Origin of the sequence: Rhizobium sp. BK591, assembly GCF_014195045.1 — a bacterium.
GTDB classification, from domain to species: domain Bacteria; phylum Pseudomonadota; class Alphaproteobacteria; order Rhizobiales; family Rhizobiaceae; genus Rhizobium; species Rhizobium anhuiense.
In genome coordinates this window covers 55,488-277,731 of record NZ_JACIAZ010000006.1, presented here as the reverse complement: position 1 = coordinate 277,731, position 222,244 = coordinate 55,488, and the positions used below count along the sequence as shown (strand labels likewise).

Here is a 222,244-nt window from a genome sequence, read left to right as displayed (position 1 = left end):
GGGAGCGGTTCTAGCCGCTCATCCCCGGGGGAGCGGTTCTAGTCGCTCATCCCCGGGGGAGCGGTTCTAACCGCTCACCCTCCAAGCCGCGAGACGGCGCAAGCGGCGCGCAAACCGGCGCATTTCAGCGGCCGTGCGATAGGGCAGGACGCTCCATGGCCGGCGGCGGCCAAGCCGGTAGGTCGACAGCCCTGCCTGTATCTGGGAACAGGGATCCGCCCTTTGGCTCACCGGCGCCGGGTCGACGAAGCAGGCGCTCAGCCCTTCATCGAACTCCAGATCGAAGGCGAGATCATAGGGCAGGCACATGGGCAGAAGCGCACCGGCAATCCACCCGGCCGCCTTGCGATTGATCAGATAGGCGCCGGACCCCTTCTCGCGGGTGAGCGCGATGGCAAGCGAGCGCGACGCGGTCAGCGGCTCCACCTTGTGCTTTTTCCCGGAACTGACGGTGGACAGACGCAGGATGTCCCAGCGCGCCTGATGCTCGAGGGCGGCGTCGATCAGCTCGGCCAGATCGTCATCGAAATCGAGATCGTCTTCCAGAATGAGCGCGAACTCGGCATCGTCGGCAAGGAAGCGCCTGGCGCATTCGACATGGCTGAGATAGCAGCCGATCTCGAAAGGGTTCGGCCGGCGGCCGTGCCGGCTGAGATAGGCCGCTTCGTCGAAGCCCGGATGCGGCAGGCTTAGGCCCGCGCCATCGACCGCCGCCACACGCTCGAAGGCAAGGCCGACGCTTGCCAGCAGGCGCTCCATTCGAAACCTGCGCAATGGCGCACGGTCGAGATTGATCAGGTAGGTGTTGACCCGCAGGCTGACCGGATGAATGGCCGGCATAAGGGTGGCAGGCGCGGCGCGCATATTCATGAGAGAGCTACCTCGACTTGGCAATGACGGCGCCAAGCCTGCGCTCCAAACCTCACGGGGACCTCGCCCCAGCTATACATTTTCGTAAAGTGGCCGGCAGAGTGCCCAGGCCTGCATTCTTACGGATTGGTATAGTCCCGGCAAAGGACGCGTAAGAATGCCGCGCTACCAGCTCTCTTGCGACACGCAGCGGGCACTTCCCTTCCCCCGATCAGAATGCAACCAACGCGCCTTCGATGACGATAGCGACCCACTGCGTGCCGCACCGGATGATCCTTGGCTTGAGCACGCCGCTCAGCGCCCTCACCCACCACAGACGGAGACCAACGATGAAACCACGTGCCAGATTGCTGCCCCTGCTTGCCGGAGCTGCCATTCTCGCCTGCTCGGCCGGAACAAGCTTTGCCGCCACGGTGATCAATGTCACGGAAGATGGAGAGGGCGGCGGGGCGATGTCGCTGAAGCTCGACCCGCCAACGGTGAAAGCCGGCCCCGCGACCTTCGCAGTCCACAACGATGCGATGACCGAGCAGCATGAAATGGTCGTCGTTCGCCTGAAATCCCCGGACCTGCCCATCCCGGTCAACGCCACAAAGAATCGCATCGATGAATCGAAGCTGAAAAGCCTGGGCGAGGTTTCCGATCTGAAACCAGGCGCCAGCGGCAAGCTGAACGCCAGGCTGACGCCGGGGACCTACCTGCTCTTCTGCAACATGAAGGGCCACTACGAAGCCGGGATGCAAGCCAGGCTGACGGTTACGCCGTAGGGCGTGCGACTGCCCGCTCGGCGGCGAACAGCTCTCGCCGCCGAGCAGCGAACCGCAGGAAAGGCCAGCGCCAGACGATGAAGGAACCGCTCCCGCCTCATTCGCCGGCATAGATTCCCTCTTGGCGCGGCCCGTCCGATTTGCAGGCCTCTGATGGCGGGCGGCCTGCCGCAGACATGACAAAACGCGCTTTTTGCGCTACTACTTGACGCCGAAAATGATTGTCAGCCAGGGGGAGCGCCATGACCTCGTATGACTCTGACAAGGCCGCCAAACTTCATCGCGAATTGCATAGCCACCTTCCGCCGGCACCGGCGTTGCGTCTGAAGGCCCTGGAAACGGTTCTGACCGAAAAGGGCTTTCTCGGTGCCGATGCTGTCGACATGTGGCTCGACAACTATTCAGAGAATGTCGGGCCGATGAACGGCGCCAAGGTGATTGCACATGCCTGGACGGATCAAGCCTTCGCCGATCGGCTGGCGGGGAATGCGATCTCTGCTTTTGCAGAGGTGGTGCCAAGCGTCGAGCCGGATTACAATCTGCGCGCAGTCTTCAACACGCCGGATGTTCACAACCTGATCGTCTGCACCCTGTGCTCCTGCTATCCGCTCGGCATCCTCGGCATGTCGCCTTCCTGGTATAAATCGACCGAGTACAGGGCGCGTGCCGTCCGCAATCCTCGTGGCGTCCTGCAGGAGTTCGGCATCGTGTTGCCGGAATCCGTAGAGATCAGGGTATGGGATTCAACATCCGATCGTCGTTACATGGTCATTCCGCAGCGGCCCGACGGGACCGAAGGCTGGTCGGAAGAGCAGCTTGCCACGCTCGTCACCCGCAACTCGATGATCGGCACGGCCAGGGATCTCGCGCCGAGGGCCAGTTGATGGATACTATCCACGATCTCGGCGGCAGACAGGGATTTGGGCCGGTTTTACACCAGTTCGATGATGACCAGCGCATGTTTCCTGAAGAATGGAAAGCACGTGTCTGGGCGATTGCGATGATGTCGATGTCGAAACTCAGCCAGCAAGAAACCGGATGGACGCTCGACTGGTATCGCCACGTTCTGGAACGGTTGCCGCCCGACCTCTATCTCCGCTTCGACTATTTCGAAAAGTGGATGCTGGCAATGATGGTCACGGCGATCGATGAAGGCATTGCAGATGTCCAGGAATTCGTGGACGGGCATGCAAGGTCTGCGACGATGCAGTTGCGCCATATGCCGCCGCAGGCAGAGAGCGCGAAAACCATTGATTCCTTCAAACCCGGCGACAAGGTCCTCGCCAAGCGAGACAGCGGTTCGATGCACACCCGTTTGCCATCCTACGTGCGAGGGCGCCGCGGTATCGTCGAAAGCGTGACAGGGCCGCAGCCTCTGCCGGATCTTTCCGCGACCGGCAGAATTTCCATCGAGCAGACCTACGCGGTTCGCTTCGATATGAAGGAGCTTTGGCCCGAAGCGGCTGACAGCCGCGACGTGCTGCTGATCGACATGTGGGAGAGCTACCTTGACCCGGCCTGAGATTTCCCGTGCTTGTCTTCGATCTCGCGACCGAAATCCTGCCTTCCAGGAGCAATGGCATGCGCAAGTCGTCGCGATTGTCGAACTGCTGCTCGCTTCGGGAAAACTGGACCCGGAGGACTGGTCGCAAACCCTGGGCGCGGAGCTCGAAAAGCGCGCACGCGCTGGTGAGACCGACGACGATGCGACCTATTACGGGGCGTTCAAGGCGGCCCTCGAACTTGTTCTCGATCGTACCGGAATAGCGTCTTATTCGGAAGTGGATCGGCGCGAGAGCGCATGGCGTCAAGCCTATCTCAGCACGCCTCATGGCAGGCCGGTGACGCTCCCAGGCTAATGCACCGAGGCCGAGACCTGAGTTCAAACTTTGCCGACGCAGCCAACTCTGACTATACAGCTCGATCGGGCAAACTCCTGCCCCTCAGGCATCCTCGAACAGTCTCTGAAAAGGGGAAAATCTTGGCCGAGAATGATTATGATGCGTTCGCGGCGGCTTATGATGCCGATAACGAGGTCAATGCCTGGAATGCCTATTACGAGCGGCCGGCTATTCTTGCCCTGGTTGGCGACGCCGCCGGGCTTTCCGTGCTCGATGCCGGATGCGGCGGCGGGGCGCATGCGGCAGCGCTGATCGAGCGCGGGGCTGTCGTGACCGGGATCGACGCAAGTGCCGGCATGCTTGATATCGCGCAGCGTCGCCTGGAAGGGCGCGCGCGCCTGCTGACCGCTGATCTCAACGAGCCCTTGCCATTCGAGGACAAGGCTTTCGACCTGATCCTTGCCTCGCTCGTCATGCATTATCTGCCCGACTGGTCGAGGCCGCTTTCGGAATTCAACCGGCTGCTCGCGGCAGGCGGTCGCCTGGTTTTTTCCACGCACCATCCCTTCATGGATCACGCCTCGACCGGCCGCGACAATTATTTCGAGACCTACAGCTTCGATGAGACCTGGCAGCGCGGCGGAAGGGAGATCGCCATGCGCTTCTGGCATCGGCCGCTGCACGCCATGTTCGAGGCGCTGAAGTCGGCCCGCTTTCAGATCGACACCGTCAGCGAGCCCCAGCCCGACCCGCAAGCCCGCGCACTTTTTCCGCAGGCCTATCAGAGCCTGACGACCAAGCCGCGGTTCCTGTTCTTCTCGGTGGTGAAAGCGTGACGACGGGCGCTGGTACCGGGGTCTGTTGACTCTCTCGGGCGTGGTGTTCCGAGGTCGCGGAGCTGTTCCTGCCTTTGAAATAGCACCGCCGGACGGAGGCTTGCTTATCGAAGGATAAGGCTGCTTTACCGCCCTTTGCTGCCGTTCGAGGTCGATCCAAGGAACGTGCTATGTGTTAGGATGCGGCCCGAAGGCGGAATGCGACAGACGCACTGCGAGGGGCGGTGTGATCGCACCCGAATTTGCGCGACCGAGAGCCGACGTTCAAAGGGGAGACGAGGACGATGCCGACACCACAGCAACCCAGTCTGATAGTTCGACAGAAATCCCCACCGAATATCGAGTTTCCGTTTGCGTCGCTCTCCGATTGGCTGATCCCGACCGAGCAGTTCTTCGTGCGAAACCATTTTGCGTCGCCGGACATCGATGCGCGAGACTGGAGATTGCGCGTCGGCGGGGCGGTGGAGCGGCCGATCGAACTTGACCTCGACAGCATCAAGGCGATGCGGAGCACGACTTTATCAGCCGTCGTCGAGTGTGCAGGGAACGGGCGCGTCTACTATGAGCCGCCGAAGGAGGGGTTGCAGTGGCAGAACGGAGCCGTCGGCAATGCCGCGTGGACAGGTGTTCTTCTGCGCGAGATTTTGGAAATGGCAGGCGTTAAGCCAACCGCATGTGAGGTTCTGCTCGCAGGCGCCGACAGCGGCGTCGTCGACACGAACAAGAAAACGGCTTCTCCCGGTCCCATCGCTTTTGCGCGCAGTTTACCGCTTGAGAAGGCCATCGCTGACAGCACGATCCTTGCCTATTCGATGAACGAGGCGCCGTTGACGCGCGATCACGGCTACCCGCTGCGCGCGGTCGTGGGTGGCTGGTTCGGCATGGCTTGGGTCAAGTGGATCACGGATATCACGGTTGTGGAGCAACCGTTCCTTGGCTACTGGCAGGCGCGCGACTATTTCCGTTGGGAGCGCAACCTCGGGGAACCCAGGCTGGTCCCCCTTGCGGAGATGGAGGTCAAAGCGCAGATCGCGCGTCCCGTCCAGGGGGCGCAGCTCATCGCCGGCCAACCGTACCGGATTTTTGGAGCCGCCTGGAGCGGAGAGGCTCCTATCCGGCAGGTGCAGGTCTGCACCGGAGATGGCAGGGGCTGGCGCGAGGGAAGGCTCCTCGAAACAGAACGTCCCTTTGCATGGCGCTTGTGGGAGTACATGTGGACCCCTGAAGAAGTGGGGCGATATACACTGCGATGTCGCGCTGTCGATGGGGCGGGGAGCGCGCAGCCCGACCTCCAGCGTTCCGACTGCGAGAGCTACGCGGCCAATTGGATCATTCCGGTGGAGGTTACGGTCGTTCCCGAGCCACAGACGTACCAGGAGGAATTCGTGATCTGATCACCCGCTGGGGCGGAATGGCGGCTTTTGGCGCTTTGTTGCCGTGAGGTTTCGACGGCAAACCCCGATGGCAGGGCTGCTTCTGTGCTTCATCTTCGAAAGCGGACGAGATCTTCCAATTCACTGTCACCCATTGACGTGAACCGGTTTCACCCCAATACGGTCAGGCCAGCCAGACGACAACAGGAGTGTAATAGTGAGCGAACCGACCGTAGCCGATGCAACAAACCGCATTTATGAGTCGCTCCAGGCTGATAACGCCGACATCGACGCGCATATCGCCGCTCTCAAGGCGGCGTTGACGCGGGCGGGTTTAAAAGAGGCCGTATTCGACCCGGCCAGGCTCGTGCAGAATAACCGGTCCGGCAGGAAGCGAATGCAGGCCTACTTTCGCCAGCGCGGTGTCATGGTGACATTCTCAGCCTCGTGAAGCCTTCCCATCAAGGCAGACGGCTGTAATCACCTCAGCGGGCCGAGCAGCGTGACGTCGGGGCATTTGCGACACTGCGGGGCGTGTTCACCCCGTTTGATATTGCTGTGGGGAGTCCTCGATCTCTGTCATTTACAGGCCAGCCCGGGCGCAGGATTTGGCAGCCACCGACGTGCTGGGCAGCACCCGGCTTCGGTGAGTGGGTCAAATACCTACCCCGGAATCCAGGATTTATGTGAGCAACAATCGGTTCCTGCCACAAGCCGCATGCAGGACAGCACGGACGGAGGATCGCTGCGTGACGCAGCGCTGGGGCTCGGGGACTTTGTCGACACCTTCGTCATCGATGGTGCGAAGCAGGAGGACGGCTTCATGCGATCATCGCCGAAATCGGCAGTCTACGGGCTGCCGACGTCAGAGGGGCCGAATCCCTTCTGCCCATGACATGCCGAACCACACCGCCGAAGCTGGCGCCCTGCTCCACTCGATCAAGGTGTCGAGACCTGCCGTGACCGCGTCTCGTGAAAGCCCGGTCGCCACGATGTCGTCGATCGCTTCGTCGACGATGCTCGCAATGTTGCGAACCACATCCTCGAAATCGGCATCACCCGCGCAACCGCCGAAAAAGACAAGCGTGTTACGGCGTGGACGTAGGTCCGCCTGGTGAAGCAACTGCACGAGGCGGCGCCCGACGATAGGGTCGTTGCAATGCCTGTCATAGGTGCGCTGATAGGCGTTTCAGACCGGCGAGAACCCCGGGGGTTCCCGCCATAGCCGCAGACCGTCGTAGTCGTCATCGGACAGGATCACACGGCCACCCGGCCGCACCGCGCGCGCCATGTTGCGAACCACCTGCAGCGGGTCGGGTATGTGCTCAAGGACGAAGCGAGCGTGAGCGACGTCGAACCGACCTAGCTCGTCGTCACGAAGGGGCGGATCGAGGACGTCGCCCTGCCTCATCTCGATCATTGCGGTATCGTCGTCGGCCGCCGCTTGGCGCAACGCCTCGGCGATCTGTTCGGGACTTCGCTCCAGCCCGAGCACTGGGACGCCCGTGACCCGTGCCATCATCCGCGAATACTGACCAAGGCCGGCTCCAAAGTCGACGACGCGTTCACCGGCGGCGAGCTGCGCGGCATCGATACACCGCTCGTTGAGCCGCCTGTTCAGTGTGGTCAACCGCGGCTGTGTTCCGGTATTTCGAGTTCATCGACCCGACCGTGGCGCAGATGTTATTTCAGGTCTCCCGCGCATAACACAATGGCCCGAGGCTTTGGCTCCACGAGAGAGCGTCGTCGCGGCCGTGGTTCGGGAATACGGCCAACTGTTCAGGCACCATCTGGCCGAGCACCAAGCACTCTTGGCGGAGTAGTGCCTCCCAATAATCCCGCCTTCGCTCTTTTAGTGTCTTGGCCCGGAGGCGCTCCAAAGAGACGTCTGTACTCACGGCTGAACTGCGAGGCGCTCTCGTAACCAACCGCGAACCCCACCTCGGCCGCACCTGCCTGATTTGCGATCATGCGTCGGCGCGCCTCATGGAGCCGAATGTATTTCTGATACTGAAGCGGACTGACGGCGGCGACGGCTTTAAAGCGGTCGTAAAAAACGGATACGCTCATGCCTGCAAGAGCCGCGACCGCCTTGAAATCGAGACGTTCGGTGTAATGGTCGCGTATCCAGGTCATGGCCTTTCGAATGTGCATCAGTCGAGAATCTGACCCGGCAATCTGGCGCAAGAGGCCTCCGTGCGGGCCCATCAGCAGCCGAAACATGAGTTCATGCTCCAGAAGCTTAGCCATGACCGGGATTTCGGTCGGGCGATCGAGCAGTTCCAGCAGTCTGCCCCAAGCGCCGAGAAGCGACGCACTCGCAGTGCTGACACCGTATCCCGATTCAATCGGCAACTCGGGCATCGCTGCCATCTCAAGGACGAGGTCGGACAAAAGAGCCGGGTCCAAAAAAAGACCGACTGCGACAAACGGTCTATCTTGTGAAGCCTCGCATACCTGTCCCAACGCGGCGATCTCGGCCGCGACGATCATGCTTTGACCAGGTCCGTACTCGAACTTCTTGTCGCCGATAAACATGCGCTGAGTGCCCTGTATCACCAAGGATGCCGCCGGATCATAGATCAGCGGGTCGATCTCGGTCGTATGGTCGAGAGTGTAAGCGAACAGCCTCGGCAATTTAAGACTCGGACTGCCTGCGTGGCGCATTGCTATGTCGCGTATTTTGTCAAGTTCTGTCATTGAGCGACACTAAGCCGATTGCCCAGTCCTATCAAGCGCTCCGGAAGAACGGGCAAGAATGACGGAAGTTCCGGCATCGTAGCATCGCGGTTCAAATCCTATTGTCGCTTTAAAGACGGAGGCCATTGGGGCTTCTGATGATCCAGGAGAAACTGTCATGCCCACCCCAATCGAAACTGTTTCGGCCTTTTGCGCGGCGTTCGTTGAAGACGGCGGAAGACCAGCGGTCCGTCGTTGGCTCACGCCCAACACGCGCTGGGTCAACGAAGGTGTATCAGTTACGACGGGCGTCGACGAGGCCATCGCCATGATCGACGAACTGGAGAAATCGATGGGCATCTCGACCGTCCATATCGACATGCTCGCAATAGCCGCAGACGGCCCCCGCGTTCTCACCGAAAGGCTCGACCGGTTCGAGCGTGCCGACGGCAGTGAAATCGGGCGCGTGATGATTATGGGAATCTTCGAGGTCGAAGGCGACAAGATTGTCGAGTGGCGGGACTATTTCGACGTGCTCGCTGTCCAGAAGTTCGCTAAGGGCTAAGACAGCGACTTGCGAACGATTGGGCTGAACGCGAAGTTTATTGACTTTGCGGTCAGCCCAACGCGCCTGATGAAGCTCTCGACGACAGGCCATGATCCTGCCAGTGGAGCCTTATGTCATCGGGATCATTGGAAAATTTTTATGACTACATAAGCACCGGTTTGGCCTGACAGCAAAATCGCTCCGAGACCGCGCAGCTCGCCTTCGACGCGATAGAGTTCGCCGATCCGCTTCACGCCTTCCTCGGCAATCGGTGCCGAGCCGTTGCGGGCGATCTCAACCAGCTTGCGCCGGGCATGCGCCCAACAAAAGGCTAGCCAGATGTTGGGACCGGCACGATCCGGTGCGATCAGCCGATTATATCCGGCGTAGGCGTCAACCTGAAGGATACCCGTAAACCCCTGCAATATCCGCTCGGCATCTTGCCCGCCGCGGCCGGGCGCGTAGGTGAAGGCAACACCCGGAGGTGCGCCGCCGTTTACCTTTGATTGTCCACGAATAGCCGATCAGAGCTTGGCCGACGACACAACGTGGTAGCGGAACGCATGTGAAGGGACTTTGAAGGCTACTGGACCCGTCTAGCCGCAAATCTGACTGAGAGACATGAGGCTTCTGCCCCATTATCACCCACCCCTCGCCCCGCGCAACGCCGTCAACCCCCGCCGCAGCCACAACAATTGCTGCGGCGGCATCTGGCGCAAATGGTCGTAGTCCATCACCGTCACATTATAGACCGTGCTCCTGACCTGCGGTCCATCAGGGCAGCGCAGCAGGATGCCCTGCAGGGCCATCATGCGGTTGCTGGCCTTGCGGGCGCGGTCGGCGTGGGTGTCGGTCACCTCGCCTTCGTGGCCCTTGACGGCAAAGAGCGATTGCGCCCGCGGGCTCGGGGCCGGAATGCCTGTGGTCTTGTGGTAGCGGGCGATCGCCTCGGCATAGTCGTCGCCGGCCTGGCGCTGTTCGGCGGTGATCAGGCCGGCGAGGAAGATGCGGCCGAGGGTATAGCCGGCAAAGGGGCTCTTGACCGTCTCGTCGGCCACCGTCCTGTCAAAGCCGTGGATGCGGCGGCGGGCTGATATCGCCACGCTGATATTCTCCTTCTCGGTTTCGAAGGGCTTGATCTTGCCGCAGGGAAAGCGCTCGACATTCTCCTTGCGCGGCCGGCCGGCGCCCTTGTTGACCCGTCCTGTCTTCACCTTGGTGGCTTTGCCGCCCATGCTGATCGTCCTTCTATCGAATGATGCCGTTTCTGAGTGCCGCGGCGACCAGCGCCGTATCCTTGAAGACGCCGAGCCGCGCCTTGGCGTTTGATATGTGCGTATTCACCGTGATGTGGGAGATGCCGAGAATGGTGCCGATCTCGGCGGCCGTCTTGCCCGCCGCCATCCAGCGGATGATTTCGGTTTCGCGGGGGGTGACGTTGCTCATGGCTCTGCATATCCATCGATGCACGGCACGCGCGGCATCGTCACATGCGCGCCCGACATGGTCACCCGCGTCACGCGGTCGGGGTGGCGGATCGGCTGGACGGGCGGGCCCGCCTTCGGCTGCGGATGCCAGGCGTCCTGCCTCGAGGGAAACCTGTCGCGGTTGCGGGATGCCATGTTGATGACGGTGTTCTTCTTCGATCCGAACATGACGGCGATCTCTCTTGCCGACAGCCCTTCCTTCCAGAGCTTTTCCGCCTTGACGATCTTGTCTTCCGTCCAGAATGTGATGGTCATCTCAATGCCTCCTCAGGTCGTGCGGCCCTTGCAATGATCGGGTTGTCGGGGAACATCCTGGCGAGCTCCCGCTTGGCGTTGCGGCTGCCATTGGCGGCGTCGCGCAGCAGCTGCATCTTGTAGGCGGCGACCTTCGGCTGCGGCCTCTCCGGCTCGGCCTCCATGCGCGGGCGGCTCTCCGCCTCGATCGCCGCCTGCTGATGGCGGCATTGCTCGGCGAAACTGGCGCAGCTCGGAGCGAAGGCGCGGTTATGATCCCGGACCTTTCCGCAGATGAAGAGTTTGGCCGCCTGCCAGACCGCCTCCAGCGGAATGCCCTCGATCGCGACGAGATAGGCGCGGATCTGCATGTCGGGATCAGTGCCTGCGGATGCCGGGAAACCCGAAAGCATCCCAGCTATGATCTTCACCGGAGAGGAAATCTCTTGCGGCATCCACTGTCGTCCTTCTCGTACTGCTGTTGATCGACCCGGCCTCCCTCGCCTTCTCCTTGAGGTACCAGTCGCATTTGATCGCCTGCCAGCCGCGGAAGATCTGCATCTCGGCGGCGCCGACCGGGTCGCCGGTCGCCAGATATTCCCGCGCCTGCATCCTCGCCGCATAAACCGTCAGCGGCTTCTTCAGCGTGCGTTTGCGATGCTCGATGATCGCCGCTGCCAGCTCCTCCCCCAGCACCGGGCTGAGGATGTCCATGATCTCCTGGTTCATTGTTTCCTTCGCCATGCGATGTTCCTTTCCCGATTGAGATGGCCGGCCTCAAACCCGCAGCCGCCGTCGGCCGCCGGCGAAATTGACCGGCGTGCCCGGCTTGAGGGGGCGGCGGGGAAAGCGGCGAATCTCCGCGCCGGCATGGTCCTGCTGGGCGGTGTCGCCCTTCTCGGCGCTTCGAAGCGTGTGGATCTCGGTTTCGACGGACGGCACCGACACGCCGAGGATGGCAGCGATTTCGATATAGTCCCGGCCGGAGCGGAAGAGCTCGAGCGCGTTCATGTGGGTGCCTTGCTGCGCCGGGGCGGCCTTGAGCTGGAAGCTCATCGCTTGATCCTTCTTTCGAACGCGGTTCGCCGTTCCCGCCGAAGCGGGTGCTGCCAACGTCTTTGATTTTTCACGGATGACGACCGGAGCCCGGCTCTGTTGCGGAGCAAAAGCTCCGGTCGTCTGCCAGGCCGCCGCCTGGGTCGGGCACGAGCGCGCCCGGCGGGCACGACATCGTCGCGCCCGGGATGCCGGCGTCGCCGAGGGAGGGCAACGACGCCAGCCACCGATAGCCGTCAGGGAGGAGTGAGGCTGTCGGGATCGGGGATCGGAAGAGCGCCGGGGGCGATCTCCCGCAGCTCTTTCGGGCTGGTCGGCCGGCTGCAAGTCTCGCAGTGGCGCTCGATCACCTCGGCGATCGACAGCGCTTTGCCGCAATTCGGGCAGCCGGTGTAGCGGGCGGGCGGGGTGGAGATGGTCACAGCGACTCCACCTCCCGGTTGGCGTTCAGCACCTGCTGCAGGGCCTTGGCGAGGAAGGGGATATCCTCGTTGCGAACTGGTATCGCGGACATCCGCCCTCCCCTTGGGCCTTGCGGCCGGTGAATGACGACGCCGGTCGGCACGACGTCCATGGCGAGCCTATCCTCCGAGGAAATGGTGAACCTCATGGCGTCTCCTCCAGTCCGAAAGGCTGGCCCGTTGTTGATGATGTCGGTGTTTGTCATGGCGATTAGGGTACAATTAATACCCGATATGTCAAGCACATTAGGGCATGACATGTACCTTAATTTAGGGTATTTTTTATATCATGTTGAAAGATCAGGAACAATTTGAACGCGAAGAACGCGCAAAGCGCCTCGTCATGGCCAGGAAGAATGCTGGCTTTGCCGGGCCGAAGGCGATCGTCGATCGGTTCGGCTGGAATGCGAATGTCTACAAGGCGCATGAATCCGGCCGTAACGGCTTCGGCATCGCCGATGCGAAGAAGTATGCCCGCGCTTTCAAGGTCAATCTCAACTGGCTGCAGTTCGGCACCGGCAACGCGCTCGATCCCGATGAGCTGCCGGTCTCCGTCGCCGATGTGCCGAAGATCTCCTGGGTCAGCGCCGGCCAGCTCAGCGAGCAGGCGCCGATCACCGACTTCTCGGAATTCCCGACGGTCGCCGCCCTCGATCTGCCCGATGGCGAATGGATCGCGCTCGAGGTCGAGGGCAATTCGATGAACAAGATCTCGCCGCCGGGCTCGATCATCTTCGTCAATCTGCGCGACAAGCGCCTGGCGCCGAACGCGCTCTATGTCGTCGCCGACGAAACGGGCGCCGCGACCTACAAGCGCTATCGCCCGAACGACAACCCGCCCTTCCAGCCCGCCTCCTACGAGGACGTGCCGCCGCCGGAATTCCAGGGCGCCGTCACCATCGTCGGTCGCGTCCGCCGATCGATCATCGAGATGTAGGGATGAGAGCGCAAGGCGCGGAAACGATGCCGCGAATCAATCAAATTCAATAGAAAAAACAGGATGATCCGCCCTTCATCGCGCGCCGGCAGAATCTGATTCTACATCGTCACGGCGGCGGTGCTTCTCCTGGCATACAGCGCGGCGCGGGAGATGTACGGCCTGTAGGATTTCGCTCCGAAGCTCGCCGATCCCCAGCCGGGATCACGAGGGATATCGGGACGACGCATCCTCTGAAGCCACAAATTGCGGAAGCTCCGGATGCCGTTCGCGCACCACTCGCGACACCGCCACCAGGATGGACCGGATGGCGGCGGGAAACATATCCTTCGGCAGCTTCTCCTCCCACGGATCGTAGAACTCGGTGATGCCAGGCCCGCCTCGATCACCTCGTCGGTGATTTCGATGTCGCTGCGCATGGCCGGCCTCTTTTTTTCTCGTAGCTTCATACTCCAACTTCAGTTCTCATTCCTCTCTCTTCAGCTTAGGAGGAGAAGGTTCCTGAAGGCTGGTGAGGGAGGGTTCCGGCCAAAGCTTCCCCCTACCCCATGAGCAAAGCCCATGAAGCCGGGAGAGCATTGGCCAAGTCCTGAAGGCCGGAGCCGGGATGGGACACGTGCCAGAGGGGCCATTCGCTTCGCCCTCGTCCTGATTTTCTGACAGCGCACTTAAGGACTTTCGCTTCCCGCGCCGCTGGGCTTCGTCAGCTCGGGAGTTGCACCCGGTCGCCCAATCACTTGATCAAGACATACGCCTACGATTCGTACCTCGTCAATCCAAGAGGTATTTTTTATACCTTTTTCCGTTGACGGGATCGGGTATAATAAATACCTTAACCTCACAAGCCGACCAGAGGCGCGAGAGGACAGGCGATGCAGCACATTCGCAAGATCGAGACAGAGGAGAGCAAGCGGGACGCCCGCTGGAATGCGGCGCGCACGATGGGCGACTGCCGCGCCTATATGGCCAACGAGGCCCAGCGCATGGGCGCCCTCGGCTTTGCCTTCCTGCGCCGTCCCGAACATTCGATCCGCGGCCCGTCCTGGCTGCGGGGCGCTGCGGCAAGCGTCGAGGAGCACTACCGCTATGCCCGCGAGATCATGGGCATCACCGACAATGATCAGCTTTACGCCTGAGGGGAACGGAGATGTCTGCCGCCAATCCCACATCCGAACCATCGACCGAGCGCCCTTCCCGTCCCGCCGCCCGGTGGGCCGGAGCAAGCGAAAAGACCCGTGCCACGGCCCGCTTCACCGCAGGGGCACCCGATCTCCTGGAGGCGCTGGTGGAGGCCGAACGCTTTTTCCACGGCAGCGACGATCACGGCTGCCCGCTTCACCAGAAAATCCTCGCCGCCATCGATACGGTGAAAGGCGGCGCATCATGAGCGATTGCCTGATCAAGGCCTTTTCCGGCTGCGCCTGCCCACCCGGTGACTGCGCGCAAAAGCCCGTCACCCCGGCGCCGGTCACCTTCGTCTCGTGGCGGACCCAGGCGATCGCCTGTCTCGCCTTCGGTTTCCTCGCGGCGATCATCTCGGCCGCCTGGATGGAGACACAGTTCAAAACCCGGGATCTGCGAAACCAGGAGCATGTGTCATGGAAGTGAGCCAGGGCTTTTGCCGACACCGCCGGTCAGGAACTGAACTTGATGTCGCTCGCCTTCGCCGCGGTAATGAACGCCCGCCGCACCTGCTCGGGCCCGGCGACATCATTGAACACGTCGAGCACAAGCCGTTCGGCCGCCTTCGCCGCCGGCGTCTGCTCGGGCCAATCATTCAGCAAGGTGTTGCCGGCCTGAACAACATTATAGACCGTCCTCACCTTGCCATTGATGGTGATCTTCACCGGCTTGAACCTTCGTCGTTTGCTCATGATGCATCCCCTCACGCTGGAAATACGCGACTCAACGAATCACCGCGGGACTCGTTCCGGTTGAGATGATTCTTCGTTCGCCAGCCGGGCGCCGAGCGCGATGTCCTCCGTCTGCATGACAGGGCCCGGCTCGGATGCGTGCGAGAATGCGGCAGATGAAGCCCGAACCGGGAGGCAACACAATGGACCTTCAGAGTCTCGTCGCCGCGCACATGCCAAACCGCCGCCGCCCCACGCCGATGGGCGCCGCGGCCGAGTACCGATACTACCGAAATCAGATCACCCTGCCGCGCCTGAGGCTTCGGCTACTCGGGCTGACTGCCGCGACCGCCGGCCTGACGCTGCTGCTGGCCGGCGTCATCCACACATGAGGTGCCGTCATGCTCCGACAGACCGATCATGCTATGCTGCGATCCGTTGTGGGGGACCGCGCGATGGACGACAGCGAGGCTGACCGGGCGGCGATCATGGCCGTGATCCGCGCCGAAACCGAGGCCTGGCTGCAGCGGGACTTCGAGGCGCTGGCGAGCCACTGGGTGCAGTCGCCGCAGACCCGGCGGATGGAATATTTCGCTTCGCTCGGCGTCCGGGTGGACGAAGGCTGGGACCCGATCGCCGCGCGGATCAGGAAGATCGTCGAGCGATTCCCGGAGAAATATGCCTTTTCGGAGCGCGTCCGCTGGGAAAAGGTCAACATCGTCGTCGACGGCAACATGGCCTGGATGACCTTCGATCAGATCGGCAGCGACACCGGCGAAGATCGCAAGCGCCAGCTGCGGATCCTCCAGCGGATCGACGGCGCCTGGAAGATCGGCTGCATGGTGATGATGGAGAGCAGCGTCGAGGAGGCGAACTGCCCGCTGATCGAGGTCGACACGGATGCCAGGATCCTCTGGACGAACCGGCTGGCGCGGGAGCGGATGCACGGCCATCCCGGGCTCGTCGCCGCCGCCGGCCGCCTGCGTGCCCGGCAGCGCGAACACGACGCAGCACTGCGGGAGGCGGTGCGCCTGGCGTTCCGCGAGCTGCAGAGCCAGAGGCCGCTGAACATCGCGCCGAAGCAGGCCTGGGCGGTGGCGCTTGGCGAAGACGCGGCCGGGATTCCGCTCCACTGCTGGGTTCTGCTCGAGGACGGCAAGGCGCTGGTCTCCTTCGACGACGCCGAGACTGTGGTGCGCCGGATCGCGAGCGCGCGGGAGGTCTTCGGCCTCTCGCCGGCGCAGACCCGGCTTGCCCGCCTGATCGTCGATGGCCACGATCTCGCAGCCGCCGCCGATCTGCTCGGGGTCAGTGTCAACACGTTGCGCACCCAGCTACAGCGCATCTTCGACAAAACCGGCGTACGCAACCAGGCGGCATTGGTACGGGCGCTGCTGAGCGCTGGGGCTCCGAGCACATAGCCTCGACCGCCGGCCCTGTGTGGCATCCCCACCAACCCAACCTTTCGATCTCGGCCATGATGCGCCGATCAGGCGATACGGTCTTCTCGAACTTGTTCGTCCAGAATTCCGTGTTGGACTTGGGTGTCGTCGCTAATTGCATCCGCACCGATCTGAACCTGATCTAAACCCGACCCTCCAAAAGAGATCGTGATATGGTTGGAGTCCAATTTGGAGAGGGGGCTATGCTGAAAAATCCTATCGTTGGACTGGCGGTTGGCGCGCTTATGGTTTTTGCGACCCACGCAGCAGCGACTGCCGATCCGCTCCCCAAAGGTTTTGAGCGCCACAAGTTCAACGGATCGGTCAGACCTGAGGTCAAGGGCGGCGTGACCCGGTTTGAAATATTCGACCGTCAGTGTTCCAACGTCGACTATGGAGATGGACGGGGCGAAAATGATTGTCGCAATGGCAACGTCCGCTCCACGATTCGCTATACGCGAGACATGAGGGTTGGCGAAAGCGTCGAATACAAGTTTGATTTCCGGCTCGATCCGACTTTTGCCTACAAAGGCTGGCACAACAACTCCGCAAATGGCTTTTATCCCGACGGCTGGGACAGCCATTTGCGTTTCGCGTCCTGGGAAGGACCGGCAATCCACAATTTCATCTACATGCTGAAGGCCGACACGCGCAACGGCGTCAACTTTCTCGCCCGTCAGTGCCAAAAACCGGAAGATTTCGGCAAATGGGCGACATTCTCGCTGAAAATCCGATGGGCAAACGATGACAGCGGATGGGTTACGGCAAGCTGCGACAACAAGGTGATCTACGCCGCCGAAGGCGAAGCAACCAACCAGGCTCCGCATTGCTGGGAATCGAACGAGTGCGAGCCGCAATCAAACCGCGACCCAAAATCATTCAACTTCATTCTCGGCCCGGTGATGATGGGTTGGGGCAATGAATGGAAGAACTATGACCATCATACGTCCCAGTTTGACGTGGTGCAGCCGGATGGTATCGGCATCGATGTCCGCAATGTCAGTGTAACCCGCGGCGTCAGCGTCTATTCCGCCGAACAAGCAGTTTTGCTCAAGACGTTGCAGCAGCAACTGGCTCATTTGGGCTGCAAGCCAGGGAATGTTGAGGGCAAGCCTGACAAGGCAACACGGCAAGCCGCTCTCTCTTGCCGCAAGTTCGAGAGCGGTTCGCTTCCCCAAGCGCTCAATCTCACGACACTGCGAGCCTTCGCTGACGCCTATGCCAAGCCGGAGACCGCCAGTCTGCCTTCAGGCAACGCCGCGGCTGGTACCGAAAACGTTTCGTCAAAACCGAGGACCTATATCAAGCTGGGCGAAATGCTTGCCATGAAGACAGGCAAGGACACCAAGGTGAATTCCAACTTCTATGGCAAGATCAAAGGCGCCAAGAAGGGGCAGAACGAGCTGGACTTCATCGTACTGGGTCAGTTCGACTACACCGACAACACTTTCAGCCAGCTGTCATTTCTTCTGCAAGACAATCTCTCCAAGGCCGAAGTGAATGCCGCGGCCAAGTGCGGCTATGGGACGATCAGATTTCCAGATGGCACAGATCATTTGGAGATCGGCATGAAACGTTCAGGAAACTCATTCTCGTCCCCACCAAGAACTGACTGCTTGATTCAAGCGCTCGGCAAACGACCGGCATCGCAGGTTCCCTACCTCACGACCGGGTTTGCCGATCTGGCTAAATCAATGGTTTCCGACGGCGGTTGGAAGAAACTGAGGCATGAAGGTCTGAAGATATTTGTCAAACGTGTTGCGGATGGTGAAATCACAGTCGGCGGCTGAGATCGCAGCACAGCGTCGCACGTTCCATCGGCGGCGGCTTCTTCTCCACCGCGTTCCGGTCGGAGTCATTCACACCCGCTCGGGCTCACGCCGCACGGATAATGCCGACGAGATAAAGCGATCCCGTCACGAGAACCCATGCGCCCGATTCCGCGGCGCCGGCCAGTGCTTCCTGATAGGCCTCGAGCGGGTCCGGCACGACGATGCTCAGCAGCCCGAGGCTGTCTGCAATCGTCTTCAGCTGTTCCGGCGAACGCGATCTGGCGCCGACGGTGGTGAAGATGATCGATATATCGTGGCGCGTCATCGTCGACAGCAAGCCTGCCGCGTCCTTGTCTTCCGCGATTGACACGACGGCAATGCAGGGAGCGCGGTACTTTTCTTCCTGCGAGAGGTCGCTCAGAACCGCAGCAAGGTTGAAGGGAACATGCGCGCCGTCCAGCACCACGTTGACCTTATCGCCGTGGCTGGTGACGACGGCGATTTTTTCGAGCCGTCCCGGCAGGCGGGCAGCTTCGATCGTCGAGGGATCGAGGAGCTGTGCTCCAAGAGGCTCCGACACCGCGCCTGCGCCCTTTGTCATGACGCCCATTTTTCCGAGGACATCCAGAACCGCTGCCGCCACGGCAACATTCCGCTGCTCAATCGTTGCGTCGGCCGGCACCATGGGGCGTCGCACGGCAGAGCCGAGTTCTGCTGCCCGGGCGGATATGACGGCGCCTGCCTCGTCCGCCTCCGGCAGGAGGGTGACGACCGTTGTGCCGGGCTTTATGATTCCCGCCTTCTCGAAAGCAATGGCGGCGCGGGTTTTGCCGAGGATTTCGGTGTGCTCGAGATCGATATTGGTGATAACGGCGACATCGCTTTGAACGATATTGGTCGAGTCCCACCGCCCTCCAAGTCCGGTTTCGAGAACGGCCCACTCCACGCCTTCCATGCTGAAGATCAGCAAGGCCGAAACCGTCAGGATATCGAACCAGGTTGCTCCCTGCGCGGCTGTCGCCTCTCGCCTTGCGTCTTTGAATGCCGCCAGCGCTGCCCCAAGCGCGTCCGCCAGGCGCTCCTCGCCGACCGGACGGCCATCAATGCTGACCCGCTCGGTGATGTGCATGACATGCGGCGAGGCATATCGCCCGACGGCGAAGCCCGCCTGCGCAAGACCCGCCTCGATCAGGGCGCAAGTCGAGCCTTTGCCCTTGGTGCCGGCCACATGGACGATACGAAAGCTGTTCTGGGGATCGCCAAGCCGACGGGCGAGATCGCGCATCGGCTCCAGATCGACCCGCATATCGCCGCGCGGGCGGCGTTCCCAATTCGTGAGTTGATCAAGTTCGGCTAGACAATTCGCAAGCCGTTCACTTTCGATGCGGGACGACATGGGACACCTTCGCAAAAATGATCCAGATGCCCAGGCGAGCGGCCAAATTCCCACGCTCCCCGGTGGTATCCACCTTCATCGCCAGTCACGCAGGCCTCGATGCTAGCATAGATGAGTCCGAAATCCAGAGCGGCGCTCGTGCGGTCCGCAAATTGCGCTTGGGGCACCTGGATGGAGACGCAGCTCAAAACCTGGGATCGGCTCGAACTTCGATTCTTGCGTTGCCGATGCACCGAGCTTCCGCCAGCCGCGCTTCGGTTATACCTTCCTGCAGAAAAATTATAACCGGAGAAGGACGGGTTTTCGGGCGGTTGACCTCGCTCCGGTGAATCCGGGGGACTTTGGGCTGAGATCAGCAGAAACGAAAAACCCCGCCGGAGCGGGGTTTCTAGCTGGTCGGAGTGGAGTGATTCGAACACTCGACCCCCACGTCCCGAACGTGGTGCGCTACCAGACTGCGCTACACTCCGTGACCAGCGGCGCTTCTATAGAACAGCCTATCTGGTTGCACAAGCACCAAATTCCAAAAAACCGGCGGAATTTTTGACGGTGACGTGACAGGCTCGAGATCACGCGACTGCAGCAAAAAGCCACACTTCCCGCAAATCGAACGGAAGTCTCAAACGGGCAATTTTCTTTTGCCGGGTTCCGCGCTAAAGGGCAGACGGGACAGGCGAAACCGCTCACGAGGGCGGGCTTCGCAGCCAATGCGCTAGAGATCAGGACGACACGATGAATTTCCGCACCATGACCGCGGCCGGGCTTGCAATTGCGCTTGCCGGATGCACGACCATTCCTTCCGCCGGCAATCCGATCGAGGCCCGCTGGGTCGGCAAATCGGCCGGCATCTTCTTTGCCGCCTACGGGCCGCCGATCAGCGACAGCGAGCAAGGCTCGACCACCGTCTATACCTGGCGCGGCGGCTACAAGACCGTGCGCATTCCGGCGAAATACGCCGAAGGCGCCGACGGTAAGCGCGGCAAGCAGATCGCGTCCGCCCGCACCGCCTATCTGCGCTGCCAGGCGGAAATCACCACCAGCTCCGATTACACGATCCGCGACATCCGCACCGTCGCCGATATCCCTGGCGTCAACGGCCCGTCCTATTGCGCCGAGTTCCTGGCGCCGGAACAGAAGTAACGGACGCTTCGTCCGAAGCAGCTCACAGGCGGCCCCAGGTGCCGCCTGTTTTCGTTCGCGGCTGCTGCTTCTGCCGCAAGCCGGCTTCTGCACGAAGAGCAGATTCCGCCAGGTCCGCCGTTGCAGCGGATGGCCCATCGACCCCGCTCTCAATATCCCGACAGCCCGCAACCAAATCCGGCGCAAAAAGGGGCTTGTCGCATTCAGCCCTCCGGCGTATCTATTGCCCGTCGCGAAAAGCGGCTGCCTCCCTTGATCCGCTCAGTGGCGGAGTAAACAGGTGGACGAATGGTCGTCCAGGTGGTCGAGCACACGCCATTCATGCCTTTGCAGCATGGATCGGCCAGCACCTCCCAGAAACCAAACGCCTGATCAGCTCAGGCCTCATCGTGAGTCCATTGGCGCTCGAACGGCGCTCGTGCGCTTGCGTCGACCCGGAACGCGCCATGACCAGATCCCTTATCGTCATTTTCACCGCCATTGTCCTCGATGCCGTCGGCATCGGCCTGATCTTCCCCATCCTGCCCGCGCTGCTGCGCGATATCACCCATGCCGAAAACGTCGCGGCCTATATCGGCACGCTGACCGCGCTCTATGCGGTCATGCAGTTCATTTTCGCGCCGGTGCTCGGGGCCCTCAGCGACCGGATCGGCCGCCGGCCGGTGCTGTTGATTTCGCTCGCCGGCGCTGCCGTCAACTATCTGTTCCTCGCCTTTGCGGCCAATCTGCCGATGCTGTTTCTCGGCCGCGCCATCGCCGGCCTGACGAGCGCCAACGTGTCGGTGGCGACCGCCTATATCACCGACATCTCGCCCGAGGCGAAGCGCGCCCGCCGCTTCGGGCTTTTCAACGCCATGTTCGGCCTCGGCTTCATCATCGGCCCGGTCGCCGGCGGCGTCCTCGGTGATCACTGGCTGCGGCTGCCCTTCATGGCGGCGGCCGCGCTCAATGGCTTGAACCTGCTGCTCGCCTTCTTCGTCCTGCCGGAATCGCGCCCCGGCAGCCGGGAGAAGATCGCGCTTTCGGCGCTCAATCCGCTGAAGCCGCTGCACGCGGTGCTGGAGGTCAAAAGCCTGCTGCCTGTCGTCACCCTCTTCTTCATCTTCAGCGCCACCGGCGAGGCCTACGGCACCTGCTGGGCGCTCTGGGGCAGCGACGCCTTCCATTGGAGCGGGCTTTCGATCGGCCTTTCCCTCGGCGCCTTCGGCATCTGCCAGACGCTGACCCAGGCCCTCCTTCCGGGACCGGCGGTCAAATTGCTCGGCGAACGCGGGGCAATCCTGACCGGCATCGCCGGCGCCGCGATGGCGCTGACCGTCATGGCCTTTGCCGGCCAGGGCTGGATGATCTTTTCGATCATGCCGGTCTTCACGCTCGGCGGCATCGGCGTGCCGGCGCTGCAGTCGCTCGCCAGCCGGCAGGTGGATGAGAGCAGGCAAGGCCAGTTCCAGGGCGTGCTCGCCTCGGTCGTCAGCCTCGCCTCGATCGTCGCGCCGCTTGGCTTCTCCAGCGTCTATTTCCTCGTCCGCCAGGCATGGCCGGGCGCAATCTGGCTCTCGGTCGTCGCCGTCTATGCGCTGGCCGTGCCGCTCATTCTTGCTCTCAGGCTGAAGAATCCGACGCCGACCGCGGCAAGCGGGCCGACGCCATAGGCCACCGCCCTCGGCGCGTGCCGCATGGATCCCAGGGTCAAGCCCTGGGATGACGGAGGTGGTGGAAACGTGTGCGACAAATAGCGAGGTGTGCAGCGTTTATCGAATTGCCGATTTACGCCATGCCAATGCAAAACTGCTCGTGCACCTTGCTGAAATTCATCCAGACGTCCCGCCTCTTGCCAATTGCCCTCCCCAAACTCCGGCATCCCAGGGCTTGACCCTGGGATCCACAGCCACGCACTCTGCCGGAATGGCGGGATATGTTTACATCGTCACCAATCAGAAAAATGGCACGCTCTATATCGGCGTGACATCCGATCTGGAGCGCCGCATCTATGAGCATCGCGAGGGGCTGACGCCGGGCTTTGCCTGGAAATACGGATGCACCCGTCTCGTCTGGTATGAGGAGCACTGGGACATCGGCAGTGCGATCCAGCGCGAGAAGTCGTTGAAGCGATGGTACCGGCAATGGAAGATCGACCTGGTCGAAACCATGAATCCCGAGTGGGACGATCTTTATCTTACGTTGTGGTGATGCCGGCTGCGTCTTCTGGGGTGCTCTGCGCATGGATCCCAGGGTCAAGCCCTGGGATGACGGAGGGTGGGGGAAACGTGTGCGACAAATAGCGAAGTGTGCAGCATTTATCGGATTGCCGATTTAAGCCATGCAAATGCAAAACGGCTCGTGCATCTCCCTGAAATTCCTCCAGACGTTCCGCCTCTTGCCAATTGCCCTCCCCAAACTCCGTCATCCCAGGGCTTGACCCTGGGATCCACAACCCGGCACGAGGCTTCAAAATTTACCCCAGTTGGATGCCATCCCAGTCCACCAGTGCCAGCCGCATGGATCCCAGGTCAAGCCCTGGGATGACGGAGGGAGGCGGTGCTTGAATACCCCTCTGCCCTACCAGGCCCAGGGTCGAGCCACGGGGCCGGCAGGCCAGCGGGGGCCACGCGAGACCCCCGAACCCTACGCCCTCACGCCGCCTCCCCCGCCTGCACCGCAGCTTCCGCCAGCTTCCGCGCCGCGACGAAATCTACCTTGCCGGAGCCGAGCACCGGCACCTTGCCGATATTGACCTCGGCCGGGACCATCATGTCCATGGCGCCCCTGGATTTGGCGAAGGCGAGGAATTCGGCGCGGGTGGCGGTGGGGGCGTCGGTCAGGAGCACCAGGCGCTCGCCCTTCTTGGCGTCGGGCAGCGAGGAGACGACCGACAGCGCGCCCGGCCAGAGCTCGGCGGCCAGCGTCTCGACGGCGGCGAGCGAGATCATTTCGCCGCCGATCTTGGCGAAGCGTTTGGCGCGGCCGCGGATCTTGACGAAACCGTCCTCGTCGATGGTGACGATGTCGCCGGTGTCGTGCCAGCCGTCGGCGAGCGGCTCGAGCACGCCGGGCTTTTCGGCACGGAGGTAGCCGGCCATGACATTGGCGCCGCGCACATGCAGCCGGCCGCCCTCATCGATGCCGGGCACCGGTTCGAGCTTCCATTCCATGCCCGGCAGGATTTTGCCGACCGTGCCTGACTTGTTGTACATCGGTGTGTTGATCGAAATCACAGGCGCGGTCTCGGTGACGCCGTAACCTTCCAGGATGCGCAGGCCGAATTTTTCCATATAGGTCTGGCGGGTGGCGGCCTTCACCGGCTCGGCGCCCGAGAAGATGTAGCGGATCGAGCGGAAGTCGTAAGGATGCGCCGTCCTGGAATAACCGTTGAGGAAGGTATCGGTGCCGAAGATGATCGTGGCGTTGGAGACATAGATCAGCTCCGGCACGATGCGGTAATGCAGCGGCGACGGATAGAAATAGACCGGCACGCCCGAGATCAGCGGCAGCACAGTGCCCGCCGTCAGCCCGAAAGAATGGAAGACCGGCAGGATGTTGAACACCTTGTCGCCGCTGTGGAAATCGATGCGGGCGGCGGCCTGGGCGGCGTTCGACAGGATGTTGCGGTGGGTCAGCACCACGCCCTTCGGCGTGCCCTCGGAGCCCGAGGTGAAGAGGATGACGGCCGGATCATCCGGCTTACGCTTCACCAGCGGCCGCGCCTTCCTGAGATAACCCAGGATCTTGTCCTTGAGGCCGATTTCGGCCCGGAGATCATCGAGCCAGACGATCGTCACCTGCTTTTCCATCTCCTCGATGACAGGTCCGAGCTTGGCCTGGGTGACGAAGGCGCGCGAGGTCAGCACATGCCTGACTTCGGCGGCCTTGCAGGCGGAGAGGATATTGGCGGCGCCGGCAGTGAAGTTCAGCATCGCCGGCACCTTGCCCGCCGTCATGACGCCGAGCAGCGTGGCGGCCGCACCATTGGCATTCGGCAGCATGACGCCGAGGTTGGTTTCCGGGAAGCGGGCGCGGAATTTGGCGCCGAGCACGGCCGCCCCTGTGAGCAGCTTGCCATAGGTCAGCCGGCCGGTGACCGGATCTTCGACGGCGAGCTTGCCCATGCCGAATTCATGGCCGGCCTGAATGACGCGGTCGAGCACGGTCGACGAGGTATCGGCGGTCTGGAACAGCAGGTTCGACATCACCTGATAGAGGGCGGCACCCGCCGCCGTGCGGCGCTTGCGGCCTTTCAGCTCCGGCGGCACTTCCAGCTTCACCGGTTCGAGAATGGTGACCTTGACCTTGGGGAACAGCCGGCGGCGGATCTTGCCGTTGTCGAGATAGGAGAGATAGCTCTTCTCCAGCCCGTCGATCTTCACCGGCACGACCATCGAGCCTGTTTTGTCGGCGACCATGGCGGCGCCATCATAGACCTTCATCAGCGTGCCGGTCACCGTCAGGCGGCCTTCGGGGAAGATGCCGATCGGGCTGCCATCCTGCACCACCTTGATCAGCGAGCGCGTCGCCATCGGCTTGGTCGGGTCGAGCGGCAGGAATTTGCACATCTTCAGGAAGGGCCGCACCCACCAGGCCTGGGCGATCTTGTAGTCGACGGCAAAGGTGGGCTCTTCCTCGGTGATGGCAAGCGCCAGGGCGCCATCGAGCAGGCTGACATGGTTGAGGGCAATGATCGGCGCGCGGCCGGCCTTCTTGATATTCTCCAGCCCTTCGACCTCAAGCCGCATGAAGGCGCGGAACAGGATCGAGATGAAATCGCGGAAGGGATTGGTCGGCAGCGTCTTCAGCATCAGCCAGGCGACGGCGAAATTGATGATGCCGAGGCCGATCAGGATCTGCGGAATGGAGGCGCCGAGCGCCTGGATGGCGGCGACCAGGCCGAGGCCGACGGTGATGAACAGCGCCGACAGCACATTGGCGGCGCCGATGACGCGGGCGCGGCGGTCCTCATGCGCCCAGGTCTGCAGGGCGGCGAAGGTGGGCACGGCGATGAAGGCGCCTGATATGGCCATGCCGGCGAGATCGATGGCGACGCGGATGGTATTCTGGCCGGCAAAGAAACCAGCGATCGTCGTCGCGTGGCTTGTGGAAACCAGGCCCCAGAGGTTCCAGGCGAGATCGAGGCTGAAGAGGCCAAGCAGCGCCGTGCCGACCGGGGCCGGCAGCAGCACGATGCGGCCCGACGACATCCAGGCGGCAATGGCCGAACCGACGGCAACGGCGATGGCAAAGACGGTGAGATAGGCCGGCACGACGAGCTCGGAGCCGCCGAGCAGCTCGGTCACCATGGTCGGCAGGATGGAGAGAACGAAGGCGCCGACCAGCCAGAACCAGCAGTTCATCAGCGCCGAACGCCACAGCCGTTTATCCTCGCGGATTTCCTTGACGAGGGTGTAGCTGGAGCGGATGACATTGCGGTCGATCTCCAGATCCGGCGCCTTGGAGCCGGTCGGCGGGATCATCCGGCTGGCAAGCCAGCAGAGCACCGAAAGCCCCATCATCATCGTGCCGAAGATCAGCACGTTTTCACCGCCGGAGAAGGCGAGCGCGGCGATGATCGTGCCGGCGAGGATGGCGATGAAGGTGCCGCCTTCGATCCAGGCATTGGCCTTCGGCAGGTCGCGGCGTTCGAGGTGATCAGGCAGGATGCCGTATTTGATCGGCCCGAACAGCGCCGAAACGATGCCGAAGCCGAACAGCGCCGCCATCAGCACGAAGATCGACGAGAAGGCGAGGCCAACGACGGCCAGGGCGGCGACCGCGATCTCGCAGCGTTTCAGCAGCTCGGCGATTTTGGCCTTGTCGTGCTTGTCGGCGAGTTCGCCGCCGAGTGCGGAGAGCAGCAGGAAGGGCACGATGAGGATGACGCCGGCGAGCGTCACCAGGGCGGCGCCCTCACTGGCCGACATCTTGAAGAGAATGAGGAACACCAGGGTGTTCTTGAGGAAATTGTCGTTGAAAGCCGTCAGGAACTGGGTCCAGAACAGCGGCGCGAATTTCCTGGAGGTCATCAGATTGTTTTGCACGGCGGGTCCCTCTTTCGACTGGCAGAGAAGGCCACAGAGTTGTTACGCAAAAGTTGAATGCGATAACAACTCTGCGCTGTGGTTAACCAAGATCAATCTTCATCGTTACGATTGAACTTGACCAGGAGTTTCTCGGTGCGGGCATCCTCGACCTTGCGGATCAGCTTCTCGGATTCGGCGTTGTCGCGCAGCGTCTTGGTGATGTTCACCGTGGTCTGCACCAGCATCAGAATGCCCATGGCGAGATAGCCTTTGCCCCAGAGATCGAGCGGCATCATGTAAAGGCCAAGCGCCAGCATGAAGGCGGCCGAGCCGAAGGAGATGTAGGAGAAGCTGACCCAGCTGGCGGAATGTTTCTGGAAACTGTCGTTCATATCAGTGGTCCCTATGGTTCGATGGATGAATGGTTGGATGGATACAATTTCAGGCAGCAGGCGTGATGCGGCTCTTCAGCCGCGCCAGCACATCATCGGCGGATGAGCGCAGCGGCGCGCCGAAGCCGGCATTGGCAAGCTTTTCGATGATGGCGGCCGGGCGGATGGCGCCTTCCATGTCCTTGAGCGCGGCGGCCGTCAGTTCATTCTGGCTCTGGCGCAGGCGAAGGCGGGCCAGCGTCTCCTCGGCATCGTCGAGCGTGGCAAAGCCCGGGCCGGCGACTGACACATCGAGCTTCTGCGCCTCCTGTGTCGCCCGCGCCAACCGCTCGCCGCGCTGCAACTCCTGCAGCCGCGCCTCGGAGGCCCGCACGATCCCTTTCAGCTTGTCGATCGCTTGGGTGAACTGGGCTTGCGCCTTCTCAGATGCATCGCGCTCGGCCTCGAGAAAAGCGATCGCCTCGGCCGCCTCGCGGGCCAGGCCCTCATTGCCCTTGGCAAGGGCCGCGGTGGCGCGGGTCTCGAGATCGGCGATGCGGGCAACGATCGTGCCGTGCTGCGCCCTCTCCTGTTCGTTCTGGGCGATGGTGACGGCGACGCTGCGGCGGGCCGACTGGATCGATTGGGCGGCATCGCGGATCTGCTGGGAAAGCAGCGGCACGGCGTGGCAGTCGGCGAAAGCCTGTTCGGCATCATGCGCCCTGCCCCGCAACAAAATGGAAATCAGTTTGAACATTTGCTTCCTCCGGTTTATGAACGTTGTTCACAAGAGGTGTTATGCCAGAATCATGAACGTCGTTCAAGATAAATTTTGAACGTCGTTCAAAAAATCGAAGTGGAATGGTTAATGGCCGGCAGACGAGAAGAAAAACGCGAAGACCTGAAGGCCCGGCTGATCGAGGCGGCGCGCGAGCGGATCGCCAGGGACGGGCTCACCAATCTCCGGGCCCGCGACATCACCCAGGATGCCGGCTGCGCGCTCGGCGGCCTCTACACGGTCTTTTCAGATCTCGCCGAGCTCGTCATTCACGTCAATTCGGGAACGCTGAAGGCGCTGGAGGCAAGGCTCACCCTTGATGAAACCAAGGACCGGCCGCCAACCGACCGGCTGCGCAACCTAGCCCAGGGTTACTTGAGCTTCGCCGTCGAGCACCGGAACCTCTGGAAGGCGTTGTTCGAGCACTTCCCGCCGGAAACCAGCCCGACGCCGCAATGGCATCTCGACGAACACCTCTTCCTGATGGATGTGATCGCCGAACCGCTGGCCGAACTGCAGCCCGACATGCCCCCCGAAGACCGCGCCATTCGCGCCCGCACCCTCTTCGGCGCCGTCCACGGCGTCGTCAGCATCAGCCTGGAAGGCCGCTTCGTCGGCTTGCCGCTGGAGCGGCTGGCGCGGGAAGTGGATGAGCTGGTGCAGACGATTGCGGCGGGGGCGGAGCGGCGGCGGGAGAGTATGTGAGGTGGCGCTGGGTGGAGTGAGGGGCGGAGGCAACAAACCGTGGCTTGGCCGCCGCATCACCACACACTCCGTCATCCCAGGCCTTGAGCCTGGGATCCATGGCGCCGCCGTTTTTCGCCGAGCCCCACCACCTCCTCCGTCATCCTCGGGCTTGACCCGAGGACCCATGCCCCGAGCATTGCGCTCGCCGTCGACAGACGGAGCGGCAGGGGGCTCCTATGCGTGAACTCACGTACGTCGAGTGCTGCGTATGGATCCTCGGGTCAAGCCCGAGGATGACGGAATAGGTGGGAACCAATCTGCAAAACCGCACCCACTCGCTGGCGGACTTGTCCACCATCCCACCTTGACCCAGGCACCCCTACCCAAGCACTCTGCGCCCTCCACGCCACCGCGAAGGGAAACCCCATGAGCCGCATCTTCATCACCGGTTCCACCGATGGCCTCGGCCTTGCCGCCGCCCGCACCCTGATGAAGGAGGGCCATGACGTCGTGCTGCACGCCCGCTCCCGCGAGCGCGCCTCCGCCCTCGCCGAGATTTCGGCTGCGGCACTTGGGCTTGTCATCGGCGATCTCGCCAGCGCCACCGAAACGCGCTCGATTGCCGAGCAGGTCAACGCCATCGGCCGCATGGATGCCGTCATCCACAATGCCGGCATCTACCTCGAGCGGAGCCGCGGCGAAACGCCGGATGGTCACGCCAAGACGCTGGCGGTGAATGTGCTTGCCCCCTATCTGCTCACCGCCTGGATCACCCGCCCCGATCGCCTGGTCTATCTCAGCAGCGGCATGCACCGCAGCGGCAGCAGCGCCCTTGACGATATCGACTGGAAGAAGCGGCCGTGGAACGCCAGCCAGGCCTATTCGGAAAGCAAGCTCTACATCGCCACCCTCGCCGCCGCCCTCGCCCGCCATTGGCCGGATGTTCTCAGCAACGCGGTGGACCCCGGCTGGGTGCCGACCAAGATGGGCGGCGCCGGCGCGCCCGATGACCTGGAGATGGGGCATCTTACGCAGACGTGGCTCGCGATGAGCGATGATGGCGCGGCGAAGGTGAGTGGCGGGTATTGGTATCATCGGCAGCGGCGGGAGGCGGCGGCGGAAGTTGCTGATGCTGGATTTCAGGATGCGCTGGTGGCGAAGCTTGCGGAAGTGACGGGTGTCCGTCTGTTCGCAGAGCGTGGGTGAGGCGCAAGACCGGCGGGCTATCGGGAGTTGCCGCACTCGAACCTGCGAAAGGCGCTGTGCGACTTCCCCCGCCGGCTGCTCGGACGAATAGACCCCGGTCATCTATATGCGCCGGCGCCACATGCGGCCCCTTTGACCGACGGAATGTTTCCGCCCGCGACCCTTGCCGCCCAGCATCCACGATGAATACAATCGCGCCGGATCTGGGGGAGCCAATGCGATGAATTTCATGGACAAGTGGGCCGCTCCTATCGCCGGGGCGATTATGATCATCGTAGTCATGGTTGTGATTTCCGGCTTTACTCCAACACGGTCGCTGTTCTGTAGGGAAGATGAGATTTGCTTGCGCGAATGGTTGACCGCAACCAGTGGCTGGGCGGCGGCGCTCGCTGCGTTTGTGACACTCTTCGCGCTTAGAAGGCAGGTCGCGGCCCAGGAGAAGCAAATTGATCATCAGTTGGGGAACGTCGAGCCCGATATGATGGTACGGTGCACTGTCGGAGAGGATTTTTCGCCTGTCGCTCAGATCACTGTTACGAACCGCAACCGGCGTCCGCTGAGTGTCAATTACCTCGAAGCGGTGCCGATTAACCGTGTCAAACTCTTTCCACATAACGTTAAGATTGGTGAGAGTGATCGGCCGCAAGAAGCGTTTGGGCTACCCGGCACAATTGTGAACTGTTTAATGCCAGGAAAGGAGGATGGACGGTTGCCATCTACGGCGGTGATAACTTGTTTCTTCGAGCCGGAAGGAGAGCCGGATTCGGACGACGCAGACGGTTTCGCACGGTATCATGTTAAGATCGTATGCCACGGCCGCCTGCATGGTGATACCACAACCCCATGCGTAATCACGGCTGAGGCCGAGCTCGTTATGATGTCTTGAACGTCTCGTCAGGCTCCAATGTTTCGCGGCCGCAGGCTGGACACAAACTCATGCGCCCGCCGCCGATCGACGCGACATGGTCGGCCGGGCTATCGGAAAACACGCGTTGACAAGGACCACCTTCCAAACAATGGATCTGAAAGCATCAATTGAGCGGCGCTATCCTTGGACCAGCGCCAAAGGATCGGAAATTCGGGAAGCCGTTTGCGAGCTGTGCATGCGCATCCTTGGTTCGAACCTCGTTGACGGAGATGCAGAAAAAAAGCTTTGCTCGGAAAATCCCAATGCTTTCTGGCAGCAATTATCGGAAATCCTTCTCGCCGACCAACTTATCACCGCTGGCCTCAAGCCGCTGCACCAAGAGCCAGGGCCAGACTTTCTTATCGATCTAGGAAAAGGCCGTCTATGGATAGAGGTGGTCACGCCAGAACCCAGGGGGCTTCCTGACGAATGGATCAATCACGTTAGCGGAAATGTTGTCTCGCTTCCTCATGAAGAAATTCTCTTGCGCTGGACGTCTGCCATTAAAGAGAAAGCGGAGAAGCTGCTTGGGAGAGCGGATCGTAAAACGGGAGAGCGGATTCCTGGCTACATTGAGAAGGGGATCGTAACACCCAGCGACGCCTACGTTATCGCCATCAACGGGCGACTATTGCGCGGCTTCGGCGGTGCAATTCCGGAACTTCACGGGATAAGCCAATTGCCTTACGCCGTCGAGGCTACTTTTGCCGCCCGCTACAGGTGACTATCGATCGTCAAACTCTTCAGCAAGCCGGTTCGGGTCTTCAACATCGTACATATATCGCTAAGCCTAAGGGCGCAGCGGTACCGGCGGACACATTTTTTGATCCTGAATTCTCGCCAGTCAGTGCAATTTGGGCTGTGGATGTTGATGAGCTTCTGGCGATCGGAGAAACCCGACCAATGGCGGTCGTTCACAATCCGCTTGCGGCAGTGAAACTGGATCGGAAAATACTCCCTGCTCAATCAGAATACTTCCTGAGCGAGGGCGATGGCTACTACGAGGTGCAGCGCGTCGATGGCTCACAGTAGATCAGCCGTGGCGAGGCCCGACCAGGTATGCAACCTTACAATCAACACCAGGATATCAGCGGAGAAGACGCGACTGACCTGAACAAGAAAGCCTGCCGATCTACACCGGCGGGCTCCTTGTTTGTGGTTGAAGACAGAGCCACTATTAGACTTTGACGGGTGGAGATTCGCGTATGGGGAATGAAGTTCAGAAAGCGCCTCAATCGGTGAACATGTCACGTCATCCTCGATCAGCAATCTGATTCGCTTAGGGCTGCTCTTTGTAGAGACGAGCTTGGATAACGGTAGCGTCCTCGTTAGCGTGGAGATTGCTGGCGAGCGTCGAGCAAGGGTCGATCTGTCAGGTTTAAAGGACGAACTCTCGAATATTTACTATCAGTTGTCATTAGCAGCTGACAACGTAGAATATCATAAATTGAATCATTACTCTATCCAAGGTGACAAGCGCTTTTACTTCTTGCTATATGACACGACGCGACGGGCGAAAAAACTTGTCGAAATTTTCTCCCCTTCGAAGAAATAATGGCAAAGAAAAAGAAGGTTGTGAGGCTATCCAAAGCGGACGCTATTGCCCGCCTCGATAAAATGATGCCGATCCTCTATCGGAACGTAGTCAACGCGATCCGCATCGAAGCCACGATGGAAGCCGGCAACGCTATCGTTCAGGCGATGCCGAACACTCCCCGGAGCGGACGCCTTCAATACGATCATGCAGAGCTTAGCATTCGATCTCGCTATGCATCTAGCTCGACTCTATGATGTAGGGAACCGCAACCGCCCGTGAATTCGCGGGACGTTGCCTCCATTCCACTCGCCGTTCGCCTTTTACGTCAGAAGCGATGCCAGAAAGAGCTCAATGCCCGCGCGCGGAACTGGCTTCCTCACGACAGGACATTCGCGAACGTCTTTGAAGAAGATTGTGCGTCGGCTCTGGGTCGGGCGTCGGCTGGATACTCGAACACCTTTAGAGGCAAGTTCGGGCGTGGCGGATTGAGGACCTTGAAAGCGTTCCGCGACACGTTCATGGCACACTCACTCATGAAGGAAGTGGACACGAGGCCGATCTACAATCATCTGTTCCGCCTGACCGATTGCAGCTGCGACTTTGTGGAAGATGCACGCCTAGCAGTGAGCGGTGAAGCGTCAAGCCTAAAGGAACGGGAGCGGATTTTAGCCAAGCAGGCAGAACAATTTTGGCGCATGGCGTTGCTTGGCGAGCGAGACGAAGACGACGCGTTGCCAGATTGAACTGTCGAAAGCTAAGCTGCTACGCTGAATTGTTACGGTGAGCACTTTGTAATGTCATCTAAATGGCTGTTTTATCCCGAAAAACACGAGAGCTGGCTGGGGCGCCTGGATTCGAACCAGGGATGACGGTACCAAAAACCGTTGCCTTACCGCTTGGCGACGCCCCACCAGAGCTTGAGCGGAAACCGCTTGCTCAAATCGACGCCTGATTAGCAAAGCTCTTCGACTGTCACAATGACTAAGTTTAGCCCGACGCAGATTTATGCGCTGCGCAGCACCCGCCGTCGTGCTAGGAAGTGGCGACGTCATCGGCCCGAGATCATTCCTTCATGGACAGTCCCGCATTCGACCTCGCTTTCGAGCCGGCCTATGGGCAAGCCGTGCCGGTTGTTGCAGGGGTCGAGCGGATCACCGCGAACAATCCCGGGCCTTTCACCTTTTTCGGCACCAACAGCTATATCGTCGGCGCTTCCTCCGTCGCGGTCATCGATCCCGGTCCGGAGGACGAGGCGCATTTTCAGGTGCTGATGGCAGCGCTCGCCGGCCGCGCGGTGACGCATATCTTCGTCAGCCACACACATCGCGACCACTCGCCGCTGGCCAAGCGCCTGCAGACGGCGACGGGGGCGGTAACGGTGGGGCAAGGGCCGCACCGGCCGGCGCGGCCGCTGCGCGAGGGTGAGACCAATCCCTTTTCCGAAAGCTCGGATCTATCTTTCGTGCCCGATATAGTGCTCGGTGACGATCAGACCGTATCGGGCGATGGCTGGGCGCTGAGCGCGGTGCTGACGCCGGGGCACACGGCCAATCATGCCGCCTTCGCGCTCGCGGGGCGAGACATCCTCTTCTCCGGCGATCACGTCATGGCCTGGTCGACCTCGATCGTGGCACCCCCGGATGGTTCGATGGCGGATTACATGGCCTCGCTCGAGCGGCTGATTGAACGCGAGGACCGGCTGTTGCTGCCCGGCCATGGCGGGCCGGTGACGCAGCCGGCCAGTTTCCTCCGGGCGCTGAAGGCGCATCGCCTCAGGCGCGAGCAGGCGGTGCTGGCGCGCGTCCAGGCCGGCGACGGGCGGATCGCCGAGATGGTGAAGGTGATCTATCGCGATACCGATCCGAAGCTGCATGGGGCGGCGGCCCTTTCCGTGCTCGCCCATATCGAGGACCTTTTGCAGCGCGGCGAGATTGCGGCGGATGGGCCGCCTTCGCTTGCCGCCCTCTACCGGCCGGCAACAGGGAGATAGGGATGACGCCCCGAGCCGATTACAGCTATCGCGACGATGCCGATGTGCCCGGTTTTGCCGATGACCGGCCGTTGATCGTTTTCGATGGCCAATGCGTATTCTGCTCCGGCTGGGTGAAATTCGCGCTGAAACATGACAAGCGGCAGCGATACCGCTTCCTCGCGGCGCAGACACCGCTCGGCGAAGCGCTCTACCGGCATTACGGGCTGCACGCGCGCGACTACGAGACCAATATCCTGATCGAAAACGGCCGCGCCTTCTTCAAATCCGACGGCTCGATCCGCATGGTGGCGGGCCTCGGCTTTCCCTATTCGCTGGTCAAGCTCTTCCGGCTGCTGCCGCGGCGGGCGGCCGATGCGCTCTATGAATTCATCGCCCGCAACCGGCTGAAGATTGCCGGGCGGCAAAGCTGCATGGTGCCGACGCCGGAGCAGCGAAGCCGCTTCATCACATGAGCGACGACCGGTTCTCGCTGCTCATCATCGGCGGATACGGCACGTTCGGCGGGCGGCTTGCCCGGCTGCTTGGCGATCAACCCAGGCTGAGGCTCTTGGTTGCCGGGCGCTCGCTTGAAAAGGCCGACGATTTCGTTGCAGATCTGCGGACGCCGAAGGATGGAGCCGAGGGCCTGGGCAGCAACAATCTCGGCGCGATGGTGCAGGCCGTCAGCTTCGACCGAGACGGCGATCTCACCGAACAGCTGACGCGGCTGCGGCCGCATCTCGTCGTCGATGCCTCGGGGCCGTTCCAGACCTTCGGGGAGGATGCCTATAAGGTGGTCGAGGCCTGCATCGATCTGAGTATCGATTATGCCGATATCGCCGACAGCACCGGTTTCGTCGCCGGCATCGATGGGCTCGATGCGGCGGCCAAGGCCAAGGGCACCTTCGCGCTCTCGGGGCTGAGCAGCCTGCCCGCTCTCTCCTTCGCGGCACTCGATGCGATGGCGCCGCATTTCTCGCGGATCGACAGTGTCGCGGCCGGCATTGCCCCCTCGCCGCATGTGCGGATCGGGCTCAATGTCGTGAGAGCAATCGCCACCTATGCCGGCAGGAAGGTCACGGTGCTGCGCAATGGGCAGCCGGCCGCCGGGCGCGGGCTGATCGATGCGATGCGGGTGACGGTGGCGCCGCCGGGGGTTCCGCCGCTGCGCAGCCGGAAATTCCTGCTGGTCGATGCGCCTGACCTGGCGCTGCTGCCGGGGCGCTTTGCTGATCTTAAATCCAGCTTCACCGGGGTCGGCACGCAGCCGCAGCCGCTGCAGCACTTGCTCAGCCTTGCGGCACGGCTCGTCCACCTCCGGCTATTGCCGTCGCTGCTGCCGTTTTCTCGACTGCTGCAGCGCGCCAGCCATGCTTTCGCGATCGGCGAACATCGCGGCGGCATGTTCGTCCGCGCCGGCGGCGTCGATCACGCGGGGAGCAAGCTGACAGCTGGCTGGCATCTGATTGCCGAAGGTGATGACGGGCCGTTCATTCCCATCATCGGCGTCGACGCGCTGGTGCGCCGGCTGCTCAGCGGCGTGCGGCCGGAGAATGGCGCCCGGCCGGCGGCGGGGGAATTGCGGCTTGCGGATTTCGAAGCGGCGTTCCGACGTTTTCAGATCACATCCGGCATCCGGATGGAAAACGAGGAGGCGCCCCTGCCTCTCTACCACAGGATTCTCGGCAGCGCCTGGGAGCGGCTGCCGCCCGCCCTATCAGCCCTGCATGCCGGCGGCGCCCGCGTTGCCTCCGGCCGGGCGCGGATCGAGCGCGGCGGCGGGCTGCTGGCGCGGATCGTCGCCGGGGTCATCGGCTTTCCCAAGGCGGGTGAGGATGTGCCGGTCACGGTGCGTTTTGTGAGTGATGGCGACAGGGAGATCTGGACCCGCGATTTCGGCGGCAAGGTGTTCCGCAGCTGGCAGGCCGAAGGCAAGGGCCGCGACCGGCACCTGCTCGCCGAGGTGTTCGGGCCGTTCCGGGTGCTGATGGCGCCGGTGCCGGATGGGGACAGGCTGCGGCTCGTGGTGCGCGGCTGGCGGTTTTGCGGGATTCCGCTGCCGCTGTTTCTGGCGCCGGGTGGCGATACCTATGAGGAGGAGCAGGATGGGCGGTTCCACTTTCATGTGGAAATCGGTGGGCGGCTGACGGGGTTGGTGGTGCGGTATACCGGGTGGTTGGTGGTGGAGGGGTGACGGTGATGTGCCTGTCGGTTTGCGCGGATAGGTGCCCCTCACCCTAACCTTAGTGAGGTCGAACCCTGCGAGAGCGAGCGAGGAACGGAGAGATTGCCGCAAATCTCTTCTCCTCTCGGGGAGAAGAGGGAATCGAGAGGCTGCGGCTCGCAGGGCGTCGAGTCCGCCGCACCCTATCCCGGCCCTTCGCTTGGGCTCAGGGCGTTCGCAACTGCAATCGATTCACTGGATCGATTGCTGGCGCTTTGCGCCACCGCGGCTCACCCACCCGCAATCCCCAAGAGCTCGGCATCCAGCGCCTTCAGATAATCGCCGGCGATTTCGGCGCTGAAGCCGAGGTCGTGCTGGCCGTAGCGGGAGGCGACGCGGATGTCGACGAAGGTGGTTTCGGCTTCTTCGCGCAGCCGGATGAGGATATCGAAGCGCAGGCCGAGGATCAGCGTGCGGGTGGTGCCCTGCAGCGTCACGCCGTTGGCGCCGCGGATCAGCTTGGCGACGTCGTCGTCATAGGGGCGCGGCGTCGGCACGGGGATGATATCGGGCGCATCGGCCACGGCATCGTCGTTCGGCTGCGGCGGCTTGACCGGCATGTCCTCGGGATCGCGGCCGGGCTCGGTGTCGCCGTTGCTGTGGGTAATCGTGATGCCGCTCATCTTGGCGACCTTGCGCACTGCTTCCAGCACGCGGTCGAGTGCGCCTTCATAACGCCGGCCGGTCAGTTCGGGATAGGCGGTGAGCTGCTTTTCGCGATCCTCCGGTGTCACCTCCGGATTGCGCTTCAGCCAGATCTGGTCGGAGTGCGGCGGCGACAGCCAGTCGGGTGCGGAGACCGGATCGGTGGAGACGTCGTAAATATCAGGCAGCGTCAGATAGTTCTCGGTAGCAAAGGCGCCGATAGCAAGCGGAAAGGCGGCATAGATCAGTGCTGCCAGCGCCGCCAGCCCGCCTTCGGCCCCCGTCATCCAGAGGCTGCGCAGCCCGAGGGCTGCGAGCATGGCGGCGAGCAGCGCGCCGCCGGCGGCGGCAATCAACAGCAGCACCAGATAGGGTGTGGCCAGACCGCCGAAGCGGTGGGCGATGATCACCGCCAGCGCCAGCACCAGGGAAAACGCCCCGAGCAGCCGCGAAAAGCGGGCGGCGCTGGAAACGGGACGGTCGAAGCGGATGGCCATCAAACTTACCGGTTGCTCGTCAGCGCCCGCGGGTTCGACCACGCAAATCGCCTCACCCCTGTTTAGAGCAAGATGCCGAAAAGTGTGAAGCGGTTTTCGGACGACATCATGCTCTATTCTTTGATTTAGATCCGGATTCAGATTTTTGGCCGGCCCGGCCTAAAATCATCCGGATCTGGGGCAAGATTCGGCTAAATTGAAACCATTGTCTGAAGCATTGCGTTTGAATCCACGGCGAAGGCCATGACGAGACGGGGGCTGCTTCATAAGCCCTTGCTGATATGCCAAAAAAAGGCCATTCTGCCGCGGTTTCATCTCCGATAGAGAGACAGGAGAGACGGGATGATTTCACCCGAGATAGCAGCAAGGCCGCAGGCGTCTGCGCTTGGCGGGATCGACCACCAGTCCGAGCCGACGCTGCCGATGGAGCTGCTCGAGCTCGAACTTTCGCTCGAAGGTTATACCGGCGGCGAGGCTGGCTTCTGCGAGGCGGTGCGCCGGGCAGCCGAACGCTCCGGCGGCGAACTGCTGTTCGACCTGCCGGCCGCAGGCCTCGTGCAGGATTGCCGCCGCATCGCCGTGCTGCGCATTCCAGGCGACGGCCAGGCGATGCGCGTCGTGCTGGCGCTACTCGATGATCACGGCACGGAGATCCGCATGCAGGCGCCGGATGAAGACACCGCGCCGCTGGTGCGTTTTGCCGATGCCTTCGTCGAATTGCTGGAGCGGATCTAGGTTCTAGATCAACATTTTAGCGACGCTCGGCCGCGGCTTCCGCAACGCTGCGGAAGGGAAACTTGCGCCCGCATTCGCACTTGATCACGAAATTTTCCTGCTGATTGGCAGGCCGTTGCACGCCAAAACCGCGCGGCAGCTGATCGACCTTGAAATCCGGGTGCTTGCGCTTGGGATCATCAACTTCCGAGGCCTCGGCAAAGCCCTCATTGCCGCATTGCGGGCAGCTCAGTTTTTTCGAAAATCGATCGCGAATGGCCATGCTCGTTCCAGTGTTTTCCAGTCCCCTCATACAGAGGAATGTCCGGTGGCGAAAGTGGAACCATATGCGGACGATGCCGTTCCTTTTTCGAAAAGGAGGCACTCATGCCCAACAAAGACCCGATCCCGACACCCAATGCCGATACGCCGCGCGGCCCGACGCCGACCCCCGGCATTCCCGACCCCATCCAGCAAAAACCGCCGCTGACGCCGGCGCAGGACCCGGCCGATACGAAGAACCCGCAGGATCCGCCGCTCAATCCGGCGCTGCTGCCGATCGGGGATCCGGCCGGGGCGGCGTAGACATAGCCGAGCCACTCGTCTCGACCCCGGTCGGTGCCGGCAGGCGGATGAAGGGCGGCTTGACGGCATCGGCTGAAAGGACTTTCCTCTGGGAAATGCATTCCAAGGAATAAACCCATGCGCTATCCCCTTCTCGTCACCGCCCTAGCCACCATCATCGCCGGGCTCTCCGCCTGCCAGACGATGACGCCGGAGGAGCGGCGGGCGGCGGATGAGCAGCGGTGCCTCGGCTACGGCTTCCGGCGCGGCACGGATGGTTTTGCCACCTGCCTGCAGCGCATCGAACTCGACCGGCGGGCCGAATCACGGGCGCAGAGCGCCGAGCTGATGCAGAGCATGGCCTGGGATCTGAACGGGCCGTATATCTACCGCGATCACTGGCGGCATCATCACTGAGTGCCATGGACGCCCCTGCCCCGCGGTTCCGCTTTTAACGGAAGCGCAGAACCGCACTATCTTTTTTTACGCTCCACCGACTGTCTTACAAGCTTCCCCGCAGGTCTTTCGGACCCCGCCGGATCTCTTCCAGACCGCCTGAGATCACCGCCTGCGCCGCCGCCAGTCTGGCGATCGGCACGCGGAAGGGCGAGCAGGAGACATAATCGAGGCCGATCGTTTCGCAGAAGCGGATCGAGGCCGGGTCGCCGCCATGTTCGCCGCAGATGCCGAGCTTCATGTCGTTGCGGGTGCGCCGACCGCGTTCGGCGGCGATGCTGATTAATTCGCCGACACCGTCGAAATCGAGCGAGATGAAGGGATCGTGCTCGATGATGCCCTTGCGCTGATAGGTGGGGATGAAGGCCGAGGCGTCGTCGCGCGAGATGCCGAAGGTGGTCTGCGTCAGGTCGTTGGTGCCGAAGGAGAAGAATTCGGCGGCTTCGGCAATCACATGGGCGCGAAGGGCCGCGCGCGGCAGCTCGATCATCGTGCCGACGAGATAATCGATCTTCATGCCGGCCTCGCTCATCACATTGCCGGCCACCGCGTCGATACACGCCTTGACGTAATCGAGTTCGGAGCGCAGGCCGACCAGCGGCACCATGATCTCCGGCACGACGGCGGCCCCCGTCTCCTGGGCCGCGGCAATCGCCGCCTCGAAGATGGCGCGGGCCTGCATCTCGACGATTTCGGGATAGGAGATCGCCAGCCGGCAGCCGCGATGGCCGAGCATCGGGTTGAACTCGTGCAGCGCATCGACGCGCTGGCGCAGCACGGTCGCCTCCATGCCCATGGCGAAGGCGACTTCGGCGACCTCGTCATCGGTCTTCGGCAGGAATTCGTGCAGCGGCGGATCGAGCAGGCGGATCGTCACCGGCAGGCCGTGCATGACGGTGAAGAGGCCGGTGAAATCCAGCCGCTGCATCGGCAAGAGCTTGTCGAGCGCCACCCGCCTGCCCTTCTCATCGACGGCCAGGATCATCTCGCGCATCACATGGATGCGCTCGCCCTCGAAGAACATGTGCTCGGTGCGGCAAAGGCCGATGCCCTCGGCGCCGAAAGAGCGGGCGGCGCGCGCATCGGCCGGCGTGTCGGCATTGGTGCGCACCGTCATGCGCCGGGCGCGGTCGGCCCAGCCCATGATGCGGCCGAAATCGCCCGACAGCTCCGGCTGGGTCATCGGCACCTCACCCTTCAGCACCTGGCCGGCCGAGCCGTCGATGGTGATGATATCGCCCTTCTTCAGCGTCACGCCGACGCCGAGCAGCCGCTCGTTGCGTTGATCGATGCGCATGGTGCCGGCGCCGACGACGCAGGGGATGCCCATGCCGCGGGCAACCACCGCCGCATGGCTGGTCATGCCGCCGCGCGTCGTCAGGATGCCTTCGGCGGCATGCATGCCGTGAATATCCTCGGGGCTGGTTTCGACTCGGAGCAGGATGACCTTGCGGCCTTCGGATTCCGCCTCGACGGCCTCTTCCGCGGTGAAGACGATGGCGCCGGTGGCAGCGCCGGGCGAGGCCGGCAGCCCGGTGCCGATCACCTGGCGGGTGACGCGCGGATCGATCGTTGGATGCAGCAGCTGGTCGAGGCTGGAAGGCTCGATGCGCAGCACCGCCTCGTCCTCGGTGATCACGCCCTCATCGACCATGTCGACGGCGATCTTCATCGCCGCCCGGGTCGAGCGCTTGCCTGAACGGGTCTGCAGCATCCACAGCCTGCCGCGCTCGATGGTGAATTCGATATCCTGCATGTCGCGGTAATGGATCTCGAGCTCGGTGCAGATGCGGCAGAGCTCGCGAAAAGCCTCCGGCATCAGCTTTTCCATCGAGGGCTTTTCGGAGCCGGAGGAAATCCGCCCCTCCTCGGTGATGCTTTGCGGCGTGCGGATGCCGGCCACGACATCCTCGCCCTGGGCATTGACCAGGAATTCGCCGTAAAGCGCCTTCTCGCCGGTCGAGGGGTTGCGGGTGAAGGCGACGCCGGTGGCGGAAGAATTGCCGAGATTGCCGAAGACCATCGCCTGGATGTTGATCGCCGTGCCCCATCCTTCCGGAATATTGTGGAGCTGGCGGTAGGTGACGGCGCGCGCACTCATCCAGCTGGAAAAGACCGCGCCGACCGCACCCCAGAGCTGGACTTCGGGATCCTGCGGGAATTCCTGCTCCAGCTCCTCCTCGATCAGCTTCTTGTAGAGCGAGACGATATGCTGCCATTCCGAGGCGCTGAGCTCGGTATCGAATTCATGGCCGAGCTTGGCCTTCTCGTCTTCCAGGATCTCCTCGAAGGCGTCGTTGCCGAGACCCATGACGACATCGGCATACATCTGGATGAAGCGGCGGTAGCTGTCCCAGGCAAAACGCGCATCGCCGGCATCGTGGCCGAGCGCCTGCACGGTCTCGTCGTTGAGGCCGAGATTGAGCACCGTGTCCATCATGCCCGGCATGGAAACGCGGGCGCCGGAGCGCACCGACAAGAGCAGCGGCTGGCTGACGGAACCGAAATGGCGGCCGGTGATCGCCTCTATCTCGGCAATGCCGGCGCGGACTTCAGCCTTCACGGCCTCCTCGATGCGGCGGCCGTTCTTGTAATAGGTGGTGCAGGCGTCGCTGACGATCGTCAGCCCCGGCGGCACCGGCAGCCCGAGGCTGCACATCTCCGCGAGATTGGCGCCCTTGCCGCCCAGAATCTCGTGATCGCGCGCCCGGCCCTCAGCCTGCCCGTCGCCGAACCTATAGACCCACTTGGTCATCTTCCCCCCAACACCAAACCGGGATCAGCTCAATCCCTCAGTTTGTTGACAAAGCTCGCTCTTTTCTCGGCGTCATCCCAGGCCTTGTGCCGAGGATCTGCTGCGTAGATCGGTTGCAGATGCCGGGGCACGAGCCCGAAGCGTGACGAAAGAGAAGCAGGCAGGCAGTGTCATCAGTCTGAGTTATCAGCTTAATGCCTTGGAGTTGAAATGAAAATCGACAAATGCGGCAAAATGTTGCGTTGCACAATAAATCTTGGCTGCGGCCAGAGGCGAAACGATTGAAACATCGCCCGGACATAAGAGAAGGCATAAAAAAAGCTTTGCGGGACTGCAACAAAGTCCCGCAAAGCCTTGTTTCCGTCCGGCCAGGAAAACCGGACGGGGGGTCCCTCAACCCAGGAACGGTTCAGCTCTTTATAAAGAGAACCGCTCTGACCTTCGTTTTACGCAATTCCGGGGAAAACAGATCGCTGCTTCTCCTGGAATTGCTCCAACGGTTTCCGATTCTTGCCCTCGCCCGGAAAACCGCACGTAAATTCGACAACTCACAACCTTTGATCGCTCGCTTTGCAGCAAAGTAATTAGGTTGCGTTGAAACAACTTCTAATGCAAGTCAGCGAAAAGAGCATCACCCAAATGGGGTACGGGAGGCTGGGAAGCCGACCTTTTTTGGTGTTTATTTCCTGCCATTTGATTTTACGCAATTTCTGGGCGCAAAACCGCACCAGAGCTTTGCTGAAATTGCGTCAGAGCCGGTGCCGATGTGGATGCGGAGACGGAGGGCGCGACGGCAAGAGAGGAGACGCCCGGAGCATTGTCTTGTCAGCCCCACACTCCGTCATCCCAGGGCTTGACCCGAGGATCCACCCCGCAAGCACTGCCGGCCTGTGCAAATAAGAAATGTCACTCTTCCCCAAGGCAGAGAGACACCGCAAGGCTCTCCCCTACAAAACTTCAGGCAATCTCGCGCAGGCGCTCGGCCGTCTGCAGGTCGACGGAGACGAGCTGGGAGACGCCCTGCTCAGCCATGGTGACGCCGAAGAGGCGGTTCATGCGGGCCATGGTGATCGGATTGTGGGTGATGATGACGAAGCGGGTCTCGGTGGAGGCCGCCATTTCGTCCATCAGATTGCAGTAGCGCTCGACATTGTGGTCGTCGAGCGGCGCATCCACTTCGTCGAGCACGCAGATCGGCGCCGGATTGGTGAGGAAGACGGCGAAGATCAGCGCCATCGCCGTCAGCGCCTGTTCGCCGCCCGATAGCAGCGTCATGGTCTGCGGCTTCTTGCCAGGCGGACGGGCGAGGATTTCCAGGCCGGCTTCGAGCGGATCGTCGGATTCGATCAGTTGCAGCTCGGCGGTGCCGCCGCCGAACAGATGGGTGAACAGCCGCTGGAACTGGGCGTTGACGATGTCGAAGGCGGCGATCAGCCGCTCGCGGCCCTCTCGGTTGAGGCTCTGGATGGCGCCGCGCAGCTTGCGGATCGCATCGATGACGTCGTCGCGCTCCTTGATCAGCGCTTCGAGCTTCTCGCTCAGTTCCTTCTGCTCCTCATCGGCGCGCAGGTTGACGGCGCCGAGCCGCTCGCGCTCGATCCTCAGACGCTCCAGCTCGCGCTCGACCTCGCGCGGATCGGGAAGCGCCTGCATGGCCGGGCGGCCGGTCAGTTGCAGCGCCTCGTGGGGGGCGACGTTCAGGACCTCGCGGATGCGGCCTTCGCTTTCCTGCCGCTTCTCGCGGGCAGAGACCAGGCGCTCCTCGGCGCGGCCGCGGCGTTCGCGGCATTCGGCAAGTTCCGACAATGCCGTCGTCGCCTTTTGGTCGGCCTCGCGCTGGATGCGTTCTGCCTCAGCCAGCAGATCGCTGGCCTGGCGGCGCGCCTCCTCGGCCTTTTGCAATTCGCTGAGCAGGGCACGGCGCTTGTCGTCGAATTCATCAGGCGCCAATTCCAGCTCGGCTGCCTCTTCGCGCGCCTCTTCCTCGCGCTCGCGCAGCGTGGCGACATGATCTTCGCCGCTTGCCGCCCGCTGGCGCCAGGTCTCGCGCTCCTGGCCGATCGCCATGATGCGGCGCTGGCGGGCGTCGTTTTCCCTGGCCAGGCTTTCATGGCGGGCTCGGCTTTCGGCGAGCGCGCCGCGATCGGTCGCAACTTCGGCCTGCTGGAAGCGCAGCCGCTCGTCGATCGCGGTGAGATCGGGCGCGTCCTCCAGTTCGATGCGGGCATTTTCCTCCTGGACGGCGATCTCCTCCAGCTGCGCGCGCAGCTGGCTGGCGGCCTCGCTGACGACGTCGCGGCGGCGGATGAGATCGCCGGAGGCACGCTCGGCGGCGGCAAGCGCATCGCGGGCTTCGGCGAGATGGCGCGCCGACAGGCGGCTCATGTCGCGCGCCTCGGCAAGCCGGCGCTCCTCGGCGCGGATCGCCTCAGCTGCCGCCGCCTGCCGCTCCTCGGCTTCGGCAAGCACGTCGCGGGCAAGAGCGGCCTCGCCTTCGAGTTCGGCCAGGCGGTTCTTCTGGGCAAGGCGTAGGGCCGCGGCACTCGGGGCATCGGCACCGGTGACATGGCCATCCCAACGATAGACGGCGCCCTCTTTCGTCACCAGCCGCTGGCCTGTTTTCAGCGCCGCCATCAGCAACTGCGCTTCCGCTCCCGCGACCAGGCCGATCTGGCGCAGGCGGCGGGTCAGCGCGGCGGGCGCGCGGACATGGTCGAGCAGCGGTGTTACGCCGGTGGGAAGCGCGGGATCGGCGGCGCCGTCGCCATTGACCGACCAATGGGCCGGGGCCTCGGCATCAAGCGGCGATTCCAGATCGTCGCCAAGCGCAGCGCCGAGCGCGGTTTCGAAGCCGCGATCGACCTTCAGCTCGTCGGCAACCGGCGGAAATTTACCGGCGGCGGCACCGGCAGCGAGCATGCGGGAAATGGTTCGCGCCTCGGTCTCCAGCGCATTCAGCGCCGAGCGGGCCTGCTCGACCGGGGCGCGCGACAGCGCCTCGGTCTGGCGGGCTGATGTCAGCGCCTGTTCGACCACCTGGACGGCGGCTTCGGCGTCGGCAACGGCCATTTCGCCGGCCTCGACGATGGCGCGTTTTTCGTCCGGATCGGGCAGGCCTGATATCTTCTCGCCGACGGCGGAGAGTTCTTGGTTTGCCTCATCCATCTGCCGTTCGAGGCGCATCCGCCGGTCGGTGAGATCGCGGATGGCGCGTTCCAGCTGGTTGCGGCCGGCAGCGGCTTCCGCGCGCTCGGCCGTCAGCTGGGTGAAGATGCGCTCGCTATCGGCCAGTTTGGCCGCCGCGCCCTCGAATGCCTCGCGGGTCTCCTCGGCATAACGGCCGGAATCGGCGAGGATTTCTGCAATCTCCGCCTCTTCGGCATCGAGCTTGGCCAGGATGACGGCATTGTCGGCCACCAGCCGCTCCTCGCGGCGAATATCCTCGGCAAGCTGGGCAAGACGGCGGGTCAGCTCATCGCGGCGGCGCAGGATGCGGCCGGCATCTTCCTCGAGCTGGCTTCTGGCAATCTGCAGGCGCTGCAGCGCGGCGGCCCCGCGGGCCTCGCCCTCGCGCAGTTCCGGCAGCTTCAGGCTGGCGATGCCCTGGTTCTTCGCCGCCTCCATCTGCAGCTGCGCCTTTTCGGCGACGACTGATGTCGCCTGGTTCAGCGCGCTGTCGGCCTCGGCTTCGGCTTCCTTGGCCTGCACCCAGCGGATATGCAAGAGCATCGCCTCGCGGGCGCGGATGTCGGCAGACAGCGTCTTGAAGCGGTTGGCCTGGCGGGCCTGGCGCTTCAGGCTCTCTATCTGGCTTTCGAGCTGCGAGGTGACGTCGTCGAGACGCTCGAGATTGCCTTCGGCGGCGCGCAGCCGCAGTTCGGCCTCGTGGCGGCGGGAATGCAGGCCCGATATGCCGGCCGCCTCTTCCAGCAGCTGGCGGCGGGCCTGCGGCTTGGCCTGGATCAGCTCGCCGATGCGCCCCTGCCCGACCATCGAGGGCGAACGCGCGCCGGTGGAGGCGTCGGCAAACAGCAGCTGCACGTCCTTGGCGCGGCTTTCCTTGCCGTTGATGCGATAGAGCGAGCCCTGCTCACGCTCGATGCGGCGGGTGACCTGGATCTCGTCGCTGTCGTTGAAGGCGGCCGGTGCGGTGCGCTCGCCATTGTCGAGATAGAGCGCCACTTCGGCGGTGTTGCGCGCCGGGCGGTTGCCGGAACCCGAAAAGATCACGTCGTCCATGCCGGATGCGCGCATGTTCTTGTAGGAATTCTCGCCCATCACCCAGCGCAGCGCTTCGACGAGGTTCGACTTGCCGCAGCCATTCGGCCCGACGACGCCGGTCAGCCCCCTTTCGATGATGAATTCCGTCGGCTCGACGAAGGATTTGAAGCCGACCAGGCGCAGCTTGTTGAACTTCATGCAGAAGCTCCGGCGTGCCGGGCGGGCTTGTCACGCAGCCACAAAAAAACGGGCGCACGGCTTTCGCCGTCGCCCGTTCTATCGAAACGATCCGGTTCAGAGCAGGCTGTCGATGAGCTTCGACATGGTGTCAACCGGCATGTCTCCAGAGTAGCGCTTGCCATTGATGAGGAAAGTCGGGGTGGCGTTGACGCCGAAATCCTTGGAACCTCTTTCCCGCGTGGCGTTCACTTCATCCAGAAGCTTCTGGTTCGTCAAGCATTTCGTGAAGCTATCCTCAGTAAATCCGGCAAGCTTCGACATCTGCAGCAGTGCGGCGCGGCCGTCATCGGCGGCGGCCCAGATCTGCTGCTGCTTGAACAGCATCGAAACCATCGGGAAATACTGTTCCGGCGTGCTCAACTGTTCGGGATTGGAAGAGCTGCAGCGGGCGAGCATGAAGGCTGCGGCGGCGCGCGGGTCGAAGGGGAATTCGCGGATGATGAACTGCACCTTGCCGCTGTCGACGTACTTCTGCTTGATCGTGTCGAAGGTGGTGTTGTGGAAGTGGGCGCAATGCGGGCAGGTCATCGACATATATTCGACGATCTTGACCGGGGCGTCGGCCTTGCCCAGCGCCATCTCCGGCAGCGCGCCGGGCTTCAGCACCTCGGCCATATCGACATCGCCGTCAGACTCCGGCATGTCGGTCGCCGCTGTGGCCGCCGTCTGCATGGTGTCGACATTGGTGCCGTCGGCCATGGTCTTGCCGGAGGACGAAGCATCGGCAGCGTCCTTGCTGTCGTTGCAGGCGACAAGCGCGACGGCAGCTGCGGCGATGGCGATACCGCTGAGCAGGCGGCGTTTCGTCAGTTGCATTTCGGACATCTGCATGGATTCCCCATAACTAATGAGATTGACGGCGTGATTGTGCGATATAACGGCTTGCGGCCGCTCACAAGCCACGGATCACCAACTTCCTTCAAAGAATTGTGACCGTGATGGGACCAAAAGCGCACGTTGCGTCCGAAATCGGCGGTTCTCAGTTTTCACGGAAGGCCGAAGGCGTATTTCGGCCGGCATAAAACAGTCTCAACACCTGCACCCGATCCTTCACGATCCGGTAAGCGATCGCCAGACGCCGCTCGAAAACCAGAATTCGCACGCCCGGGGCAAAATCCTCGCGCGGCTCTCCCCCTTCCGGCATGTCCTCGAGACCATGACAAACCTGCTTGTCGACAAGAATTTCTCGGCGTGCCGCGTGTCGAAAAAGACCGTCAGCGGCAGGCTCATATCGATGAACGCGGCCAGCGCGCCAGACGCCATAGCGGCGATCCTGGCGGTCATGCCGCTCGATCATTTCGTCGAACAGCCGCTCATGCATATGGAGGATCCGGATCAAACTGGCATCATGCTACCCGTTCATGCGGATGTGGAATTGCTCTGCTCGAAGGCGGAAAAGCGCAGCATCACGAGCAGGCCCATCGAGCGCTTCGCCTACTATCCACTGGCTGAATCTTGCTTTGCCGTGGTTCAGACAGGGGAGATACGGCCCTATGGCAACTTCATCTTGAAGAAGGGTGTCGTTTAGCGGCGGTCCTGGACGTCAGCGCTGATTCCCCCGCTTCCCCATCACCGCGGTCCCTAAGCGCTGGATCGCCTGGCGCAGCTTGTCGTTCTCGATCCCCTCCATCATGCCTTCGAGCTTGCGGGCGGCTTCGCCTTTCAGCGGCGCCGGGGTGCGGGAGCGGCGGATGGGTTGTGAGACGGGCTTCTGGACGATGCGGATCTGGTGGACGGCGGCGAAGCCGAAGAAGCTGTTGATGCGCTGGATGAGTTCGCCCTGGGCATGGGTGAGGAACAGCGCGCGCGCGCCTTCGCAGGCGATGGTGAGCACACCGGGGCGGAAGCCGCCGGCCTCATTGCCGCCGCGGGCCCAGGCGATTTTTTCCGGCCGGGTGCAATCGGCGAAATCCTCGCCGGCGATTTCGCTCCACGAGCCGAGCAGCGCCGTGTTGATGCCGGCGCGCCGCGCCAGGACGGGATCGATCAACCCGTTCGCCAGCTCGGAAATCTGCTTTACATCTTTGCGTGGATAACTCATCGAAACCCTTGGGCGCCGCCGCCAATCGCACAGGCAATCGGCGCGGCCGACTTGATCGCGCGGCATTGCTTCGCCAAGTATAGGCACTTCCCCCCATCGCGGCAAATCATGACGATCACCACACTCGACACGCCCTCGGCAAAGCCCCTCCTCGACTGGTACGATCGCCACCACCGCGACCTGCCCTGGCGTGTCTCGCCCGGCATGGCGGCCCGCGGCGTCAAGGCCGATCCCTATCACGTCTGGCTTTCCGAGGTGATGCTGCAGCAGACGACGGTGCAGGCGGTCAAACCCTATTTCGAGCGGTTTCTCAAGCGCTGGCCCGAGGTGACCGATCTTGCCGCTGCGGAGAATGACGCTGTCATGGCCGCCTGGGCGGGGCTCGGCTATTACGCCCGGGCTCGCAACCTGAAGAAATGCGCCGAGGCGGTGGCGACAGAGCATGGCGGCGTCTTTCCCGACACCGAGGAGGGCCTGAAGTCGCTCCCCGGCATCGGCGACTATACGGCCGCAGCCGTCGCGGCCATCGCCTTCAACCGGCAGGCGGCCGTCATGGACGGCAATGTCGAGCGGGTGATCTCCAGGCTCTATGCCATCGAAACACCGCTGCCGGCCGCCAAGCCCCCGATGAAGGAAAAGGTGGCGCTGCTGACGCCGGCAGAACGCCCCGGCGATTTCGCCCAGGCGATGATGGATCTCGGTGCGACGATCTGCACGCCGAAGCGGCCGGCCTGTTCGCTCTGTCCGTTCCGGGGTGCCTGCGAGGCGCTCAAACTTTCCGATCCCGAGCTGTTTCCGGTCAAGGCGGGGAAGAAAGAGAAACCGGTGCGCTACGGCGCAGCCTTCATCGCGGTGACTGGCGATGGCGAAATCCTGCTGCGGCGGCGCATCGACAGCGGCCTGCTTGGCGGCATGACCGAGGTGCCGACGACAGCCTGGACGGCGCGCATCGACGGCGAGACCTCGGCTGCGGCCGCGCCCTTCGAGGCGGCATGGCAGTCCTGTGGCACCGTCATCCACGTCTTCACCCATTTCGAGCTCAGGCTGTCGATCTGGCGTGCGGTGATCGCCGGCAAGGTCGGCACGAATGACGGATGGTGGGAGCCGGTTACAAATCTTGAAGCGCAGGCGCTGCCGACCGTCATGAAAAAGGCGATCGCAGCGGCTATTCCTCTCGCGTTTAAAACATCCAAGGGATGACCATGACCACCGGCATAAAGCATATTGTTTTCGATATCGGCAAAGTCCTCATTCATTACGATCCGCATCTTCCCTTCAGCCGCCTGATCCCGGATGAGGCCGAGCGCAACTGGTTCTTCGCCAATATCTGCACCCATGACTGGAACATCGAGCAGGACCGCGGCCGCAGCTGGGCGGAGGCCGAAGCGCTGCTGATCGAACAGCACCCGGCACGTGAGGAACAGATCCGCGCCTTCCGCAAATATTGGCACGAGATGGTGCCGCACGCCTATGAGGACAGCGTCGCGATCATGGAGGGGCTGATCGCCGAAGGGCGCGACGTGACGATGCTGACCAACTTCGCCTCCGACACTTTCCGCGAGGCGCAGCAACGCTTCCCCTTCCTCAACCGACCGCGCGGCGTCACCGTTTCCGGCGATGTCGGCCTGATCAAGCCGGATATCGCCATCTACGAGACGCATACGAAAAGCTTCGGCCTCGATCCCGCGGCCACGATCTTCATCGACGACGCGCCGGTCAATGTCGAAGGCGCCAAGGCCTATGGCTGGAATGCGGTGCTGTTTTCGGGTGCGGAGAAGCTGCGCAGCGATCTCGCCGCTTACGGATTGAAGGTCTGAGATCCATGGCTTTCGACCCCGCAGAAGAAATCGAGCGCTTTCACGCCGCCATCAACGCCCTCGATTTTCCCGCCATCGAGGCCTATTTCGCCGAGGATGCGACCTATGTCTCGAACGGTGTCGGCAGTCTTGCCGGCCGGCCTGAGATCATGGCTGCCTTCCGGCGCTATTTCGACGACTATCCCGATCAGACGGCGGAAAATTCGCTGGTGGAAACGTTGACGCCGCTCTCCGGCCGATCGGTCTGGTCGGTGCGCGCCACCCACAGCAAGACGGGCAAGCCGCTGATCCGCGAGGGCGAGGAGACAATCACCTTCAATGCGGAAGGGCGCGTCACGCGGGTCGAGGTCACCGATTATCAAGAGTTCTGATGACCGCGTTCCAGCAAAACCGCTGCGCAGTTTTGCTGGTACAGCGCAAATAGAAGACGCCCGGAGCTTGAACTCCGGGCGCCTTGGCCTTCCCCCGCAACTGGAGGGAAATCGGAAGAAGGTATCTCGATCTTGCGAAGGTGGTGCTCACTCCACCTTTGCCAGATCACTGCGGATGACGGACCTGAGATCGTCGATCGGGCGCAGGGACTGCCCGTCTTCGAAATGCCAGAAGGTCCATCCGTTGCATGCATCGAGACCCTGCACCTTGGCGCCGAGACGATGAATGGAGCCGGCCTCGCCGCCTGAGGCCACGGTGCCGTCGGCGCGCACGATGGCGCTGTAGCGGCGCTTGGCGTCGGTCAGCACCTGGCCGGGCTTGATCAGGCCGCTTTCGACCAGCACGTTGAAGGCAACGCGGACTTCGGCCTTCTTGCCGGTCATGACGGTCAGTTCCGCCTTGCCGAGCGGCTCGACGGCGGCGATGCGGGCCGAGGCCGCATCGATATAATCCTGCTCGCGCTCGATGCCGACGAAGTGGCGGCCAAGACGCTTGGCGACCGCACCCGTCGTTCCCGAGCCGAAGAAAGGATCGAGCACGATATCGCCGGGCTTGGTCGAGGCCATGATGACGCGGGCAAGCAACGCTTCCGGCTTCTGCGTCGGATGCACCTTCTTGCCGTCCTCGCCCTTCAGCCGCTCGCCGCCATTGCAGATCGGGAACAGCCAGTCGGAGCGCATCTGCACGTCGTCATTGGCCGCCTTCATCGCATCGTAATTGAAGGTATAGCCCTTGGCCTTGGCGTTGGGGCTCGCCCAGATCATCGTCTCATGGGCGTTCTGGAAACGGCGGCCCTTGAAATTCGGCATCGGGTTGGTCTTGCGCCAGATGATGTCGTTGAGGATCCAGAAGTTCAGATCCTGCAGCGTGGCGCCGACGCGGAAGATATTGTGGTAGGAGCCGATCACCCAGATCGAGCCTGTCGGCTTCAGCACCCGCCGGCAGGCCAGCAGCCAGGCACGGGTGAAGGCGTCATAGGCCTCGAAGGAGGCGAACTGATCCCATTCGTCGTCGACCGCATCGACCAGCGACTGATCGGGACGATGCAGCGTTCCGCCGAGCTGGAGATTATACGGCGGGTCGGCAAAGATGATATCGACGGAGTGGCTGGGCAAAGCTTCGAGGGCGCTGACGCAATCGCCCTTGATGATCGTGTCAACCCAGGAATCCGACCGGGATCCCGGCCGGGAATCCGACTTGACGGAAGCCTTGAGGTCGGCAAGCGGAAAAACTGATGCCATTCTGATACTCACTCATACGCTCTACGCTTAACTGTCCGTTATGGTTACGCAACTTAGTTACCAAAGCCTGAAGCGGTGGCCGATTTCGGGAATTTATTCGGCCGGCCGATGAGTGAGCGGCAGACTTTGCCGATGCCGGCGATCAGGCGGCATTGTGAATCCTGCGGCTGTCGGCCGGCGCCTCGTCGCGTTCGAACATGCCGTAATCACGGACGACGCTGGCGATCCGCAGGCGGTAATCGGCGAAGATGCCGCCGCGGCCGGCCTGCTGCGCGGCCCGGTGCGCCTCGAGATTGCGCCACTCCTTGACGGCCGCCTCGTCGCGGAAGAAGGAGAGCGACAGCAGCTTGCCGCGGTTCGTCAGGTTCTCGAAACGCTCGATCGATATGAAGCCGTCGATCTTTTCGAGCTCGCTGCGCAACTCGCCGGCAAGATCCAGATATTTGTGGCGTTCGCCCATATAGGGCACGACTTCGAAGATGACGGCGATCATGGCAGCACCAGCTTGGCGTGAGGGGCGGAGACATTTTTGAGGAAGATGCGATCTTCCTTCAGGATGAAGCGCTCGCGTCGGGCAAATTCGTAATTCTCGCGGCCGAGCGGGTCGGACGCCAGCCGGGCGCGATAGGCTTCATAGGCGGCGAGGCTCTCGATATTATAGACGCCGTAAGCCGTCGTCGCCGATCCCTCGTGCGGGCCGTAATAGCCGATCAGGTCGGCACCGTTCTTCGGAATCGCCTGGCCCCAGTTGCGGGCATATTCGGCAAACGCTTCCTTCTTGAAGGGGTCGATCTGATAGCGGATGAAGCAGGTGATCATATCGTTTCTCCTTTGCTGTCTCAGTGCTCTCCTGGGCCGTTTTCGCACATTGCCCGACGGCGATGCTTCGGTTACGATCGAACTATGAAGGAAGGCCCAGACATTGCGCAGATCGGCGCGCTGATCGGCGATCCCGCCCGCGCCAACATGCTGGCGGCACTCACCGGCGGCCGGGCGCTCACGGCGACCGAGCTTGCCGGCGTCGGCGGCATCACCGTACAGACGGCGAGCACCCATCTCGCCAAGCTCGAAGCCGGCGGGCTGCTTGCCCAGCGCAAGCAGGGACGCCACCGATATTTCACGCTCGCCGACGAGGCCGTTGCCCGGCTGATCGAAAGCATGATGGGTTTTGCCGCCGGACGCGGGCACCTGCGCCACCAGCCGGGACCGAAGGAGCCGGCGCTGCGCAAGGCGCGCATCTGCTACGATCATCTTGCCGGCGATTACGGCGTGCGCATGCTCGACAGCCTGATTGCCTCCGGCTCGATCGAGGCGGTCGGCGAAGGCCTGGTGCTGACGGAAAAGGGCGAAGGCGACCTCAAATGCATCGGCATCGATGTCGGCGACCTCAGATCCTCGCGCCGGCCGCTCTGCCGCTCCTGCCTCGACTGGAGCGAAAGACGCACCCACCTCGCCGGCAGCCTCGGCAAGGCGCTGCTGTCAAGCTTCCTCGACAAGGGCTGGGCGCGGCGCACGGCCGAGAGCCGCTCGATCCTGTTTTCGCCGGAAGGCGACCGGCAGTTTCTGAGGCTGTTTCCGGTCGATCCGTAGCTTATTGCCGGTCTGCAGGAGGTGCTAAGGCCGTTTCCGGCGGCCTCATGCCCCTGCCCTCTTTTCATCTTCCTGCCGCACATGCGCCCGCAGCGCCGCGAGAGTGAGCGCCAGCGCCGCGTGGTTGCTCTCGGCTTCACCGAGCACGCTTTCGCCCTCATCGATCTCGCGCAGCTGCGCACCGTAAAGCGACTCGTCCGATGTCTGGCGGCCGCAGGCGAGGTGCCAAACCGCATCCGGCTGCACCTCCCGGCACAGATCGATGGCGTGATTGACATCATGCGTGAACGAACGCGCCATCAGGAAACCATGCGGCGACTTGATACTGCTCGGCATGTAGTCGTGGGGACCGTCGAAATCGTCCGGTTCGGCCGGCCGGAATTGCTTCAGCAGGAAAGCACAGGTGATGAAGGCGTCGATCCGGCTGTCGGGCATATCAGTCTTTTCCAGGGTCTCGATGATGTCCTCGATCGTCATGCGGTCTTCCTCTTCGTCCGTTCCTTGGCATGCCGCTTGTTCTCCTCCCCATAGCGGCGGTGACGTCCTCCTCGATCGCCATCTAGTGCATGAGAATGCCAAAGGTAGTCCTGGGGCCGCGGTTAGAACTGCATGACGCGGATTTGATGGATGTCGCGCCGTTCTCAAAGAAGGCGCAGTCTGCCGTTTCGGTAACAGGCTCGCCTGCTGCCGGTCCATGTTCTCTCGGTACTCGCACGCTATCGGCGGCTTAGCTCTGGCAGCCCTTCTTCCTCATCTTCCTTTCGACCTTGGCTCTCTTGTCGGTGCCATCCCCGGCATGCTTTCCGCCGGTCAGGGCATTATCCTTCATCGCCTGCAGCTGCGCACAGCTTCGGTGCTTTCCCCTGGCGTTGACGTCGGTGGATGTGAAGGCAAACAGCAGCACTACGGCTGCCGCCGGTCGGACGAAAGCTGAAAGCCTCATGGTCCCTCTCCTTGTGCGGCTGCATGCTACGCCCAAGACCGTGAAGCAGCAATGAGCGGCCACAATGCACAGATCAACCTTTCATCGAAAATGAAATATCGAATGCAACCTATTGTTTTCACGCCACTAAGGATCGGTGCTGAGAAATCATTAAGCATATTCCCGTACTCTCACGTTCTAAATTAACGAGAGAGCCCTGTCATGGCGTCGATCCAGCATAAGATCATCATTGCGAGCATCGCGATTTTCGCCTTGGCGGGTGGCGCCACGGGGGTCGGTATCTGGTCGGCCTCGACCCTGTCGGAAAACAACGCCGACGTTGCCCGGTCGGCGCAAATTCTGCGCAACCACATGCAGGCCGACATGATGCATGACGCGATGCGCGCGGACGTGCTGGCATCGATGCTGGCGTCCAATCCGGCAGCGGGCATAGAAGCGGCCGCGGTGAAGGCGGACCTGGTGGAACACGACGCGTCGTTTCGCGAGATGATTGCCGCCAACAAGGCGCTTGCCGCCGACGACAAGACCAAAGCGCTGCTTGCCAGCATCGAACCTCCGCTTCTGAGCTATATCGAAAGCGCCACGAAAATCGTGGATCTGGCAAACCAGGATCCTTCGGCGGCCTTGAAGGCCCTGCCCGCATTCATGCAGCAATTCTCGACGTTGGAAACGGCCATGGAACAGGCCGGCGACGAGATCACCGCCGCGTCGGACGAAATCTCCAAGCGTAGCGCCGACGTCAAGGCTTCGGTCGATATCGCTCTGAAAGCACTTCTGGCCGCAGCCGCATTGTTCGCCATTGGTCTCTATTTCCTGACGCGCAAGACCGTAACCAAGCCGATCCTGGCGCTTTCCAACGATATGCAAAGGCTTGCCGGCGGTGACACGGCCATTGCCTGCACGGGGATCGGCCGCTCGGACGAAATCGGAACGATGGCATCGGCCGTCGAAATCTTCCGCCAGGCGGCAATTGCCAACAGGCAGCTCGAGCAAGACGCCGAGGCAGCCCGGTTGCAGGGCGAAACCGAACGGCTGACGGCCCGCAAACAGGCCGACGAAGATGCAGCCGTTCGGCTGCGGGCGGCGACATCCGGCCTTGCCGCCGGCCTGAAGCGGCTCGCATCCGGCGATCTCGCCTTCCAGATCGACGAGCCGTTCGCACCTGATTTCGAGGGCCTCCGGCATGATTTCAACATGTCGATCCGCCAGCTCGACCAAACGCTCGGCGCCATTGCGGCCGCCATTGCCGCGATCGACGAAGGCACCCGGGAAATCGCATCCGGGGCCGGCGATCTGTCCAAACGCACCGAACAGCAGGCAGCCTCGCTCGAAGAAACCGCCGCAGCGCTCGATCAGATCACCGCCAATGTCTCGAACTCGAGCAAGCGCACCGACGAGGCGCGCAGTGAAGCGACCGATGCGAACCGCAATGCCGCCAAGTCTTCGGAGGTCGTGTCGCATGCCGAAGAGGCCATGCGCCGCATCGAGGCTTCGTCGCAGCAGATCTCCAGCATTATCGGCGTGATCGACGAGATCGCCTTCCAGACCAATCTGCTGGCGCTGAACGCCGGTGTCGAAGCGGCGCGCGCCGGAGAGGCGGGCAAGGGCTTTGCGGTGGTGGCCCAGGAAGTGCGCGAACTCGCCCAGAGATCGGCCCAGGCGGCAAAGGAAATCAAAGGCCACATCCAGAAATCGTCGGTGGAAGTGGAAAGCGGCGTCAAGCTGGTTCTCGACACCAGCCAGGTTCTGAAGGCGATCAGCGAACAGATCGCCCGCATCAATCAGCACATGGATGCCATCGCCGTCTCGGCAAGAGAACAGTCGACCGGCCTTGCCGAAGTCAACACCGCCGTCAATTCCATGGATCAGGTGACCCAACAGAACGCGGCAATGGTGGAGCAATCAACCGCGGCATCCGGTCATCTTGCCGAGGAAGCCGCCAAGCTGCGTGAACTCGTTTCCCGGTTCAAGCTGCGCGCGACGGCTTCGACGCCATCTGCCGCTGGACGCCGGAGCGGGCAGCTGGCGGCCTGACGGCTTCTGTCTGCTCGCCATTTCCATTCCCGCGACGTCGAGGACCTCAGATCATCGCGGCTGCCGCTCCTGCCTCGACTGAAACGAAAGGCGGGCTGATCTTGCCGGCCGTCTCGGCGAGGCCCTGCTGTCAGGTTTCTTCGACAAAGGCTGGGCGCGCCGGACGGCGGAGAGTCGCCCGATCATCTTCTCAGCGGAAGGCGACCGGCAGCGACTGCACTCTCCGGCAGTGGCAGCAGAGCCTATCCCAGAGGGCGGGCGATAAATCAGATCAAAGTCCACTACCGCCTCACCCGCAGCATCGAGGACATCTAGCGCACCCTGATGCCAATAGGTTCGTTTGCAGATCAAAAATGGCAAAAGATTCAACACGCCATTGGAAATACAAATCAAACAATAAATGGTTGCGTTGACTCTAATATGCTACCTGTTGTTTAATGACGATGTCATTAACGGGGGAACGCAAGATGTCCGTCACGTTAAATTCTCCAATCTCATGGAAAAATCCATCTGCCGACGACAGCATTATGCTTGTCAACCTTCAACCTAACATCATCAAGGCGCATGTTCGTGAGTTTTTGACTCTGTTTTTTCTGCGGTTTGACGATAAGGAAGCTGCGAAAAACTTCCTTCGGGCTATTTCCACGACGCTGATGAAATCGGCAAAGCAGCATTTAATGGAAATTGAAGCATTCAAAGCCAAACCTTCGACGCCGGGAACGCCGTACATTGGGCTTGGCCTTACAGACGAGGGCTATCAAGCCCTCCAAATCGCCCAAAGGCCGAGCGATCCGATATTTCGCGCGGGCATGCAAAAATCCGACTTGAATGACCCTGATGTCAGCAGGTGGGATGCTTATTTTCGCAATCCCATCCATGCGGTCGTTCTGGTGGGAGATATGCTCAATGACACCAAGGTCACCGCTCACGATCAGGTGGTAAACTTGATCCAGGCCTCGCATGGGGTAACAATCGTGGGGACGCAAGATGGCCTGGGCCTTCACAATGACAATAGAGAAGGTATCGAACACTTCGGCTATGTCGATGGGCGCAGCCAGCCGCTGTTTCTGCTGGAAGACATCGACGCGGAAGAAAACGCGACAGATGGAATTGCGAACTGGGATCCGGCTTTCCCATTAGAACAGGTTATTGTTCCAGATCCAGCAGCGCCCGATCCGGCCGTTCATTTCGGAAGTTACTTCGTATACCGGAAGCTGGAACAAAACGTCCGCCGGTTCAAAAGGCAAGAGCAGAAACTTGCAGATCGCTTGTTCGGAGCTGATGACGAAAGGGCCGGCGCCATGGTCGTCGGGCGCTTTGAGGACGGAACGCCGGTCACGATGCAGTCAGAAGACGGCGTTGAGTCACCCGTCCCGAACAACTTCAACTACTTCAGCGACAAGAGCGGCGCGAAGTGTCCCTTTTCAGGGCATATCCGAAAAACCAATCCGCGCGGGTCGGGCGGGTTCGAAAACAGTGCTGGCGAACGAAAGCACCTGATGGCCCGACGCGGCCAAACCTATGGCGTGCGAACAGATAATCCGAACGATGGCAAGATCGAGAACAAACCGAGTAAATACGTCGGCCTGTTATTCATGGCGTTCAACAGTGATATAGCCAATCAGTTCGAATTCACGCAGAAAAATTGGGCAAACAATCCCGGTTTCCCAGCTGTGCCGACCGGCTTTCCAGCGCCTGGGGTCGATCCGGTCATCGGTCAAACAAAACAAGATGCTGCGCGACCAGATATGGAAGGAGCGGCCATCTGGGGTGATCCCGGCTCCCTCAAGACCGTTGCGACCGTTCCTCAAGCGGTGAAGATGAAGGGAGGCGAATATTTCTTTATGCCGTCCCTCGCGTTTCTGAGCTCGCTTTAAGCTTGCCATGACGTTGGCGGGCAATCCTGCCGACGTCATTCCACGGTCATCTCCAGGGACTCTCACCTGATAGCGCCGCGCACGATGCTAGGCGAGCATTCGGCTGATGCGGCGTGCGATTGTGCCTTCCGGCTCCCTCCGATGCGCCTTCGGTGGCAAGCGAGTTCCTGCTTGTCGAGGGCTGGATGACGGTGGCTTACGCCGCCGATCCGGCAGCAACGCCGGAGCCGGTCGCTTGCCGCATCGCAGCCATGCTTGAGATCCGGTTGAGCTTTGGGCGGGCATCGTGTAAAGCCGCAGCATCCCCGGACAAGACCCAGGCTTTCGGCCCAGATTTCAGCAAGGCGTGAACATATGGACGGCTTCGACCTCATCATCTTCGACTGCGACGGCGTTCTCGTCGATTCCGAAATCATCGCGGCGGAAGTCGAATCCGCGCTGCTGACGGAGGCCGGCTACCCGATCGGCGTCGAGGAAATGGGCGAGCGTTTCGCCGGCATGACATGGCGCAACATCCTGCTGCAGATCGAGCGCGAGGCGAGCATCCCGCTTTCGGCCTCGCTGCTCGACAAGTCGGAAAAGATGCTCGACCTCCGGCTGGCGCAGGACGTCAAGGCCATTACGGGCGTCGAATTCGCCGTCTCCCGGCTGCCGATGAAGCGCTGCATCTGCTCGAATTCCAGCACCAAGCGGCTCGACATGATGCTGACCAAGGTGGGGCTGAAGCCGCTTTTTGCACCCAACATCTTTTCCGCCAAGGATCTCGGCCCCGACCGCGCCAAGCCGAAGCCCGATATCTTCCTGCACGGCGCAAGCCAGATGGGTGTTTCGCCCGACAAGGTCGTCGTGGTCGAAGATTCCGTGCACGGCGTGCATGCGGCGCGCGCCGCCGGCATGCGCGTCATCGGCTTTACCGGCGCCTCGCACAGCTATCCCGCCCATGCCGATAAATTGACCGATGCCGGCGCCGAAACGGCGATCTCGCGCATGAACGACCTGCCGGGCGTCGTCGCCGCCTTGGCCGCCTGGGACAACGTTCTCTGAGGCGCCCGAAGCCCGCTAGCCCGCTCTGGTTTGAGCGTACGGCTGCCCTCATCCTAGCCTGACCGGGTGGCGGCAGCCGGATGAGGGGCCGCTATCGATGAGCTCCCAGGCCGGTGCAGGCCGAAGGCCGAATTGCTTAGCTGCTCTTCTTGGTCTTCGCCGGCTGGGTGTCGAAGCCGACATTGACGCGCACCAGGGCGCCTGCGCCGACCGGCATCTTGATGCCTTCCTTGCGGAAGATCACCTGCGTGCCAGGCGCACCTGCCGGGATCTCGGTCGCGAACTTGGTGACCTCGGAATAGAGCACGTTCTCGCCGTCGAGGATTGTGACGCGGATCGGCAGCGTCAGCGGGCCCGGCGCACCGGCCGGGCCGGTGATCAGGCGCAGCTGGGCGACGACCGTCATCGTCAGGTTGGTGTCGTTCAGCGTGCACTGGCGGGTGTAATCGCCGAAGGAGGCCTGGTAGACGATCTGCTGCGGATCGTCCTTCTTGCCCTTGGCATAGGTGCGGAAGATCGCATCCTGGTCACGCATGAAGATCTGCGGGCAGGCGCCCTGGACGACCGGGGCAACGGTGCCCTGCGCGGTCGTGGCCGTGCCGATCGACGGATTGTTCGACGAGGGATTGGCGGGTGCCAGCGGCATGATCTGGGCGGTGCCGTTCGGCTGGGTCGGCGGTGCAGACGACTTGCTGTCTCCGCCTATGCCGAGCGAGTTGCAGCCGGCGAGCAGGGCAAGAAAAGATGCGGAGACGATGAGACGCGAGACCTTGCCGAGCACCATATTCCATCCCTTGTACAAGCGTTTCTTGGAGGCCCCATGTCTTTTCCGCGAGGCCTTTCATGACGGTTTGCGATGGTCTATATCAGCGGCGCAAACAAAAATCGATTGGGTAAGCGCCGTTTTGATGCACTTTTCGCCGCCGGATGCGGGCAACTTCAACAGGATACCCGCGATGGCGTGCCGACGGGGCAGCCCCTCTCCAATTTTCGGCAGAGCAAGCCACGGCTGCGCCCGGCCGGATTTCTTCCAGCGATAGATCAAGGATGACGAACGTGGACTATATCTCGACCCGCGGCGAGGCCCCTTCCCTCGGCTTTTGCGACGCCCTGCTGACCGGGCTGGCACGCGACGGCGGGCTCTACGTTCCCCGTAAATGGCCGAGCTTCTCGAAGAAGGAGATCCGGGCACTGCGCGGCAAGACCTATCAGGAAGTGGCCTTCACCATCCTGTCGCCCTTCACCAACGGCGAGATCCCCGACGACACGTTCCGGGCGATGATCGACGAGGCCTACGGCACCTTCCGCCACCCGGCGATCGCGCCGCTCGTCCAGACCGGGCCGAACAGCTTCGTCATGGAGCTCTTCCACGGCACGACGCTCGCCTTCAAGGACGTGGCGATGCAGCTGCTCGCCCGGCTGATGGACTATGCGCTGGAAAAGCGCGGCGAGCGGGCGACGATCGTCGGCGCCACTTCGGGCGATACCGGCGGGGCGGCGATCGACGCCTTTGCGGGCCGCGAGCGCACCGATATCTTCATTCTCTTCCCGCACGGCAAGGTCTCGCCGGTGCAGCAGCGGCAGATGACGACTTCGTCTTCGCCAAACGTGCATGCGCTTGCCGTCGAGGGCAATTTCGACGATTGCCAGAACCTGGTGAAGGCGATGTTCAACGACGTGGCCTTCCGCGACAAGGTTCGTCTATCCGGCGTCAATTCGATCAACTGGGCCCGCATCATGGCCCAGATCGTCTATTATTTCACGGCGGCCGTCGCCCTCGGCGGACCCGACCGGAAGATCTCGTTCACGGTGCCCACCGGCAATTTCGGCGACATCTTCGCCGGCTATTGCGCCAAGCGCATGGGCCTGCCGATCGACCGGCTGGTGATCGCCACCAACGAGAACGACATTCTGGCGCGGACGCTGAAGACCGGCCGCTACGACATGAAGGCGGTCAAGGCGACGAGCTCGCCGTCGATGGACATCCAGATCTCCTCGAACTTCGAACGGCTGCTGTTCGAAGCCTATGGGCGCGACGCCTCGAAGGTGCGCGCGGCGATGGAGAGTCTCAAACAATCCAATGGCTTCGAGATTGCTCCTGAAGCGCTGAAGGCGATCCGCCGCGACTTCCGCGCCGGCCGCACCAGCGAGAAACAGGTGGCCGAGACGATCCGCAAGACCCATGCCGAGACCGGTTATCTGCTGGATCCGCATTCGGCGATCGGCGTCTTCGTTGCGGCGAAGAAAGAGAAGCCGAATACGCCGATGGTGACGCTTTCGACCGCGCATCCGGCGAAATTCCCCGTCGCCGTAAAATCCGCTTGCGGTATTGACCCGGCGCTTCCGACGTGGCTTGCTGATGTGATGCACAGGGAGGAGCGTTTCCAGATCATCAAGCCGGAGCTGAAAGCCGTTGAGACTTTTATCGGCAAACATGCCCGTGGCGAGACGACAGCAGGCGCAGAAAGATAGCCAATGACAGTTGAGTGCACCCGGCTCAAATCCGGGCTGACAGTAGTCACAGAAACCATGCCGCACCTTGAAAGCGTTGCGCTCGGAGTCTGGATCAAATCAGGATCGCGTAACGAGACGGGAGACGAGCACGGCATCGCCCACCTGCTCGAACACATGGCTTTCAAGGGCACGGCGCGCCGCTCGGCCCGCCAGATTGCCGAGGAGATCGAGGATGTCGGCGGCGAAGTCAACGCCGCGACCTCGACCGAGACGACCTCCTATTATGCCCGCGTGCTCAAGGATCATGTGCCGCTCGCCGTCGATATCCTCGCCGACATCCTGACGGAATCGGCTTTCGAGGAGGAGGAGCTGGAGCGTGAGAAGCAGGTGATCCTGCAGGAGATCAACGCCGCCAACGATACGCCCGACGACGTGGTGTTCGACCGGTTCTCCGAAGCCGCCTATCGCGACCAGACGCTCGGCCGGGCGATCCTCGGCACGCCGGAGACCGTCGTCTCCTTCACGCCGCAGCAGATCCGCGGCTATCTCGGCCGCAACTACACGACCGACCGCATGTTCGTGGTGGCGACCGGCGCCGTCGAGCATGATGAATTCGTCCGCATGGTCGAGGATCGTTTTGCGAGCCTGCCGACTTCGCCTTCTGCCCCGCCCGTCATGGAAGCGGCGCGTTATATCGGCGGCAGCGTGCGCGAACCGCGCGACCTGATGGACGCCCAGATCCTGCTCGGCTTCGAGGGCAAGCCCTATCATGCCCGCGATTTCTACTGCTCGCAGATCCTCGCCAATATTCTTGGCGGCGGCATGTCCTCCAGGCTCTTCCAGGAAGTGCGCGAGTTCCGCGGCCTCTGTTATTCCGTCTATGCCTTCCACTGGGGCTTTTCCGACACCGGCATCTTCGGCATTCATGCCGCGACCGGCGGTGAAAACCTGCCGGAGCTGTTGCCGGTCATCATCGACGAGCTGCACAAGTCCACCGATGCCATTCACCAGAAGGAAATCGAACGCGCCCGCGCCCAGATCCGCGCCCAGCTGCTGATGGGCCAGGAGAGCCCGGCAGCCCGCGCCGGCCAGATCGCCAGGCAGATGATGCTCTACGGCCGGCCGATTTCCAATCCGGAGATGATGGAGCGGCTGGAAGGCATCACCATCGAGCGGCTGACCGACCTTGCCGGCCGGCTGTTCTACGACACGGTGCCGACGCTTTCGGCGATCGGGCCGTTGGAGCAGCTCGCGCCGATGGAAGATATCACCGCCTCGCTTTCGGTCCCGGCGTCGAAGACGCTGCAGGCAAGCTGATCCGACGTCCGTCTGCCGGGAGTAATCGATGGCAAAATCCGTTTTTCGGTTTCTGTCGCGGCAGCCGGAAGCGGTGGAGCTGGAGAACGACAGATATCTCCTGCGCCTGCCGCGCTACCAGGATTTCAACCAGTGGCACCGGCTGCGCGCCGAAAGCCGCAAATTCCTCGAACCCTGGGAGCCGACCTGGCGGCGCGACGAGTTGACCGAGGGCGCCTATCGCGCCCGCGTCATCCGCGGCAAGCAGGAATATGCCTCGGGCCAGGCGGTCCCGCTGTTCATTTTCCTCAAAGGCGACATGACGCTCGTCGGCGGCATCACCATCGGCTACATCAGGAGGGGTGCGGCACAAAGCTGCATGATCGGCTACTGGATGGGCGAGCGCCATGCCGGCCAGGGGCACATGTTCGCCGCCTTGCAAATGGTTATTCCTTACATCTTCACCGGGCTTGAGTTGCACCGTATCGAAGCAGCCTGTATTCCAGATAACGCGCGCAGCATCCGTCTGCTTGAAAAGGCCGGGTTTCAGCGAGAAGGCTATCTGCGCGGATATTTGAAGATCAACGGTCAGTGGCATGATCATGTGATGTTTTCACGTCTCGCCACCGATACGGATAAAGGCAGGAAAACCGACAGCCGATGACCAGAGACCGCATGCTGCCCAAGTCACCGTCCGGACGAGTGATCGCGGTGATCGCAGCCCTTTTCCTGGCGGCCTTCGCCTTCGTGGCGGGTACGGCCCAGGCGGCCGAACCGGTGAAGATTTCCCGCGACGATACCGCGCTCGACCTGACCGCGACGACCGAGATCTATGTGAACCAGGGCGAGGCCTTCCAGGTTTCGACGGCCGCGGGTGCGGACGGTATCCGCCGCCGCATCGAGGTCAGGGCGAGCTCGGAGAACCATCAGGGCGACTGGGCGGTGTTTGCGCTCGCCAATGTCTCGGAGGAACAGCTCGAGCGCGTCATCGTCGCGCCGCATTTCCGCCTGGTCAATTCCAAGCTGTTCTGGCCGGATCTCGGCTCGCAGCGCATCAGCGCCATCACCCCGAGCGAAGGCTTCGCGCTCGACCGGCAGCCGAGCGACGAGGCCGACGTCTTCCGCATCACGCTGAACCCCGGCGCCGTCATCACCTTCGTCGCCGAACTGTCGACGCCGGAGCTGCCGCAGATCTATCTCTGGGAACCGAACGCCTACAAGGATACGATCAACGCCTTCACGCTCTATCGCGGCATCGTGCTCGGCATTGCCGGCCTGCTCGCCGTGTTCCTGACCATTCTCTTCGTCGTCAAGGGCACCTCGATGCTGCCGGCGACGGCGGCCCTCGCCTGGGCGGTGCTCGGCTATATCTGCGTCGACTTCGGCTTCCTCGGCAAGCTCATCAGCGTCGCATCGGCGGACCAGCGAATATGGCGCGCCTGCGCGGAGGTGGCGCTGGCGTCGAGTTTCGTCATCTTCCTGTTCACCTATCTGAACCTCAACCGCTGGCATGCGCATCTCGGCTACGCCACGCTTGCCTGGGTGCTCGGCCTTGCCCTGCTCTTCGGCGTGGCGATCTACGATCCGTCGATCGCCGCCGGTATCGCCAGGCTTTCCTTCGCGCTGACGGCGACGATGGGGCTCTTGCTCATCATCTATCTCGGCTTCAACCGCTACGACCGCGCTATCCTGCTGGTGCCGGCCTGGGCGCTGATCCTCGTCTGGCTGTTCGGGGCGTGGCTGACGGTCACCGGGCGGCTCGACAACGACATCATCCAGCCCGCCCTCGGCGGCGGCCTGGTGCTCATCGTGCTTCTGATCGGCTTCACCGTGATGCAGCATGCCTTTGCCGGCGGCGCGTTCCAGCAGGGGCTGTTTTCCGATCTTGAGCGGCAATCGCTGGCGCTCACCGGCTCCGGCGACATGGTCTGGGATTGGGATGTGGCGCGCGACCGCGTCGTTACCATTCCCGATGTCTCGACCAAGCTCGGCCTATCGCCGGGGACCATGCATGGCGCGGCGCGCAACTGGCTGCCGCGGCTGCATCCCGACGACCGCGACCGCTTCCGCGCGACACTCGACGTGCTGCTCGAACATCGCCGCGGGCGGCTGAACCACGAGTTCCGCATCCGCGCCGAGGACGGGCATTTCCACTGGCTGCTGATCCGCGCCCGGCCGGTGCTCGGCTCGAACGGCGAGATCATCCGCTGCGTCGGCACGATCGTCGACGTGACCGAGCAGAAGAATTCCGTCGAGCGGCTGCTGCACGATGCGCTGCACGACAATCTGACCGGCCTGCCGAACCGCCAGGTCTTCCTCGACCGGCTGCAATCGGTGCTGGCGCTGGCGCCGGGCGGCGACACGCTGCGGCCGACGGTGATGGTGATCGACATCGACCGCTACAAGCTGGTCAATGATTCGCTCGGGGTGGCTGCCGGCGACAACATCCTGATCGCCCTGACGCGGCGCCTGCGCCGGCTGTTGAAGCCGCAGGACACGCTGGCCCGGCTTGCCGGCGACCAGTTCGGCCTGATCCTGGTGTCCGAGCACAATCCGGCCAAGGTCGCCGATTTCGCCGATGCGATCAGCAAGGCGATCATGGTGCCGATCAACTTCGCCAATCGCGAGATCATCCTGACGGCCTCGGTGGGGCTCGCCTCCTGGGTCGACCGGCAGGAAAGCGCCACCGGCCTGCTCAGCGATGCCGAGCTTGCGATGTACCGGGCAAAACGGGCGGGCGGCAACCGCGTCGAACCGTTCCAGCCGGCCTTCCGCGATTTCGGCACCGACCGGCTGCAGCTGGAAACGGATCTGCGCCGCGCCATCGAGCGCAAGGAATTGTCGATGGTCTATCAGCCGATCGCCAGGCTTGAGGATGTCGAGATTGCCGGTTTCGAGGCGCTGATGCGGTGGGAACATCCCAAACGCGGCAATATCCCGCCATCCGAATTCATTCCGATCGCCGAGTCCTCCGATCTCATCGGCCCGCTCGGCATGTTCGCGCTGGAACAGGCGACCAACGATCTGATGAGCTGGCAGCACCAGACCGGCGAATTGCCGATCTTCGTCTCGATCAATCTGTCGAGCGTGCAGCTGCTCAACAACGAGCTCTATGACGACGTGCGCTCGGTTCTCGCCAAGACGCATTGCCATCCCTCGCGCCTCAAGCTCGAACTGACGGAATCCATGGTGATGGAAAATCCGGAACAGGCCCGCCTTGTGCTGCAGAAGCTGAAGGAGGCCGGCATCGGGCTGGCGCTCGACGATTTCGGCACCGGCTATTCGTCGCTCGCCTATCTCACCCGCTTCCCCTTCGACACGATCAAGCTCGACAAGGCGCTGGTGCGCGACGGCAGCGACAAGAAGGCGACCGTGCTCCGGTCGGTGATATCGATGGCGCGCGAGCTTGAGATGAAGGTGGTGGCGGAGGGGATCGAATCCAACGAGGACGCGATCGAACTCGCCAAGATGGGCTGCAGCTACGGCCAGAGCTACCTGTTCGGGCCGCCGATCCCTTCGGAATCGGTACTGCGGCTGCTGCGCGACCGCTTTCCGCTGACGAAACGGGCCTGAGCGGAACGGCCATTCCCGCAAGTTCCATGTGCGTCACGCCCGACTCGCCCGAACGCTGAGCCACCGATCATGGGGCTTTCCGACGCACAGACGTATCTCGCTGACGATCCAGCCGGCGTCCGTGAGTGCGGACCGCAGGGCAGACTCGCGCCAGTACGTCTCGACGTAGCGCCGGGGCGCTGCAGCATTGCCATGTGTGGACACATCCTCGCCGTCGCCCTCTCTTACCGAGGCGTGCAATCGGCCACCGGTCCGGGTCGCCTCGGCAAGCCGTCCGAGCACCGTGCCGAAATCCTCGCGCGCGACATGAATCAGGCAGGCACAGGCCCAGATCCCGTCGTACGGCGTGCCGGGACGCTGCGGGTCGGCCAAGTCTTCGGTCAGCGGGTCCAACAGGTCGGACTCGAAGCCATTTTCGCGAAGCAGTTCGACGAAACCCTTTGCAATGTCGGTGCGCCGGACGCTCATTCCCCGCTTCTCAAGCGCAAGTGCATCTCGCCCGCCACCGCTTCCGATCTCCAGCACCCTGCCCGAGCCGCCCAGCCCGGTCACGAACGCATCGATCTCTGTCGCGACCCATTCGGGCATCGCCGCGGCCTCCGCAGCGTACTCCGCCGCGACCGTATTATAGGACCGCACGGTATCCAGGTCGGTGCTCATCCTGGCGTTCCTCCTTCAAGACAAGAGGCCTGATAAGCGAGAGGCCCGTCAGTCCGTTGCGCCCTTCACACTTCGGCAGTTGGTGACATCGCGGGCGATTTGCTTCCGAACTTTAGCAGAAATGCGGCCAGAGATCACCGACCGAGCCCATGCTGCCGGGCGGTAATGCGCCTCCATTTCTGTCGTTCCGATAGGCTTGCATCGCCCGAAAGCGGACATCAGATCAAAGGCGTCTTGGCAGAAAATTTTGGCGTGGAGAGCGGATGACCTGCCTCTTCTTGGCCAAGACCTCAAAGCTTCCGGTCCGCAGCCGGCCCCGTGGCGGTCGTCTGAGGTCTAGAAATCAGCTATCTCAAGCCGGAAAACATCTGGAACGTTGAGGAGCAGGCATGACGAAGCATCGTATCTATTCAGTCAGCGTCGCGAGCGTCTACCCTCACTATGTCGCCAAGGCAGAGAAGAAGGGGCGCACGAAGACAGAGGTCGATGACATCATCTGTTGGCTGACGGGGCATAGCCAGCAGAGCCTGGACGATCAGTTGGCTGAGAAGACCAACTTCGAGGATTTCTTTGCGCAAGCGCCTCAGATGAATTCCTCCCGATCGTTGATTACAGGCGTGATCTGCGGCGTTCGCGTGGAAGACATCCAAGAAACGACGATGCGGGAAATCCGCTATCTGGACAAATTGATCGACGAACTCGCGAAGGGGAAAGCGATGGAGAAAATCCTGCGGAAATAGCCAGGAATCCATGTCGCGGAAGGATCCGCGATCACCCATGGCACGCGCTCGGAATCCGGCACTGTCTCGTCCGGAAATGACGAATGTTCATTGTCTCCCAGCAAGGCGATAGAGCAGCAAGCCGAGGCCTTTCCGGAAAGCGCCGTCCCAATCATCGTCCAGCAGCAGACGAGAGCGTTCGATTACAGGATGGTGTTGGCTAAAAGCTGTCAGTCGCGCCCCTTCCCTCCCATAAACGGCCATTGACCAACGGCCTGCGATGTGCGCCTCTCATTGCTTGCACAAGGAAAATCCCATGCTCAAGTTTCTGCTCGCCCTCTCGATGGGTGTTTTTTGCGTATCGCCGCTTCAGGCCGGCGACATCACTCCCGTCACCAAGAGCTGCGAGCCGGGGGCAAAACAGGCGCAATGCCAGCGATGGGTCGCGGATATCAAGAAAGCCGTCGAGCTGGCCTATAAAGGCGACCACGGGGCGCAGGTCACCGTTGCCTTCTGCCTGTCCACCGGTTGCCATGGTGCCGTCGCCATCGACAGGGTCGCCTCCTGCAGCTGGCATCTGGTCATCGCCAATTCCGGTTCCACGACCGTGCTCGACAGTTCAAATACCAGGAACACCTGCCGGCCGATGACGGCGGCCCAGAAGGACGAAGCCCGGACGCTGGCGAGCGATCTCGTCCAGAAGATCTACAAGCGGCCCCTGGTCAAGACCGACCAGATGTAATCTGCGTGGGGGCCCGGCCCGCAGCGCAACGCCTGCGTGAAAATAAATCTCATTGCTCTCCCGGTTTTCGCCGCTATTCTCCAGCCAAAGAAAATCGGGAGGACCATGATGATCCTGCACTGCGTATTCCTGCGGCTGAAGACGGCGATGACGGCCGACGACAAACAATCGCTGTTCGACGCGATCGTCGCCCTGAAACAGGTCATTCCCGGCATATTGGATATCAAATACGGGCCGAACGTTTCGCCCGAGGGGCTGCATGGCGGTTTCGTCGACGGTTTTGCGGTGACCTTCGAAAGTGCCGAAGCCCGCGACGCTTATCTCATTCATCCCGAACATGTGGCTGTGGGCGAGCGCATCGTCTCCTCGACGGATGGAGGCCTTGCTGGCATTCTGGTCTTCGACCTCAATCAGTGAAGACTGCGGGGGCAAACCCCGCAGTGCCTCAATTGATCAGCTCGATTTCGCCATGGCGGCGGCGAGCTGGTCGACATTGTATTTGAACATCTTTTCATAGGTCGGCGCCGGTCCCTTGGCGTCGGAGAGCGATTCGACATAGAGCTCGCCGCCGGGCTCGGCGCCGGTTGCCTTGGCGACCTGCTTGACCAGGCGCGGATCGTTGGAATTCTCGAAGAAATAGGCCTTCACCCGCTCGCTCTTGATCTGCTCGATCAGCTTGGCGACGTCGGCGGCAGAGGCCTCGCTCTCCGTGGACAGACCGAGCGGGGCGAGGAAGCTGATATTATATTCGCGGCCGAAATAGCCGAAGGCATCATGGCTGGTCAGCACCTTGCGGCGATCGTCGGCGACCTTGTCGAATTTCGCATGGGCATAGGCGTTCAGCGCGTCAAGCTTCTTGGTGTAGTTCTCGGCATTGGCCTTGAAGGCGCTCGCATCGGCCGGATCGGCCGCCGACAGCGCCCTTTCGATATTGGCGACCCAGATCTTGACGTTGACGGGGCTGTTCCAGACATGCGGATCGGTGATCTTCTCGCCGTCCTCTTCCATAGTACGGGTGTCGATGCCTTCGGAGACGGTGACCGGCTTGCCCTTGTAGCCCGAGGCGGTGATCAGCCGGTCCATCCAGCCTTCCAGCCCCTCGCCGCTGACGAAGGTCACCTGAGCCGCGTTCAAATTCTTCGCATCTGCCGGCGACGGCTCGAATTCATGGGGATCGCCGTTCGGCCCGACGAGGCTCGTCACCTTCACATGCTCGCCGCCGACCTGTTTGACGACGTCGGCAAGCACCGTGAAGGACGCCACAACCTTCAGTGTTTCGGCGGAGGCTGGTATGGCCGACAGCGCCATCAAAACGGGGATTGCTGCGGAGAGAAGCAGTCTTTTCGGGTTCATCGAAGTCTCCTTGGGATCAGCCCTTCAAATGCGGGCGGGGAAAGAAGCGCCGGGCCAGGCCGGAGGGCGCGAAAAAAATCGAAAAGCCGTAGAGGATCGCCGCCGTCATGATGATCGTCGGGCCGGAGGCGAGTTCGAGATGGTAGGAGGCGATCAGGCCGAGATAGCCGGATGCGGCGGCACTTCCGGCCGCAATCGCCATCATCACGGCCAGGCTGCGCGACCAGAGCTGGGCGATCGCTGCCGGCAGCATCATCAGGCCGACCGCCATCAGCGTGCCGAGCGCCTGGAAGCTGGCGACCAGGTTCAGCACGACGAGCAGCAGGAAGAGCACATGATAGACCGGCCCGCGCCCGCCGACGGCGCGCAGGAATCCCGGATCGAAGCACTCGGCCACCAGCGGCCGGTAGATGAAGGCGAGGATGACGAGGGTCAGCGAGGTGATCGCGCCGATCAGATAAAGGGCCGACGCATCGATCGCCAGGATGGTGCCGAAGAGCACATGCAGGAGATCGATATTCGAGCCGCGCAGCGAGACGATCAGCACGCCGAGCGCCAGCGACGCGAGATAGAAGCTGGCAAAGCTCGCATCCTCCTGCAGCACGGTCATCCGGCTGACGGCGCCGGATAGCAGCGCCACCGACAGGCCGGCGATCAGGCCGCCGAGGCCCATCGCCGTCAGCGACAGCGAGCCGGCGACGAGGTAACCGATCGCCGCTCCCGGCAGCACGGCATGGCTCATCGCGTCGCCCATCAGGCTCATGCGCCTGAGCATCAGGAAGACGCCGATCGGGCCGGAGCCGAGCCCGAGGCAGAGGCAGGCGACGAGGGCGCGGCGCATGAAGCCGAAATCGGCGAAGGGTGCGAGGAAGAGATCGTAAGCCGTCATGCCGCCGGCGCCTGTTCGGGATCGCAGGCAGCGGCATCCTCATCCCAGCGCTCGGCCATGGCGCGCGCCTTCAACAGATTGGCGGATGACATGACCTCAGTGGTCGGACCCCAGCCGACCAGCTCGCGGGCGAGCAGCAGGGTTTGCGGGAAATGCGTGCGGACGAGTTCGAAATCGTGCAGCACGGCGATCACCGTGCGGCCCTCGCCATGCCAGCGGGTGACGATATCGACGAGGTCCCTGGTCGTGCGGGCATCGATTGCGGTAAACGGCTCGTCGAGCAGGATGATGCCCGCATCCTGCAGCAGCAGGCGGGCAAAGAGCAAGCGCTGGAACTGGCCGGCCGAGAGCGACCCGACATGGCGCCGGCCGAAACCTTCGAGGCCAACGGCGGCGAGCGCCTCGCCTGCCCTTTTCATCTCGCCGGGCGCGATGCGGCCAAAGGCTCCCACCTTCTTCCAGGCGCCGAGCATGACGGTGTCGATCACCGAGATCGGAAAGTGCCGGTCGATCTCGGCCGCCTGCGGGAGGTAACCGAATTCCGCCCGCCCCAGCCGATGCTCGACCCTGCCCTCGGCCGGGCGAAGCTCACCCATGATCGCCTTCAGCAGCGTCGACTTGCCCGCCCCATTCGGCCCGGCGATCGCCGTCAGGCTGCCGGAGGCGAAGGCGCCGGAGACGTGGTGCACGGCGGGGTGCCTGTTGTAGGCGACGGTCAGATTCTCCAGACGGATCAGCGGCGTCATGGCAGCAGAACCGCCCAGTGGATCGCCAGCCAGAGCACGGCAAGGACCAGCGTGATGCCGATGACCCTAGAAAATGCCGACTGTCCCAGCAGGCTGACGGAGGGGCGGTCGGGGCTCGGGGGCATGGCGCATCCTACAATGTAATAACATTACCGTTATGTTATAACGATTGCGGCGAGATTGAGGCGGGGAGCGCGCAGTTGCTCACACAATTGACAAGCTCGACAAACGGCCGCCGACCCATTCCAGGACGCGCCCTCTCCCCAGCCTCATCCTGAGGTGCCCCCGCGGGACCTCGAAGGACGGGGCTGATATGGCGGCACCCCTCCACCCAAAATTTCTGTCGCTGGACGACAAATGGCATGATGTGTCAAAAGAAGCCCGCCGCATGTCAGCGTGGAGACAATTTTGGGACTTCGGGAAGATAAGAAGGATCGCACGCGCGCGCAGCTGCTCGAGGCCGGGTTGGAGCTGATCCACAAGCGAGGGTTCGAGGAAACGACCATTGCCGATATCGCTGCCGCCGTCAGCGTGTCGCCCCGCACCCTGCTTCGCTACTTCCCGACAAAGGAGGATGTGATCGTCAGCTGGGTGCAGGATGGCATGACGATCATCCGTGCGGAACTGACGGAGCGGCTCGCCTCGGAGCCGCCGGTTGTCGCACTGCTTGCTGCCGCGCGGGCGATGCTTACGGCGTTCGATGAAAAGTCGCGTTTCTTTCTCGCCATCGAGACGGCAATCCGCTCCAACAGGAGCATTTCTGCGCGAAAGGAGCAGATGATCGCCGAACTGATCGACGAAATCGCCCATATTCTTGCCTCGCCGGACAGACGGTCTCCGCTCCCGGATGTTGTCGCCTATACGATCGCGGGAACGGTTTTCGCGCTCATTCGGGCATCGATAAACAGTTGGGTGGATGGCGGAGCGGCCATGTCTCTTACCGATCTCTTCGATCGCGCCGCCGGTGTCGTTCACTTCGAATAAAATGTCACTTAGTGACATTTGTCGTTGACAGACATAATTTCCCATGCAAATTCACGATGCGTTGCTGAGCAACGTCATTGCAAACAGCCTCGCCTTGCGAGCGCGCCTGCTTGGGAGATAAAATGTCCACAGATCAAAAGATTGCGCTCGTCACCGGCGCGACCCGCGGCCTTGGTTTTGAAACGGTTCGCCAGCTCGGCCGGGAAGGCGTGTTCGTCCTTCTCGGCGCACGCGATCTTGCCGCCGGGCGGGCAAAGGCCGAAACATTGCGGAGGGCTTGGCGGTCGAGGCGATCGAGATCGATCTCCATCGCCCTGATACGATCGACGCCGCCGCCTCTTCGATCGGCGAGCGCTTCGGCAGGCTCGACACCCTGATCAACAATGCGGGCATCCTGCTGCTCGACACCGACGATTTCCCCAGCGTCGCCTCCGTCGAAACCCTGCGTGAATCCTATGAGGTCAATTTCATCGGAATGGTGATCGTGACCCAGAAACTGTTGCCGCTGATCCGCAAGGCGGCCAGTGGCCGCATCGTCAACCTTTCCAGCAGCGTGGGTTCGCTCTGGTGGACGGGCGATGCAAACAATCCGTCCCCCGATGTCAAATGGCTTGGTTATGCCGCCTCCAAGGCGGCGGTCAACATGCTGACCGTGCAGCTTGCCCTTGAGCTGAAAGATACGCCGATCAAGGTGAATGCCGTCTGCCCCGGTTATGTCATGACCGAATTGAACAGAGGCGGCGGCTACATCACGATCGAAGACGGCGTTCGGGCCCCGGTCAAATATGCCTTGCTGGATGACGCCGGACCCACCGGCCAGTTTTTCAACACCAATGGCCCGATCAACTGGTAACGGCCCGCGGCCGGGCGCTTGACGGCCCGGCATGCGCACCACCGTTGAGCCGACACGGCGGATGTGGCGTCCCGAGGACGGGGCATCCGCCTTTTCGCCCGCGACAGCGAATTCGCTCCCATCCCCTTTCAAGGACCATGAGACATGAAACCAACGACGGATGACATCGTCGAGATCAACCAAATCCTCTCGCTCTGGGCCCACCTCGTCGACAACCATGCATGGGACAGGTTCGGTGAAGTCTTTACCGAGGATGCATATTTCGACTCGAGCGTTTTCGGCTTTACTCCGGTCACGGGCATTGCAGCGATCTGCCATATGGCCAGCCGGGACGGTCATGCGAAAGCCCATCACACGACGAATGTGTATGTTCAGGAAGGCGCGGGCGACGAGATCACCACCGTCTCGAAGGGGCTTGGCCTGTTGTCGAACGGGGCAGTGGCGAGCGTGACCTATACCGACCGGCTGCGGCGGACGCCGGAAGGCTGGCGTCTGGCGAGCCGCATTCTCACTCTGCAAGCACCGCGTTGAGATCGCGCCGATGTCTCTCGTCAACCTATCCCTGGCAAACGTCATTGCCTGGCTGCTTGCAGCCTTCTTCTTCATCGGCGCCTATGGCAACACCTTCGTCAGCCCCGAAATTGCCGCGGACTACGCCCGGTGGGGTTATCCGGAAAGCTTCCATTATCTGACCGCCGTCTGCGAATTCACCGCAGCAGTCATGCTCATCGTCAAACCATTGCGCCTTTACGGTTCCCTGCTCGGGAGTGCCGTGATGCTGGCGGCTGTGGCGACGGTTCTCTTCCATGGCGAATATGCGCATGCAGTTCCGCCCTTGGTGGTGCTGGGTTTTTGCGGGCTCGTCGCTCGTTTGACGGCTCGGCGGAAGCCGGTGACGCTCGCATAGTCGAAAAGGGCGACCGAACGGCCGCCTTCATCTGTCATGATGCTTAAGGATGCGACGCTCCGGGAGGCGCGTTTCTCCAAACCTGCCATCGGCGCGTGCCCGTCATCCGGCTGCCGCCACCTCTCCCCGCAGGCGGGGCGAAGGGGGATAGCCGCAACCTCTCGGTTCCCACCTCGCTGTTGCAGAGCACGTCCCCTCGCCCCGTTTTTACGGGGAGAGGGTGAGGGGCAGATCTTGTTCAAACGCTTACAGCTGTTCCAGCATCGCGGCAGCGCCCGAGACGGTTGCCTGGCCGGGGCTTTCCTCGACGTTGAGGGCTTTCACCACGCCGTCCTCGACCAGCATCGAATAACGCTTGGAGCGGAGGCCGAGGCCGCCGGCGGAGAGGTCGGCGTCGAGGCCGACGGCCTTGGTGAAGCCGGCATCCCAATCGGCGAGGAAATGGATCTTGCCCATACCGCCTGATGATTGCGCCCAGGCGCCCATCACGTGCCAGTCATTGACGGCAACGACGGCGATATCGTCGACGCCCTTGCCAAGGATGGTGTCGCGGTTTTCGAGATAACCCGGCAGGTGGTTCAGCGAGCAGGTGGGCGTGAAGGCGCCCGGCACGGCAAAGAGCACGACGCGCTTGCCGGCGAAGAGCTGATCGGTGGTGATTTCGACCGGACCGTCGGCCGTCTTTTCCTTGAAGGTGGCGGCAGGAAGCTTGTCGCCGATCGCGATGGTCATGGTCTTCTCCTTGAGTTGTGGCTTTGGGGTTCTGCCTTGGCGGCGGCGGGCGCCGCGGGGGTTCTGCGGCGACTATAAGACCCGGTCATTCAAAGGCAAGACCAGTCATTCAAAGGCAAGAGTCGTCTCCATCGCCCTTGCGCCATCGATCACCAGCACGCCCCAGCGCTTGCCCGATATGTCGTAATCCTTCGGCAGCTTGACGATGGATACATCGACCTTGAAAGTGGCGCCGTCGCGCTTGCCGCCGATCTGTTTGGTGAAGGCATAGCCGCTCGGGCCGGTGACGATGATATCGGGGGCGGCTTTCCCTTCGTCCGGCCCCTCACTCGGCAAAACCAGCGTCAGCGACAGCGTCTTCCTGTCCGGCGACATCGCATGCGCGGTCACGTCGAAATCCGCCGATGGCGGCTTCGGCAGGCTCGCATCGGCGGCCTGGAGGATCGCCTCCTCCTGCGGACGCGACTGCATGGCCGGGCCGAGCTTCAGCTGAAAATTCGCCTGGAAGGGAATGCAGATATCCTTGCAGATGCCGATGAAGGCACTGGCATCGATCTCGACCGGGCCTTTACCGGCCGCACTCAGCGAAAGCGGCAGCGTCACCGGCGCATCATAGGCAATATCCTCGATCGCGCCGTTGAAAAAATGTTTCGGAACGGGATAGGCGATGGCATCGAGCGTGACGCCGCTTTCCGCCGCGATGGTGAGCTGGGGCGGAATGCCATTGCCGCCGGGCTCTTTCCAATAGGTGATCCAGCCGGGTTTCGGCTCGATCTGAAGCGCTGCGCGGATTTTGCCGCCGGCATCGGGCGCAAGCGCCACCAGGCGCATGCGGCCGCCTTCGTTCTCCGCCCAGCCGCTCATTTCCGCATGAACCGAAGAAAACGGCACAAGTGCTGCGACCGCCGAAACGACCGCAATCAAAAAACCGCGCGGGACTGAGGAAATAATCATCATGGAACAAAGGTTTACCGAAAGCGGTGTTTGACCGCCAGAAGTCGCGGCGATTTAAATCTTCATTTTCAGTTGATTGATGTGTGACATTGGCCCATGTTTCTCTTGTCGAGGCCTTGGTGCGGTCTGGCAGCAGGAGGAACGATGTCCTTATCGACGCTGAAGAACAGACGGGAACGTGGCTTCTTCGATGGCCAGTTCCTCATCGCCATGCCCGGCATGGAAGACCGCAATTTTGCGCGCACCGTGATTTACATCTGCGCGCATTCGGATGCCGGCGCCATGGGCTTCGTCATCAACCGTCCTCAGAGCCTCACCTTCACCGATGTGCTGCAGCATCTCGACATGATCAAGCAGGAAGATTCGATCTTGCTGCCGAAGCGCGCCCGCGACTTCCCGATCCAGACCGGCGGCCCGGTGGAGAGCGGCCGCGGCTTTGTGCTGCATTCGGACGATTATGCCAGCGACTCCTCGATCCCGGTCAGCGACGATATCTGCCTGACGGCGACGCTCGACATCGTGCGCGCCATCTCCAAGGGCAACGGGCCGACGCGGGCGACGATGCTGCTCGGCTATTCCTCCTGGGCAGCCGGCCAGCTGGAGAGCGAAGTCGTCAACAATGGCTGGCTCACCTGCCCGGCCAATGAGGAACTGATCTTCGACCGCAGTCTCGACGACAAATACGAGCGGGCGCTCGCCGGCATGGGCGTGACCGCCGCCATGCTTTCGGCCGAAGCCGGGCATGCCTGAAAAGCACTTGGCCTGAGAAGCAGTTGGCCTGAGAAGCAGCAGGCTCGAGAAACAGCCCGCCTGAGAAAATAGCTGGTTCGCGCCAGTGGGAACGAATAGCCGCAAGTGACGTTTCATTTCGGCAAGCATGGGCAAGAGGCCCATGCCGACCAAGGAGACATCACATATGGGTAGCACCAGCGACAAGATTTCCGGTAAGGCAAACGAAATTGCCGGCAAGACCAAGCAGGCGGTCGGCAAGGCCACGGACGATCGCGAAATGCAGGCCAAGGGCGCCGTCCAGGAAGCCAAGGGCAAGGGCCAGGTCGCAACCGGCAAGGTCAAGGACAAGCTCAAGGGCGCCGTCGACCGGCTCTGAGCCAGACGCTCATCCTTTATCACCATGCCTGCTGCGCCCTCGCGCGGCAGGCATTTTTAATCCCCCACGCCAATGCTTTGCAGAGATAGACACGATGAAGCTTTTTGCCTGCGACAATTGCGATCAGGTCGTCCACTTCGACAATCGCCACTGCGTGCGCTGCAATCATCGCCTCGGCTTCCTGCCCGGCGATCTCGCCATGCATGCGCTGGAGCCGCGCGACGAGATCCTCTGGCAGCTGGTTTCCGATCCCGAGCGTGAGGTCCGCTTCTGCGCCAATGCCGGCCTCGACATCTGCAACTGGCTGGTGGACGGCGATGGGAACAGCGAATTCTGCGTGGCCTGCCGCCATAACCGGCTGGTGCCGAACACCGACACCCAGGACGGCATCGACCGCTGGCGGCGCATCAGCCAGGCGCAGCGCCATCTGTTTTATTCGCTCTTGCGCTGGAGGCTGCCGCATCCCGATCGGGCGCAAGACCCCCAGGGCGGCCTGGTCTTCGATTTCCTCGAGGATTCGATCGAGAGCAACGGCTATGTCGTGCCTGCCATGACCGGCCACGAGGAAGGCCTGATCACCATCCGTGCCGCCGAGGCCGACGATGCGACGCGCGAACAGGCGCGCAGCTCGATGAACGAACCCTATCGCACCCTGCTCGGCCATTTCCGCCATGAGGCCGGCCATTTCATCTGGAACAAGCTGGTGCGCGATCGCGGCGGCCTTGCCGATTTCCGCGCCGTCTTCGGCGACGAGCGGCAGGATTATGCCGCAGCCCTGCAGAGCCATTATGCCGGCGGCGCCCCCCTGGGATGGCAGGACAATTTCATCAGCGCCTATGCGGCGTCGCACCCTTGGGAAGATTTCGCCGAATGCTTCGCCCATTACCTCCATATCGTCGATACGCTGGAAACGGCCCGCGCCTTCGGCATCGCGATCGATCCGCGCGGCCATGAGGAAATATCAGGCGAGGTGGATTTCATCCCCTATAGGGCCAGAAGCGCCGAACAGCTGGTCAGCGCCTGGGTGCCGCTCAGCCTCGCGATCAACGCCATCCAGCGCAGCATGGGCCAGCCGGACTCCTACCCCTTCGTGCTGTCTTCACCTGTAGTGGCCAAGCTTGAATATCTGCACCGGCTGATCCAGGGCGCGGGGACGGCGCAGTAGCAACAGGCGGGGTGAATTGGTGGAAGTGTGCATCAGCGAACTTCGCTGATGCAGCGCGAGAAATGCCAACCGGCGGCCCTGCTGCCGTCAGGCGCCACCCTATCCCCACCCTCATTCCTGTGCTCGTCACAGGAATCCAGCCACCGCGCGTCGGCGCGGTGAATGACTCCCTATGACCTTGAAAAGAGTCTCCCGCGCCCAAGGACTTGGGCGCACTGGATCCCTGTGACAAGCACAGGGATGAGGGAGCGAGAGGAGATGCGACCCGGCCCATTGTCGGCCTTCCAAACCCGAGCTAAGCCTTTGTCGCATAACCCTGGAGGACGCAAAAACCATGGACGATGCCGAACGAACCATGATCGTGCTGAATGCCAGCAATTCCCGCTTCCAATTTCGAGCCGGTGCATTGATCCGCTCGCATGGGCACATCCTCATCCATCGCGCCGTCGGCGACATTTTCTGGGTGCTGCCCGGCGGCCGCGTGGAGTTTCATGAGGCGGGCGCCGAAACGCTCGCACGTGAAATAGAAGAAGAGATCGGCTGCAAGGCCACGGTCGGACCGCTGTGCTTCGTCATCGAGAATTTTTTCGAATTGCCGGGACAAAGGGTCCATGAAATCGGCTTCTATTATGAGGCGGAGCTTCTCAGGCCCCTGCCCTTCCATGAGAGCGATATCGTCCACCGTATCCGCGACGGCGCCGCCGATCTGGAATTTCGTTGGGCTTTGCCAAGCCGGGCCGCCCTCGACCAATTCGATCTGCAGCCGATGCCGCTGCGTGACCTCATCGAGACGATGCCCGACGGCGTCCAGCATCTGGTGCGGCGCGATATGAACCAGGGATAGGCTCGGCACCATCCTCCTTCAATCGCGCTAGGGACCTGCATGGAAACATTGTCACCGCGGTTGAAGGAAGGATCGGCTAGCGTCAACGGCATGACAGCGATCCATGAGCCAGCACGCAATCGCGTTTTCAGCGAACTAATCGATAAGCCGTTTGTCCGGCACGATTGGCAGGTGAAGATAGGCGCTTAGGACGGAAGACAAGGTCCACAGAACGCCCGCTGCGGTGGAGAAAAATGCAAGGTCATGAACGCCGGACGCAAAGTTCGGATTTGAGTCGACAAGCGCGACGAGCCGTGGACAAAGCGCGCCCACGAAGGGCATGGCGATCCAGGCAAGCCAACGGACGCCCAACCTTGCTGAAAGATATTCCAGAGGCGCAAAGATCAGAAGCGACAGGCCGATCGCCGGTATCGTGAAAAAGATGGCGATTATCCAGTACAGGCCTCCCCCGGCGAAAAGAACAAACAGGACGCCAAAGAACATCTGAAAGGCAACGCGCCCGAAAAGGCCACCAAGCGTCATGGGCAAATCCTCGTATCGGACCCGCAACATATCCAATGGAAATTTCGGTAGGCTTTCGAACTCGGATAAAATGCGAGCTGATTAAAACGAAACCGCCTTGCCCTTCTTGAACGGCTCCATGCCGCGGCGGGCGAGTTCGTCGGCGCGTTCGTTTTCGGGGTGGCCGGCGTGGCCCTTGACCCAGTGCAGCGTCACCTTGTGGCGGCTGCGGGCTTCCTCAAGCGCCTGCCAGAGCTCGGCATTCTTCACCGGCTTCTTGTCTGCGGTCTTCCAGCCGTTTTTCTTCCAGCCGAAAATCCACTTGGAGATGCCGTCCTTGACATAGGCGCTGTCGGTATAGAGATCGACCTCGCAAGGCGTCTTCAAGGCCGATAGCGCCGAAATTGCCGCCAGCAGCTCCATGCGGTTGTTGGTCGTATCCGCCTCGCCGCCGCAAAGCTCCTTTTCGACATCGCCATAACGCAGCACGGCGCCCCAGCCGCCGGGGCCGGGATTGCCGGAGCATGCGCCGTCGGTGAAGATATCGACGTGTTTCATAGGCTCAATCCGTATTCGGCCGGCGATTTGATTTGGCGGTGGAAGCGCAGCTTGCGGAGATATTCGAGCGGGTCCTTCTTGGTGACCATGGCGCCTTCGGGCGTCGTCAGCCAGTCATAGAGCCTGGTCAGGAAGAAGCGCAGCGCCGAGCCGCGCGACAGCACCGGCAAGGCAGCTGTCTCGGCCTCGCTCAGCGGCCGGACGCTCTGGTAGCCCGCAAGCATCGCCGTGCCCTTGGTGATGTTATACGCGCCATCCTTCTCGAAGCACCAGGCATTCAGGCAGATCGAGACGTCATAGGCGAGCAGGTCGTTGCAGGCGAAATAGAAATCGATCAGGCCGGAGAGCTCATCGCCGAGGAAGAAGACGTTATCGGGAAAGAGGTCGGCATGGATGACGCCGGCAGGCAGGCTCTGCGGCCAGTGTGCGGAGAGAAAGTCGAGTTCGCTGCGGATCTCGGTCTGCAGGCCGGGCTCGACCTCGTCGGCGCGCGCCTTGGATTTCTCCCAGAGCCCCCGCCAGCCGTCGATCGACAGCGCATTCGCCCGCTTCAGCTCGAAACCATCGCCCGCCACATGCATTGCGGCCAGCGCCCGGCCGACCTCGCGGCAGTGCTTGGCCTCCGGTTTTCTCAGCCACATGCCTTCGAGGAAGGAGATCAGTGCCGCCGGACGGCCGGACAGCGAGCCGAGCAGCGCGCCGTCGCGGCGCGGCAGCGGCAGCGGGCAGGACAGACCGCGGGCGGAGAGATGCTGCATCAGGCCGAGGAAGAAAGGCAGGTCGGTCTTTTCCACGCGCTTTTCATAGAGCGTCAGGATCAGCGGGTCCTTGGAAGTGTGAAGCAGGAAGTTGGAGTTTTCGACGCCTTCGGCGATGCCCTTGTAGGACAGCAGCGTGCCTGCGTCATATTCCGTCAGGAACCATTTCAGATCGTCTTCGGCGATATCGGTATAGACTGCCAAGTGAGGTCTCGTCTTTGCATTGTTGATATTGGATTGCCCGACCGACTGGCCGGGCTGCGATAAGGCTCGATCTAGCCGTTGACGAAGGCCATGTCGGCCGTCGTCAGCTCGATGTTGCGCAGTTCGCGGTTGACGAGGAAATGTTCGTTTTCCTGTACCGTCTCGGCAAGTTCGACACGGGCGTCGAAGCGGGCGCGGAAGGCCTCGATGATCTCGTTGACGATGACCTCCGGGGCGGAGGCGCCGGCGGAAAGGCCGAGCGTCGAGATCGCGCCGATCTCATCCCAGTCGAGCTCGGCGGCGCGCTGCACGAGGATGGATTTCTTCGCCCCTGCCCTCAGCGCCACTTCGACGAGGCGTTTGGAATTGGACGAATTCGGGGCGCCGACGATGATGAAGAGATCGCAGCCGGGGGCCGCCTGCTTCACCACTTCCTGGCGGTTGGTCGTCGCATAACAGATCGAGTCGGCTGCCGGCGCCGTCAGGTTCGGGAAGCGCTCATGCAGGCGGGTGATGACGCCGGCCGTATCGTCGACCGACAGCGTCGTCTGGGTGACATAGCCGAGATTGTGGGGATCGGCAGGCGTATAGGCGTCGGCATCCTCGATCGTCTCGATCAGCGACACCGAGCCCTCCGGCAGTTGCCCCATCGTGCCGATCACCTCGGGATGGCCGGCATGGCCGATCAGGACGACATGGCGGCCGAGGCGATTGTGGCGCATCGCCTGCTTGTGGACCTTGGAGACCAGCGGGCAGGTGGCGTCGAGATAGAAGAGGTTGCGGCTTGTCGCATCCTCGGGCACGGATTTCGGCACGCCATGGGCGGAGAAGACCACCGGCTGGGCGCGATGTTCGGCCGGGATTTCGTCCAGTTCCTCGACGAAGACGGCGCCCTTGGCCTCCAGCCCTTCGACCACATAACGATTGTGGACGATCTCGTGACGCACATAGACCGGCGCGCCATAGGATTTCAGCGCCAGCACGACGATCTGGATGGCGCGGTCGACGCCGGCGCAGAAGCCGCGCGGGCCGCAGAGCCTGATCGTCAAAGGAGGTTTCGCCGCAATATTCATGTCTGTTCCGTCAAGAATTCCGTCCCGCATGGGAATAAGGGACCTCTAGCCCAATATGGCCAGGAATTGAAGCAATACTATTGCGGGGGTGCCTTGCTCCCCCTGCGGAACCAGGAAATCGCCACCACGACGACGAGCACGGCGGCGAGCCCGTACCAGGTGAAGGCATATTGCAGGTGGTCGTTCGGCAGGTCGACCTGGGTGACGCCGCCGATCGGCAGGCCGGCCGGATTGGGGGTGGAATCGGCATCGACGAAAAAGGGAATGACACGGGCCTTGTCCAGCCCGACGCTCTCCGCCATGACGTCGAGATCCTTCCAGTAGAAGATGTTCTTGGCGACGTCGTTGTCGGGCACCACCCAGGACGGTTTGCCGGGAAGCTTTTGGCGCGCCAGGCCGGTGACGGTCTGCTGGTCCGTCAGCTGGCCCTGCATGCGCATCTCCGGCTCCTTGTTCTCGAAGGGAACGAAGCCGCGATTGACGAAGAGCGCGCGCCCATCGGCAAGCTCCAGCGGGGTATAGATGTAGTAGCCGGTCTGGCCGCGCCAGGTGGCGAAGAAGTGCCGCTCCTTGTTGTTGATATAGCGGCCGGTGGCGGTGACCTTGCGGTATTCGATATCGCCACTTGCAGCCGCCATCGCCTCGATATCGGCCAGCGGCACGGGTGCTGCGACCTGCCGTTCGGCGATATCGGCCAGCAGGCCCTCCTTCCAATGGAGGCGTTCCACCTGCCAGGTGCCGAGCGAAATCAGGATGGCAAGCGCGATCAACACCAGGATGCCGGTTGCCACAGGCAGCCGGCGGCGCGGGGCGGCACGGTCGATATCAGTCACTCAGGCGTCCTTCGCGGGCATTGTGACGGTATTGCATGGCGATCAGGATGCCTTTGAACCAGCGCAGCGTCATGAGCGACAGGATGATCGTCAGCGGGCCGAAGAGCATGATATGCACCCAGATCGGCGGCCCGTAGTTCACTTGCAGCCACAGCACCATGCCGATGATGATGAAGCCGACGATGAGGATGACGAAGACGGCCGGGCCGTCACCGGAATCGGCGAAGGAATAATCGAGGCCGCAGGCGGCGCAGCGCGGCTTCAGACCCAACAGGCCATCGAACAGCTTGCCCTCGCCGCAGCGCGGGCAACAGCCCTTGATGCCGGTTTTTACCGGATCGACAGGGGGAAAATGGGCGCTGTCCTCGTTCATGCCATTCCTTTGCATAGCCTTGCGGCCGCGGCTTTTTCGACGCTGCCTTAACTCTCCCATAAATTATTCGCAGGACGAAGGGAAATGCCTGCGCTTTTTCGCCTCAGCGATTCGCGCCAAACAGAAGAAGACTGATGACTAACGATAGCCACTCCGCACAGATCATCATCCTGAACGGCGCGCCGCGAAGCGGAAAATCCAGCATTGCGCGCGCAGTCCAGGAACATTTCGACGGGCCGTGGATCAACCTCGGCGTCGACAGCTACAATGCCATGACACCGAAGCGCTACCTCCCGGGCATCGGCCTCAGGCCGGGCGGCGAACGGCCGGACCTCGAAGAGCTGGTGCCGTTCCTCTATGCCGCCCTTTATGAGTCGATCGCCATCCATGCCGGGTTCGGCCTCAATGTCATCGCCGATCTCGGCCACCATGACAGCTATACCAAGCCGCTCGGCATTCTTGCCGATTGCGCCCGGCGACTGGAGGATTTTCCCGTGCTGTTCGTCGGCGTGCGCTGTCCGATCGAGACAATCATGCAGCGGCGCGAAACTGCCCAGGAAGGGCGCGAGACGCTTTATCTCAGGGCCACGGAGGAAGTGCCCATTCCAGAACCAGTGCAACGCTGGCAGGACGAGGTGCATCGGCCCGGCATCTACGATATGGAGGTCGATACGTCAGTGCTGACACCGCTCGAATGCGCCGAGGCGATCCGCCATCAGCTGGATCTCGGCATTCCCGAACCTTCGGCCTTCGAACGGATCGCCGGGGCGCGCTGAGGCGATGGAGAGCGGGCACGGAGCCCTTACCTCGGTCGCAGAGATTGCCGGCGGCGGCCCCTCATCCGGCTGCCGCCACCTTCTCCCCGCTCGCGGGGCGAAGGGGATACGCCGCACCCCTCCGTTCCCCACAGGCCCTCTCGCGGGGGCACGTCCCCTCTCCCCGTCAGAACGGGGAGAGGGTTAGGGTGAGGGGCCGCCATTGGCGCGAACAGTCGTGACCGAGGTCGAGTAAACCGACACCCACCAACAAAAAAGGCGGGCACCGGGCCCGCCTTTTCTCAAATATCGTTCCGATCAGCCGGCGACCGGAGCGCCCCAGCCGCCCCAGACGTAGATGCAGAAGAACAGGAACAGCCAGACGACGTCGACGAAGTGCCAGTACCAGGCGGCTGCCTCGAAACCGAAATGCTGCTTCGGGGTGAAGTCGCCGCGCAACGCGCGGATCAGGCAGACAGCCAAGAAGATCGTGCCGACCAGAACGTGGAAACCGTGGAAGCCGGTCGCCATGAAGAAGGTCGCGCCGTAGATCGAATTCTTGAAGTCGAAAGGCGCGTGGGCATATTCGTAAGCCTGGACGCTGGAGAAGAAGATACCAAGCAGCACCGTCAGCGTCAGGCCCTGGACCAGGCCCTTGCGGTCGTTGTGCAGCAGCGCATGGTGCGCCCAGGTGACCGTCGTGCCCGAGAGCAGCAGAATGACCGTGTTGTAGATCGGCAGGTGCCAGGGATCGAGGACCTCGATGCCCTTCGGCGGCCAGACGCCACCGGTGTAAAGCAGGCGCGAGGCCTGGATCGCTTCGTTCGGATAGAGGCTGGCGTCGAAATAGGCCCAGAACCAGGCAACGAAGAACATCACTTCCGAAGCGATGAACATGATCATGCCGTAGCGCAGGTGCAGCGAGACGACGCGGGTGTGGGCGCCCTCATGGGCTTCCTTCACCGTATCGGCCCACCAGCCGTACATGACATAGATGACCAGAGCGAAGCCGATATAGAAAAGCCAGGGATTGGCAAGCTCCGCACCGGCGACCTTGAACGAACCGCCGTTCAGGTAGCGCATGTAGCAGACGCCGCCGATCGCCATGATGAAGGCGCCGAGCGAGGCGAGAATCGGCCACGGGCTCGGATCGATGATGTGATAGTCGTGATTCTTCTGATGAGCATCGGCCATGTAGCTATCCCCGGATGTCTTCCTTCACTCCGCTCCCGGCATAGCCGGAAACGAGCCTTGATCAAAGTTTCTTTTCAATCTTCTCCGCTCCACCCTCATTCGAAGCCACCGGCTTCGGACCCTCTTTCGGGTAGAACGTATATGACAGCGTCACCGTATGGATGTTCTTGGATTCCACCGCCTTGACGATGTCAGGATCGATGTAGAACACCACCGGCATGTCGAGCTTCTCGCCCGGCTTCAGGTCCGTTTCCGTAAAGCAGAAACATTGCACCTTGTTGAAATAGACGCCTGCCTCGCCCGGGGTGACGTTGAACACCGCCTGGCCGCGCTGGGTTTCGTTCGAGCGATTCTCGGCGGTGAAATTCACCTGAATGGTCTCGCCGATCTTCGGATTGACCTCACGCTCGACCGGTTTGAAGTCCCACTGCAGACCGGGCGCGACATTGGCGTCGAAGGTAACGCGCATGGTGCGGTCGAGCACGACACTCGACACCTGGTCGACGCGCTGGGTCGTGCCGTTATAACCGGTCACCTGGCAGAAGATGCGGTAGAGCGGTACGGCGGCATAGCTCATCGCCCCCATGCCGAAGACGAAGCTCAGGCACATCATCACGACGGCGCCGTTGTTGCGGCCCTGCTTCTTCGGTGTACCGGCGTTTTCGCTCATCCCGCCATTCCCCCGCCGATCTTCACGATGGTGATCGCGTAGAAGAGAATGACGAGGCCGGCAAGCACCAGCCCGAGGGCGACGTTGCGGTTGCGGCGCGACTTGCGCTGCGCTTCCGTCAGCTTGACCATTTCCATCAGAACCAACCTCCCGCATGCGAGACCAGCACCGAAGCCAGCCGGTCGATCATCAAGGCGGAGAACACGGCGAAGAGATAGAAGATCGAGAAGCCGAAGAGCTTCTTCGCCGGGATCATCTTCAGATCGCCGTCGGGCATGCGCCAGACGGCGATGGAACAGTATATGAAGATCGCGCCGAGCGCCGCAGCGACGAAGCCGTAGCCGAGGCTCGCGAAACCGAGGACGGTCGGCAAGACTGCGCAGATGGCGGTCAGCACAGCATAGGCGACGATCTGATGCTTGGTCACCCGCTCGCCGGCGACATTCGGCAGCATCGGCACGCCGACGGCTTCGTAATCGCGCATCTTGAAGAGGGCAAGCGCCCAGAAATGCGCCGGCGTCCACAGGAAGATGATCATGAACAGCACGGTGCTCTCGATCGTCACGCTGTTGGTCACGCAGGCCCAGCCGATCATCGGCGGGAAGGCGCCGGCGGCGCCGCCGATGACGATGTTCTGCGGCGTCGAGCGCTTCAGCCACATGGTGTAGATGACGGCGTAGAAGAAGATGGTGAAGGCGAGGATGCCGGCCGAGAGCCAGTTGACGGCCAGGCCGAGGATCACCACCGAAAAGCCCGAGAGCACCAGGCCGAAGGCGAGCGCTTCCGACGGCGCGATGCGGCCGGCCGGGATCGGACGGTTGGCGGTGCGGCTCATGACGGCGTCGATATCGGCGTCATACCACATGTTCAGCGCCCCGGAGGCGCCGGCGCCGACGGCGATACAGAGAATGGCGATCAGGCCGAGGACGGGATGGATGTGGCCCGGCGCCAGCACGAGACCGGCAAAGGCAGTGAAGACCACGAGCGACATCACCCGTGGCTTCAACAATTCGAAATAATCGCGCGCACTCGCTTCCGACAATTCGCCGTCCTTTGCAAGCGCCCCGTGATTGTCGATGACCGTCATCATTCCGTCCTGCATGTCTCAAGATCAGGACGCCGTATCGAATGCGGCGTCCTGATGCCCGCGCAAATTACTTGATGCGCGGAAGCTGTTCCCACTGGTGATAGGGCGGCGGCGAAGGCAGCTGCCATTCGAGCGTCGTCGCACCCTCACCCCACGGATTGTCGCCGGCGACGCGCTTCTTGGCGAAGGCTTCGAAGACGCCGTAGAGGAAGATCAGCACACCGAAGGCCGAGATGTAGGAGCCGACGGAGGACACATAGTTCCAGCCGGCAAAGGCATCCGGATAGTCGATGTAGCGGCGCGGCATGCCGGCGAGGCCGAGGAAGTGCTGCGGGAAGAACACCAGGTTGACGCCGATGAACATGATCCAGAAATGCAGCTTGCCGACGAACTCGTTGTACATGTAGCCGGTCATCTTCGGGAACCAGTAGTACCAGCCGGCGAAGATCGCGAAGACGGCGCCGAGCGACAGAACGTAGTGGAAGTGGGCCACGACGTAATAGGTGTCATGCAGCGAGCGGTCGAGACCGGCATTGGCAAGCTGGACGCCGGTGACGCCGCCGACCGTGAACAGGAAGATGAAGCCGATCGCCCAGAGCATCGGCGTGCGGAACGAGATCGAGCCGCCCCACATCGTCGCGATCCAGGAGAAGATCTTCACGCCCGTCGGAACGGCGATGACCATCGTGGCGAAGACGAAATAGCGCTGCGCGTCGAGCGACAGGCCGACCGTGTACATGTGGTGGGCCCAGACGACGAAGCCGACAGCGCCGATCGCGACCATGGCGTAGGCCATGCCGAGATAGCCGAAGATCGGCTTCTTCGAGAAGGTCGAGATGATGTGGCTGATCATGCCGAAGCCCGGCAGGATGAGGATGTAGACCTCGGGGTGACCGAAGAACCAGAACAGGTGCTGGTACAGGATCGGGTCGCCGCCGCCTTCCGGAGAGAAGAAGGAGGTGCCGAAGTTGCGGTCGGTGAGCAGCATGGTGATGCCGCCGGCCAGAACCGGCAGCGACAGCAAGAGCAGGAAGGCGGTGATCAGCACGGACCAGGCAAACAGCGGCATCTTGTGCAGCGTCATGCCCGGAGCGCGCATGTTGAGGATCGTGGTGATGAAGTTGATCGCACCGAGGATCGACGAGGCGCCGGCAATGTGGAGCGCAAAGATCGCAAGGTCGACCGCCGGTCCCGGCGTGCCGCTTGTCGCCAGCGGCGGATACATCGTCCAGCCGCCGCCCGTGCCATAGGCGCCTGCCGGGCCTTCGACGAACATCGACAGCAGCAGCAGCGCGAAGGCGGGAACGATCAGCCAGAAGGAGATGTTGTTCAGGCGCGGGAAGGCCATGTCGGGCGCGCCGATCATGATCGGCACCATCCAGTTGGCGAAGCCGCCGATCATCGCCGGCATGACCATGAAGAAGATCATGATCAGCGCGTGCGCTGTGGTGAACATGTTGAACATCTGCTTGGCACCGTCGATCGCGGCATCGCCTTCATAGCCGTAGACCATCGAGGCCAGGCCGTGGAAGATCTGGATGCCCGGCTCCTGCAGCTCCATGCGCATGGCAACCGACAGCGCGCCGCCGATGATGCCGGCAATGATCGCGAAGATCAGGTAGAGCGTGCCGATGTCCTTGTGGTTGGTCGAGAACAGCCAGCGATTGGCAAAGCTCGGCTTGTGCCCGTGATCATGGTGATCGTCATGAGCGTGGTCGTGGTGGGCGTGATCATGAGAATGATCGTCGTGAGCGGAAGGTCCAGCCATTGTCCCGATCCCCTTTAATTACTGTGCTTCGGCAACGTCGAGGGTCTTTGCGGGACCATCGGTTGCGGCCATGAGTGTCTTGTAGGCGCCGGGCAGGTCACTGGCGGCCGTGGTCAGCCACTGCTTGTACTTGTCCTCGGAGACGACGCGGATGGCGATCGGCATGAACGCATGGTCCTTGCCGCAGAGCTCGGAACACTGGCCATAGAACAGGCCTTCGCGCTCGGCCCTGAACCAGGTCTCGTTCAGACGGCCCGGCACGGCATCGATCTTGACGCCGAAGGACGGCATGGCGAAAGCGTGGATGACGTCGGTCGGCGCCGAGGTCACGAGAACGCGGACCGTCTTGTTGACCGGCAGGACCAGCTCGTTATCGACGGCGAGAAGCCTGGGATAGATCGACTTGTCTTCCTTGCCGGCGCTCGCGCGGTCCTGATCCTTCAGGAGGTAGGAATCGAAAGCGAGCGGGCTTTCGCCCGAGCCTTCATATTCATAGTTCCACTGCCACTGGGTGGCGGTCGCCTTGATGGTGACGTCGGGATTTTCAGGCAGCGTCAGCTGCGCCGTCAGCAGGTTGAACGAAGGAATGGCGAGAAGAAGAAGCACCAGGACCGGCCCCACGGTCCAGGCAACCTCGATCAGCGTATTGTGGCTCGTCTTCGAGGGAACCGGGTTCGCGCTGGCGCGGAACTTGACGCAGACGACGATGAGCAGGACCAGAACGAAAAGCGTGATCGGAACGATAAACCACAGAGTATATTGTTCGAACCAGTGGATTTCCCGCATGATCGGCGTTGCCGCCGGCTGCAGCGTTGCCTGCCACGGCGTTGGCTGGTCGGCATATGTGCCGGAAGCAAAAAGCAGACAGACCAGCGTGGTCAGGGCTGCATAAGCCTTCTTCATCACCTTATTATCTCCCTCGAGCGCTTGACCTGCAAAATAGAACGCAGAATCCTTGCCATCTTCAGCGCTTCAAACCACAGTTTGGCATTTGCCGCAACAGGTCAGAGCAATTGTCTATGCGGCATTTTTGCTCAAAGCGTAGGCAGCCCTGAACGGCAAAACATCCCAAGTTTTTCATCAGCATATGAAAAATCGGCTTTCCGGCCAATCCGCGCGCCGCACATTATTTCGGAAAGGTCCAATTTCCGCCGCAGTCCCCCGGTTTTCACGGGGTGGGGCTTTTCATTTTTGGTGGGCAGCTTCAACAATAGCCGCAATGATTCGATATCCAGAGGTTTCCATGGGTTTCCGTTCCCTCGCGCAGTCGCTTCTCGTGACTGCCAGCATCGCGGCCGCAGCGACGACGCCCGTTTTCGCACAGCAACCCACGCCGTCGCAGGCCAAGCCGCCCGCTGCCGCGCCGGCCCCTGCCCCCGCGCCGCAACAGCCGAATGCCGCCAAGCCGAATATCGAACAGGTGACGCCCGGCCAGACGCAGCCACAGGCGCCGGGAACGGTGAAGTCCAATCACGGCGCATGGTCTGTCGTCTGCGACAAGCCGGCCGGGGCTGCGACCGAACAATGCGCGCTGATGCAGAACGTCATCGCCGAGGATCGTCCGGAAGTCGGGCTTTCCGTCGTCGTCTTGAAGACGGCCGACCGCAAGTCGAAGATTCTCCGCGTGCTCGCGCCGCTCGGCGTGCTGCTGCCGAACGGCCTCGGGCTCAATGTCGACGGCAAGGATATCGGCCGCGCCTATTTCGTCCGCTGCTTCGCCGATGGCTGTTACGCCGAGGTCGTGCTCGAGGACGAACTGCTCAAGACCTTCCGCAGCGGCGCCCAGGCAACCTTCATCGTCTTCCAGACCCCGGAAGAAGGCATCGGCATCCCCGTCGACCTCAAGGGCTTTGCCGAAGGCTTCGACGCCCTGCCTTGAGGCCGGGGCTTGCTCGGACTATCCAACAGACCTACATCGGCTATGAGCACTCCTGCTCTTCAGCGGAGCACAAGACATGACCACCGATCTCCTGACGCTTTTCGATGCCGATGAAGCGACGATGCGCAAGCATGTGGCCGAGGCGCTGTCCGGCGCCGATGACGGCGAACTGTTCATTGAGCATGCGCAGGCGGAAGCGCTGACCTTCGACAATGGCCGGCTGAAGGGCGGCAGCTTCAACACCGAACAGGGTTTCGGCCTGCGCGCCGTTGCCGGCGAAGCTGTGGGTTACGCGCATGCCGGCGATCTGTCGGTGGCGGCGCTGAAGCGGGCGGCCGATGCGGTCGGCGCGGTGACGCGCGGCTATTCCGGCTCCTATGCCGCCGCACCCCAGGGCACCAACAAGAAATTCTACAGCGACGAGAACCCGATCGGCCAGCCGAGCTTCGAGGAAAAGGTCAAGGTCCTGCAGGAGATCGACGCCTATCTCAGGGGCAAGGACGATAAGGTGCGGCAAGTGACGGCCTCGGTCGCCGCCAGCTGGCAGGTCGTCGATATCCTGCGCGCTGACGGGCACCGCGTGCGCGACATCAGGCCGATGACGCGCATCAACATTTCGGTGATGGTCGGCGAAGGCGAGCGGCAGGAGAGCGGCTCCTACGGCCATGGCGGGCGCATCGGCTTCGGTGACTTCATCGCCGAGGGCAGCTGGCAATATGGCGCCGACGAGGCGCTGCGCCAGGCGCTCGTCAATCTCGAGGCGATCGATGCGCCGGCGGGCACGATGGACGTCGTGCTCGGCTCCGGCTGGCCGGGCGTCATGCTGCACGAGGCGGTCGGTCACGGGCTGGAAGGCGATTTCAACCGCAAGAAGACGTCGGCCTTTTCAGGCCTTCTCGGCCAGATGGTCGCCGCGCCCGGCGTCACCGTCGTCGACGACGGCACGATCGACAACCGCCGCGGCTCGATCACCATCGACGACGAGGGCACGCCGTCGGCCTACAACGTGCTGATCGAAAACGGCAAGCTCGTCGGCTATATGCAGGATCGGCAGAATGCCCGGCTGATGGGCATGGCGCCCACCGGCAACGGCCGCCGCCAGGGCTATGCGCATGTGCCGATGCCGCGCATGACCAACACCTATATGCTCGGCGGCGACAAGACGCCCGAGGAGATCATCGCCTCGGTGAAGAAGGGCATCTATGCCGTCTCCTTCGGCGGCGGCCAGGTGGACATCACCTCCGGCAAGTTCGTCTTCGGCTGCACCGAGGCCTATCTGATCGAGAACGGCAAGGTCGGCGCGCCGATCAAGGGCGCCATGCTGATCGGCAACGGACCGGATGCAATGAAACGGGTGTCGATGATCGGCAACGACATGAAGCTCGATACCGGCATCGGCAATTGCGGCAAAGCCGGCCAATGGGTTCCCGTCGGCGTCGGCCAGCCGCATCTGCGCATGGATCAGGTGACGGTCGGCGGCACGCAGACCTGAGGCGAAAGGATTCTCTGATGGCGGACATTGAAATCAGAACCTTCGCATCAGATGACGCCGATGCCGTGCTTTCGGTGATCCTGCCGATCCAGCGCGAGGAATTCGGCATCGACATCACCGCGGATGCGCAGCCGGATCTCAGGGTCATCCCGGATTTCTACCAGTCCGGCAAAGGGCAGTTCTGGGTCGCCGTCAAGGACGGCGCCATCGTCGGCACGGTCGGGCTGAAGGATATCGGCAACAACCAGGCGGCGCTGCGCAAGATGTTCGTCTCAGCCGAGGTTCGCGGCCGCGAACACGGCGTGGCGGCGCTGCTCCTCGATCGCCTGATCGCTCACGCCAGGGATGCCGGCATCACCGATATCTTCCTCGGCACGACGGACAAGTTCGTCGCCGCGCATCGTTTTTACGAGAAGAACGGCTTTAGCGAGATTGCCAAGAGCGCCCTGCCCCGCTCCTTTCCGCTGATGGCGGTGGACAGCAAATTCTACCGCTATAAGGTCGGCTGACTCGATTTCTGGAAGATGAGGCGCCCCGCCTCATCTTGACGCCAGCGCCGGCTGAAACCGCCACTTCCTTTCGATCGCCGCGGCAAGGTCGATATCGTTGCGGCGGGCAAAGAGCAGGATGTGGCCGAGCAGGTCGGCGGTTTCGTCGGCGAGATCGCGGTCGAGTTCTTCCGGCGTCCGGTCCCTGCGGCGACCGCGGCCGGTGACGCGGTTCCAGGCCTGGGTGAGTTCGCCCACCTCCTCCTGCAGCTTCAGCAAAAACCAGTCGGGGTCACGCTCGATGCCGTTGGCTGCGGCATAGGCCGCGGATGAGGTTTCGAACTGATCGGCGAGACGGCGCAGCATGGGCGTTCTCCTTTTGTTTATGGAGGAGACGCTGATTCCCGCCGATTGTCCAGACTGGGATGGTCCAGGCCGGGATTGCCTAAAGTGCTGGGCAGCGATCAGCTGTGGTCCGGCAGCAGCATGCAGTCATAGGAGCGCTGTCTCAGTGCATCGCAGGCCGAGACGGCGGCATCCTTGCTGGCGAAGCCGACGAAGCGGGCGCGATAAATCCTGTTCGCCCCCTGCCCGACAGCCTCGGTATAGGGCGAGGCGGAAACGAGCGGCGCGCCGCCTTCCGACTGCGCCTGGGCGAGAAGCGCACGCGCCGCATCGGCGCTGGGAGCAGCCGAGATCTGGATCTGCCAGTCGCCATCGGCCCTCTCTGCCGATGTCTTCGGCGTCTTGCCGGCGTTCAGGATCTCCTCCATCGCGACCGGACGCTCCAGCGGCACGACGGCGTCATCGGCATAAGCCAGGCTCTTGGCCCCGAGATCATCGGCCGGCCGCGGTGCGTTGAGCGGCACCGGAACATCGGAATCGTCGGCGGCGGACGCGACTTCGACAGCCTCCTTGGCGCCGACGCTCGCCACCAGCTTGGCGCCGCCGGAAGAGGAGGCACGGCCGAGGTAACGGTCGAGCAAACCAGCCATCTTGGCGTCGCGGCTGCGGGCGGTGCGGCCGCCGAGGACGACGCCGACCACGCGGCGGTTGCCGTCCTTGACGGCGCTGACGAGGTTGAAGCCGGAAGCGTTGGTGTAGCCCGTCTTGATGCCGTCCATGCCCTGGTAGCGGTACATCAGATTGTTGTGGCCGCGCACGGTCCGGCCGCGGAAATTGAAGCTTGCCGCCGAAAACAGGCGGTATTCGTTCGGATAGTTCTTCATCAGCGCGACGGCGAGCGTCGACATGTCGCGCGCCGTGGTGACCTGACGGCCGTCCGGCAGGCCGGAGGCGTTGACGAAGACGGTGCGGCTCATGCCGAGCTGGCGGGCCTTGGCCGTCATCATCCGGGCAAAAGCGCTTTCAGAGCCGGCGAGCTTCTCGCCCATGGCGGAGGCGGCATCATTGGCGGATTTGACGATCATGCCATAGACCGCCTCGCGCACGGTGATCGTGCCGCCGGCCTTGACGCCAAGCTTGGTCGGCGGCCGGGCGGCGGCGTATTTCGACATTGTGATCGGAGTATCCCAGGCGATCTTGCCGCGTTTCAGCGCCTCGAAGGTGAGATAGAGCGTCATCATCTTCGTCAGCGAGGCCGGATGGTTCAGCGTATCGGCGTTTTCAGCGGCGAGAACCTTGCCTGTACGGGCATCGAGGATCAGCGAAGCGTTGCCGGCAAGGGCTGCAAGCGGCGCCGAAACGGCAAGCGTTACGGTCAAAACAGCCGCCAAAAGCTTTCTCATACACTTCCCCTCATCTGCTTGCCCCTGACGCTGGCCCCTGATGCGCTGGCCCTTCAAACGTTGATCCGCGACAGGACCGGCATTTGTGCCGTAATGTGACAGAAGCCGTAAGTTTGGCGCGACTTTGAGGCAACGCCTATCATTTTTCTAGTCTTTTCATCGCCTTGGTTAACAAGAAATCAAAGACCCGTGCCGAATCGGGATTCAGCAAGGCTTAAGTCGCCGCTGCTAGGTTCCCGCAAAGGCAAGGGACGGACGGCGCATGACGGGACAATTCAAGCGGTTGGCAAAACGCGCGGCGATCGGCGCCGGGCTCGAGCTTTCCTGGCTGCTCGCCGCTGCCGGACTGATGCGCGAAGCGCGCGGGCGTGGCGTCGTCTTCACGCTGCACCATGTCCGCCCGCATGTACCGCAAGCCTTCGCGCCGAATGCGCATCTCGAAATCACTCCGCGTTTTCTCGACGCGGCGCTCAACCGGTTGCGGCGGAAGGGCTATCGCTTCGTGCCGCTCGATCAGGTGCCGGTGCTCTTGGCGGAACCCGAGGGCGGGCCGCCGTTCGCAGCCTTCACGCTCGACGACGGATACCGCAACAATGTGGAACATGCGCTGCCGGTGTTCGCGCGGCATCAGGCGCCGTTTACGGTATTCGTCGCCAAGGGTTTTGCCGAGGGCTCGCATAGTATCTGGTGGGAGACGCTCGCCATCCTCCTGCGCCGGGCACCGGAAATCCGCTTCGATTTCGGCCGCGGCAGCGAGCGGCTGGGGCTCGACAGCCCGCAGCAGCAATGGACTGCCTTCGATCGCTTCGCCGCCTACATCCACGGCTCCAACGAGGCGCACGCCGTCGCCGCCATCGATATGCTGGCACGGGAAAACGGCATCGAGCCGACGGATATCGTCCGCGATCTGGTGATGGGTCCCGGCGAATTGCAATGGCTGGCGACACATCCGCTCGCATCCCTCGGCGCCCATACGATCAGCCATCGCGCGCTCGCCCGCCTGCCGGAAGCCGAAGCGCGAATCGAAATGCAGGTTTCGGCGGATTATGTCGAGGCGGTGGCCGGCATCCGTCCCGATACGATCGCCTATCCCTACGGCACGCCGGCGGCTGCGACCGCCCGCGAGGCGCGCATTGCGCGCAATCTCGGCTTTACCCTCGCGGTCACCACGCAACCCGGGCTGCCGGCAGCACAGCTGACCGGCTATCTCCCGCGCCTTTCGCTCAACGGCTTCTACCAGAAGCGGCGCTACGTCTCGGCGCTCGCCTCAGGGATCCCGCTGAAGCTGATGGGCAGGTAAGCCTGTCAGGGATACATCCGCACCTTGTCCCATTCGCCTTCCGGTGAAGGCCGGCGGAATTCGACACGGTCATGCAGGCGGAATTTCTGGTCCTTCCAGAATTCGATCGAGGTCGGGCGGATGCGAAAGCCCGACCAGTGGGCCGGGCGCGGAATCTCGCCGATGGCATAACGGGCGGTATATTCGGCCACGGCTTTCTCCAGCGCGAATCGGCTCTCGAGCGGGCGGGACTGCTTGGACGCCCAGGCGCCGATGCGGCTGCCGCGCGCACGCGTCTTGAAATAGGCGTCGGCTTCGGCATCGGTGACGATCTCGACGGGGCCGCGCAGCCTCACCTGGCGGCGCAGGCTTTTCCAGTGAAAGCACATGGCGGCCTTTTTCTGGCCCAGAATTTCACGGCCTTTCTGACTCTCGAAATTGGTGTAGAAGACGAAACCGTCTTCATCGAATCCCTTCAGGAGAACCATGCGGACATTGGGAAGACCATCCTCATCGACCGTTGCCAGCGCCACCGCGTTCGGGTCACTGGGTTCGGAAGCCTCCGCTTCTTTCAGCCATTCGGCAAAGAGCTTGAAGGGTTCGCCACTTTCGGTAAAGTCACCGCTTGTTAACTCGTTTGCCGACATATTGGTTCAAATGCCCCGGATTATTCAAAACTCGCCCAGCTTTTGGTAACTGGACAGGACGCAGGGTGGAAGTCATAGCAAAGTCATATCGCCATACAAAGAGCCTGCGGCGACGCAGCAGCGCGTTCTTAGTCATCGGCGTCGCCATGCTTTCGCTTTCCGGCTGCGTTGGCAGCGGCATGGATTTCTTGAGCGAGGCCAAGGTCGACCGCTCGGTTGCCACCGGCACCGTGCCGCAGACGCCGCCGAGCACCGACACGCTTTCCGACGAGATGACCGTGCGCAACGCCGTGACCTCGGCCGACGTGCAGCGGCTCGAGGGCCAGCCGCTTCCCTGGGCGAATGCATCGACGGGCAGCGCCGGCGTCATCGAAACCATCGTCGAGAACAACGAGCAAGGCCAGGTCTGCCGCCAGTTCCGCACGACCCGGCATTCCTATGTCGGCATCGCCAAATTCTACGGCAAGACCTGCCTCGTCGGCGGCGGCAACTGGCAGCTTTTGAGCTTTCAGCCGGAAAGTTAATTCCGCGGGAAAGCTGATCCGGCTCGCCGACAGGTTAACGCCCGACGCCTTTCCGCCGAATGCTTAGCAAAGAGCTAACCATTCGGGGCGAAACACCCCACATCTCTCCATAGAAATAAGAAGTGATTAGCAACTCCAACGCACGATCGGCGTTGAGAGTGGCTCTCCCTGCCTTTGCGGCGGGTGGCGCCGCGCACTTGATATTGGAGTTTCGGGGTGCCGGGCAAGGACGTGGCTTCCCGCATCGCAACACCGGCGGTTTTGACATGCGCGATCCTTACAAAATTCTGGGCGTCAAGCGCGACGCGGCAGCAGACGAGATCAAGGCGGCTTGGCGCAACATGGCCAAATCAGCCCATCCCGACCACAATCAGGGCGACCCGACGGCGACGGCCCGGTTCGCCGAGATCGGCCGCGCCTATGAAACGCTGAAGGACCCGCGTAAACGCAGCCTGTTCGACAATGCCGTGCGGATGGCGGAAGCCAAGAAACAAGAACAGACGATCATGCAGCAGCGCCAGGCCGCGCGCGAGGCTGCGATCCGCGCCAAGGCGGCGCAGGCCAATGCCGAGCGGGTGATGGAAGAGCTTGCACGCGCCGCCCAGAAGTCGGCCGCCGAAGGCGCCAGGCAACAGGCGGGAGCGGCTGAGCCTGCCGACGAGATGGTGGAGCGCATTTTCGGCGCACAGGCGCGCGCTGCGGCAGGCGGCCAGGCGCAGGGCCGCGCCCAGCAGGCACAATACCAGCAGACACAGAATCAGCAGACGGGCGAGACCGGCAGGCGCGCAGACGGCGACGCCGCCGAGGCCGAGCCCAAGGGCGACGAGGAGATCGGCGAGGCTGCGGCCAATGCCGGCGCCAACCTGCCGCTGCCGCTCAGCATCCTGACAAACCTGGTGCGCCGTTTCACCGGCGCCAAGGATACCGGCCTGGAAAAGGCACCGGATGAGGTGACGACGGCGACGGTGACGATCGACGACGTCTTGAAGAGCGGCTGGATCACCGCGTCGCTACCGGAGGGCCGCGAAATCGGCTTCGCATTGCCGGCAGGCACGACGGACGGTCATGAGATCAGGCTCAAAGGTCAGGGCTTCAAGCTGCCGGGCATGCAGCGGGGCGACGCCGTCATCAACATCCGCATCGCACCCGATCCGCGCTTCACCGTCGACGGTTTCGATCTGCACGCGGTGCTGCCGCTCAGCATCGAAAATGCCGTGCTCGGCACCGAGGCGCGCATCGAGGGGCCGAGCGGGCCGCTCAGCATTACCATTCCCGCTTGGTCGGGCTCGGACAAGACGATCAGAATCCCCGACCAGGGATTGCCCCGCGAAGAGGGTGGGAGAGGCGATCTCGTCGTCGAATTGCGCATTATCCTGTGGGAAAAGCCCGACGACAAAGTCACCGATCTCATGCGGAGCATGCGCGAAGGCCTGTTCCTGTGAAATTTTTATGACAATCGCACCCTTTGTTACGATACCTAACAGTTGATGATCCAGGCCAAGCTTGAACCGATTAACGGCCTATGCCATAGGCAGGATCGATCAGAATTCCTAGGGAGCGAAATATGGCTCAAGCATCCGGCCTCATGGCAGGCAAACGCGGCGTCATCATGGGTGTCGCCAACAATCGTTCGATTGCGTGGGGTATTGCCAAGGCCATTCATGCGCAGGGCGGAGAAGTCGCGCTCACCTATCAGGGCGATGCGCTGAAGAAGCGCGTCGAGCCGCTCGCCGCCGAAATCGGCGCGACGCTCGTCGGCCACTGCGACGTCGCCGACGAAGCCACCATCGATGAGGTTTTCGGCAACGTCGAAAAGCTCTGGGGCAAGATCGATTTCCTCGTGCATGCGATCGGCTTTTCCGACAAGGACGAGCTGACCGGCCGCTACGTCGACACCTCGGCCGACAATTTCGCCAAGACGATGCAGATCTCCGTCTATTCCTTCACCTCGGTCGCACGCCGCGCCGAGAAGCTGATGACGGATGGCGGCGCCATGCTGACGCTGACCTATTACGGCGCCGAAAAGGTGATGCCGAACTATAACGTCATGGGCGTCGCCAAGGCTGCGCTCGAAGCGAGCGTCAAGTACCTCGCTGTCGACCTCGGACCGCAGAACATCCGCGTCAACGCCGTCTCGGCCGGACCGATCAAGACACTTGCCGCCTCGGGCATCGGCGATTTCCGCTACATTCTGAAGTGGAACGAATATAACGCGCCGCTGCGCCGCACCGTCACCATCGAGGAAGTTGGCGATGTCGGCCTCTATCTCCTGTCGGATCTGTCGCGCTCCGTCACCGGCGAAGTGCACCATGCCGATAGCGGTTATCATGTCATCGGCATGAAGGCGGTCGACGCGCCCGACATTTCCGTCGTCAAGGACTAGAGCATTTCGAGTGGGGCTGAGACCGTGCTTATCTACGTGATCAGACACGGCCAGACCGCCTGGAATGCCGAGCGCCGCCTGCAAGGTCAAAAAGATATCCCGATGAATGCCACGGGCCTGGAACAGGCCCGGCAGAACGGCGTGGCACTTGCCGAGATTCTCGGCAACAGAACCGACGAATTCGATTTTGTCGCAAGCCCGCTCGGACGCACGCGCGCGACGATGGAAATCATGCGCGCCGCCATGGGCCTGCCGCCGCTCGCCTATCGCACCGATCCGCGGCTGGTGGAGATTTCCTTCGGCGACTGGGAGGGCTCGACGCTCAAGGAGCTGAAGGCGACGCAGCGCGAGCGGGTGGCGGAACGCAACGCTTCCAAATGGGATTTCATCCCGCCCGGCGATGACGCGGAAAGCTATGAAATCCTCTCCTGGCGCACCGGCTCATGGTTGCAATCCGTCGATCGCCCGACGGTCTGCGTGACGCATGGCGGCGTCATCCGCACGCTTTTCCAGACGATTTCAGACCTGCCGAAGAGCAGTGCTGCGGAAGGCGCAATCCCGCAGGACCGGATCGCCAGGATCGACACCGCCGAGCGGACGATCGTCTGGCTGTAAGCATCACCAATCGGGTCAGTTAGGTCGGATGGGGGATACGAACGAGCTGTTTGGCGATGATGTGAATCAGGATTTGCGGCAGACTTGAAGTGAAGCCATTCAGCTCGAAAAGATCGGTTACAACAGCGACAACTTTGGGCTTGAGGGCTTCGAAAGTGTCGGCCTCGATGGCCAGCCCTTCGATATCCGTGCTGCTGGCAACCCATACGCCAGCCTCTTCATCCCAATCCGCGCGCACTACGATCGAGGCGTGCTTCCTACAACTATTCTCCAGAAGCCGCCTATTTGACGATATCGAGATCGTTGATGACGCGCTTGCCGTCGACCTCGGTATAGAAGACGATCACCTTCACGCCGGCTTCGAGGCCGTCGAAATTGAATTCCTCGGGCGCCTGATAGGTCTTGCCGTCATCGAGCGTCAGCACGAGGTTTGTTGTGTCGACCTTCTTGATCGTCGCCTCGACATCGGCGCTCTCGGCAAAACCGCTCATCGGCGACAGGAAACTTGCTGTTGCCAAAAGCGTGGCGACGACGAAACGCATGGCGACAATCCTTTTGAAACGCTGCACGAGAGGCTGCACGAAAAAATGACTGGCCACAGATAAGCTCCTGAATATGGCGAAAATTGCCCGTAAGAATGGCTTTTCCCGCCCAATTGATGAATAGGATTTTAAATATAATCAAGATGCCGCATTTACTGCGGTTTTTCCCTTCCCAGGATTTTTCGGCACTGCCTGCGGGCAATCGTAAATTAACCCGCGCGTCCTACAGTTGCTCGCCAACAGGGGAGTTTCATTTTGTTATCCAGGCTGAGCGACAGCAAGCAGTTGCGGCGCGTGTTGAAGAATACCCGCGTCTCGTTTCTGGTTTCGTCGCTCGTCGCCCTTGTCGTCATCATGGTCGGCTTCGGCCTCGACCGGGCCAATACTGCAGCTTATGAACGCGAACTTCATATCCGCACCGAAAGCGAGGCGAATCTCATCCGCGCCCGGGTCATGGCTGAGATCAGCATGGACCTCAGCATCGTCCGCGACCTTGCGAACCTGATCTCCGTCAGCGCGGCGAACCGGGACGAGATGGAGCGCCAGATCAACTGGCTGCTGATCCAGAATCCGCCTTTCATTCATATCGCCGTCGCACCTGATTTCATCGTCAGCAACGTCTACCCGCCGCAATCGGGCACTGAGCGGATCGGCCGCGACGTGCGCGAAGCCCTCTTCTTCCGCCAGGCGATAACGCCCGCCACCGGCGACCAGTCGGCGCGCTTCTACGGTCCGGTCAGCACCGATGGCCGGGGTGCCTTTGCCATATTCTTCCCGGTCTTCGTCAAGGAGAACGGCCAGCGGCGGATCTGGGGAGCGGTCGAGCTCGTCATCGACCAGAAGATGTTCTACGAGGCGACCGGGCTGATGCCGGCGCGCGACCGCGAGAATCAGGAACGCTATCCGCATCTCGACCATCTCTCCATCGCCATCCGCGATATCGGCTTGCCGGCGGCGAGCGCAACGGCAGCCCCCTTCTTCGGGTCGTCCGATATCGACGCCAAGGATCCGATGCGCCAGAAGATCGGCTTTGCCGGCGGCAAGTGGGAGCTTTCCGTCGTGCCGAACAGCGGCTGGGACGCGATCCCGGAAAACCAGACCGAGCTGCGGCTGATCGTCGTTGCCGCCGGCTGCATCATCATCATCCCGATCTTCTTCGCGACCCTCCTGCTCGGCGAGCGCAATCGCAACATTACCGAGCTGGAGACGCGCGAAGCGAAATTGCTGGAACTGTCGCAGCGGCTCAATCTGGCGCTGGAATCTTCGAATATCGGCATCTGGGAGCTGCAGGATGATTCGAGCAGCCTGCTCTGGGACGCACGCGCGGCGGCCCTGCACGGCAAGCCGGCGCAGGAAGGCAGCCGGGCGCTCGACGAATGGCTGGCGGCGGTCCTGCCCGAGGACCGTGAAACCGCTGAGGTGCATTTCTTCAGCTGCAGCGTCGCCGGCGTTGCCTGCACGGCGCAATACCGCATCCTGCTTGGCGACGGCGGCATCCGGCATCTGCGCTCGGTCGGCGCCTTCTATACGGATGCCGGCGGCGTCGGCAAGACGATCGGCATCGTCTGGGACGTGACCGCCGATGCGGTGACCACCGACACGCTGCGCAAGGCCAAGGATATGAGCGAGGTCAAGAATGCCGAGCTGGAGCTGGCGCTTGAAGAGCTGTCGAGCCGCGAGGGGCAGCTCGCCGAGCTTTCGAGCCGGCTCGACCTGGCGCTCAACTCCTATCAGTGCGGCATATGGGAGGCGCGGCCCGGCCGGGGCGGCTCGATCTGGAACGAGCGCATGCACGAGCTCTATGGGCTTGCGCCGCGCAACGGCTTCATGACCGAGGAGACCTGGCTTGGCTGCATCCACCCCGAGGACCGGTCTCTCGCACTCGAAAGCGCCCGCCACCTCAGGCAGAACGGAGATACGCACACACTCGTCTGCCGGGTGATCGTCGACGACGGCTCGGTGCGTTATGTGCGCTCGGTCGGCAAGGTCCACCAGACGGGGACCGGCGAGATGAAGATCATGGGCATCGCCTTCGACGCCACCGAAGACGTGCTGATGACGATCCGGCTGAAGGCCGCCAAGGACGAGGCGGTCGCCAAGAATATCGAGCTCGAGGCTGCCAAGAACAGGATCGAGCACAATTCGCTGCACGACCCGCTGACCGCACTCGCCAACCGCCGCAAGCTCGACATCGCCCTGGAAAGCCTGACGAATGACGGCCGCCAACAGCGGCAGAAATTCTCGATCCTGCACATCGATCTCGACCGCTTCAAGGACATCAACGACACGCTCGGCCATGCCGCCGGCGATGCGATGCTGGTGCATGCCTCGAAGGTGCTCGCCAAGAATGTCCGCGGCAGCGACGTCGTCGCGCGCATCGGCGGCGACGAATTCGTCATCCTCGCGCTCGACGTCGGGGATAAGGAGATGGCGCAGCTATCGGCGCGGATCATCGAGGAGATGCGCCAGCCGATCGATTTCCAGGGTTTCTCCTGCCGCTGCGGCGTGTCGATCGGGGTGGCGCTTGCCAACGGCATCCATGTCGATGCACGCAAGGTGCTGATCAATGCCGATATCGCGCTCTACCGCGCCAAGAGCATGGGCCGCAACCGCTTCGAATTCTTCAATCACAATCTCCAGGCCGATATCATCAACACCAAGCGCACGGCCGACGAGATCCTGGCCGGCATCGACAATTGCGAATTCACCGCCTGGTACCAGCCGCAATTCTCGGCCCGGACGATGGAACTGACCGGCGTCGAGGCGCTGGTGCGCTGGAAGCATCCTTCCAAGGGGTTGCTGACGCCGGACAAGTTCCTGCGCATCGCCGACGAGATCAATGTCGTGCAGATGCTCGACCGGATCGTGCTGGAAACGGCGCTGCGCGACAAGATGCGCTGGGCGGCGCACGGCATCACCGTGCCCAAGGTCTCGGTCAATGTCTCGGCGCGGCGGCTGCATGACGGCAGCCTTCTGGAATCGCTCGCCGATCTGCATATCCGCCCCGGCGAACTCTCCTTCGAACTGGTGGAATCGATCTTTCTCGACGAGAGCGAAGATGTTGCCTCGCAGAATCTCGAACGCATCAAGGCGCTCGGCATCGATATCGAGATCGACGATTTTGGCACTGGCCATACCTCGATCGTCAGCCTGTTGAAGCTGAAGCCCAAGCGGCTGAAGATCGACCGCCAGCTGGTGAAGCCAATCGTCAACGCCTCGCAGGAGCGGGCGCTGGTCAGCTCGATCATCGAGATCGCCCGCTCGCTCGGCGTCGAGACGGTGGCCGAAGGGGTGGAGACGGCAGCGCATGCCGAACTGCTGCGCGATCTCGGCTGCGATATCCTGCAGGGCTTTGCCTTCTCGCGGCCCCTCTCCTTCGACGATTTCTCTGCGGAAGCCACAGGAACGGGGTGGCGGCTGGCCTCGTGACCGCCGCCCGCCGATCGGCCTCAGCCTGACCCCTTCCCTGCCCGCGGAAAGAGGGTCGCGCCAGAAGACCGAAACAGCATTTCCGCACCTGCCGGTTTGACGCAAAGAAAGGCTTTTGCCTGGACGGTTTTTTGGCCTATGAGTGTCGCGCCTTTTCAAGCAATGGCGCAACCGGCTTTGGCGCGCCACCGTGGGAACACATGTCGCACAATACATTCGGTCACCTCTTCCGCGTAACCACCTGGGGCGAAAGCCATGGTCCGGCGCTCGGCTGCGTCGTCGACGGCTGCCCTCCGGGGCTGCGCTTCAAGCTCGAGGAGCTGCAGGTCTGGCTCGACAAGCGCAAGCCAGGGCAATCCCGTTTCGTGACGCAGCGGCGCGAGGACGATCTGGTGAAGGTGCTGTCCGGCGTCATGCTCGACGCCGATGGCGAGACGATGACGACCACCGGCACGCCGATCTCCATGCTGATCGAAAATACCGACCAGCGCTCCAAGGATTACGGCGAGATCGCCCGGCAGTACCGCCCCGGCCATGCCGACTATACCTACGACCTCAAATACGGCATTCGCGATTATCGCGGCGGCGGCCGCTCCTCGGCGCGCGAAACCGCCGCCCGGGTTGCCGCCGGCGGCATCGCCCGCCTCGTCGTGCCGGGTGTTACCGTGCGCGGCGCGCTGGTGCAGATCGGCAAGCATAAGATCGACCGCCGCAACTGGGATTGGGACCAGGTCGGGCAGAACCCGTTCTTCTCGCCGGATGCGGCGATCGTACCGGTCTGGGAGGAATATCTCGACGGCATCCGCAAGACCGGCTCATCGATCGGCGCGGTCATCGAAGTGATCGCCGAAGGCGTGCCTGCCGGTCTCGGTGCGCCGATCTATGCCAAGCTCGACCAGGATATCGCCTCGCTGCTGATGTCGATCAACGCCGTCAAGGGGGTGGAAATCGGCAATGGTTTTGCCGCTGCCGAAACCTCGGGCGAAGACAATGCCGACGAGATGCGCATGGGCAATGACGGCACGCCGATCTTCCTTTCCAACAATGCCGGCGGTATTCTCGGCGGAATCTCCACCGGGCAGCCGGTGGTGGCGCGTTTCGCCGTCAAGCCGACCTCGTCGATCCTGACCGAACGCCAGTCGATCGATGCCGATGGCAAGAATGTCGACATCCGAACGAAGGGCCGGCACGACCCCTGCGTCGGCATCCGCGCCGTGCCGATCGGCGAGGCGATGGTCGCCTGCGCGATCGCCGACCATTATCTTCGCGACCGCGGCCAGACCGGCCGTCTGAAATAGGAGCGCTCGCCCATGTCTTATGACCAAAAGCGCGTCGTCGACGCCATCAGGGCCTTCGAAGCCGGCGAGATCGTCGTCGTCATGGACGACAATGACCGCGAAAACGAAGGCGACCTGATCGTCGCCGCCGTCCATACCACGCCGGAGAAGATGGCCTTCATCGTGCGCCACACCTCCGGCATCGTCTGCGCGCCGATGCCGAAGGAAGAGGCCAAGCGCCTCAACCTCAACGCCATGGTGGCGGAAAACGATTCGGCCCATACGACGGCCTTCACCGTCTCGGTCGATTTCAAGCATGGCACGACGACGGGCATCTCGGCCGACGACCGGACGCTGACGGTGCGCAACCTCGCCAATCCGAATGTCGGCGCCGCCGATTTCGTCCGCCCCGGCCACATCTTCCCGCTGGTGTCGCGCGAAGGCGGCGTGCTGATGCGCTCCGGCCATACCGAAGCCGCCGTCGACCTCTGCAAGCTTGCCGGCCTGCCGCCGATCGGCGTCATCTCCGAACTCGTCAACGATGACGGCACCGTGACGCGCGGTCCGCAGGTGGTCGACTTCGCCGAACAGCACGGGCTGAAACTCGTCTCCGTCGCCGATCTCATCGCCTATCGCCAGCGCAAGGAAACGCTGATCGAGCTCGGCACCAGCTTCGACGTCGACACGCCGTTCGGCAAGGCCAAGGCCCATACCTATTCCCTGCCCTGGGATCCGATGCAGCATCTCGCCGTCGTCTTCGGCGACATCCGCGACGGCGTCGACATCCCGGTGCGCCTGCATCCGGAAAATGTCGCCGAGGATCTCTTCGGCAAGAACAGCCCGGTCGATTTCTACATGCGGAAGATTTCCGAGGAAGGCCGCGGCGTCATCGTCTATCTGCGCGAAGGCTCGGTCGGCGTCGGCCACCACGACAACGGCCGCAAGGCCCGCAACCAGGGCCGCGAAGCCCATGCCGAAGCCCAGACGCGCGACAGCGAATGGCTGGAAATCGGCCTCGGTGCCCAGATCCTCAAGGATCTCGGCGTCAGCTCGATCAAGCTGCTCACCAGCCGCGAGCGCCACTATGTCGGCCTGGAAGGTTTCGGGATCAAGATCAGCAAGACAGAGATCTGCTGAGGAGGCTTGGGCTTCGACCCTCGCCATCCCTCATTCCTGTGCCTGTCACAGGAATCCAGCCACGGCGCGTCCGCGCCGTGAATGACTCATTTGCTTCTACGAAGAGAGTTTCCCGCACCCAAGGACTTGGGTGCGCTGGATCCCTGTGACAAGCACAGGGATGAGGGAGTGCGTGATGAGGCGCAGAGGGTAATTCGACTACCCTCTCCACCCATCCAAAAGCACCACCTTCTCCACACCCGCAAACCGCGCAACCCGATCCAACTCCGCCTCCAGCCGCTCCAATCGCCCGGCCGAAGGTTTCACGCCCGGTTCCAGCCAGAGCCGTTTGACGTCGAGCGTCGATTTTTTCCGATCCGCCTTCATGTCGATGCGTCCGATCAGCCTGTCGCCTTCGAGCAGCGGGAAGACGTAGTAGCCATATTCGCGCTTCGGCTCGGGCACGAATATCTCGATACGGTAGAAGAAGCCGAACAGGCGTTCGGTGCGGTTGCGGTCGCGGATCATCGGGTCGAAGGGGCTGAGCACGCGGATGCGTGGCGGCGCCCCGGGATAATCGTCGAGGGTCGAGAGGAAATCGGCGAAGGCCCAGGACGGGCGCGCCTTGCCGCCGAGCGCCGGTTCGATCAGCACTTCGATCAGTTCGTCGCAATGGGCTGAAACCCAGGCCTTGGCCTCATCGGGCGAGACCAGGTTCCAGAAGGCCGATATCTCGCCATGGGTGGCGAAGCCGAGCCGGGCGAGCGCGCCGCGGCAGGCCCAGTCGACGAATTCCTCGCGGCTCACCTCCGGTTCGCGGAACTCGGCCGGAACGACGCGCTCGGTGAGATCGTAGATCTTCTGGAAATTCGAGCGACCGGCGATGGCGAACTTGCCGGTGTGCCAGAAATATTCGAGCGCCGTCTTGTTCGGATGCCAGTTCCACCAGCCGCCGGAAACATGGCCGTCGGCCTTGACGTCGCGCGCCAGGATCGCGCCGTCGCGCTCAACGCGCTCATAGGTCTCGGCGAAAGCCGCCTCGAAACCCTCGCCGCGCCATTTGCGCCAGCGCTCGATGATGACCTGCTCCTGATGGCGGAACTTGTGTTTCCAATAGACGAAGAAGGCGCTCGGCAGGATGGAAGCGTCATGCGTCCAATGCTCGAACAGCGCGCCATCCTTTTCGAGCAGTGCCGTGAGATGCTCGCGCCTGTAGGTCTGGTTGCGGGAAAACAGGATCTGGTGATGCGCCCGCTCCACCGTCTGGATGCTGTCCACCTGGACGAAACCCAGCTCATGGATGAGCTGCAGCAGGCCGTCCTTGGTCAAGGCGCGGTTCGGCGGAGCGCTGAGGCCCTGCTTGGCAAGAAAGACACGGCGGGCGTCGGAATTGGAAAGCAGATTCGTCATGACCGCATCATAATCCGGAAAATCTTCCTAGCGCATTCCGTTTTTCTTCGAGTGACGGAAATGCGCTCGCTTTGTTTTCCGCAATCCCGGACGCAAAACCGCTGCGCACTTTTGCTGGAGTTGCTCCGGCCACCCGATATCGAGCCAATATCAACATCGCGATTTGCGCTTTCATCATCCTCGATTCCCCGTGTAGAAGCACTGCTGTCAGGTTGGCGCAATGGCTGCAGCTGCCCCTCACCCTAACCCTCTCCCCGCAAACGGGGCGAGGCGACGTGCCAAACGCAACGTCGAGGGTAAAGGAAGCCGGCGCGGCATATCCCTTCTCCCCGCGAGCGGGGGTCGGAAGGACGGGTCGAGACACGTGGCCCGACCCAGGTAGAGGTGCCGGCAGGCAGATGAGGGGCCGGCATCGGCAATCTCAGCCGATGAAAAATGCGAGGGATGGGTTTGGATATTCGTTTCGAAGGTGCGGGGGTCAGTTTCGGGGCGCGGGTGGCGCTGCAGCCGCTGACGCTTGGCATCAGTGGGAAACGCATCGGCGTCATCGGGCTGAACGGTTCGGGCAAGACCACGTTCGCGCGGCTGATCAACGGATTGACCAAGCCGTCGATCGGCCGCGTCACCGTCAATGGCCGCGACACCGGCGATGAGAAATCTGCGGTGGCCGATGTCGGCTTCATCTTCCAATCGCCGCAGAACCAGATCATCCTGCCGATCGTCAAAGACGACATCGCCTTCGGGCTGAAGCGGCGCGGCTTCACCAAGGCGGAGATCGAGGCGAAGGTCCAGGCGGTGCTGGCCCGCTTCGGCGCTGAGGCGCTGGCCGATCGCCGCGCGCACGAGCTTTCCGGCGGCGAGCTGCAGGTGGCCGCTCTCTGCTCGGTGCTGGCGACGGGGCCGGGCATTCTGATCCTCGATGAACCCACCAACCAGCTCGATCTCAAGAACCGGGCGCTGGTCGAAAGGATCATCGCCGGGCTCCCGGAAAGCGCCATCGTCATCACCCATGATCTCGACCTGATCGCCGATTTCGAGCGGGTGCTGCTGTTTCATGAGGGCCGGCTTGCCGCCGATGCGCCGGCTGCCGAGGCGATCGCCCGCTACAGGGAGATCGCCGCCTGATGCAATCGCTTTATGTCGAGGGCAACAGCGTGATGCACCGGCTTTCGCCGCGGCTGAAGCTGTTGTCGCTGACGGCCTTCGGCGTCCTGCTGTTTATCAGCCAGAACCTCGTCCTGCTTTCGATCGCCGTGCTGCTGACGGCGGTTCTCTATGGCATGGTCGGCCTGCCGTTTGCCGATGCCCTCAGGCGGCTGCGGCCGATCTTCCTGACGATTGCGGTCGTGGCGCTCTTCAACCTGATCTTCAATCCCTGGCAGCAGGCGCTGGTACCCCTGCTGCGGCTGACCGCACTGATGCTGCTCGCCGCCACGGTGACGGCGACGACGTCGATCACCGCCTTCATCGACGAGGTGACCGCCCTTGCCCGCCCGCTCGAACGCACCGGCTGGGTGCAGGCCGACGATATCGGCCTGGCGCTTGGGCTGGTGCTGCGTTTCGTGCCTGAGATCGTCGGCCGTTATCAGGCGATTCGCGAGGCGCACAGGGCGCGCGGGCTGAAAATCCGGCCGATAACGCTGCTTGCGCCGCTGATCATCCTGACGCTCAGGGATGCGGATAATATCGCCGCGGCGATTGACGCGCGCGGTATTCGGCGGCATGTGAGTTAAAGATTAATAAACACGGAATTCATGATGAGCACTCGCGACCTCGTTCTTACCGCCCTCTTTGCCGCGATCATCGTGGCGCTCGGCCTGCTGCCGCCGATCTCGCTCGGCTTCATTCCGGTGCCGATCACCGCCCAATCCCTCGGCGTCATGATGGCCGGCGTCGTGCTCGGAGCCCGGCGCGGGGCGATTGCCGTGCTGATCGTGCTGGTGCTGGTCGCCATCGGCCTGCCGGTGCTTTCCGGCGGCCGCGGCGGGCTTGCGATCTTCGCGTCACCAACGGCCGGCTTCCTGATCGGCTGGATCTTTGCCGCCTTCGTCACCGGCTATCTCAGCGAACGGCTGGTCAACCATCAGCAATCCGCTCTGGTGCAGACGGTGAGCTTCTTCCTCACCGCCATGGCCGGCGGCATCGTCGTGCTCTACGCCTTCGGCATCACCTATCTCGCCACCGTCGCCGGCCTCGGCTTCACGAAAGCCTTCGTCGGCTCGATGGCCTTCATTCCCGGCGATGTAATCAAGGCTTTCGTCGCAGCCCTGCTTGGCCGTGCCGTCATGGTCGGTTATCCCCTGCTGCCGTCGCGCGCCTGACGCACAAGCCGTTATTGTCTACGAATACCCGACGGCCCCTTCGGGGGCCGTTGGGCTTAAAGACGCAGATGGCCAAAAGCGAAAGCCTTCACCGGGCGCTCCGCCCGGTCCGCAGGAACGGGAACTTCCAAACCTTCCTTTCATTTTTCCGCAATGAACGTTCCTGAAGGAGAACCCATGCGAGGCGACCAGCAGGAGGAGATGGCTGCCTGGTTCCGCTCGCTGGATCCTGTCCAGCCGAAGGAGATGGTCGGCCTTTGGAGCGGCCTCGGTATTCCGTCGGATCATCCACTGGACGGCGTGCTCGAGAATCTCAACTGGTTTGGCAAGCGCTTCCATTCCGACATGCGGGCGGACGCCCTGCTCTTCACGTGGAGACCGGGCCGGCTCGTGCCGCTCGAGCCAAGTTTCTTACCGGTTAGGCTGGCGATCAAGTTGGCGCCCTTTGGCCGGACGTTCGTCGCCCGCAGCTGGTTCTCATACCTGCAGAAGATGCTTCGAGCGAGAGGCACGACCGCTTCGTTGCGGCTTCAGGCCCTCGACGGCATCGAAACGGCTGCGATGATCTACGACAAACAGCCGATCGTGGACTACTTCCGGAGGATTGACGATGACGAGATTGCCGGAATGATGTGCGTGCGCGACGACTCCCGGCGGTTCTTCTTCAAGCTCCGGAAAGTGATGGACTGAGCTGTGCAGCAAACGGCTGGCGGCTGGATAATCTTTCCTCAATCCAAAACAGCCCGAACATGCTACGAAAGCAGGGAAGAGGACGAAATGACCGTCATCGATCGAAATCATGTTCAAGTCCGCGGCGAAGACCAGCGTGCGATGATCTTTTCGCATGGATTCGGATGCGACCAGAACATGTGGCGCTTCGTGGCGCCGGCTTTCGAAGGTGACTTCAAGACGGTGCTGTTCGATCACGTCGGCGCGGGACGATCCGATCTTGCGGCTTATGATGCCGGAAAATATTCTTCCCTGTCCGGTTATGCCGATGACCTCGTGGAAATTTGCCGTGCGCTCGGCCTGACGCAAACCGTCTTCGTCGGGCACTCCGTCAGCGCGATGATCGGCGTCATCGCCTCGCTTGAGGCGCCGGACCTGTTTGAAAGCCTGGTCCTTGTCGGGCCGTCGCCGCGCTATATCAACGACGGTGACTATATCGGCGGTTTCAGCGCGGCTGATATAGACGACCTCCTGCAGTCGTTGGACGACAATCACATGGGCTGGTCTGCCGCCATGGCGCCTGTCATCATGGGCAATCCGGATCGACCGGAACTCGCCGAAGAGCTGACAAACAGTTTCTGCCGCACCGATCCCGAGATCGCCAAGGCCTTCGCACGGGTGACCTTCACGTCGGACAATCGCAGCGACCTCCAGCGCGTCACCGCCAGAACGCTGATCCTTCAATGCCGCGACGATATCATCGCCTCCGAAGAGATCGGCGAATTCGTCCATCAACAGATCCCCGATAGTCAATTGGTCGTGCTGAACGCCAGTGGCCACTGCCCCAACCTCAGCGCTCCCGGCGAGGTCATATCGGCAATCCGGCGGTTCGTCTGATGACCGGCGCCGGCACGCAAGGCTCCCCGCCGACCGAGGACCTCGAGGACCTCTACGAAAACGCACCCTGCGGCTATCTTTCGCTGCAGCCGGACGGGCGCATCGTCAAGGTGAACCGGACGCTTTCGGCCTGGATCGGCATCCCTGTCGATCAGCTTCTCGGCAAACGGCTCCATGATCTGCTCAACATGCCGGGCCGGATATTCTACGAAACCCATTTTGCGCCCTTGCTGCGCATGCAGGGGTTTTTCAACGAGGTTGCCCTCGATCTTGTGACATCAGATGGCAGAAAGCTGCCCGTGCTCGCCAATGCAATGGAACGGCGTGCCGAAGACGGCGCCTTGCTTTTCACCCGTGTGACGATGTTTCAGGCCGCCGAGCGTCGCCGGTATGAACGGGAACTGGTCGACGCGCGCGCCGCCGCGGACGCGGCCAGTGCCATGGTCAAATCCCAGCTCGAGCTCGAACAGGAAACCGCCGAGCTGCGGGAACAGTTCATCGCCATCCTCGGCCATGACCTGCGCAACCCGCTTGCCTCGATTGCGGCCGCGGCGCGCATGCTGCGAAAGGAAGAGCAGACCGATCGCGCCACGAAAATTCTCGATTTGATGCAGGGCAGCGTCATCCGCATGTCCGGCCTGATCGACAACGTGCTCGACTTCGCGCGCGGACAATTGGGCGGCGGCATCACGCTCAAGAAGCAAGTGGAGAATCTCGAGCCGATCTTGCGGCAGGTCATCGATGAACTCCTCTCCAGCCATCCCGACCGCGCAATCGAGGTAAGCATCGAATTCGACGGACCGATAAATTGCGATAGCGGCCGGATCGGTCAGCTGGTCTCCAATCTTCTGGGAAATGCCCTGACCCATGGAACGCCGGATGAACCGGTGCGGTTTTCTGCGGCAACCGACGAGCAAAGGCTGGAGCTTTGGATCGCCAATGGCGGCGCCCCGATTTCCAGCGATGCGATGACAGGGCTCTTTCAACCTTTCTTCAAAGGCGAAGCCGGGACAAGTCAAAGAGGATTGGGGCTCGGTCTGCACATCGCCTCGGAAATCGCCCGCGCCCATGGCGGGACGATCATGGTAAGTTCCGATGACGAGGAGACACGCTTCACCTTTGTGATGCCGTTGGATTGACCAAGCTGGCGTGCGGCTCCTCGGCTCAGCTACACCCGAGACTCTTTCGCCTGCAAACCAGCACCGCGCTGCCCAAGCCTGTCGAAGACCGATCGTAAAATGCTGCGGATGGGAGGCTCTCCCCATTTGCACACAGCCAGCGACATTGCACAGATGATTGCAACGGCCAAAGCCAGCGCTAGCAGCGGTGTCATCCCCAGACCGGTCAGCCAGTCGAGAAGTTGAACGCCGATCGCGAAATGCAGAAGATAAAGCGGGTAGGTCATCGCGCCGAGGGTTTTGACCGATTGCAGGAAGCCGGTCGGCAGACGACTGATCTGCCTGGCATAGGTCACGCCGGCGACGATCGATATCAGCCCCGCCACCCAGATTGCGATTGCGGGAAGCGGCGAGAAGGAATGACCGGCTGCGGCGAGAGTGCGGTCGCTGGTATTTTCGCCCGCCATATATATCTGGGCAGCCCCAGTCACCAAGGCGCAGGCAAAACCCACCCAGGAAATTCGGCTCATCCGAGTTTGAGACAAAAGCCATATGTAGATGTAGATGCCGATGGCAAATTGGCAGCCATAATAAAACGGGATGGCCCGCCAGGCCGTCTCCGTGAATATGGCCAGACTGTCTGAATCGGGAAAGGCGTTTAACAGGGCAACGAAAACGGTGCTGGCCAGCGACAGGCCGAGCGCCAGGGCAGGCATCCTCACCTTTAGACCGGTCGCGCAGAGGATGAAGACCAGGGCGTAGAAGCAGATCTCACATGCCAGGGTCCAATATCGACCATCGATCCATGGGCCGCCGGGATAGAGAGTGATCGATCTGAGGTAGTTCTTGATGACACGTCTGTTCACATCTTGCGTGGCGATGACAATCAGCGTCAGTGATGCGCAAATCCATACCGCCGGATACAACCGCAGAATTCGTCCCTTGAGAAATGACATCGGAGTGGCTGCAGCGGCAGAGTTGACGATGACGAGCCCCGATATGACGAAGAACAATTCGACGCCGACCCATCCGGGTTGGGCGACATTCTCAATCAGAGGCATTTTGTAGGGTCTCAGATATAAGGGCGAAGCCCAGGAAGCAAATCCAAGATGAAATACCGTCACCATCAATGCGCACACAAATCGTAGTGCGTCGACACCGTAAATATACGGACTGCCGGCTTGAAATTTTACCATAGCGATTCCCCCCAAACCCTGGCCAACTACTACCTGGACTTGGGCATTGGTGCAATATACTCGCATTTGGCGTGGGAATTATAATCGTGGCTCAGTATGGCCACTTGCCGGGGGATAGCGTCAGCAGCCCTGTCTCCGTTCCGGTCTATTGCCGTCACGGCCGGAATCCGGGCAACAAAAAACCGCCTTGAGGCGGTCGGGCATTCTATCGATTTCAGTTTGATTTAGTCTCCTCCTCCACCATCTCCCCCGCCATCACAGCCGCCGTCGCCTGAGGCGTCGAACCAGCCTCCCCCTCCATCGCCGGAGCCTTCCGAATTGCCCCACCTGCGCTTGGTGTTTGCGGTGGCCTGGGTGGCTCTTTCTGCCCTTGCGATCAGCGCAAAGATCAGTGCGAAGCCTCCAACGATCCCGGTAGCCACAAGAAATGTCTCCAATCAGTATCCTCTCGTTGTTTCAGGAAATCTCGTTTCCTGACTAAAATAGTAGATTACTTTCCCACTCCTGGAAATAGCCTGAATATGAAACTTTCATGACATTCAGGATCACGTCAAAACTCTGCGCTGCCTAAATTGCAGCGCAGAGCGTTTCGGGCTGGTTCCCCTTCAAGCCGTCGCTCTTCGGGGAAAGAACATTGTGATGCGGGGCAATCGAATTCGAGTGTCAGGCAAGCTCGGCATATTGGGCCAGCTTGTCTTGAAGCATGGTCAGAATGCGGTCTCGTCCAGGATCGCGGACGCCCTTCAACCACGCGACCGAGAGTGGCAGCTTGTTCATGGCGGCCCTCCCCTCCATGTCCAGAGCGATGTAACGGACGCCGCTGACGGCGAGCCGGGATGTCCATTGGGGTACGATCGCCAGCCCGATCTGCGCGGCCACGAGGTTGACGATCGTCTGCTTTTCTTCCGCAAGCTGGGCCACCCGTGCCTGCAGTCCCGCCTCGATGAACAGCTTCATCGTCAGGTCATGGCTATGCGGGCGCGACCGACGCTCCGGGACGATCAACGGTTCGTCGGCGAGGTCTTCGATTCTCACGCTGGCTCTCGACGCCAGCCGATGGCTCTCGGACATGGCGACGACCGCGGTCTCATGGAAAAGAAACATCGTCTTCAGCTTGGGGTCGACGATATCGGGGGCGCGGATGAATGCCAAATCCAATGAGCCCGACAGGAGCTTGGGGATCAGCCTGATCGTCTTGTCTTCCAACAACTGCGTCGAGACGTCGGGGCACTGCTGCCGGAAATCGTGCAGCAACATCGGTATGAGCCCTGCTGCCGCGCTGTCGATCGCCCCGATCCGCAGAACATCCGCTCTTGCCTGGCGGGACGTGTGGAACCGTTGCTGAAGAGCTTCGGTCTTGGCCAGGATCTCCCGCGCGCCTTCCAGGAGGACGAGGCCGTCTTCCGTCAGCGACACGCTGCGTGTCGTTCGCGCCATCAGCCGCGTCCCGAGGGATTCTTCAAGCAGGCGTATGTGCCGCGACAGCGAGGCCGGCAGGAGGCCGAGCTTTTGGGCGGCCCGCCCGAAATGAAGCTCATCGGCCACCGACACGAAACATCGAAGCTGGTTCAGGTCCACGAACGTCTGCTCCGGAATTCGATTATATCAAATTTTTATATATTCTTGTGTCGCTTGAGGATCAAGCCGCCGGTGGTCATAGATGTTCACAAGCGCAGGAGGTGCGCTCTGTTATCATCCATTCCGGGAGGAGACCGTCGTGACTCACGACTTGGAAACGCGTGTCTTGCGCAAAATCACATTCCGCATCGTACCGTTCATCATGCTGCTGTATTTCATCGCGTTCCTCGACCGCGTGAATATCGGCTTTGCCGCCCTGACGATGAATCAGGACCTCGGCTTCTCGTCCACCGTCTTCGGCATCGGTGCGGGCATCTTCTTCGTCGGTTATTTCCTCTTCGAGGTTCCCTCGAACCTCATTCTCAACAAGGTCGGCGCCCGCATCTGGATCGCTCGGGTGATGATCAGCTGGGGGATCGTCTCCGGCCTCATGGCGTTCGTGCAGGGGACCACCAGCTTCTACATCCTGCGCTTTCTTCTCGGCGTCGCCGAAGCGGGCTTTTTCCCCGGCATCATCCTCTATCTCAGCTTCTGGTTCCCGGCCCGCCGCCGCGCCGCGGTGACCGCGATCTTCATGGCCGCAGCACCGCTCTCCACGGTCCTGGGGTCGCCGGTCTCCGGTGCGCTGATGGAAATGCACGGTCTTCTCGGCCTTGCCGGCTGGCAGTGGATGTTCCTGATCGAAGCAGCCCCAGCCATCATCCTGGGTGTCATCGTCCTCTTCTATCTCACCGATCGCCCGGAAAAGGCGAAATGGCTGACCGACGAAGAGCGCAGCTGGCTCGTCAAAACAATGAATGCCGAACAGGCGGGCAAAAGCCAGGCCAGCCACAGCATCCTGGCGGGACTGGCCGACATCCGCGTCTTTGCCCTCGCCCTGGTTTATTTCGGCACCTCTGCCGGGCTTTACACCTTGGGCATCTGGGCTCCGCAGATCATCAAACAGTTCGGCCTGTCAGCGTTCCAGGTCGGCTTCATCAATGCTGTTCCCGGCATTTTCGCCGTGGTTGCCATGGTTCTTTGGGCGCGTCATTCCGACAGGACGGGCGAACGGACATGGCACGTGGTCGGCGCCTGCCTGCTGGCGGCCGCAGGACTGGCCTTCGCAACCGGTGCGACCAGCGTATACACGGTCCTGATCGCTCTCACCCTCGTCAACATCGGCATCAGCTGCTCGAAGCCGCCGCTCTGGAGCATGCCGACCCTGTTCCTGTCCGGCCCGGCCGCGGCGGCCGGCATCGCCACCATCAACTCCATCGGCAATCTCGGCGGCTTCGTCGGTCCGTCGATGATCGGGTGGATCAAGGACACGACCGGGAGTTTCGCCGGTGGCCTCTATTTCGTCGCCGGGCTCCTGGTGATCTCGGCAATCCTCACACTTGTCCTGGCGCGGTCCGGCCCCAAGGCGGCTGATACCCGCGCCGCCAGTCAACACTGATCACCCCTGACACGATCGGAGAATAGCCATGCGTGAATATGCAATCGCCACCATCCCCGCCGACGGTATCGGTCCTGAAGTCATCGCGGCCGGCACACGTGTCCTGGCTGCCATCGAGAAGCGCGAAGGCGGGATCAAGTTCAACGTCGAAAATTTCGACTGGGGATCCGACTATTACAAAAAACACGGCGTCATGATGCCGTCCGATGGCCTGAAGCAGCTAAAGAAGTTCGACGCCATCTATTTCGGCGCCGTCGGCGCGCCGGATGTTCCCGACCACATCACGCTCTGGGGTTTGCGGCTGCCGATCTGCCAGGGCTTCGACCAGTATGCGAATGTTCGCCCGACGAAGATTTTGCCCGGGATCACGCCGCCGCTGCGCAATTGCGGCCCGGGCGATCTGGACTGGGTTATCGTCCGCGAAAACTCCGAAGGCGAATATTCCGGCCATGGCGGCCGTGCCCATAGGGGGCTGCCGGAAGAGGTCGGCACGGAGGTCGCCATCTTCACCCGTGTCGGCGTCACCCGCATCATGCGCTATGCTTTCAAGCTCGCCCAGTCCCGGCCGCGCAAGTTCCTGACCGTCGTCACCAAATCCAATGCCCAGCGGCACGGCATGGTGATGTGGGATGAAATCGCGGCCGAAGTGGCCACGGAATTCCCTGATGTCACCTGGGACAAGATGCTCGTCGACGCCATGACCGTGCGGATGACCCTCAATCCCAGGAGCCTCGACACCATCGTCGCCACCAATCTCCATGCCGATATCCTCTCGGACCTTGCCGGCGCGCTCGCGGGCAGCCTCGGCGTCGCGCCGACCGCCAACATCGATCCGGAACGCCGCTTCCCGTCGATGTTCGAGCCGATCCATGGTTCTGCCTTCGACATCACCGGCAAGGGCATCGCAAACCCGGTGGCGACCTTCTGGACAGCGGCGCAGATGCTCGACCATCTGGGTGAAACAGATGCTTCCGCACGCCTGATGCGGGCCGTCGAACGGGTGACGGGGGCAGGCATATTGACGCCTGATGTCGGGGGGACGGCCAACACCAAGGAAGTCACCGACGCGGTCGTCGATGCAATCCACGCATCGAACGTCTGAACGATCCACCGATGGTCTGGACCGATCAGAAAGCACGGGCAGTGCTGCATCAGATCTTTGACGCAGCGGTCGAAAGCGCCAATCCGCAGCGGGCGATTCTTAAGAACCTCCCGGACAAGCCGAGAGGCCGATGCATCGTCGTCGGCGCCGGAAAAGCGTCGGCGGCCATGGCCGCCGCTCTCGACAGCGCCTGGCCGGATGTCGATGTCTCCGGCGTCGTCGTCACACGCTATGGTCACGCGGTGCCTGCCGGTCGTATCCGCATCATCGAGGCATCGCACCCCGTTCCGGATGCGATGAGCCAAACGGCGGCTGCCGATCTATTGCAGGCCGTTCGCGGATTGACACCGGACGATCTGGTGATTGCTCTCATCTCGGGCGGCGGGTCGGCGCTTCTGGTCGCTCCGGCGGGCGGCATGAGTTTGGCGGACAAGCAGAGCGTCAATCGTGCGCTTCTGGCGAGCGGCGCGACGATCTCCGAGATGAACGCCGTTCGCAAACACCTCTCGCGGATCAAGGGAGGCCGTCTCGGCCTGGCCGCCCGGCCCGCGAAAGTCGTTACCCTTGTTATCTCCGATGTGCCGGGCGATGATCCCGCATCGATCGCATCCGGCCCGACGATCGCCGATCAAAGCACGATCGACGAGGTTCGCGGCATCCTATCCCGCTACAGGATCGTCCTGCCCGATACGGCACGCGCCGTCCTCGACAGCGGTGACGAGACACCGAAGCCCGCCGATCTCGAGAGCGATGTCCGCATCATCGCGGCCCCCTCGCTCGCCCTGGAGAGCGCGGCAAAAGCGGCCGCCAGCGCAGGCCTGCAACCACTTGTCCTCGGCGATGCCATTGAGGGAGAGGCGCGCGAGCTCGGCACGGTCATGGCGGGCATCGCCCTATCGGCAAAGATCAAGGGGCTTCCCGTTCGCGGACCTGCCGTTCTTTTGTCGGGCGGCGAAGGGACGGTGTCGATCGGCCGCGAAGCCGCGGGCCGCGGTGGCCGCAACACCGAATTCCTCCTCGGACTTGCGGTGACCCTCAAGGGACATGCCGGAATATGGGCGATTGCCGGCGATACCGACGGCATCGACGGCACCGAAGATGCGGCGGGTGCAGTGGTCACTCCCGACACGTTGGAGCGCGGCCTCAAGAAGGGACTCGATGCCCGGGCTCATCTCGCTTCGCACGACAGCTATTCCTTCTTTGACGAGATCGGCGATCTCGTCAAAACCGGGCCGACCCTGACCAATGTCAACGATATCCGCGCCATACTCATCGTCTGACACGGTGATCAAGCCTGAGGAGTGGGCGACCGTCAGGCCGGCAAGCGCGTCTGCCGACATGCGCCGTCACACCAGCCCGGGCACGACGAACACCAGCCAGGCGACGATCGGGCCGATGATGGCGATCAGCGCGCTGTAGATCAGCAGTTGCCGCAGCACCTGTTCCCGCCGGTCGTCCGGCGCATTGGCGACGACAAGGGCGCCGTTGGTCGAGAATGGGCTGGTATCGACGATCGTCGTCGAGATGGCGATCGCCGCGACCACGCCGATGGCGCTGACATGCCCTTGCAGGAGGAAGGGAACGGCGAGCGGGATGATCGCGCCGAGCAGCGCGGTCGAGGAGGCGAAGGCCGAGACGATAGCACCGGTAAAGCAAAGCAGCAGCGCCACCAGCAGCGGCATGCCGAGACTGGATATGCCGTTCGCCACGTAATCGACCGTCCCGGCCTTCTCCATGACGCCGACATAGGTGATGATGCCGGCAATCAGCAGCACGGTCGACCAGCTGACCTTGTCGATCGCCGCCTTCTGGGTCTTCGGCGACAACAGCGCCAGGGCGACCGCCACGGTCATGGCGACGAGGCCGACGTTGAACTTGAAGACCAGGGCGCCGATGCCGAGCGCCGTCAGGCCGATCAAGGTGGTAATTCTCTCATTGTTGAGGCGCAGCGTCGTCGCGGTATCGGCCGCCGTCCCATAGGCATGTTCCCTGATCGGTTTTGCCGGCGTGCCGCCATGACCTCTGATCGACGCCGACACGCCCTCGGGATGTAGTTCGGGCAAGGGGCCAAGCGATGCGGCGTCCTGCTTCATCACCTTTGCGCCGTCGAAAATGAAGAAGACCAGCACCGCGATCGCCAGGTTGAAGAAGAAGCTGGAGAGAAACAACGAGGTCGGCGCGAAAGGCAGGCCGGCCTTGGCGACAATCTGATTGGTGATGCCGCCATAGATGCTGATCGGCGAAAAGCCGCCCGCCTGCGCGCCATGGATCACCATCAGGCCCATCATGACCGGGTGAATGCGGTACTGCACGGCAAAGCTCAAGGCGACGGGTGCGAGAATGGCGACCGCAGCCGGCCCAAGAGCCCCGAAACCGGTAATGACGGCGGCAACCAGGAACATCACCCAGGGAATCAAGCCGATCCGCCCGCGCACCAGGCGCACGGCGCATTCGACGAGCCAGTCGATCGTGCCGTTGATCTGCGCTATGGCGAAGAGGTAGGTGACGGCGACCAGCGTCAGGAACAGATCGCTCGGAAAACCGGCAAATATATCGTTGGTCTTCATGCCGAGGATCATCGAGCCGAGCACGAAGGCGCCGGCAAAGGCGAGCGCACCCATGTTGATCGGCTGGATCGTCGCAATGATGAACATGGCGACCAGCAGGCCTATGGCCAGTAATTCAATACCCATGATTCCCCTCCCTCCGACGCCTCCAGCGCCGTAGCTGTTGTGTTCAAGATCGATGCGGGATGCCGGCGCACCCTCCTCCCAGAGGGCGCGGCCGCCTTAGAGCGGTTCAGCTTTTCATGGAAACGCAGAACCGCTCTAAGTCTTTGTTTTTACGCAATTCCCGACGGAAAACCGCTTCACACTTTTCCTGGAATTGCTCTAGGTCCTTGTATAAAGATCGGCGTATTGCTGCCGCAGGATGTTTTTCTGAACCTTGCCCATCGTGTTGCGCGGCAGGTCCTCGGCGAAGATGATGCGCTTGGGTTGTTTGTAGCGGGCGAGACGGTCCTGAAGGGCGCTGACGATGGTCGTTTCATCGAGCACGGCGCCGGGTCTGCGCACGACGACGGCAGTGACACCTTCTCCGAAATCGGGATGCGGCACGCCGATGACAGCGCTCTCGACCACACCCTCGATCTGGTCGATCTCACCCTCGACCTCCTTCGGGTAGATGTTGTATCCGCCCGAAATCACCAGGTCCTTGCCGCGGCCGACGATGTGGATATAGCCGTCCCGGTCGATCTTGCCGAGATCGCCGCTGATGAAGAAACCGTCGGCGGTGAATTCGGCCGCGGTCTTTTCCGGCATACGCCAATAGCCCTTGAAGACGTTCGGCCCCTTGATCTCGATCATGCCGGTTTCATCAGGCGGCAGCTCGAGCCCGGTGGCGGGATCGGTGACGCGCACCGTCACGTCAGGCAGCGGGAAGCCGACCGTTCCGGCAATGCGTTTCCCCTCATAGGGGTTCGACGTGTTCATGTTGGTTTCGGTCATGCCGTAGCGCTCGAGAATGGCGTGACCGGTGCGGGCCTGGAACTCGGTATGGGTTTCGCCAAGCAGTGGCGCCGAACCGGAGATGAACAGGCGGATGTTGGCGACCGCCTGCTTGTCGAGGCGCGGGCTCTGCAGGAGGCGCACGTAAAAGGTCGGCACGCCCATCAGCATCGTTGCCTCCGGCATCAGCGAAACGACCTCGTCGGCGTCGAATTTCGACAGCAGGAACATCGAGGCGCCGGCGAGCAGCGTGACGTTCGTGGCGACGAACAGCCCATGGGTGTGGAAGATCGGCAAGGCGTGGATCAGCCGGTCGTCTGATGTGACGCGCCAATAGTCCCGCAAGGTCAGGGCGTTCGAGAGCAGGTTCCCATGGGTGAGCATCGCCCCCTTGGAACGGCCCGTCGTTCCCGAAGTGTAGAGGATCGCCGCCAGATCGTCAGCAGTGCGTGAGGCATCGACAAAGTCGGCCGGCTCATCGCGGGCGAGATCCAGCAACGAGCCGCGGCCATCGGCATCGAGCGTTTCGACGATCGCGCCGTGGGACTTGGCGATCGCCGCCACGCCTTCCCGGGCAGCCGGCGCCACGACCACCAGACGCGGCTCCGCATCGCCAATAAAGTAATCGAGCTCGGCCAGCGTATAGGCGGTGTTGAGCGGCAGGTAGACCGCGCCGGTTCGAAGGCAGGCGAGATAGAGGATCAATGCCTCGGCGCTTTTTTCGACTTGCACCGCCACCCGGTCGCCCGGGCGAATGCCGAGCGTGTCCATCGCGCCGGCAAGCCGGCCGGAAAGAGCGAAGGCGTCGTCATAGGTCCATGTGCGGGTGTCATCGATCCGGATGAACGGTGCGTGACCGGGCGCAGCCGCCCGCATGGCGTCGAAAAGATGGTTGCTCACTTTCGCCCTCCTCCAAGCGTTGTGTTCATTATCTGTGCGAATGGCCGGGAGCCTTGCTGGCCATTGCCGCTGCGGCGGCTTTCGTCGGTCTGGCTGAGCAGGCTTTTGACGGCCGGCGAGGCAATCACTTCGCCGCGCTGCGCTAAGGCCTCGTGGTTGGCCACGATGTCGTCGAGCTTGTAGAGGTAGTTGACCATCAGGCCGTGGGCCTGCTGCATCGCCTTGGCCGAGCGGTCGCCGAGAAAATTCAGTCTTTCCAGTCGAGCGCCGTTGCCGAGATGGAAGCGGGCGACGGGATCGACGGGGCGGCCCTCCGGCGTCCGTTCGGCCAGGAAATAGCGCGCCGCAAGCGGCAACAGCACGCGCTCCACTTCGGCCGCCGTCTTCTCGTTGTCCGGCCATTTCGGGTCGTCGAGCGCCGTCAGCGTTTCCGGGCGCGCCTTGGCGAGCCAACGGGCAAAGCCCGGCACCGGCGACAGCGTGACGAAATTCTTCAGGCCGGGCAGATCTCTGCGCAGGTCTTCCACGACCTGCTTGATCAGGAAGTTGCCGAACGAGATGCCGCGCAGGCCGTCCTGGCAGTTGGAGATCGAATAGAAGACGGCCGTCGTCGCCTCGTCGGCATTGATCTGCTCCCTGCCCTCGACGAGCACATCGCCGATCGCGCTCGGCACCGATCGTGTCAGCGCCACCTCGACGAACACCAGCGGCTCGTCGGCCAGCCGGGGGTGGAAGAAGGCAAAGCATCGACGGTCGGCCGGCGCCAGACGGCGGCGCAGTTCCTCCCAGCCGGCGATCTCGTGCACGGCCTCGTATTTGATGATCTTTTCAAGGATGTAAGCCGGCGTCGTCCAGTCGATCGGACGCAGCGTCAGGAAACCGCGATTGAACCAGGAGCCGAACAGATGGGTGAAGTCGGCGTCAAGCGCGTGATAACCTTCGGATTGGTCTTTGGAAGCAAGCAGCTGCTGGCGCATCCGCACGAGCTTGGCCGTGCCGTTCGGGGCATGGTTCAATCGGCGCAGAAGCTCCTGTCGCCGCGGCTCGGCTGCCTGGTGGAGGGCAATGACCGCAGCAGAGCTTTTGTCGGTGCGGTAGTTTTCGATCGCCTGGTCGAGCCTCACCGTGTCGGGCCCGAACTTTTCATGCAGCATATCGAGAAATGCCTGCGCGCCCTCACTGTCGAGCGCCTCCCAGCGATCGAGAATCTCGGCGGCAAGCGCCATGCCCGAGGCTTCGCCCCGGCTCGACAGCAGCATTTCACAGAGCGTCTGGAGATCGGCCTTGGCGGCGGCCTGCGTGGCGCGCGCGCCGGAAAACAGAAGCTGGCGTCCGCGATCGGTGATGCTCTGCAGCATGTCGGTGAAGAAGGAAGCCTCAGACATGCCATTCTCCTCTCTTCCGCTGGTTTCTTCTGCCGGCCGCGGGTGCACGGATCGTTTTGACGGCTGCTTCCCATCGTCGGGTTTCACCGGTAGTATGTAGAATGACACTCTTCGTACACGAGGTCAACAATCGTGTATACAAGAATCGTGTTTATGTATGATGGAAGTGAGACGTATGTCCGAAAATGTCGGCCGATGGCTTCGGGATGAAATTGAAAATTCAATTCTTTCCAACGAGTTCTCCCCCGGTGAGCGGCTCGACGAAATGGTGCTTGCGACGCGTTTCGGGGTCTCCCGTACACCGGTGCGCGAGGCGCTGATGCAGCTCGATGCGATCGGCCTCATCGAAATTCGGCCGCGCAGAGGCGCCATCGTCATCGATCCGGGGCCGCACCGCGTCTATGAAATGTTCGAGGTGATGGCCGAGCTGGAGGGCCTGGCCGGGTCGCTCGCCGCCCGACGGCTGGACAAGGCCTCCCGGGAAGCGATCACCGCCACCCACAGCCGCTGCGAACAATCGGCCGCGGCCGGTGACAGCGACGCCTATTATTACGACAATGAGGAATTCCATAAGGCCATCTACGCAGCCGGCCGCAGCGAGTTCCTCGAGGAGCAATGCCTGCAATTGCACCGCCGCCTGCGGCCCTATCGCCGCCTCCAGCTGCGCGTGCGCAACCGCCTGTCGACCTCCTTCTCCGAACATTGCGCCATCGTCGAGGCGATCTTTGCCGGAGACGGCGACGAAGCTCGCCGTCTGCTGCGGACGCATGTCGGCATTCAGGGAGAGAGATTCAGCGATCTGGTCGCAAGCATGGCGGCCAGGTGATTGGACTCCAGCTTGAAAACGGAAGCGTATCCCGCCGTCCGCACGGCACCCTAATCCAAAAACCGATACAGCCAGTCGCGCGTTTCCTCCGGCAGCGAGGCCGGCGACTGGTCCTCGCGGGTGCGGGCCTGCCAGATGATCTCGACCTCGGCGGCACGCTCCTCCCCGGTGTCGATCGAAACGAGGAAGCCGATGGAATGCATGCCGATCTTGTCGACGGTGGTGGTGAAGGTGACCGGCTCGTCGTAGTGCAGTGGGCGGTGGAGCATGCAGGAAACCTTGCTGGGGCTATAGACCGGTTCGTCATCGACATCGGGCCGCGACGACCAGAAGCTTGCAAGTACGGATTCGGCATAGGAAATATAGGAGGCCAGAAACATTCGGCCGTTCATATCGACATCGCGAAACGGCACGCGTATGTCCGTCACATCAGGACGTTTCGACTGACTCATCAACGCAACTGCCTTACAAAATTCCCCGTCGACGACAGTACTGCATAATTTCTTAAACTGAAACCGGTTTAGGGATGAAATTATACAACAGTTCAAAGTGTTACAGCGCCTCCGAGGTAACCGCCGCAATGCCGCAATGATACAGCGGACGGTCGGACGGCGCGGCAACGGTGCTTGTTGAAATCGTCGGGCGATGCCCCATCTGCTGTGGCACATGACATAAGCGACCGATAGAGTGTCTCCATGAGCACCCGTCTTTATGAACACCCGATCTTCCTGGAACACGTGACCCCCGCCGGCCATCCGGAGCGATCGGACAGGATCCGCGCCATCAATGTCGCGCTGGAACATCCGAATTTCGAGCGGCTGGAGCGCCGGCAGGCGCCGCAGGCGAGCGAGGATGCGGTGCTGCTGGCCCATCCCGAAGAACATCTGATCGCCGTGATGCGGGAGATCCCCGAGGAAGAGGATGAGATCAACCAGATCGAAGCCGATACTTATGCCAGCCCAAAGAGCCTGCAGGCGGCGCTGACCGGCATCGGCGGGGCGATGGCCGCAGTCGACGACGTCTTTACCGGCCGGGCCGACAATGTCTTCGTCGCCGCCCGCCCGCCGGGGCACCATGCCGAGAAGATGACGGCGATGGGCTTCTGTTTCTTCAACAATGCGGCGATCGCCGCCCGGCATGCGCAGAAGATGCATGGCGCCGAGCGCGTCGCGATCGTCGACTGGGACGTGCACCACGGCAACGGCACGCAGGATATCTTCTGGGACGATGCCTCGGTGCTGTTCTGCTCGACGCATCAGATGCCGCTCTATCCCGGCACCGGCGCCAAGGACGAGAAGGGCAAGCACAATACCATCGTCAATGCGCCGCTTTCGCCGAATGTCGGCAGCGATCATTTCCGCGAGGCGTTCAAATCGCGCGTGCTGCCGGCTCTTGACGATTTCCGGCCGGATCTGATCATCATCTCCGCCGGCTTCGACGCCCATCACCGCGACCCCTTAGCGCAGATCAACCTGACCGGCGAGGATTTCGACTGGGCGACCGGGCGCGTGCTCGAACTGGCCGACCGGCACGCCAAGAACCGGGTCGTCAGCCTGCTCGAAGGCGGTTATGATCTGGAGGGACTCGCCGAATCGGCGGGCATGCATATTCTGAGAATGATGAAGGGTTGAGAATGACTGACAGCGCCAAGCCCGAGGTATCAGGCCTTTCCTTCGAAAAGGCGGTTGCCGAACTCGAAAGCATCGTCGCCCGGCTGGAACGCGGCGATGTGGCGCTGGACGAATCCATCGAGATCTATGAGCGCGGCGAAGCGCTGAAGAAACATTGCGAGACCCTGCTTTCGGCAGCCGAAAACCGCATCGAGAAGATCCGGCTCGACCGCGCCGGCAAGCCGCAGGCCGTCGAGCCGCTCGACGGCGCCTGAGGCGTACCGGAACTCTCTTGAAGGCGCTTGGCGATCGGCTTCAGACCGATCTATGATCCCCTTGCAAACGATGAGGGGACGGAAAAATGTCGGACAGATTGAAGGGCAAGGTCGCCATTATCTCGGGCGGCGCGACCGGCATGGGCGGTGCCGCCTCGAAGCTTTTTGCAGCAGAAGGCGCGCGCGTTGCGATCATCGACCGCAATGGCGATGCAGCCGCCGAGACCGTCAAAGCGATCCGTGATGCCGGCGGCGAGGCCGAATGCTGGACGGCTGACGTTTCCGACGAAGCCGCCGTCAATGCCGCCGTCGCCGCTGTCGAGGCGCGTTATGGCGCCGTCACCGTGCTCTTCAACCATGCCGGCACGATCGTCATCAAACCTTTCTTGGAAACGACCGTCGAGGAATGGGACTGGCTGCACGCCGTCAATGTGCGCTCGATGTTCCTGATGACCAAGGCGGTGCTGCCGAAGATGATTGAAAGCGGCGGCGGATCGATCGTCTGCACCTCGTCGATCTCGGCGGTCGCCGCCACGCCGATGGAAGTGCTCTACGACACGACCAAAGGGGCGGTGCATATGTTTGCCCGCGCCATCGCCGTCGAATTCCGCGATCGCAACATCCGCTGCAACGCCGTCTGCCCCGGCTTCATCCGCACGCCGCACGGCCTGCGCGAGGTGGCCGACCTGCAGGCGCTCGGCGTCGATGTTTCCGACGCCGCCATTGCCGCCCAGCAGGGACGGATCGGCGAGCCGGAGGATGTGGCGCGCGCCGCCCTTTATCTCGCCAGCGACGAGTCGAGCTTCGTCAACGGCGCGCATCTCTTCGTCGATAACGGCTTCACGGCGATCTGAGCCATGCAGCGTCCGATTGGACGCGCGGCGCACTTTCACGTCTGGAGCGTCCTTAGCGCGTCCGATTGGACGTGCGGCGCGCTTTCAGGTGCTGGAGCGTCCTTAGCGCGTCCGATTGGACGTGCGGCGCTCCAGGCACTATCTGTGCCTGAAGCCTTTGCGATCGGAGATCCCTGATGTCCTTCTTTCCCGGTAAAGATCCCCTGCCCGGCGATGCCTTCGCCTGCGACGCAATCGAGAACCTGATCATCCCGCGCACCAGCGATATCGGCGGGTTTCAGGTGCGCCGCGCGCTGCCAACGAGACAGCGGCGGCTGGTCGGCCCGTTCATCTTCTTCGACCGCATGGGTCCGGCGATCCTGAAGCCGGATGAGGCGCTCGACGTCAAGCCGCACCCGCATATCGGCCTGTCCACTGTCACCTATCTCTTCGACGGCGAGATCCGCCATCGCGACAGCCTCGGCACCGAAAAGGTCATCCGCCCCGGCGATATCAACCTGATGACGGCAGGCCGCGGCATCGTGCATTCCGAGCGCACGCCCGACAATCTGCGCGGCCATCCGCTGCTGATGTCGGGGTTGCAGACCTGGCTGGCGCTGCCCGACGACAAGGAGGAGATCGATCCCTCCTTCGCCCATACGGAAAAGACCGAGATGCCGCTGATCGAGACAACAGGCGTGCGCGGGCGTGTGGTCATCGGCTCGTTCGAAGGCATGACATCGCCGGTCGGCGTTTTCTCCGACACGCTCTATGTCGATCTCGACCTGCAGCCCGGCGCCAAATTTCCCTTCGGCGCGGCCCATGAAGAGCGCGCCGTCTACGTGCTCTCGGGCGAAGTCGTCATATCGGGCGACCGTTTTGCCTCCGACCAGCTGCTGGTCTTCCGGCCGGGCGATGCAATCACGCTGGAAGCCGGCCGCGATGGCTGTCACCTGATGCTCTTCGGCGGTGCCAGCCTGAATTCGAAACGTTATATCTGGTGGAATTTCGTGTCGTCTTCGAAGGAGCGGATCGAAAAGGCCAAGGAGGAATGGCGCTCCGGCCGCTTCGACATCGTGCCCGGCGACGAAGAGGAATTCGTGCCTTTGCCGGAGGGCTGACGGCAGCAGCGGAGCGCGGCCGTCGACCTCTCCGGACCTTCAACCCTTGGCGAAATATCGCGTCAGCGCACCCTTCGTGCGGTTGACGTAGCCGTCCTGCCAACTGTCGTCGACATTGAGAAAGCCCGACCAGCCCTTCTTGCCCTGGCGCTTCAACTCGGCCTCGACGGCGCGGAACCGATAGTGGTCATAGACATCGAGAATATGCACCGCATAGGCCTCGGCAAGCGCACGGTCGCCTTTGACGATCAGCATGTTTTCGTCATTGCCGTAAGAGGCCTTGAAGCCGAGATTGTGGCTGCCGAGCACGACGACGCAATCCTCTGACAGGGGATCGATCACCAGCACCTTGTCGTGGATGATGGCGCCCACCTTCTTGGCCGTCAGTTCCTCCGCACCGAAATCCGCCAACAGCTGGCGGTCGTCGATGCGCGAAGCCCGGACGATCGAGACATTGGCCTCCTCGAATGTGTGAGGCGAGACGGCGTCGACATCGTCGTCCTCATCGTCGGGATCGTTCTTCTTGCCGGCGACGTAGTTGGGCATGGCCTGGGCGCTTGAAACCGCGCCGGTGACGATCAGCTTCTGGTCCTTCAGGCCGATATCGATCGCCTCGCCGACAATGCAATCCCTGCCCGACTGGCCGGGATAGAAGGCCAGAAACAGCACCGCATGTTCGGCACGGCGCATCAGCCGGTAGACTTCGCGAAGGTCGGGTGGCGTTGCCTTGCCCTTTCTGCGGCTCTGCATGTTCGGTGAGAACCACGCCTCGACCGAAGGCCCCAAGGCCTGATCGCCGATCGGGACAAGAGAAGGCGTCTCGTTGAAGCGTCGGAACTTCTTGCTCTGCTGGTTGTCGGGCATGCCGTCATCAAATTCGATGGGCGCTTCCAGCGTCGCATTGTCTTCCAGCATCCGCTCCCAATAGATGACATAGGCGGCGGCAACCGCATCGTTGCGAACGATCAACGCGTTGTTGGACTGGCCGGCAAGCCCGGTCGCCGTCCAGTTGGTGCTGCCGGTGAAGACGCTGCGCGCAGCGCCATCGGAGGGGATATGCACGACGAATTTGTTGTGGCCGATCTGGCTCGAATTGTTGAACATCCGGTGGTGAATTTCGACGCCGGCATCGACCAGCGCCTGACGCGCATGCGCATTGCGCACATCCCAGGCGTCGCCGACCTTTCCGGTGTTGGCGAGGATGATGCGCAACTTGTCCTTGTTGGCAAGCAGCAGCTCCAGCAGTTCCTCGTCCTCCAGCTCATAGAGGGCGACAAGGAAGCGGCCGGGCGCATTGATGAAGCCCTTGAGCATCGGAATGACATCGCCGGCAAGATATTTACGGATGCCGTTCGACGGGTTGGAAATCATCTCGATCAGCTCGTTCGGCTGCTTCACGCCGTCCTCCAGCAGGACGTTTCTCAGCCACTGCGCGGCGAGAATGCCGTTGGTGAAGGTGGACTCGAAGGCGCCACGCTTGCGCGTCACATGGACGGGATTGCTGGCGACAGCCGGCCCGAGATAACCGAGCGGCCGCGGCGGCCCCTCATAGGCCTTGACCGCGATCTTCTCATAGCTGCCGTCAGCCTTCTTGATCGGCCTGCCGTTTCCGTCCCGCTTGTTGATTTCGACGGGCTGCGGCGTCGGATCCGATGCCGCCTGCATGCCCGGCTTCAAGTCGCCGAGCGGACGGATTTCGTAGCGCAGGTGGACCTCGTCCGGCCGCCGTCTCATTTCGTTGCGCCGCTTGCGCAGCGTGAGATCGCGCCAGGACAGCTTCTGCACCGGCCAAAGCGACGTCGTTTGCGGCAGCCAGTGTCGATTGCGCTGACCCTTGAAGGCGACCCACGCGGCACAGGTTACGCGGTCATCCGCACCATCGGGTCTTTTCGCGACCTTACCCTGCTCGTCGAGATAAACGCGGACGACTTCAAACCCGAGACATCCATCGATCCTGGCGTCTATGTCCCAGGCCACATAGGCGACCTCGTTATTCACATAGGCGTGCGCTGCAACAATCGTTCCCATGCCCCGTCCCCCCAGCCAGTGCGGCGACTTTGCTACCATTCCGTGTCATATTCAAGCGCCTCTCCTTCGGTTGCCACCGCGACGGCAGGGAGAAGCGGCACACGCCCCGGCGAAGATCGGGCTTCCCCACCTCATGGCGATTTCGCCGACCCGGCTTCGATTAACCACAGAAATAGAGCGTGATATCGTGCAAAACTGCTCACACTTTTCAGCGTCATGCTCTAGGGTGAAAACCTTCGGTTCCTGAAATGCACTTGTTTTGCCGCAATCTAATCGAATAAAGCGGAACAAGGAAAAGCAAGAAAGAGCGCCCGCCCGTGACACAACTGCCGAAGACCCCCCTGCTCGACCAGGTCATCTATCCCGCCGACCTGCGCAAGCTCGAGGATCGCGACCTGCCGCAGCTCGCCCGCGAAGTCCGGGACGAGATGATCGATGCGGTGTCGCGTACCGGCGGTCATCTCGGGGCCGGTCTTGGCGTCGTCGAACTGACGATCGCCATCCACAGCGTCTTCGACACGCCTGACGACCGGCTGATCTTCGATGTCGGCCATCAATGTTATCCGCACAAGATCCTCACCGGCCGGCGCGACCGCATCCGCACGCTGCGTCAGGAAGACGGGCTGTCCGGCTTCACCCGCCGGGCCGAGAGCGAATATGATCCCTTCGGGGCGGCGCATTCCTCGACCTCGATCTCGGCCGGCCTCGGCATGGCGATTGCCGCCGATCTCGACAAGACCGATCGCCGGGTCATCGCCGTCATCGGCGACGGGGCGATGTCGGCCGGCATGGCCTATGAGGCGCTGAACAATGCCGGCGCGCTCGATGCCCGGCTGATCGTCATCCTCAACGACAACGACATGTCGATCGCGCCGCCGACCGGCGCGATGAGCGCCTATCTCGCCCGCCTCGCCTCGGGCCGCACCTATATGGGCTTCCGCGATCTCGGCAAGAAGCTGACGGCCTATCTCGGCAAGAACATCGACCGGGCGATCACCCGCGCCGTCGAGCATGCGCGCGGCTATGTCACCGGCGGCACGATGTTCGAAGAGATGGGCTTCTACCATATCGGCCCGATCGACGGGCATTCCTTCGACCACCTGCTGCCCGTGTTGCGCAATGTGCGCGACAATGGCCGAGGACCGGTGCTGATCCACGTCGTCACCCAGAAGGGCAAGGGCTATCCGCCGGCGGAAGCAGCTGCCGACAAATATCACGGCGTCAACAAGTTCGACGTCATCACCGGCGCCCAGGCCAGGGTCAAGCCGAATGCGCCGAGCTATACCAGCGTCTTTGCCGAAGCGCTGGTGCAGGAGGCTGCGCTCGACGACAAGATCGTCGGCATCACCGCCGCCATGCCGAATGGTACCGGCCTCGACAAGCTCGCCGAGCTCTTTCCGTCTCGCTGCTTCGATGTCGGCATCGCCGAACAGCATGCCGTGACCTTCGCCGCCGGCCTTGCGGCGGAAGGCTACAAGCCCTTCGCCGCCCTCTACTCCACCTTCCTGCAGCGCGCCTACGACCAGGTCGTGCACGACGTGGCGATCCAGGGACTGCCGGTGCGTTTTCCGATCGACCGCGCCGGCTTCGTCGGCGCCGACGGGCCGACCCATGCCGGCTCTTTCGACACCGCCTTCCTCACCACCCTGCCCGGCTTCGTGGTGATGGCGGCCGCCGATGAGGCCGAACTCAAGCACATGGTGCGCACGGCTGTCGCCTATGATGCCGGGCCGATCTCGTTCCGCTATCCGCGCGGCGAAGGCGTCGGCGTCGACATGCCGGCGCGCGGCGAAATCCTGCAGATCGGCAAGGGCCGCATCGTCAAGGAAGGCACCAAGGTAGCGCTGCTCTCCTTCGGCACAAGGCTGGCCGATTGTCTGCTCGCCGCCGAGGATCTCGATGCCGCGGGGCTGTCGACGACGGTCGCCGATGCGCGCTTCGCCAAGCCGCTCGATCACGAGCTGATCCGCCAGCTTGCCCGCCACCACGAGATCGTCATCACCGTCGAAGAAGGCTCGATCGGCGGCTTCGGCAGCCATGTGATGCACTTCCTCGCCAACGAAGGCCTGCTCGACAACGGCCTGAAACTGCGCTCGCTCGTCATGCCCGACATCTGGATGGAGCAGGCCAAGCCCGAAGCGATGAACGCGCATGCGGGCCTCGACCGCGCCGGCATCGTCTCGACGGTGTTCAAGGCGCTGGGGCGCGGTGTCGCGGTTGGGGTTGCTGGGTAGCCGAGGCTACGTGAGGGCGTGCCGTGTGGCCCCCTCATCCGCCCTACGGGCACCTTCTCCCCGAGGGGAGAAGAGGGAATCGAAACGTCGCCGCAAAACTCTTCTCCCCTCGGGGAGAAGGTGCCGGCAGGCGGATGAGGGTGCCACCAAGCAGGTCATCTCAATAGAAAAAGGCGGCGCATCACTGCACCGCCCCTTTGTTCAACGTGCCTTTCCGAAGAAAGCGCTTCTCAGAACTCCGTCCACTCTTCCTGAACGGCAGCCGCGGCGCTCGCCTGCCTGCCGCCGAAGGCCTTGGCGACGGTGCGGGTGAGAGCGTGGGCCGGAGAGGCGACCGGGCGGGCGTTTGCGCCGGCAACGGTTGCCCGCGGCGCCGGGGCTGCCTCGCCGAGCTTGAACTGGCGCAGCAGTTCGTCGAGGGCGTTTGCCTCCTGGGCGAGCGCATGGCTTGCCGCGGTCTGCTCCTCGACCATGGCGGCATTCTGCTGCGTGCCCTGGTCCATGTTGTTGACGGCGGTGTTGATCTCCTGCAGGCCGATCGACTGTTCGCGGGTGGCGGTGACGATGGCGTTGACGTGGTGGTTGATCTCCTGCACCTCGGAAACGATCGCTTGCAGCGCCTTGCCGGTCTCGCCGACGAGCGAGACGCCGGCGACGACCTGTTCGCCCGAGGTGGTGATCAAAGCCTTGATCTCCTTGGCGGCCTTGGCCGAACGCTGGGCGAGTTCGCGCACTTCCTGGGCGACGACGGCAAAGCCCTTGCCGGCATCGCCGGCGCGCGCTGCCTCGACGCCTGCGTTCAGAGCCAAGAGGTTGGTCTGGAAGGCGATGTCGTCGATGACGCCGATGATGTTGGAGATTTCGCCCGAGGACTTCTCGATCTGCTGCATGGCGGAGACCGCCTTGCGGACGACTTCACCTGATTTTTCGGCGCCGAGGCGGGTGCGCTCGACGAGATTGCCGACATCCTCGGCGCGCTTGGCGCTGTCGCGCACGGTCGTCGTCACTTCCTCGAGCGCTGCGGCAGTCTCTTCGACGGCGGCAGCCTGCTGCTCGGTGCGGTGGGCGAGATCGTCGGCGGCCGAGCGGATTTCGCCGGCGCCGGCATTGATCGCCGAGGCGTTGCGGCCGACCGACTGCAGAGCGGCCTGCAGCTTTTCGACGGCCTGGTTGAAGTCATTGCGCAGGCTGTCATATTGTGCGGCGAACGGCGTCTGGATACGACCGGCCATATCGCCATTGGCAAGCTCGGCAAGGCCGCCCGCCAGAGCGTCGATGGCATGGCGGAGCTCGCCTTCCTCGCGCGCCTTCTGCTCGTCGTTTGCCCGGCGCTGGCGCTCGGCGTCATCGCGCATGCGGTCGGTCTCGCCGGCAAGGCGCAGCTTCTCGATCGCAGCCTGCTTGAAGACCAGCACCGACTGGGCCATGCGGCCGATTTCGTCGCCGCGCTCGACCGCCGGAACCTCGATGTCGTTCTGACCGCCGGCAAGGCGATCCATGGCCGCGGTCATGCCGACGACCGGGCGGACGATGGTGCGCGACATCAGCCAGGCGAGCACGGCAGCGGCCAGCGAGGCGAGGATGCCGCCGGCAAGCAGCGTCGTCTTCAGATCGCGGTTGGCATCGGCGCGGACCGCGGCGAGCGCATTCGACTTTTCACGGGCGCTGGCCTTGATCTTGGCGGAGGCCTGGCGGAAGCCGTCGAGCTGGCCCTTGGCGGCGTTGACGCCGATCTTGACGACCTCTTCAATCGGCATGTCGGTTTCCTTGCGCGCCTTGGTCTGCGGCTCGGCCAGTTCATGGAAATAGAGGTCGGCGGCCTTCTGCATGCCGTCGATCATCTCGACCAGCTGCGGCTCGCCAGCGGCCGTCTGCTTGGCGGCGGCAATCGCCTTCAGCATGCGCTCGCGATTGGCGAAGACATCGCCATAGGTGCTGTCACTGCGGAAAAGGATGAAGCCGCGCAGATTGACGGCCTGTTCGAGCATCGCCTGCAGCGCATCGTCGATCTGGTTGACGAGCAGCTCGGACTTTTCCTGCTCGGCGGAAGCGGCCGCCGACGCCGTCGCCTTGGAATAAACGAAAGCGGAAACGGCGACAAAAATGAGGATGAGGGCTGCGAACGTGGCCGCAAGCTTACCGTTCAAGGATATGTTTTTGGCGGACATCGGTGATTTCTCCTGACGACAGTCGACGCAGCGAAAGGCGGGTGGCGCGAAAGGCGCAACCGCAGGGACTTCTGAACCTGAGAACATGATTGGCGATAGGACGCCGGCGCCGTCATGGCACGAAACAGTTCGGACGAACCGCTGCAATCAAGCCAAACCTATGCGGACGGGCTTTAAATTTGTTTAAATTTGTGCGCTGCGGCGGTCGGGGCCGCTGATTATTGCGCCGCCTCCGGCGGATTGAGGATCAGGATATCGAAATCCTTCGCGGGATCGAAATCCTCAGCCGTCATCCGGAAGGTCGTCGGACCGATCTTCTGCACGTTGCTGCCGCAGAAGCTGATGAGGCTGGCGGGCTTGCCCTTGTCGATCGTCAGCTGGAAGCGCCGGATCGGCCCCGCCCAGTTGGCGCCGGTCGACAGCACATAGGAGATCCAGCTTTCGGTATAGTTCGCCCCTCCAGCCTCGGCTTCCCTGGCCCGCTGCTGGGCAACCCTGACGAAATCTCCGTCCAGACAGTATTTGCGGGAATATTCCTCGAAGCGTTCGCCCTTCGGCTCGCCATTTTCGAGAAAGCTGATGGCGACTGTGCCGCCGACGGCCGGCTTGTAACGATGCTCGACGCTGACCTTCTTCTTCGCCGGAAAGGTGGTGCGCCACCAATAGGTCGAGCGCAGCGTCCAGAGCGGCATGAGATCGCCCCCGGCATCGCCCGCACCCATGGAATAGATCAGGCCGCGGGCGATCCAGTCCTTGCGGACGGCTTCGGGAAGCTTGGCGAGCGCCTCGGCGGTCTTCTGGCTGTAGGGCAGGACAGGAATGCCGTGTTTGGCGAACTCGTCGGTGACGTCGATGCCGAGCGAGACGACGCGCTGCTGCAGTTTGGCACTGATCGGCCTGCCATCCTGCACGGTGGAGAAATGCAGGAAATTGTCGCTGTCATAATCTGAGATGGCTGAGATGTTGTCGATCTGGCCCGTGATGTCAGGCATCGGGAAGGCGACCAGGCTTTCGACATCCTTGTCGGAGCTGTTCTCGAAGACATAGTCGACCCGCACTTCCGAAGCGGAGATGAAAAGATCCTCTTGCGCCATGCTGACATCGTCGGATTGGGCGAAGATCAGCCCGCCGGTCTTGACCTCGGCCATCGTATCGTTCGCAAATGCGGGCGATGCTATCCCCGCCGCGACAAGCCCCGCAGCGATAGGCCCCACCGCGACAGGCCCCACGACAGGCAGAGTGAAGAGCTTCAGCATAAAACACCCCCGTGTCTGCGGCCCGCCCCGCGATCGCCGCGGCAGGATTATCGCCGAAAGCTTTTGAGGGTCAATGACGCTCTTGGGAACAAAATGCTTGCAACCGGCGGCTTTGCCGGTCATTCACAGCCGATGTCCGATCAAAACAGTCAACGTCTCGACCAGCTTCTCGTCTCCCGCGGCCTTTTCGCCAGCCGCTCGCGCGCCCGCGACGCCGTCCAGCGCGGCACCGTCAGGATCGGCGGCCAGGTGGTAACCAAAGCCGGCGCGCCGTTCGGCGAGCATGCCGTCATCGAGATCGACGATCCGGCGCAGGACTATGTCTCGCGCGCCGCGCTGAAGCTTGCCGCCGCGCTCGAGCATTTCCGGCTCGATCCCGCCGGTCATCACTGTCTCGATATCGGCGCTTCCACCGGCGGCTTCACCGAGGTGCTGCTGCAACGGGGCGCCGTCCATGTCACCGCGATCGATGTCGGCCATGGGCAGATGCATCCGCGCATATCAGGCGACCCGCGCGTGACCAGCAAGGAAGGCCTCAACGCCCGCAACCTGACGGCAGATGATATCGGCCATCCCGCCACCTTCATCGTTTCCGACGTCTCCTTCATCTCGCTGAAGCTGGCGCTGGCGCCGGCGCTGGAGATCGCCGAGCCGGGTGCTATCGCCGTGCTGCTCGTCAAGCCGCAGTTCGAGGCCGGGCGCGAGGCGATCGGCAAGGGCGGACTGCTGAAGGATCCCGCCTCGGCGCCCGCCGTCGCGGCCGAACTGCAGCGCTGGTTCATCGAGGACATGGGCTGGAACAGCCTCGGCCTCATCCCCTCCCCGATTTCCGGCGGCGACGGCAATCAGGAATTCCTTCTGGCAGGATTGAAACCGTGAGCACCGAAACCGTCACGATCGAAAAACTCGGCGCCCAGGGCGACGGCATCGCCAGCAATGCCGGCGGACCTGTCTATGTGCCCTTCTCCCTGCCCGGGGAAACGGTGGCGATCGCCCGCGTCAAGAGCCAGGGCACGATCATGTCGATCACCACGCCCTCGCCCGACCGGCAGGAGCCGCCCTGCCGGCATTTCGGCCCGGACGGCCTGAACGGCACCTGCGGCGGCTGCACGCTGCAGCACCTGGCAGATGCCCCCTACCGCGCCTTCAAGCGCCAGCTGGTCATCGACGCGCTGAAATCGAAAGGGCTGACACCCGAGGTCGGCGAGATCGTTCCGGCCCGCCCTGGCGAACGGCGGCGCGTGGTGTTTGCGGCACGCAAGACCGAGAAGGACATGCTGATCGGCTTCAACCAGGCCGAAAGCCATCATATCGTCGCGATCGAGGAGTGTCCGATCTCGTCGGCAGGGATCATCGCCCGGCTGCCGGCGATCAGGGCGATTGCCGCATCGCTGGCGACCAATGCCGAGCCTTTCCGGATCTCCGTGCTCGAAACGCTTTCCGGCCTCGATATCTCGGTCGACGAGGTGAAGAAACTCTCCGACCCGCAGCGGCGCAAGGCGGTGGAGACGGTGCTCAGCCTGCGCGGCATCGCCCGCGTTTCGCTGAACGGCGAAATCCTCATCGAGCCGTCGAAGCCGCTGGTCGATTTCGGCGGCATCCAGGTTTCGCCGCCGCCGGGCGGTTTCACACAGGCAACGAAGCCGGCGGAACAGGCGATGGCGCAGCTGGTGCTCGCTCATGTCGGCAAGGCGAAACGGATCGCCGATCTGTTTGCCGGCGCCGGCACGTTTTCGCTGCAGCTGGCGCGGATCGGCCGCGTGCATGCCGTCGAAGCCGAGGCAAAGGCGCTCGCAGCCCTTGATCACGCCGCCCGCAATACGCAGGGGCTGAAGCCGGTCAGCGTCGAAAAGCGCGATCTCTTCCGCCGTGCCCTGATGACGCAGGAGTTCAAGCCCTTTGACGCCGTCGTCTTCGATCCGCCGCGCGCCGGCGCCGAGTTCCAGTGCAAGGAGCTTGCCCGCTCAGGCGTGAAGAAGATCGCGGCCGTCAGCTGCAATCCGCTGACGCTGGCGCGCGACCTCGCGATCCTCGTCGAGGGCGGTTACCGGATCACTGGCGTAACGCCGATCGACCAGTTCCTCTGGACCTCGCATGTCGAGGTGGTGGCGACACTGGAGAAATAGGCGTGCCTGTCGGAAAGACCAAAAGGCGCAACCCCTACTATAACGGCCCGGTGTCCGATCATTTCGACGGCACGCATTTCTTCAATCCCGACGGCATCGAGCCCCTTGGTTTCCGCGATCTGCTGCGCTGGCAATTCGGCGGTGGCCGTCAGCGTTGGCCGCAATCGGTCCCAAGTCCGTACCCGGCGGCCAAGCCGGATCCATGCGTGGACGGCGAGGATCTAAGGGTGACCATGGTTGGTCATGCAACACTGCTCGTGCAGGTCGCTGGGCTCAACATCCTCACCGACCCGGTGTGGTCGGAACGCGCAAGTCCCTTCGCTTTTGCCGGACCCAAGCGCGTCGTCCCACCAGGCATCGCGTTCGATGATTTGCCGCCAATCGATCTCGTGCTGGTATCGCACAATCACTATGATCATCTCGATATCGCAACGCTCAGGCGGTTGGCTGCGAAGCATCGGCCGCGTGTCGTGACGCCACTCGGCAATGACACGATCATTCGCCGTGCCGTGCCCGATATACAGACGACATCGATGGACTGGGGCGAGCGCATTTCCCATGCCGGAATAAGCATTGATGCAGAGCCGGCACACCATTGGTCCGCGCGCGGAACCACCGATCGCCGGATGGCACTCTGGGCGTCATTCGTTTTGTCGACTCCAGCCGGAAAAATTTATCACGTCGGAGATACGGGCTTTCACCACGGCATCAATTACAAAGCGGCACAGCGGAAACATGGCAGCTTTCGCTTGGCTATTTTACCCTTCGGCGCATATGAGCCGCGCTGGTTCATGAAAGGGCAGCACCAGAATCCGCGGGAGGCGGTGATGGGGATGAAGTTGGCAAATGCGGCCTATGTGGCCGGGCATCACTTCGCCACGTTCCAACTGACAAATGAATCGGTCGACGCGCCGGCAAGAGCGTTGCAAGACGCAATGAGCGAGCATGATATTCCCCCGGAACGGTTTCGGCCGCTCAGGGCCGGCGAAGTATTCAATGTGCCGGCTGCCTGAGAAACTATGTCAGGCGACGCTTAGCGGCGCATGAAGGCTTCGAAGGCCGCCCGGGCCTCGGCGCTTTTCAGCCGCGCGGAGAAATAGCGGGCCTCCTCGTCTATCCGGGCGATGATCTCGCCACGATCGCCGCGAATAAGATCGCGGGCGATGCGCAGCGCCTCCGGCGGCTTGGCCGCGAGCTTTGCAGCCAGGCCAAGCGTCAGTGAATCGACCTCGCCTGGCTCGACAACCTTCCAGACCAGACCGGCTTGCCTTGCCTCCTCGGCCGAAAATGCTTCGCCGGCGGCCAGCATGGCGAAGGCGCGCTGATGACCCATCAGCCGCGGCGCGACGAGGCTGGAACCGGCCTCCGGCACCAGCGCCAGATCGACGAAGGGCGTGCGGAACTGGCTGCGGCTGGAGGCGATGGTCAGGTCGCAATGGAGATGGATCGTCGTGCCGATGCCGACCGCCAGACCATCAACGCCGGAGACGACGGGTTTTTCGGCATTCACCAGCGCATAGAGGAAATCGAGGATCTCCTGCTCCAGGCCGCGGCCGCCCATTGCGGCAGCGAGAAAATCGTTCAGGTCGTTGCCGGCCGAGAAGCAGCCTTCGGTGCCGAGAAAGGCGGTGGCGCGGATGCCGGGATCGGCATTGGCCGCATTCAAAGCATCGGCCATGATGCGGTACATGGGGCGGGTGATGGCGTTCTTCTTTTCCGGCCGGTTGAAGCGGATGGACTGGACGCCGGGATAAGCGGAAGGCTGCTCGACGATGATGTGGTCGGTCATGGGGTCTCCTCAGGCAAGCAGGATGCGGGCGGCGGCAAGGCTTGCCGCGCCATTGACGACCCGGTCGCGAAGGGCTGCGGTCTCGGCGAGCAGGTTTTCGGCAGAGAAGCGGCAGAGCGCGATGCGGCCCTCACCTGCGCCATCGGCGGCCTCGGCGAGAGCGCCCTTGGCGAGGTAACAGCCGGTCAGCACGAGGCCGAAGAGGCGCTGATAGGGCGTCGCGCCCGAGAGCGCCTCGGCGGCCCTCTCCTCGGCAAGCGCCTTCATCAGCCAGGCGGTCGTCTGTTCGAGATCGACGATCGCGGCATCGAGCCGCACGGCAGTCTCGCCGAAACCATCGAGATTGGAGCCGCGGACGTTATCGGCGATCTGCTGAAGTTCGGCGACGAAGCCCTTCACCTGCTCGCCGCCGGAGAGCGGCAGCTTGCGGGTGACGAGGTCGATCGCCTGGATGCCGTTGGTGCCCTCATAGATCGGGGCGATGCGGGCATCGCGGAGATAACGCGCCGCGCCTGTCTCCTCGATGAAGCCCATGCCGCCATGCACCTGAATGCCGAGCGAGGCGACGTCGACGCCGGCATCGGTCGAAAAGGATTTGGCGATCGGCGTCAGCAAAGCGGCGCGCTCCTGCCAGTGGCGACGATCGTCACCGGCGCGATGGGACATGTCGATCGCGTGAGCGCAGGCATAGGAGATGGCGCGTGCCCCTTGGGTCAGCGCCTTCATGGTCAGAAGCATGCGGGCGACATCGGGATGGTCGACGATCGGGCTCATGCCGGCGCTGGTTGAACCCGGCGCCCTGCCCTGGGTGCGTTCCCTGGCATAGGCGACTGCTTTCTGGGTGGCGGCCTCCGAGATCGCCACGCCCTGCATGCCGACGGCAAGGCGGGCGTTGTTCATCATCGTGAACATGCAGGCCAGTCCCTTGTTCTCCTCGCCGACCAGCCATCCGACAGCGCCTTTTTCACTGCCGAATTTTCCGTCGCCATAGATCATCGTGCAGGTCGGCGAACCATGGATACCGAGCTTGTGCTCCAGCGAATGGCAGAAGAGATCGTTGCGGGGCCCAAGCGTTCCGTCATCGTTGACCAGGAATTTCGGCACCAGGAAGAGCGAGATGCCGCGCGTGCCGGCCGGCGCGTCCGGCAACCGGGCCAGCACCAGATGGATGATGTTGTCGGCCGCGTCATGTTCGCCCCAGGTGATGAAGATCTTCTGGCCGAACAGACGGTAGCTGCCGTCATCGCGGCGCTCGGCGCGGGCCTTCAGCACGCCGAGATCGGAGCCGGCATGCGGCTCGGTCAGGTTCATGGTGCCGGTCCATTCGCCTGACACCATCTTCTCCAGATATTTGTCTTTCAGCGCAGCGCTGCCATGGGTGCTGACCGCCTCGATGGCGCCCATCGTCAGCGTCGGGGCGAGCGCAAAGGCCATGGAGCCGGAGTTCCACATTTCCAGCGCCGCGACATTCAGCATATGCGGCAGCGCCTGGCCGCCAAACGCCTCGGGGGCGGTCAGTCCGTTCCAGCCGCCGGCGATCCAATTGCGATAGAGATCGCGCCAGCCATCCGGCAGCCGGACTTCGCCGCCCTCCAGACGGGCGCCCTGGCGGTCTCCGATGTCGGCGAGAGGCGCCACTTCCTCTGTGGCAAAACGTCCCGCCTCGGCCAGGATGGCGTCGACGAGATCCTCGCCGAGATCACCGAGCAGCCCTTGTGACATCGCCTCGCCCATGCCCGCTACGTGCTTCAACGTGAACGCGATTTCCTCGACGGGCGCCTTGTACATGCTCTTTTCCTCCGCAGACGGCCTCGCACCCCAGCAAAGCCCCTCCGAGGCAAGGGCTAATTGATTTTTACGTAAACGTCAATTTCGATTTCTTTGGCTGCCATGTGATAGTTTGCCTGAACATGGCGCTTGGCTCTTGCACCCTTGCGCAAATGAACGTCATGAAGACACTTTAAAGAACGATATCGCCTTCGCAAAGGATCGGCGACCAATGGATACATTGCCCGTCACCATACCCGGTTTCGTCTGGGCCTATCGTTTCTCGCCCGACGAAAAGACCGCGGTGCGACTAAACAATAGTGCGACGGTGGCGGAACTGACCGCCGACAACTGTTTCTACTGGCTGCACCTCAACCTCGTCGACGCCCGGGTGCCGGCCTTGCTCGAAACCCTGGACGGGTTGACGGAGGATGCGAAATCGGCGCTGACGACGCGGGATACGCATGCGGCCATCACCGTCGACGAGCAGATGCTCTATGGCACGCTCGTCGATTGCCAGCGCGATTTCGCCCAGGACACCAACAATCTCGGCTGGCTGCATTTCGCCATGTCCGATCGCTTCATCATCACCACGCGGCTGCAGCCGCTGCGCAGCGTCGAACGGGCGCGGGCGCTGATCGAGAAGAACCCGGGCAAATTTTCGCGGCCGGTCGATCTGTTCGAACTGCTGGTGATCGAATTCCAGCGCACGCTGATTACGATCGTCATCGAACTCACCGAAGAGCTGAACCAGATCGAGGATATCGTCTACGACAACGCGCCGCGCGACGAACGCCGGCGCTTAGCGCCTGTGCGGCGAACCGTGGTCAGGCTGCATCGGCATCTGCGCACGGTGCTGGCGCTGATGCGCCGTGCGGCGGCGGCCGACGACGACGAGATGCCCTTCGGCTTCGACGATGTGGCGCGGCGCCTGACCAGCCGGCTGGAAACGGTCGACCACGATATCTATGCGCTGCAGGACCGGGCGCGCCTGCTGCACGAAGAAATCGATTCGAAACAATCCTCCGAAACCAATCGCCACCTCTATCTGCTGTCGATCATGACGGCCTTCCTGCTGCCGCCGACCCTGGTGACCGGTTTCTTCGGCATGAACACCGCCAACCTGCCCTTCGCCGTCGGCGACTACGGCACCGAATACGCCGTCGCCCTGATCGTCGCGTCCATTGCGTTTGCCTGGTGGCTGCTGCGGCGGGTGGATATTCTTTGAGGCGGAAGCGTTTGGCGTGACTGGCGGGGGAAGCTTGGGTTCGCTATCCATCACACGTCGCGGAACTTGCCACAGAGCTCGCCCCACCCTCCGTCATCCTCGGGCCTCACCCGAGGATCCATGTGGGCCTCCATCAGCAGCGAGCACGGATCCTCGGCTCAAGGCCGAGGATGACGGAGGGTGGGGGAACGCTCCAGCCAAACTCGCCGCCGATGCAGCGAATGGCGCGGTGTTACGACTACCACATCACACCGCATTGACACGGAGCGATCGAAAGCGCGGCGCGCTTCCTGCCTCAATACGGCGAATAGCACTGCTGGCGCGGGCCGTTATAGGGCTGGAACGTATTGTCGTAGGCGCGATAGGACCTATAGCGGTTGGCGCACCAGGCGACGTGGCTTGAACCCATGCGGGGCGCGGGCTCGACGTAACGCGGCTGGGCGACGATGGCGCCGCCGATGACTGCGCCGGCGCCGAAGGCGGCGAGCGGATACCAGTAGCCGTTATAATGGCGATAGCCCGGGCGATAATAGGAATATCCGCGATAGCCGCCGTAGTAGCCGGGCCGGTAATAGGCGCCGGGGCGATAGCCGGGCCGGTAATAATCGCGGCGATAATAACGGCGGTACTGGACGTCCTCGACCGCCGAGGATTTTTCCACCTGCGGAGCGGTCGGCATCTGGATGGCCTGCGACGGCGCAAAGCCCGTCAGAACGACGGCGGCGGCCAGAACTGCGGTTGCAATCTTGTTTCTCAGCCCGATCATTGTTTTCTCCCATTCAACAGCGAGCACCGCCTGCCTAGCAACGCTTTTGCCCCTGAATGGTTCCAAAAGCCGCCGGGACCGGCAGCTTCCTTTTAGAGAATCCGAACTGAACCGGACATTAACCGCCCGGCTCAGCCAGTGTGCGTTCAGGCAACGGCCGAGATTTTCGCCTGGTCGCCCTGCAGACGGTTCACCATGAAGTTCGAATACCATTCGAGGAACTGCATGACGCCGCCTTCATGCAGCGACGAATAGGGGCCGGGCTCATAGGCGGGCGAGTGAATGCCGAAGGCGTTTTCCTCGACGATCCGGCGATCCTGGTCGTTGGTCTCGGTCCAGACGTGGGTCAGTTCCTCGAGATTGTAATCCACGCCTTCGACGGCGTCCTTGTGGACGAGCCACTTGGTCGTCACCGCCGTCTCGTTGGCGCTGAGCGGCAGCACGCGGAAGGAGATGGCGTGGTCACCGAGCAGGTGGTTCCAGGTCGTCGGGTAGTGGAAGAGCAGCATGGTGCCGATATGGCTGATCGAGATATCGTCGGCGAGCGGGCGCTTGACGGCGCGCTTGCCCGACATGGTGTAGCTTTCGGCATCTTCGATCAGCGGCATGCGGGCGGTGCGGAACTGGCCGTCCGGCGAAATCTGGAACTTGCTCGGCAGGCCGGCAGCCTCGCAGCGCGCCCAATGGCCGGCGATCTCCGGATCGTCGGCGCCGCCATCCGTGCCGGTGACACTCGGGGCTTCGGGATAGGTGCGGCAGAGTTCGGGATGATTGGCGGCGCAGTGATAGCACTCGCGGTTGTTTTCCCAGACGAGCTTCCAGTTGCCCTTCTCGATGATCGTGCTCTGGAAGGCGACCTTGCTCTCGCTGATCCGGTGCGGCGCGACATAGGGTTCGATCTTGTCGCGCACCGGCTGGAAATCCGGGGCGGTGTTGGCAAGGCAGATGAAGACATAGCCTGCGACGACTTCGCAATGGACGGGTTTCAGATTGAAGCCGGTCTTGTCGAAATCATCGCCCATGTGGCGGGCGAAGGCGAGCTTGCCTTCGAGATCATAGGTCCACTGATGGTAGGGGCAGACGAGCCGCACGGAGGAGCCGTGCTCCTTGGTGCAGACGCGCGAGCCACGATGGCGACAGCTGTTGTGGAAGGCGCGGATGACATTGTCTTTGCCGCGGACGATGACGACGGGGTAGCTGCCGATCTGGACGGTGAAATAGGCGCCCGGCTTCGGCAGTTCGCAATCATGGCCGATGAACAGCCAGTCGCGATAATAGATCATCTCCATGTCGAGCTGGAAATAATCCTCGTCTATGTAGAACGGCTGTTCGAGGCTGAAGCCCTCACGGCGGCTCTTGAGCTGACGCAAAACGTTGCTGCGAATATCCATCTTCATGTCCTCGTGCACCCGGTTGCCACCCTCGAACAGAGGGCTGGCGGAAGCGCGCCCGCTTCCTTCTCCTTCGGGAGAATTGTTCATGGCGCCATTTAATCACCGAGCATGGTTGCCGCTTGGTTGTAATGCGACATCGGCTTCGAAATTGACGACAGGATGCGGCAAGGCTTGAAGCGGCTCATCCCGGTCGATCACATCGCCCGACTCTCATCGTCCGACTCTCCGGGCAATTATCCTCAATTGCGACATGGCGTAAAGAGCCGTCACGCAAGAGGTCGGCTGCCTGACATCGATCGCCGTCGCGTTTGCGACATCTGCCGGCGCCTGCCGGTCAGCCGGCCGGCCACCGGGTCATTTTTAACATCGCCTTAAGCATACCGTCCTATCCTTCTAACGATTACCGACCGACCGTAGAACGCGAACCATGGCCAAACTCCGTTATTTCGACGCGAAAGATGCGAGCAGATCGCAGGAGCCGCAGCTGATTGCCGCGCATTCCGAATTCCTGCGCACCGGCCGCATCCCCCGCGACCGGCGCCACTGGCTGGCAGAGGAAAAGCGCTATCTCACCCATGATGAGGTCGCCGCAAAGACCGCGCGCAAGCTGCAGGTGGCCGGCGAGAAGACGCATCAGCACATCAACGGCTTTCACCACTCGATCCAGTTTCCGAAGATGATCTTCCACCGGACGCTGGAGGACAGCCCGCATCTCGGCTATTGCCACGTCACCGCCTCGCGGACGAAATTCGCCCATTACGAGGACGTGAGCTGGGCTTTCTACATCGCCAATTTCTATTCCGACATCGGCGAGAACGACAATTTCTTCGAGCGCATCGATGTCGGCTATTCCCGCATGTATTTCGCCGTCGCCATCAAACCGGGCGAGAACTCCACGGAAAAGATGACCATCGACCGGTCGGTGCGCGGCAACGGCTTGCTCTTCCGCACCCATGATCCGCAGGCAGCGATCCGCAACATCCTCCTGCTCGGCGCCCGCAACGAACAGCTGCGCGAAATCATCCGGCAGCTATAAGGCGATTGATCGGCGCCGACGGAAAGCCTAATGACTGCCGGGGCTAATTTATCGGGCAGGACATGGCGCGCATAATCGACATAAAGGCAGACAGGCAGGCAGCGATCGAAGCAGCCTCAGCCGCTCTTGCCGACGGCTTTGCCATCGCCATCCCGACCGAGACCGTCTACGGCCTTGCAGCCGACGCCACCAATCCTGTCGCCATTACCCGCATCTACGAGACAAAGGGACGGCCGCGTTTCAATCCGCTGATCTGCCATATGGCCGATCTGGCGATGGCCGAAGAACATGCCGAATTCGACCCGCTCTCGCGGGCGCTCGCTGCGGCCTTCTGGCCCGGGCCGCTGACGCTGGTGCTGCCGCTGAAGCCTGATAGTCCGATCCATTCGCTGGCGACCGCCGGGCTCGACAGCGTCGGCGTCCGTGTGCCGGAAGGGTTTGCCGGCGCGTTGATCGCCGCCTTCGGACGGCCGCTCGCAGCCCCCAGCGCCAATACGTCGGGCGGGATCAGCGCCACGAGTGCCGCCCATGTCGACGCCGATCTCGGCGCGCGGATCCCGTTGATCCTCGATGCAGGCCCAAGTGCTGTCGGCGTCGAATCGACGATCGTCAAGGCAGAGGGCGCCCGGCTGCGGCTGCTTCGCCCGGGTGGACTGGCGGCGCGCGAGATCGAGCGCGTCGCGGGCCAGCCGCTGCTGCGTGCGAAAACGGCCTCGGCGGCAATCGAGGCGCCAGGCATGCTCGCCTCGCATTACGCGCCGGGCGCTTCCGTGCGCCTCAATGCGACGGCGGTGGAACCCGGCGAAGCGCTGATCGCCTTCGGCAGCGCGGCGGTCTCCGGCGCCAACGGCGCGCGGATCGTCCTCGACCTCAGCCCGCGCGGCGATCTCGCCGAGGCGGCGGCCAATCTTTTCGACTACATGAAGCGGGCCGATGCCAGCGGGGCATCGAGCATCGCCTTTTCGCCGATTCCCGAAGAGGGGCTCGGCGAAGCGATCAACGACCGCCTGCAGCGGGCAGCCGCACCCCGCGACTGAAAGACCTGGATTGGCCCGGACGACCGCTTTGCGGTCGCCTTGAGAATGGAGGATCGAGCCCGATGAGCAGCCCCAGCATTTCCACCGAACTGCTCGACCGCTTCGTCGCCATCGTCGGCGAAAAATACGCGCTTCGCGGCGAGGCCGATCTGGCGCCGCATCTGATCGAAAACCGCGGGCTCTATCGCGGCTCCTCCCCTCTCCTCCTGAAGCCCGGCTCGGTCGAGGAAGTCTCTGATATCATGAAGCTTGCGACCGCGACCGGAACGGCGATCGTGCCGCAGACCGGCAATACCGGCCTCGTCGGCGGCCAGACGCCGCGTGCCGGCAAGTGCGATATCATCCTGTCGCTCGAGCGCATGAACAGGATCCGCGATGTCGATCCGGTGGCGAACGTGCTGGTCGCCGATGGCGGCGCCATCCTGGCCGAGGTGCAGAAGGCAGCCGAGGCGCATGGGCGGCTGTTTCCGCTGTCGCTCGGCTCCGAGGGCTCCTGCCGCATCGGCGGCAATCTATCCACCAATGCCGGCGGCACGGCCGTGCTTGCCTATGGCAATATGCGCCAGCTCTGCCTCGGCCTCGAAGTGGTGCTGCCGACCGGCGAAATCTGGGACGGGTTGCGCCGCCTGAAGAAGGACAATACCGGCTACGATCTGCGCGATCTCTTCATCGGCGCCGAAGGCACGCTCGGCATCATCACCGGCGCCGTGCTGAAGCTCTTCCCGCAGCCGCTCGGCCATCAGGTGGCATTTGCCGGCCTGAATTCGGTCGAGGATGCGCTTGCCCTCTTCAACCTGGCCTCCAGCCTCTGCGGCACCTCGCTCACCGGTTTCGAGCTGATGCCGCGTTTCGGCGTCGAGATCACCACGCGCCATATCGATGGCGTGCGCGATCCGCTGGATGCCGCTTATCCCTGGTACGTGCTGATCGACATTTCGACCTCGGACTCGACCGAGACGGCGGAGCGGATGATGAACGGCGTGCTGGAACAGGGGTTTGGGGCCGGGCTGGTGCTGGATGCCGCAATCGCCGCCTCCGTGGCGCAGCAGAAGGCGATCTGGCACATGCGCGAGAGCATGTCGGATGCCCAGAAGCCGGAAGGCGGGTCGATCAAGCACGATGTCTCCGTGCCGGTGTCGAGGATCCCGCATTTCATGGCCGAGGCCGCAGAAGCAGTGATGGCGGCGATGCCGGGCGCCCGCATCTGCGCCTTCGGCCATATGGGCGACGGCAATATCCATTACAATATTTCCCAGCCGGTCGGCGCCGACAAGGCCGCCTTCATCGCCCGCTGGCGCGAAATGAACCATATCGTGCATGGGCTGGTGCTCGCTCATGGCGGCTCGATCTCGGCCGAGCACGGCATCGGTCAGCTGAAGCGCGACGAACTGGCGGCAATCCGCCCAGTGATCGAAATCGAGCTGATGCGCCGCATCAAGCGCGCCTTCGACCCCGCCAATATCATGAACCCGGACAAGGTCGTCAGCCTCGAGCCGTGAGGTCGGCGAGACCGGCCCTCATCCGGCTGCCGCCATCGACCGGGGTCGACCCCGGTAAGGTTAGGGTGAGGGGCAGCCATTTGCGCCACTGCCCGCTTTCCTGAAATTACCTTAGATTTACTGCGTGCCGCCGCCGGTCAGGATCTGCAGTGCCGGCGACTGCTGGGTGGCGTTCTGGACGTCGTACATCGCGGTGAACCGCCGCAGCAGCTTGTCGACCTTCTTCGGATCCTGGAGATCCTCGAGCTTGACGAAGCGGTTGATGAGATCGGCCTGCTTGGTGACGTCCATGCCCGAAATCTGCGACGGCAGGCTGTAGGCCGTGGTGATGACCTGATAGAGCGCCTTGTCGCCGAGGATCGAATAGATCGAGGTGATGCTTGGGGCCTTGCGGCTGAAATAGAGCGCCAGGCGAACGCCGTCGTTGGATTCGCCCTCCTGGGTTTCCATCGTCTGCTGGACATAGAGCTCCTGGGTGTGCTCCTCGGCCGCCTTGTTCTGGATGGTGCCCATCTTGGCACGGGTCAGATTGCCGTCCTTGTCGAAGTTGAAGGCGGCGACGATGTCCTTGAAACGGGCATCGGCGGTGGCGTTGAGATAGCTCTTCTTGTCGTCGGGATCGGAGGTGAAGATCTTCTTCAGCGTCGCCTTGTCGTAATCCTTCGGGTCAAGATTGTTCGCTTTCAGCACCAGGTCGGTCAGGCGGCTGTCGTCGAGGAAATCGTCGAGCGACTTCACCTTCGCCATGCCCTTGGCGAAATAGTCGACCTCAGCCGTCGCGTCCTTCGCCGCCTTGTCCTTCACCGGACCGTCCTTCATCAGCATGGTGATATGCGATCTGTAGTCGGTGGCGTATTTGGCCATGGTCGCGTCGGGCAGTGCCTGGAAGGGTGATGCCGCCTTGCCGTCGGGGCCAAAATTGAAGGCGCGGGCAAGGTTGGTGATGCGTTCATCCTTGAGCGAGGCGACATAGCCATTCGGGTCGTAGGCATCGCTCGTCAGGATCTTGCGCATCATCGAGCGCGAGACCTCCTGGTCGGTCAGACCGAAGGCCTGCAGCGCCACATGGAAGAGATCCGGCAGGTTGTCGTTGCCCTTGCTGAAATCAGCCGACGAATTGCTGCGCAGGAAATCATTGACGCTGGTGACGTCGGAGAAATTCAGCAGGCTGCTGCTGTCGGCCATAAGCTTCTGGTAGTTGGATAGGACCTCGTCGATCGCCTCGTCGCGTTCGTCGTCGTAGCGCGCCGCATAATTGTCGTTGGTGGTCTGCGCCTGATCGGCCGTCTGGGCCGAGGTGGCGACGGGAAGCGAACCGTCGGCAGCGAAATTGAAGTCGGCATTGAGATCGGCATGGCCGGCTGCGGCAGCGGCCGTCGCATCGGTCAGGATGCTCTTCAGATCGGCGTCCGAAATATTGAACGGCAGATTGTAGGTGCTCTTCAGGAAATTGGTGATGGCGCTGTCGGCAAGCAGCTCATCGACATTGCTGATCGTCGACATCCTGGCGGAATAATCATCCGTGCGCGCCGAGGCGGCAAATTTCGTGCTGCTGATCTGGGACGCCGTCTGCGCAGCCATGCCGTCCTCGAGCGTGCCGTCCGCCTTGAAATTGAAGGCGGCGGCAACGTCGGCATAGGTGCCGGTGCCGCTCTGATCGGTCAGGATAGCGCGAAGAGCGACATCGTTGACCGTCGACGGGATGCCGTAGGCGTTGCGCACGAAATTGTTCAGCTTCTGGTCGGTCAGCAACTGGTCGACGTTCGAGATGCCGGCGATGGTCGACTGGTAGTAGACTGCCGCATTGTCGGCCTTGCTGGTGGTGCTGGCGCTTTGCGTCGCCGTCTGCGAGGCGTAAAGGGTCGCGATCGAACCGTCCGATTTGAAATTGAAGAGGTCGTGAACGTCGCTGTAGCCCTGGGCGCTGGCAGCCGTGCGGTCGACCAGGAAAGTCCTCAACGTCGCGTCGGAGACGCTGTCTGCGATCTGCATGCTGTTTCTGAGATAGCTGACCGAAACCGCATCCGACATGATGTCGTCGACATTGGTGACGCTGCCGATCATGCTGTTGAAGTGCGCAGCATTCGCCGCCGACTTGTCGGTGGTCGATTTCCGCTGCGCCGCAGTCTGGATCACGGAACCGTTGATCGAGCCGTCCGCCTGGAAGTTGAAGTCGGCATTGAGATCGGCATGGCCCTGGGCCGCGGCATAGGTGGAATCGGTCAGGATGTTCTTCAGGTCGGCATTGCTGAAACTCGTGCCGAGACCGTAGGCATCCTTGATGTAGCGCGTCAGCACACTATCGGCCAGCAGGGCGTCGACATTGGTGATGCTGCTCGACTGCGATGTGACGGAATAATAGTTGGTCGTGCTCGATGCGGCCGCCTTCAGACTGTTTGACTGATCGACCGACTGGACGCGCGCCGTGCTCGAGGCCGACCCGTCAGCCTTGAAGTTGAAAGCATTGTAGACATTGGTAAAGCCCATCAGCTGTGCATAACTGGGATCGGTCAGCACCGTGCGCAGCGCGGCCGCGGTGAAGTCGGCGCCCATGCTGTAGGCCGTCGTGATGTAGGAAGTCAGGCGCTTGTCGGCGACCAGATCGTCGACATTGGTGATCGTGCCGATCTTCGCCGTGTAATAGGCCTTGTTGTAGTCCGCCGCCGTCTGACCGACGTAATAGACATCCGAGCCGACCGAATTGTCGATGATGACGGATTGGGAATTCAGGGTGTAGGACTCGATGACCGAGGCCTTTTGCGCGGCGGTCTGCGCCGTGCCGTTGACGGTGCCGTCGGCATTGAAGCTGAACTGGGCGGCAAGCGCCTTGTACTTGTCGCCGCCTTGGGTGTTGACGACGCTCGTGGGGTCGCTGAGATCGCTCGTCAGCACCTGCCGCAGAAAAGTCGTCGACGCGTAGGTCGGATCGATGTTGAAGGTCTTCAGCACATAGGTGCGCAGCCGGGTGTTGTTAACAAGGTCGTCGACGCTCTGCACGCTATCGATATTGTTGCTGTAATAGGTGCTCTCGGCGGCCGCGGCCTTGTCGGCATCGATGAAGGACTGCTTGTAGAGGCCGATCAGGTCGTCTTCCTGTGCGTCCGTCTGCACATCCTTGGCCGGTGCGTTGAAATTGAAGGCGGCGGCGAACTCGCGGTAACGCGTATCGGAAAGCTTGTTGGCGTAGCTGTCGGGGTCGGTGAGATCGCTTTCGAGCACCTTCTTCATGAAGGCCTTGGCATAGGTCATGTCCTCGAGACCATAGGCCTTCATCGCATAGCTGTAGAGCTTGTAGTCGCCGAGGAAGTCGTCGACGTTTTCGACCTTGTTGATATTGTCGGCGTAGTACTGAGCATCCTTCTTGACCGTCGCCTGCGACGCAACCTTGTTGAGGCTGGACGTCATATCCCGCGACAGGATCGTATATGCGAGGGAAGCCGAGATCATGAAAAGCGCCCTTTTCACCCAAAATTTCTAAAAGAACGACGAACTGCTGGTGAGCACATTTTGCCATGGAAAGCTTACCTGAGGCTTACTTCTGGATGCATCGTTTCAGGACATCGCACCGTTCACCTTCCGGAAACCTTGCCGGATTCGGTTTTGATAACCATCAGAGGAGGCAAAGTTTTCTTAACCGCAATTTTTAAGCTGTACGGAAGGGCGGGTGCCTATTGTCGGCCATAGAGGACGAAAAGTCCCAAGGAGAAGACCGGAAATCGGCTCTCAGGTAAGACAAGGGTAGAATGAAATGAACAATCCCGTTATGAAGCCCGCTTGGGCTGGCACGACGTTACGCCTCGATCCGTCCCGCTTTCCCCAGCAGGTCAGCTATGCCATCCATGATTGTTCGGATGACGTCAGTATCACGATAGACGAACGCGGCGCGGTCCTGCGCAAGGTCCTGCCCTCCAGCGGTTTGCCGCTCTCGATTGCGCTGCCGAAGCGCGTCTTCCAGGGTGTCGCCGCCCGCGCCATCGACCATGGCGACGGCGAAGTCACCGTGACGCTCGAGCTTCACCACGCCGACCCGGAGCTCTGCATTCCGCTGCTCGTCGCCCATGATCTCAGCGACATCGCCGCCGACTGGCGCAACTGGTCCGAAGCCTTCCGCATCCCGATGCTGATGGTCGAAGCCGACGGCGTCGCGCGTCCGCTCGAAGAGCATATCGGCGCCTTGCGCACCAGCGACATCAAGCCCCGCCGCCGTCATTCCTACTTCGCCAATCGCCGCCCGCGCTTCCTCGTGCGCCGCACCACCGGCCGGCTGGGTGTCGCGATGAAGATCGAAGGTAAGGAAATCATCGCCCGCAACTGAACAAAAACGCGACAATTCCATTCGGGAACGTCGCTTCGGAACCATTTTGAAACCCGGCGCCCGCGCCGGGTTTATCGTTTCATGCATCGTCCCATTCAGGGAATGGCGAAGAGCAGCGAGACGAAGAGGCCGAAGAAGATGATCAGGCCGACGCGGTTGTTCGATTTGAAGAGCGCCAGGCATTGGGCGGCATCGTCGATATCGAGCCGGACGATCTGCCAGGCGAACATGCCGGCGGCGCCGAGCAAAGCCAGAAACGCGATGAGATTGGCGTCGGCGAGCAGAAAAGCGATGAACATCAGCACCAGCGTCAGCCCATAAAGGCCGATCAGCCATTGCCGCGTCCTGTCGCCGAACAGCCGCGCGGTGGAGCGGACGCCGATCAGCTCGTCATCCTCCTTATCTTGATGCGCATAGATCGTGTCGTAACCGATCGTCCAGGCGACGGAGGCGGCATAAAGCAGGACGGCAGCGAAGGAGAGACCGCCGAAAATGCCGGCCCAGCCCATCAATGCGCCCCAGGAAAAGGCAAGTCCCAGGTAGAATTGCGGCCAGTCGGTGAAACGTTTGGCGAAGGGATAAAGCGCCACGATGCCAAGCGAGAGCACGCCGAGAAAAACGGTAAACCAGTTGAACTGCAAGAGCACGAAGAGGCCGACCAGCGCCTGCAGGCCGATGAAGATCTTCGCCCGGCGGCGGGTGACGCGGCCGGAGGGGAGCGGACGCGACCGCGTGCGCGCCACTTCCATGTCGATCTCGTGGTCGACGAGATCATTATAGGTGCAGCCGGCGCCGCGCATGGCGACCGCGCCGATGAAATAGAGAAACAGGTGAGACACCAGCACGCTGCCGGAATAGATCCCCTCGCCGATCGCCGCATTGGCGGCAAGGGTCGCCGACCAGAAGCACGGCCACATCAAGAGCTGCCAGCCGATCGGGCGATCCCAGCGCGCAAGCTGCGCATAGGGCCAGAGCCATGCCGGCAGGATCCGGTAGACCCAGTTATCGGAAGGTGCGTCGGAAACGCGGTCGTGGAAGTCGCCAGTATCGTGCATGCCGCTCATCTAGCGGCGGGCCGCCGATCCGGTCAAGAAGCGATCATTGCGCTGCTGCTCGCCATTCCCTCGACCGGAATCGATCCGGGGGTGAAATCATGCGGCGATTCAAAGCGTTACGGCGTCGTTGCGCGCCTGAACGACGCGCAGTGCCGTCCCTCACTGCAGAGAGAAATTGAACTTGTAGGTCGCTGAAACGCCGATCAGCAGCTGGTTCTTCGAGCCGCGTTCGCGCACGAGGCTGCTGTCGGCGGCGGGACCGGCCAGCCGCTTATATTCGAGGAAGGAACTTGCCTGGAGGTTTTCCGTCGCCTTCCAGGTGAGCGCCGTGCCGGCGCCATAGGACTGGATGCCCGACGAGGGCTTATAGGGATCAAGCCCGCTTGCCGCCGCCTGCCTGGCGTTGACGCCGTAATAGGCGTCGTAATAGCCGCTGGTGGCGAAGGTCGCGCGCGGGCCGCCTGATAGCTGCAGGTCGGGCGCGATATCGGTGAAGGCGTCGACGGCGAGATCGGCGACGACGCCGTCATGCGCGCGGATGCCCTGGCGGACTTCGGCACGGGCGCGCAGGAAATCGGTCGGGTAGACTTCGACAAAACCACCGGCTTCGGCGCCCCATTTGACCTTCTTCATGCCCTTCAGCTCGTTGCCGTCGCCGTCATCGCGCGACGGGACGAACCTGCCGACGATACCGGCGCGGAAGGCGCCCTTGTCGATGAGGGCGAAGGAAGGATTGTCGTTGCGCGAGGAAAAGCGCGGCCCGGCGCCCTGGCGGCCGACCGAGATCAGCGGGCTGAATTTGAATTCATTATGCGACGAGCCTTCGAATTTCGGCGCGGAGAAGCCGGCAACGCCGACGCTCAGATACCAGTCGCCGGACCAGAAGTGCTGGCCGCTTTCCTGCGCGGCTGCCGAACCAAAAGAAAAAAGGGCAATGGCCAAAGAGATCGATACGACTGATCGATGAAACACGTCCGCACTCCAGAAAACGCAAAACAAAAGCCGCGGAGGCGGCGCTCACTCCATTTATCCGGATCTCGTTACCCCAATGTTAACCACGGCAACGAGGGAGGCGATCGTACACTAGCGCTGGTTCCAGCGGCGGATGACCGGTTCCGTCAGGTCGTGCTCATAGCCGAGCACGCTGATGCTGGTCGTATCGAGAGAGAAATACGCCCCGCCTTCCGGCGGCAGGCCGAGCCAGCGGGCGGCGAGCACGCGCAGGAAATGCGAGCTCGAGAAGATCAGGATGGTGCTTGCCGCTTCGCGAAGCGCATGGATGACGGCGTCTGCGCGGGCGCCGACATCGGCGGCGAATTCGCCATTCGGGCAACCGTCGCGAAACAGTTGCCAGCCGGGGCGGTCGGCAAGGATCGCCTTGGTCGTGATGCCTTCATAGGCGCCGTAGTCCCATTCGGCGAGTTCCTCCTTGATCACCGCGCCCGAGCCGAATCCGGCGAGCATGCAGGTCTTGCGGGCCCGCGCGGACGGGCTCGACCAGACGGCGGAGAAGGAGAGGCCCGCCAGCCGGCCGGCGAGTTTGCGGGCAGCCTCCTCGCCATTCGCCGTCAGGGGAATATCGCTGCGTCCGGTATGGCGCCCGGACAGGCTCCATTCGGTTTCACCGTGGCGGACCAGGTAGATCTCGGGAAACGCACTGCTCATCCGCACGTCCTTTCATGATAGCCGGTCCCTCGACGAAGGTCCTGCGGGCCACGGCACTTCGGGATCAGAACGCCACCTTCTCAAGCGGCGCACGCCTCGCCTCGAATTCCTTCAGCTTGGCCTCGTTGCGCGCGATGTAACTGCGGTTGTCGGGAACGGCGAACTGGTTCTTGGCGAGCTGGATCTGCAGAATGAAGAGCTCGTCCCAGCGGAAACCCATTTCGGAACCCGCCAGGTAGAATTCCCACATGCGGAAGAACTGCTCGTCGTAAAGCGCCACCGCTTCGGCCTTGCGCGCCACGAAACGCTCGCGCCAATGGCGCAGCGTATAGGCATAATGCATCGGCAGGATTTCGATATCCTTGACCAGCAGCCCGGCCTTTTCGAGCGGCGGCACCACCTCGCCGACCGAAGGGATGTAGCCGCCCGGGAAGATATATTTCTCGATGAAGGCATTGGTGCCGAAGCTCGGCTTCGGGCGGGCGATCGAATGCAGCACCATGACGCCGTTATCGTCGAGGAGATCTGATACCTTGCGGAAGAAATTGCCGTAATTGCCGATGCCGACATGTTCGAACATGCCGACCGAGACGATGCGGTCGAACTTCCTGCCCGTCATGGTGCGGTAGTCCTGCAGCTCGAAACGCACGCGATCGGAAAGACCGCGCTTTTCGGCGCGGGCGCGCGAGACCTTGAGCTGTTCTTCGCTCAGCGTAATGCCGGTGAAATCGGCGCCTTCGGTCGCCTCCGTCAGATACATGCCCATGCCGCCCCAGCCGGAGCCGATCTCCAGGATGCGCTGGTTCGGTTCAAGCAGAAGCTTGGCGGCGATATGGCGTTTCTTGGCGAGTTGCGCCTCGTCGAGACCGATGCCCGGCGGTTCGAAATAGGCGCAGGAATATTGCCAGTCCTCGTCGAGGAAAAGATCGAAGAGCTTGGCCGACAGGTCGTAGTGATGGGCGACGTTGTGCTTGTTGCGATTGACCGGCACGCGGCTCTTCAGCTGCTGCCAGGCGATGCGGCCGAGGAGCAGTGCCGCCATCTTGAAATCGAAGATTTCGTTGGTGGTGTTCTGTTTCACCAGCGACAGGAAATCGTAGATGTTGCCCTGTTCGAGAATGAACCGGCCTTGCATGTACATTTCGCCGAGCTTCATGGTCGGGTCGCGCCGGATGGCGTCCTCGGCCTCCTGATCGGCAAGGCGGGCGACAACGGTTTCACCCGTGCCGTCGCCGATAGTGTGGGTCTCGCCATTGGCAAGGGTAAGCTTCAATGAACCCTTGCGGATGATTTGCTGGACGATCGAAAGGAAAGCCGACGCCATGGACGCCTCGCAAATGTGACAGGATGGTCACATCAACTTAGTAGCTCTCTTTCGCCTTACAAGCGCCGGATTTAGCACTCCGTTCAGAACGCTGCCAAACTGTTGCATTTTTGCCGAAACACCGGCTAAACCCTTATTTTCTCTTCATGGCTTCGGCAAGTGCCGCGCCGAAGGCGCCCTGGCTCTCCGGCTTGGCAGGCGCCGGCCGGCGCTCGTTCTGCGGCCGGGAGCCCTGGTTGCCGCGAGAATCACCACGCGGCGGCGGTGCGGCAGAACCGTCATCGCGTTTCATCGACAGAGCGATGCGCTTGCGCTTGGCGTCGACTTCGACGACCCGCACCTTGACGACATCGCCCGCCTTGACGACCTCGTGGGGATCCTTGACGAAGCGATCGGCAAGCTGGGACACATGCACCAGACCATCCTGGTGCACGCCGATATCGACGAAGGCGCCGAAGGCGGCGACATTGGTCACCGTGCCTTCCAGCACCATGCCGGGCTTCAGGTCGGAGATTTCGTTGACGCCCTCGGCAAAGGTCGCGGTCTTGAAGCTCGGACGAGGGTCGCGGCCGGGTTTTTCCAGCTCGGCGATGATGTCTTTGACCGTCGGCAGACCGAATTTCTCATCGATGAACTGGCGCGGATCGACCGATTTCAACACGGCGCTGTCGCCCATCAGCGCACGCAGGTCGCGGCCACAGGCGGCGACGATCTTCTTGGCGACGCCATAGGCCTCCGGGTGCACCGAGGAGGAATCGAGCGGCTCCTTGCCGTTGGGAATGCGCAGGAAGCCGGCGCATTGCTCGAAGGTGCGGCCGCCGAGGCGGGCGACCTTCAGGAGATCCTTTCGCGTCTCGAAACGGCCTTCGCTGTCGCGGTGGCGAACGATGGCATCGGCGATCGACGGGCCGAGGCCGGAAACGCGCGACAGCAGCGGTGCAGACGCGGTGTTCAGATCGACACCGACGGCGTTCACCGCATCTTCCACCACGGCATCGAGCGAACGTGACAGCTTCTGCTGGTCGACATCGTGCTGATACTGGCCGACGCCGATCGACTTCGGCTCGATCTTGACGAGTTCGGCCAGCGGATCCTGCAGGCGCCGCGCGATGGAGACGGCGCCGCGCAGCGACACGTCGAGATCGGGAAACTCGGCCGCTGCGGTCGCCGAGGCGGAATAGACCGAGGCGCCGGCTTCCGAGACGATGACCTTGGTCGGCTTCGGCGCCGGCAACTCGGCCAGCATATCGGCCACCAGCTTTTCCGTTTCGCGGCTGCCGGTGCCGTTGCCGATCGAGATCAGTTCGACATTGTGCTTGCGGATCAGCGATGCGAGCTCGATCTGGGCGCCGCGCACGTCGTTCCTCGGCTGGAAGGGATAGACGGTCGATGTCGCCACCACCTTGCCGGTGCCGTCGACGACGGCGACCTTGACGCCGGTGCGGATGCCGGGATCGAGGCCCATGGTCGCGCGCGAGCCGGCGGGTGCTGCCAAAAGCAGGTCCTTGAGATTGCGGGCGAAGACATGGATCGCCTCCTCTTCGGCCCTTTCGCGCAATTCGCGCATCAGGTCGAGCGACAGCGACATGGAGAGCTTGACGCGCCAGGTCCAGCTTGCGACCTCCATCAGCCAGCGATCGCCGGGGCGGCTCGCACCGATCTCATAGGCGGCCGCGATCATGCGTTCGACCGGCTTGTTCGGAGAAGCGGTCTCGGCGTCGGCCTCGATCGTCAGCGTCAGCACCTCCTCGTTCCAGCCGCGCAGCATGGCGAGCGCGCGGTGTCCCGGCGCGGTCGCCCAGCGTTCGGAATGGTCGAAATAATCGGAAAACTTCTCGCCCGACGCCTGCTTGCCGTCGACGACCCTGGCCTTCAGCAGCGAGGCCTGGCGCATGTGGGCACGCAATCTGCCGAGCAGGTCGGCATTTTCGGCAATGCCTTCGGCGATGATGTCGCGCGCGCCTTCAAGCGCCGTCTTCACATCCGCCACGTCTGCTGTAACGAAGCCTTCGGCCAGGACTGCCGGTTCCCTGGTACGCTCAGTGAGGATTGCCTCGGCAAGCGGGCCGAGGCCGCGTTCGCGGGCGATTTCGGCGCGGGTACGGCGCTTCGGCTTATAGGGCAGATAGAGATCCTCGAGCTCGGCCTTGGTTACGGCGCCTGAGACCTTGGCCATCAGCTCGTCGGTCATCTTGCCCTGGCCGGTGATCGATTCGACGATCGCGTCGCGCCGGGCTTCGAGTTCGCGCAGATAGACCAGCCGCTCGGCGAGATTGCGCAGCTGCGTATCGTCGAGCCCGCCGGTCACTTCCTTGCGGTAGCGGGCGATGAAGGGCACGGTGGCGCCTTCGTCGAGCAGCTCGATGGCGGCTTTGGCCTGGTCGGGCCGGGCGTTGATTTCGGCGGAGATGCGGGCTGCGAGGAAACGGAGGTCTGCGGCCATGGGGTTCCTGGGATTTCCTGTTTCGACTGAGGTGGCGGGACCATAGCGGCGAAAAGCGGCAAGGCAATGTTGGAGTTATCAGGCAGACGCCGATCCACAGGATAAGCATGCCGGAAAGACGGCGATTTTGCGGTTGTGCAGATGCGCCATTCTTTGCTAGCAGAAGCAACGTTTTGACCCGGCGCCCACGCCATCCCTCCCCGGTCGCGGGAGGCAAGGAAATTCGACATGCCAAACCTTCTTCTCGAACTCCGCTCCGAAGAGATTCCGGCCCGCATGCAGCGCAAAGCTGCCGGCGACCTGAAGAAGCTCGTCACCGATGCGCTTGTCGAAGCGGGCCTGTCCTATGAGGGCGCGCGCGAATACTGGACGCCGCGGCGACTGGCGCTCGACATTCACGGCCTGACGGCGCGCTCGGCCGATGTGCGCGAGGAGCGCAAGGGACCGCGCACCGACGCCAACGAGAAGGCGATCGAAGGTTTTCTGCGCGGCGCCGGGCTTTCCTCGGTCTCCGAGGCGCAGGTGGTGAGCGATCCGAAGAAGGGCGATTTCTACGTCGCGGTCATCTCCAGGCCCGGCCGCGCGACCGAAGAGATCGTCACCGATATCATGCCCGGCATCATCCGCGATTTTCCCTGGCCGAAATCGATGCGCTGGGGCAAGGCTTCCTCCAAGCCCGGCGCGCTGCGCTGGGTGCGGCCGCTGCAATCGATCGTCTGCACCTTCGGCCCGGAGCATGAAGAAACCACCGTCATCCCCTTCGAGATCGACGGCATCACCGCTTCCAACATCACCTATGGCCATCGTTTCCATGCGCCCGAGGCGATCACCGTCCGGCGCTTCGACGATTATGCGGCGCACCTGGAAAAGGCCAAGGTCATCCTCGATGCCGAACGCCGCAAGGACATCATCCTGCACGACGCCCGCGACATCGCCTTTGCCAACGGGCTGGAGCTGGTGGAAGACGAAGGCCTGCTGGAGGAAGTCTCCGGCCTCGTCGAATGGCCGCAGGTGCTGATGGGCAGCTTCGAGGAGGATTATCTCTCGATCCCCTCGGAAATCATCCGGCTGACGATCAAGACCAACCAGAAGTGTTTTGTCACCCGCAAACAGGGTGAAGAGACGCTTTCGAACAAGTTCATCCTCGTCTCCAATATCCAGGCAAGCGACGGCGGCAAGGAAATCGTTCACGGCAACGGCAAGGTCGTGCGGGCCCGGCTTTCGGATGCGCTGCATTTCTGGAAACGCGATCAGGGCAATTTGCCGGATCTCGAAACGCTCTCAGCTTCGGCGGCAAAGTTCGGCCTCGACATCAAGAAGCCGCTCGACCAGCGCATGGCCAAGCTCGATGCGCTTGACGTGACCTTCCATGCCAAGCTCGGCACACAGGGCGCGCGTGTTGCCCGCATCCGCGCGCTCGCCAAGCAATTGGCCGACATCACCGGCGCCGACCCGGCTCTCGTCGATCGCGCCGCCGTGCTGGCCAAGGCCGATCTGCGCACCGAAGCCGTCGGCGAATTCCCGGAACTGCAGGGCTTAATGGGCCGCAAATATGCGGCGCTGCAGGGCGAGGATGCCTCCGTTGCCGCAGCGATCGAGGACCATTACAAGCCGCAGGGTCCGTCGGACCGCGTGCCGGAGGACAGAGTGGCGATCACGGTCGCGCTTGCCGACAAGCTCGATACGCTGATCGGCTTCTGGGCGATCGATGAAAAGCCGACCGGTTCGAAGGACCCGTTCGCGCTGCGGCGGGCGGCCCTCGGCGTCGTCAGGATCCTCTTGGAGCGAAGGATCCGCCTGCCGCTGCTGGCGACGACGAAGGATATCGATCTCCTCTCCTTCTTCCACGACCGTCTCAAGGTCTATCTGCGCGATCAGGGCGCCCGTCACGATCTCATCGATGCCGTGCTGACTTCAGATGCCGACGACCTGTTGATGGTTGCGCGCCGCGTCGAAGCGCTGACGGCCTTCATCACCTCGGAAGACGGCAAGAACCTGCTTGCCGGCACCAAGCGCGCGACGCAGTTGCTCGCCGCCGAGGAAAAGAAGGGCACTGTGATTGCCGATGGCGTGTCGCCGGCGCTTCTGACGCTCGATGCCGAGAAAGAGCTGTTCGCCGCAATATCAGGCGCCTCGAAGGATGCCTCGGACGCGGTCGCCCGGGAAGACTTCCGCTCGGCGATGGAAGCGCTTTCCAAGCTGCGTGGCCCGGTCGACCGCTTCTTCGAAGACGTGCTCGTCAACGACGAGGACGCCGCCATCCGCGCCAACCGTCTCGCCCTGCTGCGGCTAATCCGCGAGGCGACCGGAACGGTTGCGGATTTCTCGAAGATTTCGGGGTGATGTTCTGCTTCGGCCGGATGGCGTTGCCGCCATTACGGCGCTATTCAAGCAGACATGCAAAGCAAGATTCTCGTCAGCGCCTGTCTCATGGGGCACGCCGTCCGCTATGACGGGCGGGCGAAGCCGTTGCTTCATCCGGTGATCGAGACATGGCGGGCCGAGGGCCGGCTGGTGACGATCTGTCCGGAGATGTCGGCGGGCATGACGGTGCCGCGGTCGCCGGCGGAGATCGCAGAGGCCGCAACCGGCGAAGAGGTGCTGGCCGGCAAGGCGCGGGTTGTCGAACTGACGGGCGCCGATGTGACGGAAGAGTTCCTGCTGGCGGCAGAAAATGCCGTGGCGCTCGCCAGGCAGGCCGGCTGCCGTTATGCGCTGCTCATCGACGGCAGTCCGTCCTGCGGATCCGGTTTCATCTATGACGGCACCTTTTCCGGCCGCAAGCAGGCCGGCAACGGCGTGACGGCGGCAGCGCTGAAAGCTGAAGGGATCGAGGTGTTTTCCGTCCGGGAGATCGAACGGCTGATCGAACGTATCGCGCAATGAGCTTCAAACGGCACGGCCGCCGGAGAACCGACGGCCGCTAAGAATTTGGTGATGAAAAGGCTTGTTGCCTCCGCGCCGTTTAAGCGGCGCGGCGACCTTGATGCATGGCCGGGGCAGCGCTTTCGACACTGACGCGGAAGCCGCGGATGAGGTCGATCAGCTCGTCGGTGTCGCTGGCGAGCGTCTCGGCCGATGCCGTGGTCTCTTCGGCCATGGCGGCATTCTGTTGGGTGGCGGCATCGAGCTGGTTCATCGACGACGAGATCGAGCGCAGCGTCGTGTCCTGTTCGGAAGCGCTGTGGGCGATCTTGGCGACGATCTCGTTGGCGGCCTTGATCTGGTCTGAGATGCGCTTCAGCGCCTCGCCGGCCTCGCCGACCAGACGGACGCCATGGTCGACCTGGCTGGAGGAGCGGGCGATCTGGTCCTTGATCTCTTTGGCGGCCGCGGCGGAACGCTGGGCAAGTTCGCGCACTTCCTGGGCGACGACCGCAAAACCCTTGCCGGATTCACCGGCACGCGCGGCCTCGACGCCGGCATTCAGCGCCAAGAGGTTGGTCTGGAAGGCGATCTCGTCGATGACGCCGATGATCTTGGTAATCTCCGACGACGACTTCTCGATGCCGCTCATCGCTTCGATCGCCTGGGTGACGATCGCATCGCTATGGTTGGCTTCGGTGCTGACCGAGTGGACCCGCTTGCTCGCCTCATGGGCGCCATCGGCCGTCTGACGGACGGCAACGGTGAGTTCGTCGAGGGCCGCGGAGGTTTCTTCCAGGCTGGCCGCCTGGCGCTCGGTGCGCTGCGACAGCTCGTTGGAGGCGCGGCGGATCTCTTCCTTGCTGGTGCCGATATCGGTGCCCTTGGCGCTGACCTTGGCCATGGCGGCTTCGAGATGCGACAGCGCATCGTTGAAGTTGTCGCGCAGGGCGGCGTATTTCTGGCCGAGATCGGCGCAGCGCACGGTGAGGTCGCCACGGGCGATCATCTCCAGCGCCTGGCCGATGGTCGCCACCACACGCGCCTGGAGCGCTGCCTCATCCTGCTGCTGGCGCTGATTGTTCTCGCGCTCGCTTTCCAGCGCCAGCTGCTGGGCCGCCTCGCGATCCGACATCGCATGGCGCTCCCTGATCTTTTCCTGCAGTGACTGCGTCGCCTTGGCCATCATGCCGACTTCATTGTTCATGCCGATATGCGGGATGGCGATGGAAACGTCCTCTTCGGCGACGGCCTTCAGGGCGGCATGGACGTTGTTGAGAGGTCCCGATATGCCGCGGATGACGAGGTAGGCGGCCGCCATGGCGAGGAAGAACAGAACGATGCTGCCGGAGAGCGCGGTCAGGATCGTGCTGTTTATCTGCGCATCGAGATCGTCCATGTAGACGCCGGTGACGACGACGATCTTCCAGGGTTCGAAGGCCTGTCCATAGGCGGTCTTGCGATAATCGCCGACGGGTTGGCCCGGTTTGACCGTGGAATAATATTCGACGAGACCGCCGCCCTGCTGCCCGAGCTTGACCAGCTCATCGCGATAGAGCTTGCCCTTGCTGTCCGGCTGGCCCTTGTTGATCTGCCCGACTTTCGACGCATCGTAGTGGAACACCATCTGGACGTCGTAGCTATAACCGAAGAAATAGCCGTCCGGATCGTATTTCATCCCGTTGACGGTGGCATAGGCCTGCTTCTGGGCCTCCTCCAGCGTCATTTCGCCCGCGGTTACCTTGGCCTGGTAAAGCTTGAGAACGGAGACCGCCGACTGAACCTCGGCGCGGAGCATGTCATAGCGCTCCTTGTAGATCGCATCGACCGAAGAGCGGATCTGCAGGGAGGTGGCGATCGCAAAGGCGATCATCAGGCCGACGACCAGCAATATGAGCTGCTTCGATATCTTCAAATTTTTCATGACGCCTCGCAACGGGAATGAATGGCTGCATTCCGGTGCGGTTTTCTACCGCCTGTGCGAGCGCGCCGAAAAAGAGAGCGCGTCTACCGCTGCTAAAACAAACATGCTGCGACCGGGTAAGTAACAATTGATGCTTACCCTATAAAAAAGCTTTAATTTTATTGGACGCGGCGCGAACTTCCCTCAAAATCAGGGGGTAGAGTTACAAGGTAGACGCCGGATTTTCATCCGCCGGCCCAATATCATGTCGAACTCTCAGCTTGCCCGGCGCATCAAAACAGGAATGCACCCCCGCTGCTCATCGAGGGTGCATTCGGTCCACCAGTGGTGGACCCCCAAACGATCGAAACCTTGATCAGGTGGGGGCAGGGAAGTTTTTGCCTTTACGCAATTCCGGACGGAAAACCGCTTCGCACTTTTCCTGGAAGTTGCTCTAAAAGCGCAGTTCAAATTCGGAAACGTTGAGGGCTGCCGGTTGTTCCGCCATGCCGGCGGCAACAGGCTTGGCGTCGCCGCCGATGACGGCGGCGGTCGTTGCGCTCATGTCGATGCCGTCGGCCGGCGGGGCGGACGGTGCTGCGGCAAGCATCGCTTCCGGGGTCGCCTTGCTGACGAAGACGACGGGCGAGCCGCCCATCCAGCCTTCGGTGCGATAGATCTTTTTTTCGCCGCCGACGTCGCGGATTTCACTCGCCTGGAGGACGCCGGGCTTCAGCTCCGGCACCGTGTAGTCCTTCTTGCTCACTTCGGCCTGGAGCGGCGGACAATTGGCACAGCTTTCGGTGACGATGCTGCCGTCAGCGCGCGGCGCGGTCTTGCCGACCACCTCTATCGAGGACGCCATCGCAGAACCTGCCATCAGCAGGATTGCCGCACCGAGGAAAATCTGACGCATCAACGCACCTCCGTCTCACTATGGGAGCGGTATAGCGCAGCTTTGTTTCCATCCCGTCAGGGGAAAGGGTAAAAATTTAAAGAATGCGGTCGTTTACACCGTATCTCAGGCTTTTTCGCGCTCGATCGCCCGCCAGCCGATGTCGCGCCGGCAGAAGCCGTTTTCCCAGGTCACCCTGTCGAGCAGCGCATAGGCGCGGTCCTTGGCCTCGGCAACCGTGCCGCCGGTGGCGGTGACGTTCAGCACGCGGCCGCCGGTCGCAACCAGCGCGCCGTCCTTCAGAGCCGTGCCGGCATGAAACACCTTCTCGCCCTTACCTGCATCCGGCAGGGAGAGGATCGGCGTGTTCTTCTCGTAAGCGGCCGGATAACCCTTGGAGGCCATGACCACCGTCAGCGCCGGATCGTCGCTCCATTCGGCCTTGACCTGGTCGAGCGTGCCGTTGGCGGTGGCAAGCAGCAGCGGCAGCAGATCGCTCTTCAGCCGCATCATCATCACCTGGCATTCGGGATCGCCGAAGCGGACATTGTATTCGATCAGCTCCGGTCCCTTCCGGGTGATCATTAGCCCGGCGAAAAACACGCCCGAGAAGGGATGACCGCTCTCGGCCATGCCGCGCATCGTCGGCTCGATGATCTCCTTCATGGTGCGCTCGACCATCTCCGCGGTCATCACAGGCGCCGGCGAATAGGCGCCCATGCCGCCGGTATTGACGCCGGTATCGCCCTCGCCCACCCGTTTGTGATCTTGGGCGGTTGCAAGTGGCAGCGCATGTTTGCCATCGCAGAGGCAGAAGAAGCTCGCCTCCTCGCCGTCGAGATAGGCTTCGACGACCACTTCGGCGCCGGCAGCGCCGAAGGCGCCTTCGAAACAGTCGTCGACCGCGGCCAGGGCTTCATCCAGCGTCATCGCGACCGTCACGCCCTTGCCGGCGGCAAGGCCATCGGCCTTGACGACGATCGGCGCGCCCTGGGCGCGGATATAGGCTTTGGCCTTCGGCGCATTGTTGAAACGCTGATAGGCGCCTGTGGGAATGCCGTAGCGGGCACAGATATCCTTGGTGAAGCCCTTGGAGCCCTCGAGCTGGGCCGCAGCGGCGGACGGACCGAAAACCACAAGGCCATCGGCACGCAAGCGGTCGGCGAGGCCGGCAACCAGCGGCGCCTCCGGGCCGACGACGACGAAATCGATCGCCTTGTCCTTGCAGAAGGCCGCGACCGCTTCATGATCCGCGATGTCGATGGGCACGAGGACGGCGTGTTCGCCGATGCCGGGATTGCCGGGTGCGGCGTAGAATTCGGTCATCAACGGCGATTGCGCCAGCTTCCAGGCGAGCGCATGCTCGCGTCCGCCCGATCCGATCAACAGAACCTTCATGCGCGACCCTTTCCTTTTACCCCTGGCGGTTAAGGGCCAAGGGCCCAAAGGTCAAGCGGGAAAGCTACCAGCCCCCGCCTCCACCGCCTCCTCCACCGCCGCCCGACGAACCGCCGCCGGAAAAACCGGAGGATGAGCTGGATGGCGGCGGTGCCGGAATCGTCGAAGCGATGGTCGAGGCCATCGACGAGGAAAAGCCGCCGATACGATCGGAAAAGCTGCCGCTGTTAAAATTGCCGGAATACCAGGCGGGCGCATAGGTGGCAGCCGCACCGGCAGCGGCTGCCGCAAGCCAGGTTTCGAAGGTGCGCGACCAGGGCTTTTCGACGCCGAGCGCCACCGCATAGGGCAGCAGCGTCTCGAAATGCTGCGGCGACATTTCCGGCGCGCCTGCCGTGTTCATCCGGTCCTTCTCGGCCAGCGTCAGATATTGGCGCAAGCCGTCTATGCCATCCATCATCTTGGCGCCGAGCGGGGTCGGCGCGCCCATGATGAAGAAATAGAGGATGTTGAGCAGTACTATGCCGCCGACGGCAAAGAGCATCGGCGTTTCATGCAGTTCCACCAGCGACGAGGCAAGCGCCAGGACCACGGTCGCCAGGATGCTGATGCCGACGAAAACGCCGATCGCCGTGGCAATGATGGCGATGATCTTGCCGAACAGCGACCTGCCGCGATGCAGCGACCGCATGAAGCCGGCGACGAACACCGCGACAAAGACCGAGATGGCGATCGGGATCAGCATCAGCGCGATGGTGTCGGGCTGCAGCGACCCAAAGACGAACAGCGCCACCAGGGCGGCGGCGCTGAGCGCAATGCCGCCCGTGGTATAACCGAGGTTGGAATTGTAATATTTGCCGCGGTGCTCTTTCTCGATCGCCGAGCGGAAAGCCTGGCCGACGGACTTCACCCGCTCGCCATTGGCCTTGTCGATCGTCAGCGTCTTGCCGGCGCCGCCAGCGGCCTTCAGCAGTTCGATCTCGCCGGCCTGGAATTTCTCTTTGCCGAGCGCCTTGCCGGTGCCGCGGATGACAATCGAATTCTTCAGATCTTCGAGCTTGACGTAACCGCGAACCGCAAGATTGAGGGCGGTGGCGGAAAGGGCGGTCCAGCCCTCGCCGGAAAAGCCCTTATTGTCGATGTAGTTGACCAGTGCCGGCGAGATACCATCAGGCGCGTCCCAGCGGGGCACGACGACGCCGCGGGCAGGATCGCGACCGACCTTCAGCCATGATCTGATATAATAGGCGAACACCAGGATCAGGCCGCCGAAGCCGATGAAATAATCACGGTTGTCCTTTAGCCACCATGTGCTTTCCATATCCGTGCCCGGCGGATCGATCGAGCCCTTCGGCATGCGGATGGCGAAAGTCAGACCTTCGCTGGGACCGAGAGGCGCGGTGGTGGAAAAAACGATGCCGGCGCCGGTTTCGCTGGCGCGGGCGTTCTTTCCAGTTGCGCCCTGCCGGCCGGTGAAGAAGGTCGTCTCGGTGGCAGTGACACCCGGCGGCAGCGTCACCGTCGCCGTCGCCGAGCGGATCGGGAAGATCCAGCCATTGCCGGTGACGTTCCAATAGAGTTCGTCATGATCGTCGAAATAACGGATCTGCCGGTTGGTCCTGTAGGTAAAGGCATAGTGATGACGGCCCGGTGTCACGGTCACATCGGCAGAACCGGCATAGATGCGGATGCCGCCCGATATCGATTCAGTGTGCCAGGGCTCATCCACGCCATCGCGCTGGACCGACACCATATCGAAATCGACGCTGCGGCGACGGCCCGAGGCATCGGTGAAATAGAGCGGAAAATCGCGGAAGATGCCGTGATTGATCCGGTCGCCCTCGGCATTGACGGTGACCGTTTCCGTCACCGTCATCGCGCCGCTCTTTTCCAGCACGATGTCGGAGGCAAAATTGTCGATCACCTCGGCGGCAAAGGCCGCCGGGGCGGCGAGCATCAACAGCAGTGCAAAGCAAAATCCGAAAAACCGACGCCCCATCCCTGTCTCTCCGTCGGCAGCCTCGGCTGCGTTTTCGTCAATCCTTGTCCCGATATGTCACGCCGAGTGCCGCCAGTGTCCGCCAATAGGCAGGGAAAGTCTTGCCGACGCAATCGGGATCGAGAATGGTGATGCCGTCGATCTTCAGCCCGGCGAGCGCGAAACTCATGGCGATACGGTGATCGGCAAAGGTATCGATCTCGGCCGGCAGCGTTTGACCGGCGAGAGCAGGATCGGCATGAACGATCAGATCGTCGCCCTCCTCGACAGCCAGACCTTCGCGGATATTGTTGAGCCCCGTGGACAGGGCCCGAATGCGGTCGCATTCCTTGACGCGCAGATTGGCGATGCCGACGAAGCGAACCGGCGTCTCGTTGAAGGCGGCAAGCACGGCAAGCGTCGGAACGGCATCCTGCATCTGCGAGCCGTCGATCTCTGCCGGCAGGTGCGGGAATGTGGCGATGATGTCATAGGCGCGGGCATCGGGCTGCGAGAAGGTATCGGAGGGAACACCGAGATCGATCGCGCCGCCGGTGAGAACCTCGGCGGCCCAGAGGTAGGTTGCAGCCGAAGCATCGGGCTCGACGATGAAGTCGGCGGCGCGGTAGCCAGTCGGCTCGACGCGCCAGGTCACCGGGCTGGTCTTGTCGACCTTGGCGCCGAAGGCCTTCATCGCCGCGGTGGTCAGATCGATATAACCGAGCGCGCCGATATCCTCGCCGACGAGTTCGATGTCGACGGGCCGGTCACCACCGGCCGCCATCATCAGCAGCGCCGAGACATACTGGCTGGACAGGCCGCCATCGATGCGGATGCGGTCGGCCTGGAAGCGGCCGGTGCCCTTGACCGTGACCGGCGGGCAGCCGGTTTCGGCGCTCACGTCGATGCCGAGCGTGCGCATCGCCTCGACCAGCGGGCCGATCGGGCGTTTGCGCATATGTTCGTCGCCGTCGACGATGACGGTGCCGTCGACCAGAGCCGCCGCCGCCGTCAGGAAGCGTGTCGCGGTGCCGGCATTGCCGAGGAAGAGCGGCGCCTTCGGCGGCTGCAGCCTGCCGCTGCCGGTGACGACGAAGGTGGTGTCATCGGGCTCGTCGATCGAAACCCCCATGGCCCGCAGCGCTTCGGCCATATATCGCGTATCGTCGCTCTTCAGCGCGCCCGTCAGCCGGCTGGTGCCCTTGGCAAGGCCGGCGAGCAGAAGCGCGCGGTTGGTGATCGACTTGGAGCCCGGCGGCATGGCGCGGCCCGAAAGCGGCTTGCCCGGCGGGGTGATCGTGAGTTTGGCTGTGCGTGTCATGCTGTTCTTCCGTCCCTAAGGCGACCATTACCGGCCGCAATCCGCCCTTGCTCTTAATCGCTTTCTGGCAAAGGCAAAATGCCGGATCGTCAGAATTTCACGCTGGGGACGGCGCGGTCGGTCTCGTTGGTGATTTCGAAATAGTCCCGCTTGGCAAAACCGAACTGGCCGGCGACCAGATTGGACGGGAAGCTTTCGACCTTGACGTTCAGGTCGCGGGCGGCACCATTGTAATAACGGCGCGCCATCTGCAGCTCGCCTTCCATGGTTTCCAGCGAGGCCTGCAGCTCGGCAAAATTCTGGTTGGCCTTGAGATCCGGATAGGCTTCGGCGAGCGCGATGACCCGGCCGAGCGCCTGGCCAAGCAGTCCCTCCGCCTGCGCCCTGCCCGCGACATCGCCTGACGGCACGGCCTGAGCCTTGTTGCGGAGCGACACCACCTCTTCGAGTGTCGACTTTTCATGGGCGGCATAACCCTTGACCGTCTCGATCAGGTTCGGGATCAGGTCGGCACGGCGCTTGAGCTGCACGTCAATGCCCGACCAGGCTTCTTCTGCCATCTGCCGTGCGCGAACCAGGCCGTTATAGATGAAGACGAGATAGAGCGCGATGACGACGATAATAGCGAGTATCACATACATGCAGATGAGCCCCCGATTTGATGATCGCACGTTAGTGATTCGGCATAGCAAAGTCATCTTGGCGCAGGCATTCTTCGACGAATTTCGATGAGACCTCGATAATACCGTCCATCTAAGAACTTATGCGCCAATCCGGTGCATAGGCATCCATCTTTTCGCTCGCTCGCCAGCGATTGAAGCGTTCGGTCCAGCGTTGTTCGACGTCAAGCGCGACGGCGAAAGGCAGATAGTGCTCGTAGCACTCGACCGACATTGCCGGGCCGTCTATTTCGCCGCGGAAATAACGATTCAAAATCAGCGTGTTATTGCGCACCTGCCGCTGTTTTGGGGTTGGCATGCGCAGCATTGCAGTAACAATGACAATGCCGACAATGTTCAACAAAATTGCCGCCAGATATGGCTGCTGTTCGCTGATAACCTCATGAGTGCCAACATAGAACAGCGCGAGAATCATTAGCCCCGGGAAAGTCAAATATAAACTAACCGCCTGCCGCAAGTCGGTTCGGATGGAAAGCCGCTCTGGGTGTCGGAACATCATTACAAATATGAAAGATATCACCAATATCCCGCAGAGGGCCGCTGAGAAGACTAAGAGGCCGGAGAAAAAAGCCACGGCAATGCCAAGAGCCAGAATGGAGACTACAGCCCACAAGCTCCACCGATCTATGCCTCTGACGTTTTGATACTCCTCAGTGACTGTTCTGTGCAATTCATCTCTAACATCAGGCCGGGCGGCTTTAACTCTGCGCCGATCACCGACAGGCCGCTCCTTTTCAATTCGCGCAAATACCAAGCGCGTGGCAACCGGAAGGCTATACCATTTGGCGCGTCCCGCCTTGGCCTTCCTGCGCTCTTGCTTTGCCAATAAGTCCGAGGCCTCCGCATCTTCGCCCAGGCTGGAAATGCGAAGCGTTCGCTTCACTGCGAGATGACAGACAGACGCCATGAAGGCCGCTTTTGCCGCGTCTGCCTTCCAGTTCAGGAACAGATAGGCTGCCAGAGCCGGGGATATGCCCTCCGTCATTTTGATGTCGACAGCCATCAATGGTGCAGGCAAAAGCCACGAAGGTCGAAATTTGAGGATAACAACCAGCGCGACGATCAGCGGCCCCAAAATGCTCAGGAATGGGAGAAAGTGATCCGAGAGCCACCACCGCATCCGCCTGTCGCTCGTTCCGCCCAGAAAAGCTCCTCCGGGATATTCGATCTCGATGTCCGGCAGAACCCGATCCCCCTTACCTGCCGCAATAGACACCACAAACTCATCCGGTGCCTTCTGTATGATCTCATAGGTCGCCGGATCATCGCGCGAAGGGCGCAGCGCACCGCCGGGCGGCACCTTTAGAGCAAGCGTTTTTCTGGCGCCCTGGTCATGGACACGGCCCATATAGGCCGGCAGGAAAAGAACCTGGCGATCGCCTTCCTGACGGACCAGACGGCCGAGTCGGTAGGCGATCTGGATGTTACTGACGCCGGGGGGCAGATCCGCGGGGCAGCGTTTGCAGTGCTCCTTGCCGATATAGATCGAATAGCCCGGCACGTTGTTTTCTTTGAAATAATATTCGTCGGATCCGTCATGCCGGGCGGCGACCAGAGCGAAATCGCGCCAGTGAACCCCGCCTGACGCATCCTTGAAACGTTGAGGGATATCAACGTAAACACCGCCGTAGTTTTCCCACTTCTTGACTAAGACATCGAAGCTTTCCGACACTAGGGCGGTGCCGTCGGCGGACACGTCGATCGTCGTTTTTGCCGATTGAACGGCGAACTCCTTGTCAAAATCGCTGCACGAGGTCAGCAACACAAGAATTGCGCATGATATCAACCGTGAAAACAGGCGCGGCACGCTGGCTGCGCAATTTTCAAATGAGATTTTACAATAAAGAATACCGCTCTTCAAAAGGCAGTCCGAATCTATACCTGACCGAAACATCCGATAAGATAGCGATCGAGCGGTTCGCGTAAAAGACGCACAGTCTCGGAAGCGACGGAATTTTTTGCGACGGCTCTTACGCCGCCTCTTTGGCCAGGTTGACGCCGCCGGCATCGGCTAGCAGGAAGGCTTCGCCGCAGGTCTTGGCGAGCGTGCGTACCCGCAGGATGTAGCTCGGGCGCTCGGTGACCGAGATGACGCCGCGGGCGTCGAGCAGGTTGAAGACATGGCTTGCCTTGATGCACTGGTCATAGGCCGGGAAGACGCATTTGTGCAGGCGCTGGTTAGCGTTGTCGCCGGGGCGCCGGCATCGAGCAGCGCCCACAGCGAAGCAATGTTCGCGCGGAGACTACGCGGGTTTTCCCGCTGCCGTCAAACGCCGATATCGGCGAGGATTCGGACAGTCGTCTGCTCCGGTGAAAAGCCTGTCGTGTCGATTTCGACGGTGCGTTCAGCCAGCCCACGCAGCAGTTTATGGTTTGCCCGCAGCCGTTGTAACGTCGCCGTATCCGTCAGCTTGAGCGCCTCAGCCCGGCCGGGAGCAACAAGACGCCTGGCATTCTCCTCCGGGGCGCAATCGAACAGGATCGCCACGAGATCGGCGCCTCTCGCGGCGGCCAGATCGCTGTACCAGGAGAAGGTCGCAGCGTCATCTGCGTCGTCCGACAGGGCATCGGTAAAGACGAAGCTTTCGGCAGGGTCCGCCCGCGTGGCATGGTCGAAAACCGCGTGACGAATCTGCCCTCTCAGCGAGGCGTGCAGCGGATCGCTGCGGGAGAACAGAGCCTCGGCAGGATTGAGCAGTGTATGGTTGTCGATGAGCCGCGCGCCGAGCCTTTTTGCCAGCAAGCGACCGACAGTCAGCTTTCCAGTGCCCGGCCAGCCGTTGATATGGATGATACGGCCGACAGGGTTTTGCGTCACGCCGCCTCTTTGGCCAGATTGACGCCGCCGGCGTCGGTCAGCAGGAAGGCTTCGCCGCAGGCCTTGGCAAGGGTGCGTACGCGCAGGATGTAGCTCTGACGCTCGGTGACCGAGATGACGCCGCGGGCGTCGAGCAGGTTGAAGACGTGGCTGGCCTTGATGCACTGGTCATAGGCCGGGAAGACGCATTTGTGCAGGCGCTGGTTGGCGTTATCCCCCGGCGCGCCGGCATCGAGCAGTGCGCGGCATTCCTTCTCGGCGTCGACGAAGTGGCGATGCAGCATCTCGGTATTGGCGAATTCGAAATTATGGCGCGAATATTCCTGCTCGGCCTGCAGGAAGACATCGCCATAGCTGATCTTCTCGTCGCCTTCGCGGCCGTTGAAGTTCAGGTCGTAGACATTGTCGACGCCCTGGACATACATGGCGAGACGTTCGAGACCATAGGTCAGTTCGCCTGCGACCGGCGAGCATTCGATGCCGCAGACCTGCTGGAAATAGGTAAACTGCGAGACTTCCATGCCGTCGCACCAGCATTCCCAGCCGAGGCCCCAGGCGCCGAGCGTCGGGCTTTCCCAGTCGTCCTCGACGAAACGGATGTCATGCAGCAGCGGATCGAGGCCGATCGCCGCCAGCGAACCGAGATAGAGCTCCTGCAGATTGGGCGGGTTCGGCTTCAGGATGACCTGGTACTGGTAATAATGCTGCAGCCGGTTCGGGTTCTCGCCATAGCGGCCGTCGGACGGGCGGCGCGACGGCTGCACGTAAGCCGCCTTCCACGGCTTGGGGCCGAGGGCGCGCAGCGTAGTGGCGGGATGAAAGGTGCCGGCACCGACTTCCATGTCGTAGGGCTGCAGCACCGCGCAACCCTTGTCCGCCCAGTAGCTATGCAGGGTCAGGATCAGCGCCTGGAAGGAGCGCTTCGGGTTCATATGGTCTGGGATAGCTGACATCGAACGGCACCGATTGCTTGGGAATTATCGGCGCGACAGGTGCCATGGAGGGCGACGGGGGTCAAGACTTTTGCGGCGGCGAGAGGCGACTGGGGCGATATGGAAGAGGAATTCGGCTGCCCCTCACCCTAACCCTCTCCCCGCTCGCGGGGCGAGGGGACGTGCCAAACGCTGCGGCGAGATTGAGGATGCCGGTGCGGCATATTTCCCTTCTCCCCGCGAGCGGGGAGAAGGTGCCGGCAGGCGGATGAGGGGCAAGCGCCGGGTGAGAGGCCGGTATAGTCCCGCCCCTATTCTCCCTCGCGCTTCAGCCGGTATTCTCCCGTCGCCGGATCCTTGACCAGCGTGCCGATGGCGCCCGTCTGGCGCTCCTTTTCAGCGCGGCGCGATTTTTCGGCGAGCTTGCGGGCATCGGAGACGAAGCGGCGGTAGAGCCACCAGGCTGAGAAAACCAGGATCAGGATAGTAATTAACTGCGGCATGCCCCTCTCTTGCTCCCTTCAAAGCCCGAAACGGCTCCACAATGCTCTCTCTTCCGCCGCTTCGACAAGCCCCGTTGCGAGACCGGATGCAGCCCCTTCGAGCGAGACCGGCGAGACGCCGGGAATCCGGCGGCCGAACAGGCCGCGGCCGGCGGTGACGAGCTCCAGCTTGCTCTTCTGGCCGTAGCGCCTCTTCAATTCCTGGCGCATGTCGCCAAGGCCATCGACGAGGCCGAGTTCGAGACCGCGCGTGCCGCTCCAGAACAGGCCCGAGAAGACCGCCGCATCGTCCTTCAGCTTGCCGGCGCGACGCTCGCGCACCATCGAGATGAAGACCTGGTGGATTTCGAGCTGCAGGCTCTTCAGATACTCGATATCCTTTTCCTTTTCCGGCTGGAACGGATCGAGGATCACCTTGTTTTCGCCCGCCGTATAGACGCGGCGCTCGACGCCGATTTTCTTCAAGAGTTCGGGAAAGCCGAAACCGCCGGAGACGACGCCGATCGAGCCGACGATGGAGGTGGCATCGGCAATGATCTCGTCGCCGGCGAGCGCGATCATGTAACCGCCGGAGGCGGCGACATCCTCGACGAAGACCAGAACCTTCTTCTGCTTCTCGCGGGCGAGCTCGCGGATGCGGGTGAAGATCAGCCGGGACTGCACGGGCGAGCCGCCCGGCGAATTGATGGAGATGGCGACCGCCGGCGCGTCCTTCATGGCGAAGGCCTTTTCCAGAACCGGTGAGACATTGGCGAGATTGAGGGTTGGCCGGAACTGGCCGCCGCCGCTGATGATCGCCCCCTGCAACCGGACGACCGGGATGGTGATGCCGTCCTTGCGGAACCGTTTCGGCAGCAGCTTTCTCAAGAATCCGGCCATTTCCCATCCTTTGCTTCGGGTCGCACGCTCGCAATTTGCGATCGGCATCCATGTATGCGCTGGAACGCCAAACGCAATGGCCGCGTTCCTGAAAACATCGGCCCGAAGCATCGGGATTGATTTTCTTGTTGCGAATGAATTGCATTATCATTCTAATCCGTCATAGTGCACCGACGCTAAAACAGGTGGAAATCGCATGGACGTCCTCAATCCGAATGCAAAGAGCGGCTGGCGGCACGAACGCGGCGAGGCGTCGCTGTCCGATGTCTACCGCACCGTCGGAACCGGGCGTCACAGCTCGATGTGGCGTAGGGCGGCGGCTTTCGCCGGGCCGGGCTATATGGTCGCCGTCGGCTACATGGACCCCGGCAACTGGGCGACCTCGCTCGCCGGCGGCTCGAAATTCGGCTATGCGCTGCTCACCGTCGCACTGCTTTCCAACCTGATGGCGATCGTGCTGCAATCGCTCTGCGCCCGCCTGGCGATCGCCTCCGGCCGCGATCTTGCGCAGGCTTGCCGCGACGCTTTTCCGAAATATGTCTCGGTGCCGCTCTGGGCGTTTGCCGAAATCGCCATCATCGCCACCGATATCGCCGAGGTGATCGGCACGGCGATCGGCCTCAACCTCTTGATGGGCATCCCGCTCGAACTCGGCGTGCTGATCACCGCGCTCGACGTCTTCGTGATCCTCTTCCTGCAGAAGCTCGGCTTCCGCTGGGTGGAAGCCTTCATCATCGCGCTGCTCGGCGTCATCGCGATCTGCTTCGGCGTGCAGATATTGCTTGCCGACCCGCAATGGGGCGCCGTCCTCACCGGCTTCTTCCCGACCACCGAGATCGTCACCAATCCCGAGATGCTCTACCTGGCGCTCGGCATTCTCGGCGCCACCGTCATGCCGCACAATCTCTACCTCCACTCCGGCATCGTGCAGACGCGGGCCTATGGCCATACTATCCCTGAGAAGAAGGAGGCGCTGACCTTTGCGACGATCGACTCGACGGTCGCATTGTGCTTCGCGTTGCTGATCAACGCCTCGATCCTGATCCTGGCGGCTGCCGCCTTCAACGCGCATGGGAAGACCGACGTCGTCGAACTCGGCGAGGCGCATTCGCTGCTGTCGCCGCTGCTCGGCCTCGCCATCGCGCCGACGCTGTTCGGCATCGCGCTTCTCTGCTGCGGCCTCAATTCGACGGTGACGGCAACGCTTGCCGGTCAGATCGTCATGGAAGGCTTCCTGAAGATCCGGCTGAAGCCATGGATGCGCCGCCTGATCACCCGCGCCATCGCCATCGTGCCGGCGGCAATCGTCACCATCTGGTATGGCGATCAAGGCACGGCCGAGCTTTTGATCCTGACGCAGGTGGTGCTCAGCCTGCAGCTTTCCTTCGCCGTCTTCCCGCTTGTCATGTTCACCGCCAGCAAGGCCAAGATGGGCGAGCTGGTGGCGCCGCGCTGGCTGAGCGGCATCGCCTATGTGGTCGCGGTCGTCATCGCCGGGTTGAACGTCAAGCTGCTCTTCGACTTCGTCACCGGCTAGATTCTGGTGTAAGCCGCCCGGCCATTGTTGAAATCATCGACGAGAGGGGAGAACTTGTGGCTCCCCTCTTCGTGCATGATCAGAGGCGCGCGCAGCGACAGCCGCGCCCGCGATCCCTTGATTGCGGTCACCAGGATACGGACGGCATTTTCACCCGGACGCGGGTGGATGGCTGTCATTTCGAGGCCGCCGAAGCGACGGCCGCAGGCGAGGATGATTTCGGCGATCGACTGAGGCCTGGCGATCAGCGACAATTGGCCGCCGGGGATCATGATGGCGCCGGCCGTGCGGATCCAGCTTTCGAACAGGCCGTCGGTCATCGCATGGGCTTCGGCCTTCAGCGCATCCGGCGTGCGCCGGTCGCCGGCATCATTGAAGGGCGGGTTCATGATGACATGGTGGAAGCTCTCATCGGTAAGGCCGGCATCGTTGCGCGCCTTGGCGGTCAGGGTCACATCGGCCTCGACGACGCTGACGCGGTCCGCGACATGGGCATTGCCGGGCAAGAGGATGCTGCGGCGGGCATAATCGGCCATCTCGGCCGAGCGCTCGAAGAGCACCACCTCTGCATCGGCAAGCCGCGAAGCGACGGCAAGGCCGGCGGCACCGGCGCCGGCGCCGAGATCGGCAACCCTGACCGGGCGATCGTCGGCGACGAGAGCCGCAAGCAGCATCGCATCCATGCCGGCGCGATGGCCCCTGCCCTTTGGCTGCACCACATGGAAGGCGCCGCGGTGGAAGGCATCGATGGTGTCAGTGGTTTCGCCTGCCATCGGAGCTCACTTCCGCTCGCGCAGCTCGCCGCCGAGACCGGCATCGATGAGGATGCGGCGCGCCTGATCGGCCATCTCCTCGTCCACCAGCAGGCGGCGCGACAGCATGCCGAGCGAGCCCTCCAGCACGCTCATGCCCTGATCGGCGATGAAGCAGTGAATTCCGGCATCCTTCATCAAACTCTCGGCATAGGAGAGAAGAACGGGGTCGTTGGCGCGGATAAGCTCATGCATTTGCCGTCGTTTTCCTTCCAATTTCGCTCAGCGCGACAATTCACCCCTTGCCGCGTCCATCGCCCCTTTCTATTGTCAGGTGCAATGAATGAATAGGAGTCCGGGTCGTTGGGCGTGGTCATACCGCTTGAAGAAAGCAAAAACAAACTGGCATCCATAAAGCCGCTGGTCGATCTCACCAGGGCGGATATGGAGCGAGTAAACCAGCTCATTCTGTCCAAGGCCGGCTCCGACGTGCAGATGATCCCCGAAGTGGCGAACCATCTGATCTCATCCGGCGGCAAGCGGCTGCGGCCGATGCTGACGCTGGCTTCCGCCTCGCTGTTCGACTACAGGGGCGAAAACCACGTCAAGCTCGCCACATCGGTCGAGTTCATGCACACGGCGACGCTGCTGCATGACGACGTCGTCGACGAGAGCGATCTGCGCCGCGGCAAATCGACGGCCCGGATGATCTGGGGCAACCAGGCAAGCGTGCTGGTCGGCGACTTCCTGCTCGGCCAAGCCTTCCGCATGATGGTCGATGTCGGCTCGCTCGATGCGCTCGACGTCCTGTCCTCGGCCGCCTGCGTGATCGCCGAAGGTGAAGTGCTGCAGCTTTCCGTCGCCAAGAACATGGAGACGACGGAAGACGATTATCTCTCCGTCATCCGCGCCAAGACGGCCGCTCTCTTTGCCGCCGCCGCCGAAGTCGGGCCGATCGTCGCCGAGGCCGGCCGGTCCGGCCGCAACGCCCTGAAATCCTATGGCATGAATCTCGGGCTCGCCTTCCAGCTCGTCGACGACGCGCTCGACTATGGCGGCAAGGCTGCCGATCTCGGCAAGAATGTCGGCGACGATTTCCGCGAGGGCAAGATCACTCTGCCGGTCATTCTCGCCTATCGCCGCGGCACCGAGGACGAGCGCGCGTTCTGGCGCGATGCGATCGAAGCCGGCAACAGCACCGACGCCAACCTCGAAAAAGCGCTGGGGCTGATCACCAAATATGGCACGCTCAGCGACACGATCGGCCGCGCGATCCATTACGGCACGATCGCACGGGATGCGCTTGCGCCGCTTCCCGATACCGTCTGGAAATCCTCCCTGATGGAAGTGATCGACTTCTGCATCGAGCGCGTCAATTGATCAATCGTCCTTGATCGCAGGCTGATTTTCTTGCAGCGCCGCTTCAAAAAAGCCATCCTGTTATGAATCAGTGATCGCAACTTGTTTTGCGGCCGGCCCCATTGCCGGGACGCTGTCGAAGAAAGGTTTCCTAATGCGGCAGAGATTTGCCATCCGTCTTCTTACGAGCGCAGCGCTGGCCGCTGTCCTTTCGCTGGGCGGCGTCGGCGGCGTCAACGCCGAGGATGCGGCCAAGACGGGCGATGCCGCAAAGACCGACAGTTTCTTCGATGCCGATAGCGTCACCAGTTTCTCCGGCGCCTTCCTCGCCGCCCGCACGGCCGATGTCGATCATGACTACGAAACCGCGATCGAACTCTACAAGAAGGCGCTGCAGATCGAACCCGGCAATCCCGAGATTCGCCAGCGGCTGATGATCTCGCTGCTGCTCAATGGCGACATCAAGGAGGGCGTCAAATATGCCAACGACCTGAAGGGCGATCCTTCCGTCGAGCGCATCACCACGATCGTGCGCGGCATGGATGCCGTGCGCCGCGACGACTACAAGACCGCCGAGGCCATCCTGAAATATAAGGGGCCGAACGATCTCGACCGGATGATGAACGACCTGCTGCTTGCCTGGGCCCGCGTCGGCGCCGGCCGCGGCAAGGAAGCGCTCACCATGGTCGAGAAGATGAAGGGACCGGACTGGTTCCGCATCTTCCAGAATTACAATGCCGGGGCGATCGCCATCGCCACCGGCGATGTGAAGTCCGCCCGCAAGCATCTGAACGATGCCGTGCTCGACAAGGAAGGCGGTGCGACGGCGCCCGACACCTTCATGCGCGCGGTGATGGCGCTTGCCCGCCTCGAAGCAACGCAGGGCAATAAGCAGAAGGCGCTCGACGCCGTTTCCGTCGGTGACAACCTGCTGCCGAATTATGCGCCGCTGAACGCGCTGCGCGACAGCATCGAAAAGGACGAGAAGCAGGAACAGCAGGTCAAGACAGCCGAAGAAGGGGCTGCCGGCGTGCTGTTTTCGGTCGGCGGCGCACTGAACCGCGACGGCGCCGAGGACATCGTTTCGCTTTACCTGCAGACGGCCAATGCGCTCGATCCGAACAGCGCCGATACGCTGGTGCTGCTCGGCGGCATCGCCGAGAAGCAGAACCAGATGGACCGCGCCATCGCGCTCTACAAGAAGGTGCCGGAGAATTCGCCGATGCGGCGCATCTCCGAGTTGCAGCTCGGCCTTGCCCTTGCCCAGGGCGGCAAGGTGGACGAGGCGCGCAAGCATCTGCAGGCGCTGATCACCTCCGACCCGAAGGACATCCGCAGCTACCTCGCCTATGGCAGCGTGCTCTCCGACGCCAAGGACTACGAGGCGATGGCCGCCAATTACGACAAGGCCGTCGAAGCGATCGGCCCCATTCCCGGCCGCGCCAACTGGAGCGTCTTCTTCCAGCGCGGCATCGCCTATGAACGGTTGAAGAAGTGGGACCAGGCGGAGCCGAATTTCCGCAAGGCGTTGGAGCTCAACCCCGACCAGCCGCAGGTGCTGAACTATCTCGGCTATTCCTGGATCGACATGAACCGTAACCTCGACGAAGGTCTCGGGATGATCAAGAAGGCCGTCGATCTTCGCCCTGACGACGGTTACATCATCGATTCGCTCGGCTGGGCTTATTTCCGCCTCAACCGCTTCGACGATGCCGTCGACGAGCTGGAGCGGGCCGCCCAGATCAAGGCCGGCGACGCGACGATCAACGACCATCTCGGCGATGCCTATTGGCGCGTCGGGCGCAAGCTCGAAGCCGTCTACCAGTGGAACCGGGCGCTCAGCTCCGAGCCTGAGGCTGCCGAGATCCCGAAGATCAAGGACAAGGTCGCCAACGGCCTGCCTCCCGTCAGCGACGATGCCAAGGCGGCCGACAAGAAGCAGCCGGATCCGGCCCCCGTCACGCCGCCGCCGGTCGACAAGAAATCCTGACGGGCGGGATGCATGCCTGAAGAGGGCCTGGCCGACGCTTTCGGCGTCACCGAAGAGGCGCGCGCGAAGATCAACCTGGCCCTGCATGTGACGGGCCAGCGGTCGGACGGTTATCATCTGCTCGATATGCTGGTGACCTTCGCAGAGCATGGCGACCGGCTGGGTTTCCTGCCCGCACAGGCCGACGCCTTCACCCTGTCAGGCCGTTTCGGCGGCGCGCTTGCCGAAGATGGCGGCACCAACCTCGTGCTGAGGGCGCGTGATCTCCTGCGCGAGGCGGTCGGAGCCCTCGCCTTCCCCGTCCATATCCACCTCCAGAAGAATTTGCCGATCGCCTCCGGCATCGGCGGCGGCTCGGCCGACGCAGCTGCGACCTTGCGGGGGCTGATGCGCCTCTGGGGCACGAGGTTGCCCGAGGACGCGCTTGCTATGCTGGCGCTGAAGCTCGGCGCCGACGTGCCGATGTGCATGGAAAGCCGGCCGCTGATTGCCCGCGGCATCGGCGAGAAGATCGAACCGGTGCCCGATCTGCCGGCCTTTGCCATGGTGCTTGCCAATCCGCTGAAGGGCGTGTCGACGCCCGAAGTTTTCCGCCGGTTGGCGACAAAGGACAATCCGGCCTTGAGCCTGGCTCCGCGCGTGCCCAACACTGCCGACTGGCTCGCGGCGATCGGTGCCGCCCGCAACGATCTGGAACCGCCGGCGCGTGAGCTTGTGGCGGAGATATCGGCGATCTCGGCGATGCTGCAGGCCAGCGGCGCGCTGTTGACCCGCATGTCCGGTTCCGGCGCCACCTGCTTCGGCATCTTTGCCACTATGACCGCCGCCGAAGATGCGGCGGCGGCTCTTCACGACGCGCGGCCCGACTGGTATTTCCAGGCGACGGAAACGGTTTCGGGAGGCATATGATGGCAGCTCTGGACGAAAAGCGGCCCTTCATCGCGGTCGGTATTGCGGTTCTCACGATCTCGGACACGCGCACGCCGGAGACGGACAAGTCAGGCGACACGCTGGCGGCGCGGATCACCGAAGCGGGCCACCGGCTGGTCGACCGTGGCATCGTGCCCGATGATCGCACGGAGATTGCCTCCCGGGTAAAGGCCTGGATTGACAGCAAAGACATAGACGTCGTCATCACCACGGGTGGTACCGGCTTTACCGGCCGCGACGTGACGCCCGAGGCGCTGGAGCCTTTGTTCGAAAAGCGGATGGACGGCTTTTCCGCCATCTTCCACCGGATCTCCTACGAGAAGATCGGCACGGCGACGATCCAATCGCGCGCCACGGCAGGCGTTGCCAATGCCACCTTCATCTTCGCGCTGCCGGGTTCGCCCGGCGCCTGCCGGGATGCCTGGGACGGCATTCTGAAAGGCCAACTCGACTACCGCAGCGTGCCGTGCAATTTCGTCGAGATCATGCCGCGGCTGGACGAGCACCTGAAACGCGGCGCGACGAAGTAGACTGCCTGCAAGAGCGGCATTCCTATGTGGCCAGGCCCGGCAGGACGGGCATGGTATCCCAGCTATCACCCGACAGCAGAATGCAGCTTACGCCGTGAACATCCGTGACGATGAGGGTCCAGGTGCCGCTTTCGGCGGCATAGACCTCAAGAATGGCGTTCTGGTTGATCAGTCCGACTGCCGTGAGCTTTTCGGCGAAGTTCTTGTCCAGGAAATTGACGATTTCGGGTCGGCCTGCGCAACTGCGCATCATCTGCGATGCTGCCGAATGCGGATGCGCGATCACCAATATCGGCAATATGACGGCCAGCAGGCCGTAGATCATACCGCGTGTCATGACGCACCTCCTTTCGCCGGGTACCCGGCAGAAGAGGAGATTGTCGCTGACCTGTTCTGCCGTTCACCGGCATTCCATGGCCATTCCGTTGCGAAGCGCGGCGCTTCGACGGCGCCATGTTTGAATTATAGCGCGAAATCCTATTGGGCGCCATCTTTTGCGCGAGCGGTGGGAGGGGATCGCGGCAGCTACCGTGCGGCGCGGGCGACCCAGGACGGAATGAGCTCGCTCGCCAGCCGCCGCGGTTTCTGGCCCTTGACGAATTCGGCAAGCCGCATGCCGCTTTTGGCGGTGGCGAGTGCCAGCTTTTTCGACACCAGGAAACCGAGTTCCAGCGGCGGTACGGCCCGGCCGACACGCTGGAAGAACGGGCGGCGATAGCCCCTCGACGCGGTGAAGCGCGCCGGCAGCTTGTTCAGCGCCACATATTCGGCGATCTCATCGATCCAGCCCGCCTGCGGCCTGGCGCCCGGCTCGACGAAGAGCAGCCATTCGCCGCGCGCCGAGCGGACGATGTCCTTGATATCCCATTGCGAATGGAAGCGGCAGCCGGCAGCGTCGGCCACCCGTGAGGTGCCGTCGCGAGAGCCGTGATCGAGCACGATCACATCGCTCACCAGCCCCTCCACTGCGCCTGCCACCAAGACCGATAAAGTCTGCGCCAGTTCAGATTCCTGATCCTGACATTCGAGAACAACCGTCAACATTGACTGTTTATAATGCGCCGCACAAATTTTTGCCAGCGCCGTTTTCCTTATTTTGTTCTTGCATTGTTCTCATTTTGCCGATAGGAATTTAATCAGCAAAACGGGCGGAGGCGATGGCTTTCCGCCACGGGAGAATCCGATGAGAGAGCAGTCCCTGGCAGGGCAGGCCGCATTCGCGCCTGCCAATACGGCAGATATTGCCGATGCGATGATCGTTTCCTCGGGTCTAAGGGTCGAGGTCGATCGGCGGCGCGGGCGTGGGGCGGGATTGAACCCGACGGGGCGGTTCGAAGCGCTGCAGCGGGAGACCTTCGACGATGGCTGGCAGACATGGGAAGAACTGCCGCCGTTCAAGACGGAAGTGCAGGTCGAGAAGCCGCGCACGGCCATCACCCGCAACGAATCGCCGGATATTTCCTTCGACCGTTCGATCAATCCCTATCGCGGCTGCGAACATGGCTGCATCTATTGTTTCGCCCGGCCGACGCATGCCTATATGGGGCTTTCCGCAGGGCTCGATTTCGAGACGAAGCTGTTTGCCAAGCCCGATGCGGCAAAGTTGCTGGAGCGGGAGCTCGCCAAACCCGGCTACAAGGTGCGGGTGATCGCCATCGGCACCAATACCGACCCCTATCAGCCGATCGAAAAGGAATGGCGCATCATGCGCGGCATCCTCGAGGTCTTGAACAAGGCAAACCATCCAGTCTCGATCGTCACCAAATCGGCGATGATCCTGCGTGATCTCGACATTCTGCGGGAGATGGCAAGCAAGAACCTGGTGCGCGTTGGCATCTCCGTGACCACGCTGGATCGCAAGCTTGCCCGGACGATGGAGCCGCGGGCCGCAACACCGCCGCGGCGGCTGGAGACGATCCACACCCTTGCCGAAGCCGGCATCCAGACGGCTGTGATGGCCGCCCCGCTGATCCCGGCGCTGAACGATCACGAGTTGGAGCGCATTCTCGAATCGGCCAAGGCTGCCGGCGCCGCCGAGGCGAGCTATGTCATCCTCAGGCTGCCGCTCGAGGTCAGCCCGCTGTTTCGTGATTGGCTGCTGCAACATTACCCCGATCGTTACCGGCATGTGATGTCGCTGGTGCGCTCGATGCGCGGCGGCAAGGATTACGATGCCGAATTCGGCAAGCGCATGAAGGGCGCCGGTCCTTATGCCTGGCAGATCGCCAGGCGATTTGAGATGGCAGCCCGGCGTTTCGGCCTGACGCGACGCAGCGTGCCGCTGCGCGACGACCTGTTCGTGCCGCCCGACGGCAGCGGCGTCCAGCTGTCGCTTCTTTGACCTTTTGTTTTACGCAGTTCAGGCAAACCGCTTCGCGCTTTGCCGGGAACTGCTCTCTGGCCTTTACGCAATTCCGAACGGAAAACCGCTTCGCACTTTTCCTGGAATTGCTTGTAGCTTGCGCATCGGCTTCTCGATAGAACCGCCCTGTCTTCGAGCCCCGAGCGCAATTCCCGCGGATGGCCTTGACCGCCACCATCCGCCGGACCGGTCCCCGGCCGCCGCCCTGATCCGGGGACTTGCGGGAAATCGGGTTGGCGTGCGAGGTTCAGCCGCATGAAACCTCGCACGCCACCCGATTCTCCCCTGCTTTTCGACACGGTTCCGCTCGTGCCGGATTTCAAACTCGAGCTCAAAGCCCGCAGGGCCGGCCACTGGCCGGTTGCCGGCGCCGACGAGGCAGGCCGCGGGCCGCTGGCCGGGCCTGTGGTCGCCGCTGCCGTCATCCTCGATCCCAAACGCATCCCCGAGGGTCTGAACGATTCCAAGCAGCTTTCGGCGCAACGGCGCGAGGAACTGTTCGCGCAGATTCTGGCGACCGCGACCGTCTCCATCGCCTCCTCCAGCTCGACGCGCATCGACGAGACCGATATCCGCAAGGCTAGCCTCGACGCCATGCGCCGCGCCATCTGCAGCCTCGCCATTCCGGCAAGCTACGTGCTGACCGACGGGCTCGACGTGCCGCCCGGCCTCGATTGCCCCGGACAGGCGGTGGTCAAGGGCGATGCCCGCTCGGTCTCGATCGCCGCGGCCTCGATCGTCGCCAAGGTGACGCGCGACCGGATGATGGCACGGGCACATCATGTGTTTCCAGATTACGGCTTTGCCGCGCATGTGGGCTACGGCACCGCACAGCACCGCGCCGGCATCGAAAAACACGGCCCCTGCTCCCTGCACCGGATGAGCTTCCGGCCGTTGCGCAAGGTGGAGGATGGTCCCGAGATGGATCAGCTTATTTCCGAGTAAGAACGGAGAGGTCGCGGCATGGTCCCTTCGCCCCGTTTACGGGGGTCCGAAGGATGGGTCGAGACCAGCGGCTCGCCCCCAGCACGAGGCCGGGTCATCGACAAAAGAAAAGGCCGGGACATGCCCGGCCTTCGCTCTCAATCTTTTCGATACAGCTCAGTTGAGCCGCGTCTTGACCTGGCTGACGGCATTGCCGAAGAGCTCGGACTGAACCTTGGCATCGGCCTGCTTGGCAAGCACGGTTTCGGCGGCCGCGATTGCGAGATCGACGGCAGCGGAACGCACCGCCTTCATCGCCTCGGCCTCGGCCTGCTTGATCTTCTGCTCGGAAAGCGCCGTGCGGTTGGCGACGAATTCTTCCGTCTTCTTCTTCGCCTCAGTGGTCAGCATTTCGGCTTCGCGCTCAGCGGCGGCAACGATGTGGGCCGCTTCGGCTTCCGCTTCCTTGCGCTTGCGCTGGTATTCGGCGAGCAGGTGCTGGGCCTCTTCGCGCAGACGCTTGGCTTCGGCCAATTCGTTGCGGATCTGGTCGGCGCGGTCGTCGAGCGACCGTGCCATCATGCCCGGAACCTTCAGGTAAACGACCAGCGCCAGGAAGAGGACGAGGCCGACAAAGGCGAAGAAAGTTGCGTCAAAGGCAAATTCCATCGATCAAGCCTCCTTCTTGGCAGCTGCGACAGCAGCAGCGACATCGGCCTTGGCGACGGTGCCGCCGATCAACTGATCGACCACGGCAGCCGCGGTTTCCTCGGCAATGGTGCCGACGTCGGCGAAGGCCTTGGCCTTGATCTCGCCAATACGAACTTCGGCAGCCTTGATCTTTTCCGACAGGCTCGCCTCGACAGCGCGGCGATCCTCTTCGGCTTTGGCCTTGGCGGCGTCGCGTGCGGCAGAGCCGATCGCGTTGGACTTGGCGCGCGCAGCGGCCAGTTCACCTTCATAGGTCCGGACGGCGGCGTCGGCTTCCGCCTTCAGGCGGCCTGCTTCTTCCAGATCCTGGGAAATGCGCGTGTGACGCTGATCGAGGATGGCCCCGATGCGCGGCGCGATGACCTTTTGCATGAGCAAATAGAAGACGCCGAACGTGATCACCAGCCAGAGCAGCTGGGATGCGAAGGTCGTCGAATCGAAAGGCGGGAAAGGGCCGCGGGCGTGTTCGCCTTCGGCAACACCAGTCTCGGTATGGACCTCGCCTGCGGCCGGAGCGGCATGCGCATCCGTACCCGTCGCTGCCGCCGGTGCTTCCTCAGCGTAAGCCGGGGTCACAAAAAACATGCTCACCTCCAGGTGGACTGCAAATGCAAAGGATCACGGCTTGCGGTCGCAGGCCGTGATCCATCTATTCGCCGATATCAGACGGCGAAGAGGAGGAGGAGAGCGACGAGCAGCGAGAAGATGCCCAGAGCTTCCGTAACGGCGAAGCCGAATACCAGACGGCCGAACTGGCTGTCAGCGGCAGACGGATTGCGCAGTGCGCCGGAGAGGTAGCTGCCGAAGATATTGCCGAGGCCGAGAGCCGTACCGGCCATACCAAAGCAAGCCAGGCCCGCACCGATGTACTTTGCTGCTTCCGCTTCCATGTTGAACTCCTTTGAAATGGTTGTTGCGGCGAATGACTGACGCCCTTTGACGTCGATGTCGTTATCCTTAGTGCCCGCCCGGATGGATTGCGTCGTTGAGGTACATGCAAGTCAGCACCGCAAAGACGTAAGCCTGGAGGAAGGCGACGAGGAACTCGAGACCGGTCAGGGCGACGGTCATGATGAGGGGAAGAACGGCTCCGCCGACACCGACAGCACCGAGGGCTCCAAGCGAGGCGACGAAGCCTGCGAACACCTTCAGCGTGATGTGACCGGCGAGCATGTTCGCAAAAAGACGAACAGAGAGTGAAATCGGACGGGACAGGAACGAAATGATTTCGATCGTGACAACAAGCGGCAGCAGAACGCCCGGTACGCCCGACGGCACGAAGACATTCAGGAAGTGGAAGCCGTGCTTATAGAAGCCGTAGACGAGAACCGTGCCGATAACCAGGAGCGCGAGCGCGAAGGTGACGATGATCTGGCTGGTGACCGTGAAGAAATACGGGAACATGCCGAGCAGGTTCGCCGTCAGGACGAAGGTGAAGAGCGAAAAGACCAGCGGGAAGAACTTCATTCCCTGCTTGCCCGCGCCTTCCTTCAGCATGTTGGCGATGAACTCATAGGACATTTCCGCGACCGACTGCGAACGACCCGGCACGATGGCGCGGTTCGAGGTCGCGAAATAGAGGAAGCCTACGGCAACGGCAGCAGAAGCGGCCATGAAGAGCGATGCATTGGTGAACGAAAAATCAATTCCGCCGATTTCGATCGGCACAATCTTCTGGATCAGGAACTGATGAGTCGGATCGTTAGACACCGCTTGTTCTCTCTCTTTGGCCCGCAGAACGCGGGGTCATTGCACTGGACCGGAACCGGTCCTTATTTCTTGTCGCCCTTGTCGTCCAGGGGATGGGCCACCACCCCCGCAGAACGCAGCACGTTCAGAACGCCGGCACAAAATCCGAGAAGCAGAAGAACAATCAAACCCCAAGGCGCCGTGCCAACAAAACGGTCGAGGAGATAGCCAAGCAGAGCACCGACGACGATTGCGGAAATGAACTCGCTGGAAAGCTTCATCGCCTGGGCATAACCTTTGCGGCTTACCTCGGCGCGGGCTTCCCTAGCCTCGTCTTCTCCCGTCTCGACGCCCTTGGTCGCGAGTTTCGCTCCCAATTGCGCACGGCGCTTTTCAAGACTTTCCTCGCGGTCGTCCGCCATGGATCTCTCCTCGTCTGCCCGTCGCCCGCACTCCCGCTACCCCGGTCATTCGGACCCCGGACACGAAGGTTGAGACCCTTCCGGCCCGTTCTGAAGTCGCGCGCAACATAGTTTTAGGGATTGGTATAGTCAAGGCGTAGACAGCTTCTGTCCAGCGAGAAAATAAATTCGTCAAATCAAATAGATAGGCCAATTTAAGGCCGATCGCTTAAATTCGATGGAAAGAATCCGCTTTAAAGCCCCGCAAATCGCCTTGCCCAGGCGATTTATCTCAGCTCCAGCCGCCTCCATAGGTGCGATAGAAGACGTGAAGACCGATGCGACCGACCTTTTCCATGGTCCTTGCCCATTTCGGCCTGACATAGACGGCATGGTAGTGCGTCGCCGAGCCCACTTGCGGCAGCCAGATCTTGCCTGCCGTCACCGCCATCGCCACATCGCGGGCGACTCGCCAATGATATTCCGAGTTCACCCTGTCCTTGATGGCGTCGCAGGCGAAGGAAAACTGGCAGCGGTTGCGCCAATCCTCGTTCTGATAGACGACGCCGCAGATGGTCTTGGGATAGGCAGGATTGCGGACGCGGTTGAGGATGACCTGGGCGACGGCCGCCTGGCCCTTCACCGATTCCCCCCGCGCCTCGAAATAGATGCCGGAGGCAAGGCATTGCTGTTCGCGGGCGGAAAAGACGCTCGGCGCCAGCACGCTTGCGGCCCAGGCATGATCGCGCGGGCCAATCTCCGGAACGAAGCGGCCGCTATCCTTCTCGGTCAGGATGGAATCGAACGGCGACTGGCGGGAATAGTCGGGTGCAGGCGGTGCATAGGCGGTGGCGAGCACATCGGCCTTGTTGCTGGTGACGAGGCTTGCGAGCATTGCCGGCACGCCATTGTCGGTCACGACAGGCTGCTTCTTATAGAAAGAAGTGGCGATCTCGATTTCCTTGCCCTGGATCTTCGGCTTGACGAAGGCAGACCTGTCCTTGAGGTCGAAGCTCGGGGTGAAGAGCATCCTGGTGCGCTCGAGAATGGAGCCGGCGGAAAAGTCCTTCGGCGGCTGCATCTTCTCGACGGCAACGACACGGCCCTTCTTGGTGGAGCGGTTGACGCGATCTTCGTCCGGCGTGTCCTCGTGACCCTTGTCTTTGGCGGTAAAGGCGACCTTGCGACCATCGGGCAGCACCATGCCGGCGCCGGCGGAAATCGAACCGGTCACCATCGGCTCGGCGAAAGCGAGTTCGGCCTGGTGGATGGAGCCGGCCGGCGAATTGGTCAGCACCATGCGCCAGTTCTCGCCTTGATGATCGAGGCCGGCCAGCATGGCGGCGAGATCGGCATGGGATGCGACGCTCGGGAAAATCAGCCAGCCGGCAAGACCGAAGATGACCGGAGACACCCAGTTCTCGGGAAAAAGACGCAGCTTGCTACGGGAAGGGCTCTTTCGACGCAACACGAACTCCGGGCATGGAACGCGGGAACATTCCATTAAAAATCCCGCATTAACCTTGACGTCCGGTTAACGGACCGTGCCGGAATGTGACTGTGAGCACGTTTGGATGTTCTAATGTGTTGGAAAAGTCCCCTCCCCACAGGGGCGGGGGACTAGCCGACCACGATCGCTTTGCCCGCGATCATCTCGTCGTTTGCCGAGCTGGAGTTTTGGGAGAGGCGGAGCAACAGGTTAAGCCCCTCCCCCCTCGTGGGGCGGGGTCTTTGCCCCCCCGTGTCAAATAATGACGTGCGAGCCCAGTTCCACCACGCGGTTGGCCGGCAGGCGGAAGTAGTCCGAGGGGTTGGCGGCGGCATTGGCGAGCGCGATGTAGAGCCGGTCCTGCCAGTAGGGCATGCCCGACTTGGCGTCCGGCACCAGCTTGCGGCGGCCGAGATAGAAGGAGGTCGACATGATGTCAAACTTCAGTCCGGTCTTGCGCAGCGTCGCCAGGGCCTGCGAGACGTTCTGCGATTCCATGAAGCCGAAGAGCAGTTCGACGCGGGAGAAGCGCGGAGAAATCTGCTCGACCTTATAGCGGTCCTGGCTCGGCACACGCGGCTTGTTGACCGTGCGGATCGTCAGGATGACGTTGCGGTCGTGAAGCACATGATTGTGCTTGAGATTGTGCAGCAGGGCGGCGGGGGCTGATTCCGGATCGCTGGTCAGGAAGATCGCGGTGCCCGGCACCTGGGCCGGCGAATGTTCGCTCTTGCGCTCGATCGAGCTGACGAAGGAGGCAAGCGGGATATCGGTGTGGCGGGTCTTTTCCATCAGGATCGCGGTGCCGCGGCGCCAGGTCCACATGACGACGGTAAAGGCGGTGGCGATCATGATCGGGATGTAGCCGCCGTCATGGATCTTCAAGAGGTTGGCGCCGAGGAAGATCAATTCGAGCACGACCAGCGGCGCGAGCGCGATCACCGCAACCGGCAGCGACCAGTTCCAGCGGGCGCGGACGAATTCGAAGGCCATGATCGAGGTCACGACCATGGCGCCGGTAACGGAGATGCCGTAGGCGGTCGCCAGCGCGTCCGACGTCTTGAAACTCAGGACCAGGAAGATGACGCCGAAGAACAGCACGGCATTGACCGAAGGCACGAAGATCTGCCCGGTATTGGTTTCCGAGGTGAAGAGAATTTCCATGCGCGGCAGAAAGCCGAGGTTGATGCCCTGGCGCACCATCGAGAAAGCGCCTGTGATGACCGCCTGGCTGGCGATGATCGTCGCGGCGGTCGCCAGGATGACGACCGGCAACAGCGCCCATTTCGGGTACATCAGGTAGAAGGGATCGGACATCGTCGCCGGATTGCCGAGAACGAGCGCCCCCTGCCCGAGATAATTCAGCGTCAGCGCCGGGAAGACCAGCAGGAACCAGGCCCACTGGATCGGGCGGCGGCCGAAATGGCCGAGATCGGCATAGAGCGCCTCGGCGCCCGTCACCGTCAGGAAGACGGCGCCGAGCACGACGACGCCGTAGAAGCCCTCATGCAGCAGGAAGCTGACGGCATAATAGGGATTGAAGGCGGCAAGGATGCCGTAATCGTCCGAGATATGGGAAATGCCGGCGGCAGCCATGACGAGGAACCAGACGGCGGTGATCGGCCCGAAGAACCTGGCAACGGCGCCGGTGCCGCGCGATTGCACGACGAAGAGCAGCGCCAGGATCACCACCGAGATCGGCACGATATATTCCGCAAGGCTGGGGGTGACGAGCTTCAGACCCTCGACGGCCGACAGCACGGATAGAGCCGGCGTGATCATCGCATCGCCGAGGAAGAGGGCAGCCCCCATCAGGCCGAGCAGCATCAGGATGGCGGTATGGCCGTTGGCGGTCTTCATCAGAAGGGCGAGCAGCGACAGCGTGCCGCCCTCGCCGTCATTGTCGGCGCGCAGCAGGAAGAGCACATATTTGATGGTGACGATGATCGTCAGCGCCCAGATCATCAGCGAAATCAGGCTGATGACCTCGAAACGGGTGACGCCGTCATGGGCCACCGGCTTCAGCGCCTCACGAAAGGCATAGAGCGGACTGGTGCCGATATCGCCGTAGACGACGCCGACGGAACCCAGCGCCAGATAGAACAGCTTTCGCGGCGTCATATGGGATTCGTTCGGATGGCTCTCTTCGGACATGAAGTTGCAACAGGCTCCTCAGAGCCAGCCTTTCCAGCGGAAAAAGAAAAAGGGGATGACGGCTGAGATCACCATCAGGGCCAGCGAATAGGGATAACCCGCGACCCAGGTCAGCTCCGGCATGACCTGAAAATTCATGCCATAGATGGAGGCGACCAATGTCGGCGGCAAGAACACCACCGAGGCAATCGAGAAAATCTTGATGATCGAGTTCTGCTCGATGTTGATCAGCCCGAGCGAGGCGTCGAGCAGGAAAGTGATGTTGGCGGCGACGAAGGAAGCATGCTCCGACAGCGACTGGATATCGCGCGAAACGGTGCGGCAGAGCTCCTTTGTCTCGCGATCCTGCTGGATTGCCGGGATCGTGTGAAAGAAGGTCAGCAGGCGGGACAGCGAACCGAGGCTGTCGCGCACCTTGCTGATCATCCGGTGATGGCCGGCGATATCCCTGAGCTTCTCCTCGAGATAGTTCGAAGGTTTGCGCACCTTCCTTGCCCGATCACCGAAGACATGCATCGACAGGATGTCGATGCGCGAGACGGAGATCTCGAGGATCTCGGCGGTGCGGTCGACGATCGTCTCCAGCAGCTTGGCGAGAAGGGCAGCGCCACTGCGCCAGTTTTCCGGCAGCCGGTGAAGTGCGGCAATGAACAGCGCAAAGGATTTGGGATGGGCATAACGGATGGTGACCAGGCGGTTTCCGGCCAGGATGAAGGCGACATCGGTCAGCGTCGGCGCGTCGGTATCAGCCTTCCAGAGCAGCGAAGCGGTCATGAAAACGGCGTCGTTTTCGACATAGAGCCGGGCGGAAGGCTCGATATCCTTGAGATCGTCGCGGGTCGGGACCTCGATGCCGAGAATCTTCTCGACATAGAGCTCCTCGTCGCGGGTCGGCTCGATCATGTCGATCCACACGACATCCTCGGGAAAGGATGCGGCATGCGACAGATCGCGGATCTCGACCGACCTGCAATTGGAACAGTAAGCGGTGATCACCGGCAGCCTCTCCGATGCTCACGGCGCTTCGCGGCCAATGCACTTTTCATCGAAAGCCTTTCCATGCGATCGCCAGCGCGGCAGCGCGACGGTCGCTTGTCCTCGGTCGAAGCGGAAGCGGATCAAGAAAGTTCATACGACTCCGGCTGCATCCGACCTCAAAGGCCGGCATGCGCATTGTGCTCCACCGCATCGCAGTTACCAATCCTTCGATCGACAAGACAACTCCGAACTCGCAGGCGGGCCACATCCTTCGGAATGAAGACGGCCGTCATTGAGCATCTGCAGCAAACGCCATCATGGCGCCGCGGCATATGAAGCAAAGCCATGAAATAATCAAGACATCTTCCGTGAAGCGCGGCTTTTCACCACGTTTCACCCACAATTTGGGGTATTCGCGACGGTGATTCGGCACCCGAAAGCGCATCGCATCGAATTTAAATCATGCAATGCATTATTCGAAGACGATCGCCGGCGCCGGGCGCTGCGGCTGGCCGCCGAGCTGCTCCCAGACCTTGGCGGCGATGCCGCGATAGATGCCGGCGACGACGCCGTTCGGCTCGGAGGCGACGAGCGGCGTGCCGGCGTCGGAGGTCTCGCGGATGTTCATGGTCAACGGCACTTCACCGAGGAAGGGCACGCCGATGCGTTCGGCCTCCTTGCGGGCGCCGCCATGGCCGAAGATGTCGTAGCGGGTGCCGGTGTCCGGGGCGATAAAATAGCTCATATTCTCGACGATGCCGAGCACCGGCACTTCGACCTTGCGGAACATGTTGAGGCCCTTGCGGGCATCGATCAGCGCGAGATCCTGCGGCGTCGAGACGATGACGGCGCCGGCAAGCGGCACCTGCTGGGCCATGGTCAGCTGCGCGTCGCCGGTGCCGGGCGGCATGTCGACGACGAGCACGTCGAGCTCACCCCAGGCGACTTCACGCAGCATCTGCAGCAGCGCCGACTGGACCATCGGCCCGCGCCAGATCATCGCCGTCTCCTCGTCGACGAGGAAGCCCATCGACATGACCTTGAGGCCATAATTCTCCATCGGATTGATGATGCGGCCGTCGATCTGTGTCGGGCGGCCGGATATCTTCAAGAGCCGCGGCATCGAGGGACCATAGATATCGGCATCGAGAATGCCGACGCGAAGACCGTTGGCCAGCAGCCCGAGCGCCAGGTTGACGGCGGTGGTCGACTTGCCGACCCCACCCTTGCCCGAGGCGACGGCGATGATGGCGCCGATGCCCGGCACACCGATCTTGCCGGCGCGCGGCGGCTGTTGCGGCGCATGCGCATGGTGATCGTGGCCAGCATGACCGTGCGGCGGGTTGGGCGCAGGGCGGGCAGCGGGAGCAGCGGTGGCCGCCTTCTTGTCCGCGGTCAGGGCGACGAGGGCGCCCTTGACGCCGGGCATTTCCTTGATGACGCGCTCGGCGGCGAGCCGCATCGGCTCCAGCTCCTGGGCGCGATCGGCCGGAACGGTGATGGAGAAATAAACCTTGCCGTCGGAGATGAAGACGTCGGAGACCATGCCGAGCTCGACAATATCGTGCTCGAGATCCGGTCCGCGCACGGTCTTCAGCGTTTCGAGAACCTGTTCCTTGGTGACGTCGGTCATTCCACCCTCATTGCTGCTTCTTGCAGACGGCAGCGCCGCACGTCTTTCAAGACGCGCAAGGAACGCTGTCGCACTTTGAATTGCATGATGTCAGCCTAAATCCATGCCGATTTAAGGCTGACATCATGCAGTAGAGATAGTGGAGACGGAGGCCTTCGCCAAACAAAATCATCGGGAGGACAATCGATGGCCGGCGCGCCGGAGAATTGTCAATCCGTTGCGGCCATCAAGTCCGCCGGGCTTTCGCCCTGATGGCCGCAACGGTCTCCCCGAGAACCGGCGCAATGCGGGGCGAACTAGAGCAAGCCGGAAAAAAGGCCAGCAAAAAATGCCGAAGACAGGCCAGGTCACCAGCAGCTGCGAAAGAAGCGGTGCCAAAACGCAACAACCGCCGCCGACACCGAAGGGCCGGGAGAAAGCGGCATCGGCGTCGGGCAGCGGTGTGTCGGCCGCGCCATTTCCTGGCGCTGGCTCAGTCCCCTCTGGACCTTTGACAAAAGAGAAGCAGAAAGCGTGCCAGATCCAAAATCGGCGAAAAGCAGCGCCAAAGCGCCTGCGGCAGGCGCTCAACGGGATAGATATGCCTAAGCGCTGGGCGGCTGCGAAAGCACGTGGTTGTTTTTTGCAACTTATTTGATCAGGCCGATGCGCAGCGCCTTGGCGACCGCCTGGGTGCGATTAACAGTGTCGAGCTTCTTGGTGGCGCGGTTGAGGTAGTGATTGACCGTGTGCTCGGAGAGCGTGAGGATTTCGGCGATTTCGGCGCTGGTCTTGCCGGCCGCCGTCCAGTTGAGGCAATCGATCTCGCGGTCGGTCAGCGTGTCGGTGATGCGCGTATCGAGGTTGCGGATCTCGGCGAGCCTGTCGAAGACATGGATGGCGATATAGCAGAGTTCGCGCATCTCGGCCGGGCTGAAGGGTTCGCGGTCGCCGGCGAAAGAGACGGCGCCGCGCAGGCCGGAGGGCTCATGCGTCGGAAAATAGGCACCGCGCATCATCTTGAAACGCTCGAACAGGGAGACGACGAGGATGGACTTGCCGTCGTCCCGCGACAAGTTCTGGCGCGACATGTCGTAGAAGAAGGGTCGCGCCGATGTTCTCAAGCGCCTCAGAACCGGGCTGTTCACCATCAGGCCTTCCTGGTCGTAAAGCGCCAGAAGCTCGGCCGGCCAACTGGTGATGACCGTGCTGCCCTGAAGATCGAAGGAAGTGACGGGCGGCAGGTTGAGAACCATGAAGGCCCGGCTGCGATAGGCTTCGGTCACACGCTTCATGTAACGGAAAATATCGAACTGGGTCTTCAGTCCGGCTATTTCCTGAACATGATCGTCTTCTTCCGGGGATGCTTGCGACAAGGGTGCCATCACATTTCTTCATCTTCGGCACAGCGGCCGGCAAACCGTTTGCGAAACCTGCCCGCCATGGGTGTTTCGATTGCATAGGGAATGATGATCGCTTGGGATCACATGGGATCGGCTTTGGCGTTTAGCGTTCGGCCGTTGAATGGTTGTAGATTTCGCTGACCGTTCTAGTTGTGGTGATTCGCCAGCAAATCTCAATATCGCACTCACCATAAGCATGCTCTGCAATCGCGTCCAGCGGCGGGCGGACTGCGATTTTTTCCGTCAGCGGCGCGGCCCCAGACGGACGCGCATGCCTTCCATGATCCTCCCAGCTGCCAGCTGAACCGGAACGGCCCATTGGCGCAGAAGTTCCATCGACAGGCGATAGGCCGGGCCGGTGATCGAAACGCCCCCAATAAAAGTCCGATCCTCCGACCAGACGGGTGCGGCAACGCAACGGATGCCGGCCTCGTGCTCCTCACGGTCGAAGGCAAAGCCCTGATCGGCAATTTCGCGGATTTCTTCCAGCAGCGTTTCGGCCGAGACATGGGTCGAGGCGGTAAAGCTGGTGAAGCTCAGGCCGGCGACGAGATCGCCGAGGCTCTCGGCCGGGAGCAGCGACAGGGCCGCCTTGCCGACGCCGGTGCAATAACAGGGCGAGGCATTGCCGATCTGCGAATACATGCGCACCGGCTGCCGGCCTTCGACCTTGTCGAGATAGATGATCGACTGGCCTCTCAGAACGCCGAGATGCACCGTCTCGCCGGTCGCCTGCTGCAGATCGGCGAGGTGCGGCTCGGCAATCAGGCGAAATTCGTTGCGCGCCCAGCTGCGCGCGGCGAAATCGAGCAGGCGCAGGCCCGGCGCATAACGGCCGTCGCCATCGAGTTCGAGCAGGCCTTCCTCCACCAGGTGACTCAGTTGGCGATGCAGCGTGCCGCGCGGCTGGCCGGCAAGAGCCAGGATATCGGTGAAACGCAGCGGCGCATCGGCATGGGTGACGAGATCGAGCAGAACCATCAGTTTGCCGAGCGTGCCGGTTTCGCGTGACTGTGCTGGCCCGTCGCCGTTTGAATTCATCGCCTCACTCACCCTTGACAGAAAGGCCAGTGTAATTCGATAATTCCATATAGTCAAATTAAGTTCCAGATAATGGAATAGCGATAAGATCGGGAGGCGCCGCTGACGATGACAGTGACCATGATGCCAACAGCACAATTTCCCGAGTTCAAGGACCGAGCCGTGCTCGTGACCGGCGGCGGATCGGGCATCGGCGCTGCGATCGTCGAAGGTTTCGCGCGCCAGGGCGCCAAGGTGTCGTTCATCGATATCGCCGAGACCGCAGGCCGCGCGCTCGCCGAAAGGCTGTCGCGCGAGACGGCGCATCCGGTTTCCTTTCACCATGCCGACCTGCGCGACATCGAGGCGATCCGGCGCACGGTCGATACCGTCGTTGCGCGGTCCGGACCGATCCGCGTGCTGGTCAACAATGCCGCCTGGGACGACCGCCATGAATTCGACGCGGTGACCGAAGCCTATTGGGACAACAACCAGGCGGTCAACCTCAGGCATGTGTTCTTTACCTCGCAGGCAGTCGTGCCGTCGATGCGGACGGCCGGCGGCGGGGCGATCATCAATATGTCGTCGATCGCCTTCAAGCTGAACATGGGCGGCTTTCCCGCCTATGCGGCGGCCAAGGCTGCGGTCGTCGGGCTGACGAAGAGCATGGCGGGCAGGCTCGGGCCGGAGAATATCCGCGTCAACTGCATCCTGCCCGGCATGGTCGTCACCGAGCGGCAGATGCAGCTCTGGCTGACCGAGGAGAGCATTGCGAGTTCGGTCGAGGACCAGTGCCTGAAAGTCGCCCTCAAGCCCGATGCGATCGTCGGCCCCTGCCTGTTTCTTGCATCCGACTGCGCGGCGGCGATGACCGCCCAGTCCCTGATTGTCGATGGAGGCGTTCTGTAATGGCAAATCCCGCTTATGTCGCGGTGGACTGGGGCACCAGCAGCTTCCGGCTCTGGCTGATCGACCGGGACGGCACCGTGCTTGCCGAACGCCGCAGCGGCGAAGGGATGACGAGCGCCGCAAAGACCGGCTTTTCCACCGTGCTTGCCAGCCATCTCGCTGCCATCGAAGCGCCGGCAAACCTGCCGGTGATCGTCTGCGGCATGGCCGGCGCCAGGCAAGGCTGGGTCGAGGCCGGTTATATCGACGTGCCGGCGCCGCTCGCCTCGATCCTCACCGGGGCGGTCTCCGTGCCCGGCGAAAGCCGCGACATCCGCATCCTGCCGGGCCTTGCCCAGCGGGATATCGCCACACCCGACGTCATGCGCGGCGAGGAAACCCAGCTGCTCGGCGCGCTCGGCCGCGCAAGCTCCGGAGCGCAGGCGGTCTGCATGCCCGGCACGCATTCGAAATGGGTGCATGTGACGGACGGCAAAGTTACCGGCTTTTCGACCTTCATGACCGGCGAGCTTTTCGACGTCATCAGCAAACACACGATCCTGTCGCATGCGGTTGCGGGGGCGGAAGAGCAGCCGGCGGACGCGGCGGCCTTCGAGGCGGCGGTCTCGGCGGCTTTCGCGCGCCCGGCCCTTGCCTCCAACCTGCTGTTCACGGCCCGCTCGGGCCAGCTCCTGCACGGCATTTCCGCCGCTGCCGCGCAAGCCCGGCTTTCCGGCACGCTGATCGGCCTCGAAATCGCCGGGGCACTGCAGGATGCGGCCAACTCAGACATCACCCTCGTTGCCTCCGGGCGCCTGCAGGCGCTCTATGAACAGGCTTTCAAAACCCTCTCCCTTGCCTTCACCGCCATCGACGCCGACGCCGCCGTGCGCCGCGGGCTTTCGGCTGCCGCCGAAGCCATCTGGCCGAATTGAGAAAGCTGACACAATGACCCGTATCCCCTTCCCCGACATGAAGCGTCCGCTGATCGCCATCCTTCGCGGTATCAGGCCTGAAGAGACCGAAAGCGTCGTCGGCGCCTTGATCGAAAACGGCCTGACGGCGATCGAGATCCCGCTCAACTCGCCCGAACCGTTCAAATCCATCGAGATCGCCGCGAAGATGGCGCCGGCAGACGTGCTGATCGGCGCCGGCACTGTGCTGACGGTCGAGGCGGTCGACAGCCTGCATGCTGCCGGCGGCAAACTGCTCGTCACGCCGAATGTCGAGCCTGAGGTAATCATCCGGGCGCGCGGATACGGCATGGTGACGATGCCGGGTGTCTTTACCCCGACCGAGGCGCTGGCGGCAGCACGCGCCGGCGCCACCGGTCTCAAATTCTTTCCGGCAAGCGTGCTTGGTCCTTCCGGCATCACGGCGATCCGGGCCATCCTGCCGCCGGAACTCACGATTGCCGCCGTCGGCGGCGTATCGGACAAGAACTTCGGCGATTATACCAAGGCCGGCATCTTCGCCTTCGGCCTCGGCACCAGCATCTACAAACCCGGAATGACCGCGTCAGAGGTTGCCGAGCGCGCCAAGGCGACCATTTACGCCTATGATGCAGCCATTGGGAGCGTGAGCGTATGACCGATATTTATGAGTTCGAGGGCAAAACCCTTTGCAACACCAATTCCGTCCTCGGCGAAGGCCCGACCTATGATCCGGACAGCAATACCGTCTGGTGGTTCAACATCCTGGGCAAGGAACTGCATGAGCTCAATCTTTCGACAGGCGCGAAAAAGGTGCATCCGCTGCCTGTGATGGCGAGCGTACTTGCCCGCATCGACGCCGGACGGCAGCTGATCGCGACGGAGGAAGGGCTTTTCGTGCGCGACGTGGCGAGCGGCAACCTCACCTTCTACGCCGCGCTCGAAAACGACAGGCCGGAAAACCGTTCGAACGACGGCCGCACCCATCCTTCCGGTGCACTCTGGATCGGCACGATGAGCAAGCGGGCGGAAAACCAGGCCGGCGCCATCTATCATGTCGCGAGCGGCAAGGTGACGAAGATCTTCAACGGCATCAGCATCCCGAATTCGATCTGCTTCTCGCCGGACGGCACGGTCGGCTATTATACGGATTCCCGCATCAACCGGCTGATGCGGGTCATGGTCGATCCGCAGACCGGCCTGCCCTCGGGCGAACCGATCGTGCTCGTCGACAGCATGAACGAGCCCGGCGACATCGACGGCTCGGTGGTCGATGCCGATGGTTATATCTGGAATGCACGCTGGGGTGCGGGGGTCGTCGACCGCTACAATCCCGATGGCCTGCGCATCTCCCGCTACAAGGTTCCTGCCGTCCAGCCCTCCTGCCCCGCCTTCATCGGCGTCAATGCCGATCGGCTGGCGGTCACCACCGCCTGGGAAGGGCTGGATGAAAATGCCCGTTCGGCCCAGCCGAGCGCCGGCGCGCTTCTGGAACTCGGCATCGAGGTCAAAGGCGCGTTCGATCCGGTCTATGTGATCTGAATCCGGCTTTGCCAACGACCTCCAGAGGCGCTCCCGACCGGGGCGCCTTTTCTCGTTTTTGCAGCAGTTCTTCGATAAATGTTCCGTGAGAATCGAGAAATTTTCCGTGTTTTCAACCGGAACCAATCGGCCCACCAGTCATTTTCCCTTCGAACCGGCGCGGCAATCACACAGACATTGCCGGGTCAGCGATCACTCTAGGGAACTGAAGGTAGGTTCGAAATGACACGCAAACTCTTGACGACCGTTGCCGCTGGCGCGCTGTTTGCCACGGCTTTCGCACCGGCGGCATTCTCACAGACGGCCCCGCAGCCGGCGGACCCCGCCGCTCCGACCCAAGCGGCGCCTGCCGATCCGGCAGCCCCGAAGCCGCCGATCACTCCTGACGTCACCAAGCCCGCAGGCGATGCCGCACAGGCTCCCGCCCCGGCCGCGACGACAGACACGGCTCAGGCCGGCTATATCACCGAACAGGCTCCGGATCAGATCAGCGCCAATACTTATATCGGCCAGTCGGTCTATAACGGCAACAATGAAAGTATCGGCAGCGTCAACGACCTGATCATGAAGAAGGATGGCGGCTTGGTTGCCGCGATCGTTGGCGTCGGCGGCTTCCTCGGTATCGGCGAAAAGAACGTCGCCGTGCCGATGGACAAGATCACCGTCGCCCAGAATACCCAGGACGGCAGCGTCAAACTGACGACAAGCGAAACGGCTGAATCGCTGAAGGCCGCACCTGAGTTCAAGACGCTGGCCATGCAGTCGGCTGAAAAGGCACCGGCCACCGGTACCGCCCTGCCGACCGACGCCACGTCGACAGGCTCGACCACGGCCAAGTAGACCGGGGTCAACTAAACCACGCGCGGTAGTATAGCGTAGGCGATGGCGCTCCTAGGGGCGCCATCGCTTTATGCGCTGACCCGCTCCGCCATGGTCGGATCGTAATAGTTCTCGTGCAGGAAGCGCAGCGTGGCGATACCGTCAGCCGGACGGCCGAAGTGATAGCCCTGGCCCATGCCGCAGCCGAGCGTGCGCAGCTTCACCGCCTCGGCATAATCCTCGATCCCTTCCGCCACGACCTCCAGCTCCAGACCCTCGCACATGGTCAGGATCGCCTTGATGATATGTTCGGAGGCGCGGTCGGAATTGATGCGTGAGACGAAGGCCCGGTCGATCTTGATCTTGTCGAAGATGAAGTCGCGCAGGCGCCCGAGGCTCGACTGGCCGGTGCCGAAATCGTCGAGCGAGATGCGCACGCCGGCGGCGCGCAGATCGGCGATGATGCGGTGGGCGGTATCGGCCGAGCTCATCACCGCGGTCTCGGTGATCTCCAGCTCCAGGCGATGGGGATCGAAGCCGACGCGGCCGAGGATCGACAAGATGCTGCCGCTGGTGCCCGGATCCATCAGCTGGGCCGAGGAGAGATTGAACGACAGGAAGAGGTCGCGTGGCCAGGAAAGGGCGGCTTCGGCGGCTTTGCGCAGCAGTGCTTCCGACAGCGCGTCGATGAAGCCGCGCTCTTCGGCGAGCGGCACGAAGACGCCGGGCGGGACGAAGCCGAGATCGGGATCGTTCCAGCGGGCGAGCGCCTCGAAACCGACGACCTGGTTGTTGGACAGCGAGACGATCGGCTGGAAATGCACATCGATCGCATCGGAGATGATGGCGTTTCTGAGCGCCTGCTCCAGCTGCGTCGCGCGCTTCATCTCCTGGGCGATCTCGCGCGAGTAGACGGTGATCTGGCCGCGACCGCGGCGCTTGGAACGGTAGAGGGCGGTTTCGGCGCTCTTCAGCAGTTCATCGCAATCCTCTCCGGCGAAGGGATAGATGGAGAAGCCGAGGGAAGCGGAGAGGCGGACATTGCGGTCGCCGAGGTCATAGGGAGCCGACAGAACCTCGCGGATCATCTGACCGAATTTCTCGGCACTCGCCCGCTCGAAAATCAGCGGCAGCACGAAAGCGAATTCGTCACCATCATGACGGGTGACCAATGCACCATCGGGAATACAAGCCTTGAGGCGGTGGGCGACCTGGCAAAGGATTTCATCGCCGGCTGCCGAGCCGAAGAGATCGTTGATCGGTTTGAAACTGTCGAGATTGGCGATGCCGATGGTGAAGGGGGCCGGGTCGCTGGCACGCTCGGAAGAGATCTGCAAGACCTTGTCGCGCATGCGATTGCGGTTTCCCAATCCGGTCAGCGGATCGGTATAGGCCATCGCCTGAAGCTCGTTCTGACCGACGGTCAAGAAGGCTATGTCCGCCGATTTTATCATCCAAACCCGAGCTTTCCTCCGGAGCCATGCAAAGAATGACCGGCATGTCTTAACAATTCGATAGTAAATCATCGGCTTCTGCCGCCTGAACCGCCCCAAAATTTAGGGAATTGACGGGTCTCTCCGCCTAGCCTCGCGCCCGCACGGCCTCATCCATCAGGTACTTCTGAAATACGGTCTCCAGCATGTCGGGGCTGACGGGTTTCATGATGACGTCGTCCATGCCTGATTTGACGCATTCGGCGCGGTCGCGCTCGAAGGCTTGGGTGAGCACGCCGATGATCGGGGTGCGGGCTCCGCCGCCGGTTTCCTCCATCTGCCGGATGAGACGCGCTGCCTCGAAGCCGTTGAAGCCCGGCAGGGAAATATCCATCAGCACGATCTGCGGCCGGTGTTCGGCCCACATCCGCACGACCTCGTCGCCGGTCGCCGCGATCATATGGCTGTAGCCCAGGCCTTCGAGGATCTGCGAAAAAACGATCTGGTTGATATCATTGTCCTCGGCCACGAGAACCTGCAGGCCGACCACGTCGTCGGAGATGCTGATTTCCCAATCCGTATCCGAACCGGCAGCACTGCGGCTGTTGCGATTGAAATGGCGGGCGATCTGGAAGGTGAGCTCGTTGGCGATCTGGAAACCGTCCATGACCAGCGCCGGGATGCCGTATTGCTCGGCGAGTTCGAGGCAGCGCATGCCCATCTGATTGTCGATGATCAGGAGATCGAGCGAGATGCCGGAGGAGGTGGCGATTTCCAGGAAGTGCTCCTCTTCGTCCTCGCCGCGGACCGAGCAGGATTCGAAGCCGTATTTCGACAGGGTCCGCAGCGCAGCGGTCTCGGCGGCGAGGTCGGCCGTGACGACGAGGACCTTGCGGCCCGAGAAATTCTCCGGAACGATCGCTTCCATTGCCGCCGGTTCGCGGCGCTCGACGGCGCTCGGCACCGGCACATAGGCCCGGCGATAGCTTTGATTGCTTGACGTGGTGATCGCCGAGGCCCGGCCGAACTCGTCGAGATCGGCGCCGTCGCGCGGCAGGTCCTGCGTGGTCGACACCAGGAAATAGCGGCCGGGCTTGCCGATACGGTGCTTGCGGCTGACGATGTCGCGCTCGATGCCGTCGCGGGAGATCTGTCGTTGGCGCGAGACCGACATTTCGCCGGTCTCCAGCACATGACGATCGCTTTCCTCAAAGCGCTTGGCGATCTCCGGTGAGAAGAGATCGCCACTCTTGCGCCCGAGCACCTCGTCGGCGGTCGTCTGATATTTTTCGCAGAAGGCGAGATTGACGGCCACATAGGTGAGATTGCGGTCCTTGACGAAGAGCGGGAACGGCAGATTGTCGAGAATGTCCTCGGTCAGCTGTACGCGCTCCAGATCCGAACGCCATTGCTCCTCGCGCTTCTTGTCCTCGGAAATGTCGGAGATGATGGTAACGCCGTAACCGCCCGGCAGCCTGCGCTTGACGAAGCGGACCCAGCTGTCGGCGCCATGGCGCTCGACGGATTCGAAGCGCTCGCGCCAATGCGAGGCGATTTTCTGCGACAGCCAGTCCTCGCGGCTGAGCGAGCCGCCCTGCTTCGCAGCATATTGCTGACGAATGCCGGTGTCATACATCGCCCCGAGGAAATCGCGAAGCCGGGTGCCCGGCTTCAGCATCTCCGGCGGTAGCGGGAAGAACTCCAGCGTCTGGCGGCTTGCAAAGATCAGATGGTCGTTTTTGTCGTAGATGATGAAAGCTGCGGAAAGGCTGTCGCACACCACATCGAATAGCGCCGTCTGCAGATCGGCCTCGACGGAGGTCCCATCGATTTCTGATGATGTGTCCGCCTTTTCGAAGCCGGCACTCATGCTATTGCGTCCCACATCTGTTCGATTTCGCAGCTTCCGGAGGTATATGAATAGAAATGCCATTTTTATGTTAAAACCGGCTTAACAATACAGCGCCGCGCGTCTTTTCCAGCCGCGCAGAGGACGCTGTAACACTTTGAACTGCTGCATAATTTCATCCTTAGATCGGTTCCGATTTGAGGATGAAATTATGCAGCGGCGCCCCCGATCTTGAGGGAGGCCCCGATCACGCCTAGGGAAAGCTTGCGCCAACCCCTTCCCTCCAGCCCGCGAATCCCCGAAAATAGCCCATGGCCATCAGACAGCTCTCCGAAACGCTCATCAACCAGATTGCCGCCGGCGAAGTCATCGAACGGCCGGCGAGCGCTGCCAAGGAACTGATCGAAAACGCGCTCGACGCGGGCGCGACCCGCATCGAGATCGCCACATCAGGCGGCGGCAAGGCGCTGCTGCGCGTCAGCGACAACGGCTCGGGCATGGACGCGGCCGATCTGGAACTGGCGGTCAGGCGCCACTGCACCTCGAAGATATCGGAGACGCTCGAGGACATCCGCACACTCGGCTTCCGCGGCGAGGCGCTGCCCTCGATCGGCTCTGTCGCCAGGCTTAGCATCGCCAGCCGCAGGCGCGACAGCGCCGGCGGCCACGAGATCGCTGTCGCCGGCGGCAAAATCGCGCATATCAGGCCGGCCGCCGCCAATCCCGGCACGATCGTCGAAGTGCGCGACCTGTTCTTCGCCACACCGGCCCGGCTCAAATTCCTGAAGACGGAGAAGGCCGAGGCCGGCGCCATCACCGAGATCGTCAAGCGCATGGCGATCGCCTTTCCCGCCGTACGCTTCGTGCTGTCGGGCTCGGACCGCACGACGCTGGAATTTCCGGCGACCGGCGACGATCACCTGGCGCGCATGGCGCAGGTGCTCGGCAAGGAATTCCGCGACAACGCCATTGCGCTCGACGCCGTGCGCGAGGAGATCTCGCTCACCGGTTTTGCCGGCGTGCCGACCTTCAATCGCGGCAACTCCGCCCATCAGTACGCCTTCGTCAATGGTCGGCCGGTGCAGGATAAGCTGATCCTCTCGGCGATCCGCGGCGCCTATGCCGAGACGATCCCTTCCGGACGCCATCCGGTGGCGGTGCTGTCGATCACGCTCGATCCCGCTCTCGTCGACGTCAACGTGCATCCGGCAAAATCCGACGTGCGGTTCCGCGACCCGGGCCTGGTGCGCGGCCTGATCGTCGGCGCCATCCGTGAGGCCTTGGCCCGCGACGGCAGTCGGGCGGCAACGACCGGGGCGACCGACATGCTGCGCTCCATCCGCCCCGGCTTCCAGCCGCAGGCGCAGCGGCCGCAGGCGCCATGGTCGGCCGAGACCTCGCCCTTCCGGCCGCATCAGCCGGCAACGGGTCTCAGCGAACGGCCGCAGGCGTCCTTCGACGGGCTGTCGATGCCGACGGCGCGGGCCGAGCCGCAGTTTTCGCCGCAGCCGGCCGCCCCCGAAGCAACCGCGCGCTATCCGCTCGGCGCGGCGCGGGCGCAGATCCACGCAAATTACATCGTCGCCCAGACCGAGGACGGGCTGGTGATCGTCGACCAGCATGCCGCGCACGAGCGGCTGGTCTTCGAGGCGATGCGCAAGGCGCTGCATTCGAAGCGGCTCGCTTCGCAGGTGCTGCTGATCCCCGAGATCATCGACATTCCGGAAGAGGATTGCGACCGGCTGATGCAGCATGCGGCGGAGCTTTCCGAACTCGGCCTGGCGATCGAGCGTTTCGGCCCCGGGGCGATCGCCGTGCGCGAGACGCCGGCGATGCTCGGCGAGGTCGATGCGCATGGCCTGATCCGCCAGCTTGCCGATGAGATTGCCGAATGGGATACGGCGTCGGGCCTGTCGGCCAAGCTCGAATATGTGGCGGCGACCATGGCCTGCCACGGATCGGTGCGCTCCGGACGGCGGCTGCGGCCGGAGGAAATGAACGCGCTGCTGCGGGAAATGGAAGTGACGCCCGGCTCCGGCCAGTGCAATCACGGCCGGCCGACCTATATCGAATTGAAGCTCAGCGATATCGAGCGGCTTTTCGGCAGAAGCTAAAAAAGCTGGAAAAGCAGCCCTTTCGAGAGTATGGCAGACTAAAGCGTGTCGCGAATCTTTCAGATTCGCTTGCCACGCTTTAGATCTTTGGTGTTCCGCATGTCGTGATCGCAAAACCGCGGCACACTTTTGTGCGACATGCTCTAATGACAGACTGCAGGGAACGGAGCGCATGAATTTGTTCGAAGGGCACGGAAACCGCGAGGCGAAGATCCGGTATCTCGATGGCGATTTCCAGATTCTCTCGCCCGGCTCCTATGTCGTCTGCGCGATGACGGGGAAACAGATCCCGCTCGACGAGTTGCGCTACTGGAGCGTCGCCCGGCAGGAGCCCTATGCCGACGTGATCTCGGCCATCGATGCCGACAAACGCGCCGGCGTGCTGCCGAACCAACGGCGTTAAGCCCTCTATCACTTTAAAACTGCGGCTCAGCTTTTCCTGGATTGCCCTGGCTGGCAGGCTTCATTTCCCGCAGGCGCCGCTCGCGACAGGCAATGATCGCCCGGTCGATGATGAGACTGGGCGCGAGGTGATCGTCGAACACCATGTCGACCTCGATCACCCGGCTCTTTTCGGCGAGCCGGGCTGCCTTGCCAGGATGGCCGGAGAGGCGGACGAAATCCTTGGAGGTGGTGACGATCAGAAGGCCCTGGTGCTCGGCGGTCGTCAGGATGTCGTCGATCTCTTCCTCGGTCAGGTGCTCGTGGTCGCCGAAGGATTTGGCGACCGTGATTTCGGCGCCGCGTGATTCCACTGTGCGGAAGAATTTCGAAGGATCGGCGATGCCGGCGAAGGCGAGCACCTTCGTGCCGGCGAGCGTATTGTCGCCCCGCACTTTCAGCGATGCGGTGAAATAGGGCTTTGCCGCCCGCGCCGCCATGCGGACGATCCTGTCGGCCGCATTGCCTCCGCCGACCTTCAGCAGCGCCGTCGCATGACGCAGCTGCTGGCGGATCGGCGCGCGCACCGGGCCGCCCGGCACGATATGGCCGTTGCCGAGGCCGCGGGTCGCATCGATGACTAGCAGGGCATAGTCGATCGCCAGCCGGGCACTCTGGAACCCGTCATCCATGATGATGAGATCGGCGCCCTCCGCCACCAGGCGCGCAGCACCCTCGACACGCCTTCGGGAAATCACCGTCAGCGCCTCCTGGGCAAGCAGCAACGGCTCGTCGCCGACGGCAACCGCCCGGTGATGATCGGGATCGACGACGGTGGTTACATCGAGCGAACCGCCGTAACCCCTGCTGAGAAAACCGGGCTTCAGCCCCTTCGCCTTGGCGGCACGGGCGATCGTCAGCGCCGTCGGCGTCTTGCCGGCGCCGCCGACGGTGAAATTGCCGACGCAGATGACCGGAACTGGAACAGAGGCGCGGCGCGCATGGGCCATGCGGTGGCCGGCGATGCGGCCATAGAGAAAAGAAAGCGGCAGCAGCAGCCAGGCTCGCCAATCGGCTTTCCTCCACCAGAACGGCGGCGCTTCGGATATCATCTTGCCGTCCCGCTCCCCTGCCGGCCTTGTTCTCACGCCATTCCTGGGAAAGTCGCTGCGCGCTTTTCCCGGCAAAACCACTGTGCACTTTTGCTGGAATTGCTCCAGCCGCAGCCGGTCCCCTGCTTTTCGATCGGCTGGATTGAGAAGCCAAAACCTGAAAAAATGCAAGCCCTTACCGGTCAGGCCGGCTGCAGGTCCGGCAAAAGCGTCTCGATGGCGGTGATATCGTCGAGCACGTGATGGGCGGCGGCGGCAAGCGAATCCCGCGAACCGGTGCCGGTCAGCACCGCGATCCTCAGCCCCGTCCCGGCATTCAGGCCCATGTGCAGATCGTGATTGTTGTCGCCGACCATGGCGACCTCTTCAGGCGAAAGACCGGTCGCGGCGCAGAAGCCGAGCACCATGCCCGGCTCCGGCTTGACGCCGAAACCGCTGTCATAGCCGGCGACGTAGTCGATATAGCGGGCAAAACCGAAGCGCTCCGCCGTCTGGCGGATTGACCGCTCATTGTCGCTGGAGGCGACGCCGAGCTTGAAGCCGCGCCGATGCAGCCGGGAAAAGAAGCCGGCAAGGTCGGTTACCGGCACGGAAAATTCGGCGGCGCTGGAAAAGAGCGCGTCGAGGCGCACCGTCAGTTCGCCGACATCGACCATCGAGCCGGCGGCAACGAGGCCCTCGGCGATCTGGCGGGTATTGCCGGCGGCAAGCAGGCTGTCGGGAACGATATGACCGGTCACCGGATCCATGCCGCAGGCGGCAAGCAGCCGGTCGGCGAGAAGCGGATCCCCTTCGGCGGCGATGCGAGCCAGCTCGCGGTTTACCGGCAGCCAGCTCTCGTCATAGTCGAGCAGCGTGCCGTCCTTGTCGAAAAGAATGCCTTTGATGGGGGCGGCTGCCGACATCTTCGTTCCTCAGAGCTGGGCCACGGCCTTGGGCAGCAGCCGCGCCTTCACCGTCAACGGGTTGATATAGGGCTCCAGCCCCTTCACTGTCGCCGTCAGCGCACCGCGCATCTCGTGCACGGCGGTGATGCCGGCCTCGATCATATTGCGGCGGGCTTCGTCGTTGATCAGCAGGTAGTGCACGCCCTTGGCCAGCATTTCGGTATCGCGCACCATGCGGGCGCTGCCGCTGCGGGCAAGCTTCTGATAGGCATCGCGGAAGTTCTGCACATGGCCGCCGGAAAGAATGGCGCAGCCGAGCATGGCAGGCTCCAGCGGATTCTGGCCGCCTTCGGCAAAGAGCGAGCGGCCGACGAAAGCGATTTCCGTCAGTCGCAAATAGAGGCCCATTTCGCCGATCGTATCGCCGAGGAAGATATCGACATCGGCGGACAAAACGTCGTCGCGGGTGCGGCGGGCGACCTTCAGCCCCTGCTTGACCAGAGCCGCCTCGATCTCGTCGCTGCGCTCGGGATGACGCGGCACGATGATCGTCAATTGATGATCACGCTCCTTGAGCGCCCGATGAACGATGGCGGCGGCATTCTCCTCGCCGTCGAAGGTCGAGATCGCCGCCCATGTCTTGCGGTCGCCGATCTGCTTCTTATAGCGGGCCAGGACGGCGCTGTCATAAGGCGGTGCGTCGGTATCGACCTTCAGATTGCCCGAGGTGATGACCGGGACAGCGCCGAGATCGCGAAAACGTTCGGCATCGACATCCGACTGGGCAATGACGAGGGCAAGATTCTCGAACAAGGCTTCGGCGATCGCCGGGCGGCGGCGCCAGCGGGCAAAGGAGCGATCCGACATGCGGGCATTGATCAGGATCTGCGGAATGCGGCGGCGGCCAAGCTCCAGCACTGTTGCCGGCCAGATCTCGGATTCGGCGATGATGGCGCAGTCGGGCTGCCAATAATCGAGGAAGCGGCTGACGGAGGGTTTCAGGTCGAGCGGCACATATTGATGGATCGCCTCCTGGCCGAGGCGCTCGGCGGCGAGCTTGGCGGAGGTGATGGTGCCGGTCGTCAGGATGACGTGGATATCGCGGCGGCGGATTTCACGGATCAGCGGGATGACGGCGTTGGTTTCCCCGACACTTGCGGCATGGAACCAGACGAGCGGACCCTGCGGCCGGTTGGCGCTCGGATAACCGAAGCGCTCCAGGCGGCGCGCCCGGTCTTCCTTACCCTTGGCGGTGCGGTAGGTGATATAGAGGCCGACGACCGGAGAGGCCACGGTTCCCGCCAGACGGTATGCGCTCAGACCGAACCGCGCCATCCGGGAGCTCATTGCGCCAGCCTCCGATCAAAACCGATCGACATCACACCCATTCCCTAATTATCGTTGCGGCCGCAATGGCCGATCAATTTGTTCAGAATGCGTCAAACAATCCGGATCGACCAATCCGGATCGACGGCGCCCGATGCACGAAAGCCCGCTCGACGAGCGGCCGCGCCGGCGGCACATCCCGAGGTGCCCGGCCGAAGCTCCTGGCCGAGGTCCCTGACTCAGCTTCGTGGCCGAGGTCAGTTGCCCTTGGCCTTTTCCTGCGGATCGAGCAAACGATGCATGTGGACGATGAAGTAGCGCATATGCGCATTGTCGACCGTCTGCTGCGCCTTCGACTTCCAGGCCGTCAGCGCCGTGGCATAATCCGGGAAAATGCCGACGATATCGAGACCCTTCAGATCACGGAACTGGACGTCATCGAGGCTTTCCAGTTCGCCGCCAAAAACGAGATGCAAAAGCTGCTTCTTGTCACCGGATTCAGTCATTTTTTCTTCTCTTTCTGCCTATTCTCCTCCGCCATCCCATCTGCGGGATTTTGACGGAAACGTCAACTGTCTCGTCGTCCTGCAAAGGCCGCGAGGAATTCGCCGAGGCGGGGCGCCGGACCCGCACAAAGGACCTTGTGGGTGACTTCGACGCTGTTGTAGACGACCGCCCGGCCTTCGAGATCGACGAGACCGCCGCCGGCGCAGGCGAGGATCAGATCGGCGGCGGCAAGGTCCCAATCATGTGAATTGCCCTTGACGAAGGTGCCTTCGAGACGACCGTCCGCCACCATGGCAATGCGATAGGCCAGCGAAGGGATGTATCTCTCGCGCGTCACCCGCTCCTGGAATTCCGGCGGCAAGGTCTTCAGCAAGTCTTCGCCGATCGCAAGACGGCTCATTTCCTCCGGGCCGGCGACAGAGACGGTGAAGGGCACGCCGTTCTTCAGCGCCACGCCGCCCTCGACCGCCTCATAGAGCTCTTCGAGCGCCGGGGCATAGAGCACGCCGGCAACCGGCCGGCCGCGATGAACCACCGCGACGCTGACGCACCAGACCTTCTGGCCGCCGAGGAAGGCGCGCGTGCCGTCGATCGGATCGATGATGAACAAGGTCTCGCGTGAGAGACGGTCGGCATCGTCGTCGGTTTCCTCAGACAGCCAGCCATAATCCGGCCGGGCCTTGCGCAGAATGGTCTCGAGCGTCTTGTTGGCGGCGAAATCGGCGGCGCTGACGGGCGAGCGGTCGTCATTCTTCCACCAGACTTCCGGAGACTGGTTGAAGAAGCCGAAAGCGACGGCACCCGCCTCCTTCGCAGCATCGACGATCAGCGTGAGATCGCTCTGCCAGCGGGCTTTCTCCATGTCGCTCATCAGATCAATCCGTTTCTGAACTATCATGAGAGCATGATGTCGTCCGAAAGCCGCGCACAGTTTTCGGCATCATGCTCTAGCGCCCTGCAAGCGTCATGCCTTCGATGGCAAAGGTGGGGGCTGCGACGCCGAACTTGCGATCGATGTCGTTTGCCGGCGTCAGGCGCATGAACATGTCCTTGAGGTTCGAGGCGATCGTCACCTCGGAAACCGGGAAAGTCAGTTCGCCGTTCTCGATCCAGAAGCCGGTGGCGCCGCGGCTGTATTCGCCGGTGATCATGTTGACACCGTGGCCGATCAATTCGGTGACATAAAAACCGTTGCCGACGCTGCGGATCAGCTCCTCCGGCGAGATGTCGCCGGGTTCCAAGGCAAGGTTGCTGGAGGAAGGCGAGACTGATGTGCCGCCGCGCACGCCGCGGCCGTTGGTCGTAAGACCCAATTCACGCGCCGTGGAGGTCGAAAGGAACCAGTGTTTCAACACGCCGTCCTCGATCATGACAAGCCGCTCGCCGGACACGCCCTCGCCGTCGAAGGGCCGCGAGGAAGGCCCACGCACGATCAAGGGATCGTCGGTGATCGACAGGCCTGACTTCAACACCTGCTGACCCATCCTGTCGCGCAGGAAGCTCGATTTGCGGGCGACGGCAGCACCATTGATCGCACCGGCGATATGGCCGACGAAGCCGCGGGCGACACGCGGGTCGAAGATGACGGTGACGTCTTTGCCGGTCGGCACCTGACGCGGATTGATCCGCTTGATCACCCGCTCGCCGGCCCGACGGCCGATTTCGGCGGGATCGTCGAGCTCGGCGTAATAAAGGCGGCTGTCGTAATCATAGTCGCGCTCCATGCCAGTGCCTTCGCCGGCGATGACGCTGACGGAATGGCCGAAACGCGAGGCCATGTAACTGCCCTCGAAACCGTGCGAAGTGGCAAGAACGAGGCCGCCCATGCCGGCCGACGCACCGGCGCCGGAGGAATTGGTGACGCCCTTGACCGCAAGGGCTGCGGCTTCGGCGGCAAGAGCCGCCTCGCGCAGCAGTTCGGAGGAGACCTCGGTGGTGTCGAGCAATTGCAGGTCGGGATAGGCTTTCGACAGGCTCGCCTCATCCGCCAGGCAGGCGAAGGGATCTTCCGGCGAAACCTTGGCCATGGCGACGGCGCGCTCGGCCAGCGCCTGGAGATCGAAGCCCGGATTGGCCGAAACGCTGGCGACGCGCTTGCCGATGAAGACGCGCAGGGAAAAGTCGTCGCTTTCGGAAGATTCCGTGCCCTCGACCTTGCCGAGGCGGACGCTCACCGATTGCGAGCGCGACCGGACGACGACGGCGTCGGCGGCATCGGCCCCTGCCTTCCTTGCCAGATCGATCAGTTGACTTGCGCGGGAAAGAAGTGTCGAGGAATCAATTTCAGAGGACATGATTTGGCCTTTCCTTCGGCTTCCATTTATTGTGCACTCTCCCAAGCATCAAGGCCGCCGCCACCGATTCTTTATCGGGGCTGCTTGCTCGCTTCCCGCCGTTGAAAGAAATTGCCAGCATGTCAGCGCCCAATGCCCTTTTTTCCGAAACGATCCTGCTGCTCGGCGGAGCCGTGGTCGCCGCGCCGATCTTCAAGAAGCTGGGGCTCGGCACGGTGCTCGGCTATCTCGCCGCCGGCATCGTCATCGGCCCTGTCTTCCACGGGATCACCGATGGCGAACAGATCCTCGCCGTCGCCGAGCTCGGCGTCGTCTTCCTGCTTTTCATCATCGGACTGGAGCTGAAACCCTCGCGCCTCTGGCAGATGCGGCGTGACATTTTCGGCCTCGGCACGGCGCAGGTGGTGGTGAGCGGGCTGGCGCTGACCGCGCTGGCGTGGCTTTCAGGCGTTCTCGACTGGCGCGGCAGCATCGTTGCCGGATTTGGCCTGGCGCTGTCTTCGACGGCCTTTGCCATGCAGATCCTCGAAGGCGACGGCGACGTCAATACGCGATACGGGCAGCGTTCCTTCTCGATGCTTCTGTTCCAGGACCTGGCGATCGTGCCGCTCTTGGCGCTGATCACCATTCTCGACGGCGGTGGCAAAGGCAGCAACGGGCCGCTCCTGGATTTCACCGTCGCCGTCGGCGCGGTCGCGGCGATGGTCGTTGCGGGGCGCTACCTGCTGACGCCGCTCTTTCAGATCATCGCCCGGACCGGCGCGCGCGAGGCGATGATCGCCGCGGCCCTCTTCGTCGTCATGGGATCGGCGAGCCTGATGCAGCTTGCCGGACTTTCGATGGCGATGGGCGCCTTCCTCTCCGGCGTGATGCTGGCCGAATCCTCCTACCGGCACGAGCTGGAGGCGGATATCGAGCCGTTCCGCGGCGTGCTGCTCGCCATCTTCTTCATCGCCGTCGGCCTGTCGCTGCAGCTCGACGTTCTCTTCGACAACGGGCTCTTCGTCATCGTCGCCGTGCCGATCGTCATGGCGGTCAAGGCGATCATCATCTACGGGCTCTGCCGGGTCTCGGGCTCGCCGCACGACGATGCGATCCGCATCGCCTTCCTGCTGCCGCAGGGCGGCGAATTCGGCTTCGTGTTGTTCACCGCCGCGGGTACGACCGGACTGATGTCGACCAGCACGGCATCGCTGCTGATCGCGATCGTCACGCTGTCGATGGCGCTGACGCCGATCGGGGCGGCGCTTTCGAAGCGGCTGCTCAACGGCGACGAACGGGAGGAGCTGGACGAGGATTTCGAGGGCGCGGGCGCCGACGTGCTGATGGTCGGCTTCTCGCGTTTCGGCCAGATCGCCGCCCAGATCCTGCTTGCCGGCGGACGCAGCGTCACCGTCATCGAATTTTCGGCCGACCGCATCCGCCAGGCCTCCTCCTTCGGCTTCCGCATCTATTTCGGCGACGGCACCCGCAAGGACGTGCTGCGCTCGGCCGGCATCGACCGGGCAAAGATCGTGCTCGTCTGCACCCAGAAGAAGGAAGTCACCGACAAGGTGGTCGAGCTGGTGCAGGCGGATTATCCACACACAAGGCTCTATGTGCGCTCCTACGACCGCATCCATTCCATCGAACTGCGCAACAAGGGCGTCGACTACGAGCTGCGTGAAACGCTGGAATCCGGCCTGCTCTTCGGGCGGCGGACGCTGGAGGCGCTCGGCGTTTCCGAGGTCGACGCCTACGAAATCGGCGAGGATATCCGCAAGCGCGACGAGGCCCGCCTGGCGCTGCAGGTTTCCGAAGGGCTGCAGGCCGGGCGCGACATGCTGTTTTCCCACCCGGTCCGTCCCGAACCGCTGGTCAAGCCGAAGCGCGCCGTCGATCCCTTCGAGGACGATCTGCTGGCGGGCACCGCGGATGCGACGGCGGACGCATAAATCCACTCCGGGACGTGCGAAGCTTGAGCGGATTGAACGGCGGCAGAGGCGAATGCTACTGCCAGAATCTGTCAGCATGTCTCTGTAGACGATCCTCCTGACCCAACCAGGAGGCCACCAATGATCGACAGCAACAGCATTCTACTTTTCGTAGCCGACGTGCCAAAAAGCGCCGGCTTTTATGGCCAACTGCTCGGGCAGGATCCAGTTGAGTTCAGCCCGACCTTCGCCATGTTCATCCTGCCTTCGGGTCTGGCCCTGGGACTCTGGGGCAGAGCGGGCGTGAAGCCGGCGCCGGCTGCCGCGGGCGGCGGCTGCGACGTCGGTTTCAAGGTCGCGACAGCTGATAAGGTCGATACGCTTCACGCCGAATGGCAAGTCAAGGGCGCGACCATCCTGTTGCCGCCGACCAACCTGGATTTCGGCCGCACCTTTGTTGCAGCCGACCCCGACGGGCATCGCCTGCGCGTCTACAACGTTGCGGAGGACTGAAACATGTCCCGCAGCTGGATCGCTGTCGCATCAGCAAATCATGTCCGCATCGGGCGCGAAGCCGGGTTCATGCAGGTCTGTCATGGCAAGGCCGCACCGCTTAAGCGAAGCGCGCCTGGCGACCGGGTGATCTATTATTCGCCGACCGAAACATTTGGCTGCAAGGATCGCCTGCAGGCGTTCACGGCAATTGGCGTGGTCGAGGAGACGGCGGCATATCAGGTGGACGTTGACCCCGGTTTCCGCCCCTGGAGGCGCGATGTCGCCTGGTGGCGGGCCGTGGAAACGCCGATCCGGCCGTTGCTCGGCCGGCTGTCTTTCACAAGCGACCGGGGAGGCTGGGGCTATCGATTGCGCTTTGGTCTCTTCGAAATCGACAATGACGATGCCGAACTCATAGCCGAAGCGATGCTCACTGAACCGCGCATGGATGTCGCCCGGAAACAAGCAACGGTTCCCGTGCAGTGCACTTTAGCGCTTTAGCCGCGCTTCGATCTCGCGGTCGAGGGCGAACTTGAGGTCGTCCTTGACGCCGACGGACATGGCGAGGACTTCGCGGGCCTTGAGGAAATCCATGACGCCGGTGCGGCCGACCGTCGGGCGCAGGAAGATATGCGGCGCGCGGAGCTTCAGTTTCAGCGTGATCGCCGTCTGCATCATCAGCTGGCCGGAACCGAAGATGCTTTCCATGCGGTTCGGAATATGGGTGCCATCGCCTTCCGGCGCGCCGACGACATCGATGCCGATGACGATGTCGGCAAGATCCATCAGGCATTCATAGGGCACGGGATTGCTGATGCCGCCGTCGATCATCACGCGGTCGCGCAGGCGCACCGGCATGAAGACGGCGGGAATGGCGGAAGAGGCGGCGAGCGCCGGGAACAGCTCGCCCTGTTCGATGATCACCTCGCACTGCCCGTAATAATCGGTGGTGATCACCTTCATCGGCACCAGCAGGTTCTCGAAACGGGCCGGCAGCTCGGATGGCAGGAAGGCCTTGAGGATCCGCTCCAGATTGAACTGGCCGATGCGGACGCCCTTGGCCACCGCATCGCGCACCGTCGCCGGCCGCAGGCCCCAGATGCGGGCGATGACGGCCGTCTTGTTGCCGACGGTCGCCAGCGCATGTTCGCGGATTTCAGCGCCGGACATGCCGGCCGCCATGCCGGCGCCCATGATCGCGCCCATCGAGGAACCCGATATCGCCACCGGGCGGATACCGAGTTCATCCAGCGTCTCGATGATGTGGATATGGGAAAGCCCGCGCGCGCCGCCGCCGCCGAAGGCAACCGCAACCGTCGGCAAATCGCTGATCGCAGGCAGTTTCGGACTGATGATCTCTGCCTGCTGCACGCCCCGCCCCCGCTTATTGCGGCTGATATCGGAAGAAATGCACCCTCGTATCGCCAAAGATGCGGTTTTCGAGGAAAACATAGGAAGGGTGGACGGAAACGACAATATCGGCGCGTTCTTCGAGCACCGCAATCGCGCCCGGCCGCAGCCAACCGCCCTCGGCCGCCGCCGCCATCGCCTTTTCGCCGAGCCCCTTGCCGTAGGGCGGGTCGGCAAAGAGCATGTCGAAGGGCTCGAGATTGCCGACGCTGCCGAGATCGGTCGCATCCCGGCGCAGGATGCGGGTGCGGCCGTGCAGGCCGAGCGCATCGATGTTCTCCCAGAGCAACGCCCGGCCCTCGACGCTGTTTTCGACGAAGAGCGCGTGGCGACAGCCGCGCGAAACGGCTTCGAGGCCGACAGCGCCGGTTCCGGCAAAAAGGTCGAGGATCCGGGTGCCGTCGACACATTCCGGATAGGCATGGCTCAATATATTGAACAGGCTCTCGCGCGTCCGGTCGGCAGTCGGCCGGATATCGTTGGATTTTGGCACGGCGAGAGGCCGTCCGCGAAACTCACCGCCGACGATCCGCACCGCGCGTCATTCCCTTTCCTCTCGCACCACCTTTGGACGGCCCGCCCGCAGGCCTGTCGCCGCCCGGCCTGTCACTGCTCGACTTGGCGCCTTTCGGCTTGCCGGAAAAATTCTTGGCCCCGCCGGGCTTGCCGGCAAAACCCTTGCCGCGCGGCTTGTCACCCGAAGGCCTGTCGCTTGAAGGCCTGGCACTCGACGGCTTGTCGCCAAACGATCTTTCACCGCGCGGACGCTCCGAGCGGCCCTCGCCGGTAAAGCTTCTGGCTGCCCGCGGACGTTCGTCACCATCCGCACGCGGCTTGCGATCCCCACGCGGCTTGTCGCCGAAGGGACGATCGCCACGCGAGGGACGGTCACCGAAGGGCCGCTCGCCGCGCGGACGCTCCGAACGGGCCTCCTCGGTGGAGGCTCTGGCAGCCCGAGGACGCTCGTCACCATCGGCACGCGGCCTGCGATCCCCACGCGGTTTGTCGCCGAAGGGTCGATCGCCACGCGAGGGACGGTCACCGAAAGGCCGGTCGCCGCGCGGACGCTCCGAGCGGCCTTCGCCGGCGGAGCTTCTGGTGCGCGGACGTTCGTCACCCGCTTCGCGCGGGCGACGGTCGCCGCGCGCCAGGCGGTCGCCAAAACCGCGATCTTCACGGGCGGGGCGGTCCCCGAAGGAACGCTTGCGGCCGGAACCTTCCGCCTCATCCTTGCGGCGGGGCTGCTCGCTCGAGCGAATCCATTCGCCATCCTCTTCGCGCACACGGTTCACCTGCGTGCGCGGGCGATCCTCGGTACGGTCGAACGCGTTCTTTGCCGGCGCCTGCTCGCCGCGCTTGCGCGCTGTCTGTGCATTCTTGGCGGCTTTCGCCGCGGCCTTTTCGCCGAGCGGCCGGGCGCCCGGCGCCATCCAGACATTGGCGCTGCGGCGCTGGCCGAGCGGCTGGGGACGCTTCGGCTTGTCGTCGTCCCTGCGGCCGCTGTCGCGGCGATCGTCATCTCTGCGCCCACCGCCGTGGCGGTCGTCGCGCTTGGTGTCGAGGCGGCTCAGCGCCCGTTCGCGCTTGTCCTCGTCGCGGCGCGGTCGCTCGCGCTTTTCCGGCACTGCAGGCTCTGCCTCTTCCTCGGCAGCGACAGCTGGCGCATTGTAGATCGGCGCGTCGAAATTCGCCTTGGCTTCTTCGATGAGGCGCGGGCCGAGCTGGTCGCGCAGCGTGCGGCCGCGCACTTCGACGACATGGCCTTCCGGCAAGTCGCCGAGCTGGAACGGGCCATAGGAAATACGGATCAGGCGGTTGACGTCGAGGCCGAGCGCGCCGAGCACGTTCTTGATTTCGCGGTTTTTGCCTTCACGAAGGCCCATGGTGATCCAGACGTTCGAGCCCTGGGTGCGGTCGAGCGTCGCCTCGATCGAGCCATAGAGCACACCGTCGACGGCGATGCCGTCCTTCAGCTTGTCGAGCGCGTCCTGATCGATCTCGCCATGGGCGCGGACGCGGTAGCGCCGCAACCAGCCGGTCGCCGGCAGTTCCAGCGCGCGGGCAAGACCGCCGTCATTGGTCAGCAAGAGCAGGCCTTCGGTATTGATGTCGAGACGGCCGATCGACATGACGCGCGGCAATTCTTCCGGCAGGTTGTCGAAGACGGTCGGCCGGCCTTCCGGATCGGCATTGGTGGTCACGAGGCCAGCCGGCTTATGATAGAGCCAGAGCCTGGTGCGCTCGATGCCGCGGATCGGCACGCCGTCGACCTCGATGCGGTCGGCGAGCGTGACGTTGACGACGGGGGTTTCGAGAACCCTGCCGTTCAGCGTTACCCGGCCGTCCATGATCATGCGTTCGATGTCGCGGCGGGAGGCGACGCCGGCGCGCGCCATCACCTTGGAAATGCGTTCGGCCTTGGCCTCGCCATCGGCCTCGGCGGCGATCGCAGCCTTTGCCGGCTTGCCACCGCCCGGCTTGGCGCCGGTCTTCGGCTCGGTGTCCCGTGAAAACGGCTTTGCGCCCGGGCGTTTTGGCTTGTCTTTGGGTGTCATTTGTTGTTTGCCTGCCTTTTGGGCCTGTCTATCAGGTCACGCATCTGCGGTTAAGTGGAAATTCGTGCGATCGTGAAGACAAATCGTTTCATGGAGATGGCGCTTGAAGAAGCGCGCGCCGCCGGAGAACGCGGCGAGGTACCGATCGGCGCCGTCGTCGTTGTCGACGACATTGCCGTGTCACGCTCGGGAAACCGCACGCGCGAGCTCAATGACGTGACCGCGCATGCCGAAATCGCCGCAATCCGGCTCGCCTGCGACGCGCTTGGGCAGGAACGTCTTGTCGGCGCCGATCTCTATGTGACGCTCGAGCCTTGCACCATGTGCGCGGCAGCCATCTCGTTTGCGCGTATCCGCAGGCTCTATTACGGCGCCGAGGATCCGAAGGGCGGCGCCGTCGACAATGGCGTGCGATTCTATGCGCAGCCGACCTGCCACCACGCCCCGGAGGTCTATTCCGGCTTCAACGAGGTGCAATCGGCCGAGATCTTGCGGAGATTCTTTTCGCAACGGAGAGAGGCGCCGTAATCAGCGGCGTCTGTGCGCGGCGCCGTCATTCCTGTCGGCGCCGAAAAAGCTATTGCAGGAGGTTCCACCACTGCTTGCCGGTGTTGGCGACCGCTGCATCCTTCTTGCGCTTCTTCTGCTTCTTGAGCTCTGGCTCGCCGAGATCATCGAGCTTTGCCGGATCGTCGACAGTGCGGTAACCGGGCGGCGGATCGGATATATAGCGGCGCTGATCGACATAGGAGCCCTTCTGCAGGGCGCGGGCTTCACGATAGGCCTTGGTCTGGGCTTCCGTCGTGCGCCGGCCGCCTTCGATCGCCGAGCTGGCGAGAGGCGAGCGGTAATTCGGATTGTCCGAGTTCGCGTCGGCCTCGGAAACGAGGCGGGCGCGGGTCTCCTCCGGCGATTCAAGCCATTGCGGATTGTCCTTGTTGGCGACCGTCGGCTGCGGCGCAACCAGGTTTTCCTTCTGCGCCTCGGCCGGCAGCACCAGCGTCGGACGCGGCGTGTACTTGACGCCCTTGTTCTTCGGGTCCGGTCCGGTCAACGACACGGACTGGCCGAGATCGTCGGTCAGCTGTTCCATGGCGGTCTTGTCGGTGCCGTAGGTCGGGCTGCTGGCGCAACCGGACACCATCGAGCATCCCGCCATGACGACAGACAGGCAGGCGCCCATACGGAACCAATGCGATGTTAACATGAAAACCCTTCCACCCCGGTGCAATCGTCGCCCAACCGGACAACCGTCCCCCTGACGCAAAAATCCGGCCATTTTCAGGCAGCTTTTACCGGATGAACCGCGAAAGCGCAATTCACCCGGTAATATTCTTCACGCGAGCGCGGCGAGTTCGCGAAGGGCGGCGGCGTCGCGGGCCGAGACATCGGGATATTCAGGATCGGAACCGACATCCCGGGTGATGCGCCAGGAGCGGGCGCATTTTTCACCCTCGGCCAGCTTCGGCACGACGCTGACCTCAGGCACCTCGGCAAGGCGGAAGGCATCCGCCGGGCCTTCGCCGGTCTTGATCTCGATCGCCGAGGTGATGCAGACTTCGGTGAAGTCCTGACCTTCGAGCGCCTTCAGCAGGTCCGGATCGGCGATGTGGACGACGGGAGCCGCTTCCAGCGAGGAGCCGATGCGCTTGTCCTTGCGCTCGATTTCCAGCGCGCCGGTCACAACCGAACGCACCGCGCGGATCTTCTTCCACTTCTCGGCCAGGGCATCGTTGCGCCATTCCTTGGCGACCGGGGCAAACTGCTCCAGATGCACTGACACGGCGGACGG

General features: G+C 62.4%; 224 protein-coding genes, 2 tRNA genes, 6 pseudogenes and 1 riboswitch (1 of these 233 running past the window's edge). Of the genes and pseudogenes, 112 read left to right on the top strand and 120 right to left on the bottom strand.

Annotated features, from left to right (window positions below):
- Positions 1–66: 66 nt before the first annotated feature.
- A complete protein-coding gene (locus FHX10_RS25885; RefSeq protein WP_168333921.1) occupies positions 67–870 on the bottom strand; it encodes a glycosyltransferase family 25 protein in 804 nt (267 codons plus the stop codon).
- 329 nt (positions 871–1,199) lie between these two features.
- Between FHX10_RS25885 and FHX10_RS25880 the strand changes: the two genes are divergently transcribed.
- The 7 genes from FHX10_RS25880 (at position 1,200) to FHX10_RS25850 (ending at position 6,138) form a co-directional block, all read left to right on the top strand.
- Positions 1,200–1,637: a copper resistance protein gene (locus tag FHX10_RS25880; protein WP_047614059.1), complete on the top strand. Its 438-nt coding sequence runs from the start codon at positions 1,200–1,202 to the stop codon at positions 1,635–1,637.
- A 242-nt stretch (positions 1,638–1,879) separates the two neighbouring features.
- Positions 1,880–2,521 (top strand): nitrile hydratase subunit alpha, encoded by a 642-nt coding sequence (gene nthA / locus FHX10_RS25875; protein WP_097542788.1) that lies wholly within the window; start codon positions 1,880–1,882, stop codon positions 2,519–2,521.
- Positions 2,521–3,159, top strand: a complete 639-nt coding sequence (gene nthB / locus FHX10_RS25870) for a nitrile hydratase subunit beta (protein WP_097542789.1) — start codon at positions 2,521–2,523, stop codon at positions 3,157–3,159. Before nthA ends, nthB begins: the two co-directional genes overlap by 1 nt.
- Positions 3,146–3,496 carry a hypothetical protein gene (locus FHX10_RS25865; RefSeq protein WP_168333922.1) on the top strand — a complete coding sequence of 117 codons (351 nt, stop codon included), beginning with the start codon at positions 3,146–3,148 and terminating at the stop codon, positions 3,494–3,496. The genes nthB and FHX10_RS25865 overlap by 14 nt, the downstream gene beginning before the upstream one ends.
- Before the next feature lie 122 nt (positions 3,497–3,618).
- On the top strand, positions 3,619–4,314 hold the full coding sequence (locus FHX10_RS25860; protein WP_168333923.1) for a class I SAM-dependent methyltransferase: 696 nt from the start codon (positions 3,619–3,621) through the stop codon (positions 4,312–4,314).
- 284 nt (positions 4,315–4,598) lie between these two features.
- Positions 4,599–5,708: a sulfite oxidase gene (locus tag FHX10_RS25855; RefSeq protein ID WP_168333924.1), complete on the top strand. Its 1,110-nt coding sequence runs from the start codon at positions 4,599–4,601 to the stop codon at positions 5,706–5,708.
- A 193-nt stretch (positions 5,709–5,901) separates the two neighbouring features.
- Entirely contained in the window at positions 5,902–6,138 is a 237-nt protein-coding gene (locus FHX10_RS25850; RefSeq protein ID WP_127430454.1) for a hypothetical protein, read from the top strand.
- Between the two features lie 414 nt (positions 6,139–6,552).
- Here FHX10_RS25850 and FHX10_RS25845 read toward each other — a convergent pair whose 3' ends face one another.
- From FHX10_RS25845 to FHX10_RS25835, 3 genes are all read right to left on the bottom strand, one after another.
- Positions 6,553–6,816 carry a hypothetical protein gene (locus FHX10_RS25845; RefSeq protein WP_184390579.1) on the bottom strand — a complete coding sequence of 88 codons (264 nt, stop codon included), beginning with the start codon at positions 6,814–6,816 and terminating at the stop codon, positions 6,553–6,555.
- Positions 6,817–6,876: 60 nt separating this feature from the next.
- Positions 6,877–7,317 (bottom strand): class I SAM-dependent methyltransferase, encoded by a 441-nt coding sequence (locus FHX10_RS25840; protein WP_184390576.1) that lies wholly within the window; start codon positions 7,315–7,317, stop codon positions 6,877–6,879.
- A gap of 149 nt (positions 7,318–7,466) precedes the next feature.
- On the bottom strand, positions 7,467–8,387 hold the full coding sequence (locus tag FHX10_RS25835; RefSeq protein WP_184390573.1) for an AraC family transcriptional regulator: 921 nt from the start codon (positions 8,385–8,387) through the stop codon (positions 7,467–7,469).
- Between the two features lie 157 nt (positions 8,388–8,544).
- Between FHX10_RS25835 and FHX10_RS25830 the strand changes: the two genes are divergently transcribed.
- Positions 8,545–8,931 (top strand): limonene-1,2-epoxide hydrolase, encoded by a 387-nt coding sequence (locus FHX10_RS25830; protein ID WP_125850297.1) that lies wholly within the window; start codon positions 8,545–8,547, stop codon positions 8,929–8,931.
- A gap of 188 nt (positions 8,932–9,119) precedes the next feature.
- Here the strand turns inward: FHX10_RS25830 and FHX10_RS25825 are convergent.
- The 9 genes and pseudogenes from FHX10_RS25825 to FHX10_RS25785 all read right to left on the bottom strand — a co-directional run.
- Positions 9,120–9,407, bottom strand: a pseudogene (locus tag FHX10_RS25825) (transposase); the annotation flags it as partial.
- Positions 9,408–9,554: 147 nt separating this feature from the next.
- Positions 9,555–10,148, bottom strand: coding sequence for a hypothetical protein (locus tag FHX10_RS25820; protein WP_184390570.1), 594 nt, complete (start codon positions 10,146–10,148; stop codon positions 9,555–9,557).
- Positions 10,149–10,161: 13 nt separating this feature from the next.
- The gene (locus FHX10_RS25815; protein ID WP_047614045.1) at positions 10,162–10,359 is read right to left on the bottom strand and encodes a response regulator transcription factor; all 198 of its coding nucleotides are present in this window, start codon (positions 10,357–10,359) and stop codon (positions 10,162–10,164) included.
- On the bottom strand, positions 10,356–10,655 hold the full coding sequence (locus FHX10_RS25810) for a GcrA cell cycle regulator (protein WP_127430456.1): 300 nt from the start codon (positions 10,653–10,655) through the stop codon (positions 10,356–10,358). Before FHX10_RS25810 ends, FHX10_RS25815 begins: the two co-directional genes overlap by 4 nt.
- Entirely contained in the window at positions 10,652–11,047 is a 396-nt protein-coding gene (locus FHX10_RS25805; protein ID WP_063476534.1) for a hypothetical protein, read from the bottom strand. Before FHX10_RS25805 ends, FHX10_RS25810 begins: the two co-directional genes overlap by 4 nt.
- Positions 11,013–11,378, bottom strand: a complete 366-nt coding sequence (locus tag FHX10_RS25800) for a hypothetical protein (RefSeq protein WP_184390567.1) — start codon at positions 11,376–11,378, stop codon at positions 11,013–11,015. Before FHX10_RS25800 ends, FHX10_RS25805 begins: the two co-directional genes overlap by 35 nt.
- Positions 11,379–11,411: 33 nt before the next feature.
- On the bottom strand, positions 11,412–11,690 hold the full coding sequence (locus tag FHX10_RS25795; RefSeq protein WP_184390564.1) for a sigma-70 family RNA polymerase sigma factor: 279 nt from the start codon (positions 11,688–11,690) through the stop codon (positions 11,412–11,414).
- 236 nt (positions 11,691–11,926) lie between these two features.
- Positions 11,927–12,112, bottom strand: coding sequence for a hypothetical protein (locus tag FHX10_RS25790; protein WP_047614037.1), 186 nt, complete (start codon positions 12,110–12,112; stop codon positions 11,927–11,929).
- Positions 12,109–12,300 (bottom strand): hypothetical protein, encoded by a 192-nt coding sequence (locus FHX10_RS25785; protein WP_047614454.1) that lies wholly within the window; start codon positions 12,298–12,300, stop codon positions 12,109–12,111. Before FHX10_RS25785 ends, FHX10_RS25790 begins: the two co-directional genes overlap by 4 nt.
- 140 nt (positions 12,301–12,440) lie before the next feature.
- Here FHX10_RS25785 and FHX10_RS25780 point away from each other — a divergent pair, with 140 nt between their 5' ends.
- Positions 12,441–13,088: a S24 family peptidase gene (locus tag FHX10_RS25780; RefSeq protein WP_007627142.1), complete on the top strand. Its 648-nt coding sequence runs from the start codon at positions 12,441–12,443 to the stop codon at positions 13,086–13,088.
- Positions 13,089–13,292: 204 nt separating this feature from the next.
- Here FHX10_RS25780 and FHX10_RS25775 read toward each other — a convergent pair whose 3' ends face one another.
- Positions 13,293–13,544, bottom strand: coding sequence for a hypothetical protein (locus FHX10_RS25775; RefSeq protein ID WP_246781259.1), 252 nt, complete (start codon positions 13,542–13,544; stop codon positions 13,293–13,295).
- Between the two features lie 416 nt (positions 13,545–13,960).
- Here FHX10_RS25775 and FHX10_RS25770 point away from each other — a divergent pair, with 416 nt between their 5' ends.
- Genes FHX10_RS25770 through FHX10_RS25760 form a run of 3 tightly spaced genes read left to right on the top strand, consistent with a single transcriptional unit; the run spans position 13,961 to position 14,696 of the window.
- Positions 13,961–14,224: a hypothetical protein gene (locus tag FHX10_RS25770; RefSeq protein WP_184390562.1), complete on the top strand. Its 264-nt coding sequence runs from the start codon at positions 13,961–13,963 to the stop codon at positions 14,222–14,224.
- 11 nt (positions 14,225–14,235) lie between these two features.
- Entirely contained in the window at positions 14,236–14,475 is a 240-nt protein-coding gene (locus FHX10_RS25765; protein ID WP_184390559.1) for a hypothetical protein, read from the top strand.
- Positions 14,472–14,696 (top strand): hypothetical protein, encoded by a 225-nt coding sequence (locus FHX10_RS25760; protein WP_184390557.1) that lies wholly within the window; start codon positions 14,472–14,474, stop codon positions 14,694–14,696. The genes FHX10_RS25765 and FHX10_RS25760 overlap by 4 nt, the downstream gene beginning before the upstream one ends.
- A 26-nt stretch (positions 14,697–14,722) precedes the next feature.
- Here FHX10_RS25760 and FHX10_RS25755 read toward each other — a convergent pair whose 3' ends face one another.
- Positions 14,723–14,962, bottom strand: a complete 240-nt coding sequence (locus tag FHX10_RS25755; protein WP_184390555.1) for a DUF982 domain-containing protein — start codon at positions 14,960–14,962, stop codon at positions 14,723–14,725.
- Between the two features lie 182 nt (positions 14,963–15,144).
- On the opposite strand from FHX10_RS25755, the gene FHX10_RS25750 reads away from it, so the two are divergent.
- From FHX10_RS25750 to FHX10_RS25740, 3 genes are all read left to right on the top strand, one after another.
- Positions 15,145–15,333: a hypothetical protein gene (locus FHX10_RS25750; protein WP_184390552.1), complete on the top strand. Its 189-nt coding sequence runs from the start codon at positions 15,145–15,147 to the stop codon at positions 15,331–15,333.
- Positions 15,334–15,342: 9 nt separating this feature from the next.
- The gene (locus FHX10_RS25745) at positions 15,343–16,362 is read left to right on the top strand and encodes a LuxR family transcriptional regulator (RefSeq protein WP_047614024.1); all 1,020 of its coding nucleotides are present in this window, start codon (positions 15,343–15,345) and stop codon (positions 16,360–16,362) included.
- Positions 16,363–16,586: 224 nt separating this feature from the next.
- A complete protein-coding gene (locus FHX10_RS25740) occupies positions 16,587–18,173 on the top strand; it encodes a hypothetical protein (RefSeq protein WP_028757097.1) in 1,587 nt (528 codons plus the stop codon).
- 85 nt (positions 18,174–18,258) lie between these two features.
- Here FHX10_RS25740 and FHX10_RS25735 read toward each other — a convergent pair whose 3' ends face one another.
- Entirely contained in the window at positions 18,259–19,551 is a 1,293-nt protein-coding gene (locus FHX10_RS25735) for a bifunctional folylpolyglutamate synthase/dihydrofolate synthase (protein ID WP_028757098.1), read from the bottom strand.
- Between the two features lie 21 nt (positions 19,552–19,572).
- A riboswitch (ZMP/ZTP riboswitch) is annotated at positions 19,573–19,650 on the bottom strand.
- 294 nt (positions 19,651–19,944) lie between these two features.
- A tRNA-Pro gene (locus FHX10_RS25730) sits at positions 19,945–20,021 on the bottom strand.
- A 262-nt stretch (positions 20,022–20,283) separates the two neighbouring features.
- Here FHX10_RS25730 and FHX10_RS25725 point away from each other — a divergent pair.
- From FHX10_RS25725 to FHX10_RS25715, 3 genes are all read left to right on the top strand, one after another.
- Positions 20,284–20,691, top strand: coding sequence for a hypothetical protein (locus tag FHX10_RS25725; protein WP_028757099.1), 408 nt, complete (start codon positions 20,284–20,286; stop codon positions 20,689–20,691).
- A gap of 446 nt (positions 20,692–21,137) precedes the next feature.
- The gene (locus FHX10_RS25720; protein ID WP_028757100.1) at positions 21,138–22,343 is read left to right on the top strand and encodes a TCR/Tet family MFS transporter; all 1,206 of its coding nucleotides are present in this window, start codon (positions 21,138–21,140) and stop codon (positions 22,341–22,343) included.
- Positions 22,344–22,596: 253 nt separating this feature from the next.
- A complete protein-coding gene (locus tag FHX10_RS25715) occupies positions 22,597–22,881 on the top strand; it encodes a GIY-YIG nuclease family protein (protein ID WP_028757101.1) in 285 nt (94 codons plus the stop codon).
- 443 nt (positions 22,882–23,324) lie between these two features.
- Here FHX10_RS25715 and FHX10_RS25710 read toward each other — a convergent pair whose 3' ends face one another.
- The 3 genes from FHX10_RS25710 to FHX10_RS25700 form a co-directional block, all read right to left on the bottom strand.
- Positions 23,325–26,720, bottom strand: coding sequence for an acyl-[ACP]--phospholipid O-acyltransferase (locus FHX10_RS25710; RefSeq protein ID WP_028757102.1), 3,396 nt, complete (start codon positions 26,718–26,720; stop codon positions 23,325–23,327).
- A gap of 92 nt (positions 26,721–26,812) precedes the next feature.
- Positions 26,813–27,094: a YiaA/YiaB family inner membrane protein gene (locus FHX10_RS25705; protein WP_003546080.1), complete on the bottom strand. Its 282-nt coding sequence runs from the start codon at positions 27,092–27,094 to the stop codon at positions 26,813–26,815.
- Positions 27,095–27,143: 49 nt separating this feature from the next.
- Positions 27,144–27,830 carry a PspA/IM30 family protein gene (locus tag FHX10_RS25700; protein ID WP_028757103.1) on the bottom strand — a complete coding sequence of 229 codons (687 nt, stop codon included), beginning with the start codon at positions 27,828–27,830 and terminating at the stop codon, positions 27,144–27,146.
- A gap of 111 nt (positions 27,831–27,941) precedes the next feature.
- Here FHX10_RS25700 and FHX10_RS25695 point away from each other — a divergent pair, with 111 nt between their 5' ends.
- The 7 genes from FHX10_RS25695 (at position 27,942) to FHX10_RS35715 (ending at position 32,931) form a co-directional block, all read left to right on the top strand.
- Complete coding sequence (locus tag FHX10_RS25695; protein ID WP_028757104.1) at positions 27,942–28,556, top strand: TetR/AcrR family transcriptional regulator; 615 nt, start codon at positions 27,942–27,944, stop codon at positions 28,554–28,556.
- 408 nt (positions 28,557–28,964) lie between these two features.
- Positions 28,965–29,744, top strand: a complete 780-nt coding sequence (locus FHX10_RS25690) for an SDR family NAD(P)-dependent oxidoreductase (RefSeq protein WP_028757105.1) — start codon at positions 28,965–28,967, stop codon at positions 29,742–29,744.
- Positions 29,745–29,964: 220 nt separating this feature from the next.
- Positions 29,965–30,630 (top strand): hypothetical protein, encoded by a 666-nt coding sequence (locus tag FHX10_RS25685; RefSeq protein ID WP_184390549.1) that lies wholly within the window; start codon positions 29,965–29,967, stop codon positions 30,628–30,630.
- A 106-nt stretch (positions 30,631–30,736) separates the two neighbouring features.
- Positions 30,737–31,375, top strand: a complete 639-nt coding sequence (locus tag FHX10_RS25680) for a hypothetical protein (protein WP_168334173.1) — start codon at positions 30,737–30,739, stop codon at positions 31,373–31,375.
- On the top strand, positions 31,372–31,683 hold the full coding sequence (locus FHX10_RS25675) for a hypothetical protein (protein ID WP_168334174.1): 312 nt from the start codon (positions 31,372–31,374) through the stop codon (positions 31,681–31,683). Before FHX10_RS25680 ends, FHX10_RS25675 begins: the two co-directional genes overlap by 4 nt.
- A 522-nt stretch (positions 31,684–32,205) precedes the next feature.
- Positions 32,206–32,442: a hypothetical protein gene (locus FHX10_RS25670; RefSeq protein WP_184390546.1), complete on the top strand. Its 237-nt coding sequence runs from the start codon at positions 32,206–32,208 to the stop codon at positions 32,440–32,442.
- Positions 32,443–32,682: 240 nt separating this feature from the next.
- A complete protein-coding gene (locus FHX10_RS35715) occupies positions 32,683–32,931 on the top strand; it encodes a hypothetical protein (RefSeq protein WP_343227621.1) in 249 nt (82 codons plus the stop codon).
- Positions 32,932–33,024: 93 nt separating this feature from the next.
- Here the strand turns inward: FHX10_RS35715 and FHX10_RS25660 are convergent.
- Positions 33,025–33,098: transfer RNA gene (locus FHX10_RS25660), tRNA-Gln, on the bottom strand.
- A gap of 162 nt (positions 33,099–33,260) precedes the next feature.
- Between FHX10_RS25660 and FHX10_RS25655 the strand changes: the two genes are divergently transcribed.
- The 3 genes from FHX10_RS25655 to FHX10_RS25645 are packed head-to-tail and all read left to right on the top strand — an operon-like array spanning position 33,261 to position 36,354.
- A complete protein-coding gene (locus tag FHX10_RS25655; RefSeq protein WP_168333467.1) occupies positions 33,261–34,178 on the top strand; it encodes an MBL fold metallo-hydrolase in 918 nt (305 codons plus the stop codon).
- 2 nt (positions 34,179–34,180) lie between these two features.
- Positions 34,181–34,633: a thiol-disulfide oxidoreductase DCC family protein gene (locus FHX10_RS25650; protein WP_168333468.1), complete on the top strand. Its 453-nt coding sequence runs from the start codon at positions 34,181–34,183 to the stop codon at positions 34,631–34,633.
- Positions 34,630–36,354 (top strand): SDR family oxidoreductase, encoded by a 1,725-nt coding sequence (locus FHX10_RS25645; RefSeq protein ID WP_168333469.1) that lies wholly within the window; start codon positions 34,630–34,632, stop codon positions 36,352–36,354. Before FHX10_RS25650 ends, FHX10_RS25645 begins: the two co-directional genes overlap by 4 nt.
- A gap of 260 nt (positions 36,355–36,614) precedes the next feature.
- On the opposite strand, the gene FHX10_RS25640 is transcribed toward FHX10_RS25645, so the two are convergent.
- Positions 36,615–37,526 carry a DUF1499 domain-containing protein gene (locus FHX10_RS25640; protein WP_168333510.1) on the bottom strand — a complete coding sequence of 304 codons (912 nt, stop codon included), beginning with the start codon at positions 37,524–37,526 and terminating at the stop codon, positions 36,615–36,617.
- A gap of 342 nt (positions 37,527–37,868) precedes the next feature.
- Between FHX10_RS25640 and FHX10_RS25635 the strand changes: the two genes are divergently transcribed.
- Positions 37,869–38,261 (top strand): hypothetical protein, encoded by a 393-nt coding sequence (locus FHX10_RS25635; RefSeq protein ID WP_028757163.1) that lies wholly within the window; start codon positions 37,869–37,871, stop codon positions 38,259–38,261.
- Between the two features lie 16 nt (positions 38,262–38,277).
- Here FHX10_RS25635 and FHX10_RS25630 read toward each other — a convergent pair whose 3' ends face one another.
- The gene (locus FHX10_RS25630) at positions 38,278–38,523 is read right to left on the bottom strand and encodes a hypothetical protein (protein WP_028757164.1); all 246 of its coding nucleotides are present in this window, start codon (positions 38,521–38,523) and stop codon (positions 38,278–38,280) included.
- A gap of 104 nt (positions 38,524–38,627) precedes the next feature.
- On the opposite strand from FHX10_RS25630, the gene FHX10_RS25625 reads away from it, so the two are divergent.
- A complete protein-coding gene (locus tag FHX10_RS25625; RefSeq protein ID WP_012756389.1) occupies positions 38,628–38,825 on the top strand; it encodes a hypothetical protein in 198 nt (65 codons plus the stop codon).
- 117 nt (positions 38,826–38,942) lie between these two features.
- Positions 38,943–39,221: a hypothetical protein gene (locus FHX10_RS25620; RefSeq protein WP_028757165.1), complete on the top strand. Its 279-nt coding sequence runs from the start codon at positions 38,943–38,945 to the stop codon at positions 39,219–39,221.
- Between the two features lie 85 nt (positions 39,222–39,306).
- Here the strand turns inward: FHX10_RS25620 and ppdK are convergent, their stop codons facing one another.
- The 3 genes from ppdK to FHX10_RS25605 form a co-directional block, all read right to left on the bottom strand.
- A complete protein-coding gene (gene ppdK / locus FHX10_RS25615; protein ID WP_168333470.1) occupies positions 39,307–42,015 on the bottom strand; it encodes a pyruvate, phosphate dikinase in 2,709 nt (902 codons plus the stop codon).
- A 957-nt stretch (positions 42,016–42,972) separates the two neighbouring features.
- Entirely contained in the window at positions 42,973–46,434 is a 3,462-nt protein-coding gene (smc, locus tag FHX10_RS25610; RefSeq protein ID WP_183908660.1) for a chromosome segregation protein SMC, read from the bottom strand.
- A 96-nt stretch (positions 46,435–46,530) separates the two neighbouring features.
- The gene (locus tag FHX10_RS25605; RefSeq protein ID WP_373289073.1) at positions 46,531–47,301 is read right to left on the bottom strand and encodes a DsbA family protein; all 771 of its coding nucleotides are present in this window, start codon (positions 47,299–47,301) and stop codon (positions 46,531–46,533) included.
- A 373-nt stretch (positions 47,302–47,674) separates the two neighbouring features.
- Between FHX10_RS25605 and FHX10_RS25600 the strand changes: the two genes are divergently transcribed.
- Entirely contained in the window at positions 47,675–48,004 is a 330-nt protein-coding gene (locus FHX10_RS25600) for an RbsD/FucU domain-containing protein (RefSeq protein WP_312862913.1), read from the top strand.
- Positions 48,005–48,019: 15 nt separating this feature from the next.
- Here FHX10_RS25600 and FHX10_RS25595 read toward each other — a convergent pair whose 3' ends face one another.
- Entirely contained in the window at positions 48,020–48,517 is a 498-nt protein-coding gene (locus FHX10_RS25595; protein WP_028757158.1) for a DUF721 domain-containing protein, read from the bottom strand.
- A gap of 108 nt (positions 48,518–48,625) precedes the next feature.
- Between FHX10_RS25595 and mutY the strand changes: the two genes are divergently transcribed.
- Genes mutY through FHX10_RS25580 form a run of 3 tightly spaced genes read left to right on the top strand, consistent with a single transcriptional unit; the run spans position 48,626 to position 50,705 of the window.
- On the top strand, positions 48,626–49,717 hold the full coding sequence (gene mutY / locus FHX10_RS25590) for an A/G-specific adenine glycosylase (protein WP_028757157.1): 1,092 nt from the start codon (positions 48,626–48,628) through the stop codon (positions 49,715–49,717).
- Positions 49,718–49,719: 2 nt separating this feature from the next.
- Positions 49,720–50,334 (top strand): HAD family hydrolase, encoded by a 615-nt coding sequence (locus FHX10_RS25585; protein WP_028757156.1) that lies wholly within the window; start codon positions 49,720–49,722, stop codon positions 50,332–50,334.
- Between the two features lie 5 nt (positions 50,335–50,339).
- Positions 50,340–50,705 carry a nuclear transport factor 2 family protein gene (locus tag FHX10_RS25580; protein ID WP_047613982.1) on the top strand — a complete coding sequence of 122 codons (366 nt, stop codon included), beginning with the start codon at positions 50,340–50,342 and terminating at the stop codon, positions 50,703–50,705.
- Between the two features lie 147 nt (positions 50,706–50,852).
- On the opposite strand, the gene FHX10_RS25575 is transcribed toward FHX10_RS25580, so the two are convergent.
- The 3 genes from FHX10_RS25575 to FHX10_RS25565 form a co-directional block, all read right to left on the bottom strand.
- Positions 50,853–52,007 (bottom strand): site-specific DNA-methyltransferase, encoded by a 1,155-nt coding sequence (locus FHX10_RS25575; protein WP_047613981.1) that lies wholly within the window; start codon positions 52,005–52,007, stop codon positions 50,853–50,855.
- A gap of 142 nt (positions 52,008–52,149) precedes the next feature.
- Positions 52,150–52,500, bottom strand: a complete 351-nt coding sequence (locus tag FHX10_RS25570; protein WP_184390543.1) for an antibiotic biosynthesis monooxygenase — start codon at positions 52,498–52,500, stop codon at positions 52,150–52,152.
- Complete coding sequence (locus FHX10_RS25565; protein ID WP_063476493.1) at positions 52,497–52,826, bottom strand: NIPSNAP family protein; 330 nt, start codon at positions 52,824–52,826, stop codon at positions 52,497–52,499. The genes FHX10_RS25570 and FHX10_RS25565 overlap by 4 nt, the downstream gene beginning before the upstream one ends.
- 84 nt (positions 52,827–52,910) lie before the next feature.
- Between FHX10_RS25565 and FHX10_RS25560 the strand changes: the two genes are divergently transcribed.
- Complete coding sequence (locus FHX10_RS25560; protein WP_097542824.1) at positions 52,911–53,597, top strand: ArsR/SmtB family transcription factor; 687 nt, start codon at positions 52,911–52,913, stop codon at positions 53,595–53,597.
- A 45-nt stretch (positions 53,598–53,642) separates the two neighbouring features.
- On the opposite strand, the gene FHX10_RS25555 is transcribed toward FHX10_RS25560, so the two are convergent.
- The gene (locus FHX10_RS25555; protein ID WP_028755732.1) at positions 53,643–54,074 is read right to left on the bottom strand and encodes a hypothetical protein; all 432 of its coding nucleotides are present in this window, start codon (positions 54,072–54,074) and stop codon (positions 53,643–53,645) included.
- Between the two features lie 250 nt (positions 54,075–54,324).
- Positions 54,325–54,540 carry a hypothetical protein gene (locus tag FHX10_RS25550; RefSeq protein WP_047613975.1) on the bottom strand — a complete coding sequence of 72 codons (216 nt, stop codon included), beginning with the start codon at positions 54,538–54,540 and terminating at the stop codon, positions 54,325–54,327.
- A gap of 201 nt (positions 54,541–54,741) precedes the next feature.
- Between FHX10_RS25550 and FHX10_RS25545 the strand changes: the two genes are divergently transcribed.
- From FHX10_RS25545 to FHX10_RS25535, 4 genes and pseudogenes are all read left to right on the top strand, one after another.
- Positions 54,742–56,574 (top strand): methyl-accepting chemotaxis protein, encoded by a 1,833-nt coding sequence (locus FHX10_RS25545; protein WP_097542825.1) that lies wholly within the window; start codon positions 54,742–54,744, stop codon positions 56,572–56,574.
- Positions 56,575–56,629: 55 nt separating this feature from the next.
- Positions 56,630–56,839, top strand: a pseudogene (locus FHX10_RS35265) (hypothetical protein); the annotation flags it as partial.
- 202 nt (positions 56,840–57,041) lie between these two features.
- Positions 57,042–58,451, top strand: coding sequence for a peroxidase (locus FHX10_RS25540; protein WP_184390540.1), 1,410 nt, complete (start codon positions 57,042–57,044; stop codon positions 58,449–58,451).
- A gap of 354 nt (positions 58,452–58,805) precedes the next feature.
- Entirely contained in the window at positions 58,806–59,495 is a 690-nt protein-coding gene (locus FHX10_RS25535; protein ID WP_184390538.1) for an HAD family hydrolase, read from the top strand.
- A gap of 136 nt (positions 59,496–59,631) precedes the next feature.
- On the opposite strand, the gene FHX10_RS25530 is transcribed toward FHX10_RS25535, so the two are convergent.
- Positions 59,632–60,279 (bottom strand): hypothetical protein, encoded by a 648-nt coding sequence (locus FHX10_RS25530; protein WP_028755738.1) that lies wholly within the window; start codon positions 60,277–60,279, stop codon positions 59,632–59,634.
- Between the two features lie 72 nt (positions 60,280–60,351).
- Between FHX10_RS25530 and FHX10_RS25525 the strand changes: the two genes are divergently transcribed.
- The 5 genes from FHX10_RS25525 to FHX10_RS25505 are packed head-to-tail and all read left to right on the top strand — an operon-like array spanning position 60,352 to position 66,818.
- Positions 60,352–60,546: a hypothetical protein gene (locus tag FHX10_RS25525; protein ID WP_164735928.1), complete on the top strand. Its 195-nt coding sequence runs from the start codon at positions 60,352–60,354 to the stop codon at positions 60,544–60,546.
- Positions 60,543–61,967, top strand: coding sequence for a threonine synthase (gene thrC / locus FHX10_RS25520; RefSeq protein ID WP_184390535.1), 1,425 nt, complete (start codon positions 60,543–60,545; stop codon positions 61,965–61,967). The genes FHX10_RS25525 and thrC overlap by 4 nt, the downstream gene beginning before the upstream one ends.
- Positions 61,968–61,970: 3 nt before the next feature.
- Complete coding sequence (locus FHX10_RS25515) at positions 61,971–63,266, top strand: M16 family metallopeptidase (RefSeq protein WP_028755740.1); 1,296 nt, start codon at positions 61,971–61,973, stop codon at positions 63,264–63,266.
- Between the two features lie 28 nt (positions 63,267–63,294).
- Entirely contained in the window at positions 63,295–63,909 is a 615-nt protein-coding gene (locus tag FHX10_RS25510) for a GNAT family N-acetyltransferase (RefSeq protein ID WP_028755741.1), read from the top strand.
- Positions 63,906–66,818 (top strand): sensor domain-containing phosphodiesterase, encoded by a 2,913-nt coding sequence (locus FHX10_RS25505; protein ID WP_028755742.1) that lies wholly within the window; start codon positions 63,906–63,908, stop codon positions 66,816–66,818. Before FHX10_RS25510 ends, FHX10_RS25505 begins: the two co-directional genes overlap by 4 nt.
- Before the next feature lie 33 nt (positions 66,819–66,851).
- On the opposite strand, the gene FHX10_RS25500 is transcribed toward FHX10_RS25505, so the two are convergent.
- Entirely contained in the window at positions 66,852–67,478 is a 627-nt protein-coding gene (locus FHX10_RS25500; protein WP_184390533.1) for a bifunctional 2-polyprenyl-6-hydroxyphenol methylase/3-demethylubiquinol 3-O-methyltransferase UbiG, read from the bottom strand.
- Between the two features lie 389 nt (positions 67,479–67,867).
- Here FHX10_RS25500 and FHX10_RS25495 point away from each other — a divergent pair, with 389 nt between their 5' ends.
- A complete protein-coding gene (locus tag FHX10_RS25495) occupies positions 67,868–68,218 on the top strand; it encodes a DUF2200 domain-containing protein (RefSeq protein WP_184390531.1) in 351 nt (116 codons plus the stop codon).
- Positions 68,219–68,305: 87 nt separating this feature from the next.
- On the opposite strand, the pseudogene FHX10_RS35260 reads toward FHX10_RS25495, so the two are convergent.
- Positions 68,306–68,434, bottom strand: a pseudogene (locus FHX10_RS35260) (TetR family transcriptional regulator); the annotation flags it as partial.
- A 79-nt stretch (positions 68,435–68,513) separates the two neighbouring features.
- Here FHX10_RS35260 and FHX10_RS25490 point away from each other — a divergent pair.
- Both FHX10_RS25490 and FHX10_RS25485 read left to right on the top strand, forming a co-directional pair.
- The gene (locus tag FHX10_RS25490; protein WP_246781258.1) at positions 68,514–68,939 is read left to right on the top strand and encodes a hypothetical protein; all 426 of its coding nucleotides are present in this window, start codon (positions 68,514–68,516) and stop codon (positions 68,937–68,939) included.
- Positions 68,940–69,047: 108 nt separating this feature from the next.
- Positions 69,048–69,356 (top strand): Dabb family protein, encoded by a 309-nt coding sequence (locus tag FHX10_RS25485; protein ID WP_028755746.1) that lies wholly within the window; start codon positions 69,048–69,050, stop codon positions 69,354–69,356.
- A gap of 36 nt (positions 69,357–69,392) precedes the next feature.
- On the opposite strand, the gene FHX10_RS25480 is transcribed toward FHX10_RS25485, so the two are convergent.
- Genes FHX10_RS25480 through FHX10_RS35495 form a run of 4 tightly spaced genes read right to left on the bottom strand, consistent with a single transcriptional unit; the run spans position 69,393 to position 72,052 of the window.
- On the bottom strand, positions 69,393–70,292 hold the full coding sequence (locus FHX10_RS25480; RefSeq protein WP_183905839.1) for a metal ABC transporter solute-binding protein, Zn/Mn family: 900 nt from the start codon (positions 70,290–70,292) through the stop codon (positions 69,393–69,395).
- Between the two features lie 16 nt (positions 70,293–70,308).
- The gene (locus FHX10_RS25475) at positions 70,309–71,181 is read right to left on the bottom strand and encodes a metal ABC transporter permease (RefSeq protein ID WP_047613966.1); all 873 of its coding nucleotides are present in this window, start codon (positions 71,179–71,181) and stop codon (positions 70,309–70,311) included.
- The gene (locus FHX10_RS25470) at positions 71,178–71,927 is read right to left on the bottom strand and encodes a metal ABC transporter ATP-binding protein (RefSeq protein ID WP_184390527.1); all 750 of its coding nucleotides are present in this window, start codon (positions 71,925–71,927) and stop codon (positions 71,178–71,180) included. Before FHX10_RS25470 ends, FHX10_RS25475 begins: the two co-directional genes overlap by 4 nt.
- The gene (locus FHX10_RS35495; protein WP_254961312.1) at positions 71,924–72,052 is read right to left on the bottom strand and encodes a hypothetical protein; all 129 of its coding nucleotides are present in this window, start codon (positions 72,050–72,052) and stop codon (positions 71,924–71,926) included. The genes FHX10_RS25470 and FHX10_RS35495 overlap by 4 nt, the downstream gene beginning before the upstream one ends.
- 283 nt (positions 72,053–72,335) lie before the next feature.
- On the opposite strand from FHX10_RS35495, the gene FHX10_RS25465 reads away from it, so the two are divergent.
- The 4 genes and pseudogenes from FHX10_RS25465 (at position 72,336) to FHX10_RS25450 (ending at position 74,671) form a co-directional block, all read left to right on the top strand.
- Positions 72,336–72,911, top strand: a complete 576-nt coding sequence (locus tag FHX10_RS25465) for a TetR/AcrR family transcriptional regulator (protein WP_184390525.1) — start codon at positions 72,336–72,338, stop codon at positions 72,909–72,911.
- 122 nt (positions 72,912–73,033) lie between these two features.
- Positions 73,034–73,764: pseudogene (locus FHX10_RS25460) on the top strand (SDR family oxidoreductase).
- Positions 73,765–73,908: 144 nt separating this feature from the next.
- The gene (locus FHX10_RS25455) at positions 73,909–74,295 is read left to right on the top strand and encodes a nuclear transport factor 2 family protein (protein WP_184390522.1); all 387 of its coding nucleotides are present in this window, start codon (positions 73,909–73,911) and stop codon (positions 74,293–74,295) included.
- Positions 74,296–74,305: 10 nt separating this feature from the next.
- A complete protein-coding gene (locus FHX10_RS25450) occupies positions 74,306–74,671 on the top strand; it encodes a DoxX family protein (RefSeq protein WP_184390519.1) in 366 nt (121 codons plus the stop codon).
- 246 nt (positions 74,672–74,917) lie between these two features.
- Here the strand turns inward: FHX10_RS25450 and FHX10_RS25445 are convergent, their stop codons facing one another.
- Positions 74,918–75,403: a peroxiredoxin gene (locus FHX10_RS25445; RefSeq protein ID WP_011650769.1), complete on the bottom strand. Its 486-nt coding sequence runs from the start codon at positions 75,401–75,403 to the stop codon at positions 74,918–74,920.
- A gap of 105 nt (positions 75,404–75,508) precedes the next feature.
- Positions 75,509–76,360: a protein-disulfide reductase DsbD domain-containing protein gene (locus FHX10_RS25440; RefSeq protein ID WP_184390517.1), complete on the bottom strand. Its 852-nt coding sequence runs from the start codon at positions 76,358–76,360 to the stop codon at positions 75,509–75,511.
- 141 nt (positions 76,361–76,501) lie between these two features.
- Between FHX10_RS25440 and FHX10_RS25435 the strand changes: the two genes are divergently transcribed.
- The 5 genes and pseudogenes from FHX10_RS25435 (at position 76,502) to FHX10_RS25420 (ending at position 79,474) form a co-directional block, all read left to right on the top strand.
- Positions 76,502–77,107 (top strand): YqgE/AlgH family protein, encoded by a 606-nt coding sequence (locus FHX10_RS25435; RefSeq protein ID WP_184390515.1) that lies wholly within the window; start codon positions 76,502–76,504, stop codon positions 77,105–77,107.
- 166 nt (positions 77,108–77,273) lie between these two features.
- On the top strand, positions 77,274–77,465 hold the full coding sequence (locus FHX10_RS25430; RefSeq protein ID WP_003546001.1) for a CsbD family protein: 192 nt from the start codon (positions 77,274–77,276) through the stop codon (positions 77,463–77,465).
- Positions 77,466–77,559: 94 nt separating this feature from the next.
- Positions 77,560–78,630, top strand: coding sequence for a putative zinc-binding metallopeptidase (locus tag FHX10_RS25425; RefSeq protein WP_184390512.1), 1,071 nt, complete (start codon positions 77,560–77,562; stop codon positions 78,628–78,630).
- A gap of 107 nt (positions 78,631–78,737) precedes the next feature.
- A pseudogene (locus tag FHX10_RS35710) lies at positions 78,738–78,887 on the top strand (tRNA lysidine(34) synthetase TilS); the annotation flags it as partial.
- 77 nt (positions 78,888–78,964) lie between these two features.
- On the top strand, positions 78,965–79,474 hold the full coding sequence (locus FHX10_RS25420) for an NUDIX hydrolase (protein WP_184390509.1): 510 nt from the start codon (positions 78,965–78,967) through the stop codon (positions 79,472–79,474).
- Positions 79,475–79,609: 135 nt separating this feature from the next.
- Here the strand turns inward: FHX10_RS25420 and FHX10_RS25415 are convergent, their stop codons facing one another.
- From FHX10_RS25415 to FHX10_RS25390, 6 genes are all read right to left on the bottom strand, one after another.
- Positions 79,610–79,996: a hypothetical protein gene (locus FHX10_RS25415; RefSeq protein ID WP_063476471.1), complete on the bottom strand. Its 387-nt coding sequence runs from the start codon at positions 79,994–79,996 to the stop codon at positions 79,610–79,612.
- 81 nt (positions 79,997–80,077) lie between these two features.
- A complete protein-coding gene (gene rnhA / locus FHX10_RS25410) occupies positions 80,078–80,533 on the bottom strand; it encodes a ribonuclease HI (RefSeq protein ID WP_028755757.1) in 456 nt (151 codons plus the stop codon).
- Positions 80,530–81,495, bottom strand: coding sequence for a homoserine kinase (locus FHX10_RS25405; RefSeq protein WP_184390507.1), 966 nt, complete (start codon positions 81,493–81,495; stop codon positions 80,530–80,532). Before FHX10_RS25405 ends, rnhA begins: the two co-directional genes overlap by 4 nt.
- 71 nt (positions 81,496–81,566) lie before the next feature.
- Positions 81,567–82,568: a 4-hydroxy-3-methylbut-2-enyl diphosphate reductase gene (ispH, locus tag FHX10_RS25400; RefSeq protein WP_184390504.1), complete on the bottom strand. Its 1,002-nt coding sequence runs from the start codon at positions 82,566–82,568 to the stop codon at positions 81,567–81,569.
- Positions 82,569–82,645: 77 nt separating this feature from the next.
- Positions 82,646–83,401 carry an SURF1 family protein gene (locus tag FHX10_RS25395; protein ID WP_029867844.1) on the bottom strand — a complete coding sequence of 252 codons (756 nt, stop codon included), beginning with the start codon at positions 83,399–83,401 and terminating at the stop codon, positions 82,646–82,648.
- A complete protein-coding gene (locus tag FHX10_RS25390) occupies positions 83,394–83,774 on the bottom strand; it encodes a DUF983 domain-containing protein (protein ID WP_029867843.1) in 381 nt (126 codons plus the stop codon). The genes FHX10_RS25395 and FHX10_RS25390 overlap by 8 nt, the downstream gene beginning before the upstream one ends.
- Before the next feature lie 134 nt (positions 83,775–83,908).
- Here FHX10_RS25390 and FHX10_RS25385 point away from each other — a divergent pair, with 134 nt between their 5' ends.
- Positions 83,909–84,550, top strand: coding sequence for a chloramphenicol phosphotransferase CPT family protein (locus FHX10_RS25385; RefSeq protein WP_028755762.1), 642 nt, complete (start codon positions 83,909–83,911; stop codon positions 84,548–84,550).
- A 297-nt stretch (positions 84,551–84,847) separates the two neighbouring features.
- Here FHX10_RS25385 and FHX10_RS25380 read toward each other — a convergent pair whose 3' ends face one another.
- The 6 genes from FHX10_RS25380 to coxB form a co-directional block, all read right to left on the bottom strand.
- The gene (locus tag FHX10_RS25380) at positions 84,848–85,723 is read right to left on the bottom strand and encodes a cytochrome c oxidase subunit 3 (protein WP_028755763.1); all 876 of its coding nucleotides are present in this window, start codon (positions 85,721–85,723) and stop codon (positions 84,848–84,850) included.
- Between the two features lie 61 nt (positions 85,724–85,784).
- Complete coding sequence (locus tag FHX10_RS25375) at positions 85,785–86,393, bottom strand: cytochrome c oxidase assembly protein (protein ID WP_047613946.1); 609 nt, start codon at positions 86,391–86,393, stop codon at positions 85,785–85,787.
- Positions 86,390–86,530, bottom strand: coding sequence for a hypothetical protein (locus FHX10_RS25370; protein WP_028755765.1), 141 nt, complete (start codon positions 86,528–86,530; stop codon positions 86,390–86,392). Before FHX10_RS25370 ends, FHX10_RS25375 begins: the two co-directional genes overlap by 4 nt.
- Positions 86,530–87,480, bottom strand: a complete 951-nt coding sequence (locus FHX10_RS25365; RefSeq protein WP_028757357.1) for a heme o synthase — start codon at positions 87,478–87,480, stop codon at positions 86,530–86,532. Before FHX10_RS25365 ends, FHX10_RS25370 begins: the two co-directional genes overlap by 1 nt.
- A 67-nt stretch (positions 87,481–87,547) precedes the next feature.
- The gene (ctaD, locus tag FHX10_RS25360; protein ID WP_184390502.1) at positions 87,548–89,248 is read right to left on the bottom strand and encodes a cytochrome c oxidase subunit I; all 1,701 of its coding nucleotides are present in this window, start codon (positions 89,246–89,248) and stop codon (positions 87,548–87,550) included.
- A gap of 18 nt (positions 89,249–89,266) precedes the next feature.
- Positions 89,267–90,151 (bottom strand): cytochrome c oxidase subunit II, encoded by an 885-nt coding sequence (coxB, locus tag FHX10_RS25355; protein ID WP_029867860.1) that lies wholly within the window; start codon positions 90,149–90,151, stop codon positions 89,267–89,269.
- Positions 90,152–90,467: 316 nt separating this feature from the next.
- Here coxB and FHX10_RS25350 point away from each other — a divergent pair, with 316 nt between their 5' ends.
- The 3 genes from FHX10_RS25350 to FHX10_RS25340 all read left to right on the top strand — a co-directional run bounded on the left by FHX10_RS25350 (position 90,468) and on the right by FHX10_RS25340 (position 93,128).
- The gene (locus tag FHX10_RS25350; RefSeq protein WP_029867861.1) at positions 90,468–91,127 is read left to right on the top strand and encodes an invasion associated locus B family protein; all 660 of its coding nucleotides are present in this window, start codon (positions 90,468–90,470) and stop codon (positions 91,125–91,127) included.
- A gap of 76 nt (positions 91,128–91,203) precedes the next feature.
- Positions 91,204–92,619: a metalloprotease TldD gene (gene tldD / locus FHX10_RS25345; protein ID WP_184390499.1), complete on the top strand. Its 1,416-nt coding sequence runs from the start codon at positions 91,204–91,206 to the stop codon at positions 92,617–92,619.
- A gap of 17 nt (positions 92,620–92,636) precedes the next feature.
- The gene (locus FHX10_RS25340) at positions 92,637–93,128 is read left to right on the top strand and encodes a GNAT family N-acetyltransferase (RefSeq protein ID WP_132574106.1); all 492 of its coding nucleotides are present in this window, start codon (positions 92,637–92,639) and stop codon (positions 93,126–93,128) included.
- 30 nt (positions 93,129–93,158) lie between these two features.
- Here FHX10_RS25340 and FHX10_RS25335 read toward each other — a convergent pair whose 3' ends face one another.
- Both FHX10_RS25335 and FHX10_RS25330 read right to left on the bottom strand, forming a co-directional pair.
- Entirely contained in the window at positions 93,159–93,473 is a 315-nt protein-coding gene (locus tag FHX10_RS25335) for a MazG nucleotide pyrophosphohydrolase domain-containing protein (RefSeq protein ID WP_097630561.1), read from the bottom strand.
- Between the two features lie 98 nt (positions 93,474–93,571).
- Positions 93,572–94,855, bottom strand: a complete 1,284-nt coding sequence (locus tag FHX10_RS25330) for a D-alanyl-D-alanine carboxypeptidase family protein (protein ID WP_028756244.1) — start codon at positions 94,853–94,855, stop codon at positions 93,572–93,574.
- A 262-nt stretch (positions 94,856–95,117) separates the two neighbouring features.
- On the opposite strand from FHX10_RS25330, the gene FHX10_RS25325 reads away from it, so the two are divergent.
- The gene (locus FHX10_RS25325) at positions 95,118–96,155 is read left to right on the top strand and encodes a polysaccharide deacetylase family protein (RefSeq protein ID WP_028757335.1); all 1,038 of its coding nucleotides are present in this window, start codon (positions 95,118–95,120) and stop codon (positions 96,153–96,155) included.
- A 5-nt stretch (positions 96,156–96,160) separates the two neighbouring features.
- Here the strand turns inward: FHX10_RS25325 and pdxH are convergent, their stop codons facing one another.
- Entirely contained in the window at positions 96,161–96,781 is a 621-nt protein-coding gene (gene pdxH / locus FHX10_RS25320; RefSeq protein WP_028757334.1) for a pyridoxamine 5'-phosphate oxidase, read from the bottom strand.
- Between the two features lie 65 nt (positions 96,782–96,846).
- On the opposite strand from pdxH, the gene FHX10_RS25315 reads away from it, so the two are divergent.
- The 4 genes from FHX10_RS25315 to FHX10_RS25300 all read left to right on the top strand — a co-directional run bounded on the left by FHX10_RS25315 (position 96,847) and on the right by FHX10_RS25300 (position 100,303).
- The gene (locus FHX10_RS25315) at positions 96,847–97,305 is read left to right on the top strand and encodes an RT0821/Lpp0805 family surface protein (protein ID WP_028757333.1); all 459 of its coding nucleotides are present in this window, start codon (positions 96,847–96,849) and stop codon (positions 97,303–97,305) included.
- A gap of 266 nt (positions 97,306–97,571) precedes the next feature.
- Positions 97,572–98,747: a DnaJ C-terminal domain-containing protein gene (locus FHX10_RS25310; protein ID WP_184390497.1), complete on the top strand. Its 1,176-nt coding sequence runs from the start codon at positions 97,572–97,574 to the stop codon at positions 98,745–98,747.
- A 122-nt stretch (positions 98,748–98,869) separates the two neighbouring features.
- Positions 98,870–99,688: an enoyl-ACP reductase FabI gene (fabI, locus tag FHX10_RS25305; protein WP_003588115.1), complete on the top strand. Its 819-nt coding sequence runs from the start codon at positions 98,870–98,872 to the stop codon at positions 99,686–99,688.
- 24 nt (positions 99,689–99,712) lie between these two features.
- Entirely contained in the window at positions 99,713–100,303 is a 591-nt protein-coding gene (locus FHX10_RS25300) for a histidine phosphatase family protein (RefSeq protein ID WP_028757331.1), read from the top strand.
- 19 nt (positions 100,304–100,322) lie between these two features.
- Here the strand turns inward: FHX10_RS25300 and FHX10_RS25295 are convergent, their stop codons facing one another.
- Together FHX10_RS25295 and FHX10_RS25290 are read right to left on the bottom strand one after the other, a co-directional pair.
- Positions 100,323–100,541 carry a DUF1902 domain-containing protein gene (locus FHX10_RS25295; protein ID WP_028757330.1) on the bottom strand — a complete coding sequence of 73 codons (219 nt, stop codon included), beginning with the start codon at positions 100,539–100,541 and terminating at the stop codon, positions 100,323–100,325.
- 43 nt (positions 100,542–100,584) lie between these two features.
- Positions 100,585–100,845 (bottom strand): DUF1344 domain-containing protein, encoded by a 261-nt coding sequence (locus FHX10_RS25290; protein ID WP_018449305.1) that lies wholly within the window; start codon positions 100,843–100,845, stop codon positions 100,585–100,587.
- 255 nt (positions 100,846–101,100) lie between these two features.
- Here FHX10_RS25290 and FHX10_RS25285 point away from each other — a divergent pair, with 255 nt between their 5' ends.
- From FHX10_RS25285 to ribB, 3 genes are all read left to right on the top strand, one after another.
- Positions 101,101–104,274: an EAL domain-containing protein gene (locus tag FHX10_RS25285; protein ID WP_029867868.1), complete on the top strand. Its 3,174-nt coding sequence runs from the start codon at positions 101,101–101,103 to the stop codon at positions 104,272–104,274.
- Positions 104,275–104,474: 200 nt separating this feature from the next.
- Entirely contained in the window at positions 104,475–105,572 is a 1,098-nt protein-coding gene (gene aroC, locus FHX10_RS25280) for a chorismate synthase (protein WP_029867869.1), read from the top strand.
- A gap of 12 nt (positions 105,573–105,584) precedes the next feature.
- Entirely contained in the window at positions 105,585–106,688 is a 1,104-nt protein-coding gene (gene ribB, locus FHX10_RS25275) for a 3,4-dihydroxy-2-butanone-4-phosphate synthase (protein ID WP_029867871.1), read from the top strand.
- A gap of 198 nt (positions 106,689–106,886) precedes the next feature.
- Here ribB and FHX10_RS25270 read toward each other — a convergent pair whose 3' ends face one another.
- Positions 106,887–108,077: a winged helix-turn-helix domain-containing protein gene (locus tag FHX10_RS25270; protein WP_097595258.1), complete on the bottom strand. Its 1,191-nt coding sequence runs from the start codon at positions 108,075–108,077 to the stop codon at positions 106,887–106,889.
- Positions 108,078–108,084: 7 nt separating this feature from the next.
- The gene (locus tag FHX10_RS25265; protein ID WP_156148411.1) at positions 108,085–108,255 is read right to left on the bottom strand and encodes a hypothetical protein; all 171 of its coding nucleotides are present in this window, start codon (positions 108,253–108,255) and stop codon (positions 108,085–108,087) included.
- Between the two features lie 272 nt (positions 108,256–108,527).
- Here FHX10_RS25265 and FHX10_RS25260 point away from each other — a divergent pair, with 272 nt between their 5' ends.
- The 6 genes from FHX10_RS25260 to FHX10_RS25235 all read left to right on the top strand — a co-directional run bounded on the left by FHX10_RS25260 (position 108,528) and on the right by FHX10_RS25235 (position 113,103).
- The gene (locus FHX10_RS25260; protein ID WP_028757694.1) at positions 108,528–109,202 is read left to right on the top strand and encodes an energy-coupling factor ABC transporter ATP-binding protein; all 675 of its coding nucleotides are present in this window, start codon (positions 108,528–108,530) and stop codon (positions 109,200–109,202) included.
- Entirely contained in the window at positions 109,202–109,810 is a 609-nt protein-coding gene (locus FHX10_RS25255) for an energy-coupling factor transporter transmembrane component T family protein (RefSeq protein WP_028757695.1), read from the top strand. Before FHX10_RS25260 ends, FHX10_RS25255 begins: the two co-directional genes overlap by 1 nt.
- A 24-nt stretch (positions 109,811–109,834) precedes the next feature.
- A complete protein-coding gene (locus FHX10_RS25250) occupies positions 109,835–110,398 on the top strand; it encodes a biotin transporter BioY (RefSeq protein WP_047614436.1) in 564 nt (187 codons plus the stop codon).
- A gap of 153 nt (positions 110,399–110,551) precedes the next feature.
- Positions 110,552–111,088, top strand: a complete 537-nt coding sequence (locus tag FHX10_RS25245) for a GXWXG domain-containing protein (protein WP_097595260.1) — start codon at positions 110,552–110,554, stop codon at positions 111,086–111,088.
- Between the two features lie 87 nt (positions 111,089–111,175).
- Complete coding sequence (locus FHX10_RS25240) at positions 111,176–111,964, top strand: alpha/beta fold hydrolase (RefSeq protein WP_028757524.1); 789 nt, start codon at positions 111,176–111,178, stop codon at positions 111,962–111,964.
- On the top strand, positions 111,964–113,103 hold the full coding sequence (locus tag FHX10_RS25235; protein ID WP_028757525.1) for a PAS domain-containing sensor histidine kinase: 1,140 nt from the start codon (positions 111,964–111,966) through the stop codon (positions 113,101–113,103). The genes FHX10_RS25240 and FHX10_RS25235 overlap by 1 nt, the downstream gene beginning before the upstream one ends.
- 29 nt (positions 113,104–113,132) lie before the next feature.
- Here the strand turns inward: FHX10_RS25235 and FHX10_RS25230 are convergent, their stop codons facing one another.
- The 3 genes from FHX10_RS25230 to FHX10_RS25220 all read right to left on the bottom strand — a co-directional run bounded on the left by FHX10_RS25230 (position 113,133) and on the right by FHX10_RS25220 (position 115,856).
- Positions 113,133–114,278, bottom strand: a complete 1,146-nt coding sequence (locus FHX10_RS25230) for an acyltransferase (RefSeq protein ID WP_184390495.1) — start codon at positions 114,276–114,278, stop codon at positions 113,133–113,135.
- A 224-nt stretch (positions 114,279–114,502) separates the two neighbouring features.
- Positions 114,503–114,715, bottom strand: coding sequence for a hypothetical protein (locus FHX10_RS25225; RefSeq protein ID WP_097542833.1), 213 nt, complete (start codon positions 114,713–114,715; stop codon positions 114,503–114,505).
- Positions 114,716–114,941: 226 nt separating this feature from the next.
- Positions 114,942–115,856 (bottom strand): LysR family transcriptional regulator, encoded by a 915-nt coding sequence (locus tag FHX10_RS25220; RefSeq protein ID WP_028757527.1) that lies wholly within the window; start codon positions 115,854–115,856, stop codon positions 114,942–114,944.
- Between the two features lie 139 nt (positions 115,857–115,995).
- On the opposite strand from FHX10_RS25220, the gene FHX10_RS25215 reads away from it, so the two are divergent.
- The 3 genes from FHX10_RS25215 to FHX10_RS25205 are packed head-to-tail and all read left to right on the top strand — an operon-like array spanning position 115,996 to position 119,676.
- On the top strand, positions 115,996–117,294 hold the full coding sequence (locus tag FHX10_RS25215; protein ID WP_184390493.1) for an MFS transporter: 1,299 nt from the start codon (positions 115,996–115,998) through the stop codon (positions 117,292–117,294).
- 28 nt (positions 117,295–117,322) lie between these two features.
- Positions 117,323–118,396 carry a tartrate dehydrogenase gene (locus FHX10_RS25210; protein WP_184390491.1) on the top strand — a complete coding sequence of 358 codons (1,074 nt, stop codon included), beginning with the start codon at positions 117,323–117,325 and terminating at the stop codon, positions 118,394–118,396.
- 11 nt (positions 118,397–118,407) lie between these two features.
- Positions 118,408–119,676: a glycerate kinase gene (locus FHX10_RS25205; protein ID WP_184390489.1), complete on the top strand. Its 1,269-nt coding sequence runs from the start codon at positions 118,408–118,410 to the stop codon at positions 119,674–119,676.
- Positions 119,677–119,742: 66 nt separating this feature from the next.
- On the opposite strand, the gene FHX10_RS25200 is transcribed toward FHX10_RS25205, so the two are convergent.
- The 3 genes from FHX10_RS25200 to FHX10_RS25190 all read right to left on the bottom strand — a co-directional run bounded on the left by FHX10_RS25200 (position 119,743) and on the right by FHX10_RS25190 (position 124,187).
- Entirely contained in the window at positions 119,743–121,089 is a 1,347-nt protein-coding gene (locus FHX10_RS25200; protein ID WP_184390487.1) for an SLC13 family permease, read from the bottom strand.
- Between the two features lie 198 nt (positions 121,090–121,287).
- Complete coding sequence (locus FHX10_RS25195) at positions 121,288–122,802, bottom strand: malonyl-CoA synthase (protein ID WP_184390484.1); 1,515 nt, start codon at positions 122,800–122,802, stop codon at positions 121,288–121,290.
- Positions 122,799–124,187: a malonyl-CoA decarboxylase gene (locus FHX10_RS25190; RefSeq protein ID WP_184390482.1), complete on the bottom strand. Its 1,389-nt coding sequence runs from the start codon at positions 124,185–124,187 to the stop codon at positions 122,799–122,801. The genes FHX10_RS25195 and FHX10_RS25190 overlap by 4 nt, the downstream gene beginning before the upstream one ends.
- 175 nt (positions 124,188–124,362) lie before the next feature.
- Here FHX10_RS25190 and FHX10_RS25185 point away from each other — a divergent pair, with 175 nt between their 5' ends.
- On the top strand, positions 124,363–125,013 hold the full coding sequence (locus FHX10_RS25185; RefSeq protein WP_047614433.1) for a GntR family transcriptional regulator: 651 nt from the start codon (positions 124,363–124,365) through the stop codon (positions 125,011–125,013).
- Between the two features lie 50 nt (positions 125,014–125,063).
- Here the strand turns inward: FHX10_RS25185 and FHX10_RS25180 are convergent, their stop codons facing one another.
- Positions 125,064–125,465 (bottom strand): acyl-CoA thioesterase, encoded by a 402-nt coding sequence (locus FHX10_RS25180; RefSeq protein ID WP_047615391.1) that lies wholly within the window; start codon positions 125,463–125,465, stop codon positions 125,064–125,066.
- A gap of 243 nt (positions 125,466–125,708) precedes the next feature.
- On the opposite strand from FHX10_RS25180, the gene FHX10_RS25175 reads away from it, so the two are divergent.
- From FHX10_RS25175 to FHX10_RS25160, 4 genes are all read left to right on the top strand, one after another.
- A complete protein-coding gene (locus FHX10_RS25175; protein ID WP_047613902.1) occupies positions 125,709–126,644 on the top strand; it encodes a histone deacetylase family protein in 936 nt (311 codons plus the stop codon).
- 2 nt (positions 126,645–126,646) lie between these two features.
- Positions 126,647–126,898 carry an exodeoxyribonuclease VII small subunit gene (locus FHX10_RS25170; protein WP_047613900.1) on the top strand — a complete coding sequence of 84 codons (252 nt, stop codon included), beginning with the start codon at positions 126,647–126,649 and terminating at the stop codon, positions 126,896–126,898.
- Positions 126,899–126,984: 86 nt separating this feature from the next.
- The gene (locus FHX10_RS25165; protein ID WP_063476449.1) at positions 126,985–127,752 is read left to right on the top strand and encodes an SDR family NAD(P)-dependent oxidoreductase; all 768 of its coding nucleotides are present in this window, start codon (positions 126,985–126,987) and stop codon (positions 127,750–127,752) included.
- Positions 127,753–127,928: 176 nt separating this feature from the next.
- On the top strand, positions 127,929–128,852 hold the full coding sequence (locus FHX10_RS25160) for a pirin family protein (RefSeq protein ID WP_132574133.1): 924 nt from the start codon (positions 127,929–127,931) through the stop codon (positions 128,850–128,852).
- A 39-nt stretch (positions 128,853–128,891) separates the two neighbouring features.
- On the opposite strand, the gene FHX10_RS25155 is transcribed toward FHX10_RS25160, so the two are convergent.
- Complete coding sequence (locus FHX10_RS25155; protein ID WP_184390480.1) at positions 128,892–130,880, bottom strand: phospholipase D-like domain-containing protein; 1,989 nt, start codon at positions 130,878–130,880, stop codon at positions 128,892–128,894.
- A 317-nt stretch (positions 130,881–131,197) separates the two neighbouring features.
- Here FHX10_RS25155 and dxs point away from each other — a divergent pair, with 317 nt between their 5' ends.
- Positions 131,198–133,114 carry a 1-deoxy-D-xylulose-5-phosphate synthase gene (gene dxs, locus FHX10_RS25150; RefSeq protein ID WP_097542842.1) on the top strand — a complete coding sequence of 639 codons (1,917 nt, stop codon included), beginning with the start codon at positions 131,198–131,200 and terminating at the stop codon, positions 133,112–133,114.
- A 230-nt stretch (positions 133,115–133,344) separates the two neighbouring features.
- On the opposite strand, the gene FHX10_RS25145 is transcribed toward dxs, so the two are convergent.
- Both FHX10_RS25145 and FHX10_RS25140 read right to left on the bottom strand, forming a co-directional pair.
- Entirely contained in the window at positions 133,345–135,282 is a 1,938-nt protein-coding gene (locus FHX10_RS25145; RefSeq protein ID WP_184390477.1) for a methyl-accepting chemotaxis protein, read from the bottom strand.
- A gap of 218 nt (positions 135,283–135,500) precedes the next feature.
- Positions 135,501–136,538, bottom strand: coding sequence for a DUF4424 domain-containing protein (locus tag FHX10_RS25140; protein ID WP_246781257.1), 1,038 nt, complete (start codon positions 136,536–136,538; stop codon positions 135,501–135,503).
- A 93-nt stretch (positions 136,539–136,631) separates the two neighbouring features.
- Here FHX10_RS25140 and FHX10_RS25135 point away from each other — a divergent pair, with 93 nt between their 5' ends.
- From FHX10_RS25135 to FHX10_RS25125, 3 genes are read left to right on the top strand one after another with little or no spacing between them, the layout of a single operon-like run.
- Positions 136,632–137,417 carry a TlyA family RNA methyltransferase gene (locus tag FHX10_RS25135; RefSeq protein ID WP_246781256.1) on the top strand — a complete coding sequence of 262 codons (786 nt, stop codon included), beginning with the start codon at positions 136,632–136,634 and terminating at the stop codon, positions 137,415–137,417.
- Entirely contained in the window at positions 137,414–138,664 is a 1,251-nt protein-coding gene (locus FHX10_RS25130; RefSeq protein ID WP_184390474.1) for a class I SAM-dependent RNA methyltransferase, read from the top strand. Before FHX10_RS25135 ends, FHX10_RS25130 begins: the two co-directional genes overlap by 4 nt.
- 2 nt (positions 138,665–138,666) lie before the next feature.
- Positions 138,667–139,677 carry an MBL fold metallo-hydrolase gene (locus FHX10_RS25125; protein WP_097622952.1) on the top strand — a complete coding sequence of 337 codons (1,011 nt, stop codon included), beginning with the start codon at positions 138,667–138,669 and terminating at the stop codon, positions 139,675–139,677.
- 20 nt (positions 139,678–139,697) lie between these two features.
- On the opposite strand, the gene FHX10_RS25120 is transcribed toward FHX10_RS25125, so the two are convergent.
- Positions 139,698–140,453 (bottom strand): crotonase/enoyl-CoA hydratase family protein, encoded by a 756-nt coding sequence (locus FHX10_RS25120; RefSeq protein ID WP_028757663.1) that lies wholly within the window; start codon positions 140,451–140,453, stop codon positions 139,698–139,700.
- 9 nt (positions 140,454–140,462) lie between these two features.
- The gene (locus tag FHX10_RS25115) at positions 140,463–142,241 is read right to left on the bottom strand and encodes an acyl-CoA dehydrogenase (protein ID WP_184390471.1); all 1,779 of its coding nucleotides are present in this window, start codon (positions 142,239–142,241) and stop codon (positions 140,463–140,465) included.
- Positions 142,242–142,452: 211 nt separating this feature from the next.
- Here FHX10_RS25115 and FHX10_RS25110 point away from each other — a divergent pair, with 211 nt between their 5' ends.
- Positions 142,453–143,448 (top strand): transporter, encoded by a 996-nt coding sequence (locus FHX10_RS25110; protein WP_028757705.1) that lies wholly within the window; start codon positions 142,453–142,455, stop codon positions 143,446–143,448.
- A 295-nt stretch (positions 143,449–143,743) separates the two neighbouring features.
- On the opposite strand, the gene FHX10_RS25105 is transcribed toward FHX10_RS25110, so the two are convergent.
- A complete protein-coding gene (locus FHX10_RS25105) occupies positions 143,744–144,214 on the bottom strand; it encodes a BA14K family protein (protein ID WP_028757704.1) in 471 nt (156 codons plus the stop codon).
- 146 nt (positions 144,215–144,360) lie between these two features.
- On the bottom strand, positions 144,361–145,605 hold the full coding sequence (locus FHX10_RS25100) for an aromatic ring-hydroxylating oxygenase subunit alpha (RefSeq protein WP_028756678.1): 1,245 nt from the start codon (positions 145,603–145,605) through the stop codon (positions 144,361–144,363).
- 430 nt (positions 145,606–146,035) lie between these two features.
- Here FHX10_RS25100 and FHX10_RS25095 point away from each other — a divergent pair, with 430 nt between their 5' ends.
- From FHX10_RS25095 to FHX10_RS25085, 3 genes are all read left to right on the top strand, one after another.
- Positions 146,036–146,644 carry a DUF6656 family protein gene (locus FHX10_RS25095; RefSeq protein ID WP_028756679.1) on the top strand — a complete coding sequence of 203 codons (609 nt, stop codon included), beginning with the start codon at positions 146,036–146,038 and terminating at the stop codon, positions 146,642–146,644.
- Positions 146,645–146,706: 62 nt separating this feature from the next.
- Positions 146,707–147,681 carry an L-threonylcarbamoyladenylate synthase gene (locus FHX10_RS25090; RefSeq protein ID WP_028756680.1) on the top strand — a complete coding sequence of 325 codons (975 nt, stop codon included), beginning with the start codon at positions 146,707–146,709 and terminating at the stop codon, positions 147,679–147,681.
- A gap of 62 nt (positions 147,682–147,743) precedes the next feature.
- Complete coding sequence (locus FHX10_RS25085) at positions 147,744–149,180, top strand: FAD-binding oxidoreductase (protein WP_028756681.1); 1,437 nt, start codon at positions 147,744–147,746, stop codon at positions 149,178–149,180.
- Positions 149,181–149,297: 117 nt separating this feature from the next.
- Here the strand turns inward: FHX10_RS25085 and FHX10_RS25080 are convergent, their stop codons facing one another.
- Complete coding sequence (locus tag FHX10_RS25080; RefSeq protein ID WP_028756682.1) at positions 149,298–152,627, bottom strand: DUF1217 domain-containing protein; 3,330 nt, start codon at positions 152,625–152,627, stop codon at positions 149,298–149,300.
- 301 nt (positions 152,628–152,928) lie between these two features.
- On the opposite strand from FHX10_RS25080, the gene FHX10_RS25075 reads away from it, so the two are divergent.
- Positions 152,929–153,495 (top strand): DUF6101 family protein, encoded by a 567-nt coding sequence (locus tag FHX10_RS25075; protein WP_028756683.1) that lies wholly within the window; start codon positions 152,929–152,931, stop codon positions 153,493–153,495.
- 95 nt (positions 153,496–153,590) lie between these two features.
- Here the strand turns inward: FHX10_RS25075 and ubiA are convergent, their stop codons facing one another.
- The 5 genes from ubiA to FHX10_RS25050 form a co-directional block, all read right to left on the bottom strand.
- A complete protein-coding gene (ubiA, locus tag FHX10_RS25070; RefSeq protein ID WP_028756697.1) occupies positions 153,591–154,550 on the bottom strand; it encodes a 4-hydroxybenzoate octaprenyltransferase in 960 nt (319 codons plus the stop codon).
- Positions 154,551–154,709: 159 nt separating this feature from the next.
- Positions 154,710–155,522: a MipA/OmpV family protein gene (locus tag FHX10_RS25065; protein ID WP_028756696.1), complete on the bottom strand. Its 813-nt coding sequence runs from the start codon at positions 155,520–155,522 to the stop codon at positions 154,710–154,712.
- A 111-nt stretch (positions 155,523–155,633) separates the two neighbouring features.
- Entirely contained in the window at positions 155,634–156,215 is a 582-nt protein-coding gene (locus FHX10_RS25060) for a histidine phosphatase family protein (RefSeq protein WP_028756695.1), read from the bottom strand.
- 64 nt (positions 156,216–156,279) lie between these two features.
- A complete protein-coding gene (locus FHX10_RS25055; protein ID WP_028756694.1) occupies positions 156,280–157,539 on the bottom strand; it encodes an SAM-dependent methyltransferase in 1,260 nt (419 codons plus the stop codon).
- A 133-nt stretch (positions 157,540–157,672) separates the two neighbouring features.
- Positions 157,673–159,982, bottom strand: coding sequence for a Tex family protein (locus FHX10_RS25050; RefSeq protein ID WP_028756693.1), 2,310 nt, complete (start codon positions 159,980–159,982; stop codon positions 157,673–157,675).
- 228 nt (positions 159,983–160,210) lie between these two features.
- Between FHX10_RS25050 and glyS the strand changes: the two genes are divergently transcribed.
- Positions 160,211–162,325, top strand: coding sequence for a glycine--tRNA ligase subunit beta (glyS, locus tag FHX10_RS25045; protein WP_028756692.1), 2,115 nt, complete (start codon positions 160,211–160,213; stop codon positions 162,323–162,325).
- Between the two features lie 54 nt (positions 162,326–162,379).
- Positions 162,380–162,868 (top strand): DUF523 domain-containing protein, encoded by a 489-nt coding sequence (locus tag FHX10_RS25040; protein WP_028756691.1) that lies wholly within the window; start codon positions 162,380–162,382, stop codon positions 162,866–162,868.
- Positions 162,869–162,947: 79 nt separating this feature from the next.
- On the opposite strand, the gene FHX10_RS25035 is transcribed toward FHX10_RS25040, so the two are convergent.
- The 12 genes and pseudogenes from FHX10_RS25035 to FHX10_RS24980 all read right to left on the bottom strand — a co-directional run bounded on the left by FHX10_RS25035 (position 162,948) and on the right by FHX10_RS24980 (position 176,154).
- Positions 162,948–164,771 (bottom strand): methyl-accepting chemotaxis protein, encoded by a 1,824-nt coding sequence (locus tag FHX10_RS25035; protein WP_028756690.1) that lies wholly within the window; start codon positions 164,769–164,771, stop codon positions 162,948–162,950.
- A 433-nt stretch (positions 164,772–165,204) separates the two neighbouring features.
- Positions 165,205–165,666, bottom strand: coding sequence for a plant virulence effector HPE1-like domain-containing protein (locus FHX10_RS25030; protein WP_028756689.1), 462 nt, complete (start codon positions 165,664–165,666; stop codon positions 165,205–165,207).
- A gap of 105 nt (positions 165,667–165,771) precedes the next feature.
- The gene (purD, locus tag FHX10_RS25025) at positions 165,772–167,043 is read right to left on the bottom strand and encodes a phosphoribosylamine--glycine ligase (RefSeq protein WP_028756688.1); all 1,272 of its coding nucleotides are present in this window, start codon (positions 167,041–167,043) and stop codon (positions 165,772–165,774) included.
- A gap of 64 nt (positions 167,044–167,107) precedes the next feature.
- Positions 167,108–169,042, bottom strand: coding sequence for a DUF2207 domain-containing protein (locus FHX10_RS25020; protein WP_028756687.1), 1,935 nt, complete (start codon positions 169,040–169,042; stop codon positions 167,108–167,110).
- 37 nt (positions 169,043–169,079) lie between these two features.
- Positions 169,080–170,342, bottom strand: a complete 1,263-nt coding sequence (locus FHX10_RS25015) for a 3-phosphoshikimate 1-carboxyvinyltransferase (RefSeq protein WP_028756686.1) — start codon at positions 170,340–170,342, stop codon at positions 169,080–169,082.
- Between the two features lie 89 nt (positions 170,343–170,431).
- Entirely contained in the window at positions 170,432–170,983 is a 552-nt protein-coding gene (locus FHX10_RS25010; protein ID WP_028756685.1) for a LemA family protein, read from the bottom strand.
- Positions 170,984–171,095: 112 nt separating this feature from the next.
- On the bottom strand, positions 171,096–172,829 hold the full coding sequence (locus FHX10_RS25005) for a DUF2207 family protein (protein ID WP_312862919.1): 1,734 nt from the start codon (positions 172,827–172,829) through the stop codon (positions 171,096–171,098).
- Positions 172,830–172,992: 163 nt separating this feature from the next.
- Positions 172,993–173,217, bottom strand: a pseudogene (locus tag FHX10_RS25000) (glycine--tRNA ligase subunit alpha); the annotation flags it as partial.
- 71 nt (positions 173,218–173,288) lie between these two features.
- The gene (locus tag FHX10_RS24995) at positions 173,289–173,840 is read right to left on the bottom strand and encodes an AAA family ATPase (protein WP_028756700.1); all 552 of its coding nucleotides are present in this window, start codon (positions 173,838–173,840) and stop codon (positions 173,289–173,291) included.
- Positions 173,837–174,793 (bottom strand): glycine--tRNA ligase subunit alpha, encoded by a 957-nt coding sequence (locus FHX10_RS24990; protein ID WP_028756701.1) that lies wholly within the window; start codon positions 174,791–174,793, stop codon positions 173,837–173,839. The genes FHX10_RS24995 and FHX10_RS24990 overlap by 4 nt, the downstream gene beginning before the upstream one ends.
- Before the next feature lie 290 nt (positions 174,794–175,083).
- The gene (locus tag FHX10_RS24985; RefSeq protein ID WP_003556931.1) at positions 175,084–175,275 is read right to left on the bottom strand and encodes a membrane protein; all 192 of its coding nucleotides are present in this window, start codon (positions 175,273–175,275) and stop codon (positions 175,084–175,086) included.
- An 18-nt stretch (positions 175,276–175,293) separates the two neighbouring features.
- A complete protein-coding gene (locus FHX10_RS24980) occupies positions 175,294–176,154 on the bottom strand; it encodes a S49 family peptidase (protein WP_028756702.1) in 861 nt (286 codons plus the stop codon).
- A 196-nt stretch (positions 176,155–176,350) separates the two neighbouring features.
- On the opposite strand from FHX10_RS24980, the gene FHX10_RS24975 reads away from it, so the two are divergent.
- Positions 176,351–177,691 (top strand): Nramp family divalent metal transporter, encoded by a 1,341-nt coding sequence (locus FHX10_RS24975; protein ID WP_028756703.1) that lies wholly within the window; start codon positions 176,351–176,353, stop codon positions 177,689–177,691.
- On the opposite strand, the gene FHX10_RS24970 is transcribed toward FHX10_RS24975, so the two are convergent.
- Positions 177,688–178,464: a tRNA1(Val) (adenine(37)-N6)-methyltransferase gene (locus tag FHX10_RS24970; RefSeq protein WP_028756704.1), complete on the bottom strand. Its 777-nt coding sequence runs from the start codon at positions 178,462–178,464 to the stop codon at positions 177,688–177,690. The two genes, FHX10_RS24975 and FHX10_RS24970, sit on opposite strands and share 4 nt — an antisense overlap.
- 6 nt (positions 178,465–178,470) lie before the next feature.
- Positions 178,471–178,698, bottom strand: coding sequence for a DUF2007 domain-containing protein (locus FHX10_RS24965; RefSeq protein WP_024321294.1), 228 nt, complete (start codon positions 178,696–178,698; stop codon positions 178,471–178,473).
- Positions 178,699–178,806: 108 nt separating this feature from the next.
- Here FHX10_RS24965 and FHX10_RS24960 point away from each other — a divergent pair, with 108 nt between their 5' ends.
- The 4 genes from FHX10_RS24960 to moaB all read left to right on the top strand — a co-directional run bounded on the left by FHX10_RS24960 (position 178,807) and on the right by moaB (position 183,252).
- Positions 178,807–179,823, top strand: coding sequence for a polyprenyl synthetase family protein (locus FHX10_RS24960; RefSeq protein WP_028756705.1), 1,017 nt, complete (start codon positions 178,807–178,809; stop codon positions 179,821–179,823).
- A gap of 133 nt (positions 179,824–179,956) precedes the next feature.
- A complete protein-coding gene (locus FHX10_RS24955) occupies positions 179,957–181,792 on the top strand; it encodes a tetratricopeptide repeat protein (RefSeq protein WP_028756706.1) in 1,836 nt (611 codons plus the stop codon).
- A 12-nt stretch (positions 181,793–181,804) separates the two neighbouring features.
- Entirely contained in the window at positions 181,805–182,701 is an 897-nt protein-coding gene (locus tag FHX10_RS24950; protein WP_168332566.1) for a 4-(cytidine 5'-diphospho)-2-C-methyl-D-erythritol kinase, read from the top strand.
- The gene (moaB, locus tag FHX10_RS24945) at positions 182,701–183,252 is read left to right on the top strand and encodes a molybdenum cofactor biosynthesis protein B (RefSeq protein ID WP_028756708.1); all 552 of its coding nucleotides are present in this window, start codon (positions 182,701–182,703) and stop codon (positions 183,250–183,252) included. Before FHX10_RS24950 ends, moaB begins: the two co-directional genes overlap by 1 nt.
- Before the next feature lie 22 nt (positions 183,253–183,274).
- Here moaB and FHX10_RS24940 read toward each other — a convergent pair whose 3' ends face one another.
- Both FHX10_RS24940 and FHX10_RS24935 read right to left on the bottom strand, forming a co-directional pair.
- On the bottom strand, positions 183,275–183,589 hold the full coding sequence (locus tag FHX10_RS24940) for a hypothetical protein (RefSeq protein ID WP_028756709.1): 315 nt from the start codon (positions 183,587–183,589) through the stop codon (positions 183,275–183,277).
- Between the two features lie 188 nt (positions 183,590–183,777).
- The gene (locus tag FHX10_RS24935; protein ID WP_028756710.1) at positions 183,778–184,296 is read right to left on the bottom strand and encodes a glycosyltransferase family 2 protein; all 519 of its coding nucleotides are present in this window, start codon (positions 184,294–184,296) and stop codon (positions 183,778–183,780) included.
- 139 nt (positions 184,297–184,435) lie between these two features.
- On the opposite strand from FHX10_RS24935, the gene FHX10_RS24930 reads away from it, so the two are divergent.
- Both FHX10_RS24930 and FHX10_RS24925 read left to right on the top strand, forming a co-directional pair.
- The gene (locus FHX10_RS24930; RefSeq protein ID WP_028756711.1) at positions 184,436–185,593 is read left to right on the top strand and encodes a PA0069 family radical SAM protein; all 1,158 of its coding nucleotides are present in this window, start codon (positions 184,436–184,438) and stop codon (positions 185,591–185,593) included.
- 276 nt (positions 185,594–185,869) lie between these two features.
- The gene (locus FHX10_RS24925) at positions 185,870–186,559 is read left to right on the top strand and encodes a ribonuclease HII (protein ID WP_028756712.1); all 690 of its coding nucleotides are present in this window, start codon (positions 185,870–185,872) and stop codon (positions 186,557–186,559) included.
- Positions 186,560–186,715: 156 nt separating this feature from the next.
- Here the strand turns inward: FHX10_RS24925 and FHX10_RS24920 are convergent, their stop codons facing one another.
- The 11 genes from FHX10_RS24920 to FHX10_RS24870 form a co-directional block, all read right to left on the bottom strand.
- On the bottom strand, positions 186,716–187,207 hold the full coding sequence (locus FHX10_RS24920) for a F0F1 ATP synthase subunit B (protein WP_028756713.1): 492 nt from the start codon (positions 187,205–187,207) through the stop codon (positions 186,716–186,718).
- Positions 187,208–187,210: 3 nt separating this feature from the next.
- Entirely contained in the window at positions 187,211–187,834 is a 624-nt protein-coding gene (locus FHX10_RS24915; protein WP_028756714.1) for a F0F1 ATP synthase subunit B, read from the bottom strand.
- 77 nt (positions 187,835–187,911) lie between these two features.
- Complete coding sequence (locus FHX10_RS24910) at positions 187,912–188,139, bottom strand: F0F1 ATP synthase subunit C (RefSeq protein WP_003545854.1); 228 nt, start codon at positions 188,137–188,139, stop codon at positions 187,912–187,914.
- 67 nt (positions 188,140–188,206) lie between these two features.
- On the bottom strand, positions 188,207–188,959 hold the full coding sequence (locus FHX10_RS24905) for a F0F1 ATP synthase subunit A (protein WP_018245007.1): 753 nt from the start codon (positions 188,957–188,959) through the stop codon (positions 188,207–188,209).
- A 62-nt stretch (positions 188,960–189,021) separates the two neighbouring features.
- Entirely contained in the window at positions 189,022–189,360 is a 339-nt protein-coding gene (locus FHX10_RS24900) for an AtpZ/AtpI family protein (RefSeq protein WP_028756715.1), read from the bottom strand.
- A gap of 271 nt (positions 189,361–189,631) precedes the next feature.
- Entirely contained in the window at positions 189,632–190,843 is a 1,212-nt protein-coding gene (locus tag FHX10_RS24895) for a cell wall hydrolase (RefSeq protein WP_028756716.1), read from the bottom strand.
- 240 nt (positions 190,844–191,083) lie between these two features.
- Positions 191,084–192,982 (bottom strand): potassium transporter Kup, encoded by a 1,899-nt coding sequence (locus FHX10_RS24890; RefSeq protein ID WP_028756717.1) that lies wholly within the window; start codon positions 192,980–192,982, stop codon positions 191,084–191,086.
- Between the two features lie 18 nt (positions 192,983–193,000).
- Positions 193,001–193,978 (bottom strand): magnesium transporter CorA family protein, encoded by a 978-nt coding sequence (locus tag FHX10_RS24885; RefSeq protein WP_028756718.1) that lies wholly within the window; start codon positions 193,976–193,978, stop codon positions 193,001–193,003.
- Positions 193,979–194,432: 454 nt separating this feature from the next.
- Entirely contained in the window at positions 194,433–195,593 is a 1,161-nt protein-coding gene (locus FHX10_RS24880) for an Mrp/NBP35 family ATP-binding protein (protein WP_028756719.1), read from the bottom strand.
- 629 nt (positions 195,594–196,222) lie between these two features.
- Positions 196,223–196,957, bottom strand: coding sequence for a LuxR family transcriptional regulator (locus FHX10_RS24875; protein WP_028756720.1), 735 nt, complete (start codon positions 196,955–196,957; stop codon positions 196,223–196,225).
- Positions 196,958–197,218: 261 nt separating this feature from the next.
- Positions 197,219–198,016: an IclR family transcriptional regulator gene (locus FHX10_RS24870; protein ID WP_097595290.1), complete on the bottom strand. Its 798-nt coding sequence runs from the start codon at positions 198,014–198,016 to the stop codon at positions 197,219–197,221.
- A 120-nt stretch (positions 198,017–198,136) separates the two neighbouring features.
- Between FHX10_RS24870 and FHX10_RS24865 the strand changes: the two genes are divergently transcribed.
- The 5 genes from FHX10_RS24865 to FHX10_RS24845 all read left to right on the top strand — a co-directional run bounded on the left by FHX10_RS24865 (position 198,137) and on the right by FHX10_RS24845 (position 202,197).
- Positions 198,137–198,904 carry an SDR family NAD(P)-dependent oxidoreductase gene (locus FHX10_RS24865; protein ID WP_179869504.1) on the top strand — a complete coding sequence of 256 codons (768 nt, stop codon included), beginning with the start codon at positions 198,137–198,139 and terminating at the stop codon, positions 198,902–198,904.
- Complete coding sequence (locus FHX10_RS24860) at positions 198,904–199,818, top strand: 2-dehydro-3-deoxygalactonokinase (protein ID WP_097595291.1); 915 nt, start codon at positions 198,904–198,906, stop codon at positions 199,816–199,818. The genes FHX10_RS24865 and FHX10_RS24860 overlap by 1 nt, the downstream gene beginning before the upstream one ends.
- Before the next feature lie 13 nt (positions 199,819–199,831).
- Positions 199,832–200,473 (top strand): 2-dehydro-3-deoxy-6-phosphogalactonate aldolase, encoded by a 642-nt coding sequence (locus tag FHX10_RS24855; protein WP_028757735.1) that lies wholly within the window; start codon positions 199,832–199,834, stop codon positions 200,471–200,473.
- Positions 200,470–201,357: an SMP-30/gluconolactonase/LRE family protein gene (locus tag FHX10_RS24850; RefSeq protein WP_097542864.1), complete on the top strand. Its 888-nt coding sequence runs from the start codon at positions 200,470–200,472 to the stop codon at positions 201,355–201,357. The genes FHX10_RS24855 and FHX10_RS24850 overlap by 4 nt, the downstream gene beginning before the upstream one ends.
- A 222-nt stretch (positions 201,358–201,579) precedes the next feature.
- Complete coding sequence (locus FHX10_RS24845; RefSeq protein WP_063476423.1) at positions 201,580–202,197, top strand: PRC-barrel domain-containing protein; 618 nt, start codon at positions 201,580–201,582, stop codon at positions 202,195–202,197.
- 68 nt (positions 202,198–202,265) lie between these two features.
- Here FHX10_RS24845 and FHX10_RS24840 read toward each other — a convergent pair whose 3' ends face one another.
- Positions 202,266–203,630, bottom strand: a complete 1,365-nt coding sequence (locus FHX10_RS24840) for a bifunctional diguanylate cyclase/phosphodiesterase (RefSeq protein ID WP_184390468.1) — start codon at positions 203,628–203,630, stop codon at positions 202,266–202,268.
- 127 nt (positions 203,631–203,757) lie between these two features.
- Positions 203,758–205,479 (bottom strand): response regulator, encoded by a 1,722-nt coding sequence (locus tag FHX10_RS24835; protein ID WP_184390465.1) that lies wholly within the window; start codon positions 205,477–205,479, stop codon positions 203,758–203,760.
- A gap of 290 nt (positions 205,480–205,769) precedes the next feature.
- On the opposite strand from FHX10_RS24835, the gene mutL reads away from it, so the two are divergent.
- Positions 205,770–207,572 (top strand): DNA mismatch repair endonuclease MutL, encoded by a 1,803-nt coding sequence (gene mutL, locus FHX10_RS24830; RefSeq protein ID WP_184390462.1) that lies wholly within the window; start codon positions 205,770–205,772, stop codon positions 207,570–207,572.
- A 172-nt stretch (positions 207,573–207,744) separates the two neighbouring features.
- Positions 207,745–207,975 carry a DUF2093 domain-containing protein gene (locus FHX10_RS24825; RefSeq protein WP_003545832.1) on the top strand — a complete coding sequence of 77 codons (231 nt, stop codon included), beginning with the start codon at positions 207,745–207,747 and terminating at the stop codon, positions 207,973–207,975.
- Positions 207,976–207,988: 13 nt separating this feature from the next.
- On the opposite strand, the gene lpxK is transcribed toward FHX10_RS24825, so the two are convergent.
- The 6 genes from lpxK to FHX10_RS24795 form a co-directional block, all read right to left on the bottom strand.
- Positions 207,989–209,065 carry a tetraacyldisaccharide 4'-kinase gene (lpxK, locus tag FHX10_RS24820; RefSeq protein WP_184390459.1) on the bottom strand — a complete coding sequence of 359 codons (1,077 nt, stop codon included), beginning with the start codon at positions 209,063–209,065 and terminating at the stop codon, positions 207,989–207,991.
- A gap of 182 nt (positions 209,066–209,247) precedes the next feature.
- Positions 209,248–209,970: an HAD family hydrolase gene (locus FHX10_RS24815; RefSeq protein WP_047613816.1), complete on the bottom strand. Its 723-nt coding sequence runs from the start codon at positions 209,968–209,970 to the stop codon at positions 209,248–209,250.
- Between the two features lie 9 nt (positions 209,971–209,979).
- Positions 209,980–211,299: a lipid IV(A) 3-deoxy-D-manno-octulosonic acid transferase gene (gene waaA / locus FHX10_RS24810; protein ID WP_047613814.1), complete on the bottom strand. Its 1,320-nt coding sequence runs from the start codon at positions 211,297–211,299 to the stop codon at positions 209,980–209,982.
- Between the two features lie 236 nt (positions 211,300–211,535).
- Positions 211,536–211,784 carry a DUF4170 domain-containing protein gene (locus FHX10_RS24805; RefSeq protein WP_047613812.1) on the bottom strand — a complete coding sequence of 83 codons (249 nt, stop codon included), beginning with the start codon at positions 211,782–211,784 and terminating at the stop codon, positions 211,536–211,538.
- Between the two features lie 62 nt (positions 211,785–211,846).
- A complete protein-coding gene (locus FHX10_RS24800; RefSeq protein ID WP_184390456.1) occupies positions 211,847–212,656 on the bottom strand; it encodes a 3'(2'),5'-bisphosphate nucleotidase CysQ in 810 nt (269 codons plus the stop codon).
- Positions 212,657–212,732: 76 nt separating this feature from the next.
- The gene (locus FHX10_RS24795) at positions 212,733–214,079 is read right to left on the bottom strand and encodes a TldD/PmbA family protein (protein WP_063476416.1); all 1,347 of its coding nucleotides are present in this window, start codon (positions 214,077–214,079) and stop codon (positions 212,733–212,735) included.
- 119 nt (positions 214,080–214,198) lie between these two features.
- Here FHX10_RS24795 and FHX10_RS24790 point away from each other — a divergent pair, with 119 nt between their 5' ends.
- The 3 genes from FHX10_RS24790 (at position 214,199) to FHX10_RS24780 (ending at position 216,988) form a co-directional block, all read left to right on the top strand.
- Positions 214,199–216,013 carry a monovalent cation:proton antiporter-2 (CPA2) family protein gene (locus FHX10_RS24790; protein WP_168332570.1) on the top strand — a complete coding sequence of 605 codons (1,815 nt, stop codon included), beginning with the start codon at positions 214,199–214,201 and terminating at the stop codon, positions 216,011–216,013.
- Between the two features lie 120 nt (positions 216,014–216,133).
- A complete protein-coding gene (locus tag FHX10_RS24785) occupies positions 216,134–216,505 on the top strand; it encodes a VOC family protein (RefSeq protein ID WP_097595298.1) in 372 nt (123 codons plus the stop codon).
- 3 nt (positions 216,506–216,508) lie between these two features.
- Entirely contained in the window at positions 216,509–216,988 is a 480-nt protein-coding gene (locus FHX10_RS24780; protein WP_047613804.1) for an EVE domain-containing protein, read from the top strand.
- Here the strand turns inward: FHX10_RS24780 and FHX10_RS24775 are convergent.
- From FHX10_RS24775 to FHX10_RS24765, 3 genes are read right to left on the bottom strand one after another with little or no spacing between them, the layout of a single operon-like run.
- A complete protein-coding gene (locus FHX10_RS24775) occupies positions 216,977–217,858 on the bottom strand; it encodes a patatin-like phospholipase family protein (RefSeq protein WP_047613802.1) in 882 nt (293 codons plus the stop codon). The genes FHX10_RS24780 and FHX10_RS24775 overlap by 12 nt on opposite strands.
- Before the next feature lie 13 nt (positions 217,859–217,871).
- Positions 217,872–218,432, bottom strand: a complete 561-nt coding sequence (rsmD, locus tag FHX10_RS24770) for a 16S rRNA (guanine(966)-N(2))-methyltransferase RsmD (protein WP_047613800.1) — start codon at positions 218,430–218,432, stop codon at positions 217,872–217,874.
- A complete protein-coding gene (locus tag FHX10_RS24765) occupies positions 218,413–220,452 on the bottom strand; it encodes a pseudouridine synthase (protein WP_184390452.1) in 2,040 nt (679 codons plus the stop codon). Before FHX10_RS24765 ends, rsmD begins: the two co-directional genes overlap by 20 nt.
- Before the next feature lie 90 nt (positions 220,453–220,542).
- Here FHX10_RS24765 and FHX10_RS24760 point away from each other — a divergent pair, with 90 nt between their 5' ends.
- A complete protein-coding gene (locus tag FHX10_RS24760; protein ID WP_097595301.1) occupies positions 220,543–220,980 on the top strand; it encodes a nucleoside deaminase in 438 nt (145 codons plus the stop codon).
- A 49-nt stretch (positions 220,981–221,029) separates the two neighbouring features.
- Here the strand turns inward: FHX10_RS24760 and FHX10_RS24755 are convergent, their stop codons facing one another.
- Together FHX10_RS24755 and ileS are read right to left on the bottom strand one after the other, a co-directional pair.
- Positions 221,030–221,659, bottom strand: a complete 630-nt coding sequence (locus FHX10_RS24755; protein ID WP_047613796.1) for a hypothetical protein — start codon at positions 221,657–221,659, stop codon at positions 221,030–221,032.
- A 129-nt stretch (positions 221,660–221,788) separates the two neighbouring features.
- Positions 221,789–222,244, bottom strand: the 3' end of a protein-coding gene (gene ileS, locus FHX10_RS24750) for an isoleucine--tRNA ligase (protein ID WP_097595302.1). Its footprint extends 2,436 nt past the window's final position; only the last 456 of its 2,892 coding nucleotides appear in the window; the start codon falls outside the window, past its right edge; the stop codon is at positions 221,789–221,791.

What these genes read in the sequence shown, in the direction of transcription:
- FHX10_RS25605 (WP_373289073.1), bottom strand. Translation starts at nt 47,301, where the DNA reads ATGTCCGAAATGCAACTGACGAAACGCCGCCTGCTCAGCGGTATCGCC.
- FHX10_RS25740 (WP_028757097.1), top strand. Translation starts at nt 16,587, where the DNA reads ATGCTGAAAAATCCTATCGTTGGACTGGCGGTTGGCGCGCTTATGGTT.
- FHX10_RS25580 (WP_047613982.1), top strand. Translation starts at nt 50,340, where the DNA reads ATGGCTTTCGACCCCGCAGAAGAAATCGAGCGCTTTCACGCCGCCATC.
- FHX10_RS25420 (WP_184390509.1), top strand. Translation starts at nt 78,965, where the DNA reads ATGGACGATGCCGAACGAACCATGATCGTGCTGAATGCCAGCAATTCC.
- glyS (WP_028756692.1), top strand. Translation starts at nt 160,211, where the DNA reads ATGCCAAACCTTCTTCTCGAACTCCGCTCCGAAGAGATTCCGGCCCGC.
- moaB (WP_028756708.1), top strand. Translation starts at nt 182,701, where the DNA reads ATGGCAGCTCTGGACGAAAAGCGGCCCTTCATCGCGGTCGGTATTGCG.
- FHX10_RS25415 (WP_063476471.1), bottom strand. Translation starts at nt 79,996, where the DNA reads ATGACGCTTGGTGGCCTTTTCGGGCGCGTTGCCTTTCAGATGTTCTTT.
- FHX10_RS25570 (WP_184390543.1), bottom strand. Translation starts at nt 52,500, where the DNA reads ATGATCGCCGTCATCTTCGAAGTCGTGCCCTATATGGGCGAACGCCAC.
- thrC (WP_184390535.1), top strand. Translation starts at nt 60,543, where the DNA reads ATGACGAACGTGGACTATATCTCGACCCGCGGCGAGGCCCCTTCCCTC.
- FHX10_RS24875 (WP_028756720.1), bottom strand. Translation starts at nt 196,957, where the DNA reads ATGGCACCCTTGTCGCAAGCATCCCCGGAAGAAGACGATCATGTTCAG.
- FHX10_RS25255 (WP_028757695.1), top strand. Translation starts at nt 109,202, where the DNA reads ATGCAATCGCTTTATGTCGAGGGCAACAGCGTGATGCACCGGCTTTCG.
- FHX10_RS25885 (WP_168333921.1), bottom strand. Translation starts at nt 870, where the DNA reads ATGAATATGCGCGCCGCGCCTGCCACCCTTATGCCGGCCATTCATCCG.
- FHX10_RS25655 (WP_168333467.1), top strand. Translation starts at nt 33,261, where the DNA reads ATGGACAGTCCCGCATTCGACCTCGCTTTCGAGCCGGCCTATGGGCAA.
- FHX10_RS25540 (WP_184390540.1), top strand. Translation starts at nt 57,042, where the DNA reads ATGTCCGTCACGTTAAATTCTCCAATCTCATGGAAAAATCCATCTGCC.
- FHX10_RS25510 (WP_028755741.1), top strand. Translation starts at nt 63,295, where the DNA reads ATGGCAAAATCCGTTTTTCGGTTTCTGTCGCGGCAGCCGGAAGCGGTG.
- FHX10_RS25210 (WP_184390491.1), top strand. Translation starts at nt 117,323, where the DNA reads ATGCGTGAATATGCAATCGCCACCATCCCCGCCGACGGTATCGGTCCT.
- FHX10_RS25650 (WP_168333468.1), top strand. Translation starts at nt 34,181, where the DNA reads ATGACGCCCCGAGCCGATTACAGCTATCGCGACGATGCCGATGTGCCC.
- FHX10_RS25855 (WP_168333924.1), top strand. Translation starts at nt 4,599, where the DNA reads ATGCCGACACCACAGCAACCCAGTCTGATAGTTCGACAGAAATCCCCA.
- FHX10_RS25555 (WP_028755732.1), bottom strand. Translation starts at nt 54,074, where the DNA reads ATGACGATCGAGGACATCATCGAGACCCTGGAAAAGACTGATATGCCC.
- FHX10_RS25560 (WP_097542824.1), top strand. Translation starts at nt 52,911, where the DNA reads ATGAAGGAAGGCCCAGACATTGCGCAGATCGGCGCGCTGATCGGCGAT.
- FHX10_RS25475 (WP_047613966.1), bottom strand. Translation starts at nt 71,181, where the DNA reads ATGACGGCTTACGATCTCTTCCTCGCACCCTTCGCCGATTTCGGCTTC.
- FHX10_RS25755 (WP_184390555.1), bottom strand. Translation starts at nt 14,962, where the DNA reads ATGAGCAAACGACGAAGGTTCAAGCCGGTGAAGATCACCATCAATGGC.
- FHX10_RS25785 (WP_047614454.1), bottom strand. Translation starts at nt 12,300, where the DNA reads ATGAGGTTCACCATTTCCTCGGAGGATAGGCTCGCCATGGACGTCGTG.
- FHX10_RS24835 (WP_184390465.1), bottom strand. Translation starts at nt 205,479, where the DNA reads ATGAGTGCCGGCTTCGAAAAGGCGGACACATCATCAGAAATCGATGGG.
- FHX10_RS25525 (WP_164735928.1), top strand. Translation starts at nt 60,352, where the DNA reads ATGGTCTATATCAGCGGCGCAAACAAAAATCGATTGGGTAAGCGCCGT.
- FHX10_RS25145 (WP_184390477.1), bottom strand. Translation starts at nt 135,282, where the DNA reads ATGTCCGCCAAAAACATATCCTTGAACGGTAAGCTTGCGGCCACGTTC.
- FHX10_RS25200 (WP_184390487.1), bottom strand. Translation starts at nt 121,089, where the DNA reads ATGGGTATTGAATTACTGGCCATAGGCCTGCTGGTCGCCATGTTCATC.
- FHX10_RS24805 (WP_047613812.1), bottom strand. Translation starts at nt 211,784, where the DNA reads ATGACTGAATCCGGTGACAAGAAGCAGCTTTTGCATCTCGTTTTTGGC.
- FHX10_RS25820 (WP_184390570.1), bottom strand. Translation starts at nt 10,148, where the DNA reads ATGGGCGGCAAAGCCACCAAGGTGAAGACAGGACGGGTCAACAAGGGC.
- FHX10_RS25385 (WP_028755762.1), top strand. Translation starts at nt 83,909, where the DNA reads ATGACTAACGATAGCCACTCCGCACAGATCATCATCCTGAACGGCGCG.
- FHX10_RS25815 (WP_047614045.1), bottom strand. Translation starts at nt 10,359, where the DNA reads ATGAGCAACGTCACCCCCCGCGAAACCGAAATCATCCGCTGGATGGCG.
- FHX10_RS25340 (WP_132574106.1), top strand. Translation starts at nt 92,637, where the DNA reads ATGGCGGACATTGAAATCAGAACCTTCGCATCAGATGACGCCGATGCC.
- ribB (WP_029867871.1), top strand. Translation starts at nt 105,585, where the DNA reads ATGTCTTATGACCAAAAGCGCGTCGTCGACGCCATCAGGGCCTTCGAA.
- FHX10_RS24930 (WP_028756711.1), top strand. Translation starts at nt 184,436, where the DNA reads ATGAGAGAGCAGTCCCTGGCAGGGCAGGCCGCATTCGCGCCTGCCAAT.
- nthA (WP_097542788.1), top strand. Translation starts at nt 1,880, where the DNA reads ATGACCTCGTATGACTCTGACAAGGCCGCCAAACTTCATCGCGAATTG.
- FHX10_RS25470 (WP_184390527.1), bottom strand. Translation starts at nt 71,927, where the DNA reads ATGACGCCGCTGATCCGTCTGGAGAATCTGACCGTCGCCTACAACAGG.
- FHX10_RS25160 (WP_132574133.1), top strand. Translation starts at nt 127,929, where the DNA reads ATGTCCTTCTTTCCCGGTAAAGATCCCCTGCCCGGCGATGCCTTCGCC.
- FHX10_RS25175 (WP_047613902.1), top strand. Translation starts at nt 125,709, where the DNA reads ATGAGCACCCGTCTTTATGAACACCCGATCTTCCTGGAACACGTGACC.
- FHX10_RS25110 (WP_028757705.1), top strand. Translation starts at nt 142,453, where the DNA reads ATGGATACATTGCCCGTCACCATACCCGGTTTCGTCTGGGCCTATCGT.
- FHX10_RS24860 (WP_097595291.1), top strand. Translation starts at nt 198,904, where the DNA reads ATGGCAAATCCCGCTTATGTCGCGGTGGACTGGGGCACCAGCAGCTTC.
- FHX10_RS25015 (WP_028756686.1), bottom strand. Translation starts at nt 170,342, where the DNA reads ATGACACGCACAGCCAAACTCACGATCACCCCGCCGGGCAAGCCGCTT.
- FHX10_RS24840 (WP_184390468.1), bottom strand. Translation starts at nt 203,630, where the DNA reads ATGATAAAATCGGCGGACATAGCCTTCTTGACCGTCGGTCAGAACGAG.
- nthB (WP_097542789.1), top strand. Translation starts at nt 2,521, where the DNA reads ATGGATACTATCCACGATCTCGGCGGCAGACAGGGATTTGGGCCGGTT.
- FHX10_RS25290 (WP_018449305.1), bottom strand. Translation starts at nt 100,845, where the DNA reads ATGCGTTTCGTCGTCGCCACGCTTTTGGCAACAGCAAGTTTCCTGTCG.
- FHX10_RS25530 (WP_028755738.1), bottom strand. Translation starts at nt 60,279, where the DNA reads ATGGTGCTCGGCAAGGTCTCGCGTCTCATCGTCTCCGCATCTTTTCTT.
- FHX10_RS25155 (WP_184390480.1), bottom strand. Translation starts at nt 130,880, where the DNA reads ATGGGAACGATTGTTGCAGCGCACGCCTATGTGAATAACGAGGTCGCC.
- FHX10_RS25365 (WP_028757357.1), bottom strand. Translation starts at nt 87,480, where the DNA reads ATGACGGTCATCGACAATCACGGGGCGCTTGCAAAGGACGGCGAATTG.
- FHX10_RS25765 (WP_184390559.1), top strand. Translation starts at nt 14,236, where the DNA reads ATGTCTGCCGCCAATCCCACATCCGAACCATCGACCGAGCGCCCTTCC.
- ispH (WP_184390504.1), bottom strand. Translation starts at nt 82,568, where the DNA reads ATGAATATTGCGGCGAAACCTCCTTTGACGATCAGGCTCTGCGGCCCG.
- ppdK (WP_168333470.1), bottom strand. Translation starts at nt 42,015, where the DNA reads ATGACCAAGTGGGTCTATAGGTTCGGCGACGGGCAGGCTGAGGGCCGG.
- FHX10_RS25715 (WP_028757101.1), top strand. Translation starts at nt 22,597, where the DNA reads ATGGCGGGATATGTTTACATCGTCACCAATCAGAAAAATGGCACGCTC.
- FHX10_RS25830 (WP_125850297.1), top strand. Translation starts at nt 8,545, where the DNA reads ATGCCCACCCCAATCGAAACTGTTTCGGCCTTTTGCGCGGCGTTCGTT.
- FHX10_RS24790 (WP_168332570.1), top strand. Translation starts at nt 214,199, where the DNA reads ATGTCAGCGCCCAATGCCCTTTTTTCCGAAACGATCCTGCTGCTCGGC.
- FHX10_RS25515 (WP_028755740.1), top strand. Translation starts at nt 61,971, where the DNA reads ATGACAGTTGAGTGCACCCGGCTCAAATCCGGGCTGACAGTAGTCACA.
- FHX10_RS25080 (WP_028756682.1), bottom strand. Translation starts at nt 152,627, where the DNA reads ATGATCTCGGCTTCCCTCGCATATACGATCCTGTCGCGGGATATGACG.
- FHX10_RS24845 (WP_063476423.1), top strand. Translation starts at nt 201,580, where the DNA reads ATGACACGCAAACTCTTGACGACCGTTGCCGCTGGCGCGCTGTTTGCC.
- FHX10_RS25435 (WP_184390515.1), top strand. Translation starts at nt 76,502, where the DNA reads ATGTCCTTATCGACGCTGAAGAACAGACGGGAACGTGGCTTCTTCGAT.
- FHX10_RS25375 (WP_047613946.1), bottom strand. Translation starts at nt 86,393, where the DNA reads ATGAGCGAAAACGCCGGTACACCGAAGAAGCAGGGCCGCAACAACGGC.
- FHX10_RS25810 (WP_127430456.1), bottom strand. Translation starts at nt 10,655, where the DNA reads ATGACCATCACATTCTGGACGGAAGACAAGATCGTCAAGGCGGAAAAG.
- lpxK (WP_184390459.1), bottom strand. Translation starts at nt 209,065, where the DNA reads ATGATATCCGAAGCGCCGCCGTTCTGGTGGAGGAAAGCCGATTGGCGA.
- FHX10_RS25380 (WP_028755763.1), bottom strand. Translation starts at nt 85,723, where the DNA reads ATGGCCGATGCTCATCAGAAGAATCACGACTATCACATCATCGATCCG.
- FHX10_RS24900 (WP_028756715.1), bottom strand. Translation starts at nt 189,360, where the DNA reads ATGGCGGACGACCGCGAGGAAAGTCTTGAAAAGCGCCGTGCGCAATTG.
- FHX10_RS24795 (WP_063476416.1), bottom strand. Translation starts at nt 214,079, where the DNA reads ATGTCCTCTGAAATTGATTCCTCGACACTTCTTTCCCGCGCAAGTCAA.
- FHX10_RS25690 (WP_028757105.1), top strand. Translation starts at nt 28,965, where the DNA reads ATGAGCCGCATCTTCATCACCGGTTCCACCGATGGCCTCGGCCTTGCC.
- FHX10_RS25140 (WP_246781257.1), bottom strand. Translation starts at nt 136,538, where the DNA reads ATGCTGAAGCTCTTCACTCTGCCTGTCGTGGGGCCTGTCGCGGTGGGG.
- FHX10_RS25100 (WP_028756678.1), bottom strand. Translation starts at nt 145,605, where the DNA reads ATGGATATTCGCAGCAACGTTTTGCGTCAGCTCAAGAGCCGCCGTGAG.
- FHX10_RS25800 (WP_184390567.1), bottom strand. Translation starts at nt 11,378, where the DNA reads ATGGCGAAGGAAACAATGAACCAGGAGATCATGGACATCCTCAGCCCG.
- FHX10_RS25310 (WP_184390497.1), top strand. Translation starts at nt 97,572, where the DNA reads ATGCGCGATCCTTACAAAATTCTGGGCGTCAAGCGCGACGCGGCAGCA.
- FHX10_RS24950 (WP_168332566.1), top strand. Translation starts at nt 181,805, where the DNA reads ATGCCTGAAGAGGGCCTGGCCGACGCTTTCGGCGTCACCGAAGAGGCG.
- FHX10_RS25030 (WP_028756689.1), bottom strand. Translation starts at nt 165,666, where the DNA reads ATGCGTCAGATTTTCCTCGGTGCGGCAATCCTGCTGATGGCAGGTTCT.
- FHX10_RS25245 (WP_097595260.1), top strand. Translation starts at nt 110,552, where the DNA reads ATGAACGTTCCTGAAGGAGAACCCATGCGAGGCGACCAGCAGGAGGAG.
- FHX10_RS25120 (WP_028757663.1), bottom strand. Translation starts at nt 140,453, where the DNA reads ATGACCGACCACATCATCGTCGAGCAGCCTTCCGCTTATCCCGGCGTC.
- FHX10_RS25270 (WP_097595258.1), bottom strand. Translation starts at nt 108,077, where the DNA reads ATGACGAATCTGCTTTCCAATTCCGACGCCCGCCGTGTCTTTCTTGCC.
- FHX10_RS25235 (WP_028757525.1), top strand. Translation starts at nt 111,964, where the DNA reads ATGACCGGCGCCGGCACGCAAGGCTCCCCGCCGACCGAGGACCTCGAG.
- FHX10_RS25770 (WP_184390562.1), top strand. Translation starts at nt 13,961, where the DNA reads ATGCAGCACATTCGCAAGATCGAGACAGAGGAGAGCAAGCGGGACGCC.
- FHX10_RS25490 (WP_246781258.1), top strand. Translation starts at nt 68,514, where the DNA reads ATGCTCAAGTTTCTGCTCGCCCTCTCGATGGGTGTTTTTTGCGTATCG.
- FHX10_RS24985 (WP_003556931.1), bottom strand. Translation starts at nt 175,275, where the DNA reads ATGCCGCAGTTAATTACTATCCTGATCCTGGTTTTCTCAGCCTGGTGG.
- FHX10_RS25780 (WP_007627142.1), top strand. Translation starts at nt 12,441, where the DNA reads ATGTTGAAAGATCAGGAACAATTTGAACGCGAAGAACGCGCAAAGCGC.
- smc (WP_183908660.1), bottom strand. Translation starts at nt 46,434, where the DNA reads ATGAAGTTCAACAAGCTGCGCCTGGTCGGCTTCAAATCCTTCGTCGAG.
- FHX10_RS24855 (WP_028757735.1), top strand. Translation starts at nt 199,832, where the DNA reads ATGACCCGTATCCCCTTCCCCGACATGAAGCGTCCGCTGATCGCCATC.
- FHX10_RS25705 (WP_003546080.1), bottom strand. Translation starts at nt 27,094, where the DNA reads ATGAACGACAGTTTCCAGAAACATTCCGCCAGCTGGGTCAGCTTCTCC.
- FHX10_RS25350 (WP_029867861.1), top strand. Translation starts at nt 90,468, where the DNA reads ATGATTCGATATCCAGAGGTTTCCATGGGTTTCCGTTCCCTCGCGCAG.
- FHX10_RS25085 (WP_028756681.1), top strand. Translation starts at nt 147,744, where the DNA reads ATGAGCAGCCCCAGCATTTCCACCGAACTGCTCGACCGCTTCGTCGCC.
- FHX10_RS25010 (WP_028756685.1), bottom strand. Translation starts at nt 170,983, where the DNA reads ATGTATGTGATACTCGCTATTATCGTCGTCATCGCGCTCTATCTCGTC.
- FHX10_RS25535 (WP_184390538.1), top strand. Translation starts at nt 58,806, where the DNA reads ATGGACGGCTTCGACCTCATCATCTTCGACTGCGACGGCGTTCTCGTC.
- FHX10_RS25040 (WP_028756691.1), top strand. Translation starts at nt 162,380, where the DNA reads ATGCAAAGCAAGATTCTCGTCAGCGCCTGTCTCATGGGGCACGCCGTC.
- FHX10_RS25330 (WP_028756244.1), bottom strand. Translation starts at nt 94,855, where the DNA reads ATGAGAAAGCTTTTGGCGGCTGTTTTGACCGTAACGCTTGCCGTTTCG.
- FHX10_RS25325 (WP_028757335.1), top strand. Translation starts at nt 95,118, where the DNA reads ATGACGGGACAATTCAAGCGGTTGGCAAAACGCGCGGCGATCGGCGCC.
- FHX10_RS25640 (WP_168333510.1), bottom strand. Translation starts at nt 37,526, where the DNA reads ATGGCCATCCGCTTCGACCGTCCCGTTTCCAGCGCCGCCCGCTTTTCG.
- fabI (WP_003588115.1), top strand. Translation starts at nt 98,870, where the DNA reads ATGGCTCAAGCATCCGGCCTCATGGCAGGCAAACGCGGCGTCATCATG.
- ctaD (WP_184390502.1), bottom strand. Translation starts at nt 89,248, where the DNA reads ATGGCTGGACCTTCCGCTCACGACGATCATTCTCATGATCACGCCCAC.
- rnhA (WP_028755757.1), bottom strand. Translation starts at nt 80,533, where the DNA reads ATGAAACACGTCGATATCTTCACCGACGGCGCATGCTCCGGCAATCCC.
- FHX10_RS25095 (WP_028756679.1), top strand. Translation starts at nt 146,036, where the DNA reads ATGGCCAAACTCCGTTATTTCGACGCGAAAGATGCGAGCAGATCGCAG.
- FHX10_RS25700 (WP_028757103.1), bottom strand. Translation starts at nt 27,830, where the DNA reads ATGTTCAAACTGATTTCCATTTTGTTGCGGGGCAGGGCGCATGATGCC.
- FHX10_RS24915 (WP_028756714.1), bottom strand. Translation starts at nt 187,834, where the DNA reads ATGTTTTTTGTGACCCCGGCTTACGCTGAGGAAGCACCGGCGGCAGCG.
- FHX10_RS25190 (WP_184390482.1), bottom strand. Translation starts at nt 124,187, where the DNA reads ATGTCTGAGGCTTCCTTCTTCACCGACATGCTGCAGAGCATCACCGAT.
- FHX10_RS24970 (WP_028756704.1), bottom strand. Translation starts at nt 178,464, where the DNA reads ATGGCAGGCGAAACCACTGACACCATCGATGCCTTCCACCGCGGCGCC.
- purD (WP_028756688.1), bottom strand. Translation starts at nt 167,043, where the DNA reads ATGAAGGTTCTGTTGATCGGATCGGGCGGACGCGAGCATGCGCTCGCC.
- FHX10_RS25695 (WP_028757104.1), top strand. Translation starts at nt 27,942, where the DNA reads ATGGCCGGCAGACGAGAAGAAAAACGCGAAGACCTGAAGGCCCGGCTG.
- FHX10_RS25430 (WP_003546001.1), top strand. Translation starts at nt 77,274, where the DNA reads ATGGGTAGCACCAGCGACAAGATTTCCGGTAAGGCAAACGAAATTGCC.
- FHX10_RS25630 (WP_028757164.1), bottom strand. Translation starts at nt 38,523, where the DNA reads ATGGCCATTCGCGATCGATTTTCGAAAAAACTGAGCTGCCCGCAATGC.
- FHX10_RS25735 (WP_028757098.1), bottom strand. Translation starts at nt 19,551, where the DNA reads ATGTCGTCCCGCATCGAAAGTGAACGGCTTGCGAATTGTCTAGCCGAA.
- FHX10_RS24815 (WP_047613816.1), bottom strand. Translation starts at nt 209,970, where the DNA reads ATGTCGGCAGCCGCCCCCATCAAAGGCATTCTTTTCGACAAGGACGGC.
- FHX10_RS24755 (WP_047613796.1), bottom strand. Translation starts at nt 221,659, where the DNA reads ATGTTAACATCGCATTGGTTCCGTATGGGCGCCTGCCTGTCTGTCGTC.
- FHX10_RS25050 (WP_028756693.1), bottom strand. Translation starts at nt 159,982, where the DNA reads ATGGCCGCAGACCTCCGTTTCCTCGCAGCCCGCATCTCCGCCGAAATC.
- FHX10_RS25485 (WP_028755746.1), top strand. Translation starts at nt 69,048, where the DNA reads ATGATCCTGCACTGCGTATTCCTGCGGCTGAAGACGGCGATGACGGCC.
- FHX10_RS25265 (WP_156148411.1), bottom strand. Translation starts at nt 108,255, where the DNA reads ATGATGAAAGCGCAAATCGCGATGTTGATATTGGCTCGATATCGGGTG.
- FHX10_RS25055 (WP_028756694.1), bottom strand. Translation starts at nt 157,539, where the DNA reads ATGGCGTCGGCTTTCCTTTCGATCGTCCAGCAAATCATCCGCAAGGGT.
- FHX10_RS24980 (WP_028756702.1), bottom strand. Translation starts at nt 176,154, where the DNA reads ATGGCCGGATTCTTGAGAAAGCTGCTGCCGAAACGGTTCCGCAAGGAC.
- FHX10_RS25240 (WP_028757524.1), top strand. Translation starts at nt 111,176, where the DNA reads ATGACCGTCATCGATCGAAATCATGTTCAAGTCCGCGGCGAAGACCAG.
- waaA (WP_047613814.1), bottom strand. Translation starts at nt 211,299, where the DNA reads ATGAGCTCCCGGATGGCGCGGTTCGGTCTGAGCGCATACCGTCTGGCG.
- FHX10_RS24780 (WP_047613804.1), top strand. Translation starts at nt 216,509, where the DNA reads ATGTCCCGCAGCTGGATCGCTGTCGCATCAGCAAATCATGTCCGCATC.
- FHX10_RS24955 (WP_028756706.1), top strand. Translation starts at nt 179,957, where the DNA reads ATGCGGCAGAGATTTGCCATCCGTCTTCTTACGAGCGCAGCGCTGGCC.
- FHX10_RS25750 (WP_184390552.1), top strand. Translation starts at nt 15,145, where the DNA reads ATGGACCTTCAGAGTCTCGTCGCCGCGCACATGCCAAACCGCCGCCGC.
- FHX10_RS25670 (WP_184390546.1), top strand. Translation starts at nt 32,206, where the DNA reads ATGGCAAAGAAAAAGAAGGTTGTGAGGCTATCCAAAGCGGACGCTATT.
- FHX10_RS25585 (WP_028757156.1), top strand. Translation starts at nt 49,720, where the DNA reads ATGACCACCGGCATAAAGCATATTGTTTTCGATATCGGCAAAGTCCTC.
- FHX10_RS25180 (WP_047615391.1), bottom strand. Translation starts at nt 125,465, where the DNA reads ATGAGTCAGTCGAAACGTCCTGATGTGACGGACATACGCGTGCCGTTT.
- FHX10_RS25575 (WP_047613981.1), bottom strand. Translation starts at nt 52,007, where the DNA reads ATGGCATCAGTTTTTCCGCTTGCCGACCTCAAGGCTTCCGTCAAGTCG.
- mutL (WP_184390462.1), top strand. Translation starts at nt 205,770, where the DNA reads ATGGCCATCAGACAGCTCTCCGAAACGCTCATCAACCAGATTGCCGCC.
- FHX10_RS24925 (WP_028756712.1), top strand. Translation starts at nt 185,870, where the DNA reads ATGAAACCTCGCACGCCACCCGATTCTCCCCTGCTTTTCGACACGGTT.
- FHX10_RS24865 (WP_179869504.1), top strand. Translation starts at nt 198,137, where the DNA reads ATGATGCCAACAGCACAATTTCCCGAGTTCAAGGACCGAGCCGTGCTC.
- FHX10_RS25565 (WP_063476493.1), bottom strand. Translation starts at nt 52,826, where the DNA reads ATGATCACCTGCTTCATCCGCTATCAGATCGACCCCTTCAAGAAGGAA.
- FHX10_RS24850 (WP_097542864.1), top strand. Translation starts at nt 200,470, where the DNA reads ATGACCGATATTTATGAGTTCGAGGGCAAAACCCTTTGCAACACCAAT.
- FHX10_RS25635 (WP_028757163.1), top strand. Translation starts at nt 37,869, where the DNA reads ATGATTTCACCCGAGATAGCAGCAAGGCCGCAGGCGTCTGCGCTTGGC.
- FHX10_RS24785 (WP_097595298.1), top strand. Translation starts at nt 216,134, where the DNA reads ATGATCGACAGCAACAGCATTCTACTTTTCGTAGCCGACGTGCCAAAA.
- FHX10_RS25135 (WP_246781256.1), top strand. Translation starts at nt 136,632, where the DNA reads ATGCTTGCAACCGGCGGCTTTGCCGGTCATTCACAGCCGATGTCCGAT.
- FHX10_RS25205 (WP_184390489.1), top strand. Translation starts at nt 118,408, where the DNA reads ATGGTCTGGACCGATCAGAAAGCACGGGCAGTGCTGCATCAGATCTTT.
- FHX10_RS25250 (WP_047614436.1), top strand. Translation starts at nt 109,835, where the DNA reads ATGAGCACTCGCGACCTCGTTCTTACCGCCCTCTTTGCCGCGATCATC.
- FHX10_RS25880 (WP_047614059.1), top strand. Translation starts at nt 1,200, where the DNA reads ATGAAACCACGTGCCAGATTGCTGCCCCTGCTTGCCGGAGCTGCCATT.
- FHX10_RS25335 (WP_097630561.1), bottom strand. Translation starts at nt 93,473, where the DNA reads ATGCTGCGCCGTCTCGCCGATCAGTTCGAAACCTCATCCGCGGCCTAT.
- FHX10_RS24940 (WP_028756709.1), bottom strand. Translation starts at nt 183,589, where the DNA reads ATGACACGCGGTATGATCTACGGCCTGCTGGCCGTCATATTGCCGATA.
- mutY (WP_028757157.1), top strand. Translation starts at nt 48,626, where the DNA reads ATGACGATCACCACACTCGACACGCCCTCGGCAAAGCCCCTCCTCGAC.
- FHX10_RS24800 (WP_184390456.1), bottom strand. Translation starts at nt 212,656, where the DNA reads ATGAGCGACATGGAGAAAGCCCGCTGGCAGAGCGATCTCACGCTGATC.
- FHX10_RS24760 (WP_097595301.1), top strand. Translation starts at nt 220,543, where the DNA reads ATGGAGATGGCGCTTGAAGAAGCGCGCGCCGCCGGAGAACGCGGCGAG.
- FHX10_RS25170 (WP_047613900.1), top strand. Translation starts at nt 126,647, where the DNA reads ATGACTGACAGCGCCAAGCCCGAGGTATCAGGCCTTTCCTTCGAAAAG.
- FHX10_RS24880 (WP_028756719.1), bottom strand. Translation starts at nt 195,593, where the DNA reads ATGACCGACGTCACCAAGGAACAGGTTCTCGAAACGCTGAAGACCGTG.
- FHX10_RS25805 (WP_063476534.1), bottom strand. Translation starts at nt 11,047, where the DNA reads ATGCTTTCGGGTTTCCCGGCATCCGCAGGCACTGATCCCGACATGCAG.
- FHX10_RS25185 (WP_047614433.1), top strand. Translation starts at nt 124,363, where the DNA reads ATGTCCGAAAATGTCGGCCGATGGCTTCGGGATGAAATTGAAAATTCA.
- FHX10_RS24765 (WP_184390452.1), bottom strand. Translation starts at nt 220,452, where the DNA reads ATGACACCCAAAGACAAGCCAAAACGCCCGGGCGCAAAGCCGTTTTCA.
- FHX10_RS25645 (WP_168333469.1), top strand. Translation starts at nt 34,630, where the DNA reads ATGAGCGACGACCGGTTCTCGCTGCTCATCATCGGCGGATACGGCACG.
- FHX10_RS25550 (WP_047613975.1), bottom strand. Translation starts at nt 54,540, where the DNA reads ATGAGGCTTTCAGCTTTCGTCCGACCGGCGGCAGCCGTAGTGCTGCTG.
- FHX10_RS25725 (WP_028757099.1), top strand. Translation starts at nt 20,284, where the DNA reads ATGAATTTCCGCACCATGACCGCGGCCGGGCTTGCAATTGCGCTTGCC.
- FHX10_RS25625 (WP_012756389.1), top strand. Translation starts at nt 38,628, where the DNA reads ATGCCCAACAAAGACCCGATCCCGACACCCAATGCCGATACGCCGCGC.
- FHX10_RS24870 (WP_097595290.1), bottom strand. Translation starts at nt 198,016, where the DNA reads ATGAATTCAAACGGCGACGGGCCAGCACAGTCACGCGAAACCGGCACG.
- FHX10_RS25035 (WP_028756690.1), bottom strand. Translation starts at nt 164,771, where the DNA reads ATGAAAAATTTGAAGATATCGAAGCAGCTCATATTGCTGGTCGTCGGC.
- FHX10_RS35495 (WP_254961312.1), bottom strand. Translation starts at nt 72,052, where the DNA reads ATGCCCCCGAGCCCCGACCGCCCCTCCGTCAGCCTGCTGGGACAGTCG.
- FHX10_RS24975 (WP_028756703.1), top strand. Translation starts at nt 176,351, where the DNA reads ATGGACGTCCTCAATCCGAATGCAAAGAGCGGCTGGCGGCACGAACGC.
- FHX10_RS25495 (WP_184390531.1), top strand. Translation starts at nt 67,868, where the DNA reads ATGACGAAGCATCGTATCTATTCAGTCAGCGTCGCGAGCGTCTACCCT.
- FHX10_RS25090 (WP_028756680.1), top strand. Translation starts at nt 146,707, where the DNA reads ATGGCGCGCATAATCGACATAAAGGCAGACAGGCAGGCAGCGATCGAA.
- FHX10_RS25450 (WP_184390519.1), top strand. Translation starts at nt 74,306, where the DNA reads ATGTCTCTCGTCAACCTATCCCTGGCAAACGTCATTGCCTGGCTGCTT.
- FHX10_RS25505 (WP_028755742.1), top strand. Translation starts at nt 63,906, where the DNA reads ATGACCAGAGACCGCATGCTGCCCAAGTCACCGTCCGGACGAGTGATC.
- FHX10_RS24990 (WP_028756701.1), bottom strand. Translation starts at nt 174,793, where the DNA reads ATGTCAGCTATCCCAGACCATATGAACCCGAAGCGCTCCTTCCAGGCG.
- FHX10_RS24920 (WP_028756713.1), bottom strand. Translation starts at nt 187,207, where the DNA reads ATGGAATTTGCCTTTGACGCAACTTTCTTCGCCTTTGTCGGCCTCGTC.
- FHX10_RS25545 (WP_097542825.1), top strand. Translation starts at nt 54,742, where the DNA reads ATGGCGTCGATCCAGCATAAGATCATCATTGCGAGCATCGCGATTTTC.
- FHX10_RS25115 (WP_184390471.1), bottom strand. Translation starts at nt 142,241, where the DNA reads ATGTACAAGGCGCCCGTCGAGGAAATCGCGTTCACGTTGAAGCACGTA.
- FHX10_RS24965 (WP_024321294.1), bottom strand. Translation starts at nt 178,698, where the DNA reads ATGCATGAGCTTATCCGCGCCAACGACCCCGTTCTTCTCTCCTATGCC.
- FHX10_RS25685 (WP_184390549.1), top strand. Translation starts at nt 29,965, where the DNA reads ATGAATTTCATGGACAAGTGGGCCGCTCCTATCGCCGGGGCGATTATG.
- FHX10_RS25075 (WP_028756683.1), top strand. Translation starts at nt 152,929, where the DNA reads ATGAACAATCCCGTTATGAAGCCCGCTTGGGCTGGCACGACGTTACGC.
- FHX10_RS25760 (WP_184390557.1), top strand. Translation starts at nt 14,472, where the DNA reads ATGAGCGATTGCCTGATCAAGGCCTTTTCCGGCTGCGCCTGCCCACCC.
- FHX10_RS25620 (WP_028757165.1), top strand. Translation starts at nt 38,943, where the DNA reads ATGCGCTATCCCCTTCTCGTCACCGCCCTAGCCACCATCATCGCCGGG.
- FHX10_RS25230 (WP_184390495.1), bottom strand. Translation starts at nt 114,278, where the DNA reads ATGGTAAAATTTCAAGCCGGCAGTCCGTATATTTACGGTGTCGACGCA.
- coxB (WP_029867860.1), bottom strand. Translation starts at nt 90,151, where the DNA reads ATGAAGAAGGCTTATGCAGCCCTGACCACGCTGGTCTGTCTGCTTTTT.
- pdxH (WP_028757334.1), bottom strand. Translation starts at nt 96,781, where the DNA reads ATGTCGGCAAACGAGTTAACAAGCGGTGACTTTACCGAAAGTGGCGAA.
- FHX10_RS25105 (WP_028757704.1), bottom strand. Translation starts at nt 144,214, where the DNA reads ATGATCGGGCTGAGAAACAAGATTGCAACCGCAGTTCTGGCCGCCGCC.
- FHX10_RS25480 (WP_183905839.1), bottom strand. Translation starts at nt 70,292, where the DNA reads ATGAACCCGAAAAGACTGCTTCTCTCCGCAGCAATCCCCGTTTTGATG.
- FHX10_RS25745 (WP_047614024.1), top strand. Translation starts at nt 15,343, where the DNA reads ATGCTCCGACAGACCGATCATGCTATGCTGCGATCCGTTGTGGGGGAC.
- FHX10_RS24895 (WP_028756716.1), bottom strand. Translation starts at nt 190,843, where the DNA reads ATGGAATGTTCCCGCGTTCCATGCCCGGAGTTCGTGTTGCGTCGAAAG.
- FHX10_RS25835 (WP_184390573.1), bottom strand. Translation starts at nt 8,387, where the DNA reads ATGACAGAACTTGACAAAATACGCGACATAGCAATGCGCCACGCAGGC.
- FHX10_RS25595 (WP_028757158.1), bottom strand. Translation starts at nt 48,517, where the DNA reads ATGAGTTATCCACGCAAAGATGTAAAGCAGATTTCCGAGCTGGCGAAC.
- aroC (WP_029867869.1), top strand. Translation starts at nt 104,475, where the DNA reads ATGTCGCACAATACATTCGGTCACCTCTTCCGCGTAACCACCTGGGGC.
- FHX10_RS25440 (WP_184390517.1), bottom strand. Translation starts at nt 76,360, where the DNA reads ATGATGATTATTTCCTCAGTCCCGCGCGGTTTTTTGATTGCGGTCGTT.
- FHX10_RS24825 (WP_003545832.1), top strand. Translation starts at nt 207,745, where the DNA reads ATGAATTTGTTCGAAGGGCACGGAAACCGCGAGGCGAAGATCCGGTAT.
- tldD (WP_184390499.1), top strand. Translation starts at nt 91,204, where the DNA reads ATGACCACCGATCTCCTGACGCTTTTCGATGCCGATGAAGCGACGATG.
- FHX10_RS25165 (WP_063476449.1), top strand. Translation starts at nt 126,985, where the DNA reads ATGTCGGACAGATTGAAGGGCAAGGTCGCCATTATCTCGGGCGGCGCG.
- FHX10_RS24935 (WP_028756710.1), bottom strand. Translation starts at nt 184,296, where the DNA reads ATGTTGACGGTTGTTCTCGAATGTCAGGATCAGGAATCTGAACTGGCG.
- FHX10_RS24910 (WP_003545854.1), bottom strand. Translation starts at nt 188,139, where the DNA reads ATGGAAGCGGAAGCAGCAAAGTACATCGGTGCGGGCCTGGCTTGCTTT.
- FHX10_RS25060 (WP_028756695.1), bottom strand. Translation starts at nt 156,215, where the DNA reads ATGAGCAGTGCGTTTCCCGAGATCTACCTGGTCCGCCACGGTGAAACC.
- FHX10_RS25390 (WP_029867843.1), bottom strand. Translation starts at nt 83,774, where the DNA reads ATGAACGAGGACAGCGCCCATTTTCCCCCTGTCGATCCGGTAAAAACC.
- FHX10_RS25370 (WP_028755765.1), bottom strand. Translation starts at nt 86,530, where the DNA reads ATGGAAATGGTCAAGCTGACGGAAGCGCAGCGCAAGTCGCGCCGCAAC.
- FHX10_RS25500 (WP_184390533.1), bottom strand. Translation starts at nt 67,478, where the DNA reads ATGAGCACCGACCTGGATACCGTGCGGTCCTATAATACGGTCGCGGCG.
- ubiA (WP_028756697.1), bottom strand. Translation starts at nt 154,550, where the DNA reads ATGCACGATACTGGCGACTTCCACGACCGCGTTTCCGACGCACCTTCC.
- FHX10_RS25445 (WP_011650769.1), bottom strand. Translation starts at nt 75,403, where the DNA reads ATGACCATCGCGATCGGCGACAAGCTTCCTGCCGCCACCTTCAAGGAA.
- FHX10_RS25020 (WP_028756687.1), bottom strand. Translation starts at nt 169,042, where the DNA reads ATGGGGCGTCGGTTTTTCGGATTTTGCTTTGCACTGCTGTTGATGCTC.
- FHX10_RS25720 (WP_028757100.1), top strand. Translation starts at nt 21,138, where the DNA reads ATGACCAGATCCCTTATCGTCATTTTCACCGCCATTGTCCTCGATGCC.
- FHX10_RS25455 (WP_184390522.1), top strand. Translation starts at nt 73,909, where the DNA reads ATGAAACCAACGACGGATGACATCGTCGAGATCAACCAAATCCTCTCG.
- FHX10_RS25425 (WP_184390512.1), top strand. Translation starts at nt 77,560, where the DNA reads ATGAAGCTTTTTGCCTGCGACAATTGCGATCAGGTCGTCCACTTCGAC.
- FHX10_RS24890 (WP_028756717.1), bottom strand. Translation starts at nt 192,982, where the DNA reads ATGTCCGAAGAGAGCCATCCGAACGAATCCCATATGACGCCGCGAAAG.
- FHX10_RS25795 (WP_184390564.1), bottom strand. Translation starts at nt 11,690, where the DNA reads ATGAGCTTCCAGCTCAAGGCCGCCCCGGCGCAGCAAGGCACCCACATG.